The organism is Undibacterium sp. Ji49W (assembly GCF_049340205.1).
In the GTDB taxonomy this organism is placed as follows: domain Bacteria; phylum Pseudomonadota; class Gammaproteobacteria; order Burkholderiales; family Burkholderiaceae_D; genus Undibacterium.
Genome location: NZ_JBMPOW010000004.1, coordinates 1 through 230,686 on the forward strand (window position 1 = coordinate 1; position 230,686 = coordinate 230,686).

Sequence of the window (230,686 nt, forward strand, 5' to 3'; positions counted from 1 at the left end):
GTGCAATCACTTTATACCCTGCTTTATGAGCAAGATAATCCTGCACTACTTTTAACTTGAACTGCTCGTCGTATTTAGTCATGAAAAAACCCAAAAAGTTGGTGTCCAACTTTTTGGGTTCAGTTCACATCATCGGGTGGCTTTTGTATTTTGACGCTCTGCGGGAATTGAACCCGCGGGACGCGGGGATGAGTACGGACAGGTAACAGCGCCTGCGTGCTGTTAGCTGCCTCACGAATCTGAGCAGCTTGCAAGCTGCGAAGTGGAGAGTGGGGGTTTTGAGCCGCATGCGGCGAGCACACGAGCGACATATCGCTTGCAAGCGATATGGCTGGCCAGGATGGCCGATTCCCGCCGACTCCACCAGAATAGAAAGTCCGGGGTGCGAAGATAAATTCGGACGTAAGCAGAATGCACATAGATTATGTCGATACGGTAATGACAATACAAATCTCAGCGGACAGAAACATGTCTATATAGGTGGACGCAAACGTGAATGCCGCCACGTACCCATCTCAACACATAACTGCAAAATATTGCAAGCTAGCAATCATTTATTGATGACGCGCACATTGACGCGTGATATAAGATTTTTACAGCCTGTCGTATGTGAAAATGTTCATCGAGCCATGGACAATCATTCACATTAGGCGAAGTAGCTTGCCTATAAAACATTGATACTTGTTTTTACCTTAATTTATGCCAAAGAAGCAATTAATAAATACACTTCAACTCACTAGGCCGATGTATATATTTCTAGCAGTGCCAGCGTGATACTGAAGACCTTCATTGCTTAGTCTGATGTAATAACTGAGGTCGCTACAGCAAAAATATATCGCCCCTTTATTGACCATTTATGAATCATCCAACAACACTGAATAATGCGCCAGCGTCAACACCCAGGAAGTTGTCTTTGACGTGGCTGGCAATGGGATTTGTAGTTTTTGTGTGCGTATCACTGATTTTCATAGATGGATGGCGTAGCTGGACGGCCAGGCAAAATCAATTGCGCGAGATGAGTGTGTCAACAACCAACATGGCACGTGCAATAGCACAGCATGCAGACGACACCATCAAAGCTGCCGATACTGCGCTTTTGGGAATTGAAGATCAAATACAGACGGATGGTACTGAACCTGCCGCACTGGAAAGACTACATAATTTGCTGATGCGCAAAACCGCCGAGTTACCTCAACTAAAGGGCCTGTTTGTTTATGACGAAAACGGTAACTGGCTAGTGAACTCGCTGGCGTCCACACCTGCCAATATCAATAATGCAGACAGGGATTACTTCATCTACCACCGCACGCATCAGGATAAAAACGCCTATATAGGATCGCCAATACGCAGTCGCTCCAGCGGCATCTGGGTTATGACTTTGTCGCGCAGAATCAATCATGCTGATGGTAGTTTTGCCGGCGTTGCCTTGGCAACGATAGAGATTGATTATTTTAATAAATTTTATGACAGCTTCAATATTGGTGAGGCAGGCGCTATCGTTCTGGTATCCAATAATGGAACCATGCTGACTCGCCGGCCACTGTTGCCAGATTCCATCGGCAAAAATATGCAGTCAACGACTGTTTTTAAAGAAAGTGCAGCCCGTCCCTCCGGGACATTCAATGTCAAATCAGCACAGGATGGTGTAAAGCGCCTCAACAGCTTTCGGCGTCTGGACAAATATCCACTGTTTGTCTCTGCCGCCGTATCGGAAGATGAAATCCTCGCCGACTGGTTGACAGATACGTATTTGCATTCTGCTGGCGTCGGGCTTCTGGTTATTGCATTGGCTTCGATTGGCTTTTATCTGATTGGCCAGATGAAATTACGTCTCAACGCTGAAGCGGAAGTCATCAGGGCACGTGACGCCATGATCGTTCTGAATAAAACGCTGGAACGGCTGTCGCTGCAAGATGCATTGACCGAACTGGCCAACCGGCGCAATTTCGACATTACCCTTGAAGAAGAATTCAGCCGTGCCATCCGTAATGCCAGCTCGCTGGCACTGATCATGATTGATGTTGATCACTTTAAACAATACAACGATCTTTACGGCCACGCGGCAGGCGATGAATGTCTGCGCAAGATCAGTCAGGCTGTCAAATCTTGCCAGAATCGCGCCGGTGATCTGACGGCACGTTATGGTGGCGAAGAACTGGCGGTTATTCTTCCCACCACTGATGTCGAAGGCGCCCTTTTGATCGCAGAAAGAATCCGCGCTGCCATCCATAATCTGGGCATTTCACATGCAGGTAACGAAGCCGGCATCGTCACCGTCAGCGCTGGCGTGGAAGCCATTATTCCCGTCAGGGATTTGAACAAGCCAGTAGAGCTGATTGAAGCCGCAGACAATGCACTCTATGCTGCAAAAAAGAGCGGACGTGATCGTGTTTGCAGCAATTTCAACATGGTGGGTGTGGCAAGTTAAGTGTGTGGGGGTAGCATTAGCAAGTGACTTATTTAAAGGCACTTTACGATAATGGATTGAATGTAAGCTTTGAAGGTGAGACGCTCACGTTCGCTACGCAAGGTAGCGTTTCAAGTCACCAAAGATGATCCATTTTTGGCTAAAGAAATAGATTTTTTTCTGCAATTCATCAGCAAAACGTTGTTTTAAATTCAAATCTTTACCAATGCTGAAATGCAGTAACTATCGCAATAAATTTAACAGCACTACCGCAAGAACCTTTATTTACGGGCTTTTATGTTCCCGCCGCCCCACCAAAATACAAAAGCTACCCAATAAATTGGGTAGCTTTTGTATTTTTGTTTTTTCCGGACATGTTGACGGTGTTGGGGCCAGTGATGTCGCCGACGATCTGCTGGTCGACCTTACCGTGTATGCTTGCCCCACCGATTGCCTGGGGGGCTCATGCCACTGATCATTACTAGAACTCATTTCATCAATAGGGATGAGTGCGAGCAAGGCGATTCGGGATGCAGTGCAAGGCGCGTCGCGTAGCCAAGGCTGGTGCCTTGGCAAGCGGCGCAACGTAGCAATGCGCCCGCGAAGTGTAAATGCGGCCAGCTCCCGAAGGGTTTGCCTCATAACGCGTACTGGACTGCAAGGTGTGAACAATTCGACTCGTTGTCAATAGACCCGCTATTGACTGCCTCGTCCATAGTTTTACCGTTGCCAGCCCACGTTATGAGGCAAACGCATCTCACCCCTATTGATGAAATGAGTTCTACTTATTTTTTATCTGAGGTCTGAAAAAAATTGACCATAGAAAAGCAATAGACCACCTGACGGTGGCCTATTGCTTTCAACTCAGATCCGCAGCATCAGTGCAAATCAATTCAACTTAACTACGCACAAACCTGCTATCCACCGCGAAGGCCGTGCTTGAATTGCCAATCGCCTGGGCGAAGAACAATTCGCCATTGCGCAGCATGAATGCGCCCTGGGCGCTGCCGGATGAGACTTCTATCGTCTGGGTAATTGTCGTGTCCTTGAAAACAAATTTCCAGGTAGTTTTCCCATTGACTACGGAAGATGACACGGCACTGCCAACAAAGTTGATCACAGCACCATTCGCAGTAGCATTGACGACATCAACTGAGGAAGCGACGGTTTCGCCAGTCAGCATTTTGACGGTAGCATTGGCTTCTGTCCTGACATGCTGCGCCACCAGAATTGGCGAAGTATAGGTGCCCGTCGCGACGATAGCACCCGTGCAATTGAGGTTTTCATAGTATTCAATTTTTTGCGCCATGGACAGTGCAGAGCCACCACTGGTGGCGGTGATGGTAGTCGTCTCGATTTCGTGGTTCTGGCAACCCTGATTCCAAACGCCTGCATACTTGCTCAAAGGGCCGCTACTGGTGTCAACAGGTGCCACTGTTGCGGTTGCGCTGCCACCAGAACCGCCACCGCAGGCTGCCAACACCATTGCAGACAATACGCTCAAACTGATTAACTTGATTTTTCTCATAATGCACTCATTTTTTTAATAATAAAAACCGTGCACATTATGACAATTTCCTCATCACTTGCGTAGACTTGCGTAGAAATAATTTTACGCCTGCTTATGAATAAACACATGCTCACTTAAGCGATCAAAGCCTGTATTTTTGCCACATCATCAAACAAAAAGAAATGCCCACCAGCAAACGTATGCACTTCGGGGGCGTTCAAAAAACAGTCGGCCCAGGCCATGCCGTCGGCCAGCGCGATCCGGTCATCCTGCCCCAGTAAAATTCGCACGGGTACATGGTGCTGACGCTGGTGGCCATCGGCATAGGCTTCAGCTGCGCCTACATCGGCACGCAGTATGGGTTCAAACAATTCCATCAGTTGCGGTTCGGCCAGTACTTCTGCGGAGATGCCGCCCATATTGGCGACCCACTTCAGAAATTCCTTCTGCGGCAATTCTGCATGACGTTGCAACAGGCGGCTATGCGGTGCTGCTGCACCGGACAACACCAGTCTTTGCGGCAGACTGGCACCCAGTTCCACCAAGCGATCCAGCATGGCCAAAGCAATATAAGCCCCCATGCTGTGTCCAAACAGCACATAGGCTTGGCCAGCGCTTGCACGCAAAGTGGGTTCTAGCAAGGCAGATACTATTTCAGGAATGCTGCGCATCAATGGCAGGTGCATGTTGTTGCCATGACCGGGCGGATCCAGCGTAATCCATTCGTGGGCATGGTCACGCGCCAGTCCGGCATAGCTATGAGTGCTGCCTCCGGCAAACGGGTAGGCGATAATTTTCAAAGTCTGTTTCCTTTTATTATTTACTACGATTGTTTGCTACGATTGTTTGCTGTCAGACTAGATTAAAATTGTGCCACTTGCCCCAAGTAATTGATTTGCATGCCGGGCAAAAAAATATAATGCCGCAAAAGACAGAAAAACGCACCATGCCTGAAAATACGCCATCGTCTTCAATAACTGATGAACCCAAAATCTGGGTAGCCAGCCTGACCGATTTGCGCAAATACAGGACCAACCTGCAAAACTTGCTGAGCAGTGCAGAACAGCTACGCTGCCAGCGCTATCAACAACAGGATGACAAGGACCGTTATCTGGGTGGGCGTGCCTTGGCCAAACTGGCTGTTGCCCAACGCACGGGAATGCCAGTCGAGACTATCTCCATCCGCGTAGACGCATCCGGCAAACCACATATTGCCTTTGCGCAAAGTTCCATGGCACCACCCGCCATCAGTATTTCCCACGCGGGTGAGTTGATAGTGGTGGCAACAGCTGCCATGGTCGATCTTGGTGTCGACGTCGAATTATTACACCGCGATGTCGATCTCGACGACTTGATGCGCGTGGTCTGTAGTGACCGTGAAATGGATGAAATCAATCGCCAGGATAATAAAAGCAGGACGCAGAAGTTTTATGAATTCTGGGTATTGAAAGAAGCCTACCTGAAGGCGACTGGCGACGGACTTTCTGCTGACGCAAGAAGATTAATTTTCAGTGTCGATGCGGCATCAGGCGTTAGCCTGGTACAGGGGCTGGATAAGCAAGCAGAAGCTTGGAGCTTTTTATTACACCAGTTTGACAAGCAGCACATGATAGCCGTGGCAAGCAGGCGATTGCGGGCAAGGGATGAATGTGCTGAAGATAGGAAAATTGGTGTAGCGACTGGAAAACCGACATACATCGATGCAACGTCTTTGCTGATGGATTACTGCATAGATCGGTGAAGATCAGGCACACAGCGCTGACGAGCGATGTGCTTTTTTTTGTAAAAAATACCGGCCTGATGTTACCGATGTATTTGTATGTATGCCTGTCTGTACTTTTTCTGTTTTTGCTATCCGCTGACCTTGTTGATGAAGCGGATTTCAAAACGCTTGAAGCCGCGCTACGGAATGGAATGTTGAGTCAGGAGTAGCTTGGGCCAGGTTTCACCTGCCCAAGCTACGACAAAATACGCGCAATCCAACCCGCACCCATCAACTCCAGCGCAGATCCGTGCGTGACAAAGGCAACTGCCTGATACGCTTGCCAGTTGCCGCAAAGATGGCATTGCAAATAGCCGGTGCCACCGGCGGGAAAGCGGGTTCACCCAGACCGGTGACGGGGAAATCCGTTTTCAGGAAATGTACATCTACCTTCGTTGCACTATCCTTCATGCGCAGCAATGGATATTCATGAAAGTTGCCTTGCACGACACGGCCGCGCTGAATATCCAGTTCAGGGAACATCAGGGTGCTGATGCCATCAAGGACAGATCCCTGCACCTGATTTTCTGCGCCACTGAGGTTGACGATCTGTGAGCCTATGTCGGTCACCACAACAACCCGGTCCACCTTAAGTTCACCCTGCTTGCTGACGGTCACTTCAGCCACCTGGGCAATATAGCCCCGGTGGCTGAAATGGAAAGCAATACCCTGGCCCTGACCACGGGCGAATTTCTTTTTACCCCAACCGGCCTTGACTGCCACTTCCTGCAAGACCCGCTTCATGCGTCCCACATGGTAAGGCTGGCCACGTTCACCGGTACCCGGCACGATCTCTTTGTCACCCAGTATGTCGAGGCGAAACTCCATGGGATCACGTCCTGCGGCATGCGCCAGTTCGTCAATGAAACTATGGAATACCCAGGCAAATACATTGCTGCCAGGAGCACGCCACGGGCCCATGGGAATATTACATTCCATCAGCGTCTGTTCCAGCAGACAGTTTTCCAGCCAGCGGCCAGGAAATTCATCGCCAGATAAGCCTGCACCGCTACCCGCCTGTACAACAGGTTTTCCATCCCGTATGACCTTGTTGCCAAAGCTGACGAAGTGGTTATGCCATGCACTGAGTTTGCCTTTGTCATCCACTGCACCGCGCAGGAAATGGAAGCCGCCGGCACGAAAATGGTCATGGCGCATATCATCTTCACGCGACCAGGTCAGCTTGACCGGCGCATTGACGCGCCTGGCAATCGCCGCCGCTTCGACAATAAAGTCAGAACTAAGACGGCGACCAAAGCCACCACCACTGCGGGTGATATGCAGTTTTATTTTTTCCTTGGGCATGGCCAGGACTTCGGCCACCAGGTTCTGGCCAGACTCCGGTAATTGCGTCGGTGCCCAGATTTCCAGACTACTATCCTTGGCATTATAAGCAGCCGTGCAATTCTGTGGCTCCATGCTGGCATGTGAAATAAAGGGATAGGTATACGCAGCTTCTACGGTCTTGGCGGCCTTGCTCATGGCAGCGGCAACATCACCATCCTTGCGTAAAGTGGTAGTGCCTGGCTGGGTAGAGAGTTTTTTCGCCTGTGCAGCAAACCCTTCCCAGCTTTCATCTGCACCTTTGCTGTCGTCCCATTTGACGTTCAAAAGCTTGCGCGCGCTAAAGGCTGCCCAGGTGCTTTCCGCAACGATAGCCACGCCCGGCATCAGTCCACGCAGATTATCTGTGCCTTCGATGACAAAGGCATCTTTGACGCCAGGCTGGGCCTTGATATGGTCGAGATTGGCACTAATGACCTTGCCACCGAATACCGGACATTTTTCATAAACGGCATACAACATGCCCGGCAATTTCACATCAATGCCAAACAATGGTTTACCGGTAACGACGGACGGATTATCGACGCCGCCTATACGTGTTCCCAGTAATTTGAATTGTGCCGGGTCTTTGAGTTTGACATCTTTGGCGTCAGGCACGGGCAAACTGGCAGCCGTAGCTGCCAACGCTGCATACGTCAATTTTCGCTTGCTGACGGTATGGTGTACGGCGCTATCCGCTGCATGACATTCAGACGCAGGTACGTTCCATGTCTGTGCTGCGGCACTGATAAGCATGGTGCGCGCCGTCGCCCCCAGCCTGTGAAATTCATTGTAGTTGGTTGGTGTCGATGTCGAACCACCAGCGCCCTGGCTGCCATAAGCCGGATTGAGGTCACCCTGGACTATGCGCACGTCTTTCCAGTTCACTTCCAGCTCTTCGGCAATGACCATGGGGAGAGAAGTTTTGATCCCCTGACCTATCTCTGGTTGCTTGGACACCAAAGTCACCGTACCATCACTGCCTATGCGTATCAATGCATGCGGGACAAAATCCGCTGTTCCTGCGGCAATGCTGGCAACAGGTTTGCTGATCTGTGCCAAAGCATTGCCACCCGCCCCCATACAGGCCAGAACCAGACCACCACCAGTGAAAGCGGACATACGCAAGAAGTCGCGGCGTGCTGGCGAAACGGCTTCAGCCTGCACTGTCGCCTGCGTCGAAGTTTTTGCCTGCTTGTTTATGTTATTCATTTTATTCATTTCGCCCCCTTCTTCTTGACAGTGGCGATTTCTGCCGCCCTATGTATGCCAGCACGTATGCGTATATAGGCTGCACAGCGACACAGGTTGCCGCCCATGGCGGCATCGATATCGGCATCCGTCGGGTGTGGATTATCTTTCAGCAGGGCCGCAGCAGTCATGATCTGGCCAGCCTGGCAGTAACCACATTGCGGCACGTCCAGCTCCTGCCAGGCCGTTTGCAGCGGATGCATGGCCTTGGCGTCCAGCCCTTCTATGGTCGTAACTTTTTGCTTACCCAGTGTAGACACCGGCAGCATGCATGACCGTGTCGGCACGCCGTTGATTTGCACGGTACAGGCACCGCATTGACCTACACCACAGCCATATTTGGTACCAACCAGGTTCAGGCTGTCACGCAGCGCCCACAGCAAGGGAGTATCTGGCGCTACGTCTACGGCCTGCATCTGGCCGTTGATATTCAGGGTATGTTTGCTCATGCTGAGTCCGCGAAAGTTGAACAGGTACAAACAGGTATAGGCAGGTACCGTCAAGTAGCATCAGGTACCATCAGACAACAGGATTGTATGCCTTTCCGCAAAATCAGGTGCGGCCTTTTTAAATCAGCACGCGGTGAGCAATGCCAACATACAAGGGAATACCAAGCAGGATATTAAATGGAAATGTCAGACCCAGTGACATGCCCAGATACAGTGCCGGCGATGCTTCCGGAATGGCAAAGCGCAGAACAGCCGGTACTGCAATATAAGATGCGCTGGCGGCAAGCACCATCAATAGCGCGGCATCCCCGGCAGGCAGACGGAAGACGACTGCCAGACCCAGCGCAATACCGGCGTGGATTAGCGGGGCCAGCAGGGAATAGGCAATCAGCAAGGGAGACTTTCCCCGCACCTGTGCCAGGTTGCGCGCAGCCTTCAAACCCATATCCAGGAGGAAAAAGGCAAGCATACCCTTGAACAGGTCACCAGAAAAAGTCTGCATTGCTGCCTTGCCTGACTCACCGGAAAGTATGCCAACCAGCATCGCCCCAAGCAGCAATAGCTGTGCACCGTCCGTCAGGGATTCGTGCAGTATCTTGCCCGGTGAAGGTGTATTACCCCCGGCATTTGACTGTGCATGGCGCTTGCGCAAGGTGTTTGCCACAATTACCGCAAACAAAATCGCTGGCGATTCCATCAGCGCCATTGCTGCGGCCATGTGACCACCATAATGCAAACTATGTGTTTCCAGGTACTGCACGGTAGTGATAAACGTAACGGCACTGACTGAACCGTAAGTTGCCGCAACGGCAACGGCATCAAGTGCTGGCAAAATTCGTTTCAAGATCAGGTAAGACAATGCCGGAACAATCACCGCCAGCGCTACCGCGCAGCCCAGGCTGGTAACCAGTTGCAGGTTCAAACCAGAGTGCGCGAGCGCAAAACCGCCCTTCAGTCCTAGTGCCATCAACAGATAAAGTGAGAGAAATCCGGCGATTTGCGGTGGAATTTCAAGATTGGATTTGATCAGTCCAGCCATGATGCCGAAGATGAAAAAAAGTATGGCGGGGTCAAGTAAGCTTTGCATATCTACCTTGTGAATATCGTTGGCAGGCATGGTAAAGCCAAGCCATCATAAGGTAAAATCAATTTTATCAGCATCAATCATAGATAAAAACCTATGAATATTACTTTTAAACAATTGCAGATTTTCATACGCCTGGCCGAACTGCGCAGCATCAGTGCCGTTGCACGTGCATGCCACGTGACACAGCCTACTGTGTCGATGCAATTGAAAGAAATGACTGCATCTATCGGTATGCCCTTGTATGAAGTGATAGGCAAAAAACTGTATTTGACCAAAGCAGGGGAAGAATTGGCCAGCACAGCCAGAACGCTGGCGCATGAATGGGGCAGCTTTGAACAACTGATCGCTGCCATGAAAGGCTACACCGAGGGCAGCCTGCGAGTGGCCGTGGTCAGCACGGCCAAATATTTTATACCCCGTATGCTGGGCGATTTTTGCCGTGAATTCCCGGAAATTGATATTGCGCTGGAAGTGCAAAACCGTGACGGCGTTGTCGAGCGACTGCGGAACAATATGGATGACATCTACATCATGTCCATGCCGCCGAATGATATCGAAGTCGTCAAGCAAGTGTTCTTGCCAAATCCTTTAGTGGTGCTTGCACCGCTGCGGCATCATCTCGCAGAAAAACCCAAGCTGCAATTTGCACAGTTGTTGCAAGAGCGATTTATTTTGCGTGAGCGCGGTTCCGGCACCAGGCTGGCATGTGAACATTATTTTGCAGCAAACAACATCTCGCCTATGGTCAGGCTGGAACTGGGCAGCAACGAGGCGATCAAGCAAGCGGTTGCAGCCGACATGGGGCTGACCATTCTGTCCCGCCATGCGCTAGGTGAGCATTTAATCGACCAAAACCTGACAGTGCTGGATGTCGAAGATTTTCCTATCATGTCGAACTGGTATATTGTCTACCTGCAAGGCAAGCGATTGTCGCCCATCGCCGCTAATTTTCTTGGTTATCTGAACCAACATGCGCAAGACAAGCACTGACAGTCAATGCCAGGAGAAAAGTCAGGCTAGATCAGCCTAATGCAGGCTCAATCAGGCAAAATCACCAGCCCTGAATGCTGAAAAGAATTGCGGTCGCCGCGCCGATAGCTGCGGTAGACATATTTGTCTTCGGCAGTCTTGCTGCACATGGTGCAAGGTACAACATGGTCGATATCGGTAATACCTATCTGCTGCAAGGCGCGCCTGGTCAATATGTTCAGATCGACATGGCGAAAACGCGGATTAATGGCACTGGCATCCAGATCTGGAAATTGTCTGACAAAATCAGCGGCCAGTTCTTCACTCACTTCAAAGCAACATGGGCCTATATGCGCGCCGATAGCAGCCACCCAGTCTTGCGGCTGTTCGCCTTGCGCTGCCAGCTCTTGCCATAAGGTCTGCACCACACCACCGACGATACCGCGCCAGCCTGCATGGGCGACCGCGATCATCTTGCCATCACGTCTGGCCATCAAAACAGGTACGCAATCAGCGGTGATGATGGTCACTGGTATGCCGGGGACACGGGTAAAAAAAGCATCCGCATCGCCACATAGCTGAAATTTTTCTGTCACTTCCACTACGCGGGTACCGTGAACCTGCAGTTTGTTGGGTACGGTATCCCAGTGCCCACTGAGGCTGGCTGGCACAAATTCCCTGGCATTCCCAAAACCATATCGTATGCCTGGTATGCGGGCGAGAATGGCACTGTCGTGGTAACTGCGATGCAAGGCTTGCTCCAGCAAATAAAGTAAAAACAAGATTCTAGCGAGTTTTGGACTTTAGCGCCTGTTCAACTACTCAATTACAAATAAACTGGCGTCAGAAACCCAGCCCCAACGACACTTTCACCATTCAACGGGAAGCTGCCTTAAACATGAAATGGCAACTCCAGCCACTAAAATATCGCTATGCAGTCTATGCATTGACTTTAGCTTAAGAATGCATTGGACAACTGCGACCCGCTGCCCTACGCTCTTCCATACAATAAATAATGGAGACCCATGATGCTGCATCTGAAGACAATCCAGTTGACACCACTTGCTGCCTTGTTGGCTGGCAGTCTGATTGTCGGCGGCTGCGGGCAAAAGAACAGCAATACCGCAATGGGCGACGCCACTGCCACCACCATCAAAGCCAATACCGACATGGGCAAAACCCTGGCGCTGGATGATCAGCAAGATTTTGAAGATGCCAAACGCGGTCTGATCACCAAACCAGAAGGGAAAATCCTCGGCCCCGGCGGAGATGTACTGATCGACTTCGACGCCTGGAAATTCATAGAAGGCCCGGCCCCGGCCACCGTTAACCCCAGCCTGTGGCGCCATGCCAAACTGAATGCACAAACCGGCCTGTTCAAGGTGACTGACGGCATTTATCAATTGCGCGGCTTTGACATCGCCAACATGAGCATTATCGAAGGCAAGACCGGTTGGATCATCGTTGACCCGCTGACGTCCAAAGAAAGCGCCGCCAACGCTATCGCCTTTGCCCGCAAGCACCTGGGTGACAAACCTGTGGTAGCCGTCATCTTTACCCATAGCCATGCCGACCATTTTGGTGGTGCACTCGGTGTCGTTTCGCCGGATGAAGTGAACAGCAAAAAAATACCCGTCATCGCCCCCGATGGTTTCATGGAAGAAGCTACCAGTGAAAACATCCTGGTCGGCACCGCCATGGCCAGACGCTCTGGCTATCAGTTCGGCAAAGATCTTGAGCGATCAGCCAAAGGCCTGGTCGATACCGGTCTGGGTAAAAGCGTGGCCTATGGCAGTGTCGGTGTGCTGGAACCGAATCAGCTCATCACCAAAGCAACGCAGGAACTGACACTGGATGGCATCAACTTTGTTTTTCATAACGTACCCGGTGCAGAAGCACCATCAGAACTGACCTTCAGCATCCCCGATAAAAAAGCCTATGCCGGTGCAGAAATCCTGGCGCAGACCATGCACAATCTATTACCTGTGCGTGGTGCCAAAGCCCGTGATGCACAGCGCTGGGCAAGTTACCTGGAGCAGGCACTGGTACAAAGTGCCGATGCCAATGTCTATTTTGGCCAGCACAACTGGCCAGTCTGGGGCAAGGAGCGCATTGCAGAATTCATTACCAAACAGCGCGATGTCTACCAATACACCCATGACCAGACGGTGCGCCTGATCAATGCCGGTTACACGCCCTATGAAATCGCCGACAAGATCAAACTGCCCAAATCACTGGAAAGCTATTTCGGCGCACGCGGCTACTATGGCGACCTGCGTCATAACGTCAAAGCCGTGTACCAGTTTTATATCGGTGCCTATGACGGCAACCCGGCCAACCTGAACCGCTTGCCACCGCAAGAATCGGCCAGGCATTATGTCGAACTGGCAGGCGGTGCAGACAAAGCCATTGCCGCAGCCCAGGCTGCCTTTGACAAGGGTGACTACCGCTGGACAGCAGAACTGCTGAACCATGTCGTCTTTGCCGATAGCAATAACAAAAGCGCCAAAGAATTGCTGGCCCGTACCTATGAACAAATGGGTTACATGGCCGAAGCATCCACCTGGCGTAACAGCTACCTCACCGCCGCCAATGAATTGCGCAATGGCCCACCCGCCAAAGGCGTGAACCGTGCCGCCATGATAGACATGCTGGCCCACACCCCGATAGAACGTTTTCTGGAAGCCATGGCCGCCGGCCTGAATGGCCCGGATGCCGAAGGCAAGGATTTCAAAATCAACCTAGTGCTGACCGACAGTAAAGAGTCTTACGTGCTATGGATAGAAAACGCCGTCCTGCATCACAAGAAGGCAGAACCGGCCAAAGATGCAAATGCCACCCTGACGCTGACCAAACCCATCTTCATCAAGATGATGGCAGGCACAGCAGGTGTCAAAGACACGCTGTTCAGCGATGATTTGAAAGTCGACGGTAGCAAGATAGATCTGGTGCGCTTCTTCGGGCTGATAGACAAGGCACCGGGGACGTTTGCGATTGTGACGAAATAAATAACACGTCAAATTTCAGAATGTAACGACCGCCCCCTAACCATGTCTTCTGCGATAGCATAGCGCTATCCTGTTAAAGCAGCAGGAGTACACTTAGCTATGAAGACATGGAAACAACGCACTCAGAAGCAACTCATTTTTCGACATCCTTTGCCCTGTTAAAAACGCGGCGCTTTGGCACTTTCTGGTTTGCCAGCTTATTGTCCAATATAGGCACATGGGCACAACAAGTGGCGCAGCCATGGCTCCTGCTGAGTCTTGGCGCTTCCTCATTCATGATAGGCCTGGATGCTTTTGCACTGGGTGCTCCGGCATTTTTTCTGACCCTGTTTGGTGGTGTACTGGCTGATCGCGCAGACCGGCGTCGCATCATCAGCATCTTCCAGTCGATACAGATGCTGTGCCCGACCCTGCTGGTCGTGTTGCTGCTGACTGGCACGGTGCATCCCTGGATCATCATCTGTCTGTCGCTGGTGGTGGGTGTGACGGATGCGCTGTCCATGCCATCCTTCCAGTCCATCGTACCGAGTCTGGTCGAACGTTCACAAATCGCTCAGGGACTGGCACTGAATTCGATACAGTTCAACCTGTCGCGCATTCTGGGGCCGTCTATCGCTGGCGTCCTGCTGGTGAGCATGGGCGCAGCCGGATGCTTTGCCATCAGTGCCGTATCGTATCTTCCATTCATTGCAGTAGCCTTGTGGATACTTCCACGCGGAAAAGCTACGGCAGATGCCAGTACTGCGACAAATAGCCAGGGTCTGTTTTCGGGTGCACGCGATATCGTCGCAGACCCCAATTTACGCGGTGCCCTGATCACGGTACTGACCACCAGTTTTTTATGTAGCCCCCTGATCACCTTCACGCCGGTTCTGGTCAAAGAATCGTTGCATGGCGATGCCAGCCATTTCAGTATAGGCATGGCTTCATTTGGCGTCGGTGGCATGTTGGGCGCATTCAGTTTGCTCTTGATCAGCAGGCATATTGATTTACGCAACTTCAGTTCAAAGCTGGCAGCACTGTATGGTTTAACGCTGGTGCTCGCCGGATTGAATACATGGAATTGGGGCCTGCCTGTCTTGCTGGTCTTTGCCGGATTATGCATGACAGCCAGTAACACCGCAGCCAATTCACTGTTACAGGCCAATGCCAGTCCACAACTGCGCGGCCAGACAGTCAGCCTCTACATGCTGGCCATGCGCGGCGGCCTGTCCGCAGGCAGCCTGCTCACTGGCATATCGGTGCACCTGACAGGCGTTCGTACAGCATTGATCATCAATGGATGTCTGGCTGTGGCGATACATCTGTACACTGGTTGGGCGTGGCAGAGGGCGAACAAGGTAGTCGTCACCTCGTAAAAAACCAAGGCATATCGCAGAAACAACTGTATTATTTCCACCTCTGAAAATCATTCTTTCTCCGGGGTTGAAATGCTCAAAAAATTGCTTGCACTATGCTTTCTCGTCTTTTCTTCCCATTTGATGGCGGCAGAAATGCGCGATGCCCAGGTAGCGATGGAACACGGAAACAACAAACTGGCCAAGAAAATAATGACAGAATTGGCTGAAAAAAATGATCCTCTGGCGCAGATGTATCTGGCTTCGTGGTACACCACGGGTGCAAGAGATGGTTCCAAACCAGACTTGAAAAAGGCTGTCTACTGGTTTGAAAAATGCACGGCGCTTGTTGTCTGCAAACTGGAGCTGGCCAAATTGCTTGGTGAGGGTAAAGGTGCCCCCAAAGATACGCAAAGGGCCCTGGATCTCTACAAAGCGGTGATTGACTTTGATGTGAAATGGCCAGAAGGCAAGGATGAGGCCAGGGTCAAGGCTGGTTTGATTTATTTTACCGAGAAAAAATATAAAGATCGTGATGAAGCTGAAAGGCTGTTTGCGATTGCAGCCAGTCATGGTAATTCAAATGCCCAGTTTTGGACCGGCGTAGTCACGCAAATGAAACAGCCACCCGAGGCGCATTTAGTAGAAGCATATAAATTCTTTTATCTGGCCAATAGCAAGGAAAAGCATTACAACGCTATTTCAGCCATGGAAAGTTTGGAAAAAAAGATGACCCGTGCTGAGGTTGAACAAGCGAAGGAATGGGCAAATGCATGGAGTCCGACTGAGTGATAGCACATATCTAGCGCGATTCTGCAATCAAGCTTTCAGCGGGAATACCTAGCCCCGCATGCAAGCGTCTGATCATTGCCAAGGTAAGTGGGCGTTTGCGGTTCAGAATTTCATAGACCCGATTTGAGCGCCCTATCATAGGTTCGAGATCTTTTGCAGTCAAACCAGCCTGCTCCATGCGAAATTGGATAGCATCAATCGGATCAGGTGGTCCGATTGGGTAGTGCTTTTCCTCATAGGCTTCAATCAACATCAGCAATACTTCAAAACGATCACCGTCTTCGGTATCAGGCTCTGGTGGATGATCAAAGTAGCCGGAAGTGAGGTGCAGTGCCTGTTCATAATCGGCTTCAGTACGAATTGGTTTGATATGCATTTTTTTACTCCATCTCTATCGTATTTGCGTCAACGCGATCATATTCGGCATGTGTACCTATAAATTTGATATACAGGGCACCAAACCGATAAGCCACAGCAACGATCAACCGATGATGATTGCCTTTTATATTAAACACGACACGGTTATTGCCGACAAAACTGGCACTGGCGTAATGTGCCTTGATATCTTGAGGCGACTTCCATTGCACCTTGATTGCTTCGTCGTGCCATGCCTGTAAGGCCACCTTGGCATCAGGGTGTTTTTCCCAATAAGCAATCAAGTGTTTTTTCGCAATTACTCTCATATTTGCAGCATAGTCCCAAAATGGGACCAATGCAAGTCAAGCTTCAAAATATAAAAGCCCAAAAAGCGTTTCCACCTTTTGAGCCTTCAATTTCCACCTACCAAAAACATCACACCGTCTGCGGCCTGGTCTTATGAAAAGTCACCGGGCTATACGGTACAGATGAAGGCGGTGGTGCCTGCAAAATATGTTTTTTCATCGCACCAATGATGTGCATCTCGCAGGGCTTGCAGTCGAATTTCAGCGTGTATTTTTCTTCGCCTGTGACCAGGGTCATGGGTTCGGCCTTGACCTGGCCTTGTACACCTTGCACACCCTTGGCCTGTTTGGGGCAGAGGTTGAACGAGAAGCGCAGGCAGTGCTTGGTGATCATCAGCGATACTTCGCCCGCTTCTTCATGGGATTCATAGGCAGCGGCGATCAGTTGTACGGCGTGTTTTTCATAGAAGCTACGGGCCTTGTGGTTGTACACATTGGCGAGGTAGCTGAGCGTGGTTTCCGGATAGGCCACTGGTGGCTCGACGGCCGGTGTGCGCTGCGGGCGCTGCCATGCGGCCAGTCGCGCGGCTTCGTGCGCGGCAACGGCGTCGCGGCGCAGGGCGTTGATGACAGAGGATGGCACGAACCATGGCTGCTGCAAATCCAGATTGACCTGCTCCGCTTCAAACATGGTATTGCCGAGCTTGGCAAGGTTGTCGCGCAGGCCTGCTTCGGCCTTGTCGCGGTTTTGTGCTGGCTCTAGTGCCAGTTGGGTGCTGACTTCAGATGTCACGCCGTCTTCATCGGTGATCTTCAGACGCAGGCCATCTGCCTGCTCTGCCAGGGTCAGCCAGACCGGGATACGGCGCTCGGCGGATTTTTTGGTGAGTGCGTGTTCCCAGCGATGGTCACGGTTGCGATTGATCAGGGTGCCGACTTTGATGCCAGTCAGTTCTGCCATTTTTTCATTCGGGAAAACGCGCCAGATTTCACCGTTGTCTGATGCGCCTACACGCTCTACGGTATTGGCCTGTATGCCAGCGACATCGCGTTTGACCATGTAGTTGAGGCCATCACCATTCGACATGGGTTCATTGGCTTCAATTTCAAAGAAGTTGGCTGCAAGGCGGGTCACATAACCAAGGTGCAGGCCGACATATTTGGGTGAATCGAATGCGCCTATGTCTTCAAGGCGGCCATTGGCAAAATAATCGGTGTGGCCGCGATGGAAATTCTTGTCCACATTGGGTGTGAATGCTACCTGGCTATGGCCGCTGGAAGCACGTGTGAATTCTGGCCTGCGCTCTAGAATTTCGTCCAGCAGCAAACGGTAATGGGCAGTGATGTTCTTGACATAGCCCATGTCCTTGTAGCGGCCTTCTATCTTCAATGACTGTACGCCTGCATCGAGCAAGGCTTCAAGATTGCGGCTCTGGTCATTGTCTTTCATGGATAGCAGATGTTTTTCATATGCGACTACCCGGCCCTCACCATCGCTCAATGTATAAGGCAGGCGGCAGGCTTGCGAGCAATCGCCACGGTTGGCACTGCGGCCATTGTCGGCATGCGAGATATAGCATTGGCCAGAGAAGGCCACGCACAATGCGCCATGCACAAAATATTCCAGCGGCGTGGCGACTTGCGCCTTGATGGCCTGTATCTGTTTGATCGTCAGTTCACGCGCCAGCACCAATTGCGAAAAACCGACATCGCCAAGAAACCTGGCTTTTTCCACACCCCGGATATCACACTGGGTACTGGCATGCAGCTGGATAGGCGGGATGTCGAGTTCCAGAATACCCATGTCTTGCACGATCAGGGCATCGACACCGGCGTCGTACAGTTGACGTATCTGCTTGCGTGCCGGTTCCAGTTCTGAATCATGCAGAATGGTGTTCATGGTCACGAAGATGCGTGCATGGTAGCGGTGGGCAAATTCGACCAGGGCCGCGATTTCGCTGACTTCATTGCTGGCATTGTGACGTGCGCCAAACGAAGGACCGCCGATATACACGGCATCTGCACCGTGCAGTATCGCCTCGCGGCCAATTTCTACAGTTTTGGCGGGCGATAAAAGTTCAGTCTGGTTGGCAAGCAGGGTCATGGTGTACACCGGTGACGTGGAAAGGCCGAAATTATAACGAAATCAAGGGCTTATGTCTTATTTGTATTCACTATCGGGGCATAAAACCATGCCATTTGATGAAAGTCTGGCACATTCATTTACGGATAGTAAGTTTCAGGCAACATTTACCGTGCAGAACGATGCGATCTATACATTTGATCTCTTAGAACCTGTTTACGATCTGTAGCGAGCGAGCGTCAGCGGGGTGAAGAGCAGCGCAAAAAGCGGAATGTACTCAAGTACATGAGCATTTTGAGCAGCACATGAGCCCCGATCACGCTCGCGCAGTAAGATCGTAAGCAGGTTCTTAGTGTAGCCAGGTCTGCACAGATAACCAGAAGATATGCTTCCCTGACAAAATTTCATTGATAAAAAAAACACACAGGCGTTTCAAGGGTCTTGCCTGCTCTACAATGCCAGCTACACCGACTTGAGTTATCCAAACGCAACCATGCGCCTATCTTACACCCGCCCGCTGTTACCAAAATCCTCGATCTTGCTGAGTTTGCTGAGCTTACTTGCCTCAATGGGTTCTTTACTGCCAGCACTGGCAAATGCCCAGGGTAATCTGCCACCGTCAGTGGAAGCAGTATTCAGCCAGGCAGGGGTACCGCAACAGGCCATGAGTGCGATAGTGATACCTGCCAGTGGCGGTCAGCCCGTGCTGGCACATCTGTCGGAAAGGCCGATGAACCCTGCATCGACCATGAAGTTGCTGACCACACTGATCGCGCTGGAAGAACTGGGGCCAACCTTTCGCTGGAAAACCCAGATCTTGACCGATAAGCCGGTAAAGAAAGATAGCTATACCGGCAACCTTTACCTGCGTGGCGGCGGCGACCCCAACCTGACGCTGGAAAAGCTGAGCAGCATGCTGCGTGCCTTGCGCCAGCAGGGTTTTCGTAAAATCCGTGGTGATATCATTCTGGACCGCAGCTATCTGCAACCAGAGCGTCCGGATGTCGGCGCCCCAAACTTTGATGAATATCCGGATGCGTATTACAACGTGATACCGGATGCCCTGCTGGTCAACAATAACCTGATGAACCTGGGCATTGATGCCGGTACAGAAAAAATCAACGTACGTCTGGGTACACCACTGGATAAACTGAAAGTCACGAGCCACCTGCATTTCAATGATCTGCCCTGCTCCGCCTGGGAAAAAGAATGGCTGCCGCCAGCGATCGACTATGCGACCACACCGGCTGGCATGACGGAAGTAACGCTGAACGGTGGTTTCCCGCGTCGCTGCAAGATCAATAACAGCATCAACATCCTTGACCGTAATCATTACATCACCTATGCAATACGGGCACTGTGGCAAGAAATGGGTGGCAGTTGGCAGGGTGAAGTCCATGATGGCAAAGTGCCAGCCAATGCAGTTCTAGTGGTAGAGCGCACATCGGAAACGCTGGCAGATATTATCCGCATCATCAACAAGCAGTCTGACAATACCATGGCGCGCATGTTGTTCATGACGCTGGGCACAGAATCGGCCAACAAGCCCGTCAGCAACAGTCTTGAAGCCGCCAATACCCGTATCAGGCAATGGCTGGGGAAACAGAATATCAATGATGCTGGCCTGGTGCTGGAAAACGGTTCCGGCCTGTCACGCACTGAACGCATCAGCCCACAGCAAATGGCGGGCATTTTGCAGGTGGGTGCACGCAGCAACTGGAACGCAGAATTTTCCAGCAGCATGCCAGTTGCCTCACTCGACGGCACCATGCGCCGCCGTCTGAAAGGCAGCCCCGCAGAATTACGTGCCCGCATCAAGACCGGTACGCTCAAAGATGTGGTGGCCATCGCCGGTTATGTCAGGGACATCAATGATCAGCAATGGATAGTAGTGGCCACCATTAATCATGAAGACAGTATCAAGGCCAAATCGGCACTGGACGAATTGATTAGCTGGGTTGCTGCCGGCAGACGTTGAAACTGTGTTGACGGCTCGTTAAGCCTGTGTTGCAGAAATGTAGAGGAAACGTAGAAGAAGCGTTCAAGAACTGTTGAAAAAGCATTGAAAAAGCGTTGAAAAAACGTTTATATTGCACCTGCAGTCTGTAAAAATAACTGCGCACGTCTACACTTATTTTTTCTGCCGGGGCTTGTCAGGAACGACAAGGTATTTTTGCTGATCAGCATCGAAGTGAAACAGCTTCTTCCCCTTTTGCTCACTGACCTGCAGTTCATAGGTTGACGTGCGTTCGCCCTCGTTATCCATGGTGTGGGCAAGTTCCTGATAACGGTAATGCTTGTCCGCAAAATTAAGTGTGATGTCACCCGGCGCAGTGCTGCCCATGGCAATGTCCCATTTGGCGAGGTAGTCATGGCAATTCGGTGGTTCTGCTTCGTTTTCATGCACACGCAGACGCACGTGTCTGCCTCTGGCATGGGCGCTGCTGGCTGTATTGGCATTACGTATGATATTCACGCATTCTGGCCCGCTTTCTTCATGCACGGCCAGGTCCAGTCCATTCGTTTTATCCAGCATTGGCACCAGATTATTGGCGTCAATACGAAATAATAATAAACGGGTACTTGCTACGCCCTGTTTCAGTTGGCTGTGTTCCAGCGCCAGTGCAAACTGACCGGGGAACAATTCAATGATGCTGGTGTTACCGATGGCCGAATTGCGACCATTGTTGTCCAGCCATTCGATCACATCCTGTCTGCTGACCAGTGACCAGGCTTCGCCACGGCGGTGAAACCAGTAAGCAGCCAGCAGTGTGGGCTTGCCCGCATCCAGGGCATCCCCTTTGACCAGCAAGACTGCACTGTCTTCATTCAAGCGCTGTACCTGCAAGGCATCCATACGCAAACCCGCTTGCAAGGAAGCGGAAACAGACACAGGAAATTCAGCCTTCAACAGTGGCGGCTTGACGACGGCATTTTGCTCACCATCCCAGCCCTTGAACACCAAGCGCATCAAGTCCCGCCGTTCCAGCGTCTGTACGGACTCTGTCCGCCCACATGCCGCCAGCGCAAGCAGGAACAGCACAGAACCCAGGAATTTGATCAGGGACACGCGAAATTGCACGAGGGAAATTTTATGAATGAAGTAGCAGAGATTCTAACTGATCGTTGTAATCTGCCGATGATTTGTGGACGAATATTCGTGCAGATCGCATCGTTTGCTAGTCTGCTGATGAATGCAGTGCCTTTACTTGATTGCAGTATTATTACGAAAAAACAATTGACGGATATGGTCCCATGAATGAGATGATTCAAAGATTTGACAACGCTGTACTGGATTTGTGGGAGCCACATCTATCGCCTACAGAAGAGAGCATTTCCAGAATAGAGAAAGATTTTGGGATCATATTACCGAAGGAATTGATAGATTTAGCCCGCTACAGTAAAAGCTATAGCAGCTATTTCGTGAGTCTCGGACCGGATTTTGATTTTCACAGCCATATAATTGCGAAGAACAATATGGCCCGTCATCACGATGATTGGCTTAGTTTGGGGTTAGGACTTCCCCTTCCATCTAATCTGGTAATAATTTCAGAAAATTTCACGTCAGATTTCTTTTGGTGCTTTGACATCAGCAAGCCGGGGCCTGACTACCCCATTATTTATTGGGCGCCTTATTATTGTTTAATCGAACCCTATGGTCGTTACAAGAATTTTTCTGCTTTTGTTGAAGGCATAATTAATCATGAGGCTTAGTGGAAAATGTTTGCATACCAGCTTGAATCGATAAGATGGTAATGCTTCAAGTTTGAACTACGAAAAAAGCGATGATGCGTTCAAATACACGTTTGAAATGGGAATGAATTCGATGACAATCTACACGTGGACGAGTACGATGAAGTACGCCGGATACGCCGGGGTCACTGAAGCAGATGATAGAAAAATTTGGTGGACCGACGAGCTTATAGGCGATCCTTTACCTACTCTGGAAAACTGGAATCTACCACGCATGGTTCAATATCTTGGTAGTGCAAAGAAAAAGCGAAAACCAGTAAAAATTGGCGATGCACCATCTGCAGGCAGTGCATATTTAATCAGTCAGAATGCAGCCGAAACACTTAGTGATATCTGGGAGCGCGATGCAATTCTTTATCCAGTGATTTTAGAAGATTCGGCAGACAAATATTATATGGTCGTCGCCAGGCACGTGATTGACTGTCTGGACAGAGAAAAATCTGCTGGCCCACGCCATACCTACGGACCTACACCTGAGTTGTTCGCATCCTTGGAAGAATGGGTGTTTGATGAATCGGCCCTTGGTGAGCATGACCTATTTCGGCTACCCGACAGCAAGACAACTTATTATTTAACGGAACGATTCAAGCAACGAGTGATTGAGGCAGGGCTGAAAGGATTTTGTCTCAATCAACGCGCGTGGGAAGAAAAACCGTTTATATCATAGTTGCGTAAGCGCCTACGAAACATACGTGGATGGTAATGTCTTAAATTACAAGGCAATAATATGGAGAGTAATTCTGATTCTGTTGCAGCAATCAAGTTCTATTCCGCTGAAGGCGAGTATGGCGAGTTTTCTAATTTTTCGCGCTACTCAATTTCGATGAATGGAAAAACCTGGCCGACAAGTGAGCATTACTTTCAGGCTCAGAAATTTCCTGATGTGTCATATCGCGAAAAAATAAGGAAAGCCAAAACACCATCAATCGCAGCCAAACTAGGTCGTACACGTACTGAAAAAATACGCCCGGATTGGGAGTCTGTGAAAGTACAAGTCATGCGTGATGCGGTAACGGAAAAATTCAAGCAGCATAAAGACTTGCAAGACTTATTGCTGAGCACCGGGTCGGCAAAATTAATCGAAGACACTACAGATGACGATTATTGGGGCATAGGGAGTGACGGACGAGGTAAAAATATGCTGGGTAGAATATTAATGGAAGTCAGAGCGGCATTTGTGTGAGCAAACCGGTAAACAAATTAATGATTTTGCCGGTATTCACGAATAGCGCTTCGGTGCTCGCTGAGATCAACCTGATACAGGCCAAATAGGCCTTTACGCACTTTCACGATCACCACTTCATCCACAGTCTTGCTGCACCAGTAGGCTCTGGCAAGGCTGGTATATTCAATAATGGGCAAGCTTTTGTCTTCGGGCACCAATGCATCGCATGGTATGTTTCTGTGATAGTGCGCTTCCAGCAAAGGGCCACCCAGCAACTGGTTAATGCGTATGCCGCCCACATAGCTGGCGCCAGCAAACATTGTCCCGCTCAATACCGCCAGACCCAAAATGATACGTACGGGCACAATGCGTTCGCGACTCGCCATAAACAAGAAAAGCCCCAGTACCAGGCTGGCAAGCACCCCTGCCAACACATGCGGCATGCCATAGCTGGCATTGAAGAAGGCCCATGCTTCGTTTTGCAAGAAACGGTCTACGAAACCGTAGACCACCAGCACGGCCATGCCTATCAGGACTTTTTTGGTCGCGGGATGCTTCGTCAGATCAAACATTACCGCATCCAGATTGCTGTCGGCAACAAAACTGTCGAACACGCCATGCTCACGGAATAAGCGTACCAGTGCGGGTTCTGCATTTTTATCTGTTACCGGCGTGGCACCAGCATTTTGCAACTGCCAATCTTTACTTAGGATGGCCCATGGCAGTTTGTGCGCATGCGAGCGCAGTTGCAATACACCAAACCGTGGAATGAAAGATACGCTCTTCAGATCATTCCAGCGCATTTCTCTTCCAAAGAATGTCAGATTGGCCAGCAGTGAGGTTGAAGTCTGTTCCAGACGCAGCCCTTCAGCATTAACAACGAGTCTGGCAGAGCGGTACGACCATTGCATGATGGATTGCACCAGCACGAGCGCCAGGCCAAAGACCAGCCCGCCCCACCGCTCAGGATGCCGGAGCGAAAACATGCCCCACATCTTTTCCAGGGTGAATACGTTCAACATGTTCAGATGCCTGAACCAGAAAAAGGTGCCCACCACACTAATGGCCAGCGCAACATACGCCAGCTTTTCTATCAAGAATAGCTCGCGTTTTATCCGGGTAAATACATAGCTTGTACGCACATCCTGCATAAGGCCTTTCCAACTGCGTGGCAGTAGTCTAAGTAGTCTATATGGCAATCAATGCGCATGATGTCATGAAAAAACTTTCACTACAAGATTCAGTCCTGATTTCAGCCCTGATTTCAGCCCTGATTTCAGCCCTGATTTCAGCCCTGGTAGCGTGCACGCAATAACTGCATCATTGCTACATTCTGCTCCCACGCATCGGAAACCACCTGGTTCGTATACGGCAGGGTCTGCGTGTAGGGGGATGGCCCGAATTCTGGCGTCAGCGTGATCTGTTGTTTGCCGGATGCGCGCTGCTGGTGGATGATGGCATCCCACCACGACAGATGCTGTTGCAGTGCAGCTGCATGTTCTGGTGCACGGAAATCATTTACCTGCGGCCCCTGGCTATGACCAACACGGGCATGGATATGGCGTACATGCGGATAGACCTGTTCCAGCACATGGGCCTGATCTTCGAGCAGCGATTCACAGGCGCAGCACCAGTGCGACAGATCGGCATTCAGGGCCAGTTGCGGTCGTTGTGTCAGGTAGGGCAGCAAGAGCATGGGGTGGCCACTGAAACGGCTACGGTGGATTTCATGCACGATGGGGACGCCGGTTCCGGCTGCGATCTCATCAGCCAGATCCAGCAATTCTGCATTTTGCGCATAGCTGTAAAAATCTTTGCCGGTATGCGTATTCACAAACAGGGGCCTGGCGGCACAGGCATTGTGCAGCAAGTCTGCCAGCGCCTGTTTGTGTTGTGCAAAGTCGCTGTGGAATACGGTTTCCCATTGCTGGGCGATCAGGTGCAGGCCGGCGTCAGCGATGGCGTGGGTCCAGGCATCGCGTTCACTTGCATCCATGGACAGAGACATTTCCACACCATCAAAACCGGCTTCCAGCACGCGGGCGATGAAGGTCTCACGGCTCAGATGGGCGCTGCCCCAGTGGGGGGCAAAAATCAATACACTCATATCATTACATTCATATCAATACACTCACGCCCAGCTTCAGACAAAGCCACGCACCGGGAAACTGGCATCGCGCTGTATCCAGTTGTGTGGTGAGTAATGGGTGCTGCCATCGGTGACATGCAGGGTATAGGCATGGCGCGAAAAGGCCGAGCGATTGGGCGCGCTGTAATGCGGCAACAGGCCATGAAAGCAGACCAGACTGCCTGCTTTTACTTCCAGCGGTATGGCCGTACTGTCGTCGGGCCAGGGCATGGCATCAAGTTTTTCTACACGGACCTGATCACCTTCACGCACAAAGCGTTCACGCATGGGTGTGCGATGGCCGCCTGGCTCAGCCCACATGCAGCCGTTTTCCAGTGTCGCATCTTCGAGGGCAAACCAGAATGTAGTAACACTAACCGGATCGGTTTCAAAGTAAGTGGCATCCTGATGCCAGCGCACTTCACCACCTATGCCGGGTTGCTTGAAGATGTACATGGATTGCCATATCTGTGGCTGCTGCAGGCCCAGTTGCTCAGCCACTTGTGCCAGCGCCGGGCCGCGAGAAAATGCGCTGAATACCGGATCAAGATCATGTATGGCATGCCCTATCTTGTTGATGGACAGGGCTTTGGCCTGACGCAGATTACCCTGTTCATCAAAGGCTTCTTCTTCAAAAAAACAACTGATATTGTTGGCCGAATTGAGGAAATAATGATCGACCTTCTTTTCCTGTTCTTTGGTTGTAAAGATAGACCTGGATGATGCAGGATCAAATTCATCGACAATTTTGGCAGCGCGTTCACGCAGAGCAGCAATGTCGGCCTGGTTTTTAAAATCCGGCACGACGATATAGCCGTCCTGATGAAACTGCTTGATCTGTTCGGCATTCAGCATGGCGACTCCTGTTGGTGTATGGCTGGATTGGCTGGATTGCTTGGACTGGGTGGCACAGACTGATCAATATTGACGCTGCACCTTGACTTACATCAAGTGTAACGAATACAACTTGTCTCTTACAACACCAACAATGGTTGACAGATTGTCTCCAATATATAGACAATCGCTCTATGGACCAGTTAAAAGCAATGGAAATCTTTGTCGAGGTGGCGCGCCAGCGCAGCTTCAGTGCGGCCGGACGCCATCTGGGTATCAGTCGCGCCATGGTCAGCAAGCACATCATGCAGCTGGAAGCAGAGCTGGGGGCACGCCTGCTGCACCGCTCCACCCGTGAAGTCAGCCTGACTGAACTTGGCCAGGCTTATCTGGAACCGTGCAGCGCCAGTGTCGAACAGGCACGACAGGCACGTCTGGTGATCAGCCAGGCGGGTCATGAACTGGCGGGTGGCATACGCATACAGGCACCCAGCAGTTTTGGCAGTGAATGGCTGGCCGATGCCCTGGCCCGCTTTGCACTGCTGCATCCCAGGCTGCAACCTACCCTGCATGTAGACGACAATTTACTCGACCCGTTCAAGCATGGTTTTGACCTCAGCATCCGGGTCGGCGGCATACCGGACAGCCGTGGCCTGCATATGCGCCGCCTGGCACCCTGTCGTGGCATCTTGTGCGCCAGCCCAGCGTATCTGGCGCAACATGGCATGCCAGCACACCCAGAACAATTACTGCAACACCGCTGTCTGCATTTCAGCCACCTGACGCAAGGTAATACCTGGCATTTTGAACGCGCAGGTGAGCATCTTGCCATCGACATTACACCGGGGTTTTCATCCAATAATGGCAAGGTTTTGCACCAGGCTGCACTGCGGGGTCTGGGCATTGTGTATGACACGAGCTTTCTAGCATGGCGTGATCTGCTGGAAGGCCGTCTGATCCCCGTACTGACAGACTGGGCATTACCACTGAACGACTTTACGGCCCTGTACCCGGCTACCCACAAAGTAGCGCCGAAAGTCAGGGCTCTGATTGATTTTCTGGTGGAAGAATACCAGCCGGTGCCGGAATGGGATAAGGCTCTGCTAGCAGCCGGGCGAATCTGAATCAGGAGACATCTTGCGCCAGCCTGCCCAGCAGCCTCATCCCCTGTTCCATCTCACGTCCCCAGGGCCGTCCTATATTCAGGCGCAGATAATTCGCATATTTGCCAGAGCCAGAAAACAGGCTGCCCGGCGTAAACGCAATGCCGACGCTGACTGCCTGGCGTAGCAGTGCCAGGGTATCGATATGTTCCGGCAATTCCAGCCACAACCACCAGCCGCCAGCAGGGCTGATGACCTGTGTCCCGGCTGGAAAATAGCGGTGTATCGCTGCCGTCGCCAGTGGTATGGTCGCGGCCAGTCGTTCACGCAATTTGCGCAAATGCGAAGGCAAGGCACCAGATTGCATGAATTCTGCCAGTACCGCCTGTTCAAACAAGGGCGTGATCAGGGACGTGCTGAGTTTCAGCGAATTGATCCTGGCCTGGTAACGCCCGCCGGCAATCCAGCCTACGCGGAAAGCCGGTGCCAGGCTCTTGCTGCATGAACCACAATAGATTACCCTGCCCTGTCTGTCCCAGGCCTTGATGGCTTGCGGCCTATGCTGCAAATGCGGCAAATGCGAAAGGTCGCCGAATACATCATCTTCTATCAATGCCAGGTCATGCTGTTCTATCAGGCGCAGCAGACGCTTCTTGTTTTTTTCAGACATGCTGCAACCTAGCGGATTCTGGAAATTGGGCATGGCCACCACGGCACGCACGCCCGTCTGATGTTCGAGTGCATATTCCAGTGCTTCCAGACTGATGCCCTGGCCTGGCACACAGGGCACTTCTATCGCCTTGATGCCCAGGTTTTCCAGCATTTGCAGCAAACCAAAATAGACGGGCGATTCAACAATGACGGTATCGCCTGCCTGCGCCACCGCGCGCAGGGCTACGCTCAGGGCTTCGGTACTGCCATTGGTGATCAACAGGTCTGACGCCTCAAGGTCGACACCAGAGGTTTTCAGCCATTGAATCAATGCGGTCTTCAATGCAGGTAAGCCAGTGCCACCCGGGTACACGCCGATGAGCATCGGGTTTTGCCTGAGCTGGCGCTGGGCAATTTTTGCCAAGGCGTCGCAGGGGTACCATTCGGGTGCGGCACTGGCCAGATGCAGGCCCAGTTGCAGGGGTTGCGCTGTCAGCGAATACAGTTCTGTCATGCGGTGTTGCAGCGACACCAGTTTGTCATATTCAACCGCCGGCGGTGTCAGCTTTGTTTTCGATGTGACTGCCCTCGCCTGATCCGCTGCACGAACCTTCCAGTCCGCTACATACATGCCAGACTTGCTGCGCGCTTCTACCAGCCCCTGGGTTTCGAGATACCGATAACAACGTATGACGGTGGACACACTAAGCTGCTTCAAGCTGGCGAATTCGCGCACGGAAGGCAGGCGTTCACCCACCTGATAACGGCCAGCCCGGATATCGCTGTCCAATGCCTGTGCCAGTTGCCTGTAACTGTGCTGCATAACAGATGCCCTCCTATTCAATCTGTACAGCATAAATCAGTCTGGCACTGTAAGCAAATATCAGTCGCTGCTGCACTAGACTTGGCACATGACTACATCACACACATCATCCCCTGCCACCAGCCCACTTCACTCTCCTGCCAGCAATGTCAAGCCGGGTATTACTCATAGGGCGGTTGATCTGTTCCCTGCCGTGCTGGCTGGCCTGATTGCCGTATTGATCTCTTACGCCGGTCCCATGCTGCTGATGTTACAGGCAGCACAGGCAGCTCACTTGACATCTGCGCAAACCAGTTCATGGCTATGGGCAGTCTCTATCGGTTCGGGCCTGTCTGGTGCGTGGATGAGCTGGCGCTATAAAATCCCGGTCATCTGTGCCTGGAATACACCCGGCGCGGCCTTGCTGGTGACAGCACTGGCAACCGTAGCGTATAACCAGGCGATTGCTGCGTATCTGTTTGCAGCAGCCATTATCTTCCTCATCGGTGCCACCGGGGTTTTTGAAAAACTGATGGCGCACATCCCGAAAAGCCTGTGTGCCGCCATGCTGGCCGGCATACTGATGCGCTTTGGTGTCGATGTGTTTGCCAGCGCCCGCAGTGAAGCCCATGGCGCGCCGTATCTTGTGGGTTTGATGTTCATTGCCTATCTGTTTTACAAAAAACGTTCTGCCCGCTATGCCATCGTACTAACCCTGCTAACCGGGGTACTGCTTTGGAGCGTGCTGGGCTGGGGAGATGCAGCAAATATAGCGGCGAATTCAGCAGCCAATACAGCGACTGTCACCTGGCAGGCCGGTCTGACCCTGCCGGCCTGGACTACACCGGAATTTTCTGTCAGCGCCCTGCTCAGCCTGGGCTTGCCACTGGCATTGCTTTGCCTGACCGGCCAGCAGGTACCCGGCGTTGCTGTCCTGCGCGCTGCGGGTTATGAACACGCCCCCAGCAGTAAACTGGTCAGCGGTACCGGCCTGGCCAGTCTGTTGCTGGCACCATTCGGCGCACATGGGGTTAACCTGGCGGCGATTACTGCGGCTATCTGCACGGGGCCAGAGGCGCATCATCAACCAGAAAAACGCTGGGTAGCCGGGCTCGCCTGCGGGGTATTCTATTTGTTGATAGGCAGCTTTGCCGGTTCACTGACCACGCTGTTCCTGCATCTGCCGCATGCATTGGTGACCACGGTAGCCGGCCTGGCTTTACTGGGTGCGATACAGAATGGTTTGGTGAATGCTATGCAGGAAACCTCGGAACGTGAGGCTGCATTGATCACCTTTATCGTCACCGCCTCGAATATCAGCCTGCTGGGTCTGGGATCAGCCTGCTGGGGCATTGCGCTGGGCGTACTCAGTTATTACCTGCTGCGGATAAAGACAGCATCACACACCGGTCAATAAAAGTGCCTGCAATTATTCGCTGAACTTGCTGGCAAAGGTGGCAACGCCATCCCAGTCGGCAGGTGCTGGGTTGTCACGGTAATACGCTATACGTTCCAGGAAAACCTGGGCTGCGACATCGGCTGCATGGGTTTGCAGATAGTCTTTGAACAGTACCTCTGCCTCATGCCATTGCTGGGTACGGAAACTGTTCAGTGCGCGATGCCACAGATCCAGAGTTGCTGTCGTGTCTGCATCGAGATTTGCTAATTCCATGATGGGTTCAAAAATGGAAATAGGTTGTGTCTTACCCTTGACTCTGACCCTGTCCAGTTCACGATAAGCAAATTCTGGTGCAGCATTTTTTGTCGCTTCACCGACGATAATACCCACGCCGTATAGCTTGGTCACGCCTTCCAGTCTGGATGACAAATTGACGGCATCACCCATCACGGTATAAGCCAGACGAATTTTAGAACCCATGTCGCCCACGCGTACTTCACCAGTGTTCAGACCTATACCTATTTTCAGGGCGGGCCAGCCACGCTGGACAAATTCCTGACTCAAACGCTGCGCTGTCACCTGCATTTTCAACGCGCTTTCTACCGATCGTCTGGCGTGATCAGTCAGGCGCACCGGCGCGCCCCAGAAGGCCATCACGGCATCGCCTATGTACTTGTCAAGCGTGCCCCGGTTACCACGGATTTCTTCCGACATCGCAGTCAGATAAATGTTGATATATTCGCGCAAGTCAACTGCACTCAGGGTTTCAGAGATAGAGGTGAACCCCCTCACATCCGAAAACATGACAGTCAGCTCACGACTTTCACCTTCCATGGTATAGCTGTCAGGCTCATCAGCCATCACGGCTACCAATTCAGGTGCCACATATTCGCCAAAGCGTCTGACCACGCCCCGCAAGCGGCGTGATTCAACCACATAATTCCAGCCAAACACAAACAGGAAAAGTAAAAATATCAACAGCAACGGCGTTGCCAACGGCAGCACCTTATCAAAACTTTGATACATCCAATAATTAAAACCGATGGCTGCCAGCAGACATGACAGCGTGAACAAAATTGCCGACACTGGCTTAAGGCGTATGAGTGCAAACGTCAGGACAATGCCCAGCAAAATGACCTGTATCAATTCTATGCTGCGACTATCACTGGGCCTGACCTTGAAATCATTATCCAGTATCGAAGCAATCACATTGGCATGCATCTCAACGCCAGGATAATCAATACCCACAGGTGCCGTCCGTAAATCCTTGAGCCCTACTGCCGTAGTACCAATCAAGATGATTTTATCTGCGAGAACAGCTTCAGGTAGCTGTTTTTTTAAAACGTCAGTTGCCGATATATAGGTAAACCGTCCACCATCCGGGCCACCCTTGCCTTTGTATTGAATCAGACTTCTCAACAAGGGTTCCAGAGGAATCGTCTTGCGTGGTGATGAATTCAGTACGATAGCCTCAATTTCGTCATCCTTGCTGGCATCTGCCTGCAAGCTCTCGGCATCTTTGGAAAATTTTGGTTTCAGCCTGGTCGCATTCAGTGCCACCCTGGCAGTGGCCAGCGACAAGGCTTCATAATAATTTGATTTATATTTTGCCAGCAGAGGTATGCTGCGTATGACCCCATCAGAATCTGGCGTTGGGGTCAAAAAGCCACCTGCTATGGCAGCATCCTGAAGCTGCTGCATATTGGCGATAAAACTAAAATATTCTGCCGATTCGACATCACGACCACCCAGCTCTGCTTGCAACAAGGCAGGTTTGGGCAAAGCCCCTTTGCTGATCGCTTTTTTATCATCTGAAAAAAAATAGCCCAGCACGACGGGGCGACTTTCAAATGCTTTGGTCAGGCGGTCATCAAAATCGAGTTGGTGCTTCAGATTGGCTACCTGTTCGGCAAAGCCCTTGTCGTCTTTTAATTCTTTCTTCGCCAATCCCTCCAGTATCTGGAAACCAGAGCTGCCATCTGGCTCAGGAAAAACAACGTCGACACCCACGGCGCGCACATGGTAATCATCCGTCAATCTTTTGATCAGATCCGCCACGACCGAGCGCTTCCAAGGCCATTGACCAACCTCAGTCAGGCTTTTTTCGTCGATGTTGACGATGATGATATCTTTATTGAGCTGCGGGACTTCCAGACGCATCCTGACGTCATAGGCAAAAAAATCGATCAGGTTGACCAGTCTTACCGGAAAAATAGCATTGGCCTGCAAGGCAACCAACACGGTCACCACCAGACCGATTATCCAGGGCACCTGTTTTCTGATATTTTTTAGCAAGCCGCCTCCGCCTCAAAAACCATCTACGTCATCAACCCTCAGGGTTTATAACCTGGTATACCGCTCTCATCCACATTATCTATCTGCGCCTTATCCATAAATTTTTCGGCATAGGTCAGGTAGACTTTCTTGCGGACGAAGATGTCAAACAGGTCGGGGTCAATATGGCCGTTCAGCGCAAAGCTGCCGAGTATGCGCAGGGATTCAGTCAGGGTCTTGCCGTCTTTGTAGGGCCTGTCCTTGGCGGTCAGTGCTTCAAAGATATCGGCAATCGCCATGATCTTGGCCTGTACTGACATCTGCTCGCCACGCAGGCCACGCGGGTAACCTTTGCCGTCCATGCGTTCATGATGCCCGCCGGCATATTCAGGCACGTTCTGTAAGTGCTTGGGCCAGGGCAAGGCTTCCAGCATCTTGATGGTGGTGATGATGTGGTTATTGATGATGGCCCGTTCTGCCGCATTCAGGGTACCGGCGCGTACAGACAGGTTTTCCATTTCATCGACACTGAGAAAGGTACTTCTGGTGCCATCGGGGGCGACCCATGGCCAGTTGGCGATTTCAGCGATTCTGTCCAGGTCTTCCTGACTGGTTCTTTCTGAACCCAGGTTCAATTTTTTTAAGAATTGCCGCGCCTCTTCTATTCTGGCCAGTTCTGTCTGTAAATCATGGTCCAGTTCAGCCGCCAGGACTTCATTTTTGACATCAGCCTGGTAGAGTGAGCATTTGCTTTTCAAGACCCGAATTTCCGCGTCGCGCTTCAAGACTTCAAAACGAGTATCAAGCAGGTGTATGCGGTCAAAAATAGTTTCCAGCTTGGTCGACTTCTCAACCACATGGACTGGGGTGGAAATCTTGCCGCAATCATGCAGAATGCCGGCCATCCACAATTCCTTGCGGTCCTTGTCTGTCATGACAAAATGCGCCAGCGGGCCAGCCCTGGTTTCGTGCACGGCACTGGCCAGCATCATGGTCAGTTCGGGCACGTGCTGGCAATGCCTGCCGGTATGTGGAGACTTTTCATCAATGCCGATATTGATCAGGTGCACCAGCGATACGAACAGATTTTCCAGTTGCGAAATAAGTTGCTGGGTGGTCAGGGCAATCGCTGCCTGGGATGCCAGTGCTTCAATAAAGCGCTGGTCGGTTTCGGTAAATGGGCATGGCTCACCGGTCTCAGGGTCGGTAGCATTGATCAGTTGCAACACACCGATGAGTTCTCCTTCATGATCATGCATGGGCACGGTCAACAAGGATTTGGTGTGGTAACTGAATTGCTGGTCAAAATTGCGGGTACCCGAAAAATTGAACACGCCAACGGTGTACACGTCCTGAATATTCACCGACAGTTTGTAGTTGGCTGCATAGGCTGCCACGGCATTCAGGTTTTTGATGCCATTGTCATCGATCAGGGGAATATTCGGGATATCCACCGCCTGCCCTTTAACACCACCCTGATACATGTTGAGTTTGTCATTCAACGAGATATTGAAGCACAGGCTTTTCTTGTCCTTGCTGGTGCGATACAGAGTACCACCATCGGCATAGGTCATACTTTTCGCCGACCGCAATATGTTTTCAAGCAATAATGGTATGTCGTGATTATTACTCAGCTCCAGACTTAACTCTGTGAGTTTTTCCAGGCGCTTTGCAATCTCGTCACTGCTTAATGCAGTCATAATCACTTTCTCCAAATCTAGGAAATGCTACAAAAACTGTTTTAAAAATTGTTTCAAAAACTGTTTCAAAAACTGCCCACGGCTAGCGGCTGACCAGTAACGTCAAAATTGAAAACTGTCGCCCGCCCGCAACGCGGTAAATTTTCCTGGGCGCTTCGCTTCCAGTTCGTACATGATCTGTGTTTCCTGCCCTGGCTTAAGGTGGTAGATCAAAAAATCCACTGCCTCTGGCAGGTCCTGGATATCCTGCAATAATGCTCCCGGACAAAAATGCCGGGATATGTGCGCCAGTTCTGCTTCGGCATCCGGAAAAGAACAATCCACGATCACTTTGCGCAAGCTTGTTTCATTTTTCATTGCAGCCCACAAATCGGGGGTGGTCGCCATATCTCCAGTGAATAAGAAACCGGCGTCGCGGTTCTTGATCCAATACCCGACCGAACCCGGTGTATGATTGACCGGATATGAACGGATGCTTCTGTCACCCAGGGTCAGCGTGCTGCCAGTCAGCATTTCTTCAAATCGCATGGATGGCTGTTCTGCATTGGGCAAGCTGGAAAAATCAGGCCAGATCACCCAGTTGAAGATATGGGTTTTCAATGCCTGTACCACTTCCGGCGTAGCGTGTACGGTGACGGGTGTACTTCTTTTGCCAAACACGGCATCCATCAACAAGGCCAGACCAGCCACGTGATCGAGATGGCAGTGGCTGATGAATACATGGTCGATGGCAACCAGTTGCTCTATGCTCAAGCTGGCCAGACCGGTGCCGGCGTCGACCAGCACGTCATCATCCACCAGCATACTGGTTGTATTTGGCTCTTTTCCGCCGATACCACCTGCGCAGCCAAGAATTTTTAATTTCATAAACACAGAAATAGTGAGTCGTTGTTCGGCAATGAATTAAAGCCCATGGTGCATACGGAAAACGCCCCAGGAAAAATCCAGCCCAGGTCAGGCAAACTGCGATAGCCTAGCTTAACACTTTCTTTGTGGGCAACGAAATTTAGTGGTGGTCAAACCACGGACTTGCGGCCTTTTCCATCATGCCAGAACAATAAACGACAAGGAATGGGGTCGTATTCAGCAAAAAACCGCATCAATCCCAAAAATTATGCGCCCAACATTGGGGGAAATCTCTTGCATTCTGGTCATATATGCACTTCCATGATACATTTTTGTACAAACTGGTACTCAGGCAGCGCACCTGCATACAACAGTGGTGAGATTATTGATCAGACAAGCACTGCCTGCCTCATAATTTAGCTGAGCAAGTAGACTAATCAAGGAAAAAGAATGGCGGTTACCGGCAACATCGCACATGCACCCAAAGAAGGCGTGGACCATCGCCTGCTGTTCTTTAAAAAACTGCAGGCGCTGACCAATAAAATTCATGGGGCGGATGCGCTTGACCAGATCATGCTGGATGTGTCCCAGGATATCTGCGACCTCTTTGACTGTGATCGCCTGACCATTTATGTGGTCGCCCAAGACAAAACCACGCTGATTTCCAAAATCAAGACCGGCCTGAATTCCTTCAAGGACCTGCGTCTGTCAATTTCTGAACAAAGTATTGCCGGCCATGTCGCCCTCACGCGTAGCATGATCAGTCTGCGTGATGTGTATGATGAAAACGAATTGCGCTCGCATTCTCCAACACTGAAATTCCAGCGTGCCGTCGACCAGCGCACCGGCTACCGCACCAAGCAAATGCTGGTGGCACCGATCGTCGATGGGCAAAACAAGGATTTATTGGGTGTGGTGCAATTCATTAATCACCGCTTTGGCGATGCCTTTACCGATATTGCAGCAGAAGGTGTACAGGCCCTGTGCGAAACCCTGGCTGTTGCTTTTTCGCAAAAAAGCAAGGCTTTGCCGACCAACACGCCACGTACCAAATTTGACTTTCTGGTATCCGAGGCAATTATTTCGGCGCAAGAGCTGGAACTGGCCGTCAGTTCAGCCCGCAGGAACCTGCAAGATCTGGAAGATGTGCTGACTGACGAGTTTGATATCCCCGTTTCCAGTCTGGGCCAGGCGCTGGCAAAATATTTCAATGTGCCTTACGAGCCTTTCAAGCCTGAACGCCTGGTACCGGTCGATCTGGTCAAGCGGCTCAAGCGCCAGTATGTGGAGCAAAATTCCTGGCTACCCATCATGGAAGACCAGAATGGCCTGACCGTGCTGGCGATTGATCCCGAGCACATCAACACTACCCACGTGGTGAATCATGTGTTTGCCACCTCGAAGATCAATTACAGGGTCACGACAAAAAAAGAATTTCGCCAGACCATAGACCAGTTCTTTGGTGGCGTGGCCGATACCGGCTCGGTGGATGACCTGCTGTCGGGCATGGAAGATGAAGACGAAGAACACAGTGGTGGTCAATCCGCTGTGGAAATTTCGGCTGCAGTCGAGAATGAACTGGTCAAGCTGATCAACAAGATCATCATCGATGCGTACCAGCAAGGTGCATCCGACATCCATATAGAACCCCGCCCTGGCAAGGAAAAAACTCTGATCCGCTTCCGCAAGGATGGTTCACTGTCGCCGTATATTGAAATACCTGCCAGCTATCGTAATTCGCTGTTGGCACGTATCAAGATCATGTGTGATCTGGACATCTCTGAACGCCGCAAGCCACAGGACGGCAAGATCAAGTTCAAGAAGTATGGCCCCTACGATATCGAATTGCGGGTGGCGACCATACCTTCTTCGGGTGGCATGGAAGACGTGGTCATGCGTATCCTGGCCGCTGGCGAACCTATTCCGCTGGATAAACTGGGCATCCTGCCGTACAACCTTGAACGTCTGAAACAGGTCGTCAGCAAACCCTATGGCCTGTTCTTTGTCTGCGGCCCCACCGGCTCGGGCAAGACAACCACCCTGCATTCGGTATTAAGCCACCTGAATACGCCAGAAACCAAAATCTGGACGGCAGAAGACCCGGTAGAAATTACCCAGAAAGGCTTGCGCCAGGTGCAGGTCAACCGCAAGGCAGGCATGGATTTCGCCACTGTCATGCGGGCCTTCCTGCGGGCTGATCCTGACATCATCATGGTGGGTGAAATGCGCGACAAGGAAACCGTCGCCATCGGTCTGGAAGCCTCGCTGACAGGCCATATGGTGCTGGCAACCCTGCATACCAACAGCGCACCGGAATCCATCGTGCGCCTGCTGGACATGGGCATGGACCCGTTCAACTTTGCCGATGCCCTGCTGGGCATCCTGGCGCAAAGGCTGACCAAGCGTCTGTGTGGCAAATGCAAAGTGGCTTACCACCCGGGCAAGGAAGAAATGAAGGACCTGCTCGACGAATACTGCGTGGAACTGCTCAATACCGAAGCCTTTACCAAGAATGCGCTGGAAGCCAAGAAAAAAGTGTTTACCACCTGGCAGTCACTGTATGGCGACAAACAAGGCAAGTTCACACTGTACAAGGCGGTCGGTTGCGAGCATTGCACCAATGGCTATAAAGGCCGGCTGGGCCTGCATGAACTGATGGTGGCAAATGACATCGTCAAAAAGCTGATACAGGATCATGCCCGGGTTTCAGAATTGCTGACGGCGGCACTGGCCGATGGCATGCTGACCCTGAAAATGGATGGCATAGAAAAAGTCTTGTCCGGGCTGACCGACATGAAGCAGGTCAGGATAGTGTGCATCAAATAATTTTCTGAGAATACGCTACAATTTTGAATCTGAGACCGCAGCCATTGCTCGTAAAGTAGCTGCGGTGACAGCCTCACAGCCATCCTTATTTTCAGAAAGCACACATGAAATACCTGCACACCATGGTCCGTGTTACCGACCTCGACGCCTCCATGCGGTTTTACCGCGATGCACTGGGACTGGAACTGGTGCATCAAAAAGAATACCCAAAAGGCCGTTTTACCCTGGTGTACCTGGCAGCGCCAGGCGACCATGACGCCCAGGTGGAACTGACCTATAACTGGGACCCGGAAGAATACACCGGCGGCCGTAACTTCGGTCACCTGGCTTACCATGTGGATGACATCTACCAGGCTTGCCAGCGTCTGATGGACCATGGCGTTGTGATCAACCGCCCGCCACGTGATGGCCACATGGCCTTTGTACGTTCGCCTGACAATATCTCGATAGAACTGTTACAGGCGGGTGAAGCACTGGCCCCGGCGGAACCATGGGCATCGATGCCGAATACTGGCAGCTGGTGATACGTTGATACCGTGATACCAGTGGTGTACTTCACCAATGAAAAACGCAGACCAAGGTCTGCGTTTTTTTAATTCTTCACCAGTCAACAATTCAATTCTTGTAATCCGGGCGACGTGCTTCCTTGTTCATCGCGCGAATCAGACCCACCATGCTGACAACCACAACAACAGAAACGATACTCAAAATACCGGTCCACATAGGCACATCCTGAATTGAAATAATGATGTTTCTTTATATCAACTGAGATGCCGTGCGTCAACATTACAAACAGGCTTTCGAGGAGTTTTAACTTTATCTTGCAATCTGCCTGTGCCGGTCTTCAAATACCAAGCTGCACACCTACACGTGCCCATGCCGGCGGAAATAAGCAATCAGGCCGCTGGTGGATGTATCAAGATTCGAATCATATTCCTGGTTACCCAAGATCGCCGGTAACAGCTTATTGGCCAGTTGCTTGCCTAGTTCCACGCCCCACTGGTCAAAAGAATTGATGCCCCAGATCACGCCCTGCACGAAGACCTTGTGTTCATACAGGGCCAGCAACATGCCTAACTGGAAAGGGTCCAGGCTTGGCATCAGGATGGTGGTGGATGGCTGGTTGCCAGCAAATACCTTGTGCGGCAAGAGCTTGGCGATATGTGCATCGCTAAGGCCAGCCTGCGACAGCTCTTCCCTTGCCTGCGTTTCAGTCTTGCCAAATGCCAGTGCTGCACTCTGGGCCAGGCAATTTGCCAGCAGGGGTGCCTGGTGACCCGGCAAAGGATAATCACTGGAAGCGGCTACCACAAAATCACAAGGGATCAGCCAGCCGCCCTGATGCAATAACTGGAAGAAGGCATGCTGGCCATTTACGCCGATCTCCCCCCAGACGATGGGGTTGGCACGGCAGGTCAGGGCTTCGCCATCACGGCTGACGGTCTTGCCATTGGATTCCATTTCCAGTTGCTGCAAAAAGGCGGGCAAATGGCGTATCGATTCGTTATACGGCAGGATGGCTGTCGTTTCGGCACCGAGGAAATTGGTATTCCAGATAGAAATCAGGGCCAGCAGCACAGGCAGATTTTTTTCCAGCGGTGCCTGACGGAAGTGCTTGTCCATGGTTTCGGCACCGGCAAGCATGCGCTCGAAACCACTCATACCGATAGCCAGCGCGACCGACAGGCCAACGGCGGACCATAGCGAATAGCGCCCCCCGACCCAATCCCAGATTTGCAGGATATTGCTGTCAGGAATGCCAAATTCATGCGCCTTGTCGGGACTGGATGTGACGGCGATAAAATGTTTGGCCACTGCCCATTCTTCCATCGCGGCAGCCATCAGCCAGGTGCGGGCAGTCTGGGCATTGATGCTGGTTTCCTGCGTGGTGAAGGTTTTGGAAGCGACGATGAACAGGGTCGTGCGCGGATCAAGCTTTTCCAGCAAGGGAGCCAGATGAGCACTGTCCAGATTCGATACATAATAAAAAGTCAGCCCAGGATGCTGCATGGCAGATAGCGCACGGGTCGCCAGCTTGGGTCCAAGGTCAGAGCCACCGATGCCTATGTTGACTATATTCTGTATGGCATCGCCCTTGAAACCACGCCACAAGCCGCTGCGCACCCGTTCAACGATGTCGCGCATCTGCTTGCGCACGGCCCGAACCTGCGGCATGACATCATGCTCAGCATTCGGGAAAGGGGTGAAATCGGTGTGGCGTAAAGCGGTATGCAACACGGCCCGGTCTTCACTGATATTAATTTTCTCACCAGCAAACATGCGGTCACGCCAGCTTTCCAGATTCGACAGGCGCGCCAGCGCCATCAGGCTATCTAGGGCTGGCTGGTCTATGCGCTGCTTGGAATAATCCACCAGCAAACCATCCAGCTCGGCCGAAAAATGGCTAAACCTGTGTGCATCGGCAGCAAACAATTCACGCAGATGCTTTTTTTCCAGTCGCTGTTGATGCGCCAGCAATGCCTGCCATTCAGGCGTATGGGTGATATTCATGTTCTTCCTGGGCTGGTAAGGGTGAGCCGTAACTAAGCTCAAACTGAGCTCAAATTAAGCCTGATCAATTATGCATGCAGCGAAGCCAATTATTGTTAAAATCAACATCAGGCTGTGTTAACCTATGTTACATCGCTGCACCTCTGTGACCAAAATAACATAGGGCAAGAACATCAACAAGATTAGGGCATGTTGACATATCTTTTAGGCAAAGCATTTCACCTAGGCGGGGGCCGCCTAGGTGAAACCCTGAGGGAATGGGTCCGAAACCTCGCCTGGCGTTGTTGTGCGTCGCTCACTTGGATTACCAAGCAGCGCTCCGCACGCCTAGCCAGACAAGGTTTCAAACCCATTTGCTTACCCAAAAGATATGTCAACACGCCCTAACCTGACAAAAAGGATGATCATGCTGAGTAAACAGGATATCGGTATCTTGATTGTGGATGACAATGACATCAGCCGTTCTATGCTGCGTCATATCCTTGAGAGTGAACAATTCAATGTCATTGGAGAAGCCAACAATGGCCTCACCGCTATTGAGTGGATGGAGAAAACCATCCCCGAAGTAGTGTGCCTGGACGTCATGATGCCCGATATTGACGGGTTGGTGATACTCGACCACATCAAGAGAATCTCACCGGAAACCGTGGTACTGATGGTCACCGGCAGCAACAAGAAGGAAACCGTGATGAAAGCCATCAAGAGTGGGGCCAGCGGCTTTATCGTCAAGCCTTTCAATCCGGCGACGGTGTTGCAGAACATGAACAACCTGCTGACGAAATCATACAGGCCGCTCAAGTATTTGATTGATCGCCGCAAGAACTGGAAACAACCAGGGTTTTAGGCATGCCAGATTGCGTTATCAGCGCGAGCTGAGCAAGTTCGCCATGGCAACATAAGCTTCCAGCGACAAGGTCTCCGGACGCCCCTGAGGATCAACCCCACACGCGACCAGATCAGCTTCTGTCAGCATGCCGGCGACGCAATTGCGTACTACCTTGCGCCTTTGGGAAAACGCCTTGGTGACGACTTCTTCGAGTTTTTTGATGTCGCAGGGAAAGGCACCCGGCTTGGGTATCATGCGTACGATGGCAGATTCCACCCGGGGTGGCGGATCAAAGGCTTCTGGCGGCACGATAAACATCAATTCCATGTGGTAGCGTACCTGCAACATCACAGACAGGCGGCCATAGGTCTTGCTGCCTGGTTCGGCGACCATGCGCTCCACCACTTCTTTTTGCAGCATGAAATGCTGGTCTTCCACCAGATGCGCAAATTCAGCCAGATGAAACAACAACGGGCTGGAAATGTTATACGGTAAATTGCCCACCACGCGCAGCTTTTGGCCGGTTGGCACGCTGATGCCGGAAAAATCAAATGCAAGAGCATCGCCCTCGTGCACTGTCAATTTTTCTACGGGGAAATTTTTCTTCAGACGCGCCACCAGGTCGCGGTCCAGTTCCACCACGTGCAGGTGATCCAGATCTGCCAGCAACAGGCGTGTCATGGCGGCCAGACCGGGGCCGATTTCGACCATGGTCTGGCCGGGCTGCGGGTGTATGGCGCGAATGATCTGGCTCAATACCAGATCGTCAGTCAAAAAATTCTGACCAAAACGTTTACGTGGGATATGTTTCATATTATTTCTTTGAGGCTGGAACATGTGTGCTCTGGCCTTTTGCCAGAACAAGATGCTAATGCGTTTTTGCCATGCTGGCCGCAACACGTATGGCGACTATCATACTACCGATATCAGCATGCCCGACGCCTTGTGCCGCCAGGTCCAGTGCGGTGCCGTGATCGACCGAAGTACGTATCAGCGGCAAACCCAGGGTGATATTCACCCCTAATCCAAAACTTGCATGTTTCAATACCGGCAAGCCCTGATCGTGATACATGGCCAGCACGCAGTCGGCCTGTTCCAGGTATTTTTGCTGGAACAGGGTGTCGGCCGGATACGGACCGCTGACTTGCATGCCAGCTTGCTGTGCCTGTCTGATGACGGGCATGATGACATCAATTTCTTCACGGCCCAGGTAACCATTCTCACCTGCATGCGGGTTCAGCCCGGCCACCAGTATGCGGGGTGCCGCGATACCAAACTTGTCGCGCAGGTCAGCATGGATAATTTCCAGCGTACGCAACAAATCATCAAACTGAATGGCATCAGCCACTTGCCGCAAGGGTAGATGCGTGGTTGCCAGAGCAACTCTTAAAGGCTGCGACAACTGGGCATTGGCTTCACTCGCCAGCATCATGACAACACGCGAGGTATTGGTTTTTTCGGCAAAATACTCGGTATGCCCGCTAAAAGCAACGCCGGCATCGTTGATCGTGCTTTTTTGCAGGGGAGCCGTGACGATGGCGTCACACCAGCCCTGCTGCACACTTTCAATGGCCACATCCAGGGTTTGCAAGACAGAACGGCCATTGCGCGCATCCAGATGGCCGGCAATCACATGGGCATTCAGGGGACTATCAATCACCGTCATCCGGTCTGTGCCACAGGCGGGCAAACCCTGATTGCGCAGTGCCTGTAAGGACACACCCATAAGATTGATGTCAGGATTGATCTCCGCCGCAAGCATGGCGAGATAGGCAGCATCGCCTATCAGGACCGGTCTTACTTCGTGCCGTAGCTGCCAGGCTGCGGCGATGGATATTTCAGGCCCGATGCCGGCTGGTTCCCCTACGGTCACCGCGATCACCGGCAAACTGGGCTTTGGCATTATTTGTCGTCCAGACGATATTCCACATATGCGCGATCACGAATTTCGCGCAGCCAGTCCTGCAAGGCTTCATCAGCCTTGCGTTCACGTACTGCCTGACGGGCGGCGATACGCTGACGGTCTTTCGACAATTCATCGGTTTTCCGTTCCAGTACCTGGATGATGTGTACACCAAACTGTGTCGTGACCGGGTCACTGATCTGGTTGATGGACAGCTTATCCATGACCTGTTCAAATTCAGGTACGGTGACGCCTGGATAAATCCAGCCCAGATCGCCGCCTTTGGAGGCAGAACCGTCGACGGAATTGGCTTTGGCCAGGTCTTCAAAAGTCGCCTCTTTGGCTTCTATCTTTCTTTTGAATTCCATCAATTTTTGACGTGCTTCTGCTTCAGTCACGATCTGGCTGACCTTCAGCAGGATATGGCGGGCACGGGTTTGTTGCTCAACGGCTGCCGCCTTGCTGTCATTCATGGCACGCTTGCCATTGACTTTAACAATATGAAAACCATTCGGGCTGCGCACGATATCGGATACTTCGCCGACCTTGACTTTGCTGATGGCGTCAACAAACAATTGTGGCAAGCGGTCTTGTTCACGCCAGCCTATGTCGCCACCTTTGAGCGCTTCGGAACTGTCAGAATAAGTCACTGCCAGTTTGGCGAAGTCTGCACCACCACGCAGTTTTTCCAGCACTTCTTCAGCACGTTTGCGGCGCAGGGCAATTTGTTCAGACGAGGCGTTTTCCGGAATGCTGACCAGGATGTGTGCCAGATTCAATTCCTGCTTGCCAACCTTGGAATTGGCTTCTGCAGCCAGGTAGTTATCGATCTCTGTTTCAGATACCTGAATCTTGCTGTCAACTTCACGATCGCGGATACGCTGCATCAGGATATCGTCACGCATTTCTTCACGGAACTTGGCGTAGGACGTGCCTTCGCGTTCGATCTGGTTGCGGAACTCGGTCATGGACATCTTGTTTTGCTCTGCCAGACGCAACATGGTGCGGTCCAGCATCACGTCGTCAACACGCATGCCATTTTCTTTTGCCAGCTGCATTTGCGCACGATTGACAATCATGCGTTCAAGCAATTGTTTTTGCAAATCAGCACGGTCAGGTAAGGGTGTGCCCTGCTTTTTCAGATTTGCTTCTACGGCCACCAGGCGTTCATTCAATTCCTGGCGGGTAATCACTTCATCATTCACCACCACCACGATGGTATTGATGACTTGCGATTTGCCGTTGGTCTGCGCTGGCTTGGGCTTGACGACAGGTGCAGGTGTGAGCAGTGGATTGATTTTAACTTGTGACCACGCTGCCGGGCTGGCAAGCAGGCCGACAGAAACCGCGAATACTGAGAGAAATTTACATTGTTTCATTTGCAATAAATGTCGCATATCGATCCAAAATCCTGTTACGCCTGGTCACGTGTCTGAACATCGACACCGGGCAAAAGTTGCAATATACACGTTAGCACCCGTTTCATAAACAGCGCAGGCCATTCAATCACCGGTGACGGCTACTACAATTGTTATTACAGCAAAAAATATCTACCGTTCGTTGATCGGCTGATAACCCGAAATATTTTTCCTCAAGGCATCAATTGGATTGCCACCGAAGCCCAGACGGGCCAGGCCATTCAATTCCAGCTGAATTGAGAAGCCCGACGTGTTATTGACACTATTCGTCGCAAAACGTTGCGCCAGGAAACGCAGGGACCAGCAATCTGCCTTGTATTCGAAGCCCAGCAAGCCATCCACCATGCGTTTATCCATGATGGAATAATTACTGCGCCCCACCATGTACCAGCGATCGGCCATTGGCCATTGTGCCGACAGATCCACTTGCTCCAGCGTGTTGCGCTGATAACGGTAGGCCAGGTTCAGCACCTTTTTAGGTGAAGGCTGCCAGCGGATACCATAGTTGGAACGCACTGACTGGCGGTCAGTCTGACTCAGTTGCAGGGCCATCTCGCCGCTCAGGGTAGATGACAGTTTGCCTACGGCTGCCAGCAACAGATCAGAACGACTTGGGCTGACGGTATTGTCCAGCGTGACTTTCTGGGTATTGAAATAAAAGCGCTGGCCTATGGCCAGTTTCAGGCTTTCATCGCCATTACCCTCAATAAAACGCGAAATCAGGGCCGCCGTGATCTGGTTGGAATCACCTATCCTATCCTGGCCGGTGAAACGGTTTTCACTGAAAATCTGGGCAAAGTTAAAATCGGCAACCGCGCTGTCAAAATTCGGCATGTTCGACTGATCGCGGTAAGGCGTGTTCACATAGAACAGGCGCGGCTCCAGCGTCTGCGTCAGGTCGGTATCAAACATCCGGGTCTTGCGTTCAAACACCAGGCCGCTATCGACAGAAAAAGTCGGTACGGCGCGATGGAAATCAGATTCCTGCCCAGGGGCCGGATTCACCAGATGGTAATTGGTCGCGTGGAAGGAAATTTTCGGGATAATGAAAGCACCTGCCTGCACCAGTGGCAAAGACACGCTGGGGTTGATCACCATACGGTCACCACGCACCAGGGTCGGATGCCAGAAGCGCGTCAGAATGGAATCCATGGACCAGTCCAGACCACCTACGTCATGTTGCTCTGCATGCAGTTGCAACTGTGGCAAACGGTCGTAAGGACGGTCAATTGGCGCAGCCAGATCCTGCAAGACCTGGTAGTTCGAAGTTCTGAGTGCCAGGTTCCAGAATGAGCCGTAATACGTCAAATTAGCTTCACGCAACAACAGGCGCTGGGCGGTCTTGGTAATAGTGCGGGAAAAATCGGTAGGATAATTATCATCCGACGCGGTATTGATATTCCACGAAAAATCCAGTTGCGGCAGCAATTTTTGCTGATGCACCGAGGCAATCGCATAACGGTTGGTACCCGTCACGCGGTCATTGAGCAAGCCTTCAACACTGGTTTCACCTGAATAGGTTTCGCCCAGATAACGCCCTTCCAGCCCCAGTTGCAGGCCGCGTCTGGCAATCATTTTGGGGTAGACCGTCAAATCACGGTTGGGCGCAATATTGAAATAATACGGCACTGTCAGTTCTGGCCCACCCTTGGATGACGCCCCCATGATAGGTGGCAGAAAGCCAGAATGGCGCGCCCCCGACAAAGGGAAAGTCAGTGAAGGCGTCGCCAGGATAGGCATGCCAAGAAAATACACCACTGATTTGCCAGCCACACCACGGTCAAGACCAGTATCCAGGTTCAGTGTGTCGGATTGCAGGTACCAGTCAGGGTTCAGGCCTTCACAGGTGCTGTAGGTACCGCTGGTGATGATGGAGCGCTCTTCATCCTGAAAATCAATGCGCTTGGCATGGCCCTGGGCATTATTGCGCAAGAGCCGGTAGACCGGGTTGCTGACGAATCCTGCACCCGAATCAAGTTGCAGGCGCATGGTGTCGCCGCTGTAGCAGTCGCCATAGCGATTCATGCGCACATTGCCGGACGCATCTACCTCATCGTCGAGATTGCTGTACATGGCCTCGTCCGAATTGAGCTTCGTACCGCCCTTGATGACTTCGACATCGCGTTCAAACTTGATAAAGCGTTCTGGCCGGCCATTGAAGGCTTCGGCGCGTATCGTCACAGGCGCGTTTTTATCGTCCTGTTTTGCTTTAGCAAGCTGCAGTTTCTCTTTCTGCGATTTTTCGTCCAGCTGATTTTGTACCTGAGCCTCGGCAGTGATGCCTGAAGTCTGGGTCTGCGCCATCGCCTGGGAAAAATAGGCAGGCACAAGAACCGACACCAGAATCGCCGGGATAGTAGGAAACAACAGCGGTGAATGAGATAATACGGGTTTCCTGCGCATGAATTCAGTGGTCAATAAGCGTTTTGCCAAGTATGCTGGTCGATGTCATACAGACAATCCGCCAGAAATCAGTCGCCTATTATAGGTGAAATGCTGGCAAAACCACTTGAAGTATGCAGACAAACTAACTTCTATTAATATTTATACATGTCCTCATCAGCAATCCCAGCGAATTCTGCAGCATCTGCAGCGATCTCCATCGAAAAAGAACAACGCAAGCAGGCGCTGCGAACCTGGCTTGCAGGTGTAAACGGACATGCAATGAAGCTGGACAGCATACGTGCAGCCTCCGCCGATGCCAGCTTTCGCCAATATTACAGAATTGATACCGAGGACGGTAACAGCCTGATTGCTGTTGATGCCCCACCAGCGACTGAAAATAGCGCTGCCTTTATCAAGATGGCAAATTTATTGAAAAGCATCAACCTGACTGTGCCCGAAGTACTGGCACACGACATAGCACAGGGTTTCTTGCTGGTCACCGATATGGGTATGCATACTTATGGTCAGATATTGAATAGCGACAATGCGCACAAGCTGTATCTGGATGCCATAGACAGCCTGATCCTGTTGCAGGCGCAAAGCCAGCCGGATGTATTACCTGAATATGACCGCCCTTTCCTGCTGCGCGAATTGAATATCTTTAAAGAATGGTATGTCGCCAAACATCTGGGTGTGACCCTGACGGATACGCAAAATGCTACGCTCGATAAGGTATTTGATCACTTGCTGGCCAGCGCACTGGCGCAGCCGCAAGTGTATGTGCACCGCGATTACCATTCACGCAATCTGATGTGGATGGACAAGGGTAACCCCGGCATTATCGATTTTCAGGATGCCGTCTACGGCCCCATCACCTATGACCTGGTATCGCTGTTGCGCGACGCCTATGTACAGTGGGATGAGGAAATCGTGCTCGACTGGGCCATACGCTATTGGGAAAAAGCCAAGCGTGCCGGCTTGCCAGTGGCACCCGATATTGACAGTTTCTACCGCGATTTTGAATGGATGGGCTTGCAGCGCCATCTGAAGATTCTTGGCATCTTCGCCCGTCTGTCACACCGTGATGGTAAACATCATTACATAGGCGATATCCCTACTGTGATGGAATACGTGCGCAAGACTTCACACCGTTACAAGGAACTAATCCCGCTGCTGCGCCTGCTGGACGAACTGCAAGACAACGCGCCGCAAGTTGGCTATACCTTCTAAGGGCCCGTCATCATGAAAGCCATGTTACTTGCCGCCGGGCGCGGCGAACGTATGCGCCCCTTGACTGATAGCTGCCCCAAGCCTTTGCTGAAAGTGCGTGGCAGGCCCCTGATCGTCTGGCATATCCTGAACCTGGTAAAGGCCGGCATCACCGAGATGGTCATCAATCATGCCCATCTGGGTCATATGATAGAAGATGCCCTGGGTGATGGTTCCCGTTTCGGCGCAAAAATCCAGTACTCTGCCGAAGAGCAGCCACTGGAAACCGCAGGCGGTATTGCCAAGGCCTTACACTTGCTGGGTGATGATCCCTTCATCGTGGTGTCTGGCGATATCTATATCCCGCATTTCAATTTTGCTGAATGTCTGAATACCCTGGAAGAAAATGATCCATGGGGTAATCCACATACGGCAGACAAGCGTGATATTGCATGGCTGTATATGGTCAAGAACCCCAGTTTCCACCCTGGCGGTGATTTTGCGCTGACCCTGATGGGCCTGGCAAATGAAGGCTCACCACGGCATACCTTTGGCAATATCGGCGTGTACCGGCCTGAGATGTTCCATGCCATACGCCCCGGTGTCCATGCAAAGCTGGGCCCCTTGCTGCGTGAATATATTGATGCAGGCCGCATCGGTGGTGAACTGTATCGCGGCGAGTGGCATAATCTGGGTACCCCTGATCAACTGGAAGCGCTGAATGCGCCCCTGAACTTCAAAGGATCAGCATGAGCTTATCACCTCTGTCTACTATACCTGCGCTGCCCTGCTATATCAGCCGTCGCCAGCAACTGCAGGCGCAGATGCTGGCACAAGGCGGTGGTGTTGCCGTCATCCCCACTGCACGTGAATTGATACGCAACAACGACAACACCTTCCCTTTCCGGCACGATAGCCATTTTTATTACCTGTCCGGTTTCAATGAACCGGAAGCCATTATCGTGCTCGTCGCCACTGCTGATCAGCAGCAAGCCATTCTGTTTTGTCGTGAAAAAAATCCCGAACGTGAAATCTGGGATGGCTTTCGCTATGGCCCGCAGGCGGCAGAAAAAGAATTTGGTTTCGATGCAGCCTATCCCATTGACAGTCTGGCTGAAAAACTGCCAGAGCTGCTGGCCGATGCCCACAAGCTGTTTTACAGCAGCGCCATGGAACCGCATATCGATGAACAGTTGCAGCAAAGCCTGCAAGCCGTACGAGCCAAAAGCCGCAGCGGTATCCGCGCACCAGCCATCACAGTCGATGTGCGAGAACTGATCGACGAAATGCGCCTGTTCAAGGATGCCACTGAAATCGCATTGATGCAGCGCGCCGCCAGCATTTCCGGCATGGCCCATGCACGTGCCATGCGCAGTGTGCAGCCCGGTAAATATGAATATGAACTGGAAGCCGAACTGCTGCATGAATTCCGCCGTCAGGGTGCACAGTCACCGGCGTATGGCTCCATCGTTGCCACCGGTGGCAATGCCTGCATCTTGCACTACCAGAGCAACCAGGCGCAGATACAGGATGGCGACCTGGTGCTGATCGACGCTGGCTGTGAATACGACAGCTACGCATCTGACATCACCCGTACTTTCCCAGCAAACGGCAAGTTCAGCACGGCACAGCAACGCCTGTATGAAATCGTGCTGGCCGCGCAACAGGCCGCCATGGATTGTGCCCGCCCTGGCTCACGTTATATGGATGGGCATCATGCCGCCGTGCGCGTACTGACCCAGGGCATGCTTGATACCGGCCTACTGGATAAGAACAAGGCAGGCAGCCTTGATGACGCCATCAGCAGTTCAGCTTACCGGCAGTTCTATATGCATGGCACCGGCCACTGGCTGGGGCTGGATGTACATGATGTCGGCAATTATCGGGAAAATGAAAAAGTCGGCGATGAAAAACCTTACCGCCTGTTGCAGACCGGCATGGTCATCACCATAGAACCCGGCATTTACGTTCGGCCTGCCGAAGGCGTACCGCAAGAATACTGGAACACCGGCATACGCATAGAAGACGATATCCTGATCACCGCAGACGGCCACCTGAACCTGAGTCGTGACACGCCCAAGACCGTGGCAGAAATTGAAGCAGAAATGCGCAGGCATTAAGATACCAAGCCCTATGGATCAAATCATCAATGATGTGGATATCGCGATTTGCGGTGCCGGCCCGGTAGGCCAGACACTGGCCCTGTTGCTACACCAACAGGGTTTCAAGGCAGATCGCATTGCCCTGTTCGATGGCAAAACCGCAGAACAGGCCGAGCAGGATGCACGCTCCATCGCTCTGTCGTATGGCAGCAGGCAAATCCTGGAATCTGCCAAAGCCTGGCCCATCAAGGTGACCGCCATCAGCGAAATCCATGTCTCACGCCGTGGCCATTTTGGCCGCAGCCTGATGCGCGCCAGCGACTATGATTTACCGGCACTGGGCTATGTGGCGCGGTATGGTGACATCATCCACCCGCTGCAACAGGCAATCACACAATCTGGCATTACCATCACGCGGCCACACACCATTACCGCGATTGATGAAATGCCCGACCATGTGCGCCTGAGCCTGCGCCCGGCTGACAGCATGGATACGCAGGCCATCAGCCATATCAGCGCCGGCATCGTGATACAGGCCGAAGGCGGTACCTTTTGTGACCAGCAGCAAAGAACACAACACCACGATTACCAGCAAACCGCCCTCATCGCCCATGTGAATACCGACGCCCAGATCGCCGGGCGTGCATTTGAACGTTTTACTGAACAGGGCCCGCTGGCCCTGCTGCCACAGGAAGATGGCTATGCCCTGGTATGGTGTGTCAGGCCAGAGCAGGCCAGCCACTTGCTGGCGCTGGATGACGCCGCATTCAGGCAAGCGCTGCAAACAGCATTTGGCAATCGTTTGGGCAATGTCATCAAAACCTCGGCACGCCTGTCCTATCCGCTGGGCCTGAATGCCCAGGCGCAGGCCACTGCCCGCACGGTTGCCATTGGCAATGCAGCCCAGACCCTGCACCCGGTGGCAGGCCAGGGCCTGAACCTGGGTTTGCGTGACAGCCTCGTATTGGCCCGCACGTTGGCACGCACGCTGGCCCAGCATACCAAGGACAGCGCCGCCATGACCGATCCCGCTGCTGCCTTGCAAGCCTACCTGGCGGAACGCCAGGCCGACAGAAAACTGACGATACGCATTACCGACAGCATGGCCCGCGCCTTTGCCAGCAGCCCTGATGGCTCCTTCAACCAGGCACTGCTTGGACTGGGATTGGGTGCACTGGACCTCATCAAGCCAGCAAAAAAAATGCTGGCGGAACAAATGATGTATGGCTGGCGTTGAGTGTTTTCAGGTATCCATATCCAATGCAGTAAGGACAAAAATGAAGCAGATGCGGGTATTACTCTATAATCCGCCCTTCAACTGAAAGGAAACACCATGAAATTGCGCATCAAGAGACGTCACCTGAACTATGGCCGTTTGTACAATCACCAACTGGCTGTCGTACTGGAATCTGCATTTGAAGAATTCAAAAGCAATTTTAACGAGCAAGGTGCATCTATTACCGAATCCATCGATTCACTGAAAGACCTGGGTGCAAGCTACCGTAACTTCAAGAAATTTGCCCTGCGCTTCGCCAAGGCACACTAAGTAATACATTTGACGAGTCGTGGCGGATGGCGCACGCCGCCCAGCACGACTCGTACTTCATCGCTGGCGTAATAGCTAATTTCGCTAATCCCATCGCTGACAGCACAAAGTCCAACCCGCCCTGCAATCCCCTATCGAAACAAAGCTGCTTAGCCGCAATGCCATTGTGCATTCGTTCATACTTGGCTCATCCAAACTGCGCTGACATCCCAAAACACATCAATATTCAGTGATGCTTACAAATGAATGAAATCGATTGTAATCCTGTCGTAACAGTCGCCTTTTACAATGCATTCATATACCGCAAATATATTTAATTATCGGTATATGAAAATTAATTGCATCAGAAAAAAGGATTTCCCATGCGCCCCCGTTTTTTGAGTTTGATTGCTCTTTCCTGTGCTGTTCCCTCCGCTGTTTTCTTGCTACATGGCTGCGGTAGTTCTTCTGACAACCCCACGCAAGTACAGAACCCGAATCTACCCGTAAATTCTCAAGCTGGATGGACCACAGGTGACTTGCATGTGCACACCATACAGTCCGACGATGCCCGCACGACGCAAACACTGGATACCGTACTGGACAAGGCTTTCACCAGCTATGGCCTGGACTGGACAGCCATCACCAATCACCTGCGCTCTTCAAAATATGACAATAACGGTGCCCTGCTGGCAAACCCCGTGCCTTTTGCGTATGGCATGGAATCGTATGAAATCCCCAGAATCAAGGCCTTGCAGGCTTCTGGTCGTTATGCAGACAAAACCATCTTCTCTGGTTTTGAATGGGATATGCCCACGCATGATCATCTGGGTGTCAGCATTTTTGATGTGGCAGATGGCAAACTGATTTCATCAACATCAGCGGCCAAGGAATTTCAATATCTGTTTACCACTCTGGAAGACAGCAAATTTGACGCGGCGGATGTCAGCAAGTGGAAAGCGAAATATCCGCAACGTTTCAACAGCACCGCAGCAGATGCCTTGCAAGCCGTTTCCTGGTTGAAGAAAAATTATCCTGACACCAGTTTTATCACCATCAACCATCCTTCGCGCAATCCCGGCAAGTACACGATTGCCGATTTCCGTACGATGAATGACATGGCACCCAACATCATGTTCTCGATAGAAGGCATGGTCGGCAACCAGATGGAACCTGATCGCGGTGGTTATACCTCCAGCTATACCGATGCCAACAAACCAAACCGTGTCTATGGTGGGGTTGATGCCATCGTCGCGCAGGTGGGCGGGGTATGGGATGCCTTGCTTGGCGAGGGGCGCCGTATCTGGAATATTGCCGATTCTGACTCGCATTTTAAGATCGATGATGCAGGCAATAGCAGTGGTTACTTCCCCGGCGAATATGCAAAAAACTATGTGTGGATGAACGACAAGAAAGCTGGCGTTAATGAATTGGTCAAAAGCCTGCAATCAGGGAGAATGTTCAGCGTCTTTGGCGACCTTATCAATGCAATGGAATTCACTGTCAGCAATGTCAACAATGCCAGCGATGTCAAAAACATGGGGCAAGAACTGAAGGTAGCGAACGGCAGCACGGTTGATGTCACCATACGCTTCAAGAGCCCGGCAAAAAATAACTATGAATTTCCGGTTGGCAGCGGCGTATCCGGCAACAAGGCACCGAAAGTGGATCATGTGGATCTGATCGTGGGTGATGTTGGCAGCAAGGCGGCACCGGATTCCAGCGCCTACAATGTGGCGACCAATCCCAGTACCAAGGTCTTGAAACGCTTTACCAGCGCTGACTGGAAAACAGATGCAGATGGTTACAACGTCATCAAGTACCAGATGGTCGTACAGAAAAACCAGTACCTGCGCCTGCGCGGCACCAACCTGGGCGTCAACGTCGCAGACATGACGGACAATGGCGAGCCTTTGGCTGACGCAAAAATCACGACTACAGACAATCCAACACGTCACAATCAGATCAATGATCGCAACTACGCCAGCCTGTGGTTCTATTCCAATCCCGTCTTTGTGAGCGTGAATTAAGACGTATTGACAGATTCTGTCCGGCAAAACCCAGAGCAGATTATCGCTCTGGAAGCCGGACAGAAGCTTGTGCTATCCAGCGCCTGCCAGTCATGCAGCCTGCCCTGCATGGCCTAATCTATCGGCAAACCACTGACTGGCTTGATTTCTTCCATGCAAATCATTGACCTTAAAGATGCCACACCCGGCACCTGCATCAACGTGTCCGTCAGGAATTGCGACAGATTTTTCAAGTCACTGGCAACCACCTTCAGTATGTAATCAAAGTCGCCTGAAATGGTATGGCACTCTATGATTTGGGGGAAGGCTTTCAACTGACGTTCCACTTCGCGCACATTGCGGAACTGTTCACGGTCCAGTGACAGGTTCACAAAAGCCATGACGCCCAGGCCCAATGCTTCCGGTGCCACCTGGGCGACATAGGCGCGTATCACGCCTTTTTCTTCCAACGTCCTGACACGCCGCAAGGTCTGTGGTGCCGACAGATGAATGCGCTCAGCCAGGCTCAGATTACTCATACGGCCATCTTGTTGCAGATGACGCAGGATACTGCGGTCATATACGTCCATTTTAAACTCCTGATTTTCAGTATATTTTACCAATTTCAATATATAAGAAATTTAAACACATAATTTTTTAAAATGTGAAATTAAATTTCTATTTACATGAAATTTACATCTTATTTAGCAATCTAATTCTTGCTGCCGCTGGCTACAATGGATAACAGAATACATAGCACAACAGGTGCATAAGAGCCTGATGCGAAATGGGTCTGGTGGATTTCAGCAAGCTTTGTCCTTCCTGGAAGGAACAACTTGGAAATCTCGCAACATCAGGAAAACCAGGGTGATTTCGCAATAGCCTCTCAAATGTGTTCCCGCCAGTCCGCCCGGACTTACGCAAAAATTGCCTCAGCAAGGCAGCTTTGCCCGAGTCTGGTATTTACAACATACGGAGAACATCATGGTGACCTTCATCGGCACGCAAGAAATGCAAAACCACTTGAAAAAAACCCGGCTTGAAGACGCCATCACACGACTGGCCGGCATGATCAAGGAAGATTATTTACGCTGGCAGGCTTTTGACAAGTCGGCACGGGTGGCCAATCACTCTGACGTGGGTGTCATAGAATTGATGCCTATTTCCGACGGCACACAATATTCCTTCAAATATGTGAATGGCCACCCCAAAAATACCCAGTCTGGCTTGCTGACGGTCACCGCCTTTGGCGTACTGGCCGATGTCAGTACCGGCTACCCTCACCTGCTGTCTGAACTGACATTGACCACCGCCATCCGTACGGCCGCCACTTCGGCACTGGCAGCTACCTATATGGCCAGACCAGACAGCCGCAGCATGGCGCTGATTGGCAATGGTGCGCAAAGCGAGTTCCAGGCAATTGCGTTTCATGCCATGCTGGGCATCACCGAGTTGCGTGTGTATGACATCGACCCTGCGGCAACCGACAAATTAATCCATAATTTGCGCATGTATCCTGCATTGCGGGTGATACGCGCCAGTTCCACTGCTGAAGCAGTCAAGGGTGCAGATATCGTGACCACGGTCACGGCAGATAAAACCAATGCCATCATACTGACACCGGACATGATAGAACCCGGCATGCACGTCAATGGCGTCGGTGGCGATTGCCCCGGAAAGACCGAATTACACGCCGACATTTTGCATCGTGCCCATGTCGTGGTTGAATATGAACCGCAATCCAGGATAGAGGGTGAATTACAACAAATGCCGGCAGATTTCCAGGTAACCGAATTGTGGACTATCCTCGCAGGCAAGGCATCTGGCCGTACGCATGCAGAACAGGTCACGGTATTTGATTCTGTCGGTTTTGCGCTGGAAGATTTTTCTGCCATGCGCTATCTTGAAAAATATGTGATGCATGCCAATTCACCCGTGCTCGATCTGATACCCGAAATGATGAACCCGAAAGATTTGTTTGGCATGGGAATGGCAGGTAATACAATGACTAATCCGGCACGCAGCACAACTGCTAATGCCGTACCGATAAACGCCTGATCCAGGCACTACAGCAAGAACGAAACCAGAGAATGAAAACCATTTCCTTGATTGGGGCACCAACCGATGTTGGCGCAAGCGTCAGAGGCGCGGGCATGGGGCCCGACGCATTGCGTGTGGCGGGCCTGAACGAAGCCCTGACGGCACGTGGCCTGAAAGTCATCGACCATGGCAACCTGCATGGCCCTGCCAACCCCTGGGAACAACCCGTCAACGGCCTGCGTCACCTGAAAGAAGCCATATACTGGAACCAGGCAGTGTATGACGCCGTCGACCAGGCTTTGCGTGACGGCCACATGCCCATGATGCTGGGTGGCGATCATTGTCTGGCGATAGGTTCCATCAGCGCGGTGGCCGCCCATTGCCGCCGCGCGGGCAAAAAGCTGCGCGTATTGTGGTTTGATGCCCATGCCGACAGTAATCTGTCCACCATCAGCCCCACCGGCAATATCCACGGCATGCCAGTCGCCTGCCTGATGGGTCATGGTCCGAAAGAGTTGATCAACTACGCTGGCCATACGCCAGCCATACAAGCCACCGACATCCGCCTGATCGGCATACGCAGTGTAGACGATGGTGAACGGCGCTTCATCCACGAAATGGGTATGCAGGTATTCGATATGCGCTATATCGATGAATATGGCATGCGCAATGTCATGTCTTCGGCCCTGGCTAATCTCGACAGCAATACCCATCTGCATGTGAGCTTTGACCTCGACTGTCTGGACCCGGGCATTGCACCCGGCGTCGGTACCGCAGTCCTGGGTGGCCCAACTTATCGCGAAGCGCAGTTATGTATGGAAATGGTAGCAGACACCGGCTTGATGGCATCGCTGGACGTGGTCGAACTGAACCCGGCACTGGACATCCGCAACCAGACCGCCGTACTGGCGGTGGACCTGATCGAGAGCCTGTTTGGTAAATCTACGCTGGTCAGAATGTAAATTTGCCAGCAGCTTATAATAAAAAACTTAGCGTGTTGATAAGCTGCTGGCATGATATAGCTCAAGTGAATACTGACTTAACTTGACGCAAAAAGTCTGACTCTCTATGATGCATTGAGTGAAATTATTACGTTCTCCATGAAACTATCCCGTCCATCCCGCCTGGCAGCAGTGTTCATTGCACTGTTCAGCATGCTGTTCATGCAGCTTGCCCTGGCTTCGTACGCCTGTCCGGGTATGGTGATGGAGAGTAGTCAGGGTAACGCCCAGGTATCCCCATTCACGGACAATACGTCGATGCCTGGATGCGAAGGGATGGACAAGGAACAACCTGGCCTGTGTCATGCCCATGCCCAAGACGAATGGAGCAAACAATCCCTCGATAAGCCATCAATGCCTGCTGTGCAGGTATTCACACCAGCAGGCATGGTATTGGTGATAGAGGTTGCAGATTTCACGATAGCCGTACCGCAAACAACAACTGCTTCCCGTTTGTTGAGCCATACGACAGCCCCTCCGATTGCCATACGCAACTGCTGTTTCCGTATTTAAATTTCCAGATAGCCCTTTCTGACCGGCACGCTTATCAGAGCGTCTTGTTATCTATTGCTGTCTGGAGTTTCCATGTTATTTTCTTACGTCACCCCACATCGTGGGCGGCCACATCCTGTCCGGGTAGCTGCACTTGTGGGCATACTCGCTTTATCTCCATTGACAGCTTTGGCGCTGGACTTTCCTCTGACGCTGGGGCAGGCGCAACAGCTGGCCGTGGCGCGGTCCCGGCAACTCAATGCACATGGTCTGGCAGTCACTGCTGCGCGCGAAATGGCAGTTGCCGCTGGCCAGTTGCCAGATCCGGTACTGAAGGTAGGTATCGATAATCTGCCGGTCAGTGGCACTGACCGCGGTAGCCTGACCAGTGATTTCATGACCATGCGCCGCGTTGGCATAATGCAGGAAATTACCCGGGCAGACAAACGACAACTGCGCGCTGAACGCTATGACCGTAGCGCCGACAAAGCCCTGGCAGAAAAAACCGCCGGTATCGCAACCATTCAGCGTGAAACAGCAATCGCCTGGCTGGATCGTTATTTCGCCGAGCAAATGTTGACGCTGGTGACAGAACAGGTCCAACAGGCGAAACTGGAAATTGAAGCCACCGAAGCCGCTTATCGCGGAGGCCGCAGCAGCCAGGCAGATGTGTTTGCAGCGCGCACCGCGCTCGCCATGGCGAATGATCGTGCCAGCGAATTTCAAAAGAAATTAAAAACTGCCAAAACCACGCTAGCACGCTGGACCGGTGATACATCCGATATCGCACTGGCAGGCAAACCCAATGTTGACAGTATCGGATTAGACCAGATGTCGCTGGAGACTTCATTGGCACATCACCCACAGATTGCCGTCTTGAACAGGCAGACTGAAATTGCTGAGGCCGACGCCAGGCTGGCTGCGGCCAATAAAAAATCCGACTGGACCGTAGAAGTGGCAATCCAGCAGCGCGGCCCCGCCTATTCGAATATGGTATCCATAGGCCTGTCCCTGCCTTTTCAGTGGGACCAAAAAAACCGGCAAGACCGGGAGCTGTCGTCCAAACTGGCCATGCTGGACCAGTCCAAAGCTGAACGTGACGAAATGCTGAGAGCCCATATTGCTGAAACCAAAATCATGATTGAAGAATGGCAAAACAATCGTGAACGCGCCACCCGCTATGAGCGTGAACTGATCCCGTTGGCAAGGGAGCGCAGTCGGGCTGTGATGGCTGCCTACCGGGGCGGCAAGTCCAATCTCAATGATGTATTGGCAGCTAGCCGCAATGAACTCGACACCCATCTGCAAACGCTGCAATTGCAGGCTGACGCTGCACGTTTGTGGGCTCAACTGAATTTTCTGATTCCTGTCGACACCATGAACAAGGATATGCCATGAACAACAAAAATGTCATCATTGTGCTTGCCGTCGCCAGCGCTTTTGTCATCAGCGGTTATGGTTTGTATCAATTCGGTCTCCGTCAGGGAACACGAGCTGCGGCCAAAGAAACAGGCAATACGGCAACGACTAAAAGCGATGGCAACAATAGAAAGATCTTGTACTGGCATGACCCCATGGTCCCAGGTCAAAAGTTTGACAAGCCAGGTAAATCACCCTTCATGGATATGCAACTGGTGCCGGTGTATGCTGATGGTGCCAATGGTGCTGATAGTGCTGATAGTGCTGATAGTGCTGATGGTTCCAAAAGCGCAGATCAGGGCAGCGTCAATATCAGCCCGCGGGTACAACAGAATCTGGGTATCCGCGTCGCCGAGGTCAGCAAAGGTAATTTAACTTCTCCAGTAAGCACTATCGGTACCGTAGCCTATAACGAACGCGACGTCGCCCTGGTACAGGCGCGCAGCAACGGTTTCGTTGAAAAACTCTATGTACGCGCCCCTCTGGATATTGTCAGGAAGGGGCAGCCCCTGGTTGAATTGTATGTTCCAGACTGGGTGGCAGCACAGGAAGAATACCTGACCGCCCGACGCATGCAAGCTACAGGCATCGCTGATTTGCAAGAAGCCGCGCAACAACGTATGCGCCTGGTCGGCATGAATGATGAGCAAATCCGTCAGGTGACCATCGGTGGCAAAGTGCATCCACGTATCACCATTACCGCGCCGGTCAGCGGAGTAATTTCAGAATTGACTGCACGCGAAGGTATGACGGTGGCAACAGGCGCGCCTTTATTCCGTATCAACGGTCTGGCCACGATCTGGGTCAATGCCGACATACCAGAAAACCTGGCAGCCCTGGTGCATATGGGCAATAGCGTGGAAGCGCGCACGCCGTCTTTGCCTGGCGTGTCCTTCCAGGGCAAGGTCAGCACCATCCTGCCACAAGTTGATAGCACCACCCGTACCTTGAAGGCACGTATAGAACTGGCCAACCCCAACGGCACCTTGGTGCCTGGTATGTTTGCCACGCTGAACTTTCATTCCGGACTACACAAAGATGTCTTGCTGGTACCGACAGAAGCAGTGATTGCAACCGGAACACGTCATGTGGTGATGCTGGCACAGGGTGATGGAAAATTCATACCTGTCGACGTAGAAACTGGTGCAGAGGCAAGTGGTCAGACTGAAATCCGCAAGGGCCTGGAGGCTGGACAAAAGGTAGTCGTTTCCGGTCAATTCCTGATTGATTCCGAGGCCAGCCTGAAAGGAACCGCAACCCGCATGGGCGTTACACCAGCAGCGAATGCAGCAGACATGAGCAAGGCCAACAACACGATACATCATGGCAGTGGCAAAGTTGAAAAAATATATAAGAATGAAATCACGCTATCGCACGGCCCTATCGCCAGTCTGGGATGGGATGCGATGACCATGGCCTTTAAGCTTCCCGCCAGCGGTTTGCCGCGCAACGTAAAAATCGGTGACACGGTGATGTTTGATATACGTCAGTTACAGGACGGTGACTACCAGATTGTCTCTGTTTCTCCAACGGCAGAGGCACAGAAATGATCGCCAAACTGATACGCTGGTCGATTGCCAATCGCTTCCTGGTCCTGCTGGCTACTCTCATTGTCACGGCCTGGGGTGTCTGGTCACTGTCCCGCACACCGCTGGATGCGATTCCTGATCTGTCAGATGTGCAGGTAATTATCCGCACCAGTTATCCCGGTCAGGCACCGCAAATTGTCGAAAATCAAATCACATATCCCCTGACCACCACCATGCTGTCGGTGCCCGGCGCCAGGACGGTACGCGGTTATTCTTTCTTTGGTGATTCCTTTGTGTATGTGTTGTTTGAAGATGGCACCGACCTGTACTGGGCACGTTCACGTGTGCTGGAATATTTGAATCAGGTGCAGTCACGCCTGCCACCACAGGCCAAAGCCTCGCTTGGCCCAGACGCCACCGGTGTCGGCTGGGTATATGAATATGCGCTGGTGGACCGCAGTGGCAAGATGGACTTGTCACAATTACGGGCGTTACAAGACTGGTTCCTGAAGTACGAATTGAAATCTGTCGCCAATGTGTCCGAGGTGGCGAGCATAGGCGGCATGGTGCGCCAATATCAAGTCCAGCTTGACCCCGACAGGATGCGTGCCTACAACATACCGCACGGCAAAATCATTGAAGCGGTACAAAAGGCCAATCAGGAAACCGGCGGCTCGGTACTGGAGCTGGGTGAGGCCGAATATATGGTGCGTGCCTCTGGCTATCTGAAGTCGCTGGATGATTTTCGCAAGATACCTTTAATGACGACCGATGCCGGTGTATCTGTGCGCCTGGGTGACGTGGCACGCATACAGATCGGACCTGAAATGCGACGCGGCATTGCCGACCTGAATGGTGAAGGCGAAGTGGCCGGTGGTGTCATCATCATGCGATCTGGCAAGAATGCACTGGAAACCATAGAGGCAGTCAAAGCCAAACTGGAAAAACTGAAAGCCAGCCTGCCTCCCGGTGTGGAAGTCATCACGACCTATGACCGCTCCCAACTCATCAGCCGCGCCGTAAAAAACCTGGAAGAGAAATTGATTGAAGAATTCATTGTGGTGGCCATAGTATGCGCGGTCTTCTTATTTCATTTTCGCTCGGCCCTGGTCGCCATCGTCACTTTACCGGTTGGCATCCTGGTTGCCTTTATCGTCATGTATTACCAGGGCGTGAATGCCAATATCATGTCATTGGGAGGCATTGCGATTGCCGTTGGTGCGATGGTTGATGCAGCCGTGGTCATGATAGAGAATGCCCACAAACATATTGAAGCATGGAAGCATACCCACCCAGATGAAAAACTACAGAGTGAAACGCATTGGCGGGTGATCGGTGATGCCGCTGCCGAAGTGGGGCCTGCCCTGTTTTTCTCTTTGCTGATTATTGTCCTGTCTTTTATTCCAGTCTTTACGCTGGAAGCACAGGAAGGGCGACTATTCTCGCCCCTGGCTTTCACCAAAACCTATGCCATGGCAGCCGCTGCCGGTTTGGCTGTGACCCTGATACCCGTATTGATGGGCTATCTTATACGTGGAAAGATTCCTGATGAACATAAGAACCCTCTGAATCGCCTGCTGATCGCTGCGTATCGCCCCTTGCTTGATGTGGTATTGCGTTTTCCCAAACTGACACTGGTACTTGCTGCACTGATAGCAGTCCTTACGGTCTGGCCTCTGGCACGTCTGGGGGGTGAGTTCATGCCCCCTCTTGATGAGGGTGATTTGCTATACATGCCATCTGCATTACCAGGGGTAGGTGCTGGTAAAGTTGCAGAATTACTCCAGCAAACAGATCGTCTGATCAAGACTGTCCCGGAAGTAAAAAGCGTATTCGGCAAAGCTGGTCGCGCCGAAACTGCGACTGACCCTGCCCCTCTGGAAATGTTCGAGACAACCATTCAATTCAAACCCAAAGACCAATGGCGTCCTGGCATGACCACCGATAAGCTGGTGGAAGAGCTGGACCGCATTGTAAAGGTTCCTGGCTTATCCAATATCTGGGTGCCCCCTATCAGGAACCGTATAGACATGCTGGCGACGGGTATCAAGAGCCCTGTGGGTATTAAAGTGGCGGGAACCAGCCTGCAAGAAATCGACAGAGTTACCAGCGATATTGAACGTGTCATCAAAAATGTGCCCGGCGTGTCGTCAGCCCTGGCTGAAAGACTGACTGGTGGACGCTATATCGATATTGATATCAACCGCGATGCCGCAGCGCGTTACGGCCTCAACATTGCTGATGTTCAGAGCATCGTTTCCGCCGCCATTGGCGGCGACAATATTGGTGAAACCATAGAGGGCTTGCAACGCTTCCCCATCAATGTTCGCTATCCGCGAGAAATGCGTGATTCGGTCGAGAAGTTGCGCCAGTTACCTGTACTGACCGAACGTGGCGCACAAATCCGTCTGAGTGATGTTGCTGACATTCATATCAACGACGGCCCCCCCATGTTAAAGAGCGAGAATGCACGTTTGTCGGGATGGGTATATGTTGACATCAGGGATCGTGACCTCAGTTCAGCCGTCCATGAAATGCAAGATGTCGTTGCCAGGGAAGTAAAATTGCCAGCAGCTTATTCGATTACCTGGTCCGGTCAGTTTGAATACCTGGAGCGCGCGGCTGCAAAATTGAAAATCGTTGTTCCAGCAACCTTGCTGATCATCTTTGTATTGTTATACATGACCTTCAAACGCATCGATGAAGCGATACTGATCATGGCAACCCTGCCCTTTGCTTTGGCTGGCGGGCTCTGGTTGCTTTGGGTACTCGGCCACAATCTGTCCGTCGCCAGTGGCGTCGGTTTTATCGCTCTGGCTGGTGTGTCGGCTGAATTCGGCGTCATCATGCTGCTATACCTGAAACATGCCTGGGACGACAGATTAAAAATGGGCAAGAACAGTGAAGCAGACCTGCTCGAAGCAATACGCGAAGGTGCCGTCTTGCGCGTACGCCCTAAGGCCATGACGGTCGCAGTCATTATCGCTGGCCTGGTACCGGTCATGTTTGGCGATGGCAGCGGTTCAGAAGTCATGCAAAGAATCGCCGCTCCCATGATAGGCGGCATGATTACGGCACCTTTGCTGTCGATGTTTGTGGTGCCGGTGGTTTATCTACTCATACGACGTAAATGATGGACCTCCATCACCAATTGGTGCCTGCGACGAGTGCAACTGAACCTCGGATTTTCATGACACTTTCCTTCAACTGGATTAAAAAAAAGGGGTATTAGTGACGGTACGCCAAATGAAGCATGATGTAGTGCTCATAATGACCAACACCGTTCTTCACTATGGGATCTTCCGACGTTAGCAAGGAAATATCCTGGTCATCGGCAATTTGGTAAAGCGACACCCCGTAACCACCATTGGCTTCGATCACGGGGCCGTGAGCGACGATCAGCCCTTTTTCCAGAAAGTCATTTAAGAAATCTCCATGCTGTCGCATCAATTTCTTTTCTTCGTCAGACATCGTTGCCAGAAAATCTGCGCGCGGCGGAATAAATTTGCACAAATAATATTTCATCTCTACACCTCGTTAAAGAAATGGTCGCATTATTGTTAATAAATAGGCGACGGAATTTATTTTGCTGTTCTTACGCTATTTAGTATTGAACTTTCAAACATTTTGGGAGCATAGCTTTGCAGGAACAAAATCATGCCTGTCATTTTCCCCACAGGATTGCTGAATCTGGGTTTATTCGTATTAATCAGTTTTGAAATGGTGTTAACAACGGCATCGGGGGCTTCCGCTTCATCCATACCTTTCTGAGTCGCTGCATTAACTTTTTTCCGGTACGAATCATAGTCGGCGATACTGCCCTTGCCAGCCGAAACCGAATTATTCCCAAGATTGGTTTTAAACCAGACTGGCTCAACCATGCTGACTTTAATATTGAAATGATCCAGCTCGAAACGCAAGGATTTAAAATAACCCTGCACGGCATGTTTTGAGGCCGCGTAATAGGAAAGATTCGGTGGACCTATCAGACCCACGATAGAACTGACCGTGATAATTTGCCCATGTTTTTGAGCCCTGAAATATGGCAACAGCGCATTGGTCACTTTAACCGTACCCCAGAAGTTGGTTTCAAACTGCTGTCTGCCAAGTTCAATAGATGTTTCTTCTGCGATGCCGGTGACCATGTAACCTGCATTGTTGACCAATACATCTAACTGCTTAGTGTTCTGGAACAACTCTTCTGTGAACGACTTGACAGAATTGTCGTCATCGATATTCAGGCGCAGCAATTTGAATGCGACCTTCCCGGCATATTTTTCAGGCTCACGGCTGGTGCCAATGACATTGAAACCCTGTTGATGAAGCTTATTGGCAAGCATCAGCCCAAAGTCTGACGATGCCCCCGTGATGAGTACTGTCTTTTTCATGTTATTTCCTTTCCTGTTCATATGTTTTCTCCAGACATCATGCACATAGGCAATCTCTTCACTGGATTTTTTCAACTGTGCTTGCCAATTCTCATGTGGTAAATTGCTGCCACTCAATGCTAGACAAGTGCTAGACAAGTAAATGCTGTAGCTCGCCGCTCTTCACCAGTGCCTGCAAATCGCTGGTACCGCCTATCAACATACCGTTGACGAAGATCATCGGAAAAGTCGGCCAGCCGGTCCACATTTTCAACGCAGTACGGCAACGCCAGCCGGTTAAATAACTACCGTATTGCAAATACTGATATGGAACGCCTGATGCATCCAGTAATTTCCTGGCATAGCGCGGAAAGGCATTCTGCGCCATGCCCACGACCACTAACTGATGAGTTGCAATTGCCTTTTGCACCTCCTGCACGATGTCCAAATGATTGCCGGCAATCTGTTCCCGTATATGGCTATGGATTTGCTCAGTTGCGAGTATCTGGCGGTTCATTGTTGTTACCCCTGTTTCTCAACGATGACGGATTCACGGTTATAAACCCTGGTTTTACAAAGAGGTACGCTAATTAGTTTTTCAGAAATGTTTTGATGTAACTGGACGCCAATTCAGGGTACTGGTCTTGCGGGCCATGTCCTGCATCTGGAAATACAATGAACTGCGTGGTCGGTGCTTTTTTGATGAGCGGGTACCAGTTCTCAAACGAGAATGAAATGTCGTGATCACCAGAGATCACAAGTACTGGGGTTTTAAGAGTGGCATAGGCACCACGGAAATTTTCTGCATCCGCAACAATGGGCGCGATGGGTGCGAAATATCGTTGCAATATCTCTGGACGTTCCGGAACCTTGGAGTAGTCCATTCGCTTCGAAATTCTCTCAAGTGATTTCTTTGCCGCCAACCTGCTTTTTTCAGATTTAGGTTCAAAAAATAAGGTGACATAATCTTCAAATCCCAAATCTTTGTTTGCCTTCATGCCACTTTCAGCAAACCTGGGTTCCATCGCCACTTCATTTTTACCCATGGGGTTATTATCAATAAGGATGGTTTTCTGAATTCTGTCAGGGTTATAAAAGGTCACATATTGTGCAACCCATCCGCCGAAGGACCACCCCATGACATTAAACTTATCGATCTTCAAATAATCGGCGAGCTGAGTCACTTCTGCTGCCAAATCTCGCATTGTCAGAGGCAACACACCCTCTGAATATCCGATGCCAGACTGATCAAAAATGATCACTGTATTTTCTTGCCCCAACAGGTCAAGAAACAGTGGGTCCCACGTGTCCAGGGTCCCTCTGAAGCGGTTAATCAGTATGACTGGAGCACCTTTACCCAATTTTCGGTAAGCAATTTTATGGTCGCCAATATTTGCGTATTGTGTTTTGACTTTTAATGCAAGAGATGATGAAGTAGCTACCGTACTATTTTCTTTCGAAAAGTCTTGTGAATAGCCAGCGCTGCTCAAAGACAGCAGCACTGTGGCTAAAAGTGAAGAAATAAGTTTGATGCGTTTCATATTAATGGCTCTCCAAAATAAAATGTCGTCTGTGTTCGGGTATCTCAGAAATCGGATTGTGAAGTAGTACTTGCAAATCCACGTTCCAACATCCGGGTCAGACTCTACTTTGCCTGCGAAACAAACGATTATCATTAGCTGAACGCGCCAACTTAACGGCAGAACGCGCCATGGTGATTTCGTGTGTCTGTCGCAATTTTCTATTGTGGTGGCGTGATCAGCAACATAGAATGCTTGATATGATTCCAAACATTAAATCTTCTTTGAGTGGTGGCCGTAATCCTATGTTGGACTATGCTGTCTGGCCCGGTTGGCGCTTGTTGATGCAAGATGCAGGACTGGCAACTTCCCCTGTATTGCGTCGTGCGCAGTTACCCGCTGATTTGTTTGCACGCCTAAACGTTCGCTTGAGTTCGGCTGATTTTTTCAAGCTATGGGAAGCTATTGAAGCAGAGGCCAAATCCATCGATGCAAACTTGCCAGCTCCATTACGAATCGCCCAGGTAATGTCCTCTGATTGGTTCGACCCAGAACTTTTCGCAGCACTATGCAGCAGCAATATTGGCTGCGCTATCGATAGGATTGCCAAGTATGTGAGATTGATTGCACCGATGGTGATCAAGATCCAGCGTACCACTTCTCATGCCACCGTCACCATCGATTTTCTGGATCATACAACGCCCCCGCCAAGCGTATTCCTGGCATTCAAGCTGGTATTTTTTGTGCAACTGGCACGACTGGCAACGCGCAGTAAGATACAGCCATTGAGTGTGAGTTTGCCCTACTCGCCGAATCTGGAAGCAGATTTGCTGACGTATCAATCCTATTTCGGGGTTGCTGTCACCAACTCACCTGTGACCACTTTAGTATTCGCTGCTGTAGATGTTGATCGCCCCTTCCTGACAGAAAACCACAAAATGTGGTTGTTCTTCGAGCCATCTTTGCGTCAACGGCTAACCGACCTGGATAGGACTGCTGGTATGGCTGAGCGAGTACGTAGTACTTTACTTGAGTCATTGCCAGCAGGTGAGGTATCGATGCAAGTGGTGAGCCGGAAACTCGGGGTCAGTACCCGCACGTTACAGCGCAAGCTACAGGACGAGGGAACGACTTTTCAGCAGACGTTGGACACTTTGCGCGATTCTCTGGCCCACCATTACCTGCGCAACACGACCATGTCGAGTGCGGAAATCTCATTTCTATTAGGTTTCGAAGAATCCAATTCTTTTACCCGGGCATTTCATGGATGGACCGGGAAAACACCGCAAGCAGTACGATCTGAAATCTGTTCAGATGAAAATCGTCAGGGTACTGATTCTTGTTGATTTATGGTGAAATTTTACGCAGCTTAGCAAGCAAATTCGTTATGCCTGGTGCGTGCAAAGATATCACCCGGCCCGTCAATGAGAATGCTGATGATGCATGTCCGGATAATGCGGATGTTTATGCCTTACCGAATGATGCTGGTGTTGATGTGCATGTGGTTCTGTACCGTCCCAGCCAGAGTCATGCTCATGTTGATGATGCAGGTCGTGCGTATGTTCATGCGTATGCAGCATGGGCTCATGGGCATGTTCATGTTCATGGTTTTCAGTCAGGTGCAGCCAGATACCTGCCAGCATCAACACTGCTGCCAGCCAGAACATACTGCCGGGATGTTCGCTTAGCAGGAGTAGCGACACGACTGTGCCTACAAACGGCGCTGACGAAAAATAGGCACCGGTACGTGCAGCACCCAGATGCCGCAGTGCCAGTACAAACATGACCAGGCTAAGACCATAGCCACAAAAGCCGATCAGGCCAACTGACAGCAAAGTGTACGCCTGAGGCAACTGATGGCCGGATAACAAGGCTATGCCCAGATTCACACTACCGGCTACCAGCCCCTTGATGCCGGCAATTTGCAAGGCATCACTGGCAGCCACCTTGCGCGTGAGATTATTGTCTATGGCCCAGCACAGGCAGGCCGCGAGAATGGCCAGTGCCCCCCAGGGTACACCCAGTACCGGCACCTGTTCCCAGGATAAAAGCATACCTGCGATCACAATCAGCAGCATGCCCAAAAAAATACGCTGGTCAAAATTTTCCTTGAAAACAAACCAGGCCAGCAATGCAGTCAATACCCCTTCCATATTCAGTAACAGGGAAGTTGTAGAGGCGGGTGTCAGCGTCAGCCCCACCATCAACAACACAGGCCCGGCAATACCACCGGTAAGAATGGCACCGGCAAGCCATGGCAGATCTGCCCGTGTGACTGCTACGAATTTATCCTGTCTGTTACGAAACATGACAGCACGCAAAAGAAAAACCAGCAACAGACCCAGACCGCTGCCCAGATACAAAACGCCTGCCAGCATGACAGGGGCAATATCTGCCACCATGGTTTTGGCAAACGGTGTGCTGATACCAAACAGAATGGCTGCCAGCAATGCGTAAATAACACCTTTGTGCATCAGATGCGCTTTCTATGATGTGTTAAATCTGTCGTCTGTTGATGGACCTCATCAATGACAACCACTGCCATGGCTGCCCAGATTACGTACAGGATGTTCTTCCGCCGTCCCCAGGTTTTGCAAGATGCCGCAGTCTTTTGTGGCCTGCGTGGTCTTGCACAGATTGCGCAGGGATTTTAATTGCAGCTCCAATCCCTTCAATTCCTTGATGCGGTGGGCGACGTGGCCTATATGTTTGTCCAGCAAGGCATTTACTTCTGAACAATTGTCTTCCGGTACATCACGGAACTGCAGTAACTGGCGTATTTCATCCAGCGTCATGTCCAGCGAGCGGCAATGCCGTATGAATTGCAGACGTTCTGCATGCACTTCGCCATACAGGCGAAAATTGCCCTGGGAACGGTTAGCCTGGGGCAATAGACCTTCTTTTTCATAGTAGCGTATGGTTTCTACCAGGCATCCGGAGCGTTTTGCCAATTCGCCAATTTTCAATTCCATTTGTATTCCTAACTTATTTTAAGTAGGACTTACGCAAAATTGTTCCAACAAGGCGTAGCGACGAAGACAGTACTTTAGTACGGCTAGGAGCTGCAACGCAGTTGGGGCGGTTTTGCGTAAGTCCTTTTGAGCGGTAGTGCTTGACTCTATACCTGCTACAGGGTGTCTAATGCTCACTATACCCCTTTTTCGGAGCAAGCATGACGAACCGGCATCAACATGAACACGAGCATGTGCACTCACATGAACATGCCCACACCCATGCAGACTCCAATAAGCATAACAACAAGCATGATCATCAACACGCACACGCCTGCTGCGATCATGGTGATGTCAAAATGGCTGAAAATGCAGAAAAAGCAATAGCAACTTCAGATGTCGCCGCCCTGCCTGCCGGCGCTTCCACCGTGGTGTATTCCATAGAAAACATGGATTGCCCGACCGAAGAGGGTCTGATACGCAACAAGCTGTCAGGCATGCCTGGCATTGTCAGGCTTGACTTCAACCTTATGCAACGCAAATTGACGGTCAGCCATACGCTGGAAAGCCAGAAGCCGATTCAAGCTGTCCTGACATCCATCAGCATGCAGGCGGTACTGATAAGTGAAGACGGTCGCAGCAATCAGGATGCGGCAGTAGCACCGACAGCCAATATAGCCAATGCAAGCCGGAAATGGTGGCTGTTAGGTGCCGGTGCAGTCGCGGCCATACTGGCCGAGGTATTTACCTACATCGGCAGTACAGAAATAGCTTCGCCAGTCGTTCTGTTATCCGTTTTCGCCATTCTTGTCAGTGGTACCAGCACGTATAAAAAAGGCTGGATTGCGCTGAAGAATTTCAACCTGAACATCAATGCCCTGATGAGCATCGCCGTCACTGGCGCGATTATCATCGGTCAATGGCCAGAAGCGGCGATGGTCATGGTCTTGTTCAGCCTGTCAGAAGCCATAGAAGCGATGTCGCTGGACCGCGCCCGCAATGCCATACGTGGCCTGATGGCGATGACACCAGAAAAGGCCAGTGTCTTGCAAGCAGATGGTAGCTGGCAAGAGCTGGAAGCGAAATCGATCGCCATTGGCGCAACTGTCCGTGTAGCACCCGGCGAGCGCATCCCGCTGGATGGCGAACTGAGCAAGGGCCAGTCATCCGTCAACCAGGCCCCTATCACGGGTGAGAGCATACCCGTCGCCAAAATCGTCGGCGACAAGGTGTTTGCCGGCACCATCAATGAAACCGGTTCTTTTGAATACAGTGTGACGGCAGCGCAAACCGATTCCACGCTGGCGCGCATCATCCATGCGGTTGAAGAAGCACAGGGCAGCCGTGCGCCAACGCAGCGCTTTGTCGATAGCTTTGCCAAAGTGTATACGCCCATCGTGTTTGTGCTGGCACTGGGTGTCATGCTTGTTCCTCCACTACTGTTGGGCTTGCCGTGGATGGTCTGGGTGTACAAGGCCCTGGTCTTGCTGGTGATTGCCTGCCCGTGTGCGCTGGTTGTATCTACCCCGGTGACGGTGGTCAGTGGCCTGGCGGCAGCGGCAAAGGCCGGCATCCTGATCAAGGGTGGCGTCTATCTGGAAGAAGGCCGCAAGCTGAAGTCGCTGGCGCTGGATAAAACCGGCACCATTACCCAGGGTAAGCCTGTGGTCACCGACATCAAGTTGCTGACTGGCGAGCAAGACACTGTACTGCAACTGGCAGCCAGCCTGGCGGGCCGCTCTGATCATCCGGTATCAGGTGCTGTGACCACGCACTGGAAAACATCAGGCAATGGTACTGCCGTATTTGAAGTCAGTGACTTCGAAGCCCTGACAGGACGTGGTGTAAAAGGCCAGATTGCCGGCAAATGGCATTACCTGGGCAATCATCGCCTGATAGAAGAATTGCAGATTTGCAGCCCGACGACCGAGGCCGTGCTGTACGCGCTGGAAGCCGCAGGCAAGACAGCCGTGATCATTGCTGACGAACAAAGGCCACTCGCCATCATCGGTGTGGCAGATACCGTACGCGAAAGCAGTCGCCAGGCGATTGCAGAACTGCATGCGCTGGGTATTCGTACCGTGATGCTGACCGGTGACAATGAACTGACTGCAAAAGCCATCGCAAAAGATGTCGGCATTGATGATGCCCGTGGCAACCTGCTGCCCGAAGATAAACTGGCCGCCATCAATGATGAGCTGACAAACCATGGCACGGTTGGCATGGTGGGTGATGGTATCAATGATGCCCCGGCGCTGGCCAAATCCAGCATAGGCTTTGCCATGGGGGCCGCCGGTACCGACACGGCACTGGAAACCGCCGATATTGCCCTGATGGATGATGACTTGCGCAAGATACCGCAGTTCATACGCCTGAGCCGGCGCACGGCTGCCATCCTCAAGCAGAATATCGCGCTGGCACTGGGTATAAAGCTGGTGTTTCTGATTATGGCCGTCATGGGCATTGCCACCTTATGGATGGCCGTATTTGCCGATATGGGGGCGAGCCTGCTGGTGATTTTTAATGGCTTGCGTCTGGTGAAGAGTTTGAAATAAAAATGTGACATAAGCACATGACATAAGCGTATGAACCAAGCATGTGAACCAAGCGCGTGGATTAAGCGCGTGGATTAAGCGCGTGGATTAAGCGCTTGAACTAAGTACTTGAGCTAAGCACTTGAGCTAATCACGACATAGAATCCATTTTTTCTTTTTGAATACAGTTTATAATCTGCACCATGTTAAAAAAGTTTGTCTTCATGCTCATCATCGTTTTCACAGCCCAGTTGAACTGGGCCGTGGCGAGTGCCTATTGCATGCATGAAACAGACAAGACAGCGCAACACTTCGGTCACCATCCACATCAGCATCAGGCTGCGGATGGTGATGCGCATTCAAATAAATCAGTTGGTGAATCCGCAGATCAATCCAAAGATAAATCCAAAGATACGTCACCAATCAAAAAAGCGAATTCTCATACGGATTGTGCATCCTGTGCGCACAGCCCTCTGGGTAATCATTCGTCCGGTTTCCTGCTACACCAGCCATCGCTGGACAGCTATCAATTGCTTGCCGCATCGCTGCAAGCCCCCAGCCCTTTTCTTGGACAACCTGAACGTCCCAAATGGATGCCCGCCTACGCCTAATCCGGCCAGGCATCTGTCTGTATCACTTCCTGTTTTTCATGCATTGCGTCATATAAACACCTGACAGCGACCTGCTGGATTCTTCCTTTTCGTTTTTTCAGGAGAATGCCATGCAAAAATTCTTGTTGCCGCTACCTATAGCGGCTGCCTTACTGTGCCCGCTGCTGGTGCAGGCACAAAATCTGGCGGATGCGAACAACGCAGCCGCCCTTACCACGCGCCAGGCTTTGTCGGCGAATGTCGCCTTACCTGTCACCGCCACTACCACTTTCACTACCACCACTGCCCCGCCGATCGTCCTCACTCTGCGGTCAGCACTGGCTTATGCCATGTCAGCAAACCCCGAGATTGCCGCCGCCAGGCGTGAAATCCAGGCCAGCGAAGGCATCTTGCGTCAGGCCGGTGTCATGCCCAATCCGGAACTGTCTGTATTGATGGAAGATGCCAGGCAAGACACGCGCAGCACCACGGTGCAGATCAATCAGCCGCTGGAACTGGGTGGCAAGCGGGCCGCACGCATCAGCGTGGCCGAACGCAACCGTAGTGCTGCATTGAATGAACTGGCCATCAAATCAGCCGAAATACGGTCAGCAGTCACTACGCAGTTTCATGCCGTGCTGATTGCCCAGGAACGTCAGCGCCTGGCCCTCAGTTCGCTGGAACTTGCACAGCGCGCCAGCAATGCCGCCAGCCGGCTGGTCAGTCTGGGCAAGATCCCGCCACTGGAAGCGGCCAGGGCAGACATTGCAAAATCAGGGGTACGGGTCGAACTGGCGCAGGCAAACAGTGAATTACTGACATCCAGGCAGCGCCTGTCTGCGGCACTGGGCAATAGTCAGATTAACGACCAGCAATTAGAAGGTGAATTCAATACGCTGCCAGCATTACCTTCCATGCAAAAGCTGGCATCAAACCTGGCGCACTCACCACTCATGCAGCGCGCGCGCCTGGAACTGGACAAGCGCCTGGCCATGTCTGAACTGGAAAAAAGCCGGCAAATCCCTGACCTGAGCTTAAGTCTGGGTACCAAGCGTGACCAGCAAAGCGGACGCAACCAGGCCATCATCGGGATCAGCATCCCGCTGGCCCTGTTCGACCGTAACCAGGGCAATCTGCAAGAAGCACTGAGTCGCAGCGACAAGGCCAGGGATGAATTATCTGCCACAGAAATCCGCCTGCACAACGAATTGCTGCAGGCACATCAGCGCCTGAGCCTGGCCAGGGATGAGGCTGAACTGCTGAAAAAGGAAGTGCTGCCCGGTGCACAGAATGCTTTTGATATCGCCATCAAGGGCTTTGAATACGGCAAGTTCAATTTCATGGATGTGCTGGATGCCCAGCGTTCACTACTGCAAGCCAAGGCCCAGTATTTGCGCAGCCTGTCCGAAGCACAGCGTGCTGCTGCTGACATTGAAACCTATATCGGCGATCGTGAATTCAACCTGTTCACTGCCCTCTCTTCATTCCAGGAATTTGTATGAAACTGAATATCAATAAAAAAACCGTTGTCCCGGTTGCCATTGTCATCGCCGTGGGACTGTTATTAGCAGCCCTGATACTGAATAGCGGCAAATCAAAAAATACTGCTAGCCATGACAGCCACGCAGAACAATCTAACCATGCAGACCAAGAGCATCATGGCGAAAAAAGCAAGGATGCCCATGCTGATGGTCAGGGCCACGCGGACAAAGAACATCATAGCGATGCCATTGCCCCTCAAAAAGGCCCGCATGGCGGTAAGCTGTTTACAAAAGATGGCTATGCGCTTGAAGTCAGCATCTTCGAACAGAATACAGCGCCAGAATTTCGCCTGTATACCTACCAGGATGGCAAGGCTTTGTCACCGGCTGACAGTCAGTTGACGTTGACGCTGGAACGTCTTGGCAGGGCCACACAAAGCTTCAGCTTTACAGCAGAAAAAGACTATCTGAAAAGTACGGTCGCCGTTGATGAACCACATTCCTTCAAGGTCGGCATCAAGGCGATGCATGCCGGAAAAAACTATCAATTCACCTATGAACAGATAGAGGGCCGCATCAGCATGGATGCCTTGAAGCGCAAACAGAACGGGGTCGAAATTCAAACCGCCGGCCCGGTAAAACTGCAAGGCAAACTCAGCCTGCTGGGTGAAGTGCGACTGAATGAAGACAGCATGCTGCAAATCGTACCGCGCCTCGCAGGCATAGTGGAAAGCGTAGCTGTGAATGCTGGTGACAAAGTCAGCAAGGGTCAGGTATTGGCGGTGATATCCAGCCAGGCCCTGGTGGACTTGCGCAGTGATTTACTGGCGACACAAAAACGCCATGCACTGGCACGCAATAATTTTGAGCGTGAAAAGAAATTGTGGGAAGAAAAAATCTCTGCCGAACAGGATTACCTGCAAGCCCGCAATACTATGCAGGAAGCAGAAATCACCCTGCAAAGCGCGCAGCAAAAACTGAACTCACTGGGAGCTGGCATGGGGGCTGGCAAACAGCTGAGCCGCTATGAAATCCGTTCGCCCATTGCTGGCACCATCACTGAAAAACAGATCACGATGGGGCAGTCGCTCAAGGACGACGTAGTGATTTTTACGGTTGCAGACCTGAGTAGCGTCTGGGTGGAAATCAGTATACCGGCAAAAGACCTGAGCCAGGTCAGGACCGGGCAAACCGCCAGGGTCAGCGCCAATGCATTCGACGCCAGCGCTGATGGAAAACTCAGCTATGTCGGTGCCGTCATGGGTGAACAGACACGCAGCGCCAAGGCCCGCCTGCTCTTGCCCAATACCGCCGGTAACTGGTACCCAGGTCTGACAGTGAATGTGGCTTTGTTGTCTGGTGATATGGAAGTACCGGTCGCCGTTGCCAACGATGCGATACAAATCATCAATGAACGGCCTGTGGTGTTTGGCAGTTATGGTGATCAGTTTGAAGCACGCCCACTGGAACTGGGGCGCAGCGATGGCAAGTTCACCGAAGTGCGGAAAGGCTTGCAGGCGAACGAAGCCTATGTCATCAAAAACAGCTTCCTGATCAAGGCTGAGCTGGGTAAAGCCGCTGCCAGCCATGATCATTAGGAGAACAGACCATGTTTGAAAAAATCATTCGCTTCTCCATCGCCCAGCGCTGGCTGGTGATCATGCTGACACTGGCCCTGGCGGCGCTGGGTGTATTCAGTTATCAGCAATTGCCCATCGATGCCGTACCCGACATTACCAATGTACAGGTTCAGGTAAATACCGCTGCCCCAGGTTATTCGCCGCTGGAAGCCGAGCAACGCATCAGCTTCCCGATAGAAACCGTGATGGCAGGTCTGCCGCATCTGCAGCAAACCCGTTCCCTGTCACGTTATGGCCTGTCGCAGGTGACCATCATTTTCAAGGATGGCACCGACATTTATTTTGCCCGTCAGCTTGTCAATGAACGCATACAGGAAGCCAAAGGCAAGTTACCGGCCGGCATAGAACCGACCATGGGGCCTATCTCTACCGGTCTGGGCGAGATCGTCATGTGGACCGTCGAAAGCAAGGAAGGCGCTGTAAAACCAGACGGCCAGCCTTACACGGCAACAGACTTGCGCGAAATCCAGGACTGGATCGTCAAGCCGCAATTACGCAATGTCAGCGGCGTGACTGAAATCAATACCATAGGCGGCTATGCCAAGGAATTTCTGGTAGCGCCCGCGCCGGAAAAACTGGTGGCGCATGGTCTGAACTGGCAGGACGTGGTCACCGCACTGGAAAAAAACAATGGTAATGCCGGTGCCGGTTACATAGAGCGGCGTGGCGAGCAATATCTGGTGCGGGCACCGGGGCAACTGGCATCAATGGAAGATATCCGCAATGTACTGGTCAGCAGCCAACAAAACGTGCCGGTGCGCATTCGAGATGTTGCCGATGTCAGCATAGGCCAGGAGTTGCGTACCGGTGCAGCCACCGAAAATGGTCGTGAAGTCGTACTTGGCACGGTATTCATGCTGATAGGTGAGAACAGCCGCAAGGTGTCGCAGGCAGTCACAAAAAAACTGGAAGACATCAATCGCAACCTGCCCGCAGGCATTGTGGCCAGCATCGTATATGACCGCACCACCCTGGTCGACAAGGCCATCAACACTGTCAAGAAAAACCTGCTGGAAGGTGCGGTACTGGTGATCGTCATTTTATTCCTGTTTCTGGGCAATATCCGTGCTGCTCTTATCACCGCCATGGTGATACCTCTGGCAATGCTGTTCACGTTTACCGGCATGGTGGGCAACAAGGTCAGTGCCAACCTGATGAGCCTGGGAGCGCTGGATTTTGGCATCATTATCGACGGTGCCGTGGTGATCGTCGAAAACTGCGTGCGCAGACTGGCCCACGCACAGGCTACGGCAGGACGGGTACTGAACCGCAATGAACGCCTGCAAGAAGTGTTCGCTGCGGCAAAAGAATCACGCCGGCCCCTGCTGTTTGGACAGTTGATCATCATGGTGGTGTATCTGCCGATTTTTGCACTGACTGGTGTCGAAGGTAAAATGTTTCACCCCATGGCTTTTACCGTGGTTGCAGCGCTGATTGCGGCAATGGTGTTGTCGATGAGTTTCATCCCTGCCGCAGTTGCCCTGTTCATAGGCGACCACGTCAGCGAAAAAGAAAACCGTCTGATGACCTGGGCCAGACAGGCGTATCAGCCATTGCTGACTTTTGCATTGCGCAGCAAGGCGCTGGTTCTGAGTATTGTACTGGTGGCACTGGCCCTGAGCGGCTTGCTGGCCAGCCGCATGGGCAGTGAGTTTGTCCCCAGCCTGAATGAAGGTGATATTGCCCTGCATGCCATGCGCATACCCGGCACCAGCCTGACCCAGGCCCTGCAAATGCAGACAGAACTGGAACACATCATCCGCACTTTCCCCGAAGTGGATAAAGTGTTCGGCAAACTGGGTACTGCTGAGATTGCTACCGATCCCATGCCGCCGAATGTGGCCGACACCTTTATCATGCTAAAACCGCGCAACACCTGGCCAGACCCGCAACGCAGCAAGGAAGACCTGGTTGCAGCCATCCAGCAAGCAGTGGAAAAAGTGCCGGGCAATAATTATGAATTCACCCAGCCCATACAAATGCGTTTTAATGAACTGATCTCTGGTGTGCGCAGTGATGTAGCGGTCAAGGTGTTTGGTGACGACATGGATGTCATGAACCGTTCAGCGGAAGAGATTGCCGGGGTGCTGGAAAAAATCCCCGGTGCTGCCGACGTCAAAGTAGAACAAACCACTGGCCTGCCCATGCTGAGCATACAGATAGACCGTGAAAAAGCGGCCAGACTGGGCCTGAACATCAGCGAGGTACAGGAAGTGATTTCTGCGGCGATAGGCGGCAAGGAATCCGGCACCCTGTTTCAGGGCGACCGGCGTTTCGATATCGTGGTGCGTTTGCCAGAAAAACTGCGCAGCGATATTGAGGCCATCAAGCGCCTGCCGATCCGCCTGGGTGGCAATATGAGCAGGGATATGGGTGGCGACAAGAGTGCTGCCGGAGCTGCCGGCATTGCACATTCCGCACACACCGGCTTTGTCACGCTGGCAGATCTGGCAAGCATAGATATGACACCTGGCCCCAACCAGATCAGTCGCGAAGATGGCAAACGGCGGGTGGTGGTTACTGCCAATGTCCGTGGTCGTGACATCGGTTCTTTTGTGACAGAGGCGCAACAGCAACTGGCAAAGCAAGTCAAAATTCCAACAGCTTACTGGACGACCTGGGGCGGCACGTTCGAGCAATTGCAGTCCGCAACACAGCGTTTGCAAATTGTCGTGCCGGCAGCATTGCTCATGGTCTTCCTGCTGTTGTTTGCCATGTTCGGCAATATCAGGGATGGCTTGCTGGTCTTTACCGGTGTGCCGTTTGCTCTGACTGGTGGCATCCTGGCATTGTGGCTGCGTGATATTCCCCTGTCGATTTCAGCCGGTGTTGGCTTTATCGCGCTGTCCGGCGTCGCCGTATTAAATGGCCTGGTCATGATTGCCTATATACGCAGTCTGCGTGAAGAAGGGTTGGCATTGGATACAGCAATACAACAAGGTGCCCTGACACGCCTGCGCCCGGTGTTGATGACGGCACTGGTGGCATCACTGGGCTTTATCCCCATGGCGCTGGCGACCGGTACCGGTGCTGAAGTACAGCGTCCACTGGCTACCGTGGTCATCGGCGGTATCCTGTCATCTACCATACTGACGCTGCTGGTTCTGCCTTTGCTGTATCAACTGAGCCATCGAAAAATGGCTAATTCACTGTAACCCTATACAGCGTGGTGCATAAAAAATGCCCAAAAGCGAATCAACGCTTTTGGGCATTTCCAGTTCTGCATTTCAAGCCAGGTCAGATCAGATCGGGCTTTGTCGCATCGATCCAATCAGTCTGTCAGCTTGATTATTCAACTGCTTTCACCATGTCTTCAATGACTTTCTTGGCGTCACCAAACACCATCATGGTTTTATCCATGTAGAACAATTCATTGTCCAGGCCTGCATAGCCAGAAGCCATGGAGCGCTTGTTGACGATGACGGTCTTGGCTTTGTAGGCTTCCAGGATAGGCATGCCGGCGATAGGTGATTTGGGGTCTTTTGCCGCAGGGTTGACCACGTCATTTGCACCCAGTACCAACACCACATCCGCCTGACCAAATTCGCTGTTGATGTCTTCCATCTCGAACACCTGGTCGTAAGGTACTTCAGCTTCTGCCAGCAAGACATTCATATGGCCTGGCATACGCCCTGCTACAGGGTGAATGGCGTACTTGACCGTAATACCTTTGTGCGTCAGTTTTTCTGTCAGTTCTTTCAGGGCATGCTGGGCACGTGCGACTGCCAGGCCATAGCCAGGAACGATGATGACAGTTTCGGCATTGCCCAACAAAAAGGCTACATCATCAGCAGAGCCGGATTTGACGGTACGCTGTGCCTGGTCGCCGCTGGCAGCAGTGGCTGCTTCACCACCGAAGCCGCCCAGGATCACATTGAAGAACGAACGGTTCATCGCCTTGCACATGATGTAAGACAGGATGGCACCGGACGAACCCACCAGCGAACCGGCAATGATCAGCATGGAGTTATTCAGCGAAAAGCCGATCCCCGCAGCCGCCCAGCCAGAATAGCTGTTCAGCATCGACACCACCACCGGCATGTCAGCACCACCGATAGGGATGATGATGAGCACACCCAGCACAAAAGCCAGGGCTGTCATGATGATGAAAGGTGTCCAGCTTTGCGTGACGCAGAAGGCAATGCCGCAACCCAGCATGGCTATCGCCAATACAAGATTCAACTGATGCTGCCCACCGAAGCTCACCGGCGCGCCCTGAAACAGGCGGAACTTGTACTTGCCCGACAATTTACCAAAGGCGATGACAGAACCAGAGAACGTAATCGCACCGACAAAAGTACCAATAAACAATTCCAGACGATTACCGAAAGGAATAGGCTGGTCTCTTGCGACGATATTGAATACCCATGGTTCAGACACGACTGCTACGGCGATACACACCGCTGCCAGACCGATCAGTGAGTGCATCGCTGCGACCAGTTCCGGCATCTTGGTCATCTCTACGCGTTTGGCCAAAGTTGCGCCTATGCCGCCACCAACGATGACGCCGATGGCAACCAGACCATAGCCCAGACCTGCACCGGCACTTTCGTTTTTCAGCTTGACGATGAGGGCGATGGTGGTCGCAACTGCGATCGCCATGCCTATCATGCCGAAGCTGTTACCACGGCGTGCCGTGGAGGGGTGGGACAAACCTTTGAGGGCCTGGATAAAGCAAACGGATGCAATCAGATAGAGCATCGTTACCAGATTCATGCTCATTATTTGTCCTCCTTCGGTGCTTTAGGCTCTTTTTTCTTGAACATTTCCAGCATCCTCTGGGTCACCAGAAAACCGCCAAAGACATTCACTGCCGCCAGTGCCACGGCAACGGTGCCCATGACCTGGGCCAGTACGCCTTCTGTCAGGCCGGCAGCCAGCATGGCACCAACGATGATGATGGCAGAAATGGCATTCGTCACCGCCATCAAAGGCGTGTGCAGGGCCGGTGTTACTGTCCACACCACGTGGTAACCGACATAAATTGCCAGCACGAAGATGATGAGGTTGGTAAGGGTATGACTAACTTCCATGATGTCCTCTCTTTAATTGGATTGAGACATGCAAATCGCTAGGTGGGCAAGGAGCAAGCAAGATTTTGCATGCTGCCTGCCCCGGCTACGTTATTTATACTCTTTAATACTGGTGATCTGATTCTTGCCATTCACAAAAACGACATTCGGTTTATACGCTTTTGCTTCTTCTTCTGTCATCGGCGCATAGGTACAGATAATCATCAAATCGCCCAGTTGTACGCGGCGGGCTGCAGCGCCATTCAGTGAGATTTCACCGCTACCACGTTTGCCCTTGATGGCATAAGTGGAAAAGCGTTCACCGTTGTTGACGTTATACAGCTCTATCTGTTCGTTTTCGATGATGTTGGCAGCGTCGAGCAGATCTTCATCTATACCGCACGATCCTTCGTAGTGCAGGTCACACTGGGTCACAGTTGCGCGATGAATTTTGGCGCGGAGCATATTTCTTTGCATGGTCTTTCTACTTTCTGATACTTGAAAAAATCTTAAATCTTGAATCTTGAATCTTGAAACTTTACTCGGCTGCTTATTTCTTCAGTACTTCACCAGCCGAACACACCAGGGTGGCGGCGACGATTTCATCTTCACGATTAATCGCCAGCGCAGCATCCTTGTCGATGATGAGCTTCAAAAAGTCCAGCACATTGCGGGAATACAGAGCCGATGCATCGGCTGCCACCAGGGTTGCCAGGTTAGGCTCGCCGATGATGTGTACGCCGTATTTGGTGACGGTCTTGTTCAGTTCAGACAAGGGGCAATTGCCGCCCTGTTCTACCGCCATATCGACGATGACTGAACCTGGTTTCATGGCCTTGACGGTTTCTTCCGAGATCAGGATTGGTGCCTTGCGACCTGGGATCAATGCCGTGGTGATGATGATGTCAGCCTGCTTGGCACGTTCATGCACGAGAGCTGCTTGCCGCGCCATCCATGCTGCCGGCATGGGGCGGGCATAACCGCCCACACCTTTGGCGATTTCGCGTTCTTCATCTGTTTCATACGGCACATCAATAAATTTCGCACCCAGGGATTCAACCTGCTCTTTAACTGGAGGACGTACATCGGATGCTTCAATCACTGCACCCAGGCGCTTGGCTGTGGCAATCGCTTGCAAGCCGGCCACGCCCACACCCATGATCAACACGCGTGCAGCCTTGACCGTGCCCGCCGCTGTCATCAGCATGGGCATGAAGCGTTGATAAGTATTGGCGGCCAGCATGACGGCCTTGTAACCGGCGATATTGGCTTGCGAAGACAAGACATCGAGCGACTGCGCACGGGTAATGCGCGGTGCAGCCTCGAGTGCAAATGCGGACAGGCCGTGTGTGGCCATTGCCGCAATATTGTCTGCGTCAAAAGGATTGAGCATGCCGACCAGCACTGTGCCCGATTTCATCAGCGCACGTTCATCTGCATCTGGTGCACGCACTTTCAAGACCAGCTCAGCGCCGAATGCATCGGCTGCCGTGCCGATTTCAGCACCAGCCGCCTGGTAGGCTTCGTCGGTAATGCTGGAAGCTACGCCAGCACCAGACTGCACGATGACCTGGTGTTTGGCGGCGACATATTTTTTTATGGTTTCTGGGGTTGCCGCAACACGCGTCTCCCCCGGCCGTGACTCGGCGGGAATGCCGATTTTCATAGATTGCTCCCTGATGTGAATAAATTCGGTGAATAAATTCCGTGCTGATCATTACATCCTGATCGTTCTGTACTGGTCGTACTGATAATGCGGTACCCATGATTCTGCACTGATGAGGCCAAGGGCAGGCTCTGGCCTCAAGACTAATTTTGTCGGACCCAGTTGTATGACAACTTATACAATTCTTACCCGAATCTTACATTTAGTATTCGACAACGATATTACACGCAAATTGTTTTTTAGCACAACCGTTCGTTTTTCTTGATTTTATGATTTTTACGGCGCAAATTTCAGGATGTCGCCCGGCATCAGGAAGCATGGAATTATTTATTTCTTTATTAAAAACAGTCACTTAAAGAAAAATCTTCAAGCTGCATTAGTTTGGTGCAAATTAAAAAATCAGGAATTTTGCTGTCTGCAATCGGGCCATAGATAAATTACGCATTAGCTAATTCGGTCTCAAATTTGCTGGATTGCCACACAAAATCTGACGGCAAAGTAAAATGTCGGACTTACCGGGAAATGCTATGTCTGCCATTTGGAAACCCTCCGTCACTGTAGCCGCAATTATCGAACGCGACCAACAGTTTTTCATGATTGAAGAAGAAACACCTGACGGTATCCGCATCAATCAACCTGCCGGTCATCTGGACCCCAACGAATCGCTGGAACAGGCTGTCATCCGCGAAACACTGGAAGAAACCGCGCACGCTTTCACTCCTACCGGCCTGATCGGTACGTATATGTCACGTTTCATTTCCCCCACAACGGGTGAAGCCGTGACCTACCTGCGTTTTGCCTTCAGCGGGGAACTGGGTGCAGCGCAGGACAGGCCGCTTGATACCGGCATCCTGCGCACCGTGTGGATGAGTTATGCCGACTTGCTGGCGTCACAGGACAGGCATCGCAGCCCTTTGGTCATGCAGTGCATCAATGATTATTTGCAGGGGCAGCATGCGCCGCTATCCCTGTTGTTTACCCATCCAAGCGCACTTGGAAACTTGGAACATCAATAATGAGCAAGAAAAAAGTCGTAATCGGTATGTCTGGTGGTGTGGATTCTTCGGTATCAGCCTGGCTGCTGAAAGAACAGGGCTATGAAGTCATCGGCCTGTTCATGAAAAACTGGGAAGACGATGACGATTCCGAATACTGCTCGACCCGTGAAGACTGGATCGACGCAGTCAGCGTCGCTGACGTAGTCGGTGTCGATATCGAAGCCGTCAATTTTGCCAGCGAATACAAGGACCGTGTCTTCGCGGAATTTTTGCGTGAATACCAGGCTGGCCGCACGCCCAATCCGGACGTACTGTGCAATGCCGAAATCAAGTTCAAGGCTTTTCTTGACCATGCGATGAAGCTGGGTGCCGATTACATCGCCACCGGCCACTATGCGCGCGTGCGCGAAATGAATGGTCAGTTTCAGTTATTAAAAGCGATGGATGCCAGCAAGGACCAAAGCTATTTCCTGCACAGGCTGAACCAGCAGCAATTGGCAAATACCCTGTTCCCACTCGGTGAAATCCACAAGACCGAAGTGCGCAAGATTGCCGAACAGTTGCAACTGCCCAATGCAAAGAAAAAAGATTCGACCGGCATCTGTTTCATCGGTGAACGCCCTTTCCGTGAATTTTTGAACCGTTATCTATCCTACAAGCCAGGCAACATCCAGACCCCGGAAGGTGAAGTCATAGGTCAGCACGTGGGCCTGAGTTTCTATACCCTGGGTCAAAGAAAAGGCATAGGCATAGGCGGTATCAAATCCCATCAGAATGCCGATGGCAGCAGTGACGCCTGGTATGTCGCGAAAAAAGATGTCACAGCCAACACCCTGTATGCGGTGCAGGGACATGACCATCCATGGCTGTTGTCAGAATCGCTGGAAGCCGGACAGGTGAGCTGGGTGGCAGGCCATGCACCCCAGGCAGGTGACCTGTCTGCAAAGACACGTTATCGCCAGCCCGATGTCGCCTGCGAATTCAATGGCGATGAACAACGCTTTTCCCTCGCCTTCCCGCAGGCACAATGGGCTGTCACCCCCGGACAGTCAGCCGTCCTCTACGATGGTGATGTCTGCCTTGGTGGTGGTATTATCGACGTCGCTGCACGCGCCCACACAGAAAGCTGATCAGCAGTTGCACCCATGCCAGATAAATACCTACCTGTGTTTATCTGGCCAGCCGGCAAAACTGGCCCATCCATTCGCCAAATTCCTCCAAAAAGCCGGAAAAGCAGCGTTCAGCACACAGAAATTGATATAAATCGTATGCCAGCCAGGGTCTCTCCTGGCTGGTGATCGCAATCTTTCCTCCGGTACACATATTAGCTTGAGTGAATAAGTCTAATTTCAGAACAAAATTTGATGTCTTTTGTTTATTCTGACAATTCTCCTTAAATGTGCGATTTATCCAAAATATGTACGGAGAGAGACAATCATCGATTTGACACGATTCATTTCTTTACAATTTAAATCGATGAAATTATATTTACATTTCTACTTCACCAGAAAAGCCAGTCGATATGAATCGTCCTGATACGCAAGCACTAGGTGGTACTGTTAATGCACGCATAGGCAAGGTCTATATGAGCTTGTCAAAAGCACATAGAAAAGCAGCAGACTACGTGTTGTCGAATGTTTTTCGCTCTGCCACGATGTCTATCGATGAACTGGCAAATGCAGTCGGTATCTCTGTTGCAACAGCGAATCGTTTCGCCAGGGCGCTGGGATTTGAAGGCTATCCGCAATTTCGTGCAGAACTGGTGTATGGCTTCGAAGCCATGCTGGCCCCTATTGACAACCTGCGCAGTGAAATCCAGCGCCCTGCTACCAGCACAGAAATCATTTCCAGTTCTCTGAATGAAGACATGGCCAATCTGGAAGCCACCCGTCGCGGTCTGGCCCCTGATTTGTGTAACCATGCCGTACGCCAGATCCTGAATGCGGAAAGAATTTATATCGTCGGCTATGGTGCCAGCGCCTTCCTGGCCGGCTTGATGGCGCATAGCCTGGACCCGTTTTGCAACACCGTGCAATCCACCCTGGGTTCTGGCGGGCCATCGAATGTAGCGCGACAATTATTCAAGTATACAGAGCGCGACCTGGTGATCGGCATTTCCTTCCCACGCTATGCCGAAGACGTGGTCACCATCTTGCAGCAATTGCGAGAGAAGGGTGTACCTATCCTGGCACTGACCGACGCCCCCAGTTCGCCCCTTGCATCGCTGGCGAATGTCACACTGTATGCGCAGACACGACGTAATTTCTCGCCGAATTCCGAAGGTGCTGCCCTGTGCCTGATTGAAGCCATTTGCAGTGCCGTCGCCCATCAGGCCAAAGCGCCCGTCCATGCGGCATCAGAGATGACCAAGTTCATGCTGCCCTGGCTGTATCAGGAACCCAACGCCACCAGCCGCAAATCACAGGCTGCTGCTGCCAGCAAGATCATTGACATGGATCGCCCGGCCTGAACGCGGGTATTCAAGATGAAAACCAAAGCCACTGCCGGTATCGCCATCCATGGTGGTGCCGGTACCATCTTGCGCAGTTCACTGACGACAGAACAAGAACAGGCTTACCTGACTGCCCTGCATGACATTGTAGTTGCCGGTGCCAGCGTACTGGCCGACGGCGGCAGCGCGCTGGATGCAGTTACGGTGGCGGTCAGCCTGCTGGAAGACTGCCCCCTGTTCAACGCGGGCAAAGGCTCGGTATACACCAGTGCAGGTCAGATAGAAATGGATGCTGCCATCATGGATGGCCAACATCGCCGTGCCGGTGCAGTCGCCTGCGTGACAAACTTGCGCAACCCTGTGCGGGCAGCGCGCATAGTCATGGAGCACAGCCCGCATGTGTTGATGGTAGGACCAGGTGCAGAACAATTCGTCCGTCAGCATGGCGCGCAAATAGAAGATGCCACTTACTTTCATACCGAGCAGCGTTATGTGCAATTGCTTCGCGCACGACAGGAAGCCGGTATGCTGCTCGACCACGACGGCGACAAGCTGTCCGCAACATCAGGCACCACGCCGGAAGCAGCACCACTGGATCCGGATAAAAAATTCGGTACCGTTGGTGCCGTCGCACTCGACATGCATGGCAATCTGGCAGCAGCCACCTCTACCGGTGGCATGACCAATAAACTGCCAGGGCGTGTCGGCGACACGGCCATGCTGGGTGCCGGCTGCTATGCAGACAACCGCACTGCTGCCCTGTCTGCCACCGGCACTGGCGAAGCCTTCATGCGCAGCCTGGCGCTGCATGACATCGCAGCCCAAATGGACTACGCTGGCCTGAGCCTGGAACAGGCCGCGCATAAAACCATTATGGAAAAACTGCCGCAATTGCAGGGGCATGGTGGCATCATAGGTATAGACAGGCAGGGCAATATTGTCCTGCCCTTCAATACCGAAGGCATGTACCGCGCCAGCATGCGCATCGGAGATGTGCCACTGACAGGCATTTACCGCGACTTTCAAAAACTGTAGTTTTCAGAAGCGGTAGTTTCTTCCTCCGATTACCGGAAACAGTTATTCAAAGTACACCTATACTGCGGATGTCTTCACTTAACGAAACCGGAATCACGCATCATGCAAAATCTTCCTAAAATTGGCCTAGCATTACTGGTTATTGTCATCCTGTTTCTCTTGAATCCCTTTGCCACCATCCCGGCCGGCCATCGTGGCGTGCTGACCACGTTTGGCAAACCTTCGGATGAGGTATATAGCGAAGGCATACACTTTGTCTGGCCGATAGCGCAAAAACTGCACAAGGTATCGGTCGCCATCCAGAAAGGCGAAGGCGATGGTGATGCCGCATCAAAAGACTTGCAAACCGTACACACCAAGATCGCCATCAACTATCATGTAAGGCCAGATGCTGTGGTCTCGGTATATCGTGATCTGGGTAACGAGGCTGGTGAGCGTATCATCATCCCCAGCGTACAGGAAGCCGTGAAAGCCGTCACTGCCAGGTTCACCGCTGAAGAACTGATTTCACGCCGCTCGCAGGTACGTGATGAAATCGTGCTGGCACTCAAAGAACGCATGGCAAGGCATGGCCTGATCGTGGATGAATTTTCCATCGTGAATTTTAATTTCAGCAAAACCTTCAATGAAGCGATCGAAGCAAAAACCACCGCCGACCAGTTGAAGATGAAGGCCGAACGCGACCTGCAAAGGATAGAAGTGGAAGCCAAACAGAAAGTATCCCGCGCCCGCGCTGAAGCCGAAGCACTGGCCTTGCAAAGACAGCAGGTGACGCCAGAATTATTGCGCCTGCGCGAAACCGAGAATCAGGCCAGGGCGATAGAAAAATGGGATGGCCGCCTGCCCACGACAACGGGTGGTGCAATCCCCTTTCTCAATATCGGTAAATAATTTCGCACCTGATTGTTAACAGAGCCCAGCCATGTCCGAACAAAAGTCTTCCTCCCGCTTCACGCTGTTTTGCATACTCTTGCTGTTGGTGTGGTATATGCTCGACACGCCTATGGACCTGAACATGGACTGGGACCTGGAAGACTTCGACATCTTCTCCAGCACTGGCATGTCCTTGCCCGGCATCGCCGTCGCCGTCATCGCTGTCGTCTTCGCCATGATCATGGCCGGCCTGGTCATCGCCGGTGTATCGTTTTTACTGGTAGGCATAGCTGTACTGATAGGCGGCCTGTTACTGATGGTGTTTTCACCATTCTTGTTACCGCTGGTGCTGGTATTGATTGTGGTGAGTATTTTTAAGAGGAAGTCGCGGTAGTTTGAAACGTGGCGTAATCAGCAGTAGTTGAAATGCTGATGTTTTGACTTTGCAGTTGATTTCGACTTTAATCCGCTTTGGCCCATTACCCCTAAATATTTTGGCGAACCGTTTTTATTCGCCAAATTCGTTGAGTTACGATTGCAGGCCGCGCCTCGCTAGGCTAGGCGACTGCTCCAAAATATTTTGGTGAAGTTTTTTTATTCACTACGTTCGTTGAACTGCGATTGCAGGTCGGGGGTAGCCCGACAGCTACTCACTTTTCTTTTCTTGCAAAGAAAAGTAAGCAAAAGAATGCGCCCGCGGCGTCGCTGCCCCTTCGGGGTCCCCGTTTGTGCGATACAAAAAATGGGAAGGTCCGAAACTCGCTTCGCTCAGACACCGGACCTTCTTTTTCCATTTTCTGTATCGCACAAACGGCATCGCCACAGCGGAACTGCGAAAGTCAAAAACAGAAGCAAAATCAAAGACAACATCAACTTCAAAAACAACTACAACCCCAAAACAGCCGTTGATTGACCGCATTCGGCAATATACAAATATTGGTTGAATTGACGTTGCTGTTGCTGTTGGTTTTGATTTTGGGTTTGACTTCGGGGTTGCTTTTGAAGTTGTTTTTGACTTTAATCCGCTTGGGACGATGTAATTTGTGCGTCACAGAAAATGGATAAAGAAGATCCGATGTTTGAGCGAAGCGAGTTGCGGATCTTCCCATTTTTTGTGACGCACAAATTATGCTGAAGCGCAGCGTAAGCACCCGTAGGGCGAGTCTGCGGTCGCCTTTCTTTGATTCCGTTCTTTGGCGAAGCAAAGAAAGTATTTCGGCCGCCGGGCCGAGTCCCGGCTTGTGTCCACGGAGAGCAATCTTTTAATCAAAGTACGGCAATGCAACAAACGCCACTAGATTCCTGCATTCGCAGGAATGACGATATTATGATTACCGTTGATTGACCGAGATCGCATTCGTATCTACGAAGAACAATCGCTTGAATAATGACTCAAACGTGCAACGAACACCGCTGGAGCGCCAGCCCGGTGGAACGCCAGCCCGGTGGAACGCCAGCCCGGTGGAGCATCAGACCGATGGATTTCTGCCTTCGCAAGCATGACGAAAATAAGATCACTGTTTATCGACAGAACCCCATCCTCACCCTACCCCTCTCCTTGAAGGAGAGGGAATTTCAATCTACAGAGCAGCCATATTCCAAACTGCGCACAACAAACAGCACGCAGCACAACTGGCAAGCCGGCAGAATGTAGTTAGACAGTCTCAGCAGAAATGACCTGCGCTGCGGCATTGACGACCGCTGCAATTCGCCCCACATCCCGCAACTGCGTCGCCGACATGCCTTCCTTCTTCAACAATTCAAAATGCGATTTCACACAGAAATGGCATTTGCCGATGATGGAAGCCGACAAGGCATACATCTCGAAGCGACGTTTGTCGACACCGCCGTTGGTCGCATAGGCATTCATGCGCAACTGGGCAGCCTGAGTTTTCAGGTCGGCATCATCTGCCATTTCCACATATGGATACCAGACATTATTCATGCCCATCAAAGCCGCTGCGGTCAGCGCTGCATTGATTTCTTCTGGTGTGATGGCGCCACTGGATTTGATGGCTTCAATGATCACGGTACTTTTTGCAGCAAAGGCGGCTGCCAGTGCCACGCCTACCGCATCATTGCCTTCCAGGCTGGAACGGGCGATCGTGCCATCGATGTTCAGACGGATATCCTTGGCGTAATCAGGGATACGACTTTTAATTAAATTCAAGAATTCCATAGTATTTACCTATCAAAAAGTGGTTTTAAAACCCGCCGGAGCGGGTTTATTTTACATCTACAGCATTACCCTGACTTAGAACCTGTTCACGATCTGTAGCGAGCGGGCGTCAGCGGGGTAAGGGTAACTAAGCGCAGCGCAAAAAGCGGAATGTACCCTACTAGTACATGAGCATTTTGAGCAGCGCATGAGCCCCGATCACGCCCGCGCAGTAAGATCGTGAATAGGTTATTACAGAGTTGAGCCGCCTACTGTACGGTTGCATGGGCACAGTTCATCTGTTTGCAGACCATCCAGAATACGCAGGATTTCTGTCGGGTTACGGCCAACGTTGAGGTTGTTGACAGAAACGTGCTGGATGACATTGTCAGGATCAACAATGAAAGTCGCGCGCAGTGCAACACCGGCGTTGACATCACGTACACCCAGCATGTCTACCAAAGAACCAGTTGAATCGCCGAACGCATAGTGGTTCAGTTTGTCCAGATCTTTGTGTTCACGGCGCCATGCCAGTTTGCAGAATTCGTTATCGGTGGAACCACCCAGCAAAACAGCATCACGGTCAGCGAAGTCGCTTGTCAGTTTAGCAAATTCAACGATTTCTGTTGGGCAAACGAATGTGAAGTCTTTTGGGTAGAAATAAATGATTTTCCATTTGCCTGGGAACGAAGCTTCAGTGATGTCCTCAAATGCGGACACACCATTTTCTTCGTGATGATTGAAGCCTGGCTTAGCTGCTGGGACTTTGAATGCGTCGAGTTTTTGACCTACGGTTTTCATTAATTTCTCCTGATTTGACATAAAGGTGAATGATGTATCCACAACGGAACAAAGCATATCACTATGAATTTTAAATATCCAATAGATTTTAACTACTATTCATTTAGTTAAAAGATATCTGATATCGCTATGCGTCCATTGGTGGCAAGCTCAACCCACCCTGTCATCACGACGTTTGACGCCAGCCAGCAGGGTGAACCAAAACACGGTTCCTTTGCCGGCTTCTGTCTCAAAACCGATTTCGCCACCCATTTTTTCGACAAAGGTTTTGGTGATATTCAAGCCCAGCCCGGTACCGCCCTGCTGCCTGGTATTGGTGCCGTCAGCCTGTGCAAATTTCTTGAATATCTGTTCCCTGAAGGCAGAAGGGATACCTGGCCCTTTGTCGTGGACTTCGACTTTATAACTCCCGGATGTTTCAGAGATATGAATTTCGACTTCATCGCCTGTAGGTGAAAACTTGGCCGCGTTCGACAGCAGATTGGCAAACACCTGCATCACTCGCACGCTGTCGCCCATGGCCCATGCCTGTTCGGGGTGAGCCATGATGCGGTAACGCACCTGCAAGGTCTGGGCATAGGCGGCATTGGCTTCAATGGCCTGCCGGGTAGCGGCGACCAGGTCAAACCGTTCGATATTGATGATCATCTTGCCGGATGCCAGTTTTTCCATGTCCAGGATGTCATTCACCAGGACCCCGAGACGCTGGCAGTTCTTGTGTGCGACTTTAATCAGTTGCATGACTTTAGGGGACAAATCACCCGCAACGCCGTTTTCCAGCAAACCCAGGGCACCGCGTATCGATGTCAGAGGCGTGCGCAGTTCATGGCTGACGACGGAAATGAATTCGGATTTGATGCGATCAGCCTTGCGCTGCTCGGTCAGGTCCAGCACAAAACCGACCCATTCTTCAAACGAACCTTCAAGCTGCGCCAAGCCGACCATGACGGGAATGCGTGCACCATCCTTGCGTAGCACTTCGCCTTCATATGGTTTCGCCTGTCCATGCAGGCGCACTTCCTGCAATGCCTTGTCATGGCTGGCATGGCTCTCTTTTGAGGCCTTGTCCATCCAGTTCATGCCTGAATCGATAAATTCTGAGCGTGTCACGCCGACCAGTTGCAGCAAGACATCATTGGCTTCGGTCAGCCGGCCATTCAGGTTGCCCTGCATGATACCGATGAGACTGGAGTTAACCAGCCGACGCAAGCGTGATTCACTGATCAGCAAGGCTTCTACCATACGTGATTTTTCTTTGCTGGCCTGCTGTGCAGCATCCCGTGCTGCAACCAGGCTGCGCTCGGCTTCCTTCATCTGGGTAATGTCGCGCAGGCTGTATACCCGTCCAACGCGGCGATCACGCAAGAACTCGGGCTTGGAAACGCAGACAAAAAAACGACCGTCTTTCAGGGTCATCAAATCTTCGGTTTCCAGATTGGGATCGTCCCTGACAGCTTGCAAATTGAGGAAGAAGCTGTCGGCATTCAGCAAGGCCGCTTTCAGGTGGGCAAATATCTGGGTTTCGTCACGACTGGCGAGCAAGTCATCCGGCAAATGCCACATGGCAGAAAAGCGTTGATTGAGGTTGATGATATTGCCCTGCAAATCGACCGACAGGATACCCTCGGCCGTGGCATCCAGCGAACTTTGCAGTTGCGCCACCAGGTGCACCTGCCCCTCGGCGACCTGGCGCCTGTGGGTAATGTCCTGGGCATGGATCACAAAATAATCCTGTCCCTGCTCACTGAAAACCGACACGCTTTTTTCAACGGGGAAAGAGATGCCACCAGCACTCAGCCATTCACTCTCGGCCACGACGCTCTGCGCTTCCATCGCATCGGCATGTAATCCCTCCCAGAAAAATACATCCTGCAAGGAACATTCAATAAACGACAGTGCCTGCCCCAATAAATCCGCACGCGCATACGATAACATCTGACAGGCAGACTGGTTGGCGTCCACCACCGTCATCTGCTGTTTGTCGACGACAAGTATGGCCTCACGGCTGCGGTCTATCATATGCCGCAGCAAACCATTGCTCAACGTCGATGAGGGCTGTGACATACTGGTGTAGACGGCTTCCGGTTAGCGTGCACCAGGCAGGGGATTGCTCTGGGTCTTTTTCGATTGCGAATCAAAATAATAATTCACCCGCTTGCGCGGATTCAGGTATTCGTAAATGGCTCTTGGCAACAGTCCGGGCCGGATACTGGCACTGATGGACAGTTCTTTGCTTTCTTCCGCCAGGTCCAGAATGATGGCATCTTCCTTGGGTATCCCTGCATCATACATCAGCACACGCGGGCGCAAGGGCTTGCCCACATTCACATTCATCACCAGACCAATGGCTTCATTCGACAAACGCACCAGCGTGCCAGGTGGATAAACCCCCAGGCTCTTGACCAGTGTCGCCATCACCGCCTGATCAAACTGGGTACGTCGGTGGGCATACATGGTCGATAGTGCTTCATGCGGCGTCAACGACAAGCTGTGATCATTATGATTGCATAAATTATCATACACATTGGCGATTGTCACGATACGACTGGGCATGCGTATGGCTTCGCCCTTTAAATGATGCGGATACCCACTGCCATCCATAAATTCATGATGCTGGGCGATCACATCCAGCACCGTTGCAGGCAGGCCGGCCTTCTGCCCCACCTCGACGCCATACTGGGTATGCAGTTCAAAAAAATGCTGTTCGGGTTTGGTCAGAGGCCCGGTTTTATTCAGGATATGTTCAGGCACATTCACCTTGCCCAGGTCATGGAACAGGGAAGCAATACCAACGGTCTTGATTTGTGTCGGCGAACATTTCATTTCATGCGCCAGCATCATGGCCAGCACTGACACGTTCAAGGTGTGAAAATACATTTCTTCACTGCCTGCGGTCTGCTGTATCAGATGCATGACAGTATCTGTGCCACTAAGAAATACTTCGGCCATGCTGTCCACCAGCTTGCTGGCTTCCTGTATGGTTTCCGCCGGTTGCGAGAAGATCAGTTTATTGATGCTTTTAACGACCGTCGCCGCCTTGACGAACTTTTCTTCACAGCGGGCAATTTCTTCCCGCTGTTTTTGCAATTTCTCAAAACGCGCACGCTTGGCATCAATAATGCTGGCATATACCTGGCCAGCGGGTGCAGCGGCCGGTACCGTTGCCGTGGACACAGCCGTGGTGGCGACGCTCCTGTCGACAGGCGTGGCCGACAGCGGATCCGACTTGGACGGAAGATACCGCACATGCCTGAGCTTCAGACCCAGAAGTTCGTCGATCTGTTGCTGGCTGGTGATCTTGAACGAGTTCATGGGAAACGAATGTTCAAACCAGCTCAGATCGAGTTTGATGAACATTCCTATCCTGACCTGATCAATCACTATTAACTGGCTGTCATCGGACATGGGAGAAGAATTATAGATATTTCTTCTGACGATAGCATATGCACCCTGCATTTGCAAAAAAGTTGACCGAAGGAAATATTTAAGACGACTCTGAAACATGCACACAGAAAAATCGGCTTTATCCAAATGCAACGTTATAATCGCTGACTTGACCTTTTTGAGAGTGAATAACGTGTCCGATCGCCTCGCTGTCCTGCCCCAGTACCTGTTGCCCAAACAAGCATTGACTATCTTTGCCGGTAAAGTTGCCAATGCCAAAGCAGGTAAGCTGACTACCCGCCTGATACAGTGGTTTGTCGGTAAATACCAGGTCAACATGAATGAAGCAGCGAATCCGGACATTGGCAGTTATTCCAGTTTCAATGAATTTTTCACCCGCCCCCTGCGCGCCGATGCACGCCCGCTGGCCAGCAGTGATTTGCTGAGTCCGGTGGATGGTGCCATCAGTCAGTTTGGACCGATTAACCAGGGTCAGATATTCCAGGCAAAGGGTCATAGCTACTCAGCCGCGGCCCTCGTCGGTGGCGATGCCAGCCTGGCAGCATTGTTTAATGACGGCAATTTCGCCACACTTTACCTGAGCCCGCGTGACTATCACCGCATCCATATGCCTTGCGATGGCCGTCTGACGCGCATGATTTATGTGCCAGGCGCGCTGTTTTCGGTCAACCCGACTACGGCACGCGGCGTGCCTGGCCTGTTTGCCCGCAATGAGCGCGTGGTCTGCGTATTTGAATCTGCCTTCGGCCCGTTTGTGCTGACACTGGTTGGCGCCACCATTGTCGGCAGTATGGTGACCACCTGGCATGGTGTGGTCAACCCACCCCGCAGTGCAGAGGTGCGTGAATGGCGCTATGACGATCAACAGATCGTACTGAAAAAGGGAGAAGAAATGGGCCGCTTCCTGCTTGGCTCCACGGTAGTCATGTTATTCCCTCAAAACAAGCTGGCATTCAATCCGGACTGGGCGGCGGCAAAATCCATCTGCATGGGTGAAGCCATGGCCAACCTGGCAGCTTGAGACATACATAGTAAAGAACAGTCCTATCATAGGCCATATAGGTTAACAGACCTGGCCTGACAAGCATTTCATATTGATCGTTCCACCTGGCAGCATACGTTGCCAGATTTGCGAATAGCTACTACACAAAGTTTCCCAAAGGGAAACATCTGCCTGAACCTCCTCAAATCTGTCCGAAAAAACCTGGTGTTTTCCAGGGATAACTGCTGCACATCAAATACTGCATAAAAAATGCTTGCCAAACTCAGGCGAATATTCAATAATCTAAATAAGAATTGTTATCGTTTAGATTTGCAGGGTAAAATATGAGTACTAATGATGCTATTCAAGATGTTGAGCCGGGTCCGGTAACGATTGCTGTGCAACAGCAAAAAATCATCCCCCGTTTCAAAAGCGCTGAGCTGATGCAGCATAAACGTGAAGTTGAAATTGATCACGAAGGCCGTATTTATCGCCTGCGTATCACGCAACTGAACAAGCTGATTCTGACTGCCTGAAGCCGTAATTGACCGATGGAGCCAACTATGCCGGATGAAACGCTGCTCAATGATGACCCGTCTGCATTGGCAGACAAGTCCAGGCAGCCGGAATTACTGGTTTCAGCCGTTTTGCATCTGATGTCGCATTACACGGTCAGCAGTACGCAAACGGATGCAGAACAGACCAGAACCCGGTTGGCGTCGGTGATAGAGCGCCATCTGAAAGTACTGGCCAATTTACCGGATCTGGCACCGGTGCTGAAGGCGACCTGTCAGCAACTGTCAGAACAGTGGGCCAGTCTGGTGGAGAGAAAATCTCCTCAGCAAAGCAAGATGCACAGGTTGAGCTGGCTATTGGCTGGTGGCCGAAGAGATTTGAATTAATGGAGCTGGTTTCATGATTGTATGTGTTTGCAATAATGTCTCTGAGAAGAAAATACACCAGGCGGTTGCCATGGGTGTGACCACCATGTCCGAATTGCGCGAGCAACTGGATGTAGGCACCTGCTGCGGCAAATGCGCCGGCTGTGCCCGCAAGGTCATGCGCGACTGTATGGACAACAATGCCAACAAATCATCCGGCCTGCAAAACTTCATACAGCAATTACATTTTCAGCCCAGCGTTCAGCCTGCCTGATATTTATCATGTCTACACTTACACTCAGTCACCATAACGGCCCAGCGCCCATTCCCAGATCACGGATCGTTTCTTTCACCGGCATCGTGCTGGCGCATCTGGGATTATTTTATGCACTTGAGCATGGCCTGATTTCGCATGCAGTACAAATACTGCCGAAAGAAGTGATACTGACCATGATACAGCCGCATGTCAGCAAACCAGAGCAAGCACCGGCTCCTATTCCGACCAAAAAACTGACTACCTTGCCGCCCCCCATACCAGTGGTGCCGCAAATTACACCTGTAGTGGATATCCCGGTAGAGCAACATCAGATCACGGTACAGCCCTCACCTCAGGTACCGCAGCCGGTAGCTGCGGTTGCTGCCAAAGCAGAACCCGGCAATTCCCTGGCACCACCAGCTGCGCCAAAACAAATCAGTGCCGTTGAATACCTGCGCCCGCCACAGGCAGACTACCCGCATATGTCGCGCCGCATGGGCGAAGAAGGTAAAGTCACCTTGCGGGTACTGGTGAACGAGAAAGGTGTTGCAGAGAAAGTGGATATCCAAAAATCTTCCGGCTCCAATCGCCTGGACGAAGCCGCCAAGACTGCCATCATGCGCGCCATTTTCAAGCCCTACCTGGAAGATGGCAAGGCATTGACCGTGATTGCCACGGCAACGATCAGTTTCAGTTTGAATACATAAAGGATGTTGCAAGATTTAAGGGTCGTAGTCAAAATCAGCTATCCTGGGGTCTCCCCATCCCAAGTTGCATTATTCTGACTTTAAGCGACGACGACAGAGGCAGACTGCATTATTTGCAGTTCTTGCCTCTTTTTTTTATGTGTATGCACTATGATGTCGGTAAGTTCATAAGCAAATTAAATACGGAAGGAAAGCCATGAAAGGCGATGCGAAAGTCATCAAACTCTTGAATGCTCAGTTAACCAATGAATTGAGCGCCATTAATCAATATTTCCTGCATGCACGCATGTACAAGCACTGGGGCTTTGAAAAAATAGCCAAGAAGGAATATTCCGAATCCATAGGCGAAATGAAGCATGCCGACAAGCTGATAGACCGTATCCTGATGCTGGGTGGCTTGCCAAACCTGCAAGCCTTGCACAAGTTGATGATAGGCGAAGAAACTCAGGAAATGCTGCAATGTGACCTGAAGCTCGAAAACGCTGCGCAAAAAACCGTCAAGGAAGGCATCGCCGTCTGTGAAACAGTGGGCGACTATGTATCACGCGACCTGTTCCAGACCATTCTGGAAGATACGGAAGAACATATAGACTGGCTGGAAACACAACTGGAACTGATAGAAAAAATCGGTATCCAGAATTACCTGCAGTCACAAATGTCTGAAGAAGAATAAGTCTGTTGCAAGGTCTGTTGCAAGACTAAGGACGAAACAAAAAGGGATGAAGCTTGCGCCTCATCCCTTTTTGCATTTATGTGTTTACCTTGGTGTTTATCTTGAGGCAGTCACAAAATTATTGCGGCAAAGTATCCTTGAAAGAAGCACGTTCCGACAATTTGTCGAATAACTTGGCCAGATTCGGATAATCGCCACGCCAGTCAATCTCAGGAAAGCGGAAGCTCAGCCAGCCCAGCGCGCAGGCAACGCTGATATCTGCCAGCGTCAAATGGGTGCCGGAACAGAACGGCGCATCGCCCAGACCACTGGACATGGATTTCAGGCCAGACAAGACCTTGCTCATTTGCCTGTCCATCCATGCCTGGCTTTGCTGTTCTGGCGGTCGCTGGTTTTTTTCCAGGCGAATCAGTACAGCGGCATCGAGGATGCCATCGGCCAGGGCTTCCCAGCATTTGACTTCGGCACGTTCACGACCATGCGCCGGTATCAGCTTGCCTACCGGTGTCAGCGTATCGAGATATTCAACGATGACGCGCGAATCAAACATGGCACCGCCATCTTCCATCAAGAGGCACGGCACCTTACCCAAGGGATTGGATTGCTGAATAGTGGTATCAGCCGCCCACACATCCTCTAACAGGAAAGTGTAGTCAAGTTTCTTTTCCGCCATGACGACGCGGACTTTTCTTACAAAAGGACTAGGAATGGAGCCAATTAGTTTCATAGGAATCTGATAGAAGGTTTAGCGCGGATTATATCATCCACGTATGAAGTCCCATGCAGAACGAGGCTACTTGCATGGTAGCAACAAGCACGTGTTTATACGGTTTAACGACAATCAAATGGTAAAATCGTGTATTCGGCACAAAAAAAACCGTTTTAAATCTACAAAAATTAACTTTTGCAAAACAACAAATGTTTGCATAAGTTAAATTATTGTTGTTTTTTGCGCAAGCCTTTCCGTTTTTCTTCTACTTTTGTTCATCATGTCCCTATCTTCACTCTCTGCCCTCTCCCCGCTCGACGGTCGCTATTCAAGTAAAGTGGATGCCCTGCGCGCCACCCTGTCGGAAGCCGGCTTCATGCACCATCGTGTCAAAGTCGAAGTGTCCTGGCTGCAAGCCCTGGCACAGGCTGGCTTTGATGAGATCAAGGCGTTTTCTCCAGCCGCCAATGCACTGCTGGATAAACTGGTTGCCGAATTCTCTGAAGCCGATGCACAACGCATCAAGGATATCGAAGCCGTCACCAATCACGATGTCAAAGCCGTTGAATACTGGTTGAAGGAACAGGTCAAGGATGTGCCGGAACTGGTGGCCGCCAGCGAATTCATTCACTTTGCCTGCACGTCTGAAGATATCAACAATACCTCGCACGGCATGATGCTGAAAACCGCACGCAATGACGTCATGTTGCCGTCGCTGCGCAAGCTGATCGCGCGCTTGACTGAACTGGCACACACCAATGCAGATGTGCCCATGCTGTCACGCACCCATGGTCAGGCAGCCAGCCCGACGACCCTGGGCAAGGAAATGGCGAACGTCGTCGCGCGTCTGCAACGCGCCATCAAGCGTATAGAACAGGTTGAAATTCTGGGCAAGATGAATGGTGCAGTCGGCAATTACAATGCCCACCTGTCAGCCTACCCGCATCATGACTGGGAAAGTTTTTCCAAAAACGTCATCGAACAGCGTCTGGGTCTGGTCTACAACCCTTACACCATACAGATAGAACCGCATGATTACATGGCTGAGATGTTTGATGCCTTCGCCCGTGTCAATACCATCCTGCTGGATCTGAATCGCGATATCTGGGGTTATATCTCGGTCGGCTACTTCAAGCAAAAAACCAAGGCGGGTGAAATCGGTTCTTCCACCATGCCACACAAAGTCAATCCTATCGACTTTGAAAATTCCGAAGGCAACCTAGGCCTGGCCAATTCACTGCTGCGTCACCTGTCAGAAAAGCTGCCGGTATCGCGCTGGCAGCGCGACCTGACGGATTCCACCGTGCTACGCAATATCGGTGTGGCATTTGGCTACACCCTGCTGGCCTATGACAGCTGCCTGCGTGGCTTGAACAAACTGGAAACCAATCCTGAACGCCTGGCTGCCGACCTCAATGCAACCTGGGAAGTATTGGCAGAACCTGTACAAACCGTGATGCGTCGTTATGCGGTTGAAAACGCTTACGAACAATTGAAAGAACTGACACGCGGCAAAGGCATCACCAAAGAAGCCTTGCAAGAGTTTGTCGAAGGTCTGGCGATCCCACGCGACGCCAAGGATTTGCTGCTGGCAATGACACCGGCAAACTACATCGGCATCGCTGCCAAACTGGCGAAAGCTATCTAATCCTATCTAATCGCTAATCAAGAAGACCATTAAGCACAGAGACACTGAGACACAGAGGAAAAGCAGAGAACAGCAAGCTTGCATCACACTGCTTTTCTCTCTTTTGTTTTTCTCTGTGCCTCTGTGTCTCTGTGGTGAGTCTTTTGGTCTTGCTTAAAATTATTTATTTCTGCGAACGGAACGGGAACATCAGTTGTTTCACGAAACCGTCAGGCATATAGTCGCCCTGCACGCCATACTTTTCCGGAAAGCCTGTTTGCCCCTTGATCGCCGTACCAAATATATGGTCGAGGAAGGCATAATGCGCTGCATAATTCTTGTCGATAGCCACGTCATCCGATGAATGATGCCAGTGATGGAAATCCGGTGTCACGATCACATATTTAATTGGTCCCCATGGCAAGTGCACGTTGGCGTGATTGAACACTGCCTGAAAACCCACCACGATGATGTACCAGTCCATCACGGTCTTGTCGAAGCCCAGTACATACAGGGCGCCAAGCACCCCAACCCGCGTAACGATCAGTTCCAGGATGTGCTGACGTGAACCGGCCAGCCAGTCCATGGTTTTGGCTGAGTGATGCACAGCATGGAAACGCCATAAAAATGGAATTTCATGATACGCCCTGTGGGTCCAGTACTGCACCATGTCCGCTGCCAGAATACACAATAGCAATTGCGGGAAGAAATAAATCGACTGCACAAATGCGCGCACGCTGTCATGCGCCATCCAGCCAAACAGTTTATGAATGGCAAAATTGACGGTCAGCAAAGCCAGACCAACGATGAAATGATTGACGGCGAAATGCACCATATCGGTTTGCCATTCGCGCCTGAAAATCAACTGCCCCTTATACAGCGGGAAGATTTTTTCTATCGCCACAAAAATGATGGTTGAACCCAGCAGATCGAGGATGAACCAGTCCAGTCCGATATAGGGCGTGTGATCCGGAAAATCTGCCACCGGCACATGCGAGCCGCCTAGCGCCAGACTGGCCAGCACCAGCATGCCGGCAACCCCGTTCAAACCACGACGGCGCTTGAACAAGACATTGAGCAGGCTGATAACACCGGACAACAGCAAAGCCGCAAACAGGATATGGCGTATCAAGTCGGGCGAATACTTTTGCCTGAGCTCTGGCGTGGTAAGGTACTGCGGAAAGTGAAAAGCCAATACGCCAAGCAGGCAAAGAAACGCCAGGGTTAAGGCAAGCACGCCACTGGCCAACCCGGTACCAGGCTGCAGCGGTCCGCTTTGATCCAGCAAATCCGTGGTTTCACTGACGGCATTGCTGACGTTTCCTAGTACGGACTTTGCAGGCTCCACCAGTTTTTTTTCAAGAGTTTCAGATTTCATGATAGCCATGATGAAATTAATAACATGGCCCTATGATAATAGACTTGTCTGATCACCCGTAAAAAAGATTGCTGCAATTTGTAAGGTGATTCTGAGACACACGTGTTGAAACAAATCAATAAATCGGTAAAAAAGTATGGCAAACACTGCTTATTTTTGCAACAAGCTCATACTATGACTACTATGTTGTAATTCTTTGCTACTGGAAAATAAACTGCACTTCAGCAGACTTTACTTTTTTTTGCTATATTAGTTCTACTTAGAACTAATTATCTCTTTCATCAGAGGAGCCCTCATGCCAGCAACGCACAAATACTCCAATGTCAGCATTCTTCTGCACTGGCTCATCGCGCTATTGATTATTGCCGCTTTTGCACTTGGCACCATCATGACCGACATGAAGTTCAGCCCCACCAAACTGCAATATTTTTCTTACCATAAATGGCTGGGTGTGACGGTGCTGGCGCTGGTTGCCATACGTTTGCTGACGCGTCTGTTCAACAAGGCGCCCCCCTACCCGGCAAATATGGGCAAGTTACAAACCCAGGCTGCCAATGCCACTCATATCCTGCTGTATGTATTGATGTTTGCCGTGCCGCTGTCCGGCTATTTTTATACGCTGGCTTCCGGCTACCCTGTGGTGTACCTGGGTCTGTTTCAATTGCCGGTACTGATGGGTCCCAATCCAGAACTGAAAGAGACGCTCAAAGAGCTTCACGAAACTTTGAACTATGTGATGCTGGCGCTGGTCTTGTTGCATGTAGCCGCTGCACTGAAACACCATTTCATCGACAAGGACGGGCTCTTGAATCGCATGCGTCCCGGTCACTAATTCACTTTTATCAGGAACACCTATGTCATCACCTACCATGAAAAAAATTCTGCTATCCAGTGCAGTTGCGCTGGCCATCATCGCTCCGGCCATGGCCGCCGTCATGAAGCTCGACAATGCCAAAAGCGCAGTCAGTATCGTCTTCAAGCAAATGAATGTGCCGGTCGATGCCAAGTTCAAGAAATTTACTGCCAATATCGATTATGACGCCGCCAAGCCTGAAGCATCCAAGGCAACTGTTGATATTGATGTCGCCAGCTTTGATCTGGGCGATGCTGAATACAACAAGGAAGTCTTGAAAAAAGAATGGTTTAACGCAGCCCAGTTTTCCAAGGCCAGTTTCGTTTCCACTTCCATGAAGGCAGGCGCAACCGGCAAGCTTGATGTCGTCGGCAAGCTCAGCATCAAAGGCAAAACCCTGGATGTCAGCTTCCCGCTGAGCGTCAAAAAAGAAGGCAATAATCAGGTATTTGACGGCAGCCTTCCTATCAAACGTCTCGCTTTCAATATCGGTGAAGGCGAATGGAAAGATACAGGCATGGTTGCCGATGAAGTACAGATCAAGTTTCACGTAGTCACCACCCCGTAAGCCCCGACGCAATACCAAAGAGATTGCGTCACATTTTTTATATTCATTTTCCAGACCAGGAGTAATACATGAAAATCACCCAACTTATCGCCGCCGCTATGCTGATCAGTGCAGCACCTGCTTTTGCACAGACTTACAATATCGAACCGAACCATACTTACCCAAGTTTTGAAGCTGACCATATGGGCATCTCCGTATGGCGTGGCAAGTTCACTAAAACATCTGGCAAGATCGTTCTGGATCGTGCAGCGAAAACCGGTACAGTGGATATCACTATCGATACCAATTCCATCGATTTCGGTCATGAAAAAATGAATGAACATGCAAAAACCAAAGACATGTTCAATGTTGCCCAATTCCCGACAGCCACTTACAAAGGTACATCCATCAAGTTTGATGGCGACACACCTGTTTCTGTCCAGGGTGAACTGACTTTGCTGGGCGTGACCAAGCCAGTGACACTGACCATCAACAAATTCAAGTGCATCCAGCATCCTATGTTCAAGAAAGAAGCTTGCGGTGCTGACGCAACTGCTGAATTCAAACGTACTGACTTCGGTATGAATTTTGGTGTTCCACGTTTTGCACCTGAAGTAAAACTGGCAATCCAGGTAGAAGCGATCAAAGCTGACTAATCCAGTTGGCAAGATGAACAGGCAAGCCGACAAGCTGTAATTCTGCTCCCAGGTTTGGTCCGCCGAGGTGGATCAAACCTATAACACTTTAATTACTTATATGGGTGAACGCTTCCTGCGCAGCATACGATTACTGTCTGAATGCATGCAATTATTTGAGCACAGCTCGACAAGGACAGTGCGCAAGCTCGGCTTTACACATTCTCAATTCGATATCATTGCCACTCTGGGTAATACCCCTGGCATGACCTGCAAGGAGCTGGGTGAAAAAACCCTGATCACCAAAGGCACGCTGACCGGTGTACTTGACCGACTGGAACAAAAAGGTCTGGTACAACGCGAACGCGGTAACGACGACCGACGTCAATTGTTTGTCAAACTGACGCCTTGCGGCGAAGCCACATTTGACGATGTTTTCCCCAAGGTTGTACAAAGCGGCAAAGTGCGCTTTGACACTTACACCGAAGCAGATTACCTACAACTGGAAACTGCACTAGGCAAGTTGAAACAACATCTGCTTGAAGACAATCAATAAGTACTGCCCATTGAGGCGCTAAAATGCACGCGGCTGCATAGCATTGCTCTCTTTTTTACCAGCTAATCAGGAATTTACGCGCGCCCTTTACCCGCACAGTGCAATGCGGACAAAGGGTTGCAGGTATGCAGATATCGAAGCGATATTGCACATGTGAAGGGGGTTATTTCAGACTATCACCAACGATAGGCCCTTTGCCGCTGAACCTGTCGAGCGCCAGATAAATCACGGGTGTAATGAACAGCGTGATCGCCTGCGAAAAGATCAGACCACCCACCACTGCCAGACCCAGGGGCTGACGTAATTCGGCACCGGCACCCAGACCCAGAGCAATCGGCAAGGCGCCAACCAGCGCCGCAAGAGTCGTCATCATGATAGGACGGAAACGCTGGATACAGGCTTCGCGTATCGCCTCAGTCGGTGTCATGTTGTGATGCCGTTGCGCATCGAGCGCAAAGTCAATCATCATGATCGCATTTTTCTTGACGATACCGATCAACAGCAAGATACCTATCGTCGCAATCAGGGTCAGGTCTTCGCCAAACATCTGCAAGGTCAGCAAGGCACCAACTGCCGCAGACGGCAAGCCAGCCAGAATGGTAATCGGGTGGATATAACTTTCATACAGTACACCCAGCAAGACATAGATCACCAGCAAGGCAGCCACGATCAGTATTACCTGACCTGATTGCGAATCCTTGAACACCGCCGCATCACCACCATAGGTCGTAATAATGGATGAAGGCAGTTTGATTTCATCGCGGTATTTTTCTATGCGATTGGTCGCCTCACCCAGGGCTGTGCCGGGTGCCAGATTGAAAGATACCGTCACCGCCTGCAATTGCCCGACGTGATTAATCGCAGTCGGCCCTACGGTACGTTTGACCGTTGCGATACTGGACAAGGGAACGAGTGTGCCGGTATTGCCGCGCACAAAAATACCATTGATTGCACTTTCATCTTTCTTGGCATCCGGCGCAACTTCCATGATGACCTGATAGCTGTCGACGTTGGTGTACATGGTCGATATCTGGCGTTCGCCAAAAGCGCTGTACAGGGCAGAACGTATGCTGTCCATGCTCACGCCCAGAGCATTGGCACGGTCACGGTCGATATCGATGCTGGCCTGCAAGCCTTTCAGTTGTGAATCGGTCGTGACATCCTTGAAACCGGGATCAGTACGCAATTTCTCTTGCAGCTTGATGGCCCAGTCACTCAAAGATCCCGCTTCCACACTTTGCAGGATATATTGATACTGGCTCTTGCTGGGGCGGCCGCCCAATTGCAAGTTCTGTGTCGGACGCAGGAACACAGCAATGCCAGGAACCTCGTTGAGTTTCTTGCGCAAACCATCGACCACATCTTTCATGGGCTTGCGTTCATTACGCGGTTTCAGGTTGACGAACATACGGCCAGTGTTTTGCGAACCACTACCACCGTTAAATGAAGTCGCCGTCGCCACGTTCGGGTCATCACGTATGATTTTGGCGACCCTGTCCTGCAAGTTCACCATGGCGGGAAAAGAAGTTTCCTCTGCCGCCTCGGTCGATACATTGATCTGACCGATATCTTCTTGCGGGAAGAAACCCTTGGGAATGACGTTAAACAGATATGCAGTTCCAATAAATGTCGCAAGGGCAATCAGCAGAACCAGTTTGCGGTGACGTAATGCCATGTCCAGGCCACTGGTATAGCTGCGCAAGGAAGCGTTAAAACCGCGCTCAAATACATGCAACATTGCAGCCACCGCTTTTGGCGGCTCTTTCAGTTCGTGTTCGCTTTTCAGGAAGCGGCTGGCAAGCATAGGTACCAGAGTCAGCGAAACGAAAGCCGAGGCAACAATAGCCAGGCTGACGATAACAGCAAACTCATGGAACAATTGACCAATCACGCCAGGCATGAAGAAGATGGGGATAAACACTGCTACCAGCGAAGTGGAAATCGAGATGATGGTAAAGCCCACCTCACGAGAACCCTGTAGCGCTGCCTTGAACGGTGGTTCACCGTTTTCCACATGGCGCATGATGTTTTCCAGCATGACGATGGCATCATCGACCACCAGACCTACCGCCAGCGTCAAACCCAGCAAGGAGACATTATCCAGCGTATAACCAAAGCCCCATAACAGCGCGATGGCACCAATCAGGGATACCGGCAGGGAAAGCGTAGGAATAATGGTCGCAACCATACGGCGCAAGAACAGGAAGATAACGATAACGACCAGGAAGATGGTCAGCAACAAGGTCAGGTTAACGTCATGCAGGGCATCGCGAATGGAGATAGAGCGGTCATTCACCAGGTTCATTTTGACGGAAGCTGGCAATTGCGATTTAAAATCTGGCAAGGCAGCCCGGATCGAATCTACCACCTTGACGGTATTCGCGTCCGTCTGCCTTTGTATGGCCAGGGTAATCGAGCTTTCGCCATTAAAATTGGCGTTGGTTTTGACTTGCTCGTAACTGTCTTCAACGGTGGCCACTTCGCGCAAACGCACGACTTGCCCGCCTTTATTGCTGACCACCAAATTGGCAAATTCTGCGGCACTTTGCATTTGCTTATTGGCCAGCAGTGTCAGTGTTTGCTTGTCACCGTCCAAGGTACCGACCGGCGTATTCGCATTCGAAGTACGTATGGATGCGGACAATTCATCCAGGGTCAGATTACGTGCCTGCAAGGCATCTGGCATGACGCGTATGCGCACAGCATAGCGCTTGATACCAAAAATATTCACCTGCGCCACACCTTCGAGCGTCGATAAACTCGGCGAGATCAAATGCTCGGCATAGCTGGTCAATTCAGCGAGGCTCAGTGATGGCGATGTCAGGGCAATGAACAGCACAGGCGCATCAGCAGGATTGACTTTGCGATAGGATGGCGGCGATGTCATGTCCACCGGCAAAGAACGCTGTGCACGCAACAACGCAGCCTGCACATCCACTGCAGCTGCGTCAACATTGCGGTTTTGGTCAAATTCCAGCGTCAGTGAGGTAGAACCCAGGGTATTGCTGGAACTGATGATCGACAAGCCAGGTATGGTGGCAAACTGTTTTTCCAGCGGCAAGGCTACCGAGGTCGCCATGGTCTCAGGACTGGCACCCGGCAAGTTGGCGTTTACGCTGATGACGGGTGTGTTATAGCTGGGTAAGGCAGCGATCGGGATATAACGGTATGCCAGTACACCTGCCACCACAATCGACAGGTTCAGCAATACCGTCATCACCGGACGGCGTATGAACAACTCAGACAGATTCATGATGCGCTCGCTGCTGATGCTACCGGGGCTGCCGAGGCTGCAGATGAGGTGCTGGCCGAAGCATCAGGCTTACTGGCATCCTTGCCTGCACCCTTCTCACCCTTCTCGCTCTTCTCGCCCTTACCCTTGCCTTCTTTTCCATCGCCATTACGTTCCTTGACAATGGCGCCAGGACGCAGGTTCTGCTTGCCGTCGAGGACTACTTTGGCGCCTGCTTCGATGCCTGTCACGACAGCATCTGTACCGAAACTGTTTGTGACGACCACTGGTTTCATCACCGCCTTACCCTCTGCATCAACGATATATACCGAGCTGCCACGAGGGCCAACGATGACGGCGTCCTGAGGAACTACGACGACATCTTTCAAGGTCTGTACGCTCAGTTCCAGATTGGCATAGGCACCGGGCCAGAGTTTCATTTCTTTGTTATCAAATACCGCCTTGACCTTGATGGTACCGGAGGCGGCATCCACGGCATTATCGACGAACTGTAACTTACCTTTAAACTTGATGGTCGTGTCCGGCAAATTGGCCATGACGTAACTGTCACTGCGCCGCATACTTTCCAGCGCATCTGGTAAATTGCGTTGTGGCAGCGGGAAGCTGATCGCTACCGGGTCCATCTGGGTAATAGTGACCAGTGGTGTCGCCGTTGCGGGCTGTACCAATGAGCCCGGGAAAACGCTGATGATGCCGGTGCGACCTGCCGAAGGCGCAACAATGCGGTTATAGCTGAGTGCAACACGGGCGGCATTGACGGCAGCCTTGTCCGACGCAATCACAGCTTGCTGGGTATCAACCTGTGTCTGGCTGGTATCGGCTGCACTTTGTGCGACGAATTTCTTGCTGACCAGATCCTGGCTGCGTGCAAGCTGGCGCTGATAATCTGCCATTGTTGCCAGATCCTTATCAAGTTGCGCCTGCGCTTTTGCCAGATTGACTTCATCTGCGCGGCTATCCAGCGTGAACAAGATATCACCCGCTTTGACAAACTGCCCTTCCCTGATATGTACCCTGGCAATGGTGCTGCTCACTTGCGGGCGGATATCGACTGTATTCAATGCAGTTACCACGCCATTTGCAGTAATCCTGACATCATAGTCGCGCTTTAGCGCGATGATGGTTGAAACACTGACCGGACGGTTTTGTGCTGCACCGGCAGCGCCATTACCGCTACCAGCTTTTGCAGAAGCACCTTCGCCAGTCGCCTTGTCAGATGGCTTGAAGTAAGTGTAGGCTGCGCCACCAATGGCGGCCAGAGCAACAACGATAATCAGGGTTTTGAATTTGCTCATATTATTTTTATCCAGTGCATTGAAGCCAAGAGGTTATTGCAAAATCAGGTGAACAAATGGTCTCCACTCCAAATTGACTACCGCATAAGTAAAAGCGGCCTGATCATTTTTGCCAACTGTCTCGTAGAGGCAGTAAGAGGAAGACATATTGGATTGCAATTGTTTCTAAGACTCAAATCAACATCAAAAGTTCAGACCCGAAATGCTAACAAAGAAAAAGCCAGCACAAAGGCTGGCTCTCATTTTAGATACCTTCCGTTACATGGAAGCGACAGAGTTGCTGGATATTAAACAACAGCGCCATCGGTATCATCTTTTTCCTTGATAGGCTTGATGAGATCTTCCCGTTTCACGCCCAGCCACATCGCAATCGCAGCCGCCACGAACACAGAAGAATAAATACCAAAGCAAATACCTATCGTCAGAGCAACTGCAAAATAATGCAAAGTCGGGCCGCCAATCAGCAGCATCGACAATACCATCATCTGGGTACAGCCGTGGGTGATGATGGTACGGGAAATAGTGCTGGTGATCGCATTGTCTATTACTTCCGTGACAGACATCTTGCGCTGTTTGCGGAAATTTTCACGGATACGGTCAAAAATAACCACCGATTCATTCACCGAATAACCCAGTACCGCCAGTACCGCTGCCAGTACCGACAGATTGAATTCCCATTCGAAAAAGGCAAAGAAACCAAGAATGATAATCACGTCATGCAAGTTGGCGACAATAGCAGCTACTGCGAATTTCCATTCAAAGCGTATGGCCAGGTAAATCATCACGCCCAGTATCACAAACAGCAAGGCCATCAAACCGTCATGTGCCAGTTCGTCACCCACCTGGGCACCAACCAGCTCTACCCTTTGCAATTTCACGGGTTCGTTCTGGGCAGCGTCCTGGCACACCATTTTTCCAGAGCCACCACCACTTTCAGCGCTACCTGCCAGTTTGGTCAGGTTACCGTTTTCCATTTTACACAAGGCTTCAAACACAACGTCAGAGACTGGTGCTTTGGCATCTTTCTTGGTTTCTGGCAAACGGATCACCACGTCTTGCGCCTTGCCGAAAGTCTGCACTGGCGAATCGTCAAAACCCAGGTGCTCGACCATTTTCCGGATGCCGTCAACATTCGCCGCTTTCGGGTAGGTCACTTCCATGACCGTACCACCGGTAAATTCAACCGAGAAATGCAAGCCCTTGTGCAGCAGGAAAAACACGGCTGCCACGAAGGTCAATGCAGAGATGACATTGAATATCAGCGCATGGCGCATGAAAGGAATGTCTTTTTTAATGCGGAATAATTCCATGATGTAGTCCTGTATTCTTGTTTGGCTGTGCGCTTATTTCACAACATCTTCTGTTGGCTTCCAGATCTGGCCAATAGAAATGGACGACAGTTTCTTTTTCTTGCCGTACCACAGGTTAACTACACCGCGCGATACAAACACAGAAGAGAAAATGGAAGTAGCAATACCCAGGCAATGCACGACAGCAAAGCCGCGAATTGCGCCGGAACCAAACACCAGCAATGCCAAACCTACGATCAGCGTTGTCACGTTGGAATCCAGAATGGTTGCCCAGGCATGACCAAAGCCTTCTTCGATGGCTTTTTGCGGTGTTTTGCCAGCCCTTAACTCTTCCCGTATCCGTTCATTGATGAGCACGTTGGCATCAATCGCCATACCCAGCGCCAGCGCAATCGCAGCAATACCTGGCAATGTCAGCGTCGCCTGCAAGCGCGACAGCAGCGCAACCAGCAGCAACAGGTTGACCGACAGGGCCAGCACGCTGAAGAAGCCGAACATCATGTAATACGCTATCATGAATACCGCAATTGCGGCAAAACCATACAGCGTGGAATTGCGACCCTGCTTGATGTTTTCCACACCCAGTTGCGGGCCTATGGTGCGTTCTTCAATGATTTCCATTGGTGCGGCGAGCGAACCAGCGCGCAGCAACAGGGCCAGGTCACCGGCAGCAGCGGTAGAGCCCATGCCGGTAATGATGAAGCTGTTGCGCAATTCATCATTGATGGTTGGTGCAATCAGCACTTCGCCCTTGCCTTTTTCAAACAGGACAATCGCCATGCGCTTGCCGATGCGGGTGCTGGTAGCACGTGACATCTTGCGGCCACCATCGCCATTCAGGTCTACACTGACGGCTGGCTGCTGATGCTGGTCAAAACTGCCCGTTGCATTGGTGATGTCGTCACCCGTGATGACCGGATCCTTGGTCAGGATCAGGTTTTCACCACGATTGGATTTGAACATTTCGGAGCCAAATGGCACAGGTGTGTTGGCATCAACCGGGCCGATCACACTGTCGTCAAGCAGACGTACTTCCAGCGTCGCCAAACGGTTGATGATGCTCTTGGCACGGGCCACGTCCTGTACACCAGGCAATTGCACAACGATACGGTCAGCGCCTTGCTGTTGAATAATCGGTTCTGCCACACCCAGTTCATTCACACGCTTGGACAGGGCGGTAATATTTTGCTTGATTCCTTCAGCCACAACGTCTTTGAGTGCCTTGGCCTTCAAGCTGACATGCAGATTGAATTCGCTGGCATCTGTGCTTGCCACATCCAGCAAATCGACATCAGTCATGCTACCGGCCAGTACTGCCTTGGCCTTGTCACGCGTCGCCACATCACGGAACTTGACCAATATCTGATCGCCTTCACGAGTGACACCGGCATGACGCACATCCTTGTCGCGCAAGGTGGCGCGGGTGCTGGACAGCAAACCCTGAACACGTTTGTTCAACACCGCTTTGGTATCCACCTGCATCAGGAAATGTACACCACCGCGCAAATCCAGGCCCAAATACATAGGCAGGGCATGCAGGCTTTGCAACCAGTCAGGTGTATTCGGCAACAAATTGAATGCCAGCGTATAGGACGGATCGGACGGATCGTTATTCAGTTCTTTTTCCAGCAAGGCTTTGGCTTTGAACTGGGTATCCGTGTCTTCGAAACGCACCCGTATCGTGCCTTGCACGCCGTTGTTTTCGTAAGCCAGACCTTTGTTTTTCAAACCGCCTTTGGTCAGAGCCTGCTCTACGGCAGGCATCATGCTGGAGTCAATTTTGAGCGTGGCTTTGGCGCTGCTGATCTGTACCGCGGGTGATTCGCCAAAGAAGTTCGGGGCTGTATACAAGGCACCAAACACCAGCGCAATCAGAATCAGTAGGTACTTCCAGAGTGGATAGCGATTCATAATGGGAAAAATAATGGGAAGCTAAAAAGCACAACGCAGCCCAAAGGTTAATGGGACTGCGTTGCCTGTGTTCGCTGATTAAAGCGCTTTAATCGTGCCCTTGGGCAGCAACATTGTAATGGCTACTTTCTGAACTACGATTTCTGTGTCGTCAGCCACTTCGATGGTGACATAGGCATCAGTAACCTTGGTCACTTTGCCCAACACACCACCGGATGTGATCACTTCATCATTCTTGGCCAGTGCATCCATCATGGAACGCTGTTCTTTCTGACGTTTCATCTGTGGACGTATCATCAGGAAATACAGCACCACAAACATCAGAATAATCGGCAGGAAACTCATCAGGTTACCATCAAGACCGGCACCAGCAGATTGCGCATAAGCGTTGGAAATAAACACGTTCAGACTCCTGTCATTTTAATAATACTTAACCCGTTTTGCGACACAAAACCGGATACATTTTGTTGCAATTAGTGGTATATAGCGCCAAAAGTTTAATTTTCAATTGGCAAAGCTCTGTATTTTAGCACTGCAAGTAGCAATTGCTTTCAATTGTCAGCATATACGGGATGATTCAGGGCTGGGAAATGAGAAAAATAGCTTGCTGTCTGGATTTATTATTCTTATAACTACAATTTAAATAAGGGCAGCATTGTAATGCCACCCTTATGTTGCTTTAATTATGTATGTTGCCTTGATGGTTTATATTGCCATTATGATCCTGGCCGCTGGAAGGCTTTGCCGTTCACTGTCAATTTCCCCTGCGCCCATTCAAGCTTGGAATTGAGCAACTTACCGTTGCGATTAATATAACCCTGTTCGACAAAGCTGGCGATTTGCTGGTTCATCGCATCCAGCGCGGCCTTCTGCATATCCGGGTCTTTTTGCGTGGCCCCGCCCAGTTTGCTGACCAGCACATCTGTCAGGGTAATGTCCAGATTACCCTGTACCTTAGGGTACAGGGCCATGATATTGCTGATGTCGGTGCCATTGGCATCGACCAGTTTCATCCCACCTGTCAGTTTTGCCTCGCCATCACTGGTAACGATACTGATACGTTCCAGTACCAGCTCCGGCTGGCCGTTGATGATGGTCGGCCCAACTTGTTCCCATACCGCCTTCAGGGCAGCCATTTTTTCAGGATCGGCTGTAGCGCCGGAATAGGCAGTAGAAATCTGGGCAATGGAAGGAGCATGCAAGTGTTTCAGCCCATAGTCGTAATGGAAATTGCTGAATTCCAACTGATCAAACATGAACTTGTTGACACCCAACCTCACAAACACAGACAGAAAGTCATCCTTGATGCTGGCATCGGTGCTCAGGCCCAATTGCTGCATGGAAAAGCTCTTTTTCGCATCTGTCTTGTCACTGAAACTGATGCTGGCCAGCGTGGCCTCGGATTTACCTACATACAAAGGACCTGTAGGATAAGCCTTGCTGGCATCGCCCTTGATACTGACGGCACCCATTTTAAATGACTGCCCTTCCAGACTGTCTACTGTCAAACCAGGGGCGTTCAGGCTGACACGGAAATTTTTATAATCCTTGTCAAAATCCACTTCCATATTCACACCCTGCCAGGCCACTTTGTCGCGATCCCTGTCAGTGATGGTCGAGAAAGCCGGGCTGGATAATGTCACATGCCCCGCACCACCATAAGCCAGGGTGGAACTGATTTGCAAAGGTGCGGCAGTGCCGAATATTTTTTCCAGTTCAGCCTTGCTGGCCGGGTCCAGCACCAGTTCCGTCTTGATAGAGGCTGCGCCGAAGCCACGCAAGCCGGGAAAAGGCCCATGCTGGATACGGCTGATAAAACGCAATTGCATAGCCGGTAGCTGCTGCCCTTTGGTAGCCTGGGCAGCCTGATTCGTCGGGTCCGGACCAGCATTATCACCGGCACCAGACGGGACCACAGGGCTGGGTTTGGTCATACTTGCAAGGTTCAGTTCTACGGTAGTATCTTCGACCGAAGTGAAAATACCACGCTGATAATCCCGTTTGACGATCTTGATAAATGGTGTCTGCGTTGTTTGATCCTTCGCTGCCATCAGATTGGACGCGACACGTTTTCCCGTGTACCAGGATGCGCCAGGATAGGCCGCCGCCAATACCACCACCAAAGCAATCCAGCGTGCATTTATTTTCACAGATCTTCTCCGTAGTGGCTAAAACGCCTGTTATGAATGAGAGAAGAAAGTGTAACAAGCTTCATTTGGCTTGTCATTGTTACACGCTCAAATACATATATAACTTCTGCGTCAAAACCACACTTGCGTCCACGGATGCTACATCAGGTACTTCGTATGGTCGCCAATGCCAGTTCAGAGCTGTTCAGCGCCCCCTCAACAAAGCCCTGATAATCGGAATATGCCTCACCAACAATGTGGATATTCTTGGCACCACTGCCGAAATCAAAGGCTTTGAACACGTCCATGACTTTCCATGAGCGAACGCCGGGTTGCCAGCCATGATTGGCAGCGCCGTACGGTGCCCTGGCCCAGTCGCGGATACCATAGGTGACGATGGAGTTTTTGATATGGGTGCGGGTCTCTTCCAGTGATTTTTCTTCAAACATGTGCTGGGCCTGGTCAGTCAGTTTAAGGCCTGAACGTTTGATATCCACCAGGCGCTTTACATCGCGTGCCACAAACAGTGAAAAGGCATCGACGATTTTGACGTTCTGGTCGATTTCGGCCCGGTCATGGCGCTCTGATTCCATCACATAATGTTTCCAGAATTCTGTCGACGGGCGGTCCATGTAGAGCAGGACCATGCCGTGACCATCCTTGTCCTTGCCTTGCGGGCGGCGGAAATAATGAATTTCGCGGGTAGGCAGACAGCTCGCATATTGTTGCGGCCTTTGGGCATAATCCCACCACGGTGAATCCGTCACAAAAAACAGTTTCAGCATGGGGAAACCGTTGACAGCATCCAGTTGCGACGCCACATGTTCCGGCAGGCAGGAAGCCAGTTTCACCAGTGGCATTCTGGGCAAAGCCAGGATCAGTCTATCGGTCTGCAACTGTATGCTGCCGCTTTTGGTACGCACTTCCAGTTCCAGCAGGGGCTGGCCCATGGCAACCTGCTTGAAGCTGGTCAGCATATGACCGCCAGCCAAAGTCACATTGCTTGAACTGCGCAATTTTGCCATCAGGCTTTCAGTGAGTTTGGCGGTACCACCATCGACACTGGCCAATTGCTGGCCCACAGTTTTCAATGCACGCAACCACCAGATGATCCATTCTATGGCGTTCAGGTTTTCTGGAATCATATGATAGAAGGTGCCGGTATCCCGCAACTTGGTCAAGGCCAGGTGGCTGAGCACGCCTTCGGCGGACAAGGCATTCCAGAAGCCCATACTCCACAGCGGCTGGCCATTGAGTTGCGCATGTTTGCGCATGCGCTGGTAATCGGCTTCGGTCTGGTGATCTATCCACGCCTGGTCTTGCGGATCTTGCCCCATCACCAGCATGATGCCGCGTTTCAGCAATTGCAGAGAATTGAGGCCCATTTCTTCCGCAGGCAAATCGTAAGTGGGTGCATTGACTTCTTCGCCTTCGGGGCCGCTGAATTCAGTCAATTTGACGCCCAGATCACGGCACAGCTTATCGAAACGCGGTTGCAAGGTAGGCTCGAAGCGCATCGGCCCCCATTCGGCAATGAAACCGTCGAGATCTTCGGTTTCTATGCGGCCACCCCAGCGATCGGATGATGCTTCCAGCACCACCACTTTTTGCCCAGCCTGGGCCAGACGCCAGGCGCAATACAAGCCGGAAATGCCGCCGCCGGCGATAATGACGGGGTGATAGTTCATATCAGACCTCTGGAATTAATTTGTCCTCTTGGACGAGAGCGCCATTTTGCCTGCAAGCGCCCAGAATATAATTCGAAAAACTGGTTCTACCCCGCTTATTTACCGTATTAAATAAGACACCGAGTCAGATACCCTATCAAACACCGCGTGCCCGGTCAGCATGGAACTGCTGAACAAACTCAGGGAAGCGCTCATCATCCAGCGCCTTGCGGATATTTTTCATCAAATCTAGGTAGTAATGCAGATTGTGGATGGTGTTCAAACGTGCGCCCAGAATTTCGCCAGTGCGGTGCAAATGGTGCAGGTAAGCGCGCGAGAAGTTCTTGCAGGCATAGCATTCGCAGGTCGCATCCAGTGGTTCTTTTTCTTCCTTGTAGCGCGCATTCTTGATTTTGATATCGCCAAAGCGGGTGAAAATCCAGCCGTTGCGTGCATTACGGGTAGGCATGACGCAATCGAACATGTCTATGCCATTGGCCACACCGGCCACCAGGTCTTCCGGTGTGCCGACACCCATCAGGTAATGCGGTTTGTTTTCTGGCAGCTTGGGGCCGACATGCGCCAGCACGCGCATCATGTCTTCCTTGGGCTCACCAACAGACAGGCCACCGATGGCGATGCCGTGGAAATTGAGTTCATTCAAACCCGCCAGTGATTCATCACGCAGATGTTCAAACATGCCACCCTGAACGATGCCAAACAAGGCATTCGGGTTTTCACCCTGATTGAATTCATCGATAGAACGTTTGGCCCAGCGCAAGGACATGCGCATGGATTTGCCCGCTTCTTCTGTCGTCGCCGGACGACCATCGATTTCATACGGAGTACATTCATCAAACTGCATGACGATGTCAGAATTCAGGGCGCGCTGGATTTGCATGGAAATTTCTGGTGACAGAAACAAGCGTTCGCCACTGATGGGTGACGAAAACTTGACACCTTCTTCCGTAATCTTGCGCATCGCACCCAGCGAAAATACCTGAAAACCACCAGAATCAGTGAGGATAGGCTTATCCCAGCCCATGAAACCATGCAGGCCGCCAAACTTGTTCAGCACATCCGTGCCAGGACGCAGCCACAAATGAAAGGTATTGCCTAGGATAATATGGGCATCGATTTCTTTCAATTCCAGCGGTGACATGGCCTTGACCGAACCATAGGTACCAACCGGCATGAAGATAGGTGTTTCGATTTCACCATGGTTGACTTTGACACGGCCGCGACGGGCAGCGGTGGTTTTATCTTTTTTGATCAGTGTAAATTCAAGCATGGTCTTCCCCGGAGGAATTGGTCAGCAGCATGGCATCGCCATAGCTGAAAAAACGGTATTGATGAGCAATCGCATGCGCATAGGCAGCGCGGACGCGATCATAACCGGCAAAGGCCGATACCAGCATCATCAAAGTGGATTTTGGTAAGTGGAAATTGGTGATAAGCCGGTCCACGGTTTTAAATACATAGCCTGGCGTGATGAACAAACGGGTGTCATCACTGCCTGCCTGCAAGGCGCCGCTTTGCGAGGCCGATTCCAGCGCACGCATGCTGGTGGTGCCGACAGCAACCACCTTGCCACCTGCTGCTTTGGTCGCCTGGACGGCTGCCACGGTGTCATCTGGCACGGTATACCATTCACTGTGCATCTGGTGATCTGCCAGGTTTTCGGTACGGACCGGCTGAAAAGTGCCTGCGCCCACATGCAGGGTTACATAAGCCAGTTTGATGCCTTTATCCTGACAACGCTGCAACAGAGCCTGGTCAAAATGCAGGCCAGCCGTAGGCGCAGCGACTGCGCCTGGCACGCGGTTATACACGGTCTGGTAGCGCTGCTCATCAAAGTCATCGGCATCATGCTCGATATACGGCGGCAAAGGCAGGCGGCCATAGGTTTCCAGCAAAGTGAAGATATCAGATGGAAAATGCAGGGTAAAGAATTCGCCCACACGCTCGCCAACAACGACATCAAAACTATCGGCCAAACGGATCTTGCTGCCCGGCAGCGGCGACTTGGAAGCACGCATTTGTGCCAATACGCTACGTTCCTGCTCATTGTTTGAGAGCACACGTTCGACCAGCATCTGTATCTTGCCACCGCTTTCCTTGACGCCGAAGAAACGCGCCTTCAACACGCGGGTGTCATTGAATACCAGTAAATCACCTGCCGACAACTGGTCCAGGACATCGGCAAAATGCCGGTCTACCAGTTGATCACCGTCAACATGCAACAGGCGCGACGCCGTGCGGTCGGGCAAAGGTGTTTGCGCGATCAGGGTATCGGGCAGTTCAAAATCGAAATCACTCAGGGAATAGCGCATGCAAATATCAGACATCACATCAAACAAAAATCAGGGTTAATGGCCGAAAAGCCATAGAAAGCTGCTGCATACTGTATAAAATATCAGTAGAATATACAATATCAGGTAAAAACTGTTCCAATTGACAATATTCTTTGACGACAATATCTTGTTTCATCATGAATCCAGCCACTATCGATACAATAGGGACACAGTTTTCCAGCTATGCTTACACAAAAAATAAGCTAACGGCAAAACCCACCATTTTACACCCCATGGCCGCTGAAGACCAAAGTGCAAAAACAAACGCTGAAAATGCGCCTTCCGGCCAGCAGGAGTCTGCTACAGCGGCATCGCCAGTAAAAACTGCAAAAATAGCGGCAAAAAAGACCAGGTCGGCCGCTGGCAAAGTAACGAATGCCAGCAGTGCCAGCAAAATAAGTGAAAAACTGGCCAAACTGGGCTTGCGCAAAGACATGGATTTTGTCTTGCACCTGCCCATGCGCTATGAAGATGAAACCGAAATCGTCAGCATGCGCGATGCCTCTTTCCGTGGCGGCAGCAGCGTACAGGTCGAAGGTGTCGTCACCGAATGCGATATTCAGTACCGCCCGCGACGCCAGTTGGTGGTGACCATCGCCGATGACACAGGCCAGGTGGTACTGCGCTTTTTAAATTTTTACGGCAACCAGACCAAGCAGATGGCGGTTGGCATACGTATCCGCGCCAGGGGCGAATTGCGGCACGGTTTCTTCGGCGCAGAAATGGTGCACCCGCATTACAAGGTCGTGAATGAAGGTGCGCCGTTGCCAACGGCATTGACACCTGTCTACCCTTCCGGCGAAGGCGTGCCGCAAGCCCTGCTGCGCAAAGCCATCGCCAATGCCATGACACGCGTCAACTGGCGTGACACGCTGTCCCCTGCCCTGCTGACCGCGCTGGGCCTGCAAGATTTTGAAAGCAGCATACGCGTGCTGCACAACCCGCCGTCTGACGTCGACCAGTACAGCCTGATAGAACGCGAACACCCGGCCTGGGAACGCATGAAGTTCGATGAACTGCTGGCCCAGCAATTGTCACTGAAGCGCGCCCAGATCACCCGCCGCCGCAAAGGGGCGAATGCCCTGCCATTGGTTGGCGAACTCAGCAATGCCTTCTTGCTGAACCTGCCGTTTTCACTGACGAAGGCGCAAGAAAAAGTGCTGGCCGAAATACGCGCCGACTTGCGTGAAGCCTTCCCCATGCAGCGCTTGTTGCAGGGTGATGTCGGCAGCGGCAAAACCATCGTCGCCGCCCTGGCAGCGGCGCAAGCCATAGACAATGGTTTTCAGGCTGCGCTGATGGCACCGACTGAAATTCTGGCAGAGCAGCATTTCCGGAAAATCGCCGCCTGGCTGGAACCACTCGGTGTAAAAACCGCCTGGCTGACCGGCAGCCTGAAGAAAAAGGAAAAGGAAGCCGCCAATGCGCTTATTACTTCTGGCGAAGCGCAACTGGTGATAGGCACCCACGCCTTGATACAAGACAGCGTGCAATTCAAAAAGCTGGGCATGGTGATTGTCGATGAGCAGCACCGCTTTGGTGTCAGCCAGCGACTTAACCTTGCTAACAAGACGGAAGCCGGCAAGGTGCCGCACCAACTGATGATGTCAGCCACCCCCATCCCACGTACCCTGGCCATGACCTACTATGCCGATCTGGAAGTATCAGTCATCGATGAACTGCCGCCAGGCCGCACACCCATCGTCACCCGCGTGATAGACCAGAACCGCCGCGATGAAGTCATTGCCCGCGTGCAGGCAGCAGGCCAGGAAGGCAAGCAAGTTTACTGGGTCTGCCCGCTGATCGAAGAATCCGAAACCCTGCAATTGCAAACCGCCACTGACACCCATGCCATGCTGGCAGAAGCCCTTCCAGAACTGCGTGTGGGCCTGGTGCATGGCCGCCTGAAACCGGCGGAAAAACAGGCCACGATGGAAGCCTTCATTCGCAATGAAAGCCAGGTACTGGTGGCCACCACGGTGATTGAAGTCGGCGTCGATGTCCCGAACGCCAGTCTGATGGTCATCGAACATGCAGAACGTTTCGGTCTGTCGCAACTGCATCAGCTACGTGGCCGCGTAGGCCGCGGTGCCGCCGCCAGCGTTTGCCTGCTGCTGTACCAGGGCCCGCTAGGTGGTACCGCAAAACAAAGGCTGGCCACCATGCGCGAAAGCAATGATGGCTTTGAAATCGCCCGCAAAGATCTGGAACTGCGCGGTCCCGGCGAATTCCTGGGTGCGCGCCAGTCTGGCGAAGCCATGTTACGCTTTGCCAATCTCGAAACCGACCAATGGCTGGTAGAAAAAGCCCGTAACCTGGCCGACGATTTATTGAAAAATGATCCAGCCACCGTCATCGCCCATCTGGAGCGCTGGCTAGGTTATAAAGAAGAATTTTTACGCGTTTAATATGAACAACTACGAACAACTACGGACAACCAGACATGCTCACCATCACCAACGCAGACCTGAACAACCCCACCCATGCCACCGACCTGGTACGCATGCTCAATATGTATGCGCTGGACCCCATGGGCGGCAACGAAGCATTGTCCGACTATGCCCAAGCCAACCTGATCAAAGAATTAAAGCAACGCAATACCGTGCGCGCCGTCCTCGCCTACGTTGACGACCAGGCCGCCGGTTTCGCCATTTGCATAGAAGGCTTCTCCACCTTCGCTTGCAAACCCCTGCTGAACATCCACGACTTTGCCGTGCATCCCGATTTTCGCGGGCAAGGCGTAGCACAGGGCATGATGCAGCACCTGAGCACCCTGTCCAGGGAATTGGGTTATTGCAAGATGACGCTGGAAGTATTGGAGGGGAATACGCGGGCGCAGAATCTGTATCGCGCTGAAGGCTTTGCGCCTTATGAGTTGAATCCGGAATTTGGTGGGGCGATTATCATGCAGAAGAAGGTTGTTACTGACTGATATCGTACGAATTTTTTTGGCTGGCCGTATGCTTAATGAAGTCGCTCCAGCGAAGGCTGGAGCCTAGTGGCGTTGCTTGTGTACCGTACTTTGGTTGAAACGATTGCCCTTCTGTAGATACAAGCAGGACATCAGTTGATCAGCGACACTCATCATATCGTCGCTCCAGCGCAGGCTGGAGCCTAGTGGCGTTTGTTGTATGCCGTACTTTGATTAAAAGATTGCCCTTCGTGGATACAAGCCGGGTCTCGGCCCGGCGGCCGAGATACTTTCTTTTGCGTCGCCAAAAGCAAGTATCCAAAGAAAGGCGACCGCAGACTCGCCCTACGGGTGCTTACGCTACGCTTCAGCATAATTTGTGCATCACAAAAAATGGGAAAGCTTCGAAACTCGCTTCGCTCAAACACGAAGCTTTCTGATCCATTTTCTGTGACGCGCAAATTACATCGTCCCAAGCGGATTGAAGGTCAACAACAACTACAACTTCAAAAACAACCCCAAAGTCAAAACCAAAATCAACGTCAACGTCAACGTCAACGTCAACGTCAACACAACCTAATTCATATTTATTTGAATGCCGTCAATTAACGATGGTGTGGGGGTTGCAGTTGTTTTTGACATTGGGATTGTTCTTGATTTGGGAGTTGTTGTTGAAGTTGTTGCTGCTTTTGACTTCAATCCGCTTGGGACGATGTAATTTGTGCTTCACAGAAAATGGATCAGAAAGCTTCGTGTTTGAGCGAAGCGAGTTTCGAAGCTTTCCCATTTTTTGTGATGCACAAATTATGCTGAAGCATAGCGTAAGCACCCGAAGGGCGAGTCTGCGGTCGCCTTTTCTTTGGATACTTTCTTTTGGCGACGCAAAAGAAAGTATCTCGGCCGCCGGGCCGAGACCCGGCTTGTATCCACGAAGGGCAATCTTTTAATCAAAGTACGGCAAACAAGCAACGCCGCTGGGCTCCAGCCTTCGCTGGAGCGACGGTATTATGATTGCCGTTGATTGACCGAGATCGAATTCATGTTCACGAAGGACAATCGCTTTAATCAAGGTACGGCATACAAGCAACGCCACTGGGCTCCTGCTTGCGCAGGAGCGACGAAGCTAAGGGTACGTCAATATTACAAACAGGCTTCAATCAATCCCACCGCACCCGCACCAAACCCTACATTTTCCGCCTCAACACAAACCCCAGCAACACACTCAAGACCATCAAGCCAATGACACCCCAATTCCCTAACAGAATATAAGGCGTCATCCCCTGATACCCCTGCACCTTCGCCGTCAATACTCCCTTGGTATTGGCTGGCAATTGCGCAACCACTTTGCCACCCGGGATGATCACTGCCGTGGCCCCGGTATTAGTGGCCCGTAGCATGGGGCGCCCGGTTTCCAACACGCGCATTCTGGATATCTGCAAATGCTGGGGGATGGCGAAAGAATCGCCGTACCAGGCGAGATTGGAGACATTCAGCAAGATGCTTGCTGTTGGCTCACCGGCAGCATATTGCGATAACAACTGGGCGGCGATTTCTTCGCCGAACAGATCTTCATAACAGATGTTGGGCATGACCAGTTGGCCACCTACTTTCATGGCAGGCTGTATGGGCCCTGCCGTAGAAAACTCACCCATGGGTATCGCCATGGCTTTGACAAACCAGCGGAAACCAGGGGGGATGAATTCACCGAAAGGTACCAGATGATGTTTGTCGTAGCGATAAGCCTGGTTGCCATACTGGCGTGACATACCCAGCACGCTATTTGAATACTTATCGCCGCCATCGTGTACCGCAACGCCGACCAGCAAGGCAGAACCGCTGCTTTGGGCAAAGTTGTTCAACAGGGGCAGATAATCGGGCGGGAGCTGGGATGTCAGCATGGGTAATGCTGTTTCTGGGGTGACGATCAGATCAGCAGGCGCTGCCAGCAGCATGTCGTGGTACAGACTTAGTGAGTCATTCAGGTGATCCTGATCAAACTTCATGTCTTGCTGCACATTACCCTGTAGCAATCGCACCTGTATGGGCTGGCCCTGCTGCCTGGTCCAGACTACTTCCTGCAATGCCCAGCCACCAGCAAAGATCACCATACAAACAATACCGGATACCTTTGCATAGCGTGATGCATAGTGTGACGATCCTGCACTGCACAGCAGCGCAATCGCACCGGCAAGTAATGCGTTCAACCAGCACAGCCCCAGCACACCGATCACGGGCGCAAAACCCGCCAGCGGGCTATTGGTATGGGCATAGCCGGACAACACCCAGGGGAAACCGGTCAACAGCCAGATGCGTAACCACTCTGCTACAGTCCACAGGGTGGGCATGATCAGCAAGGCCGTCACCAAAGCCGACAGTTGCCAGCGCTGGCGCAGCCAGTGCAAGGCGTAAGCAGCCGCAGCCATATAAATCGACAAGGCGGCAGTCAGCAGTATCAAGGCCAGCACCGACAGCAAACCTGGCAAGCCGCCATAGACGGTCATGGCGATCACCAGCCAGCCGACACCGGCAGTCAGCCAGGCAAAGCCATAGGCCCATGCCAGCCAGACAGCTTGCTTGCGTGTGAATGCTGCATTGCCATCCCTCAACAACAACCCAGACAGCAATGCCAGACTGATGATTTGCAGGGGCCAGCAATTGACGGGGGCAAATGAAAAGACGTTCAGCCCCCCTGCCACCAGCATCAGCAGGAAAGATGAACGCCAGGACAGGGCCGACAGTACGCCGGCCAGCGTCTTAATCATCGGACCGCATGGTAGGTCTTTGTTCAACCAGCAGCATCTGTACCTGACGGGCATCGGCCCGCAAGACTTCAAAGTACAGGTTGCCGATGGAGAATTCATCGCCCATATGGGGTACTGCGCCCATGTAATTGGCGACATAGGCACCGATGGTTTCAGCGTCTTCTGACGACAGAGTGGTGCCCAGCATGTTGTTGAATTGCTCGATTTCGGTCAGGCCCTTGATGCGCCAGCGCTTGCCGTTACCTTTGCTTTCCAGCGCCAGGATATTGTCTTCTTCCTCATCGAAATCGTATTCATCTTCTATGTCGCCGACGATCTGTTCCAGTACGTCTTCGATGGTGATGAGGCCAGATACGCCGCCGTATTCGTCCACCACCATGGCGATGTGATTGCGGTTTGCACGAAAATCGCGCAACAGGATATTGAGGCGCTTGGATTCGGGGATATAAATCACCGGGCGCAGCATTTCACGGACATCAAAGGCTTCCGCCGCGTAATAGCGCAGCAAGTCTTTGGCCAGCAAAATACCGACGACCTTGTCACGGTCACCATCCACAGCAGGAAAGCGCGAGTGTGCCGTCGTCAGCACTTCTGGCATCCATTCTTCGATGGGGTTGGAGATGTCGATGACATCCATTTGCGCGCGCGGCACCATGATATCGCGTGCGCACAGATCAGATACCTGGAACACACCTTCTATCATTGCCAGTGCATCGGCATCGATCAGATTGCGTTCTTGCGCATCGTGCAAAACTTCCAGCAACTCGGCGCGATTTTCAGGTTCAGGAGAAATGAGGGCGGTCAAGCGTTCAAACAATGACCTATGGGGTTTAAGGTCAGTTGGTCTGACCTTACTAGAGTGCTCTTGCATAATAGGCGTAACGCCGTTGTTTCAATCCTACAGAATACAACAAATGCGGGTGCTTTCCCCAATTTTGACCCGGGTAGTGTCAAAAAAAGCTGTAACGGAAAGTAGCAAAAGCATATTTTAAATTAAAAAAAGAACTATCTTTCAGGCACTTCTCACTCGAAGATTCGCTCTTGGCTGCTCATCTCGCCATGATGCCTGCAAGCATGCTTCATTTACTTTAGAGCAAGTCCTCAACACAAAAAAGCACTTGCAAGGCATACTCGCATGTGTCATTTTTAGCACTGTTGGGGTAAAAACCGACAATACCCAATTACAAATGACAAGCTGAAGAGACTTTGTGCCCTTCCAAAACCTGAAAACTTGAAAACAAGGGCCAGCAGTCCACTTCAACCACTTTAAAGGAGAAACCGTGTTCATCATCGCCAGCGTCATCACCGGCCTCGTCGCCGCCCTGCATATTTATTTTCTGATACTTGAGATGTTCCTCTGGGATAAGCCTCTGGGTCTGAAAACTTTCCGCAACACGCCAGAAAAAGCAGCAATCACCAAGGTGCTGGCTGCCAATCAGGGTTTATACAACGGCTTTCTGGCAGCAGGCCTGATCTGGGGACTGTGTCTGGGCCCGGCTGGCTTTCATGTGAAGATTTTCTTCCTGACTTGCGTCATCATTGCCGGTGCTTACGGTGCCTATTCGGTCAGCCGCCGCATTCTGTACATACAGGCAGCACCAGCAGCAATTGCACTGGTCTTGCTGCATCTGTAACGCTACACAGGGCCTGCAAGCAATTTAATGCGCGGTTTCATCCACGATTTCTACAGAATCGTGGAAGCGCGTGTAATGAATATGCTGGACCAGACCCTTACTGTTTTCAAAGACATCCACATAGCGGTGGTTCCAGCGGATTTTACTGCAAGGGTAATAGTGGCGCGCCCTTTGCGGCTGGTTGGTGGTGTCGTCCACACCTTCTATGCTGAGTATCAGTGAGGCGTTCAGATGATGCAGGGCATCTGCATCCAGGCCAAACAGGGGACTGTTTTCATCAATGACGTGGATGACGGTCCAGCCAAGAATGAAGATGGGATGCTGATCGCGTTCCAGCTTCATGTCGACGATCTTGCGGAAATTACCCATGGTCGATGATTTTTCATCACGCATCAGGCGCAGTTTGGCCGATGCTTCGCTGATGATATTCATACGCGAATTGGCCATGCGTATCAGCAGCAGGCGTTTACCATCCACCACATGACAGACCGGCTGGGCTGCAAAAATGATGCTGGACCGCGGTCGCGAGAAACGCGCAAACATGACGCCGGTAATCAGGGCCACACTGGCCATGCCAACAAATATCTCCAGCGTTGCCACACTGTGTCCATACACGGTCTGCGGATGCATGTCACCATAACCTACGGTCGCCAGGGTTTCCACGCTGAAGAAGAAGGCACCCAAAAAACTGTTCGGATGCAGGTTGCCAATGGGGTTATCACCCAGCATGAACAGACTGGCAAAACACAGGTTCAACACCAGAAATACCACTCCCACGCCAGCAAAAAACACCGGCCAACTGGAGGTCATCGCATAGTAGTAGATATCCTGCCAGAACTGCGTGCGCAAGCCATAGGCGATGACCGCCCGTTCTCCCATGGTGATACGCCTGCCGCGATCTTGATGTTTGTTCATGTTGGAGCGATTTCCGTTTGAAATTCCCTCCCCTTCAAGGGGAGGGTTAGGGTGGGGATGGGTTTCGCTTAATTGACTGCAAATGAATTTGCGACAGAAACTCATCCCCATATCTGCCATCCACATTGAAGCGGATGGAGAAAAATAGCACAGCTACAGCTTGACGGAATAAATAAAGCTTGGCAATTTTTAGAACAAAACCAAACTCAACCTACTGGTAAGGATTTTCCAAACCCAGTCCCGCCAGTATCTCTATCTCCAGCGCTTCCATTTCTTCGGCTTCTTCATCGTCTTCATGATCATAGCCCTGGGCATGCAAGACGCCGTGGACGATCAGATGCTGCGCATGGTCGAGTACCGTTTTCTTTTGCTCTGCCGCTTCTTTTTCCAGTACATCAGTACACAGGATGATGTCAGCCTGGGTAACTTCGGCATCTTCATCTTCGGTGTAGGCAAAGGTCAGCACATTGGTGGCGTAGTCTTTGCCACGATAATCATGGTTCAGCACCTTGCCTTCTTCTGCATCGACAAAGCGTAAAGTAATTTCAGCCGGGAAGAACAGTGCAGCCTGCACGGTCTTGCGTATCAGCGGACGTGTTAATTGATCTTGCAGGCGCTTGTCGGCATATTGCACGGACAGGGTCAGTTTAGGTTTGGCTTCGGATTTACTTTTTGCGACCATGGTGTGCAGAACTGAGAGGGGTTGCGGGTTTTAACAGGCCGATCGCAGCGCTATTCGCGGTGGCGCTGGCATTCGCCGATTCATAGGCATCGACGATGCGGGCCACCAGTGGATGGCGCACCACGTCCACGCTGGCAAACTGGGTGAAGGCAATGCCACGCACACCATCCAGTACCTGGCAGGCATCTAACAGACCACTCTTTTGCCCACGTTGCAAATCGACCTGAGTCACGTCCCCGGTAATCACGGCCTTGCTGCCAAAGCCTATGCGTGTCAGGAACATTTTCATCTGTTCCGGCGTCGTGTTTTGCGCTTCATCGAGAATGACAAAAGCATGGTTCAAGGTGCGGCCACGCATATACGCCAGCGGGGCGATCTCGATGACCTGTTTTTCAAACATTTTTTGCGTGCGGTCAAAGCCAAGCAAATCATACAGGGCGTCATACAGCGGGCGAAGGTAGGGGTCTACCTTTTGAGCCAGATCACCCGGCAAGAAGCCCAGGCGTTCACCAGCCTCTACTGCTGGCCGCGTCAGTACTATGCGCTTGACGGAGTCACGTTCCAGCGCATCAACCGCACAAGCTACGGCCAAATAAGTTTTGCCGGTACCGGCCGGGCCTATGCCAAAGCTGATGTCATGTTCGAGTATGGCTTTGATGTAATGGTTTTGATGTGGAGTGCGTCCGCGCAAATCACTGCGGCGGGTTTTCAGCATCGGGCTTTCGATATCCGCATCTTCAGGCAAAATCGCGTCGCTGGCGATCTCGTCCGTTGCGATGCCAGTGACTTTGTCCGCCTTATCTGTCTTGCCGGTTTTCAGGTTTTTGCTGGCGCGCTGTTCTACCAGTGCCAGTTGCACTTCATCAATGGTGATGATTTTTTTTGCCAGGCCATAGAAATGTTCCAGTATTTCTATGGCTTTCTCGGCATTGTGGCCACTGACGATGAATTTTTCACCGCGTCGGAAGATCGTCACATCCAGTGCTGACGAAATCTGCCGCAGGTTTTCATCCAATGGACCACACAGATGCGCAAGACGGGTGTTGTCCAGAGGCTGAGGGATGAAATGTGCTACCGGCACGGGTGTTTTTGCCATTATGCTGTCACTGCCTCTTCGACTAATTCGCCGCGTAGGGAATAATTATAGGATTCGGTAATGCGGGTATTGACCAGCGTACCGATGAGTTCTTTGGAACCGGCAAAATTGACGACACGGTTATTCTCTGTGCGCCCTTGCAATTCATTTGCATCCTTGACGGACGGGCCTTCAACCAGGATGCGCTGTACTGTACCTATCATGGCATTGCTGTATTTCTTGGTGTTGGCATCAATCACAGACTGCAAATGTTGAAGACGGCGCAATTTCACTTCCGCCGGCGTATCATCAGTCAGATTCGCGGCCGGAGTACCAGGCCGCGGGCTAAAGATGAAGCTGAAGCTGTTATCAAAACCGATGTCGTTGATGAGCTTCATCAACGCATCAAAATCCTCGTCCGTTTCACCAGGGAAGCCGACGATAAAATCAGACGACACGGCGATATCCGGGCGCACTTGCCGCAAGCGGCGCAACACAGATTTGTATTCGATGGCTGTATAACCACGCTTCATCGCCGACAGTATGCGATCAGAACCATGCTGGGCAGGTAAATACAAATGATTCACCAGCTTGGGTACCTTGGCATAACAGTCAATCAGGCGCTGGGTAAATTCTTTAGGGTGGCTGGTGACAAAGCGTATACGTTCGATCTGTGGAAATTCAGCAATGTATTCAATCAGCAGGGCAAAATCAGCGATCTCGCCATCTTCCATAACACCACGATAGGCATTCACGTTTTGTCCCAGCAGGGAGATTTCCTTGACGCCCTGTTCAGCCAGCCCTGCCACTTCCTCCAGCACATCGTCGAACGGACGCGAGACTTCTTCGCCACGGGTGTATGGCACGACACAATAACTGCAATACTTGCTGCAACCTTCCATGATGGAGACGAAGGCTGTTGCACCTTCCACCTTGGCAGGCGGCATGTGGTCAAATTTTTCGATTTCAGGGAAGCTGATATCGACTTGTGAACGACCAGAATGGCGGCGCTCGGCGATCAGTTGCGGCAAACGGTGCAGGGTCTGCGGGCCAAATACCACGTCGACATAGGGCGCACGCTTGATGATGGCTTCGCCTTCTTGCGAAGCTACGCAGCCGCCAACACCGATCAGCAGATCAGGCTTTTTACGCTTCAGTTCACGCAGGCGACCCAGATCAGAAAACACCTTCTCGGACGCCTTTTCGCGCACGCTGCAAGTATTCAGCAGAATCACGTCGGCGTCGTCGGGGTTGTCCGTCTTGATCATGCCGTCATTAGCATTCAGTACGTCCGCCATCTTGTCCGAGTCGTACTCGTTCATCTGGCAACCGAAGGTTTTAATAAATACTTTTTTTTGCATAATTTTCTAATTTGCTGGAACCCGGCAATCAAAGTGACTAAGGCACGACTGCCGGGTTTTGCATCAACTCTGTTTCTAGTTACGACTAATTGTTACTTTTGAACTGCATCGGCGTCCACACTTCCGGCTTGGGCAATACGCGCTTGCGCTCATCCGCCGTCAGAATCCAGATTTTCTGTAATTCACCAAAATCGTTATCGGTGTAGTTGACGATGATGTAATTGCCGGTCAGATAGGTCGGCAGCACCAGCATATTCTGGGCATCGTAAAAACGTGTCGCCGGTACGGTGTAGCGGATCTTGCCATCCATGATCACATCTGGATATTTCGACATGTTCAACACGCCACGCTTGGTATTGGGCGGGAAGCTACGTTCATCCGTTACCTGTCCCGTCGTTTGCGCCACGCTACCCAAACTCAAACCGGCCAGCATCAGGGCCATCAAACCACGGCGTACAGTCAAAAAAACAGACATGCGCATGAACATAAGCAGGTGCCTCGACAAGGAAGAGTGAAAACGAAAAATTCAAAGGAATCAACTACTTAAAGCTAAAAAATGGAATCTTACAAGGGCGCAAGTTTAACACAGTCAGCGCCAGCCTACAGCAATGGCAAGCAGTTAGAACTTATTTCATCAACAAGGGTGCGCCAGCGTCCTATACACCAGGCAGGCGGCGAAACAGCTGGAATCGCAAGAAATCTGGGATAATGTTATGCAAACTTTGCTTAAGGTACTGCGCCAGAACAACAAAACCTGCTGTTGCGTCGATAAATACGCGCCATTTGTCTGGAATCGCCACAAATTAGCCGTATTCGCCAGACTTGATCAAGGTTTAATTAAAAACCACGGAAATCCATGCACACCCGTTCTCCCCGCGCCCAAGTACGCGAATTTGATACCCGCCATTTTCGTGATGCCCTGTCGCAATTTGCGACAGGCGTTACTGTGATTACCACTCGCCTGGCGAATGGGGCGTTTCTTGGCCTGACTGCCAGCTCCTTTAACTCCGTATCGCTGGACCCACCACTGATACTCTGGAGCCTGGGTAATGTTGCAAACAGCATGCCGGTGTTCACTGGCAATTCCCACTATGTCGTCAACGTTTTATCGAGCGAACAAGCCTGGCTGGCAGAACAGTTCGCCAGCCGAAAAACCGACCGTTTTGAGGGAGTGGAGTACACCCTGTCGCGCACTGGCCACCCGATACTGAGCGGTGTATCTGCCTGGTTTGAATGCCACAACCGCAGCCGCTACCCTGAAGGTGATCATGTCATCTTCGTTGGCGAAGTGGAGCATTGCGAATTTAGCCCGCAGGCACCGCTGGTCTTTCATTCCGGCCAGTTTTTGCCGACCTCGAAGTAAACAAGTAAGCGCACAATGATTTTTCCATTTTCTTCTGACCTTGTCGGCTATCTTGCGGCTTTCCTCACCACCACTGCCTTTGTCCCGCAAGCCTGGATGACCTGGCGTCGCAAACGTGCTGAAGGCGTCTCGCTGGGCATGTACATCATTCTCGTCACCGGCATCATGCTTTGGCTGATTTACGGTTTGATGCTGCATGCTCTGCCAGTCATCATCGCCAATATGATCACACTGGTGCTGGCCAGTTTTATTCTGGTTATGAAGCTGGTGTATAAATAAATAGACGATACCAATAGTCGATACCTCGGGCTGAGACTGCGATGTGAGTCTCTTGCTTGAATTTCAACTCCGTTTATGAGATGCTTGAAGCAGCCGCGGCTGGTGTGTAAGTCGACAGCGCTACCAAAATAAAAACCAAATATGAATTGAGGGAAGTCTCTATGAAGAAGGTACATCTAGTCTCTGCCGCGATGCTGCTGGCAATGAGCAATATGGCATCTGCCCAGATACAAAGATGCGTGGACAGCGATGGCCGCGTAACCTTCACCGATAATGTCTGTGCTAAATCCAGTGTCAAGCAAAAGTCAGTACATGCAGGCCAAAAAATGGTTGGATCTGGTAGTGGTTCGGGTAGTGATGTGGGTGGAGACGGCAGCATGGCTGCGAAGAATGACGCTTTCAATCAACGTCAGGCCGTGCGTGACCATAACAACCTGGTCGACAACATGAATTACAGGAACCAGAACACGGCTAAAGAAATTATGAATAGCCCCTTGCCGGACGGTGTCAGATCAAGAACCCTGACAACCTACTCCGCTGACAAACCACCTAAAGTCGAATACAAGTAAGAAATACAAGCAAGAAGCACAGGTAAAAGCACAAACAGCAAACCCTGTGTCAGACAAGTTTGCTGTAAGGCTTTCATAGACTTCTTGCCGGCAAGACTGTCGCCAATATTTGCTTGCTTCGTGCTTCAATATCAAACGTAAATTGTCAGACCGGGGTTCAAAACCCTGGTGCTGTCTACACCAACGATCAGGCATTGCCATGTCCGCCCCCAAACCACATTTAGAAATCCGGATTATTGGTGCCGTGAGCGCCGGTGTCACTTACGGTCTGTTATTGCGTCTTGGATTTGAATACAAGGCCATGCATGAATGGTTGCAGATCGTTTCCACTGCCTTCCTGATCGTTACGCCCTTCAGCGTCGGTGGTATTGCCGTGCTGGTTGCCGCCGGGAAGTCACGCATCTCTATCCCAGACCAGTTGCGAGCATCTGCTTCAGCCATGTTATGTTTTCTCATAGCGATGTTCATATGTTTGCTGGAGGGATTAATCTGCATCATCCTGGTGTTGCCGGCATTTCTGATCGCCGCCATGATCGGTGGTCTTATCGCTGGCTGGATACATAATCGATTCAGGGCATCCACAGTGAGCCTGTCTTCTTTCGCTTTGCTACCGCTCTTGCTGGGCCCGATTGAAGCCAGTTTGCCACCCGCACAAAGCGAGCAACTCGTCAGTTCTGTTATTCAGATACAGGCCAGTCCGGAAGAAGTGTTTGATCAGTTGGCAACGGTCAAAAACATTGCGCCAGGTGAACTGGGATTTTCATTCGTGCACCTGATCGGCTTGCCAAGGCCAATCGAAGCCAATATGAATGGCAGTGGCGTGGGGGCAGTACGTACCTCACGCTGGGAAAAAGATGTGCGCTTTGAAGAAATCATCACTACCTGGCAAAAACCTTATGCCATGCACTATAAATTTCATATTGCACCAGGCGGGATCCCCAGAGACGCGCTCGACAGGCATGTGGAAATGGGCGGTGAATACTTCAACGTCCTCGATGGCGGGTATGATCTTGCAGCCAGGGATGGCGGTACCGAATTACGTCTGAGCACCCGCTTTGTGAATAAATCCCAACTCAAGACCTATGGTGATGTTTGGGGAAAAATGGTGCTGGCTGATTTTCATCAATCAATACTGGGGCTCATGAAAAAACGGGCAGAACTGGCGCATCAGCAGGCATGGGCAAAAACGGCCAGCGGTGGAACCTTACAGAGTCTGAAGTAATACGCATAGGACGTACTGGCCAGCAATGGCAGCCACAACCATGTCCTTGCTCTGCTGGCCAGCCCCTGTTTACAGTTTAGGCAAGGGCGCGGTTTTATTTTTTTCCAGACCTTCCGCAGACTTTTTCGCGATCATGGCATTCACCGCAGTCCATTCATTAGAATAGACACTGAAGTCGATCATGCCGACTTCAATTTTTCTGTATTCGAGACCATTATTTGGCGATTCACTCAGGCCCACATACAAAGACTGTTTGCAATCCTTGAACCGTCTGACATCCTGTCCGTAGTTGACCTGCATATTGTCACGCACCTTACAGGATTCTGGCGATATGGACTTGGGATTGACACCGGGCTTATACGACATCCAGCGCATATTTCCCGCGGTATCGCTATTTGGCAGGCCATATTTATCAGTCAAGGCTTTCTTTAGCTCACTGGCAGATACATTTCTATAAAAATTTTCACGCCTTGCAATCGCCACAGCCGTCCCTGATTGCGGTCCAAATCCAACCGTGATTTCACCTGCATTTTCGAAACCTGTGGCCGCCTTTGCATACATGATATAGGCCACATGTCCACGAAAATCCGGCCCCAGCACATGCTCGCTACGGTTACCTGCCTTGTATCCCTGTGGAGCAAGAATTTTTTCGATTTGTTCTGGCGTGTCACCAATCCTGATGCCCAGGGTTTCCATCAGTTTGGGGCCATCCTGCGCCTGTACCAGCGTAGAGTAGGACAGTAGCGATACAAGAGTAAATACAAATTTTGACATTATCTTCCCTGGCAATAGTAAGCCGTGTTGCGGTTAATCAGTTCCGGATTGACGCGAGGTTTTTATATTTTATTATGACATAGGCCATAAAATCTGAATGGCTAAGCGCGTAGGCAAGAGTAGCAAAAAATTGTGCTGGATACAAAGTCAACAAACCGTCCAGGCGGCCAAGACGTCAATCTATACACTAAAAAGCTAAACAGTTGGAAAAACCATGCGCTGGCATCCAAAGAGATGGGATCGACAGACATGTAGGAATGGGGGTGAGTAAGTCCACATACTCGATGATAGCGATGATCGGACAAGCAACGCTGCTGATACTGAGCGAGCTCTCAGTTTCCCTCTAAGTGAGTAGAGACCCATTCAGAATTTAAGGCGCTTTTCATGGGTGGGTGTTGTGATCGAGTATAGTTTCATCATAGCAATATATATGCAAGCGGGTAGTCTCGCAAGCTAGAGCCACCCGTGTCAGGCATAGACAGCAAGCCGAAAAGGAACCGCGAATCCGGCCCTGCTGTCCATTTTTAAGAATCAAGGTTTGCTTGTTTTTTTTTGCGGCGAATCAACGGTCGCTTCCACGCCGCGTTCTCCGTGCATGTCGGTATCAACCAGGCCTTGCTGCAGATCACGCAGAGCTTGCTTCATGACTTTGCGCGGCCTTGCTCCGTCATCTGTTGTTTCATCCCGCTCATGCGGCAGCATGATCTTTCCTCCCGGTTTGAGCATATCAGGGTCACGGGTACTGCGATGCTTTTCGGCCTTGCCTTTATAGTTCACGACCGGTCACCCCTTGTTCTGCCGCCTGCTGCTCAACAGTAGCTGCCTCGGCAGGAAAAATGTATTTTGGCGGTTGCAAGGGATCAAAATCATGCCAGTTACCATCGGTAATTATGCCTTCTCCAGTTTCGATCTGGTCGGCACCAAGGCCCTTTAATACCGTTACAACCTTGTCTGCCTGCTCTGGGCCAGTGACACTGACAGCGACCATCATGCCGGATCTTCTTACCGCAGCCGCATTCTCCGCATCATCCTCGGTATCACCCTTTTCCTTCATTTGTGACAAACCACCAATCAGTGAGCCAACATGTGCACCGACCAATGCACCTAGCGCAGGACTCACTGGCCCGGCAACCGGGATACCAATCATCCCCACTGCAGCACCAATTGCGCCACCTGCGGTTGCACCGCCTACAGCACCTGTTCCAGCGTCCTTTGAACCGGGAGATTCTTCGCGATCGCCACCAAATTTATACATGTCATGCTGACCAGGCGGATTGAGATAAAAGGAACTGATGTGATTTTCTGAAAAGCCAATCGCCACCAATTGATGTATAGCGTGCTGCACCTGATCCTGCAGCTGCAATCGTCCTGCAATAATATGTGCCATCTTTGACCCTATTCTGATTGGATTCATGCGTCCATAGCAGCGAAACCCGCGTGCGACGAAGCACTGCTTCCATTCAGAATACTAGTGTAGGCTTAAGGCATCTGTGCGTTGGCGTACGATCGCTGCTTTACTTTGAATCCAACAGACGCACTGTATCAACTCCTGGGTTGCATCGAAGCCGTCCAGGGTATAAAACACGCCAAGATAATGATTGGTATCAATAGACTCCAGAATTGCCAGTACATGCAGGCAAATGCGCCGCCAATTGCACCGGTGCCAAAAGCAAGTACAGGCCATAGAAATTTGTTGATGCGCTTACGGATTTCGCCGCTGTTTTCGGCACGCATGTAGTCAAGCAAATCTATCACCAGTTGTGTCACATTTCCAGTCATGACGGTAGTAGGTGCTATGTCCGTAAACACCAAACGACTGGCAGCATTTTGCACACCCATTGCAGTTGCGCCAGCAATACCTGCACTTAGTGCCGCCCAGGTATCTGCTTCAAGTATTGGTTGCGCCATCCAGCCCAGGATCATGAAAGTCAGCAAAAATGTTATTTGCATTCCCAGAACCGGTCCCAAAGTTGCCTGTTTTTTTCCCTGCAAGCGAATAAGCAGAAGGCGAGTCAGCACTATTCCCGCCACAAAAGCAGGAAAAGCCAGAAATTTAATTAATACCCCATGACTGGGATTGGCCAGCTCGCTACCTATCAGCACAAAGTTACCAGTAACATGGGCTGTGAACAAGCCAAACAACGATACAAAGCCGACTGTATCTACATAGCCTGCGACAAATCCCAGTCCAACACCCAAATATTTATTTTCTTGCATACGTCATATTTCAGTCAAAATTTTAAGTCCGTCGCAATGCTGGCAATGAATATCTTCCAGGGCCAGTCAAAGCAATGCTACCAAAGACGGTCAGCAACAACCAGCCAAATTGTCCTTCAGCAATACTCCAGTCTGGATGTACTACCAGCATGGACACCAGCAATAGAAAAAGAATGGGCAAGCAAGCCAGGCGCGTAAAAATGCCAGTTGCTATCAGCAGCGGGCAAATTACTTCGGCAAGAATCGCCAGAGACAAGGTCAAACCAGCCCCCAAATGAAATGGGTCTTCGATATGCTGCAATTCATTGCCATAGTGCAAAATCTTGGGGATACCGTGTACGTACAGCAGCATAAAAGCTCCTGCCAGTCTGAGCAGCAGTAAGCCAATATCAGGAGAATCCAGCAACGGCAGACTGAACACCTTATTTTTGTTCATGAAATTAGCTCCACTTGATCATTACGTAGCAGTACTAAAACAAGCTCGCGACAACATAACCGGCACTCATGGCAACCACCAGCAGTGCACCTATTGGTGTCGGCGGCGCAGGAGAAGGTATATCTTGCCAGCGACAAAATGCCCCGATAGCGAGCCCCAACAAGGCGCCAATAATCAGTTCCATTCTATTTCCTTTCTATGGCATGTCCCGCACACAAGCCCTTGTTCCGGGCAGCCTGAAACACGCAATAACGATCGACCAGCCAATAACCGCAGCTCATCATAAACACCAGAAGTGCCCCGCTTAGCACGGGTGGCGACGGCACGGGAATATGCGTAAGACGGCAGGCAATACCAACAACAAACGACAATACCAAGCCAATTACGATCTTAAAATAGGGCATGATTTTTCCTTGATCAATTTCAGAACGCAAAGCAGCTGCAACCCAGCACACCCCAGAATGAAGTCAGCTCGGATACCGGCACGGGCGACTTGCGTGCCACATCATGCGCATGACCATGTACCGAACAGGTACCGCGACATTGGTGAGGCAACTTGGCTTGGATTTTCTGGTTACGCGTATTTTGTTGCTGCAAGCGATAATGACCACCGGTCTTGGCAACTGGCGACCAGTCGGGTAGCACAGGAATTGGTGGTGGTCCAAACGATGACAATTCGGCCGCTGCATAGACGATTTTTCCACCGACAATGGTCATGACGGATTCTATGGCTTTGATATCATCTTCGGGTACTGCAAAGAAATCAGCAGACAATATCGCCAGGTCAGCCAGTTGACCGACCTTGATCTGCCCTTTTTTCCCCTGCTCATTGGAAAACCAACTGCTGCCCCTGGTCCAGAGTTCCAATGCAGTCTCACGCGGCAAGCGCCCAGAAGAATCATAGAGGCGCATTCCACCGACAGTGCGCCCGGATACCAGCCAATAAAGTGCGGTCCAGGGATTGTAGCTTGCCACCCTGGTCGCATCGGTACCCGCTCCGACTGGCACACCCATCTCCAACATCTTGGCGATGGGTGGCGTGGCAAGGGCGGCATCAGCGCCATAGCGCTCGACAAAATACTCCCCCTGAAAAGCCATTCTATGTTGAATGGCGATACCACCACCGAGTGCCTTGACACGCTCTATATTTCTTTCGGTAATAGTTTCTGCATGGTCAAAGATCCAGTGCAGGCCATCAAATGGAATGTCACGATTCACTCTTTCAAACACATCCAGCATGCGCGAGATGGACTCATCATAGGTTGCATGCAGACGGAATGGCCAACGTTGGCTAAGCAGATGGCGCACCACTTTCTCCAGCTCGGCCTCCATGTTTTCTGCTAGCTCAGGTCGGGGCTCAAGAAAGTCTTCAAAATCAGCAGCAGAAAAGACCAGCATTTCGCCAGCGCCATTGTGGCGGTAAAAGTCTGTACCGTCACCCGGCTTGACTATTTTTGTCCATTCCTGGAAATCTTCCAGTTCTTGCCCCTTGCGTTGGGTAAAAAGATTGTACGCAATACGGATAGTCAATTGTTCATCTTTTGCCAATTGGTCGACGATGGCATAGTCGTCAGGATAGTTCTGGAACCCACCGCCCGCATCAATCGCACTGGTCAAACCAAGGCGGTTCAACTCGCGCATGAACTGTCGTGTCGAATTTACCTGCTGCTCGAGAGGCAATCGTGGACCTTTAGCCAGAGTAGCATACAGAATCATGGCATTAGGGCGGGCGATCAACAAACCTGCGGGGTTACCGGCGGCGTCACGCTGTATCTCTCCCCCCGGAGGATTTGGCGTGTCTTTGGTATAGCCAACCGCGTTCAGTGCCGCACGGTTCAGTAAGGCGCGGTCATATAAATGCAGGATAAAAACAGGTGTGTCCGGTGCGACCGCATTGATTTCATCCAATGTTGGCATGCGCTTTTCGGCGAACTGAAATTCAGTCCAGCCACCAACTACGCGTACCCATTGTGGGTGTGGGGTACGATCTGCCTGCGTCTTGAGCATGCGCAGCGCGTCAGCCAGTGAAGGTACGCCCTCCCAGCGCAGCTCAAGATTATAGTTGAGGCCACCACGAATCAGATGCAAGTGAGAGTCATTGAGTCCGGGTATACCCGTGCGACGTTCCAGACTGATTACTTGGGTGTCGGCACCACGATGTTGCATCACATCTTCTGCTTCACCGACCGCCAGGAACTTGCCATCCTTAATGGCGACGGCACTTGCCAGCGGTTGAGTACGGTCTACGGTATGGAAACGTCCGTTGTATAAAATCAGGTCGGCATGCATGCGAACTCCTGGGAACAAGACAATCAAAATTTCTGAAAAAGCAGCTTACTATTCAGCTGTGAGAGCGTTCAGGCTATTTTAAAATTAGTTCGTTTTATCCAAATTCATTCCATCGAAGTGGAGAAACAAAGCGACACTAATTTTGAAAAGGCCATCAAGACGAAGTGGCAAGAACAGGCCCGGATAGGGGCCTGCCTACGGTCAGGTCACCAGATTAATGACCTTCACTTGCATTAAACATAGTTTTAGCATAAATCAGGCCAAGACCATAACCGCCGCCATGAGCAATCGATGTCGCAACCGTCTGGTTATATGTTTCACCACGTGCCCAATCGCGCTGTAGTTCAAGCAGATATTGCAGCGAAGTCATAGGACGGGCACCAGCTTGTATCATGCGTTCCATGGCGCGCTGGTGCGCTTCGTCTGACACGTCACCACATGCATCAGCGATTACATATACCTCGAAACCCTGATCCAGAGCTGACATGGCAGGTCCAACAATACACACCGCAGTCCAAAGACCAGCCAACACGATTTTCTCTTTACCAATTGCATTGACGCGTTCGGCGATACGCGCATCTTCCCAGGTATTCATGGTCGTGCGGTCAATCACGTTCATATCCGGGAATACCGATTTTATTTCGTCAAAGATCGGACCAGAAAATGATTTCTCTGCCACCGTGGTAAGAATAGTAGATACATTGAATTCTTTGGCAGCCTTGGCAACCAAAGCTGCATTGTTACGTAATGCGACGGGATCAATCGATTTGGTGGCAAACGCCATTTGCGGCTGATGATCAATCATGATCAAGGTATGATTGCTTGGGTCCAGCAGAGTTTTACCGGGTACAGCTTTTGCGATAGGCATACTATTCTCCTTGATGCAGGTCATAAATTAAGACCGTTGTCAGACAACGGCCGGTTTAAGATACAGCTCTATTTTTTTAATGCCAGCAAGGCCGCAGCCACTCCCACGCCATAGGCAGCATCGGCTTTGTTGCAATTGTCGATATGGCGTTGTTGAACCGTTTCTGAGACGCACTGTAAAGAACGCGCAGTATTGTCGAACAGGACTTGTTGCTGGGCTGAGCTCATCAGCCGAAACAGAGCACCTGGCTGACTGTAGTAGTCTTCATCGGCTCGGTGGTCCCAGTGTGCGGCAACGCCTCCCAGCGCCAGGGCTGGCTCTGCAAATTCTGCTTGCTGTTGCCATTCACCTTTGGAATTCGGTTCATAGCCCAGAGTTTTTCCGTAGTTGCCGTCGCTGCGCAACGCGCCGTCACGGTGGTAGCTGTGAAAAGGACACTTGGGAGCATTCACAGGCACTTGATGATGATTTACGCCCAGACGGTAACGCTGAGCATCACCATAAGAAAACAGCCTGGATTGCAACATCTTGTCAGGTGAAAATCCTATACCAGGAACCACATTGGCAGGTGAGAAAGCAGCCTGCTCCACGTCGGCAAAATAATTGTCCGGGTTTCGATTCAGTTCCATGATGCCAACAGGCATCAAAGGATAGTCTTTGTGTGGCCAGACCTTGGTCAGATCAAATGGATTGATAGGGTAGCTGCCAGCGTCATTTTCTGGCATGACCTGTATCTGCAGTTGCCAGCGTGGGAAGTCGCCTTTTTCTATGCTTTCTAACAGATCACGTTGGGCACTTTCTCTGTCATTGGCAATGACGGCAGCCGCCTCGGCATCACTCAGATTCCTGATGCCTTGCAGACAGGTAAAATGAAACTTGACCCAATATCTTTCATTGCTGGGCATGTGGCGATAGCTGGCAGGTATGCCGCGCTCACTCATGACGATGGTCACCTGATGCAGCGCCTCTGGCAGAAGCGTCCAAAAATCCCAATTGTTTTCAGCACTACGCAAATTGGTATAAGGGTCACGCTTGACAGCATGGTTCAAATCCGGGAACTTGAGCGGATCACGCAGGAAGAAGACTGGTGTGTTGTTGCCAACCAGATCCCAGTTGCCCTCTTCGGTATAAAATTTGATGGCAAAACCGCGAATATCGCGCTCGGCATCTGCCGCACCGCGCTCGCCTGCTACGGTAGAAAAACGGACGAACAAGTCCGTCTTTTTTCCGACGGAGGAAAATATCTTCGCCTTTGTATACTGACTTATATCGTGCGTCGCGGTAAATTGTCCGAAGGCACCAGAACCTTTGGCATGCATGCGGCGTTCCGGGATAACCTCACGGTTGAAATTGGCCAGTTTTTCCAGGTGCCAGATATCTTGAATCAAGGCTGGGCCACGCGGTCCTGCTGTCTGGATATTCTGGTTGTCGACTACGGGCGCGCCAGCTGCAGTTGTAAGTTTTTTCATGACAGTACTTTCAATTAAACAGATCATCAACAGACCATATGCCCCAATGCAATCAAGTCCGGCATCAGTTCTCGCGAATATCCGGTAACCTGATCACCCGTCGGCCGAACAGACGTGCATCCACCGAATAAGTGCCTGGCCCTAACAAAGCCAGCGCAAGAGCAGAGAAACCAGATGTAACAGCCGGCATCAATGCAAGATTTCCGGCAAGGACCAGGAAACCTGCGAACGGTATCCACAAAACCACCATGGCTGGCGTCAGTACACCAAGAAGGATCAGGCCCATCCATACCAAAACAAGGGTTGCAAGCCAGGCTGGCATGCGACTCGCTTCACAACAGCCGCTGTACACCAGCATTTGCAGACCCATAGCCATGCGCAGCAAAAGCAAACCTATGCCCGGAGCACCGGCAGGAAACATGGAAAACAGTTTTTGCATTTTATGAACAGTCTGCAACGCTTCATTCTATGAACTGATCTAATGCAGACAAGGGCTGAAATCCAATAACTACCCTTGCCTGCTCCCTATCAACGCATAGCGATCAGGACTTGATGAAGTCGAGCATATCTTTATTCAATTGATCTTTATGGGTATCTGTCAAGCCGTGTGGTGCACCTTTGTAGACCAGCAGCTTGGCGTTTTTAACCAGCTTGGCAGAAGCAATACCGGCCACATTCACAGGGACGATCTGATCATCGTCGCCGTGTACGATCAAGGTAGGAACCGTGAATTTTTTCAGATCATCACGGAAATCCGTTTCTGAAAATGCCTTGATCGAATCATAGGTATTCTTATGACCAGCCTGCATACCCTGCGCCCACCAGGAATAAATCAGACCCTGTGAAACCTTGGCACCTGGACGATTGAAGCCAAAGAAAGGACCACTGGCGATATTCATGTAGAGCTGGGCACGATCTGCCAGCGAGCCGGCGCGGATGTCATCAAATACCTGCATCGGGACACCATCTGGATTGTCATCTCTCTTAACCATCAATGGTGGTACGGCAGAAATCAGACCTGCCTTTGCAACACGTTTTGTACCGTGACGGCCGATATAGCGCGCAACTTCGCCACCGCCGGTAGAGAAGCCAAACAACACCGCATTTTTTAAATCCAGCAAGTCCATCAACTGCGCCAGATCATCGGCATAATGGTCCATGTCATTACCACTCCAGGGTTGACTGGAACGCCCGTGGCCACGTCTGTCATGGGCAATGCAACGATATCCCTGCGACGCCAGGAAAATCATTTGCGATTCCCAGCTATCTGAGTTCAGTGGCCAACCGTGACAAAAAACGATAGGTTGACCGGTGCCCCAGTCTTTGTAATAGATATCAACGCCATCTTTCGTTTTGAATGTACTCACTTTTTTTACTCCAATATGATGTAAAGTTGAAACAGGTTTACTGGCGGGCAGCGTTTGTGCAAAAGCACCACTGATTGGCAAACTGAACATTACTGCGGCCGTCGCACCACCAGCCAGCAGATGACGACGTTGTTGATTTACTTCTTGTGCGTTCTCTTCAGACTTCATGAATTTTTCTCCCTTTGCATAAAAACAGGTTTAATCTGTGGCATCAGACACAGCTCAGTTCAACACCTGCCTGAATGCGCATCATTAGTCCATTTAAAGTGTAGTGTGAAATTTACAGAAAAACATCGCCATAAATCTTGATAGGCATACTACCCATTAGGGTAGTTTCAGGTCGATGCTAAGCAAGATGAAAAGACTTGCGCAAAATGTCAGGTCCGGAACCCCAGATGCCGCCGCATGCAGGCCAGAGTAGCGGTAAGATAGTGATGTTCCTGCTGTGCTGGCAGCGGCACGTCCAGACTAACTTCCGTGCCCAGACCGCTGCCGCTGCTGATATACAAATGTCCACCAATGTCTGACGCATGTTTTTGCATGGTGTGCAATCCACCTCTGCCAGTCATCCCCGCTGTCAGGCGCGGCAGCAGTGGGAAGCCTGTTCCATCATCGCGTATCTGCAAGCGCAAACTCATGCAGGTATAGGTCAGCTCAATTTCTACCTTTTGTGCGCACGCATGTCTATAAGCATTCGTCAACGCCTCTCTGGCGAAGCGATATAAATCATCATGCATGGAAAAATATAGCCTGGAATAATCTCCAACGACGATCAGGATGCATTGACAAATTCCATCTTCGGACAAGGCTTGCGCAAGTTCGACCAGCATTTGTTCAAGATCACATTCATACTGTGGCAATATTTGCTGCCCCACTATCTGGTAATGTCCCGGCTCAACAAGCAGTTCGGCATCTTTCAATATATGATCCAATGCGCCTCTCACCGCATCTTCATCTCTAAAATGAATCGCCATAGCATGTAGTTGTAGCACCAGGCTGTTGACATTCTGCAGCAAACTGTCATGCGCCGCCCTGGCCGTCTGGTTGCTCTCTGTCAGTCGCATGACCAGTCGGGAACTGCTCTTGCTACGCCGGCAAAGCGTGTAGACGATTGCCAACACAAAACCGAAAAGGATAAAGCCTGCATGTAACATGAGTGTGCCGGTTAATCCCATATTGCTACCTATCACTGAAATCGGAAAATCAGGACTGATGCCGACTTTTGACTCTGCGTCTCCTTTTCACCCGTTCCACTCTCACCAACTTGGCGACAAGAAAAAACAGGCGCGTCTGCCGGTGTAGCAACTTCGCAGCCAGACGCATTCAAGGCAGCGGGAAAGCGTGTTTTTGATTCCCGCCATATTATGGAAATAAAAATGTCGTTTGAGACCGCTGCAACGGCACATAACATCATTAAGGCAGCAAGCCATATTTTCATTGAAAGCTCATTTCATGATTACTAACGAGAAGCAGATGTCTCATCAAATATGAATTGACACATGGCTTGCCATATCGCGGACGGCGTCATCGTTCATCGTGCTGACTCTGCCTTGAAGATAGGATTGTCTGCATGCCCCTCAAAAGTCGCAGATGCAAATTACAATGCCGCAGACTAGAACCAGACCAACGTTCTCCCATTCTGCTCGGTTTATCACAAATGACAATACCCTTTCGGGTGATTGATAAAGGAAAAGTTGTAGCAGGAAGTAAGGCAAACAAACCTAGTCTTGAAAATAAGCTACTATTCATTTCTTGAACGCAATTTTGGTATTTGCCAAAAAAACACCTGTTATGACAATTGGTATTTAGCTGGAGAAGTAAACATGAATTCCAGTGCAGCTACACCCATCGACATCTTGTCGGTAGATGACCATCCGGTTTTTCTACAAGGAATTAACAGTTTGATCGAAACGCAACCGGATATGCGGGTGGTCGCGCAAGCGCGCAATGGGCAAGAAGCCATAGAGTGCTTTCGCAAATTGCAGCCTGCTGTCACATTGATGGATATTCAGATGCCCATCAAATGTGGCATCGAAGCTACGCGTGAGATCAAGGCCGAGTTCCCTCAGGCTCGTATCATCGTTCTTACCACTTACGAGGGCGATGCCCGTACTTTGAAAGCAATCAAAGCGGGGGCAGCAGGCTATCTGCTGAAAAGCATGCTAGGGCAAGATCTGCTGGGCACAATTCGTACCATCAATCGGGGGTATAACTGCATTCCACCTAAATTGGCATCACTCATGGGTACGTCTTCCTCCAGCAGTACCTTAAGCAAGCGGGAGGTCGAAGTACTGGAGCATATTGCCGCAGGAAACTCCAATAAGCGCATTGCGATCAATCTTTCCATTTCCGAAGATACTGTGAAAGCACATGTCAAAAATATCTTGTCGAAATTGATGGCCAACGACAGAGCACACGCAGCTATGATTGCGGTTGAAAGCGGCATCATCGAACTAAGAACAACTGTGCAATAGCTTCCCAGCTTCCATCCAAACTCGTCTCCAAACAACCCGCACATAAAATTTCGCCCAATGAAAGCGCTAAAAAGTGCCCTGGCACATGCTCTGAAGGGCAAATTCAACAAAACGCGTTGTGACTTTTTACGCTATTTTAGTTTGAGCAGGCTGCAAGCCATCACCCTGCTCAATCTGACGATGGCGATAGTTCCACTAGCCGCAAACGCCGTTAATCCAGCGACATCTTCTGCACCGGCAGCGCATGCCAGACAAGCCAATCCAATGGACATGCACCACACCAGTTGGACGACGAAAGATGGCGCGCCGCCTAATATCTTCGCCATGACCCAGAGTAAGGATGGATGGCTATGGTTAGCCTCCAGCGACGGACTGTTTCGCTTTGATGGCGTCAGGTTTGAGCGATTTCATCCGATCGGTGCACAACTGATTTCCAGCAATGTCTGGGGTATGCATCAAATGAAGTCGGGGGCAATCTGGATAGGTTACCGGACAGGTGGAGCAAGCCTCATCCAAGACGGGAAAGTACGCAATTTCGGGGTTCAAGACGGCCTACCGATGGCGACAATCTATGACTTTGCGGAAGATAGCGCTGGCAGAATCTGGAGCGCAACCAGCCGCGGTCTGCATGTATATGACGGCAATAAATGGGCTACACCGCCGGAAACCTTGCATGCGCCCAAAGGCGACTGTACCTTTCTGACCGCAAGCGACGCGAGCATCTGGGCGCAATGCGAAACTGGCAGTTTCAGATTACCTCCGCCCGCGATATCCTTTATTCAGCACCCCGGCCCGATGGGCATGGGGCGTCTGGTTGAAGACCCCATTCGAACCGTCTGGAGTATAGGTGGACCTCAGGGTGAAATTGTTGCACTGAATAAAGCTGATGCTGCACGCGAGAAGAAGAACTGGGCCAAACCACGCGTCAGCGGTGGCACCATGCTATTCGATCGCGACGGTGAGCATATATGGATTACACGTGCAGATGGACTGATCCGTGCAGACGGCAGAGGAAAAAATGAAGCATTTGGTGTAGCACAGGGGCTGAGTGGTGCCATGCCGAATTGCCTCTTGCAAGATAAAGAAGGTAATATTTGGGTAGGCACAGAAAACGGCTTGGACAGATTCCGGAAAACAAGGCTGTCAGGAGTAACACTGCCACAGATTTTTCTTGATAGGCCAGGCATAGCAGCCGGGGAAAACGGTGGATTATGGCTAGGCACAACACTTTTACCCAAACCAGATGTGGAGTCATTTTCCAGTATCCCAACTGTGACAGGAAAAGACACTGTCACCACAATCTGGCGTGAGGGGAAGGACAGCGTCTGGTATGCGACCATGATGGGACTTACCCATCAGCGGGGTAACGATATAGAAAAATTTGATCTCCCCCCGGAAATAAAGTTGCCCGATATTCGTAGCATTACGGTTGATGCCGAGGGTTCATTGTGGATATCCTCGAGAGGGGTAGGTACATTTCGTCTAAAAAACGGCAAGTGGGTGGCCGGAGGTGGTTATCCTGAGCTTAAAACACTAGCCTTTTGTATCTACTCAGATAAAATTGGACGGCTTTGGTTTGGTCTTCTGGGTAGAAAGATTGCTGTTCTGGACAAGGGCAAGCTGCAATTGTATGGCGCCCAGGATAGTTTACCGACAGGAAATGTCATGCAATTTTACGGCCATGACAGCGATGTCTGGATTGGCGGTGAAAATGGCTTATTTCGCTTTGACGGTTCGAAATTTACTTCCATTCAGGGGACCGGTGACGAAAATTTTCTTGGCACATCAGCCATATTTGAGCATCAGGGAGTGATCTGGTTAAATGGCATGGCAGGCATCACCGCAATTGATATTGCAGAACTCAAACAGGCGTCAAAAGACCCGCAATACCAGGTTCAATTCAGGCGAATTGATCATAGAGATGGCCTACTAGGGAGTGCTAATCAAAGCTACCCTATACCCTCCGCCGTTGCAGGTACAGATGGCACTCTGTGGTTCACCACCACTGCTGGCGTATTCTGGCTGAAGGACGCTCAGACGGTCAAAAATACCTTTCCACCCCCGGTGTACATCCGTGGCATCACCACGCCAAACTCAAGCATGCCGTTTGTTGATAATGCTGTGCTTCGCTTGCCACCACGGCAGACACGTTTGGAAATTTCTTACACCGCTTTGAGCCTGACTATGCCTGAACGCATACGATTTCGCTATCAATTGGAAAACGTTGACAGCGACTGGCAAGACGCAGGAAACCGACGGACCGCAACGTATACCGATCTCAACCCCGGTGAATACCGTTTCAAAGTAATTGCAACAAACAATGATGGCGTCTGGAATACAGGAGGTGCACTCGTCCGTTTCTATATTGAACCGGCTTTCTATCAGACCTACTGGTTCAGAACAATGGTTGCCATCATCATATTTGCTGCGCTGTTTTGCCTTTACAAATGGCGTCGTGCGCAAATTGCCAGCCAGATTTATTCGCGCATAGAAGAGCGACTGATGGAACGCGAAAGGATTTCCCGCGAGTTGCACGACACCATACTACAAACAGTACATGCTCTGATCCTGCAAATGCATGTGGCAACACAAAAACTGCCTGCAACAGCGCCCGGACGCGAATCGATGGAACGCGCGCTGGATCTTGCCACCAACACTATCAACGAAGGACGCGATCGAATTCGTGGCTTACGTTCACGAACGGAAGAGCAGCTTGATCTGATGAGCGTATTAAAAGAAAAAGTCAATGCAGAACAGCCAGGTAGCGCCGAATTCATCACCAGAAATTCAGGTGAAATACGTCGCCTGCATCCTGTCATCTTTGAAGAAGTGCTGGCAATCATTTGCGAGGCAGTACGCAACGCCTATCAACATTCGGGCGCTAGCAAAATCGAAGTAGAGATGAATTATTGCCCGGACGGCATCACTGTGATTGTGTGTGACGATGGCCAGGGAATTCCTCAGGAAATCGCCAGCGCTGGCCATCGCTCGGGCCACTGGGGCATGGTAGGCATGCAGGAGAGAGCCAAACGGATAGGCGGCGAACTGACTCTCAAAAGCTCGGCGTCAACAGGTACAAGATGGATTTTTTCATTATGTCCGGAGCTTGCTTATGATGGATACGTTCCTTGATTTTTCACGTACACGATGATTGAGTCCGATGTTTCCTCATGTTTTCAAGATAGGCATATCAGTCATATACAGCGTCCAGGCCAGCACATACCTCCCACACACATTCACGCAGCCAGCGGTGCGCCGGGTCGGCATCCATGCGCGGATGACATAACATGGACACTGTGATTTCATCGGCAGGAAATGGCAGAACGAAGCTATGCATACCGGTACGCAGATTGCCCGTATGCCGTTCCGGCACGGTAGCGATCAGATCTGACGCACGAGCCAGCGCCAGCGCAGCAGAAAAACCGCCCACAGTAATGGCAACATCACGCTCCAGTCCAAAGGGTTTCAACACGTCGGCCATAGGCCCTTTGTTATGCAGGCGACGCGAAACCAGGACGTGTTTTCCAGATGCGTAGACTGCCGGCGTCATCGCTAGCTGACTCAAGGGGTGCCCACTACGCACGACGCCTATGAAGCGGTCACGAAACAGCGCCCGTGTGCGCACCTCGGGGCTGGTCGCATCCCCTACCACTCCCGTCTCCAGGTCAACACTGCCGTCGCGCAGCAGGGTACTGTCTTTGTTCAGTTTGGGGATAAAGCACAGACGCACATCAGGCGCTTCTGCATTGATGCGGGCGATCAAGGCTGGCCCGAAATTCTCTACAAAACCATCACTGGTACGTAACGTAAAGGTTTGACTCAACTGACCAAGATCAAGTTTTTCAGCGGGACGCAGTAGCGCTTGCGCATCCTGCACCAGTTGGGTAACTTGCCCACGCAATTCCAGCGCACGGGGTGTGGGCACCAGCCCGCGCCCTGCCCTCACCAGCAAAGGGTCACCGGTAGTCTCACGCAGACGTGCCAGCGCCCGGCTCATGGCAGAAGGGCTAAGCCTTAACCTTGTAGCCGCACGTGCCACACTGCCCTCTGCGAGCACCGCATCCAGGGTAAGCAGCAAGTTGAGGTCAGGGGTAGACATACACGGATTCTAGCGTGCTTTGCGATGACATGGCGTCATATGCATGAATAAAGTGCAAACCGTGCACCTTCCGCCATATATGCCAAAGGCCTATGATCAAGGGCATCCCCATTCACGCTCGCCAGGAACAAGCCCATGTCGAAATCTATCCACACCACGGACATTGACTGTGTCGCAGACTCGCCCCCGCTACGCTGGGTGCTGGCAAGCCTTTCTCTGTCGATGTTATTGTCTTCGTTGGGCACCAGTATCGCCAATGTGGGCCTGCCTGCCTTAAGCCATGCATTCAACGCCTCTTTTCAGGAAGTGCAATGGGTGGTGCTTGCCTATCTGCTTGCTATCACGACCCTGATCGTCAGCGTTGGTCGCCTGGGTGATGTGCTAGGCCGCAAACGCTTGCTGCTGGCGGGCATTGCTCTGTTCACCGGTGCGTCTGCCTTATGTGCTGCGGCCCCTACGCTGGGTCTGTTGATTGCTACCCGAGCAGTGCAGGGTCTGGGTGCAGCCATCATGATGGCACTGACAATGGCCTTTGTCAGTGAAACAGTAAGCAAAGAAAAAACCGGCAGCGCCATGGGCTTGCTGGGTACCATGTCCGCCGTTGGCACAGCCCTTGGCCCATCACTGGGCGGCCTGTTGATCGCCGGACTCAATTGGCGCGCCATTTTCTTTGTCAATGTGCCTCTGGGCATAGTGAGTTTTATTCTTGCCCGGCGCTATCTGCCAGTTGATCGCCCCCAGCAAAACAAAGCAGGGGCAGGTTTTGACTACATCGGTACGCTGTTGCTGGTATTGGCGCTGTCAGCCTATGCGCTCGCCATGACACTGGGGCGTGGTCACTTTGGCGCACTGAATATGCTACTGCTGTTGGTTGCGGTCTCAGGTGTAGTCTTGTTTGTACTCGCCGAAACACAAGTTGCCTCGCCTCTGCTGCGCATAAGCATGTTCCGCGATCCTGTATTGAGTACCAGCCTGATCATGAATGCACTGGTATCCACCGTCATGATGGCGACGCTGGTGGTCGGCCCTTTCTATCTGTCGCGCTCATTAGAACTCAGCGATGCCATGGTGGGTCTGTTGATGTCGGTTGGTCCTGCCATTTCCGCTTTCAGCGGCATCGTCGCGGGACGTATCGTTGACCGCGCCGGTGCGTCGCTTGCAGTCACCGCTGGGCTCATCGCCATGACAACGGGAGCATTCGCCCTTGCCATGCTGCCAGCCATGTTCGGCATCACAGGCTACATCATTGCCATCGCCATCCTGACACCCGGCTATCAGTTATTCCAGGCAGCCAACAACACCGCCGTCATGTTGGATGTCCGCACAGAGCAACGTGGCCTCATCTCTGGCATGTTGAACCTGTCCCGCAACCTTGGTCTCATCACTGGTGCATCATTCATGGGCGCTGTGTTTGCGTTTGCATCGGCAAGCAGAGATATCAGGACAGCCGCTCCAGAGGCAATTGCAAACGGTATGCGGACGACGTTTATGGTGGCGGGGATAATGGTTCTGGGGGCGCTAGTAATTGCAGGAATTGGGCATTGTCTGGTGAAGCCAGGTTTGGACTCTGGGAATCAACAGACAATCAAGTAAGCATGCCTACACATGTCAATATCATTCAATGACCCGCCCATGTGACGGAAATTGATGTGACAGCATCTCTTGATCAGTCAGAACATCTCCATACCAGAGAATAACTTTTGCAGCGCCCACGCCCATGCCCAGTTCACGAAATGCCCGGCCTTCTATCTGGGTAAAACCACCATCGGGATTGCCCAGCGGATGGATAATGATGGTTGGCGACATGGCCAGGCGTGACCCGCCCATCAGGCGAGATACAAATGCTTTAATGAGTTGTTGACCCGCAGTAAAGTCAGATACGAGCGAACGGGGATGGGCAAATGGATTGACGACAAGGGCACCAATCTGGCTTGCTGCAGCAGAACGCGCGGTTGTACCAACACCTAAAATTTTTTGATCCGGTGATGCACTGATTGCCAGTTCCGGCACTTCTGAAATGGATTCGCCCGATTTGACATTTCTTACGCTTAGCTGTTCAGGTGAAATTTGGACGTAGAGAATAGTTGGTTTGATGAAGTCGAACATAATGATTAATTTATAGAATGATCCAGAAATACCCGTTAGTTACAGTATCAACCCCATACAAACTGTCTGACAACCCCAGTATATATGCTACACAATGTATCCAAAAGCCGATCACTCTGAAAACCTCGTTAACATCGTCTGACTCCAAACAAATGAAGCGTCTGGATGATGGCTGGGCGAATGAAACCTAGCCTAAAAAGAAATGTCGACAAGTCTCAATCTGTTTTACTCCAACATCCCCTTCAACACATCCCGCGAATCAAACGCCGCCCTGCGCAGACGATCATTCACACCTTGCCAGTCTTTGTCCTGCGGCAGTGCTTCTACCAGGATTAAATCTGCATTGGCATGATCAAGCTCACGCAGGCCTGCATACAGGTCGTGTGCATAGCCTACCGGGTCAGCGGGCAGGTGACGCCATGCTTCGGCCTGGATGGCGGGATGCGCCTGGTAACTCATGAGGGCAAGTTTTTTGTTTTTGGCGTGCAGGCGATTGACGGTGTCGTCCAGCTCTGCAGCTTCCACCAGAATAACTGGTGTATGCGGCGCGTAGTGGGCGTCGAGGGTACCCGATGCGCGTGGGGCTGCGGCGTCTGGTGCAGCAGGCGTCGTACCCAGCACTACAGCCATTTGGGCGACAGTGATGTGACCAGGGCGCAGCAGGACGGGGCCGTGGGTAGCCAGGCGGCTAAGATCAACAATCGTCGATTCTATGCCGACGTCGCTCTGACCGCCATCTAATATGCTGACGATAAGGCCGCCGGGTAAAATTTCCTGTTCAAATTCTTCTTCTACGTGTGCAGCCGTGGTGGGGCTGACGTGACCAAATTTATTGGCTGATGGTGCAGCGACGCCGCCCTTGCCTGCCTTAAAAGCACGCAAGAGTTCTTGTGCCACCGGGTGGGATGGACAGCGTATGCCTACGGTATCTTGCCCGCCTGAGACGGCATCGGGGATATGGTCGGCACGTTTCAAGATCAGGGTCAGCGGACCTGGCCAGAAGGCGGTGATGAGAAGATGCGCCTCTGCCGGGATGTCCTTGGCCCAGTAGCTGATGTCAGCACCGGGGGCGACGTGGACAATCACCGGGTGGTTAGACGGCCTGCCTTTGGCGGCGTAGATGTTGGCGACGGCGACCGGGTTTTCTGCATCAGCACCCAGACCATAGACGGTCTCAGTCGGGAAGGCGACCAACTGGCCGCGTTCCAGTGCTTGCGCTGCTTCCAGAATTACGTCAGGCGTGCAGGCTTGGGACTTCATACCCACTCCGGTGCTGCAATACCAAGGATAACGCAGGCTTTGCCCAGGTTAGCCTGTGCTTCTGCCATCGTCGGTGAGACGAAGGTGACGTGGCCCATCTTGCGGGCGCGGCGGGCTTCTGCCTTGCCGTACAGGTGCAGGTGCGCGCCAGGGATGGCCAGCACTTGATCCCATTCGGGTTCGCGCATGGTGTCGGTGTCTCCTTCATACCAGACATCACCAAGGATATTGAGCATAGCAGTTGGAGAATGCTGGCGCACATCGCCTAGCGGTAGTTGCGCCAGCGCCCTGACCTGTTGCTGGAATTGGCTGGTGACGCAGGCATCTATCGTGTAATGGCCGCTATTGTGCGGGCGTGGTGCCATTTCATTGACGACCAGACTGCCATCCTTGAGGACAAAAAATTCTATGCACAGCACGCCTACATAGCCCATCTCTGCAATGATGTGCAGGGCCGCAGCTTGGGCCTTGCTGGCGACATCTGCCGATACATGGGTGCTGGGGGCGATGGTGGTAAACAGGATGCCATCGCGGTGTACGTTTTCTGCAATCGGGTACACAACTGCTTCACCATCGACACCACGGGCAACGAGCACAGACACTTCATAGGCCAGTGGCAGCATTTTTTCCAGCACGCAGACCTGGCCGTTCATGCCAGCGAAGGCAGCGGCGAGTTCGGCACGGTCACGCACACGCACCTGGCCCTTGCCGTCGTAACCCATACGCACGGTTTTCAGGATACCGGGCAAGAGGTCTTCTGGAGCGCTGGCAACATCATTTTGATTGGCGATGCCCCAGTGCGGCGCTGGATACACATGGGTGCTTACACCGCAGCGTGTGAAGAAATGCTTTTCTGCCAGACGATCCTGGGCGATAGAAACACAAGCGGCGGCCGGTGCCACAAAGCTGGTTTGCGCCAGCAGCTTCAAACTTTCTGCCGGGACGTTTTCAAATTCTGTGGTGACGGCTTTACTGAGCTTGGCCAGTGCCATCAGGCCAGGCTGGTTTTCATAGCCAGCCTGAATATGCTGGCCAGTCACTTGCGCGGCGGGGCAGCCTGCTTCAGGTTCCAGCACGGCGACTTGGTAACCCATGGCTTGCGCCGCCTGAGCAAACATGCGACCCAGTTGGCCACCGCCCATGATGCCCAGGCAACTGGCGGGAGTGTTGGGTAACAATGGCTGGCGTGGCTGTGCGGGCTGTGGATGAGTGGTCATGATAATGATTTCAAACTAGGAATCGTTTGCACACAATAGTACAAATCAAATGAGGTACGGATATTTAGGTGAATTTGTTCGTGCTCGTTGAGCGGTAGGTTGGGCTGTATCGTAGGTTGGGCTACGGGGTATCAGCCCAACACTGGGCCTCAACAAACGTATACGTGATTTAAACGCTGAGTGTTGGGCTGATAAGACGTAGCCCAACCTACGAGGTCAATCCAACCTACGATTTAATCCAACCTACGAGCTTAACTCAACCCACGATCATTCACACTCAAACCGGCAACACCATATCGCGTGCAACTTGCGTTTGCTTTTCGCGGAACTCGATCAACCTTGCGGCCAGTGCATCGTCGGTCGTCGCCAAAATTGCAATCGCGGCCAGAGCGGCGTTTGCTGCGCCTGCCTCGCCTATCGCAAAGGTCGACACCGGTATGCCCTTTGGCATCTGCACGATGGATAGCAACGAATCTTCGCCACGCAGGTATTTGGATGGCACGGGCACACCCAGTACCGGCACGATGGTCTTGGCAGCGATCATGCCTGGCAGGTGGGCTGCACCGCCAGCACCGGCGATAATGGCGCGCAGGCCGCGTTCGCGGGCGGTTTCTGCATACGTGAACATTTCATCAGGCATGCGGTGGGCAGAGACGACCTTGGCTTCAAAGCCTATGCCAAACTCCTTGAGGATGGCGACAGCGTTTTGCATCACGTCCCAGTCCGACGATGAACCCATGACGACGCCGACGACAATTTTATTTGTTACATTACTATTGGTAGCCATCATCAGTCCTTCAGGCTTTCGCCAGTCAGGCGTTCCAGCGCTTCGCGGTATTTGGCAGCGGTTTTTTGCACGACTTCATCCGGCAGGGCTGGTGCTGGTGCTGTCTTTTTCCAGCTGGTGATGGTTTCGAGGTAATCACGCACGAACTGTTTGTCAAAAGACGGTGGTGAAATGCCGGTAGCATAAGAATCAGCAGGCCAGAAACGGGAAGAATCGGCAGTCAGTACTTCATCCATCAAGTGAAGGACGCCATCGTCGTCAAGACCAAATTCAAACTTGGTGTCGGCGATGATGATGCCACGGGTGGCGGCGTATTCTGCGGCTTCGGTATAGAGTTGTATGCTGATGTCGCGGATTTTAGCGGCCAGTTCTGCACCTATGCGTTGCTCGGTTTCTGCATAGCTGATATTTTCATCATGCTCGCCCATTTCTGCCTTGGCAGCCGGGGTGAATATCGGCGCTGGCAACTTGGCAGCCTGTGGCAAGCCAGTTGGCAATTGTATGCCGCAGATTGCGCCAGTCTCTTGATAATCTTTCCAGCCTGAACCAATGATGTAACCACGTACCACGGCTTCTACCATGATGGGTTTCAGGCGTTTGGCCACAACTGCGCGACCTTTGACTTGCGCCACTTCATCTGCTGCCACCACGGATTCTGGTGCGACACCTGTCAGGTGATTAGGCACGATATGGCCGAGCTTTTCAAACCAGAAATTCGCCATCTGGTTCAGCACGCGGCCTTTGTCGGGTATCGGTTCATTCATGATGACATCGAATGCGGACAAGCGGTCACTGGTGACGATGAGCAGCTTGTCTTCGCCAACAGCGTAATTATCACGTACCTTGCCACGGCCCAGCAAAGGCAGAGAATGAAGAGTGGAATTGATTTGCGTAGTCATGAGGGATTTCTTTATTTCGTCAGATAGGGTTTACACAAAATTGTTGGTGTAGTTGACAGGCCGTAATTCGTAGGTTGGGCCGGGCCTCGCTAGGCTGAGGGGTATCAGCCCAACACTCGGCGTTTAAATAACGTATACATTTTTTGAGACCCAGTGTTGGGCTGATGAAGCGTAGCCCAACCTACAAATACTCCAACCACTAACAGCAATTTTGTCTAAACCCTCAACTCCCTCATCCCGGCTCACGCCGGAATGAGGAAACAAACTTAGTCTTAATTTACGATCTGCGCCAAAGCGCCTTTCTTGTATTGCTCTGCCACTTTTTCCAAGGCCATAGGCTTGATCTTGCCTGCCTGGCCTTCGCAACCGAAAGACAGATAACGTGCCTTGCATACCAGCTTGGCTGCTTCGCGTGCTGGTTTCAGGTAATCACGTGGATCAAACTTGGATGGATTTTCAAACATGTAGCGGCGGATGGCGCCTGTCATTGCCAGGCGGATGTCAGTGTCAATGTTGATCTTGCGCACACCGTTCTGGATGCCGATGACGATTTCTTCTACCGGTACACCATAGGTTTCTTTCATGTCGCCACCGAACTGGCGGATTTCATCCAGCAGTTCTTGCGGTACGGAAGAGGAACCGTGCATCACCAGGTGAGTATTTGGAATGCGCTGATGGATTTCCTTGATGCGGTCTATCGCCAGGATGTCGCCAGTAGGCTTACGAGAAAACTTGTAGGCCCCGTGAGATGTACCGATCGCAATCGCCAGTGCATCGCACTGTGTTTGCTTGACGAAATCAGCAGCTTGCTGCACGTCGGTCAACAATTGTTCGCGCGTCATTTTGCCATCGGCACCGTGACCATCTTCCTTGTCACCCATCATGGTTTCCAGCGAACCGAGCACACCCAGTTCTGCTTCTACCGTAACGCCGATGGAATGCGAGAACTTGACCACCTCACGCGATACTTCGACATTGTATTCATAGCTGGCGACGCTCTTGCCGTCTTCCATCAAAGAACCATCCATCATCACTGAAGTGAAGCCGGATTTGATGGCGGCCATGCAGACCGCTGGCGACTGGCCATGGTCCTGGTGCATGACGACGGGGATGTGCGGGTAAGCTTCTACCGCAGCTTCGATCAGATGACGCAGGAATGCTTCGCCAGCATATTTACGGGCACCGGCTGAGGCTTGCATGATGACAGGCGCGCCAACTTCATCGGCAGCCTGCATAATGGCGGTAACCTGCTCCAGGTTATTGACGTTGAAAGCTGGCAGACCGTAACCGTTTTCGGCAGCATGGTCCAGCAATTGACGCATGGATACGAGTGGCATAATTAACTCCAGATTGCTATAAAAAAATCTTTGCCCTTACAAGACGGGCTTAACACGCTTAATTCTCGCCGACCCTGACAATTTTCATTGCGTTGGTGCCGCCTACCTGCCCCATGGGTTCACCCCAGGTCACCACGATCATGTCACCTTTGGCGACCACGTGGTTTTTCAGCAAGACAGTTTCAGCAGACTTCAACACCGCTTCACGATCAGCGGAATAAGGCAAATTGAAAGTCTGGACATTACGGTACAGCGCTGCCTTGCGCTGGGTAGCGACGCTAGGGGTCAGTGCAAACAGTGGCACGTCCACGCTATGGCGGCTCATCCACAAGGCAGTAGAACCCGATTCGGTCAGGGCCACGATGGCTTTCACACCCAGATGATGGGCAGTAAACAATGCGCCATACGCGATGGACTGATCAATACGGGTAAAGGCCATGTTGAGAAAGTCAGCATCGAGCTTGTTTTCCTGGAACTTTTCAGCTTCCAGGCAAATCTGCGACATCTGTTCCACGGTTTCTATCGGGTATTTACCAGAGGCAGTTTCTGCCGAGGTCATGACGGCATCGGTGCCATCAAGCACCGCATTGGCCACGTCGGACACTTCCGCACGGGTAGGCACGGCATTCACGATCATGGATTCCATCATCTGGGTAGCTGTAATTGCCACCTTGTTGGAAGCACGTGCCATCTTGATCATGCGTTTTTGCAGGGCTGGCACAGCGGCATTGCCGACCTCCACAGCCAGATCGCCACGGGCAACCATGATACCGTCAGATGCATCCAGAATTTCTTGCAGCAGCGGTATCGCTTCGGCCCGTTCTATCTTGGCGATCATCATCGGCTTGTGGTTATACGGCTCGCCGGCGATGTTCGAAAGCTGTCTTGCCATTTCCATGTCAGTGGCATTTTTTGGAAAGGACACGGCGACATAATCTGCCTGGAAAGACATCGCAGTCTTGATGTCTTCCATATCCTTGCCAGTCAATGCCGGGGCTGTCAGGCCACCGCCCTGGCGGTTGATACCCTTGTTGTTGGATAACTCGCCACCGATCTTGGTGACGGTATGAATTTCATTGCCGACGACTTTTTCAACGATCAGCACGATCAGGCCATCGTTCAGCAACAACAAATCGCCGTTTCTGACATCACGCGGCAGGGCTTTGTAATCGAGGCCGACACGTTCCTGATTACCCAGATTGCAGTCCGCATCAAGGATAAATTTATCGCCGTTTTCCAGATGGATGCGGGAATTTTCAAACTTGCCGATACGGATTTTTGGCCCCTGCAAATCGGCCATGATGGCGATTTCACGCCCACACTCTGCTGCTGCCTGGCGCACCATGCTGGCCCGGTCTATATGATCCTGCGCCTTGCCATGCGAGAAATTCAGCCTCACCACGTTCACCCCGGCTTGTATCATACGCTTGAGCGTAGGCAAGTCATTGGAAGCTGGGCCTATGGTGGCAACAATCTTGGTGGCACGTGACATCTGGTCTCCTGATGTAAATATTATTTTTAGCGTTGAGTTGGATGAAAACCTGAAAACTTATCAAGACCGAAAAGCTCACCACAGAGACACAGAGGGGGCACAGAGGATCACCGAGAAAAGCAAGTAATGTAAGGCCAATGCAGACCGTCATCATCTCTTAAGGTTTTCTCTGTGCTGTCTCTGTGTCTCCGTGTCTCTGTGGTTAATGGTCTTGGTCTTGACCTTGAATTTACTTTACCGCGCGTTGCAACAAAATTTCTACTGCTGGCAGGGTTTTGCCTTCCAAAAACTCGAGGAAAGCGCCACCGCCTGTGGAGATATAGCCTACCTTGTCAGCAATGTTGTACTTGGCAATTGCGGCCAGGGTGTCGCCACCGCCAGCGATGGAGAAGCCTGCTGAATCAGCAATCGCCTGGGCCAGCACCTTGGTACCGTTGCCGAACTGGTCAAATTCAAATACGCCTACCGGGCCGTTCCAGACTATCGTACCTGCTTTTTTGATCTGTTCTGCCAGCAATGCTGCTGTAGTCGGGCCGATGTCAAGGATCATGTCATCGTCCTGCACATCTGCGACTGCCTTGACGGTTGCCACTGCTGTTGGCGAGAATTCTTTAGCGCAGACCACGTCAGTCGGGATAGGCACGGACGCACCGCGCTGCGCCATCATGGCTATGATGGCTTTTGCTTCTTCCACCAGATCAGCTTCTGCCAGTGATTTGCCGATTTTCAAGCCAGACGCCAGCATGAAGGTATTGGCAATGCCACCGCCAACGATGAGATTATCCACCTTGTCTGCCAGTGATTTTAAAATAGTCAGTTTGCTGGATACCTTGGAACCGGCAACAATCGCCACCAGTGGGCGCGCCGGATGACCCAGCGCCTTGCCCAGCGCATCCAGTTCGGCTGACAACAGCGGGCCAGCACAGGCAAGCGCGGCAAACTTGGCGATGCCGTGGGTCGTTGCTTCTGCACGGTGGGCTGTGCCAAAGGCGTCATTCACATACACGTCACACAGGGCAGCCATTTTTTGCGCCAGTGCATCATCGTTCTTCTTTTCACCCTTGTTGACGCGGCAGTTTTCCAGCAAGACCACCTGGCCTGGCGCTACGTCAACACCATCAACCCAGTTCTGCTTTAGCTCTACAGTCACACCCAGCAATTCGGACAAACGTTTGGCTACAGGTGCCAATGTATCTTCTGCCTTGAATTCACCTTCAGTCGGACGACCCAGATGTGAAGTCACCATCACTGCTGCACCTGCCTGCAAAGCCTGCTGTATCGCCGGCACCGAGGCACGGATACGGGTATCTTCGGTAATATTTCCGTTGTCGTCCTGAGGAACGTTCAAATCGGCGCGGATGAAAACACGTTTACCCTGAAGCTGGTTGGCTGCGATCAGGTCACTGAGTCGGTTGAATTGCATCGTGATATGGAATTGGCAAGGTTGAAGGGTGGCGATTCTGTCTGTGTCAGTCAGGACAGTGACATGACGCCAAGATAAATATTGCAAAAGTCCTCAGCCTGCTATTTTACCAAAGGCAGGTTACAGACCATACCGTTTTGAGCGGGTTTTGCTAGTTTAATGCAGAGTTTGATAATAAATTGGCATTTATTGTGTAAAATTATTATTCTGGCGTGTCGGGTGAGTGGCATTACATCCCTGAAGGATTGCCTGAACCTGCAAGAGCACGTGCGTGCTTTTGTTGATTTGTTAAGCTGGTGCTACCGCGTCTAAGGGAAATACCTGCTGGCTTGATTTCCGCAAGGAGCGGCAATCAGGGGCGCATCCGTTCACTACGGTGATTTCATTATCGTCGATCCAGCGAAGGCTGGACGCTACCGGGCTTGGTGCCACACCAAGCCAGCACCACACCAGGCTGGGGCAACACCAGGCTGGCACCACACCGGGCTGGCGCTCCAGCGGAGTTATTACACACTTGAGTCTTTATTAAAACGATTGTCCTTCGTAAAACCAAGTCTACGTCAGTCGATCAACGGCACTCATAATATCGTCGCTCCAGCGCAGGCTGGAGTCTAGTGGCGTTCGTTGTATGCTTGAGTTGTTATTAAAACGAATGCCCTTCGTAGACACAAGCCGGGTCTCGGCCCGGCGGCCGAGATACTTTCTTTTGCGTCGCCAAAAGCAAGTATCCAAAGAAAAGGCGCCCGCAGACTCGCCCTTCGGGTGCCTACGCTGCGCTTCAGCATAATTTGTGCATCCCAAAAAATGGGAATATCCGCAACTCGCCTGCGGCTCAAAACATCGGATCTTCTTTTTCCATTTTCTGTAACACACAAATTACATCGTCCCAAGCGGATTAAGGTCAAAGGCAACGTCAAAAACAACTACAACCCCCGCAACATCGTTAATTGACGGCATTCAAATAAATATGAATGAGGTTGTGTTGACGTTGGTTTTGACTTTGTTGTTGTTCTTGATTTTGGGGTTGTTGTTGAAGTTGTTGCTGCTTTTGACGTCAATCCGCTTGGGACGATGTAATTTGTGCTTCACAGAAAATGGATCAGAAAGCTTCGTGTTTGAGCGAAGCGAGTTTCGAAGCTTTCCCATTTTTTGGGATGCACAAATTATGCTGAAGCGTAGCGTAAGCACCCGAAGGGCGAGTCTGCGGGCGCCTTTCTTTGATTCCTTTCTTTGGCGAAGCAAAGAAAGGAATTCGGCCGCCGGGCCGAGTCCCGGCTTGTATCCACGAAGGGCAATCTTTTAATCAAAGTACGGCAATACAACGAACGCCACTGGGCTCCAGCCTTCGCTGGAGCGACGGTATTATGATTGCCGTTGATTGACCGAAATCGAATTCGTATCTACGAAGGATAATCGCATTAATAACGACTTAAGCATGCAACGAATGTCACTGGAGCGCCAGCCCGGTGTGGCGCCAGCCCGGTGCGGCGCCAGTCCGGTAGCCTCCTGCCTGTGCAGGAGCGACGTATTGAATGGCACGGCCATATATTACGAATCCAAACTTCGATACCGCCAGTAAAGCGCTTAACTTTACACCAAGCAAAGCCGCGCCTCACAACCCCAACCGAATATAAGTAAACACCGCCATCCCAAAGAATATAGTCTGCAACATATTTCGACGTACCAGAAAGAATGCGGTTGCCAGCAAGCCAGCCAACAGGCGTGGGTTGCTCAGGCCGATTTCTACCTGGCCATTGGTCAATAACAGATCTGGCACGATGATGGCAGCCAAGGCACAGCCTGGCGCATAACGCAAAGCCTCCTGCACCCGTTTCGGCAGACTGATATGATGCCCGACCAGCCAGAAACCACTGCGGGCGATGAAAGTTGCAAGGGTCAACAGGACGATGACCAGCCAGACTTCCCAATCGTTCATGTTGACTCCTCACCAGTGTTCTTGCCGGCCTGATCATTGCCCGTTTTCTTGCCTTCCAAAAACTCTTCCAGCATCATGGCTGTGCCCATGCCCAGCAAGACTGCCAGTAACAAGCCCAGTTTGTATGGCAAGTTAACCGCCAGCAAAGCACAGATGCCGGCCACTATCACACCGGCAAAGGCGGCGCGATTGATGATCAGGGGCAGCATGATGCAGAGTATGGCCAGCGTACCGGCGAAACTCAGGCCCCAGTTGCCAGGTACCTGACTACCCAGGAGAATGCCGATGATGGAACCTGCTTGCCAGGACAACCAGTTAGGAAAAATGAGCGCCTTTAAGTAAGCAAGCTTGCCTTTTTGCTCGCCGGGGTCGGGATAACGCTGCATAAACAGGCCGACGGCAATATCACCAGTCATAAAGCCCAGCCAGGCGCGGGTACGCCACGGCAGATGCGAGAAATGCGGTGCCAGGATGGCAGAAAAAATCAGGAAACGCAGATTGACTACCAGAGCAGTCGCAAAAATAACCCAGGCCGGCGCATGTGCCGCCATCAAGGGCAGAGAAGCCAGTTGGGCTGATCCGGCGAACACCAGCAGGCTCATGCCCAGTGCCTGTGGCAATGTCAGGCCGGCCTTGATCATGGCAATGCCGACCACCAGGCCCCAGGCGGCAATACCAAACCAGGTGGGTGCGCCCACTCTCAAACCTTCTTTGAATGCGGCCTTGTCGCTATCGAATGACATGTGAGGGGAGAGGAAATGCAGAAAAGTTCATTATTGTAGCGGGGAAACTAAAAGCTTGCCCAAGACTGCCCCGCCCAAGCCCATCTGGAAACAATTCTTCTCAATTTGACAAAACGCAAATTCGACCATGGCCGCCACGCATTCTCACTCTGCCGGGCCAGAATCCGTTAAAATCGCGGTGGCAATTTCTATTTTGGGAAAGCAGGCTGCCTGACAGCAGGCATGGCGGCTTCCCGCACCATCCTTATTTACCGGAGTCACCATGTCCACACCAGCCAGCACCACCAGCAATATCGTCGAACTGCAAGCCACGGATCTGCCGGCGCACTGCCCTAATCCTGCCATGCCGCTGTGGTCATCTCACCCGCGCGTGTTTTTGGATTTGTCACATGGCGGCACGGCGACCTGCTCTTATTGCGGCACGCAATACAAACTGGCGCCGGGCGTTGTGCTCAAAGCGCATTGATTTTTTACGATCATGGCCGCAAAAAAGCAAATGAATGGCAGTGCAGATGATGTCGAAGCTGCCTTTTATGATGCTCTCAGCCGTGCCGATCTGGATGGCATGATGGCACTGTGGGCTGATGAGGAAGAAATCGTCTGCATCCATCCGGGTGCGGGAAGGCTGATCGGTCACGCTGCCATACGCAGCTCGTGGGAAAGTATTTTTGAACGTGGCAATGTCAATATTCACCCTATACAACTGCATGCTACCCACAATATGCTGACCGCTGTACACAGCATCATAGAAGAATTTCAACATACCAGCGACAGCAAGCAGGATGTGCATGTGCTTGCCACCAATGTCTATGTCAAGACTCCGCATGGCTGGCGCATCACCATGCACCATGCGTCGGTCGCATCGGGCAAGGCACCGCTGGATTTGTTCAAGGCCAGCATCCTGCACTAAACCATGATGACCTGCGTGCAACCGTCATTGAGTCATATGAAATAGGCTTACATGAAATACCTGTCACCACGCTGGTTACCCGGCGGCCATCTGCAAACGATATACCCGGCCGTGTTTATCAACAAACCTGTCACGCCCTTGCGACGTGAACGCTGGACCACGCCGGATGACGATTTTGTGGATGTTGATTTTCTGGATGGTGAGCCGGGTAAACCCTTTGTAGTGATGTTCCACGGACTGGAAGGTTCCAGCGACAGCCATTATGCACGTGCCATGATGGCAGCCCTGCGTGAACGTGGCTGGTCGGGTGCCATACCGCATTTTCGTGGTTGTTCTGGTGAATTGAATCAGGCCCCGCGCTTTTATCATTCTGGTGATGCGCAAGAAATAGGCTGGATCATCAATCGTCTGTACCAGCAATATCACCAGCAACATACCTACGGCAAGTTTTATGCTGCTGGTGTATCACTGGGTGGCAATGCCCTGTTACGTTGGCTGGGCGAATCGCAACATCATGCTGATATCGTCAGCGCAGCCTGCGCCGTATCTGCCCCACTCGATCTGGCGCAGGGTGGCGTTTCACTGTCCAGCGGTTTCAACATGATCTATACACGCATGTTCCTGAAGACGCTGAAACCCAAGTGCCTGCAAAAACTTGATCAGTTCCCTGGCCTGTTCAACAAAGATGCCATGCTGAACGCCCGCGACCTGTATGAATTCGATAACGTTGTTACCGCTCCCTTGCATGGATATCTGGATACGGATGATTACTGGCATAGAGCCAGTGCCAAGCATATACTGGGAGACATTACCGTACCGACACTGGTACTCAACGCAAAAAATGACCCTTTTCTGCCAGGCCAGCATCTACCTGCGCGGGCAGCAAACTGTGTCACACTGGAATACCCTGACCATGGTGGTCACGTCGGTTTTGCAACTGGCAATGTGCCAGGTCATTTAAACTGGCTGCCACAAAAGATACTCCATTTTTTTGAGGCGAATAGCTGATGGATGAGATCGTCAAGGCAGCCATGGCCAAATGGCCGAATGTACCCCATTGCTACGGCTGGCTGGCCCTTGACGCACGCGGCAACTGGCGCATGCGCGACGAACGTTGCCAGGCGCTGAACCTGCCCGGCGACATCATACGCCACCCTGCCCTGCTGACCTTCATCACCCGCAATTACCTGTGCAATGAAGAAGGCTGCTGGTATTTTCAGAATGGCCCGCAACGCGTGTATGTCGATCTGGAAGCGACCCCCTTCATCGCCACCACCACAGCCAACGGCAGTTTTGCCCTGCAACACGGCGAACTGGCTTTCACACCGGAACTGGCCTTTCTTGACCCACAAGGCAAATTGCAACTCAGCAGCGGCAACACGCTGGCTCAACTCGATGACCGCGACCTGGCTACCTGCCTGCCCTGGCTCACCCTTGATCAGCAAGTCGTCAGTGATGAAGCGCTGTTGGCATGGCTGGAAGACAACAACGCCACAGGTCAGTTACAACTGCACCCACCCGGCACAAACGGGTTATGCATAGACGTGCAGCGGTGCGAAGAACATCAGTTGATGCGGGAATTTGGGTTTGTGCAGAGGCCGAGACTGGAAAATATCGCCACCGGTTAGCCTTTAACAAACAGATGGTGCCTCAATGCAGCTTTTCCCATATCTCTTGAATAATGACCATGGAAATTTCATCAGGGTGAGCGCTGACATCCTTGCGCGCAGCCATGCATGATTCTGTCAGTGCCACGTTGCCGCGCCACAGGCCAGTGCTATTGCGTATGCCCATGCCCCATCCCATGTAAAACTGGATCAAGTCTTCATAGCTTGAATCCTTGACGCGCTGCTTGCTGGCACCATCCAGTTTGGCCAATATCTTGGTGGCGGCCTGCTCACAGGTCGTTGGCCAGTTACTGGCATCCGGATACATAATGCAGTTCTTATCGTATCCATTTTTTCCTGGCGTGGAACAGGAAGCTACAGTATGGCTCGCGCTAATGGCATTGACGGCAGGCACCGGCGCATCTTGCGCACTGGCACTTGCTGCTATTGCAGCCAGGTAGGCAACACAAATACCCAATACAATTTTCTTCATAGCTTACCTGCCTTTTAAATGTCAGACAGAAATCATACATGAAGCAATCTTTACCGTACATTGACTGAGGATTATTCTTCCAGCCAGGAACCATCATCCCACCAGTCTTGCGCCAGAATAGTAGCGACGTCATAGCTGCAACCTTCGCCTTCCTGATACAACGGTAACCCCAATTGCGCAGCCAGCTCCAGATCATAGGCTTTGAATGCAGCCTTTACATCTTGTGAGATATTCTCTGGATAAACGGCAAAACAAACCAGTTGATCTGCATCATCGATCGCCAGCAACTGGCGTGCCACTACCTTGCCCTGTGTATTACGTGCGTAAAGAACTTGTTTGTTCGCATCCAGCAGACAGGCAACGGCTGAATAATCACATAAGCCCCCTATGCCAAGACAACTTCCGGCATAGCTGCCCAGCATCAGGACTTCAAAGGGATCATGTTCGAATGCCAGGGTCAAATCCTCTTTTTCTGTTTGCACTGTTCTTTGTAACCCTGCCTGCCAACCAGCCTGCTGTATGCGTGGATGTCTGGCATACCAGGCCTGGTTGAGCGGGTGCTGCATGTGTTCGAGCGCCTTGCCATCTCTGGCATGGATCAGGAATCGTCGCAAGCCTTTGCGGTTACGGCCAGTAATATTGCTCAGGCCAGCCAGCAGGCGCAGGGCATGTCTGACGGAAGCAGAAGTATCGTGCAAGCGGAAATCGCCATCCATTTCTACCCAAAGTGCTGCTGTAAGAGCATGTAAACGCAATGACGGCAATCTCGACAAACTCAGCCTGCAATGTCTTGCAATTTGCTGTGGCGATAAACTTAAACTGCCTTCAAGGTATTCGCGCAAGCGACGTGGCAAGGGGCTGTCCATGCCCGCTTCTTTACACAAGGCCAGTATGCGCTGACAGGCTACTAGTGGCGGCATCGCATGCCAGTCCAGTGCAAACCAGTCAGTGGCTACCCGCTTTTTCATGAATAGTTGCCGACGCTCGTAATGCAAACTACCCAGTAAACTACATACCTTAAAAAACCTGGCTGGCGCCGCCATCAAAGAAGTTCGTAAAAAATCCGGGGCTACATTCACGAAAGAATAGCTGCCATAGGTCAGCAAATTCACATTGTCTTCGCGGCGACATGCAAGTTCAAATTGCCGCCAGATGCTATCGTCGATGGCAATAACTTCCGCCCTTTTATCTATAGGCCAGGTCTCGACGATGTTCACAAAGCTATGACCATAATCAATTTCAGCCTTGAACGGTGGCAAACATAATCTCTGCATCAAGGGTAAAAAATCGTGCACGGCCTGCGGCAAAGTCAGTGCATCGTCCCAGCCTCCAATAAAGCAACACCACATCTGGGCCAGCTTATTTTGCCTTTCAGTGGGCAGGCTTATCAGCACATCATGGCAGGAAGAAAACAGCTTCAAATAGACTTGCCACTTTGCCTGTAATTTTCCTTTCTCATCTTCACCGACAAATTTGTAGAAAATATTGAGCCAGGTCTCGGCAGCCTCCTGGCTGATTTTTTCCCAGCGAGTTTCCAGCAATAACTGAGCAAGGCCAGGTAATTCAGCGCAATAATCCCATAAGGATACCCACGATTTAATACCTGCTGCGTCACATGCTCTCACTATCGCGTCTACTGGCACGTCCTGGCAGTCATGTTTGGCGCTCAGCATATAGTCGAGCAACTCGCTGATATCACTCGCCTCATATAGCAGGCAGCCAGTTAGACTATATTCCACTGTGACTTGCCTGCCGAGGTTACGCAAAATATTGCGCAGGTAAAATTCAAAGCGTGTATCGTCCTCTGACAAATCATGTAAACGCATGAGCTGGTCTACAGACATCTGTTGAGGCGACAATTTCCCCTGCACTTCCCGCATCACTATATTTAGAAAAATAGCTTGCCGGTTTTCTGGCAAGAGCAAGGCGAGCTGTGCACCGTGGGTATCACCCGAATTCATTGCACAAAGGCGCGCTAGTACTGGCAGTGTTTGCGTGAGTAAAGCTTCGCCTGCACTTAGGCTACTGTATTGATGCCATATACGCAGCCACGCCATTTGCATATCTGCACTGCATGCGCGTAGTTGCCACAGGAAGCAACGACGGAATGCCTCTGCCATGACAGGCAATTCTTGTGCTGGTGTATTCCAGTGATGGAAATACAGAGTGGCACTGCTGATCATGAACCCGGCAGGCAGCGACATCACCTGCCCTCTCGCATCCAGTACAGGAAAGACAGAAAAATCATGGCGCGTAAAAAAAGCATCCAGCAAACGAGCATCTGCCAGCCAGCGACACAAGTCAAGTGCAGGTTGCACCGGCTTTGGTGGTTGGTATTTGGTACCCCGAAAAGCACGCGGATGTGCGGCAGTAGCCACCGGCTTCTTCAGCACCCGGGCTTGCGGTAAGGCCGCCATGCTGGCATTGCAGGGATCAGACACCGTCATCCAGAACACACGCCAGAATGCTGGCCATACAAGGGAAAGTTCAACTGCGTTTTGCAGACCGTTCCAGTCTGCAAGCAGGTTGGCGGCTTGGGGAAACAAAACTTTATCCAGTATCGACAGACCTACCTGCCGAAAGCCAGGCTGCAATACACCGTCCACCTCATCGCCGAGCAGGGCGACGATTTGGTTTGGCTGACGCAACAGACTGATTAAAACGGATTTAACGACAGCAGACTTTGCCACTGCCTTGATTTTGACAGAACGAGATTCTTGCATGTGACCACAATATGAAAATTAGAAATGAAAAGACACTGCCCAATAAGCCGCTTACGTTTGGGCACTACCATGTCTTCATTGAGGCTGAACCGGCTTGATGTGCCAGGTTCAGATTTTCATCGTGGATATCACATGTGATAATTTTATTCTAATTGAACGTAACTTATTATAACGGTCTTCAAACCGCGTGGATATCAGGAAAAAAGCTGCTTATCTCAACCTATGCCGCAAAAAAAGCACAAATGGGAGATATTCGATTCATTTCACCTGACCCAATCGTCAACGCCGCTTCTTCTCATCTGCCATCTGATCCTTGTGCTTTTCTTTCCATTCGCGTTCGCGTGCATCGATGACGGACAATTCAAAATATTGGGCATCCTTGTCGCGGCGGGCGATTTCCAGCTGCTGTAGGGCAGCGTCCCAATTGCTTTGTATACCATAGGCTTCAGCCAGGGCCAGATGCTGGGCAGCTTGCTTGCCCTGGGCGTCGTAGACCTTGGCTAACAAGCTATACAGTTGCGATTCTTGCCGGTACAAGACGATCTGGTCGCGCAAAAATGCGGCGGCCTGTTCTTCCTTTTTATCGGCCAGTAAAGCTTCTGCATATTGCAGAGCCACACCGCGTGACAGCGGTAGCTCACGCATGGCTTTTTCTGCTTCTTTGACGGCAGCGGCAGTTTGCTGGCTACCGATCAGGATATCAATAGACAGATCAGCAAACATATTGCTTTGCGTTAGCAGGTCTTTGTATCTGGCATCCTTTTCAACCATCGTCTGTGCCTGGTCCAGCAATGTTCTGGCGGCTTTGTAATCCAGCCGTTTGTAGGCAACAAAGGCATGGCCGTACGTGGCAGTGATCTGGTCTTCCAGCTTGCCGGATTTGGCCTGCACGTCAAAGTAGGTGATGGCATCCATCAGGCCCTGGGTGGTACTGTCTTGCAAGACACGTACCCTGACTTTGGTCAGCAAGAATTCCAGGCTGTCGGCATGCTGTCGATACCGTTGATCCACCAGACGCGATTGAATGTCGGCAATACGTTCACTGGTCAGGGGATGGCTGCGCAAATAAGGAGGCACGTTGTCGGTGTAATTGCGCGTGGAATTTTGCAGGCGTCCAAAAAAACTTACCATGCCGGAAGGATCAAAACCGGAATCGCGTAAAATCTGGAAGCCGACGCGATCAGCTTCCCGCTCGGCGTCCCGTCCAAAATTCAATTGCTTTTGTATTGCCAGACCTTGCCCGCCAGCCGCCAGTGCCATGGCGGCATCCGGGCTGGAGCGTGCGGCCAGCACCGCCAATGCCAATGCCGCCAGTGGAATAAATGCATCGCCTCTCTGGCTGGTCAGCATGCGGGCAATATGGCGCTGTGCCACGTGGCCAATTTCATGTCCCATGACCGAAGCCAGTTCTGATTCAGATTGTGCTGCCAGAATCAGGCCTGAATGAAAGCCGATAAAGCCGCCGGGAAAAGCAAAGGCATTCAGTACCGGGTCACGAACGGCAAAAAACTCGAAATTGAATGATGTTTCACCACGCGCATCGGGACGGGTTTCCAGCATTTTATTGCCCAGGCGGTTCAGGTATTCGGACACCGGGGCATCATCCATGAAATCCGGATCACGCCGCACCACGCTCATGATCTGCTCACCCAGCTTGCGTTCTGCCAAAGGCGATAATTCTTCACGAGAAGTATCGCCCAGGGTAGGCAGGTTTTGAGCATAGGCCAGTTCTGGCGCGACGCTGAGATTAGCCAAGCCGCAGATCAGCAGGACGGCGGCGCATAAAGAAGTCCGGCGAAATGTGCGACGGACAGTATTCGCAATGCTATGATGCCTGGACACTGAATTGCTTCCTTTTTTCTTCACTTTTTGCCTGTTATCACAATAATGAGTAATGATTCAACAAACCAGGGCCTCAGCCATTTTGATGCCAGTGGGCAAGCGCATATGGTCGATGTCGCCACCAAGGATGACAGCCACCGGAGCGCTATTGCCTCAGGAAAAATCCGCATGAAGCCGGAAACCCTGTCCATCATCCAGCAAGGCAATGCAAAAAAAGGGGATGTACTGGGTATCGCCCGCATTGCTGCCATCATGGCGGCCAAACGCACCAGCGATCTGATTCCACTTTGCCATCCTCTGGCATTGACCCGGGTCACTGTTGATTTTAGCATTGAAGAAGCAAGCGCTACGATCAGTTGCCAGGCCCAGGTTGAAACAGTGGGTAAAACCGGTGTCGAAATGGAAGCCCTTACCGCAGTGCAGGTAGGTCTTCTGACCATTTACGATATGTGCAAGGCAGTTGATCGTGGCATGGTCATGACCGACGTGCGGGTATTGGAAAAGCATGGCGGCAAGTCGGGCGACTGGGTCAGCCTGATTGACGGTTAGCAAAAGAAGTCTTCCATTTGAAACCTGTCAGCAGTACCGTGGCCTGTATTGGCATCATGGTGCGTCACGCGGCGGCATGGTGACAAAGACTGCCTGATAACGCTCGTCCTGGGCTGACTTGGCTTTCCAATAATCCCAGTATTCTGCATAGGCTGTCGGGTGCAGGCGTTGCAGGCTCAGCATGGCGCGTTCCGCTTTGTTTGCTTGCCCATTCAATACATAGACTTCAGCCAGCTTATTGATGATATGCACGAAACCAAATCGCGCACCCCATTTTTCCAGGTAAGCTATTTCTTTTGCTGACATGCCCTCATGAGGATTGATTCTGGTCAGCGTGAAATATTCAAAAAATTGCGGGAAAATGGTCAGAGCAGGCTTTTGCATCGGGGCCTGCGGCGCACTGTAGCCCGCCTGCTCGGTACGCAGGGCTTGAAAATCGGCAACGACTCGCTGAAAATCCATACTGATCAAGGCCATCAGCAACAAGGACAGAATTACCAGAATGGATAAGGCGGATGGCACTACCCGCACGCCAGCAGCCGGCCAGCGCATCTGGTGCACCATTCCCATCAAGACACCTACCGGTATCAATACATAGGCATACCAAAGAGGAAATTCAACCATACTGTGCACCATCACAGCGACAAAACAAAGGCGGGAAAACTGTATTGCCGGATGGGCCGCAGGCCGGATACAGGTCTGAACAAACCACCATACCAGCGTCACCATAAACACCAGGGTAAATGGACAGCCCAGTTCTGCGGCAAAATTCAAGATCAGGTTATGCGCATGTTCGGCGTAGGTGCCTGAAGTCAGATCTGCCGCGATCCTGACCTGTTCTGCACCAAAGCCAAACCAGCCCACACCAAACCAGGGATGTTCTGTAGCCATCCTCCACGCCTGCGACCACAGGACCATGCGCTCGGAACGACCGCCTACATGCTCGGCAATCGAACCACCACTAAACCCGAAAATATCTCCCAGCAAAGGTAACCCCGCCACCATGCCCGCATACAACAAGGCCATGGCTATACAAAATAACAGGCTAAGGCGTGCTTCAATTGCGTTGCCGGTATTCGTCTGGCGGCCAAGCCCACAGATCAGGACAAATGCCGGAACGATCACCCATCCTATGCGGGAATGGGTCAGTGTCAGCCCCCAGAGCAGAAAAATCACCGCCACCGTCGCCAGCCACACCGGCATTTTGCGTGTTTTATACAAATAACACGCAGAAGCCAGAGCAAAACATAACAACAAAGCCAATTGATTCGGCTGTGCCACATTGGCAAATGGCCGCATGAAAGGCTGGGCATTCGTGGCGATGTACATAACGAAGGGCCAGGCATACAGACCGGATAGCTGTATACACTGTAAGACCACCGAAAACAGGCCTGCAAACAGCTGAGCAACAGCCAGAGCCTGGCACAGCAATGTCACGCCGCCCTCTTTTGCAGCCCAGGTCGCCCCCATGATGATGGCCGCGACCAACGCCACTATATATAGCAGAGGCAAAATGACGTCAGCCGCATTTTCAAGATGGCCAACAACAAACTGTATGGCAATCAGACACAGCAAACTGACGAAAAGATAAATGATGGCCGGCACTTGCAGGCGCGGAGCTTTTTCAGCCGCAAGAAATGCAAAGGCCAATACCAGACCCAGTATGCTCAGGATGTCGTGGTAATAAGTACGATAAGGATGGATATGGAAAGGATGGGCGTACGAACAGATTAGTAAAAAGGCAAAAATGGCAATCGCCATTGATGATTTTTCTTTCAAAAGTACGTTGGGAACCATGTAACAGTCTGCTTTTCATATTGACGACAAGTAAATTATCGCATGGCGATGGATGTTCCATTGACCAAAGTGGGCAACAAAAGTCGTCAACTAACAAATTCTGTCACTGCCATTTCCTGCACTGACAAAAAATGACAGCGCAAGTAAGCAGATGTAAAAAAATCGACTGCCTGTATTGCCTCCATGCCAGAATATGGCTGGCAAGCAACTTGCTTGTCGTAAGTCAGCTTCTGAACTGTCTTTATTTTGATCAGAAGTTTCTCGTTTAAAAAAAGCTGGCACATATCATGCTTATAGGTGAGTGCAGCACTTAATAGCCTTGTTTCACTTCAAATTTAAGGATTTATCATGAAAACTATGCAAAAGGGTTTTACCCTTATCGAATTGATGATCGTTGTTGCGATTATCGGTATCCTGGCTGCTGTTGCTATTCCTGCTTATCAGGATTACACAGTTAAATCCAAAGTATCTGAAGTTGGCAGCCTGATCGCTCCAGCATTGGCACAAGCTGGCGTAATGTGCTCTGGCGGTACTCTGGCATCTGCTACAGCAAATTCCACAATGGGTATCCCATCTGCTGCTTCTATCCGCGGTAAGTATGTTGCGTCCGTAGGCGTTACTGGTACAACTACCGTCTCCACCATTGTTATCACTGCAACAATGGACACATTGCCTGAATTGGGCAGCGCAAACGGCCAAACAGTTACTTACAGTGGCGCTTGCGGTGTTGGTTCCCTGCGTTGGACTGTAAGTGGTTCTGTTCCAGCTAAATACCTGCCTAAAGCATAATAGCTTAAGCATTAGTATGAAAAAGATAGGGGGATCTAAACATCCCCCTATTTTTTTAGACCGGCAAATGATTTAGACCGAAGATACATCCATATTATTTGATGCATCTGATGATTTTTGATGTTAAATCCAGGGAGTAGCGACATGAAAACTACAATTAAACGTCTCACAGCGAAGCAGTATGTGCAACGCGGTTTTACATTGATAGAATTAATGATCGTTGTAGCGATTATTGGTATTTTGGCTGCTGTTGCGATACCTGCCTATCAAGACTATACAGTCAAATCTAAAGTTGCCGAAGTAGGTAATTTGATTAGCCCGGCCCTACAGGTTGCGGGTGTTATGTGTTCCAGTGGAACTTTGGCATCTGCTACAGCGAACTCTACATTGGGTATCCCATCTGCGGGCTCTATTCGTGGTAAATATGTTGCGTCCGTAGGCGTTACTGGTACAACCACCGTCTCCACCATTGTTATCACTGCAACAATGGACACATTGCCTGAATTGGGCAGCGCAAACGGCCAAACAGTTACTTACAGTGGCGCTTGCGGTGTTGGTTCGATGCGTTGGACTGTAAGTGGTACTACTCCACAAAAATATTTACCTAAAGCATAATTATCAAATTAATTTTTTTCTTGTTTGTTGAGCTGTGCGCTAAGCACGAAATTCAAATAACAATTATTTAGCGACGCTCAACTGAACTAGGTCTATTATCAAGTGCAGTCCAGGCTCCAGAGGTCAACCGCCAACCCCTAACCAGCACAACATGTTTCAAAGAATTGGCCAACAATTTCCAGGTCATGGAACGACCAAGATGTTGGCTCCAGCAATCAAGCTTATATACAAAATTATTAATTGCCATTCAGGTAAGTGGTAAATTAAGATCCTGGTCAGTTACCTCAAGTAAGCACTCAATAGCTATGAATTTGATTTAACTGATAGAAAAATCAATGGGATAACAGAAGGTCTTCGGACCTTTTTCTTTTTAAATAATGACAAAAAATCGCCTCCCGCTATTTGCTCTCTTTCTGGTCTTGGTACTGACTTTTTTTGTGTACCAACCTGGATTGAGCGGATACTTCATGTTTGACGATAGCGTCAATATTCTTGAGAACGATAAACTGCGGATCACCAGCTTCGATTGGCTAAGTCTCAAACAAGCAGCACTTTCTGGCACAGCAGGCTCACTTGGTCGCCCCATCAGTATGGTGAGCTTTGCCATTGACTATCTGGTATCTGAAAATAGTCCAGCCCAATTCAAGCTGACAAATCTTGTCATTCATTTGATCAATGGCATTTGTGTCTATTTTCTTGCACTATTACTCATCAAGGCCCATCGCGCCAAGCACGCAGTCAGTATCCCTGTTGCGAACGCTGCTTGGGTAAGTGTTAGTATCGCTGCAATCTGGCTATTGCATCCCTTGAACCTATCCAGCGTTTTGTATGTCGTGCAGCGCATGACCAGCCTGAGCAGCCTGTTTTGTTTTCTTGGTCTGATTTTTTACGTCCACGGCCGTCTGCTGATGGCGAACAACAACAAGGGCTGGCTATATGTTTTTGCCGCTTTTTTTATATTCACTCCACTGGCCATATTCTGCAAAGAAAATGGCGCTCTGTTGCCACTTTTCCTGTTTTTGACCGAGTGCATTTTCTTTGGTTTTACAGCACCATTACTGTCCAAAAAATTGTTAAAGACAATTTACCTGGGCACACTCGCATTACCTGCACTACTTATTGTAGGCTACCTTGCCTGGCACCCTGAATGGCTGGACAATACCTACAAGATACGTGACTTTACCCTAGCCGAACGCTTATTTACCGAAGCACGCATTATCTGGTTTTACATCCGCTTGGTATTTGTTCCGGATATCAGTGCACTTGGGCTGTTTCACGATGATATTCCCTTATCCAGGGGCTGGCTGGATCCATTAACTACTTTGCCTGCGTGTTTGGGTATCATGGCAGTAGTCATAGCTAGCCTTTTTGCCTACAGGCGTGCACCGGTAGCTGCCTTTGGTGTTTTATTTTTCCTGGTCGGTCACAGCATGGAATCGAGTTTTCTTCCACTCGAGTTGATCCACGAACACAGAAATTACCTGCCTACATTCGGCCTGATTTTTGCGCTTATGTTTTATCTGTTTGTGCCAGGCAAACATAATGAAAGCTCTAAAATTCGTAGCCTGCTGGCCGTAGCCATCCTGATCATGCTGGCAGGTATCAGCTATATGAGGGCAGGCCAATGGGGTGATCCGGTAGAAATGAAACTCAAGGAAGTTTCACATCACCCACAATCCGTCAGGGCAAATATTGATATCGCTACGTTTTATGCGGTATTGCCGGCTACTAACCCGATCGATGCCAACGAATATTACACTGAAGCTTACAAGTATTACGCCAAAGCGGCCGAGCTATCTTCATCTGACGCTCTGGGTCTGTTAGGCCTTATTTCACTGCACGCGAACAACGATTTACCAGTAGAAAAAGAATGGGGCGATGCACTGTCCCAAAGGCTGACTAAATACCCGTTTTCGACAAATACCGGGAATTCGCTTTCACACTTGTGTCAATGTGTGATCGCGAAAACTTGCAAAGGAGTTGACGAGCTTACCGGTACACTATTTGAAGCCGCACTGAAAAACCCAACATTAACAGGCAAAGCGAGAATGCAAGTCCTGTTTGCATGGGGAGACTATTTATACCGTATCAAGCATGATAATCAGGCAGCATTGCAAGCTGCTCAGGCGGCGATCGATATATCACCAAAAGACATTGATACCCACATCAACATGCTGACTATATTAATTAATTTGCAAATGTTTGACAGTGCGAAAAAGGAAATTCAACTAATCAAGCAGCTTGATCAATTACAAAACTATACGAAAGCCTTGGCGAGCCTTGAAGAAAATATCAAGTAACATCAAGCGGAATATACGACAAATGAAGACTGACCTATCTTGATTATTATGCGTAATACACTTTCCATCATATTGCCGGCAAAGAACGAAGCTGCTTCCTTGCAGAGCCTGTTGCCCAAACTGCGTGAATATGCAGGCGACGCAGAAATCATCGTCGTTGATGATGGTTCTACCGATAACACGGTAGAGATATGTCAGCAAAATCAGGTGAAGGTCATCTCCCACCCATACAGTATCGGTAACGGCGGTGCCATCAAGTCCGGTGCCCGGGCTGCCAAGGGTGAAACGCTGCTGTTCATGGATGCGGATGGTCAGCACAAACCGGAAGATATTCCGCGCCTGCTGGCAAAACTGGATGAAAAATATGACATGGTGGTCGGTGCCCGTGACCGGGCGTCGCAAGCCGGTGCCCACCGCGCCGTCGCCAATGGTTTTTACAATCGTCTGTCGAGCTGGATGGTGGGACAAAAGATACATGATCTGACATCCGGCTTTCGTGCCGTCAACGCCAAAAAATTTCGCAAATTCCTGTACCTGTTGCCGAATACCTTTTCTTATCCGACCACGATTACCATGAGTTTCTTTCGCGCTGGCTATGCAATTGCCTATGTGCCGATCGAAGCGCCAAAACGCATCGGTAAAAGCCATGTACACGTGATCAAGGATGGTTTCCGGTTCTTGCTGATCATTATCAAGATCGGCACCCTGTATTCCCCGCAAAAATTGTTCTTGCCGATCAGCCTGTCGTTCTTTACGACCGGGCTGGCCTATTATCTGTACACCTTCATCACCACGCACCGTTTCACAAATATGAGTGCGCTGTTGTTTATATCGGCCATACTCACCTTTCTGATCGGGATAGTCTCGGAACAGGTATCTGCCTTGCATTACAAGGATAGCGACAATGAGCCATCCGGCCAATAAGGCTAGTCTTGATGTCTTGCTGGTCAGCACCTCCTACCCGAAAAATGCAAAAGACTGGCAAGGGCGATTTATTGCTGACATGTTACAATCGTTATCAGAAAAACCGACACTGGCGCTCAGCCTCTGGGCACCATCTGGTGATATTCCCGCCAATGTCCGCAATAGTCTAAGTGACGAAGATGCACAATGGCTGGACGGCATGCTGGCAGAAGGCGGCATCGCCCATATTGTGCGCAGCAAGGGCATAAAAGGCGTATTTTACGTACTCAAACTATTGAACCTGTTGCGACGCACTTATCGCGGACGGCATCAGCATGATGTTGCCCATGTCAACTGGCTGCAAAACGCCTTGCCCTTGTGGGGAACCAACACACCTGCGCTGATTACCGTCCTCGGGACCGATTTCGCCCTGTTGCGCCTGCCCGGCATGAAAGCTGCGCTGCGCCGTGTCATGGCGCAGCGCAACTGTATCATTGCGCCGAATGCAGAATGGATGCAGCCAACATTGCAAGCGGCCTTTGGTGATGTCGCTGAAATCCGTGTCATTCCTTTTGGTGTAGAAAAGAAATGGTTTGCCTTGCAGCGACAAACGCCAGCCCCGGTGATCAAGAAATGGCTGGTCATTACCCGCATCACCAAAAACAAGCTGGGTAGCTTGCTGGAATGGGCTAAAGATCTGGTGCACGCGCAACGTGAAATACATCTTTTCGGCCCCATGCAAGAGCAGATAGAGCTGCCTGACTGGCTGCATTATCACGGCCCCACCAACCCCACCGCCCTGGTTGGCGAATGGTTTCCACAAGCAGCCGGTGTATTGACACTCAGTCAGCATGATGAAGGCCGTCCACAGGTCTTGCTGGAAGCCATGGCCGCTGGCCTGCCTGTGATCGTCTCTGACATACCTGGACATGCCAGCCTGGTGCAGGACAAAAAAACCGGATGGATTTGCGATAACCAGTCCAAACTGCAACAGGCGCTGGATTTCCTCGACGTTCCAGAGAATAATGAACGCATAGGCAAAGCAGCACAAGCCTGGATAAAAACAGAAATCGGTACCTGGGACGATTGTGCAAGCCGGTATGAATCAGCCTATTTGGATTTGATGGCAAAAAAATGAGCAACGACGGCATATTGATTATTGGCGGCACTGGCTTCATGGGATCAGCCATTGCCCGTGGCCTGCAAAATGACGCGGCTTGCCGGCAACGCCCCATCCATATCCTGGCAAGGCATGCGGAACCAGCATTGCCGGCTGGTATACAAGTACACCGTGGCAGTATGGACAATAGCGATCTGCTGCGCACGCTGCTGCCAGCCTGTTCGACGATTATCCATGCTGCCTCGTCGACGACACCGGGCGTATCGGCAAAACAGCCAACGCTGGAAGCAAGCCAGAATATACTGCCGACCTTGCGCTTCATTGAGTTGCTGAATGAATGCGCCCCCAAACAGCTGCTGTTTTTTTCTTCTGGTGGCACCTTTTATGGTAATCCGGACAGCTCGCCGGTATCTGAAAATACTCCATTCGCTCCACGCTCGTATTACGGTGCCGGCAAAGTCGCCATAGAAGCCTTTTTACAGGTCTGCCAGGTACAGACCGGCAGCAAAGTGACGATATTGCGGCCATCTAATGTGTATGGCTGTGGCCAGCCTTTCCGGCCAGGCTTTGGTGTCATCCGTACCATGCTGGAACATGTATTGCGCGATACCGCCATCGATATCTGGGGTGACGGCGAAACCATACGTGATTTTTTGTATATCGACGATCTGGTAAATGCCTGCCTGTCCATCATCAGACAGGGCGATGTCAGCGGCAGCTACAACATCGGTTATGGCGTGGGCCATAGCCTGAACGAAGTCATACGCAGCATGGAAGCCATGTGCGGGCGCAAGCTCAAAGTGAATTACCAGCCTGCACGTCAGGTCGACGTAGCACGCATCATACTCAATAACGACAAGCTGGCCCGACAATTGAACTGGCAGCCACAAGTTTCACTCGACCAGGGGATAGCACTGACCTGGCAAAGCCTGCAAGGATAAAAGCAAGATGCCCCCCGTACCAACGCCGGACAAAACACCCGTCTGCAGCGTCTGCATTGCCAATTACAATGGTCTCAAGCTCATCGACGCCTGCCTGAAATCGGTGTACCAGCAAACATTTTCAGGCTCAATTGAAATCATCGTGCATGACGACGCGTCAACCGATGGTTCAGTTGACTATATCCGTACCCACTACCCTGATGTCCGACTTATCGCAAGCGCCGACAACGTCGGTTTTTGTATCTCGAATAATCGCATGGCAGACGTTGCAACAGGTGCATATTTGCTCTTGCTGAACAATGATGCAGAATTGTTTGACGATGCCATTGCCACACTTTACGCGCATGCCCAAAATTTACAACAGCCAGCCATACTCGGCCTGCCACAATATGACGCGGCTACCGGCAATCTCATCGACATAGGCAGCAGTTTTGATATCTTTCTTAACCCCGTGCCCAATCTGGATCCGCAAAAGCAGGATGCAGGCATGATCATAGGTGCCTGCTTGTGGATGCCACGGACATTGTGGATAGAAATCGGCGGCTTTCCAGATTGGTTTGGCTCACTTGCAGAAGATATGTATGTCTGCTGTGTAGCGCGCTTATATTCCTATCCGGTGCAAGCGCTGGGGATATCCGGTTTTCGTCACTGGGTTGGACAAAGCCTGGGTGGTGGCAAGGTGCTTGACAATAAACTCAGCACCAAATTGACACGACGTGTGGCATCAGAGCGCAACAAAACCTTTGTCATGGTCATGACGACCCCGGCACCGTTGATTTATATGCTTTTGCCGCTGCATCTGTGCATGCTGTTATTGGAAGGCCTGGTACTTGCTGCCCTCAAACAGCGCTGGACATTGTTCAGTCAAATCTATTGGGGCTGCTTGAGATCACAATGGCAGGAAAGAAAAAGACTGGCTGTCTGTCGCCGTCTAATACAAAGCAGGCGAGTTGTCAGTCAGTCTGCTTACCTCAAAGTCTTCTCTATGGTTCCGTATAAACTGCGCATGCTTTTCCGGCATGGTTTGCCCGAAGTCAAATAGCACCTGTAGATCTATGTGTCAGAAAAATGCGTCTCAAAAACGCATTACAAAAAGTTCGTCACATCAAACCCTACCAGGCTCAGGTTATTGATATTCTTGAGCGTACCAACCAGTGTAATTTCATCGGGTGTGATATTGGCGACATCGGTCTGGTTGATCACAAACCAGATACTGGCGTCGCCAATGATATCCGCCGTGATCAACACCATCTTGGTGGCGACCGTCGGGGCGGCGAAGGCTTTGCCAGTGCCAAACAAGGCGGCCAGTTTTACCGGGTCCAGGGCATTACCCTGAACAGTCAATACGTCTCCGTTTGCCCAAGCTTTGGGAACCGTGCTGGCAGCATTCACCGCAGCAATCTTGGTGGTACCGGTTTTGTTCAGGAAGGATGAAAAATTCAATACATCCCCCCCTTTGCCTATCGTGAAATTGGTGATCAGGTCATTGCCATTTGCCTGCGGCGTAATGCCAAACGCATAGGTGTCGATACCTATCCCACCCTGCATGGTGTCATTCCCTTTACCGCCATCAAAGAAATTCGGGTAGGCAGACCCTATCAGCAAATTGTTGCCGTCATCCCCCTTGAGCGTAGTCGTCACAGTCACCTTGCTGCCACCCGTGGTCGTGGTGGTCGCAGCGGCAAGACTGCTAAGATCGACGTTGTTGACCTGCTGTATGCTGCCGCTGAGCAAATCCAGGTTTTTACCGTCGAGCAAAAGCTTGTCCAGCAACAAATCCACCGACAGCGGTGTCGTCAATGCGCCCTTGCCACTCAATAAATGATTGGTTTCATTCAAGGGGATATCGATAAAATTGACTTGCAGGTCTGACTTGACGGCATTGATGATATTCACCACCTTGCCACCGGTAAACGATGTATTGTCCAGTGTCACTGTCAAATTGCTGACATTATTGACACTATTATTGCTCGTCGCGAAACCTGTCAAGGTCAAGGTCGCTGTAGTGTCAGTGGTCTTGGTCAGGCTGGCTGTCAAACCAGCTGGTACATTCGATATTTTCCCCAGAGTGGCACCTACATTGCCTTTGAAAGTATCGCCTGTCACAGTCAGGGTAACGGTATTGACGATACTGCCGTCATTAAGCTGCTTTTCATTAAATACCGTGGAAGAATAGGTAATGCTGCCTATGGTTGGCGCTACCTCAGAAGCCTGCGCCACCTTCAGTACCAGTTGTTCAACATTGGTAGGTGCAACGGCAGCCTCTGCTGCAGTCGGCATACGCCCCAGCAGCGTGGTATACACCACGCTGGCATACACCTTGGTTGCCGCCGAGGTTTGAAATTCTGCGGATTGCGCAAACTGGCTCAGTATTTCGCCACGCAACATACCGTTAGCCATTTGTTGCAGCCAGTAATCACGGCCTGCGACATCAGCATTACGCCCCAGTACGTTCTGATAGATCAGGTTGAGGTATTGCGTATTCGACAAATTACTACCATATTTGGCGACAAATTCTTCTGACTGAGCAAAGGTCTGGGCAACTTGCAAATTGCTGCCGCCATTTCTTTGCACGCCCATCCAGAACAAGAACCCGTCATAGTCAGGAATACGATTAAAGGCCGCAAAATAAAGGCGCACGATCTGCTCTGCTGCCGGGCTGTAATCGGTCGCAGTCAGAAAATTATATTCAACACCGGCACGTGTCAGCAGGCCCGAATCCAGACGCGCAGCAAGCAGATCAACTGCGGCCTGATCTGCTGGTTTATTCCACAATACCTGATACAGGCCTGTGACAAATTCTTTATTGGTTTTGGCCATCATTGCACCTGAACGATTTACAGCAAAGGAAAGAAAAACAAAGCCTGATGCAACATATCCGCAAGCAAGCCTCTGGTCTTATAACGGCAGAATTTCTGATAATTGCAGCACAGCTATTTTTCTGGGCGGCAAAAATACTATTTTCACCAAGTATAGTTGATAAGTTTCATGTCCAATTCAAACAATAACCAGTGAAAAGTGGGGTAATTCGAGATGCACCTCACACCGGCCCAAACCAAAAATCAGCGATGCTGTACTTTGATTGATGTCAACAATTCAATGCGATAATCTGTCAGCAAGAAAAATCGTGAGGCAAGCATGTTAGAAATTTATCGATTTACAAGAGAACCATGAAAATCACCGTACTGTTTCCCACCCAGACAGAGGCCAGCCTGTTTCAGCGTGATGATGTCAGCACAATCATCTCTGGTGTCGGCCTGAGCGCCACGGCATATGCGACGACCAAACTGATCTGTCAGCATAAGCCTGACTTACTGATCATGGCAGGCATCGCCGGTGCCTATCCCCATTCCAGCTTAAAGATCGGTGACGTCGCCCTGGTTGCCACAGAAGTCGAAGGTGATCTGGGTTTCTTTACGACTTCCGGCTTTGTTCATCTTGCCCATTTACCGATAGACATGGAATTTGAACGCCGCCACACCCTGACCTGTCCGCATCTGCCAACCAACCCGCTCTTCCCGCTGGCCCGCAGCATGTCATTGAATGCAGCCATGGCACCGTTTGTGAATACCGGCGAAGTTGATCTGGAAAACATGGAAGGTGCGGCTTTCTTCCATACCTGCCTGCAAGAGAATCAGGCTTTTCTGGAGTTGCGCGCCATCTCGAATTTTGTCAATATTCATAATGATGAATGGGATATGCAAGGTTCGGTCAAAGCCATGACCGCTGGTCTGCATCGATTGATTGACTCGCTGTTGCAATCTAAGCAATAAAAAATCAGTGCCAAAGGATCATCATGAACGGCCCAAACCCAGACAACAAACACCCGATGCAAGGCTTTCCACAAGTCTGCTATATCAGCAATACCGTCAACAACCCTCATATCATCATTGGTGACTACACCTATTACGATGATCCGGAAGACTCAGAAAATTTCGAGCGCAATGTGCTCTATCACTTTCCATTTATCGGTGACAAACTCATCATCGGAAAATTCTGTGCGCTGGCCCGTGGCGTCAAGTTCATCATGAACGGTGCGAATCACAATATGACTGGTTTTTCTACCTATCCATTTCAAATTTTTGGGAATGGCTGGGACAGCACACCCATGGATATGGCATCGCTGCCCTACAAGGGTGACACTGTCATTGGCAATGATGTCTGGATAGGCTATGAAGCACTCATCATGCCGGGTGTCAAAATCGGTAATGGCGCCATTATTTCTTCCCTCGCTGTTGTCGTCAGTGATGTACCGGCCTATACCATCGTCGGCGGCAATCCTGCCAAAGCACTGCGCCAGCGCTTTGCGCCTGAAGTCATTGCTGCACTGGAAGAGCTGGCATGGTGGAACTGGCCGATCGAAAAAATTTCCCGCAACATCAATCTGATCACTGCGGGTGACATCGCTGTTTTACAGACCTGCGTCTGACGGCGCAACTGAACCGCATTACAGAATGTCGTCAAAATAAGCCGTAATTGTTACCTGTGCTTTCGCAACAGCCAGTCTATAGTTGTACCTGTTTTCAACTGGCAGCGATGAAGGGTAATAATGAACATCACGGACATCCCCTTTGGTACGACAGACTGGAACTCCATCCCGGCCACCACCCATCCTGGCGTGACCGGTACCGCCTATTGGCGCACCTGCCACTTCGGCACTGTACGCGTGCGCATGGTTGAATATACGCCCGGTTATCTGGCAGACCACTGGTGCAGTAAAGGCCATATCTTGCTATGCCTGGAAGGTGAATTGCGAACCGAACTGGACGATGGTCGCATAATGAACTTGCAGGCAGGCATGAGCTATCAGGTAGCCGATGGTGCAGAAGCCCATCGCTCCTCGACTACTGACGGAGCAAAGCTGTTTATTGTTGATTAAGAGGCCCCATAAGCGGCTTTGATATATGGGTCAGTATCCAAGTAAAACTAGTAAAATGCAGCGATCTAATTAATGCCTGAATGATTACTGTATCTTGAAACAGCCCAATACCTCCACCTATCCGGTCAGGCATCACGTCTTCCCAATTCATCCCAGGCTGGTGCCGTTGCTCATGCATATACTGGTCGTTGAATTGGACGGCTGCGAAGCATCCTTGCCTGCCACGCTGTGCCCAGCCATCATGCTGTTCGTGCGTGGTGGTGGCTGCATAGAAAATGCTGACGAGAGCCGCACGGAATCACCACGCTTTTTCTTGCGTGGTCCAACCATGATGCCCATGCATGTGCATTATCAAGCCAATACCCTGACCGTGTCAGTCTGCCTGCGCCCCGGCATGCTGAATCAGGCGACCGGCCTGAACGCCAACGATATCGCTGATGGCTACGTCACAATGGACAAGCTGGTGGACCAGGAAAAACTCTATGCCTTCTTGCAATCCCTCGAGAATGAACAAGAGATTGACCGTATCGTCAGCCTGTTTCAGGATTTTTTGCTGGAGATACTTGATCATCAAAAAAAGAGCAGTATCGGTGCCGCCTTCCTGGCTGCACACAAGAAAATCTTCTTTCCGCTGCTTGATCTGTCCGACTATTTTGGTATAGGGCAAAGGCAGCTTGAACGTCGGGTGCGAGATGCTTTTGGTGTCACGCTACGTGACGTGCGGCGTATCGTGCGCTTTGGCCAATCCCTACCTTACCTGATCAAGCCGGATGTAACCTGGGGTGACCTGACCCAGATTGCGCAAGATACCGGTTATTACGATCAGGCCCACATGCACAGGGAATATCTGGAACTGGCAGGTATCGCACCGGCCCAGCTAAGGCAAAAAATCAATAGCCAGGATCCCGCCTACTGGATTTATCGCATCGCTGCGCAGGATTTTTATGATCTGTTTTTATCAGTTGAATGACGGGTCGGTACAAATTTGACGTCTTGATACAAGTAGGCTGAACGCATATTGTTTAGACTGTTTCCCATGATTAAACATGGAGAAACAAGATGAGCGGGATTGAAGAAAACAGCGTACCAGGCAAATCAGATACAACTTTGCAGGTCCGGCATCTGCATATCGATTTCTCTCAAGGCTTTCCACGTCACTGGCTGGGGAATGATGCGTTTCGCTCACAGTTATTCAATGCCCAGTCCTTCAGTTTTCCTTTGGGCGAACAGTATTTCATTGACAGCGTGCGTGCGGCCCTGCCATTACTGACGGATGAAAAACTGAAAGCCGACGTCAAAGGTTTTATCGGCCAGGAATCCACCCATCGCCATATCCACGAACAATACAACCAGCAACTGAATGCCCAGGGCCTGAGCTATTTCATAGGACCCTTTGTCGCCTGGCGCATACGCACGGCCGCCGGGCTGAGCGTCAAAAACAATCTGGCGATCACCATGGCGTATGAACATTTTACGGCGATTTTTGCCGATGGCGTATTGAGTGATGCAAAATGGGTGGACGATGCAATAGAACCCATGAAACGCTTGTGGACCTGGCATTCAATAGAAGAAACCGAACACAAATCCGTGGTCTTTGATGTCTATCAGGCGCTGGGAGGTGGCTACTGGCGGCGGGTGGCGTGGCTGCTCTACGTGACAATGCTGTTCAGCCTTGATACCCTGGTACAAACCACGCATTGCCTGTATCGCGATGGAGAATTGTTCAAAGCCAAAACCTTGTGGCAAGGATTGAAATTTTACTTTGGCCGCCGTGGACTGTTGTGGTTTTCACTGCCGCATTACCTCGCTTATTTCAAGCCCGGCTTTCAACCCTGGGAACACGACAATCTGCACCTGACCCGCCAATGGTTGCAGGAACACAGCGAAGCCTATCGTGAAATCGGCAAGCGTGTCGGGACTTGAACAGACATCACTCATCAGCCTGGCTATTTTCGCCTTTCACGATTCTCACCATCCCAATAAAAAAGCTCGCCGGAAGCGAGCTTTTTTACGGGTTGTCTGAACCTGTAATCAATACGAATTAATGCGAATCAATGCTGCAACAACGCATTCACTTCTGCCAAATCTTCTTCTTTCAGCGTACCGGCTGCAGACTTCAGACGCAAGCCATTCAGGACAGTGTCATAACGCGCTTTTGCCAAAGTTTGACGGGTTGTGTACAACTGTTGCTGCGCATTCAGCACGTCGATATTGATACGTACACCAACCTGATAACCCAGTTTGTTTGAATCCAGTGCAGACTGGCTGGAAATCTCGGCAGCTTCATAGGCCTTCACCTGGGCCAGGCCAGAAGTCACGCCAACGAAAGCCTGACGCGCCCCCTGAGCCGCAGTACGGCGTGCATTTTCATAGTCACTGCGCGCCTTGTCTTCCAGCGCGATCGATTCCTTGACGCGGCTGTTAACAGCAAAACCGGAAAACAGCGGGATATTCCATTGTATGCCTATGGTAGTAGGCTTGACGACACCGCTTGAAGGCGGGTTAGTCGCACCACCGGTAGACTGCCGACCGGTCGTCGCTACCAGGTCAACTGTCGGGTAATGACCAGCGCGGCTTTTTTCGATATCGCGCTTGGCAATTTCCACCGCCACTTGCGAAGCAACCACGCTGTAATTTTGTTTTTCTGCCGAACTGACCCAGTCATCAATTACTGCCGGCAATGGCGCATTCAGTTTCACGCCTGGTTGCAGTGGTGCCAGTTCACCGGCTTCCTTGGCAATAATTTGCTGCAAGGCTGCGCGCTTGACTTGCAGATCACTTTGGCCTGCGTATTCCTGTGCAGTCACCAGATCATAACGCGCTTGCGCTTCATGGGTGTCGGTGATGGTGGAAGTGCCGACTTCAAAATTGCGTTTGGCAGAAGCCAATTGTTCAGAGATGGCGCTCTTCTGTGCACGCAGGGTTTCCAGCGTGTCCTGTGCTGCCAGCACATCGAAATAGGCTTGCGCTACACGCACGATCAAGTCTTGTTTAGATTGGGCAAACTGTGCTTCGCTGACCAGCAGCAGCAACTTGCTTTGCTCATATAGCTGCCAGTTGGTCCAGTTGAACAAGGGCTGCGACAGGGCCAGCGTCCAGGCATTGGATGTGCCTTTCACGGTACGGGAACCGGCAACGGCATCGACTTCAGCATCGGTGCTGGATTTGGTATCTGTTCCTCTCAGAGCGATACCTGGCAGCAGACCGGCGCGGCCCTGTATCGGTTTTTCCTGTCCAGCTGTCAGCGATGCGCGGGCACTTGCATACTGCGCATCATTGGCCAGAGCATCCTTATAGATTTGCAGCAAATCCGTGGCGTTTGCATTCAGCGAAAGGAAGGCACTGGCAAGCAGTGTGGCAAGAATAGGATTACGCATGTAACGCTCCGAAAAAAAAGTAAATTAATAGGTGGGCATTGCCGGGTCGACTTGCTGCGCCCATGCATGCACCCCACCCGTCAGGTTAATTGTCTGGGTATAACCCTGACGCTCTAAAAAATTTGCTACCTGCATACTGCGTCCGCCGTGATGACAGATACAGACAATCACGTCATCCGGTTCCAGGTCATGAAAACTCGTTGGTACCGTTTGCATGGGCATCAGTTGCACACCGGGGATATGACAAGTCTGATGTTCCCAAGGTTCCCGTACATCGAGTAAAACAGGTAGATTTCTGCTGCTATCGTTCAACCATTGCGCAAGTTCGGTGGCCGTGATGTGTTGCATGACTTTTTCCAGTTTGTTCTAGCGTATCGGTTTTAAATTACAGGCTGAAATGAGAAACCGGTGCCGCACCAACAGCTGGGGCAACTACGGTTTCAAACAAATTGCGTGTCGATACATCAGTGCCAGAAGTACGGGTCTGTAACTGTGCAGTCAGGGTAGGCAACTGACCAACAAATGCCAGCAGACGGCCACCGGTATTCAACTGTTTTTGCAATTGTTCAGGCACTTGTTCCAGACCACCGGTGATGACGATGGCGTCATAGGTGCCGGTATGTTTGAAACTGAATGCATCTGCCAATACGACATCCACATTGCTCACATGATTGTTTGCCAGATTGCCGATAGCCAGGTCACGCAAGCCTGAAGATGATTCCAGCACCGTGACATGACGCGCGCGGTAAGCCAGCAGCGCTGCCAGGTAACCATTGCCAGCGCCAATCAGCAATACTGTTTCCTGCTTTTTCAGGGCCAGTTCTTCCAGGATGCGGGCTTCCAGTTTTGGCGTCATGGCCTTGCTGCCATCCGGCAAGGGCAATTCGGTGTCAAAAAACGCCAGGCTTTTTTGTTCTGCCGGAAAATAATCTTCACGCTTGACAACAATCAGCATGTCCAGCACTTCCTGGTTCAAGACATTCCATGGGCGGATTTGTTGCTCTATCATGTTGAAGCGGGCTTTTTCGATGTTCATGTCTTTACTCGATTGCAAAATTAATAGGGAACCGGCATTTTATCAAAGCACTTGGGCAGTTTGACGATTACCGCGCCATTTTTGCGTAATCCACAGGCCCAAATCATCCAGATAGGTGTAAATCACCGGCACAACCACCAAAGTCAGCAATGACGAAGTGATAATTCCACCTATGACAGCCTGACCCATTGGCGCGCGCTGCTCGGAACCTTCTGACAGGGCAAAAGCCAATGGCACCATGCCAAACACCATCGCCAGCGTCGTCATCAGGATGGGGCGCAGGCGCACATGCGCAGCTTCCAGCAGGGCTTCCATACGATCCATGCCATCTTTTCTTGCCTGATTGGCAAAATCTACCAGCAAAATGGCATTCTTGGTAACCAATCCCATGAGCATGATGAAACCGATGATGGAAAACATGTTCAGCGTTGAACGGAAGAACATCAGGGCCAGGAATACCCCGATCAAAGTCATCGGCAGAGCTGACATGATGGCTATCGGTTGCAAGAAGCTGGCAAATTGCGACGCCAAAATCATATAAATGAAAATCACCGCCAGGGCCAGTGCCGACAGGGCATAGCCAAAGGATTCGGTCATGTTCTTGGTCGCGCCGCCCATCTTGTAGCGGTAGCCGGGCTGCCATTGCATGCCTTCCAGCACTTTTTTGACTTCAGCACTGACTTCTCCGGCAGAACGCCCCACCACATTGGCAGACAGTTCGACTTCACGGTTCAAATCACGACGATTGATCTGATTGGCACCGGTCGATGGCTTGATATCGGCCACCTGGCGCAAAGGCACCATCTTTGGCGAGCCGTCGGCATTCGTCTGTGAACTGGTCAACATGAGACGCGACAGGTCTTCGGCATTGTTCCTGTCGTTGGGTGACAGACGTACCGTGACATCATAGTTTTCATCATCCGGCGCCCGCCAGGTGGTGGCGATTTCACCTGCCAGCAAAGGCCGCAGGGCACCGCCTATCTGGGCCACACCCACACCCAGGTCAGCCCCGATATCACGGCGTGGCTGTACCGAGATGGTCGGTTTTTGCGCCTTCAGGCTGGAATCCAGATCAACCAGGCCAGGAATCGTGCGCAATTTTTCCTGCACCTGTTCCGATAATTTACCCAGTTCCATCAGGTCGCTGCCTTGCAGGCTGAAACGCAGGTTCTTGTTATCACCACCCACGCCATCCAGCGCACCGATATGGGTGACGGTAATACCGGCAATCTGGCTCAAACGGGTGCGCAACGGCACCGACATCTGCACCGTCGATCTGGCCCTGTCCTTGCGTGGCACCAGACGGATGAAGGTGGTCACATAATTTTTGCCTTGCGCTGCACCAGTGTTCACGGTGCTGTAGGTGTCGAGTACTTCCGGGAATTCCTTGACCACGGCTTCCACCTGATGCACCTTGGTTTCTGTCAGTTCCAGCGAAGAACCTACCGGTGTGTAATAAGTGACGCCGGTTTCAGAGTAATCCGCCTGTGGCACGAATTCGGAACCGATCAGGCCCGTGCCGGGTATCGCCAGCCCCAGGAAAAAAGTCAGCGCAGCGATCAGCAGAGTTTTGACACGGTGCCTGAGCGACCAGCGCAGCATGACCTGATAGCCACGCGAAAACCATTGCACGCCACGTTCAAACTGTTCCAACACCCGGCCTATGCTATTCGCATACCAGCCCTTGCGAATAGGCTTGCCGTTTTCATCTGTTGCAGTATGACCATGGGCATCCGGGTCAGGCCAGATGGATGACAGCATCGGGTCCAGCGTGAAAGACACGAACATGGAAATCAGCACGGCAGCCGTGACGGTAATACCAAACTGATGGAAGAAACGACCAATGATGCCGCCCATGAAACCCACCGGCAAAAACACCGCAACGATAGAGAAAGTCGTCGCCAGTACGGCCAGACCGATTTCTGCCGTGCCTTCCAGCGCAGCCGTATGGTGATCCTTGAATTTGCCATTCACCTTCATGCCGGCATGACGCACGATGTTTTCACGCACCACGATGGCATCATCAATCAGCAAACCCACACATAGCGACAGGGCCATCAGGGTAATCATGTTGATGGTGAAGCCAAACATGTCCATGAACAGGAAGGTGCCTATCAGTGCCACCGGCAGGGTCAGGCCGGTGATGACTGTGGACCGCCAGGAATTCAGGAACAGGAAGACAATCAATACTGTCAGTGCGGCCCCTTCTATCAGGGTACGGCGGACATTTTCCACACCCACGCGTATCTGGCGGGAACCATCCTTGATGACCTGCACCCTGACCCCGGGATACTGTGCCTTCAACTGCGGTTCCAGTGCCTTCAGCGCCTCAGTAAGTCCGTTGGCAACCTCGATGGTGTTTTGCCCCTGGGCTTTCAGGATATCCAGCGCCACGGTACGCTGGCCGTTATACAGGGCCAGACTCTCTTGTTCTTCCTGCCCATCCAGTACAGTCGCCACCTGCGACAACAAGACCGGCTGTCCACCACGACGGGCAACGATGATGCGGCCAAAGTCTTGCGGATTCTGGATGCGGCCCTGTATCTGTACCACTTTTTCATTGTCCAGCGCACGGATGGCACCGGTAGGCAATTCCTGATTTTCATTACGCAAGGCAGTGATGACCTGATCCACACCCAGCCCCAGTGCCTCAAGCTCATTCGGTTTCAGGTAAATCTTGATCTCGCGTTTGACACCACCGACCAGAGTGACAGAGCCGACACCACGTACATTTTCCAGACGCTTTTTGACCAGTTGATCACCGATGGTGGTCAGCTCGCGGAAATCGCGTTTCTTGATTTTGTCGTCATTCGTTACCGATACGGAAAAGATGGGCTTGTCCGAAGGGTCGTAGCGGGTAACGCGTGGTTCCTTGACTTCTTTACGGAAGGTGGATTTGATCAGCGCCACTTTTTCACGCACGTCCTGCGCAGCCTGTGCCGGATCTATCGTCAGATCAAATTCCAGAATGACCACCGACGTACCTTCATACGAACGTGACGTCAGTGCGCTGATGCCATTGATGGTGTTGACGGTTTCTTCCACCTTGCGCGTCACATCCGATTCGATGGTTTCCGGCGAAGCACCTGGATAATCAGTCTGGATGACGACCACCGGAAAGGTAATGTCAGGAAATTGATCAACCCGCAGGCGCTGATATGAAAACAGGCCAAGCACCACAAAAGCCACCATCATCATGGTGGCCAGCACCGGATTGCCTATACTGATACGTGTGAACCACATGCTTACACCTTGCCTGTGGCGGTTATCAGTTTGACGGCAACACCGGCACGCAAGCGTCCCAGGTTGGCCTTGACAATGCGGGCATCCGGCGTCAGGCCTGCGGTGATTTCAACCACGGCCTGCCCCTTGCTGTCACCACGTAAACCCAGTTTCACCGGCTTTTGCTGCAAGACATTGTTTTCTATCGCATACACAAAAGCCTGCTCAGCTTCATACTGTATGGCAGTGTCAGGCACGGTGAGTACGTCGGATTTTTTATCTACCACCAGTTGTGCCTCGCCGAACATGCCGGCTCGCAATACTGCATCCGGGTTTGCAACCTGCACATAGGCCATGATGGAACGTGAGCCGGCGGTCGTGGACGGATTGATCCTGACGACTTTGCCGTCCACCGCCGCAGTCACACCTTCGATTTTCAATTGCACTGCCTGACCGATACGGATATTGGCAATATCCTGGGTCGGTACCGGCGCTTCCATTTCAAGCACGCGCAAATCGACCACATCCAGCAGGCGATTATCGGGAGATATCTTTTCGCCAGGCTGCACCATGCGGCTGCTGACCATACCGGTAATCGGCGCCCGGATGACTGTATCTGCCAGGGCTTTCTGTGCCACAGCCAGCGCACCTTTGGCACTGTCGACATTAGCTACTGCAATCGCATACTGATTATTGGTATTGTCGTAGGCATTCTTGGAAATGAAACTCTTGTCGAGCAAGGCGCGGTTATTGTCGCGCGCAGTGCGGGCGATTTCCAGTTGCCCCTGGGCGGCGGCCAGCGCACCGCGTGCCTGTTCCTGCCGTGCCAGATAATCGCTGCTATCCATCTTCACCAGTATCTGGCCCGTCTGCACGGCCTCACCTTCACGCACCAGCACTTCGGTGATGTCGCCTGCTACTTTGGCTTTGACCGCAGCCTGATTCACTGCACGCAAGGCACCTGACAATGCCAGCAATTTTCTGACTTCGGCGGTTTTGACTTCGGTAATATCGGCTGGTAAAAATTCCAGTACCTGCACTGCTGTGCTGGCACTGGCGCTAGATGTCGCCAGAGTAGCAGCAGTAGTACCCTGCGACTTTCTTTTGGCCAGCAGCAGTCCTGCGGCCAACAGCAGCACGACGGCAATGATCCAGAATGTCCTGCGCTTTAACATGATTGTTTTTTTCCAAAAAGTTGTTGTTTCAAGACCTGGAAGAAAACAGGCAGCACGCCCTCCAAGGTCCGGTGAAACTCTGACTTTAAAGCCTGACACTGTGTAAGGGTCAAGCAGCGCATCTATATACCAGGATTGTTGCAAACGCAGTTGGCTCCATGCCACGCAGGCATTGTCATGCTCGCGGCAGTTACACTTGAACGTTCTGGTAGTGCATCAAATTTTTATAATTCTAAATACGCAAGCTATGCAATGCGATTTCTATGTAATGCTCAAGATAGGTATCAAGCTTGCCGGGATCAATCTGGCAGACACCTTGTGAATGCTTCCACATCATCATCATGATTACGGGTGCCGTCAGTATTCTTGCATCAATTTCCAGATCCACCTGACGGAACTCACCGCGCTCCATGCCCCGACGCAACACTGTTTTCATCAGGTTTTCACCACGATCAACAACTTCTTCCTGATAAAACCTGGCCAGTTCGGGAAAATTCCCGGCTTCTGCCATCATCAGTTTCGGTAAACCAGATAACTTGGTATTGCCAACGTTGTCCCACCAGGTATGCGTGATCAGGCGAAACAGTTCTTCGCTGCTGCCGTTAAACTGACCAATCGCATCCTCTGCCGCCCCGATCAAAGGGACTATGCTTTCCCTGACCACCGCCTTGAACAATTCTTCCTTGCTGGAAAAATACAAATACAGGGTACCTTTGGAGACACCGGCAGTACGCGCCACATCATCCAGACGTGTCGCAGCAAAGCCGCGCTCGACAAACAGTTCAAGGGCAGCAGCAAGCAATTCTTGCGGACGAGCATCTTTACGACGCTCCCATTTAGGCTTAAAAGGACATGACATTATAGCAATAACTCAATTAACTTACTTTTGAGTCAGTAATATAGTCCCCGGCCCTTTCAGCGTCAAGACAAACGCATGTTGCGTCTAAATAAAGTCTTAAACAGAACAAAAAAACATTTAAAAATATTTGTATTAATAGTCAAATAATAGAAATTCGATTAAACATCTACAAACGTAGCGATCTCTCCTGACACACAAATTGAGCTCTTTCCGTTGTGCCTGGCTGGTTTTCATCATGACATGCCGCTACTGTGCCAAACAATGGCCGCTATCACCACCACGATGCGACAGAATGCAAAAATTGATAGCTCAAACATATAGATGTTGGAACAGGCTGCGAAAAACTAGAACGGACACCAAACAACAATATACAAATTACCTGGCTGAAAAAGGCCGGATATTTCAACTGCGATTTTGAAATTGCGTATCCAGTTTGATCCTGGCAATCTCTGTCCGGCCAAGGCTGTATTCACGGGGAGAACATTGCATGATGCGTTTGAAGGCAGTGCTGAATGCACTTTCCGATTCGTAGCCAAGTGAAGGCGCGATAATCGAAATGGGGTCACTGCTGTTCATCAGCCGGTCTCCGGCAAGCATCATGCGCCAGCGGGTCAGGTAATTCATGGGTGATTCCCCCACCAGCTTTTTGAACTTCAATGCGAAGGTCGATCTGGACATACAGGCACGTTCGGCCAGGCTCTGTATCGTCCATTTTTGCGCCGGGTTTTCATGCATGGCATGAATGGCCGCACTGAGCTGCCTGTCTGTGAGGGCATAGATCCAGCCTACAGCACCCGCGCTTTGTGCGTTCTTGGCAGCTTCTGCACCTTCTGTACCTCCGGCCCGCTCCATCAGAAACAGACGCAGGGCCTGAATAAGCATGAGGTAAGCAAGGTGCTGGGCAATCAAAGTACCGCCAGGCTGTGGCTCGCGCAGTTCCTGCATGATTTGTTCCAGTGAACCACGCAAGGCTTTTTTATCTGACTCTCTGTAGATATGAACAACCGCTGGCAAGAAACCCAACAGTATCCCCGCGTTTCTTCCGGCAAATTCAAAATAGCCACCCAAACCATAACAATCACCACCCCCGTTGTAAGTGACGATGCCACCTTCCTTTACGGTTGGAAACACGATGCTGGCATCGACAGGCGTCAAAGCCGGGTCGCTGCCAAGCTTGGCGGGCTGCCCACCCGGCAGCAGGACACAATCGCCTTCTTTGAGATGCACTGGGTCAGGATAGCCCTCTACCGTAAGCCAGAATTCGCCAGACAGCAGTGCATAACAGCGTATGCCTTGCAGTGCCTTGAAATGCAGCGACCATTGTCCACCCGCATCAAGTCCACGGAACATGTAACTGCGGGGTTTGAGCAGGGATAAGACATCTGACAGCGGATCCATCATACCCACCGGACGATTAAAAAGATAAATCGGACTATAGCGGATGGATCGTCCCGATACAAGCGTCTATCATCTGTCCATTCTGACCACATATGGGCAAATAATTTCAGGAGCGCGAATGACTGCCGATACCGCTGATTACGGAATCAACAACCAAAGAAAGAAGTAAGTACATGACATCACTGAATGATGCGCTTAAGGTTTTGCTGGCATATGGCCTGATCACGATGATAGGCCTGATAGTGACCTGGTGGTGGTCACGTTTTGACGCAAGGACATTTCGCGGCGTAGGCGTCTGGATAAAACCCATGAAATTCATGGCAGCAACGGGGTTGTTTGCCGTCACGACTGCATGTCTGATGCAGGTAGCAGACGTCAGGCCGCAAGCATTGCCATCTTTCTATTGGATTGCGGTATTAATTGTCAGCACATCTCTTTTCGAAGTGGCTTACATCAGCTTGCAGGGCAGCCTGGGCGAAGCCTCGCACTACAATACATCGGATTTGCTGCACGCAGTCATGTCCGGGCTTATGGGTATTGTGGCTGTAGCGCTGACCGCTTCACAAGCCTGGCTGGCCTGGGTAATCTGGTCGCAGAATGCCCAGCCAACCCTGTCGGTAATGCAGTCTGGAATTGTCGTTGGTTTGATAATGACTTTTGTGTTGTCAACGCTGAGCGGCTTTCTTTTGGGATCCCATCAAGCGCCGCCCGGGAAAGGATTACCAATAGTTGGCTGGCATTTGCGTGGTGACATCCGGCCGGCGCATTTTCTTGGCGTGCACGCACAGCAATTCATACCGGTCTTCGGTTTTCTTGCTGAATACTTTGCAGGTGGTGCTGCACTTGCTGTATTTTCCACCCTGACAATGATCTATCTGCTTGTATGTATTTGTCTGACCTTAACGGCGACGAGAGCAATTCCGGTCACCTCACATTTCGGCTAATCAATTTAATATCCAGACTTTTCAAAAAGAAAAATGCAACTTATCTTTACCCGATTTATCCTTGGAATCATCTTGCTCCAGTTAGCGGGATGCGCACAATTGCAGCCGTATCCAAAATCAGATCACTATGATGGCAGCAAGTTTTTTAATCCGGCCGATCCAGAAGGTAACAGCCTGTGGGATGGACTCAAGCTGCTGTTTGCGTTTCATTTTGAAAGCTGGCCAGAGATGGTTGAAAATGACACGATCAAAAATGTGCAGGCAGTTACTGTGCAGGGGAGACCGGGGAAAGATGAAGTCGCCATCACCTTTGTCAATCATGCCAGCCTGCTCATCCAGACGCAGCAGATGACTCTGCTGACTGATCCAGTCTGGTCTGAACGCGTCAGTCCCCTTGGCTGGATAGGTCCCAGGCGACACAGAAAGGCGGGCATTACTTTTGCTGATTTGCCGAAAATTGATGTCGTCGTCATTAGTCATAATCACTACGACCACATGGATCTTGAAACACTGAAGCGATTAAATGACCGTTTCCATCCATTCTTTTTTGTCCCTCTTGGCAACAAAAAGCTGTTGGAAGATAGTGGAATAGCGCAGGTCGTGGAGCTGGACTGGTGGCAAAGTTACCAGGTGACTTCAGACCTAAAAGTGAGCCTGACTCCGGCAGCACATTTCTCTGGTCGTGGCCTGTTTGACAGAGATCGCAGCCTGTGGGGTAGTTACCATCTTTCATTTAACGGACACAGCCTCTATTTTGGTGGTGACACAGCGTATGCATCACATTTCAAGGCGATACAGGAACGCTTCGGGCCGCCAGATATCGCCTTGCTACCCATAGGTGCATATGAACCAAGATGGTTTATGAAGCGGGTGCATATGGACCCAACAGAGGCGGTTCAAGCGCACCTGGACCTGGGCGCAAGACAAAGCATAGGCATGCATTTTGGAACTTTTCAGTTGACCAATGAAGGTATCGATCAACCAGTGAAGGATTTAAATTTGGCGTTACAAGAGAAGAAAATAACGGCCAGGGAATTTTCGGTACTGCCAGAGGGGCGCACGACAATGTTCAAAGTCGGCCAAGTATATTCAGCCAGCAGATAGCTGACCATGCAACTCCTTGTGTCGAGATGCGCAACTAGCACTCAACTCAACACAAGACTGTACCGTATCATTCAATTATGCCGACAGCACTTCGTTATAAACCTTTTTCGCGATGGTGACATTGCGCAACAGCAGTTCACGCACATTGTGGATGAACCATGGTTGCGCGCCATTCACTGGCGTACCGAAATCACAGTCGCTGATGGTCACATTCGCGATGGGTGACACCACAGGCTTATCCGGGCCGTTGTAGCTGGATTTAAGTGGCCCCATCAGCACGATGGCCTGATAACAGGAACGGGCACCCTGATCAGTATTCACATTGCTGACTTTGACGCCACTGATGTAGACATGCGATACCTGTGGAGGGCGTATGCGCATCACGTCATCTCTGGGGGCGTAATCGCAATCGAAAGTAATGACCGCCCCACCGCCGACCGATGCACTGCGTGGCGGCACTTCGGAGCCTGGCAACAGATTGGAAAAGCTGGCTTTGGTCTGCACCCCGTTAGGCAAAGTTACATTACGCACATACAGGTGGCGCAAAAATCCTCCACGGTTCATATTGGTTTTCAGACGTATGGCAGTGCGCAAGGCATCGCTGGCCCAGTGAAGATTGCGAAACTCAACATTCTGTACGTAGATGTTTTCAATGCCGCCAGCCATCTCACTACCCAGCGTGACGCCGCCGTGACCGCTATTCATGATGGAATTCTGGATAACGATATTGCGTGTCACACCATACTGGGTGTCGCGATTTTTGCCGGCCTTGATGGCAATGCAATCGTCGCCGGTATTGAAGGTGCAGCCATCGACCAGTACGTTGTCGCAGCATTCCGGATCGAACCCATCACTGTTCGGACCCATGCTGTTCATCTGTACATTGCGGAAGAGAACATTGCGGCAATTAACAGGATTGTGCAACCAGAACGGCGCAGCCTGCACCTGATAGCCTTGCAGCAATACATCGGTGCAACCTATCAGCTGTATCATATGTGGCCGCAAGAAATGACCGAGACCAAAAATCCGGCGTTCAGCAGGTACGCCTGCTTCAGACAAAGCCGGTAAAAAATAATGATCAGAACGCCAGCTTTCGCGGCCTCCTTCAATCAGCTTTGCCTGTTCTGGCGATAAACCGGGTGCCAGTGATTCCAGTGAAACCGGGTTGCGCGGATTGACCACGCTTTGCCTGTCATTCGCAGGCGCACCGTCTGCCTTGCGACCAGCCCAGCCCCACCAGCAATCCTTACTGCCGGGAAAGGCGACACCACCCTGGCCATCCAGAATACTGGTGGCATCTTCACCCGTGAGGGCGATGTTTTGCTGGCCATAGGCGTACACCAGCGGCGAAAAATTCAGGCAATCATTGCTTTGCCAGCGCGACAGCACCAGCTTGCCATTCGGACCACAATCGTAGTCACCATGGCGGGCATAGTCAGCCGGATCATTATTAAAAAACAGGTGGGCACCGGCAGCCAGATGCACATGTACATTCGAGCGCAGTACCATGGGGCCACAGCATAACCAGTTACCTTTTGGTATGAGTACGCGGCCACCACCGGCTGCATGGCAGGCCGCAATGGCTGCCGTAATCGCCGGATAAGAATCAGCAGCGCCTGGCTTGGGTGCTTTGACCTTGCCGCGTTCATCGTGAGAGATGAACGCATCCGCCTGTACGACTTCGCATTCACTGGCACCATAGGCGCTAATCACAAAGTCTTGCTGGCGAAAATTCAGTGTACGGGTGCAGCGGTCAATAATGGTTTGTGCTGCCTGCCATGGATCGTCCTTGCTTGCTGCCAGTACGGGTTGAGACAAACTACTGGCCAGCACTGCGCCTGCCTGCAGCAATCGGCGGCGTTTCTGATTGACCGGGTGCACCTGGTGTTGTTTGTTCACTGTCTGCTCTCCATTTAGTTGTTATCGCGCACTTGTTACCGCGTTTCGCTTTGACACCACCTGCGATGCCGAAAAAGCAGTCATTCAATCGAGACTGTTGCCATGTGAGCCCACTGATGCACAGGGCTTTCCCTGGGCAAGTTGTACGATGTCTGATGTCAATGCGAGTTTAACCAAGATTTTCATGTTTTGCAAACAGGCAAACAGCAACCGGCCTGCCGCTGTCACTACCAGCGCATTCCAATAAGTGATCAAGAAAATAGACGAAAGGGTATTTAAGACGCTTCAAGCGGAGTTGAAAGGCGATGCGATGCTCTGGCTTCATGCCAGGAAGGATGAGGGTAGATAAAGCTGACAGGCAGCAGGCTGCCCATCGGTGCAGAGACGCTGCCAACGACAGGACAACTTATCTCAGGCGCCGAGTAGTTTCCCTGGCAATCAGCTCCAGACCTGGCAAGGCCAGATCCACATCCGTTCCGCTGATCAAACCCAGCAGTGTCCTGGTTGCCAGCAAACCCATGTCATACAAAGGCTGGTGGATAGTCGTCAGGGGTGGCGTGGTATAGAGTGAACTGGGCAAATCATCGAAACCGATGAGGGAGATATCTTCCGGCACCCGTATGCCTTTTCTGTACAGCCCCAAGCGCACACCATAGGCTGACAGGTCATTGGCAGCAAAGACGGCACTGAATTGCTGCTGCGTTTCGAGCAGGCGATTGATCGCCATCAGGCCGCTGGCTTCATGAAAATTGCCTTCGACCACCAGGTTTTCTTCAAATGCGATATTTGATTCTTGCAGGGCGCGCTGGTAGCCCTCCTGCCGTTCCAGCGCATCCGTATTATTCGCAGGGCCAGTGACAAAGGCAATGCGTCTGTGACCCAGTTCGATCAGGTGACGGGTTGCCAAGTAGGCGCCATGCTCATTGTCCAGCTTGAAGCCCACTGCTGTCTTGCTTTGCAGTGCGCGGCCAGTGGCGACGATCGGTTTGTCGCGGGCAAATTCCAGTACCGTCTTGTCGGCGATGCGGCCAGACAGCAGGATGATGCCATCTACCTTGCGCGCCAGCAGCAGCTTGATGCGCGCCGCCTCTTCTTCAGCATTCCAGTGACCGCTGACGATAACGGATGCATAGCCTGTACCTTTGAGCCCTTCATCTACACCATGCAAGGTTTCATCGAAGAAAGGGCTGGCAATATCCTGCACCACGATACCTATGGTCATGGAACGGCCGCTTTTCAGGCCTTGCGCCAACTGGTTAGGCTCGAACTTCATTTCTGCGATGGCAGTTTCAACAGCTTTGCGCTTGTCTGGCGACACCTTGGCAGTACCATTGAGTATGCGCGACACAGTGCTGGGTGAAACACCTGCTTCACGCGCTACATCCAATAAAGTCACTGGCTCATTTTTTGTTCTATTTTTTTCGACCACGCAATACCTTCCGTCGGGCAGAATGATTCTTTGGAAAGATCATTGTTATATATGTTGTGAAACACATTGTGAAATACAATGTGAAATACAATGTGAAAAGCTTTTCACAATCAGCATAACATGCTTCTTTTCAAATGAGCAAACGCCGACGTTTCCAGTCAGCTTTTGCTCAGGTTTACTCATTTACAGGTGCTGGCATGATCAGCTGCAACGACACAGACTAGCTCACTAAGCTGTCTCACTAAGCTGGCTAACTAAGCTGGCTAACTAAGCACGGCGCGCCATCGTCAAGTCTGCCGGTGCTTTGCACATATGCTCGACCAGCTTGCGGTGATCGGGCAAATCAGCCATGGCATGTGGTGACATCTGCGCGATCATCTGGAATTCTTTGGCGGCCTCTTCAAAACGCGGGTAGGCAAATTGATTGACGCCCATGTCGGTCTGGAATTCCATTCCATACAGGACAAACTGCCAGCTTGATGGCGGATACATCTCCAGGTCGGTCACGAAATCCATGCGATTGGGCGGACGGCAACGCCACATCGCCAGTTTTTCCTTCAGACTGTGGGGGATGGTGGAGGGGTCAGTATTGTCACGCCAGAATGCACTATCCGTGCGCTGCGTCAGGCAATAATGCATTTTGACGAAATCGATAATGCGCTCGTAGCGTTCCTTCATATGTTGATTGAACTGGGTAGCAACCGGCGCCATTTCACCATTGAAAGGGAAAAGATAAGTCAGCAGATACGCAGCAGTTTCTATCAGGCCTATCCCGGAAGATTCCAGCGGTTCCAGAAAACCGCCGGACAAACCAATCGCCACGCAATTCTTGATCCATTGGGTTTCGCGGTAACCAACGTTGAGCTTCAACAATCTGGCGGACATGCCATCCGATGCCGGGCCTATATAATCGCGCAAAACCTGCTCTGCCCGCGCTTCATCCGTGTGGCGGCTGGAATACACATAGCCTATGCCACGCCTTTGCTGCAAGCCGATATCCCAGGTCCAGCCTGCCTCATGCGCTGTCGAAATGGTGTAGGAAGGAATGGGCGTATCTGGCTGCGCATAAGGCACCTGCATGGCCACGGCACGGTCAACAAACAGTACGTCATTCATGTTGCGGAAGGGTGAGCCCAGTGCTTCGCCTATCAGGGCGGCGCGAAAACCGGTGCAGTCTACATACAGATCAGCAGTCAGTGCCTGCCCTTCTTTGGTATGCACGGCAGCAATCGCACCGTCATCGCCAAGTTGCACATGCTCTACTGTTGCCACCACCTGTTGCACACCCAATGATTTGCCATGCTCGCATAGCAGTGTCGCCAGTTTGCCAGCATCAAAGTGATAGGCGTAATTCATGGGGCCCAGAAAATCCTTGTCGTCGAAACGCTTGGGGCCGCGATGCGCATCGGCAATGCGCTTTTGCATGCTGACCGCATCGGCAAATTGACGACGTGCCTTGCCAGAACCGGCAGCGCCGAGCAACCAGTAAGGTAATAATTCCGGCCCGCCCTGGCGCTGACTGGGGTGGCTGAAGGGATGGAAATAATGCCTGTCTCCTTCTACACCCGCTGGCCGGACCCAATCGGTAAATTGTATGCCTTGCTTGAAAGTCGCATTGCATTCGCGAATGAACCGCGCCTCGTCAATGCCTATGGCGGCCAGAGTGCCGCGTATGGAAGGAAAGCTGCCCTCTCCTACACCGATGATGCCTATCTCTTTGGACTCCACCAGAGTAATGCTGATGCCATCCGGGGATGTTCCTGCTTTTTTAGCGAGAGAAAGATTGCTGGCCAAAAAACATGCGGTCAACCAACCAGCAGTGCCACCGCCCACAATCAAAATATTCCTGATATTTGATACTGGTTTCATTCAAAGTCTCCTGTTTCTGGAACTCATTTCATGAATAGAAGCAAGTTCTCCTGTTTTTATATGCGCCTGTTGCAAAATTCGCACGGCTTTGTTGTAACACCCTACGCGACTGACACGCCATCCAGATCTACTATCATCTATGAGAGAAGTTGAGCCAAATCCGTCCTGCGCTACCTTCTGGCATTTAATATTACAACATTTTGAAAACGTTACCATTTTATATTTGACACGGAAATCCGTTTCTATGTAATATGAAAACGGTTTCAAAACAAGAAATCGCAAAACATATATAAGAAAACGTTTTCACATAAAGACGTAATGGTTTAATAAGCCAATAAATCTAACCGTGTAACAGGAGACATATGAAAATCAGCACATTCGTGCCGCGGAAAGCCGCGTGCACTCCCATCCAGCTCGCCATTTTTTCCATGCTCGCCAGCATGGGCAGCGTTCAGGCACAAGAACAAACTTCCGCTCAAGCCCAGGCAAAAGCCGCTAAAGAAAGCGCCACCATTTCTGAAGTGATTGTGACCGGTACCAAACGTGCCACGTCATTGCAGCGCACACCAGTGGCCATCACCGCCATCAACGCCGAAACACTGGAAGATGCGCACGTACAAACCGTCCAGGACGTCGTCAACCTGGTGCCGGGTTTCCAGGCCACCGGCCAGGGTGACCATGGCGTCATCACCATGACCATGCGCGGCATTGGTAACGACAGCGCCAAGACCGAATACGCCGATCCTGAAGTCGCCTTGTTCATCGACGGTATTTATGCACCACGTCCTGAAGGTGCGACTTCCCTGCTGTTTGATCTGGAAGGCATCGAAGTCCTGCGTGGTCCACAAGGTACATTGTGGGGTCGCAATGCCACAGTGGGTGCGGTCAACATGCAAACAGCCAAAGCCAAGATCGGTGACAGTTCTGGCAATTTTGAAGGTGGTGTAGGCAGCTACAACCGCATTGGCACACGCGGCGCATTCAATGTACCAGTCAGCAATGAATTGGCTTTGCGCTTTGCCTTTGTCCATGAAAAACATGATGGCTATGTCGATTTCCAGACACCACCTACCCTGTCTCTGGACAGTCAGAAAGCAGCATTTGCCACTTATCTGAAAAACGGCGGCACTGTCGTACCATTCCAGCCTATCAACTATGCGCTGTTTACACAGGATGGGCCTAAATACAGTGCACAGGATCAAAGCGCGGCCCGTATCAGCATGCTGTGGAAACCGAATGCCGCAACCAAGATCGACCTGTCTTATGAGAAATTCGTAGACCGCGGCACACCATCGATGAACCTGCTGCAAAATCCACGCGCAGGTCAAAGCCAATGGTCGGCACTGATTGATACAGCCCCGTTCCTGAAACGCGATACGGATTCCATTCGCGGCAGGATAGAATACGCCATCGACAAGTCCATGCAACTGACTTACATCGGCGGTTACTCCAAGTTCAGCGGCTCTTCCCGTTTCGATCAGGATGGCGGCGCTAATTTGCCAACCAGTTTCACTTCTGGTGGCAGCATGCAGGCCAACAATACGGTCTCGTCCAACTACAAAAACTTCAGTCATGAAGTCGAACTGCAATCCGTAGGCACACGTGACATCGACTGGCAACTGGGTTTGTACTATGGTTCTGAAACCAATGACATCCGCTTTGATATTCCTATCCTGAACGGTACTTATCAAGGTACAGTGGGCTGGCAGGGTTCCTTCATCCAGCCAAAAGAAACAGTGGAAACTGCTGCTGCTTTTGGCCAGGCAACCTGGAACGCCAGCAGCGATACCCATATCACTGGCGGTCTGCGTTTCACGTCTGACAAGCGCACCAACGTCGGCGGTCGCGGCTATGGTTTCTCTGGCAAGCCAGAACTGAGCCAGTCGGCCATTACCCCGAATGTTGATCCGGCGTCAGCAACATCCAACTTTGCAGCCTACTCATTCAATGATGGCAACTACAGCGGCAGCAAGTTGACAGGTCTGTTGCGTATCTCGCATGACATCGACAAAGACAATATGATCTATGGCAGCATCTCTACCGGCTATAAATCAGGTGGTCTGCAAGATGGCGGCAAAACCTATGGTCAGGAAACACTGACCAACTTTGAAGTCGGCACCAAGAGCACACTGCTGGGCGGCACGGTCAGGCTGAACAATGCACTGTACTATGGCAAGTTCAAAGACTTCCAGTTCAGCGCACCAGTCACTGCACCTGACGGTACACGTGGTCTACAGACCTCGAATGCTGACGGCGCTACCGTGTATGGTTTTGAGTCTGAACTGGCTGCCAAGCTGAGCAAGGACGACAAGCTGCAAATCACCATTGCCATTGCCAAGGCAACGCTGGGCAACTTGGTCGGTGGTTCGAACGACTATGCACTGCCAGCCTGTAAGATCCCTGGCATCAGCAACTGCCTGGATGTATCAGGCAACACCATGCCACATACACCGAAGTTTTCTGCACAGGTCATGTATCAGCATACATTCCATCTGAATGAAGGTACATTGACACCACGTCTGAGCCTGCATTATGAAACAGATACCTGGCTGAGCGTGTTCAACTATGGCGATGGCGACAAGCAGGAAGCCTATGCCCGTGCCGACCTCGGCATGCGTTATCAGTCCACGGGAAAAACTGCCTGGTATGCTGATTTCTTTGTCCGCAATGTTACTGACAATAAAATCAAGACCAGTGCTTTGAATGCCAATGGACCATGGCAGGCGCAGTATCTGCCACCGCGTACGGTTGGTGTGAATGTTGGCATCGACTTCTAAATAAGCACGATTCATTCAGCTTAAGCAGAAAACCCCCCGGTTCACGCAAGTGAGCCGGGGGTTTTTACATGGGCAGACGCACCAGCATTAATCCGGACCGTGCACGCCCTAACCTGTCCGGATGCTTATCATTGTTTAACAAATGTGGGATACAGAAACATTGCATTAGCCAGCGCCTTCATTAAAATGAATTGCGGCAACATCGCTGAAACACATAGACCCAACAAAAATAGCAGGAGAACAAGATGCGCAGACAATTGATTAAAATGACACTGGCGGCCCTGGGATTTTCTTTACTGGGATTGGGTCAGGTATCCATGGCAGCAGAAAAAGGCAGCGCGGACGAAGCGATCGCGCTGGTGAAAAAAGCTGCGGCTTATCTGAAAGCAAATGGTAAAGAGAAAGCCTACGTTGAATTCAACAACACCAGCGGACAGTTTGTCGTCAAAGACTTATACGTCTTTGTCTATAACATCAATGGCGATGGCATCAACCGTGCTCACGGTGCCAATCCCAAGATGGTAGGCAAGAATTTGCTGGATCTCAAGGATGCTGATGGTGTCTCCATCGTCAAAAGTTTTCTGGATGTTGCCAATAGCAAGACAGGTCATGGATGGGTAGACTATAAATGGCCCAATCCGAACACCAAGGAACTGGAAGCCAAGTCAACTTACATTGAACGCGTCGGTGATGTACTGATAGGCTGCGGGATATACAAATGAAAATGCCTGATCCGGCAAACACCGGGTCAGGCATGAGATTGTGGCTGCTTCTGCCGGATATGGACTAAGCTGCCTGAGAACGAATAAAATTCCGGTACCAGTAAGCACTTTCTTTCAGGGTGCGTTTTTGCGTAGCATAGTCAACATGCACCAGGCCAAAGCGCTTTTCATAGCCTGAATTCCATTCGAAATTGTCCAGCAGACTCCAGTAAAAATAACCCTGCACATTGACCCCGCCCGCAATCGCGGCCTGCACGGCTTCCAGATGCCATTGCACATAGTTGATGCGCGCCTGGTCATTGATTTTTCCATCAACGATCTGATCGGCAACAGCCATGCCGTTTTCAGTAATATAAACCGCAGGCAAGTCTGGATATTCTGCCTTTAACTGCAACAAAAGATCGGTCAGACCGGAAGGATAAATTTCCCAACCCATGTCAGAGAAACCCAGTTTTCCCTCAGGCTGCCGGGGTGGGTTTTCGGTACTGACGAAGGCGCGGAAATAATAATTCACGCCCAGAAAGTCCAGTGGCTGGCGGATGATCTGCATATCTTCCGGATGCACCTGGAACTGCGCCATGTCCATGCGGTCCAGCGCTTTCTGTGGATAACGCCCTTTGAATATCGGGTCCATGAACCATTGCACCGAACGTGCATATTCCCATTCGGCGGCAGCGATATCTTCCGCACTGTCGGTGGCTGGTGTGGCTGGCCATTGATTCAGGACGATACCAAGGCGCGCCGGGCTATTCACTGCACGCATGGCTTGCATGGCCAGGCCATGCGACAACAACAGATGATGGGATACCTGCAAGGCCTGCACGGTATCGGCAACCCCTGGCGCAAACTGGGCATTGCCATAGCCAAGATTTGCCGTACACCACGGCTCATTATGCGTTGCAATGGTAGCCACACGCTTGCCAAAACGGCGCGCCACTTCGGCAGCATATTCGGCAAAGCGCAGCGTGGTTTCGCGGTTCAGCCAGCCACCTTTGTCCTGCAAGCCTTGTGGCAGATCCCAGTGATACAGAGTGATATGGGCCTTGATGTTTTTTTCTTCCAGTTTGCCCAACAGGTTTGAATAAAAATCAAAACCTGCTTCATTCCAGGCTCCGTATCCCAATGGCTGCACCCGTGACCAGGAAATGGAGAACCGGTAGGAATCTACCGCCAACGAGGCAATGATGTCTACATCTTCGGCATAGCGATGATAATGATCGCAGGCCACATCACCAGTGCTGCCATCAATGACCTTGCCCGGAGTATGGGTGAACGTGTCCCAGATGGATGGGCCGCGTCCATCGGCAGTTGCACCGCCTTCAATCTGATAGGCGCTGGTAGCCACGCCCCAGGTAAAAGCCGGTGAAAACACAAGTGATGCTGACGGATTATTCATAGTATTCATTTGTAGGGTTGGATTAATCCGGATGCCGGCCTGTAAGCCGTACTCCGGTTTTATTTATTATTTAGGACTTACGCAAAACCGCCCCAGCTGCGTTGCAGCTCCGCCGTACTACTACAATTGTGCGTAAGTCCTATTATTCTCAGGAAGTGCTACATAGCGGCGACCTGGCAAGTCAACTACCCTGCCCGCCTGCTTTATGAAAGAACTCCTGGTGCCATCTGCATGCATGCTGCGCATGGGCGTCAGCGCATGACAAATGACCAAACCACTCAAACTGAAAACGTTTTCAATTTACTACAAAAAATATGGCCTCAACTTCCAGGCCATATCAACCATGTGCGCAAACGACAGTTCAGTGAGCGCAAACAGCAAAGAAAATGAAAACGTTTTCAAGTTAAACGGAATTTATCACCCACTTTGTGCCGTGTCAACAATCTGTCCGGGTTAAATCTGGTAAAGAACAAGAGAAAGAGAGCACGACAAGTGAATTTGTGCGGAAACAGTGAAAACAATTTCATACTTCAGATGAATAAACGCCTGATTTCACACCTGAACACAGCGACAATGCATCGGCATACAACAATATGCAATGAGAGATAAAACCCGGCTGCAAACCTGTTTTTCATTCGCACACAAGGGCTTTCTACACATCAGGAAGGTGTCTGCATACCTGCTTCTGATGAACAAAAGTTTTTAATTCTTAAATTTCGTGTTATTCTTTTTCTTGAAAAGGTTTTCAAGGCGTGATTATTGAAAACTTTTCATAAGAAGCTGTTGCAACATGAAGATGGCATGCTGATCCACAGGATCTGTTTAAATGATCACGTATGTGGTCCCGCAGTGCCGGTTTGATTGTGCAAGGCAAATAATAAATATTACGAGACCAGCTATTCTTGGGTTGCCTGCTGAAGCAGTTTGCCGCGCCATATCAGGGCAGACAGTTGCAGCACAACCGCCCGGTGTCAAGCCAGGCAAAGCGTAGCGCTACCCTAGCCGCCACTATGATTACACAGACAGAAGTCCATCTGCGTGCAGCACCAGGAAAGCCCTCCCCGCTGTTCTGGGTACCCACCACGTATTTCACCATGGCACTGACGTATATGACGCTGACCAGCGTCACTGCCATCATGTTTAAAAATCTGGGTATGGATAATGGCCAGGCTGCCGAATATGCCAGTTACCTCATCCTTGCCTATACCATCAAGCCGCTGTTTGCTTCTTTTGTCGAGATGTACAAAACCAAGAAATTCTTTGTCATCTGTACCGAGCTGGCCATCGCCGCCGGCTTTGTCGGTGTGGCACTGGTGATGTCACTGTCCAGCTACATGATGATCATGATGCTGCTGTTCTGGGTGATTTCATTCCTGGGTGCAACCCAGGATATTGCCGCTGACGGCGTCTATGTCACCTCTCTGGATGGCAAGGCGCAATCCCTGTACTGCGGCATACAAAGCCTGAGCTGGAATATTGGTCCTATCGTCGCCGCTGGCGGCCTGGTGTACCTGAGCGGCAAACTGCATACTGATTTCTTCCATCATGATCCCAAGGTGTTTGGCGCTGAATGGATGGATTCCTGGCGCATCATTTTCCTCATCGTGGCAGGGATTACTGCGCTGATGGCCTTCTGGCATATGCGTACCATGCCAGATGGTGCCAAGGCAGAAAATACGCCAGCCAGCGTTGGTGACGCAGTGCATATCCTGCGCGATTCTTTCGTCACCTTCTTCCAGAAGCGTGATGTCTGGCTGATGGTGGCATTTGCCTTCCTGTTTCGCCTGAGTATAGGTTTTCTTGAAAAAATCGGCCCTTTCTTCATGGTTGATCCGGTTGCAAAAGGCGGCCTGGGTCTGTCGAATGAATCACTGGGCCTGATCTATGGCACGTATGGCCTGGTTGCGGTACTGCTGGGTTCCTTGCTGGGTGGCGTGTTCGTCGCAAAACGTGGCTTGAAACCCAGCCTGTTCCTGCTGTGCTGTGCAGTCAACATACCAAATGCCACCTTCCTGCTGATGAGCATCTTCCAGCCGGAAAGCCAGCTATTAATCACTGCCGGTGTAGCCATTGAAAAATTCTTCTTTGGCTTCGGCTCTGTCGGTTTCATGATTTACCTGATGCAGCAACTGGCCCCCGGCAAATACACAACCACCCATTATGCCTTCGGCACCGGCCTGATGGGACTGTGCATGATGGTAACCGGCGTCATCAGCGGTCACCTGCAACAATTGCTGGGCTACACCAATTATTTTGTCTTCGTCATGCTGGCAACCGTACCTTCTTTCGCAGTCTGCTGGTTTGCTCCTTTTCACCATAAGGAAGACCAGACTGCATCTGAATAAAAACGATTTCAATATCACAGGTTTATAATAAAAGAAGAGCGGCTCGTCCCAACCGGGCACGTTTTAACGTAGCACAGTCCCCCACTTTTGATGCCGCCTTCGGGCGGCATTTATATTTTCTGCCTTCCACTTTTTTCTTCATGGCGCTGCCCTGTTTTTTGGCTTTCAGCAGGATTCGGCACAAAGACTATACTGAAACCCAGACAGGCTATTGGAATGCAATTTCCGCATAAACATAGTTGTAAAAATTCCTTAGCCTCAGGCACAGACATCGCTAGCATGACTGCCTCTTTAACAAAAGCGTAACAAGTTGCGTGGCATGATCTGCCATTGCAGGCTTGGAGAAAAAATGACCCATCCAACTAATCCCGCAGTACTTGCGTTGATTGGCAATACACCTCTGGTTCAGGTTACCCGCCTTGATACCGGGCTGTGTGAATTGTTTCTGAAACTGGAATCGCAAAACCCTGGCGGTTCCATCAAGGACCGTATCGGCCTGGCCATGATAGATGCAGCAGAAGCCGATGACCGGCTACAGTCAGGGGGTACCGTGATTGAGGCAACCGCTGGCAATACCGGCCTGGGCCTGGCGCTGGTGGCGCGTGCCAAAGGCTATCGCGTAGTGCTGGTGGTACCCGATAAAATGTCCACCGAAAAGATACTGCACCTGCGCGCCATGGGGGCAGAAGTACGCATTACCCGCTCCGACGTCGGCAAGGGCCATCCCGAGTATTATCAGGATTATGCGGCCCGTATCGCCAAAGAAATCCCCGGCTCGTTCTTTGCCGACCAGTTCAACAACCCGGCCAATCCCTATGCGCATGAAACCACGACCGGCCCCGAAATATGGGAACAGACCGGTCATGATGTCGATGCGATCGTGGTTGGCGTCGGCTCTGCCGGCACGGTGACTGGGCTGACGCGCTTCTTCCGCCAGGCGCAGCCAGAACTGGAATTTGTCCTGGCCGACCCCAAGGGGTCCATACTGGCAGAATATATAGACACCGGCCACGTCAATGAAGTCAGCGGTTCATGGGCAGTGGAAGGCATAGGCGAAGATTTCATTCCGGCGATTGCCGACCTGACGGCAGTCAAACATGCCTACACCATTGATGACACCGAAAGTTTTGGGACTGCCCGTGAACTGCTGCGTGCCGAAGGCATACTGGCAGGCTCGTCCACCGGCACCCTGCTGGCAGCGGCCTTGCGCTATTGTCGAGCCCAAACCACACCAAAACGCGTGGTCACCTTTGTCTGCGATACCGGGACCCGTTATCTGTCCAAGGTGTATAACGATAACTGGATGATAGACCAGGGGCTGTTGAAACGTCAGGTGTATGGTGACCTGCGCGACATCATAGGCCGCCGCTTTGATGATGGCGGCGTCATCAGCGTTGACAGCAGCGATACGTTGATGGTGGCCTTCAACCGCATGCGCAGCGCCGATATCTCGCAATTGCCGGTCATCCATCATGGCGAGATCATCGGCATCATCGATGAATCAGATGTATTACTAAAAGTATCGGCTGACGCCACCCTGTTCAGCAGCCCGGTGCAAGATACCATGACCAGCCAGATTGAAACCCTGAGCCCGCAGGCTGGCATAGCCGCATTGCGTGCCACGCTGAATCGTGGACTGGTCGCCATTATCGCATCCGATCAACATTTTCACGGCCTGATTACCCGTTTCGATCTTCTTAACCATTTACGCAGGACACTCTCATGAGCTATCCCGAATACAAGAAACCTGAACATCAGCAAGCCTTTGGCACACGTGTCATCCATGCCGGACAATTCCCGGACCCGACTACCGGCGCCATCATGCCGCCCATTTATGCCACTTCCACCTACGTACAGGACAGCCCTGGCGTGCACAAGGGGCTGGATTATGGGCGCTCACACAATCCTACCCGCTGGGCGCTGGAACGCGCGGTGGCTGATCTGGAAGGCGGCGCCCAGGCGTTTGCCTTTGCATCAGGTCTGGCAGCCATCGCCACCGTGCTGGAAATCGCCGACAGTGGTGCGCACATCGTTGCCGGCGATGACATGTATGGCGGCAGCTATCGCCTGTTTGAACGTGTGCGCAGACGCAGCGCCGGCCTGGATTTCACATACGTGGACATGACCAAACCGGAAGCCTTGCTGGCTGCACTAAGGCCAGACACCAAAATGGTGTGGGTGGAAACACCGACCAACCCCATGCTTAAACTGGCCGACTTGCGCCGCATTGCTGCCATCTGCCGTGAACGCGGCATCATTGCAGTGGCCGACAATACCTTTGCCAGCCCGCGAGTACAACGTCCGCTGGAACTGGGTTTTGATATTGTCGTGCATTCCATGACCAAATACCTCAACGGCCATTCTGACATCATCGGCGGTATTGCCATCGTCGGTGGCGAAGCACATCAGGCTGAATGGCGCGAGCGCCTGGGCTTTCTGCAAAATTCTGTCGGAGCGATAGCTAGCCCCTTCGACAGCTTCCTGGCTCTGCGCGGCATCAAGACGCTGAACATCCGCGTTGAGCGGCACAATGCCAACGGACTGGACCTCGCACAGTGGCTGGAACAGCAGCCCAAGGTCAGAAAAGTGTACTACCCCGGCCTTGCCAGTCACCCGCAGCATGAACTGGCGAAGCAGCAGATGGATGGTTTTGGCGGCATCATTTCCGTCGAGCTCGATACCGATCTGGCAGGTGCCCGCCGCTTCCTGGAACGCTGCGAAGTCTTTGCGCTGGCAGAAAGTCTGGGTGGTGTAGAAAGTCTGATCGAACACCCAGCCATCATGACGCATGCCACCATCCCTGCGGAACAAAGGGCGATACTGGGGATTACCGACTCTTTCGTGCGCCTGTCTGTCGGCATAGAAGATGTGGAAGATCTGCGCCACGATTTGCAACAGGCGCTGGACGCCATATAAATTCTGGGCGACAAAACACAGGGAGTGTACTTCCGTACACTCCCTGTTTTTGCATCAGCCTGTTTCAAGCCTGGATTCGATACACTATTTCAACAACTTGATATTTCGCCATGGACGCGGGTCCTTGTCGACAATAGGACTGAACTGTGCTGGCGGAGGAGCTGCAACACCTCCTGTAACACCTGCCACAATGGTCGGGCAGGCACCGGTGGTGGCATAAGTCAGTGCGGCAGACAAACGATATTCGCTGACATTGCCCAGCTCATGATTCAAGTCATCCGGTACATAACACGCCGGTGTAAAACCATTCGTGTAATCCCCTTTGGCCAGCGCATTCACACCGGCAAACTGAATCGCAAAATACGCCGTGTTGCAGTTATTGGTCTGGATAAAACCATAGGGCTTGCCGCAAGTTGTATCACCGATCAGTATCACTTTCATGAAAGGTGTCAGGCCATTGATGATGGATTCGCTGGCGGAACAGGTATTGCTGCCGGTAATCACAAACACACGTGGCAAGTTCAGCGTCGGCAGGAAGCGGTTATTCGAATCGGTGTCATAAAAATAGGACACATTATCAGCCGTCATGTCGGCATGCTTGTCATTGAACTGCAATTGTTCAAAAATCTTGTTGGTGACCTTGCTGCCGCCTATCATGGCCGACAGTTCATTGGCTATATACAGATAGCCGCCACCGTTATACCGCAGGTCCAGCACCAGATCATCAATCCCGCTTTGCTGGAACTTGCGTATGCTACTGACAAGTGGCGACTCCGCCGTACGGATATGGTCGGTAAACACCATATAGCCTATCTTCTTGCCGTTGACGTTCAACACCTGATTTTGCAACACCGGCGTGGTCGTCACCGTCACGGCGGTCATGGTCACATTGCGGCTGGTACTGCTGCCATCCTGCACCTGGAAGCTATGAGACTCAGACTTGGAAGGATACAGGGCGTTGTACTGCGCATCATTGATGTACGAACCCAGCGCAGCATTATCGACGCTGACCAGCGTGGTACCACGCTTGATCTGCGCCTGATCAGCAGGTGACCCGGGCTGCACATAACGCACGCGTATCTTGCTGCCTTCACGCACCAGGCTATAGCCGTAGCTGACATCTTCACCTGACTGGAAATAACTGTCTATGCTGCCCTGCTCAGAGGTAAAACTGAACCTGTCCTTGGACCTGACCAGCAATGCAGTGAAATAATCTTCTGCCGTACCGTACTGCGCAGGCGACACATCAATAATGTCGCGGTACCACAAATACACATCATCCAGATGTGAGCGCACCCAGGATTTTTTACCGTCTACCGTACAAATATTGGCCAGACTCTCAGGTGTGGCCAGCGTGCTGGCGAGGTTCAGGTTATTGTCCTTGACACCAATCAGGTCAAGCGCGGCAGTGGTTGAGCTAATGGTAACAGCCGCAGCAATGGCCATGGTCTTGCTGATATTATCATCCAGGCTGTTGTAGTTCAAACCCTGTTGTACCGCGAAATAATTGGCGACATTCAATTTATTATTAAGCAAAGCTGGCACCCAGCTCCAGGTTGGGTCATTGACGTAGGCACGTGCAGCGATCAGCATGGCCCTGACGATATGTCCTTTTGTAATACCGGCTGTCAACTGGCTGGACCAGTAATCAATTTCCAGGGCAGTCGGTGCCGTACTGCCGCTTCTGCCCAGCACATTTTTGTAAATGATGCGGATGAAATCATCATTGCTCATGCCACTCGCATAACCGGTCAATGCCGGTGACTGCAAGGCAACCAGATAAAAACTGTCGGCGATCTGGTCATCCGACAGGCCTGCCTTCATCTGGTCTATCCAGTAGGCCAGTCCATCCGCGTCCGGTACACGGTTAAAGAAGGCGACATACAGGTCGATCAGAGAATTCAAACTGGTCGCGGAAATGGAATTAGCTTTGTCACCAACCCCCAGGTTCACGTGAAAATCAGAAAACTGTACGGTTGTAATATTGCTGGCCAGCGTCACGGTCGTGCCGCCAGCACGTGTATCGCTGACGATAAAACCGCTGATGCCGGAATTCGTCACTTTGGTAATCGTGTAGTCCTGGCGCCTGCCGGAAAACACCATGGTATCGGCACTGACAGGTGCTGCCTGCGCTGGCGGTGCAGCGGCAGGTGCAGTAGGTGCGGCAGAGGGGATGGCAGAATTGGCCGCAGTTTTACTGTCCTGGCCACCGCATGCTGCCAATATCAGTGTCAGGGTCAGGACCGACAAGGCAGATAGCGCGTTACTTCTTTGCTTAAAGCTCAACATGTTGATTCCAGAATCGGGTTGCGTTTGATTATGAACAGTACTGCGAACACATTTCCTTAACAGGGGTTAAATACACCCCACATATATGGACCATGATAAATCCGGACCATAATAAAGTTTCATCATTGCTATTGCTTGCCTGCATTACCATTCTGCAACAGGCTTTGATTGAATTAAGTAAAATAGCGAAGCAAATTGAAACACATTGTTAAAAATTAATATTTCAGAATCATATCTCAAATTTCATGATTGCCAAGCATGACGACACGTTGCAGTTGGGCTAACCCCTCTAATCCTTTGTACCTGCATTATCACGACCATGAATGGGGTGTGCCCTGTCATGATGAGCGACGTCTGTTTGAAATGCTGAACCTGGAAGGTGCGCAAGCGGGCCTGAGCTGGGAAACCATATTGAACAAGCGCGAAAATTACAGACAGGCATTTGACCAGTGGGATGCAAAAAAAATTGCCGCCTATGGCCCGGACAAAGTCACAGAATTGCTGGCCAACCCCGGCATCGTCAGAAACCGTCTGAAGGTCGCTGCGGCAATCACCAATGCACAGGCCTATCTGCGCCTGTGTGAAGAAGTTGGCGGGCTCGATGCTTACCTATGGGGCCATATTGAGGGTAAGCCACTGCTTAACAATGGCGAACGCATCATCACGACGGCCCTGTCGGATCGCATTTCAAAAGACCTGGCAAAACGCGGTTTCAAATTCGTCGGCTCCACCATTATCTACGCCTATATGCAAGGTATAGGCATGGTCAACGACCACGCTGCCGATTGCGCATGGCGGCATCAGGCAGGCACATCCAAGGCTGCTCGCAAGACGGTGGGGGAAAGCGGAAAGTAAAGACTATCAGGTACCATTTAACGGTACCTGGGCATGAGGTAATACAGACTTATTGAGTCAGAATTGTTGATTCAAGCCTGCTCATTGCTGTTGGGGTGTTGTGCCAGTGATTGCAGGGGTCCCGGCGGTTGCGGGTTTTCCAACAGCTGCACCGGCACTTCCACGCGCACAGGCTTGCTGTGCATATTGGTGGCAGACAGAACATTGTCATTGATTTCCGGACTGGCATTCCAGACCGGGTCATCGATACTTTCAAATACGCTTTTCAGTTGCTTGCCCCAGGTATTGCGTATCATCTGGAAATACTGGTTCTTTTCATCAATGGTGACGAAATGGGTGATGGCCAGTTTATTGTCTTCATACACCAGCAAATCCAGCGGTAAACCAACAGACACATTGGAACGTAGGGTCGAATCCATGGAAATCAGTGCGCATTTGGCGGCTTCATCCAGTGGCGTGGTAGGGGTAACCACACGGTCTATGATGGGCTTACCGTACTTTGCTTCGCCAATCTGGAAATAGGTATTTTCATTATGCGATTCAATGAAATTACCGGCAGAATAAATCTGGAACAGGCGGCAGCGCTCACCCTTGATCTGTCCACCGAAAATCAGGCTGACATTAAAATCGATACCGAATTCGGACAAAGCCTGGGCATCGCGATGATGCACCATACGTACCGCCTCACCGACGATGCGGGCGGCTTCATACATATTCGGGGCGGTCCAGATGGTATTACCTTTGCCATCTATATGTTCGGAAACAAGTTGTCGTATCGATTGCGAGATGGACAGATTACCAGCGCTCATCAGCACCATGGTGCGATCGCCTGGGTTTTCAAATACCGACATTTTACGGAAAGTGCCTACCTGATCCACACCCGCATTGGTACGAGAATCAGAAAGAAACACCAGGCCGGCGTCAAGCCGCATGCCAACACAGTAAGTCATAGAGCAAAGTCTTGGTGGAACGAAGTGGGGATTCTACCTTAATCTTGCCCCGGATAAAGCATCAGCATGCTGCAAAATGTGGCATACATGCCCGTCAATCCAGGGTAAATCAGGGGTAAATCAACAATAAATTAAATTTTTTATATTGTATGTTGCTATATTGCATTCATGTATTGCCACACTCAACGCTGCGTCACCTGTACGTTGACATGCATGGTTTCCTGCCCGCCACCGCGCCTGACACCGCGTACCGGAGCAGCTGAATCATAATCACGACCGATAGCCAAACGACAATACGTATCTGTCATCAAACAGGCATGGGTCACGTCCACGCTGACCCAGCCAGAATAATCTGCATCGTCTACCCAGGCATCAACCCAGGCATGACTCTCCGCATGATTAGTCGATTCGGGGTCAATATAGCCAGACACATAACGGGCCGGAATGCCACGCGCATGGCAACAGGCCAAAAACAGGTGGGCATGGTCCTGGCAAACCCCGCGGCCCAATTGCAAGGCATCGCTGGCGCTGGTAGTGACGATGGTTGCACCAGTCTGATACTCGACCGCACCGCGGATGTGCACCGCCAGATTGAGCAGTGCACCAGTTGTGGTCTTGCCCTGATCGGGCAAATGACTGCCGGCGAAGTCAAGAATCGAAGCCACCGGCTCGGTCAAACGGGTAGGCACAGTAAATACCAGTGGCGAAAAGGTGTCCTGATCAGTAATCCGGCCCTGATACGGCATGGCCAGTTCCACCACACCTTCGGCAATGATGGATACTTCATGATGCAGGCCAGTGATGGTCAGTGTATGTGAGGGATTGCCATACGCATCTATATAGGCATGGCGTTGCCCGGCCGTCCTGATCTGCCATGACATCGCATGCTGGTTTTGCTCGGCACGCGGTGTCAGGCGCAGTTGCTGTATGGTATAGGTCAGTGGTGCAGAATAACGGTATATGGTCTCGTGACGAATGATAAGTTGCATGATTTTCCAGGTGATCTAAGCTGCCAGCGGAACCAGGAAGTCACGGCTGACACGATTACCCAGCTCAAAAATATTTTCCAGGAATGTGGTCAGGGTATCATGCAGACCGGCATCCAGTATTTCTTCTATGCGGGCAAATTTCAGTTCTGCATGCAGTTTGCCAGCAAAACGTTCTGTATCAGCAGACACATCATTACGTACCTCGCGCAGATTGGCGACCACTTCATCCATGCAGGCCAGCAGCGAACGCGGCATATCACCACGCAATATCAATAATTCGGCCACCCGTTCAGGAGTGATCACATCGCGATATACCTTGCGATAAATTTCAAAGCCCGATACCGAACGCAGCAGCGCTGCCCAGTAGTAAAATTCTCTTTGAAGGCTATCATTGCCACGCTGGCTTTCTTTCGCACCATGGAATTTCACGTCCAGTATGCGCGCCGTATTATCAGCACGTTCAATGAAAGTGCCAAGACGGATGAAATGCACGGCCTCATCTTTCAGCATGGTACCCAGGGTAACGCCACGTGACAGATGGGAGCGGTATTTGACCCATTCAAAAAACTGGCTGGGGTCATTTTCCAGCACATGGTCAGACAATCTTTCCTGCATGTCCAGCCAGGTGGCATTCTGGGTTTCCCATACTTCCGTGGTCAGCGTACCGCGCACGGCACGGGCATTTTCACGTGCTTCTTTCAGGCAGGAGGCAATCGATGACGGGTTCATGGGATCTTTCACCATGAAATCGAGTACATCTTTTTTGGTCAGTATTCCATATTGATGGTCAAAGGCAGACTGCAATTCAGAGATGCCGAGCATGGCACGCCAGCCCTGTTCGGCATCTTCTGCCGACTGCGGCAACATGGAAGTCTGGATATTCACATCCAGCATGCGTGCGGTATTTTCAGCGCGTTCGGTATAACGCGCCATCCAGAACAAGTGATCAGCAGTGCGGCTTAACATGGTATTTTCCCTCAATCTTCAAAACCTGTTGCAACATTCAATGGCAGCCCGGCATTCGTGCACCAGGATGAGAAGGTGCATGAGGCGATTAATTTTCCAGTATCCAGGTATCCTTGGTACCGCCCCCCTGTGAAGAATTCACAACCAGTGAACCTTCTTGCAGGGCGACGCGGGTCAGACCACCCGGCACCATGGAGATATGCTTGCCCGACAAGACAAAAGGACGCAAATCAATATGTCGCGGGGCGATGCCGTTTTCCACAAAGGTCGGGCAGGATGACAATGCCAGCGTAGGCTGAGCGATATATCCGTCCGGCTTGGCCAGCAGGCGTTGACGGAAATCTTCTATCTGCTGCTTGCTGGACGCAGGCCCGACCAGCATGCCGTAACCGCCGGCGCCATGTACTTCCTTGACCACCAGTTCGGACAGGTTGGCCAGGGTGTAGGACAGGTCTTCCGGTTTGCGACATTGGTAGGTAGGCACGTTATTCAATATCGCGTCTTCAGACAGGTAAAACTTGATCATGTCCGGTACAAAAGGATAGATGGATTTGTCATCTGCCACACCGGTGCCGATGGCATTCGCCAGCGTGACCCGGCCAGCGCGATAGACCGACAGCAAGCCAGGTACACCGAGTGAAGAATCCGGGCGGAAGGCCAGCGGATCAAGAAAATCATCATCAATGCGGCGATAAATCACGTCTACCCGCTTAGGGCCCCGTGTGGTACGCATGAAGACGGCATTGTCATTGACAAACAGATCCTGCCCTTCCACCAGTTCCACGCCCATTTGCTGCGCCAGGAAAGCATGTTCAAAATAGGCAGAGTTATACATGCCGGGAGTCATGACCACTACCGTAGGATCATCCCCCCCCATAGGTGCAACCGAGCGCAAATTGTCCAGCAACATATCGGGATAGTGATCGACCGGGGCAATCTTGTTGCGGGTAAACAGCTCGGGGAAGAGGCGCATCATCATCTTGCGATCTTCCAGCATATACGACACGCCGGAAGGTACACGCAGATTATCTTCCAGCACATAAAACTCGCCTTCACCGGCGCGCACGATATCCACACCGGCAATATGGGCATAAATATCGGAAGCCACCGAAATACCCTGCATTTCTGGCCGGTATTGGGCATTTTTGTAGATTTGTCCGGCAGGGATAATGCCTGCCTTGATGATTTTCTGGTCATGATAAATATCATGAATGAACATGTTCAGTGCCTGTACCCGCTGCACCAGGCCTTTTTGCAATTGCGCCCATTCATTCGCAGGAATGATCCTGGGGATGATATCGAAGGGAATCAGGCGCTCAGTACCAGCATCGTCGCCATAGACGGCAAAGGTGATACCAACGCGACGGAAGCTGAGGTCGGCTTCGGCGCGCTTGCGCTGTAGCCTGTCGGCAGACTGCTGTGCCAGCCAGTTGCAAAATTCGCGATAGTGCTCGCGGGTGTGACTGTTGTTGCCGGGGTTACCGAGCGTGCCAAGCGTGCCTGCATAGTCGGCCGCCATTTCATTGAAAAATTTTGCCATGTTCAAGTCTCGCAGTTACAGTACTACAACAGCATATCAAGAAACGTGCCAGTTCTTGTGCTGATTTGCAGCGAGCGAATTTTTCTCAGGCGGATGTTGTTTGGCGAGCAAAACATGCTTGCGGGATGCAAGATGTAGGAGTATGCAGGAATATTTGGGAGAAACGCACAAGCTGGCTGGCAGCTTGCGCGGGTACGATACGGTTTGAAAAGCTATACTTACACTACGATAGTCTGATGCTCATCACCTGCACGTGCACGGATTTCACCAATACGGTACACGGTTTCACCGGCTGCGGCCAACTGGGCCAAGGCAGCGTCTGCCAGTTCAGCAGCAACAATCACCACCATGCCGATACCGCAGTTGAATACGCGGTGCATTTCTGCATCAGCGACGCCGCCGTGCTGTTGCAGCCAGGTGAACAGCGGTGGCAATGTCCATGCGTCTTTGTGCAGGACCGCAGTCAGTTTGTCACCCAGTACACGTGGAACGTTTTCGACCAGGCCACCACCGGTGATGTGGGCCATGCCTTTGACTTCCAGGGACTCCATCAGGGCCAGCAGTGGTTTAACGTAGATGCGGGTAGGTGCCATCAGGGCATCGCCCAGGCTGCGGCCATGGAAATCAGCACTCAGGTCTGGCTTGGCGACTTCGATGATCTTGCGCACCAGCGAGAAACCGTTGGAATGGATGCCGGAAGAAGCCAGACCCAAAATCACGTCACCTGGCTGGATTTTGCTGCCATCAATGATTTTCGACTTCTCTACGGCACCTACCGCAAAACCGGCCAGGTCATATTCGCCATCAGGATACATGGACGGCATTTCGGCGGTTTCTCCACCGATCAGAGCACAACCCGCCTGTTCGCAACCAAAGGCCACGCCCTTGATAACGTCGGTGGCGGTTGCCACGTCCAGCTTGCCGCAGGCAAAATAGTCGAGGAAGAACAGTGGTTCCGCACCCTGTACCAGAATGTCATTGACACTCATGGCCACCAGGTCGATACCAACGGTGTCATGCTTGTTGAGGTGGAAAGCCAGTTTCAGCTTGGTGCCCACGCCATCAGTGCCGGAAACCAGGACAGGTTCCTTGTATTTTTTGCTGACTTCAAACATGGCGCCAAAACCGCCTATGCCAGCCATGACACCTTCGCGCATTGTTCGTTTGGCAAAAGGTTTGATGGCGTCAACCAAGGCGTCGCCAGCGACCATATCGACACCAGCGTCGGCGTAAGAGAGAGAAACAGGGGTAGAAGTGCTCATGATATTCGGCAATAGGGGCAGGAGGCGGTAAAATAGAGAAATTGCCAGAAAAGTCCGGCAAAACCGCTATTTTAACAAATTGACCGCGAAAACTCTGTTTTTTGGGACCATGCAGCAAATTTGATAACATTTTGACTACTAACCAGCCATAAAAATGCCATTTTCTTTTACGTCGGAGCAAAAACAATCCATGCTGTGGCTGGCCCTGGCATTTGGCCTGCTGTTACTGCTGTCACTGCTGGGTCCGGTGCTGATGCCCTTCATCGTCGCCAGTATCCTGTCCTATGTGCTGACCCCCTGGGTGGACAAGCTGTGCGCCCTGCGCATACGCAAATTCAACCTGCCGCGTTCAGTGGCGGCCACACTGATCATCGTAGTCCTGATTGCGGCAATACTGGCTATGGTCCTGATCATGGTACCTATCCTGCAAAAGGAAGTACCGCAATTCCAGGATCAGATTCCACGTTTCTTCGACAAGCTGGATCAGATGCTGGCTCCCATGTTGTCTGAATTTGGCATCAAGGTACGTCTCGACAGCAATGGCATCAAGGCTTTACTGACGGAACAGATGGCCAGCAGCGGTGATGTCATCGGTAAAGCCGTCCTGAATTCGATACGTGTTGGTGGCACTGCTCTGCTCGGTATGGTCGCCAATTTATTGCTGATCCCCATCGTACTGTTTTATCTGCTGATGGACTGGCATGTACTGATCAAGCGCCTGAGTCATTTCATACCGCGCCGCTTTGTCAAACAAACTGCCAGTGCAGTCGCCGAAGTCGATGAATTGCTGGCGCAATACCTGCGCGGGCAAATTCTGGTGATGATCGTGCTGGCCGTGTATTACTCGGTCGCACTCAGCATCGCCCGTTTTGACCTGGCGCTGCCGGTCGGCATCATTACCGGCTTTCTGGTGTTCATCCCTTACCTGGGTTACGGACTGGGGCTGGTACTGGCGCTGATCGGTGCTATCCTGCAATTTGATGGCTTTAGCGGTCTGGTTTCTGTCGCCATTATTTATGGCATAGGCCAAATGCTGGAATCGTTTTATCTGACACCACGCCTGGTGGGTGAGCGCATAGGCTTGCATCCCCTGACCGTGATTTTTGCCTTGATGGCATTCGGGCAACTGTTTGGTTTTATCGGCATCCTGATTGCCCTGCCTGCTTCAGCCATCGTCTCGGTTGCCGTCAAGCACTTGCGTGTGTCTTACATGAATAGCTCTTTTTATCGTCAGACATGAGGCAATTATTACTGGATCTGGACGCGCAGAAATTGCCGTCCCTTGCCACCTTTGTGGTCGGGCAAAATGCTGAACTGGCACAGTTGCTGGGCCTGTTTGCCCAGCGCATTACCAGTCAGTATGGTGAACGCTCGGTCTATATCTGGGGCGAAGCCGGTGCCGGCAAGACCCATTTGCTGCATGCACTGGCTGATGATGCCTCGGCCCGCTATATCCCGGCTGATGCACCGGAAAGTGCCTTTGACTTCACCGAAGGCGTCAGCCTGTATCTGCTGGACGACTGTGACCAGTTGCCACCGCTGAACCAGATCGCAGCCTTCAATCTGTTCAATGAAGCCCGTGCCCATGGCGGTTTTTTGGTCGGTGCCGGCAATCACCCGCCCATGATTTTGAATGTACGTGACGACTTGCGCACCCGTTTTGGCTGGGGTCTGATCTATCAGGTGCATGGTCTGACCGACGAAGACAAGATCGATGCCCTTGAACGTGCCGCCCACGCCCGTGGGATACAACTGTCGGCGGGCGTGTTACCCTATCTGATTACCCACTATCGGCGCGATATGAGTTATTTATCCGATATGCTTGATCAGCTGGACCATTATTCACTGGAAACCAAACGTCCTATTACCCTGCCGCTGCTGCGCGAACTGATGTTGCAGCAACAACCGGGCCCAGACTCTACAAATGACTAGCATGCGCAATATCGCCTTATTTGATCTTGATCACACCCTGATCCCCATCGATTCTGATTTTGAATGGGGACAGTTCCTGTGCCGCACCGGTGCCGTCGATGCCGATGCATTCGCTCGCCGCAATGCCGATTTTTTTGCCCAGTACCAGGCTGGCACGCTCGACCCGGTGGAATACCTGGAATTTGCCCTGGGTACGCTGGCACAATTCCCGCGCAACAAGCTCGATGACTTACATGGCCAATTCATGCAGGAAGTCATACAGCCTGTCTTGTTGCCAGCAGCCCATGATTTGATCAAAAAGCACCAGGATCAGGATGACCTGATCGCCATCATCACCGCCACCAACCGTTTCGTGACTGCACCAATAGCAAAAGCCCTTGGCGTGCAACATTTGATGGCAGCCGAACCGGAACTCGACGCTGCCGGCAATATCACCGGCAAACTGCTGGGTGTGCCCAGTTCGGGTGCTGGCAAGATCGTGCATTTGCAGGACTGGCTGGCAAAGCAGGAAGTGACACCGCTAAGGCAGCTCAGCGACTTTAACCATAGTTATTTTTACAGCGATTCGCAAAACGATATTCCGCTACTGGAACGCGTCAGCCACCCTGTCGCCACCAACCCCAATGAAAAACTGCGCGCCTATGCACAGACCAAGGGTTGGCCTCAACTTCACCTGTTTGACAAGCAATGATCAAGAAATTTATTCGCAAAATACTCGGCGTTAAAAACAAGAGCGATGTCGCCAGCGCCAACAGCAAGCCGACTGTGCTGGGTCCCAAAGACCACGGCATAGACCCGCAACTGGTGTCTGCGAATGCCATACGCATCACCCAGACCCTGCAAGAGAATGGCTTTAAAGCCTTTGTCGTCGGTGGTGCGGTACGTGATTTGCTGACCGGCGTCAAACCCAAGGACTTTGATATTGCCACCAATGCCACGCCGGAACAGGTGAAACGTCTGTTTCGCCGTGCCTTCATCATAGGCCGTCGCTTCCAGATCGTGCATGTGATGTTTGGCCAGGATCTGCTGGAAGTCACCACCTTCCGTGGCGCTGCCACCGATGGTGCACCCAAGGATGAACATGGACGCGTACTACGCGACAATACCTTTGGTGAACAGCACGAGGATGCGGCGCGCCGCGACTTTACCGTCAACGCCATGTATTACGATCCGGCCACACAAACCGTGCTCGACTATCACGGCGGCATGAAGGACGTGAAAAAGAAAACCCTGCGTATCATCGGTGTGCCGGAAGCGCGCTATCGAGAAGACCCCGTGCGCATGCTGCGCGTCGTGCGTTTTGCCGCAAAACTGCAATTCAACATTGATGCTGCAACACGTGCGCCGATCCCGGTAATGGCCCCCCTTATCAACAATGTGCCGGCAGCGCGCGTGTTTGATGAAATGCTGAAATTGCTGACCAGCGGCCATGCCATGGCCTGCCTGCAACAACTGCGCAAAGAAGGCCTGCATCACGGCCTGATGCCCTTGCTGGATGTCGTACTGGAACAGCCCCTGGGTGAAAAATTTGTGACACTGGCGCTGGCCAATACCGACCTGCGCGTGCAGCAGGGCAAACCGGTGTCGCCCGGCTTTTTGTTTGCGTCCCTGCTGTGGCATCAGGTGGTGGAAAAATGGGATGCCTACAAGGCTGCCGGTGAATTTCCCATTCCTGCGCTGCATCTGGCGGCGGATGATGTCCTCAATACCCAGACCGATGCCCTGGCAATACAGCGCAAGATAGGCTCCGACATGCGCGATATCTGGGCCATGCAGCCGCGCTTTGAAAAACGGGTCGGCAAGACGCCTTATAAAATGCTGGAACATCCACGCCTGCGTGCCGGTTACGATTTCCTGTTATTGCGTTGTGCATCGGGTGAAATTGATGCCGACCTGGGCGAATGGTGGACCGACTTTATTGATGGCGAAGCCGAAGAACGCGAGCGCCTGATCAATAGCAAACCCAAGGCCACCGCAGCCGAAGCCGGTGTCAAAAAACGCCGTCCACGCCGCCGGGCACCACGTAAAGCGGCTGCTGCTGCAGAATGAGCATTGCAGAATGAGCATGCAAGTTTTTATCGGCATAGGTGCCAATCTGGGTGATGCCAAAGCCACCGTAGGCAAGGCCATCGCAGCCCTGGCGCACCTGCCGGATACCACCCTGGTGGCACAGTCTGCCCTATTCGGTAGTGCACCTGTCGATTCATCCGGCGACGATTATGTCAATGCCGTAGCCGAACTGAACACCGGCCTGAGCGCCACTGCCCTGCTGCAACACCTGCAAGCCATAGAACTGGCCCACGGACGCGAGCGCCCCTACCACAATGCGCCGCGCACGCTGGATCTGGACTTGCTGTTGTATGGCGCAGAAAAAATCCAGACCGCCGAATTGCAGGTCCCGCATCCACGCATGACAGAGCGGGCTTTTGTGCTGCTGCCGCTATTACAACTGGCCGCCGGTATCCACATCCCCGGCAAAGGCCATGCACAAGATTTTGTGGCCGCCGTCGCCAGTCAGCGCATCTACGAATTCCCCCCCAACTGAACACGCCGCCAACATGTCATCAACATGCGGCATAGCCCAACGCGAGGTACCATGCAAATCCCCATCATCGTCCAGACCACAGGCCTGCTGATACTCTCCAACGTCTTCATGACCGTAGCCTGGTATGGCCACCTGAAAAACTTTTCCAGCAAAGCCTGGTGGATAGCCGCCCTCGCCAGCTGGGGCATCGCCCTGTTCGAATACCTGCTGCAAGTGCCCGCCAACAGAATCGGCTACACTACCTACAGCCTGGCACAACTAAAGATATTACAGGAAGCCCTGACCCTGATCGTCTTCGTCCCCTTCGCCATGTTTTACATGGGACAGCCATTCAAACTGGATTATGTTTGGGCGGGTTTGTGTCTGGTAGGCGCCGTGTATTTTATTTTTAGAAGCTGAATGAACACAGATTTATCGAAGCGAGAAAAACAGTAAATAAGCAGTGTTTTGAATTTGATTTTGCAGTTGTTTCTGGTTTTGACGTCGCTGTTGATCTTAATCCGCTTGGGACGTAGCAATTTGTGCATCACAGAAAATGGATCAGAAAGCTTCGTGTTTGAGCGAAGCGAGTTTCGAAGCTTTCCCATTTTTTGTGATGCACAAATTGTGCTGAAGCGCAGCGCAAGCACCCGAAGGGCAAGTCTGCGGTCGCCTTTCTTTGATTCCTTTCTTGGCGAAGCAAAGAAAGGAATTCGGCCGCCGGGCCGAGACCCGGCCTGGTCAATCAACAGCAATAGAATTTGCCTAAAAAGACACTATAAAAATAACTGAAGCTTGCAAACAAATCGGAATTAAAAATATGTAGGACTTAAGCAAAATTGTTCCAGAATGTAAGTACGATTAGGACATGTGTACTGACGAACGAATCGGAATTAAGAATAAAGAAAAATAACAATTAGAAGATGTAGGTGGAGACAAACATCGCTGTCAAACAAAAACCAAACGACAGCATCACCTCTGGAGAAAAAGAATGGCTGAATATTTGCAAGACCGTAAAGCAGTAAGCATTCCCGGCTTAATCAGCATGCGTGAAAAAGGTGAAAAAATCACCATGCTCACCTGCTACGACGCCAGTTTCGCATCCCTGATGGACCGCTGCGGTGTAGAAGTTTTACTCATCGGTGATTCCCTCGGCATGGTATGCCAGGGGCACGACTCCACCCTGCCGGTGACACTACAGGATATCGCCTACCACACCGCCGCCGTCGCCCGTGGCAATCAAAAAGCCCTGGTGGTGGCCGACATGCCCTTTGGCAGCTACGCCACGCCGGAAGTTGCCTTCAACAGCGCCGTGCAACTGGTACAGGCGGGGGCGCAAATGGTCAAACTCGAAGGTGGTACCTGGTTGCTGCCGACCATCAAGTTTTTGACCGAGCGCTCCATACCCGTCTGCGCACATCTGGGCCTGACACCACAATCCGTCCATCAATTGGGTGGCTACAAGGTACAGGGCAAGACCGATGCATCAGCCAACTTGCTCAAATCAGAAGCGCTGGCAGTACAAGCCGCAGGTGCCACCATGATCGTACTGGAAGCAATTCCCGCCAGCCTGGGCAAGGAAGTGACAGAGTCACTGCATATCCCCACCATAGGCATAGGTGCAGGTGTCGATTGCGCTGGCCAGGTATTGGTCATGCATGATTTGCTGGGCGTGTTCCCTGGCCGCAAAGCCCGTTTCGTGAAAAATTTCATGGAGGGCCAGACCAGCATTGATGCAGCCGTGCTGGCGTATGTGGCAGCAGTCAAGGACCAGTCTTTCCCAGCGCTGGAACACAGTTTCTAAGAACCTGTTTACGATCTGTGGCGAGCGAGCGTCAGCGGGGTGAAGAGCAGCGCAAAAAGCGGAATGTACTCTAGTACATGAGCATTTTGAGCAGCACATGAGCCCTGATCACGCTCGCGCAGTAAGATCGAAAACAGGTTCTAAAACAAAAACAGCCCGCAAAGCATGTGCCTGCGGGCTGTTTTCATTCGACGTTTGGTCAGTGCTAATCCGCCAGCACTGATTGCAAAGACACTGGGCGGCTGGCCTGGGTGTTCGGGAACAACCACCAGCGCCTGCCGGTTTGCGGTTCGGCGATATCGACTTCTTCGCCCATTTGCGGCGTGCTGATTCGCACACCATGTTGCTGTGCCAGGGCAACAATGCGCTCAAACGGCTCAAACCAGCTGTGCATGGACAAATCAAACGTGCCGTTATGGATAGGCAGCATGGTTTTGCCGCGCAAATCCAGATGTGCCTGCAAAGACTCTTCCGGTTGCATGTGGATGTCTGGCCACATTTTGTTATAGGCACCGGTTTCCATCAGGGTCAGGTCAAACGGACCATACTTGTCGCCTATCTCTTTAAAACCCTTGAAGTAGCCGGTGTCGCCGCTAAAAAAGATTTTCAGGTCAGGTGCCATGATGGTCCAGGATGCCCACAGGGTCTGGTCACGGTCATGCAAGCCACGGCCAGAAAAATGCTGGGCTGGCGTCGCCACAAACTGGATATCGCCAACCTGGGTGCTTTGCCACCAGGCCAGTTGCTGGATTTTTTCACGGGCTATACCCCATTTGACCAGACGCTCACCGACGCCTGTTGGTGTCAGGAAATGTTCGGTCTTCTTGGCCAGTTGCAAAATGGCGGAATAATCGAGATGGTCATAATGGTCGTGCGACAGAATCACACCCTTGATCGGTGGCAGATCAGCAATGCTGATGGGCGGCTGATGAAAACGCTTGGGGCCCATCCACTGAAAAGGCGAAGCACGTTCAGAAAACACCGGATCGGTCAGCCAGAATTCGCCCTGCAATTTCAGCAACAAGGTCGAATGCCCAAGGCGGTACAGACTATTGTCTGGTGCCGCCAGCAATTGCGCTGTCGTCAAATCAAATACAGGAATGCTGCCGCTGGGAACCGTATCTTTGGGTTTATCGAAAAAGAATTTCCAGGCTATGCGCAAATTCTGCAAAAAACCTGGCTCACGTACTGGTGCCTGATTCACAAAGGTTTTGCCTTCTTCCTGCGGTATGGTGTTGCGTAAGCCCTCTGCGGGGCTGGAGTAAGAAACATAAGCCATGTTGATCAACGCTCCTGTCAGTATGGTGTGCCCTTGCAGGCACGAAATTCATTCAATTCGCCGAATCCGCTCAAGCTGGTTCTGATGCCTGGTGAATTATTACACTACACAGTGTAGTTTTTAAATCAGAGAAAGTAAACTACTTAGTGTAAAATTCTTTTGTGAATATAATTAGCTAAGATTAATATAATAACAATATGTCCAATCCCATCCGCCAGACTGACCGCAAGCGCGAAGCCATATTGCAGGCTGCCATTCAAGAATTTCGCCTGCACGGCTTTGAATCCACCAGCATGGACAAGATTGCTGCCACCGCTATCGTCTCCAAACGGACTGTGTATAACCATTTCCCCAGTAAAGACGATTTATTCGCCGCAATATTGTTGAAATTGTGGAAAAATGCTGTTTCTCAGGATGATTTTCATTATCAGCGCGAAAAAAGCCTGCGCGAACAGCTCGAAACTTTCCTTGGTAACAAGATGCTCCTGATGTGTGATACCAATTTCATTGACCTCGCCCGTGTCGCCATCGCCGCCACCATCCACACTCCGGACCGCGCCAGAGATATGGTGGAACGCATGAACAAGCGGGAAGAAGGCATCGTCGCCTGGATCAGGGCAGCACAGGCAGATGGCAAACTCAAGGCGGGCGATGCCATCCTCATGGGTGACATGTTGCAGGGCCAGCTCAAATCGATGGCCTTCTGGCCCCAGGTAGCTATCAGCCAGCCCGTGTTGGATGTGGCACAGCAGAAGCAGTTGATCGAGTTGACGGCGGGATTGTTTTTGGGGTATTACGAACTTGTGCCTGACGCAGCTTAAGCAAAGCTGCCATCAATGTAACCGTAACATTCGTAAAATATCAAAAATGAAAAAACTTCACTTGATCGCTACGTTTTTCTTCGTTTACTTATTTATTTTCTTTTTAGCAAATACCTTCATAGGTTCCCGACCGCCTATGCCGTTTCTGCCATACGGCGCGATAATGCTGATGGTAATAGGTATCGCTGTCATTTCAGCGATTTCAGCGCACACCGTCAAAACAAGGCAAGCTGCATTTCTTCGCGTGTTCACGTTTTGCTGCGTGCTGTTCGCATTATATTTACTGGTACAGATATATATGTACCTCAGCCTCGGCGACAATATTTACTGGATACGTACCGCAGTCAATCTTCCGCTCGTTTTTATATGTTGGTATTCTGTTGTGAACCTGCCCAAGCTGCGGCAGATTTTATTGAACAAGCCAAATTTGCTGGACAATTGAATATCCCGATGCAAGCTAAGGGCCAACGCTGAATCAGGCATGCCTGATCATAAGCTCATGGCGACGCCGTGGCTGTTGTCCAGCGTAAAAGAAAACAACGCTTCACAACTGCGCCTTCCCTTCCTGCTGAGGACAGTCTTCTTACCATCATTACGGCGATGCATTCTCCTCCCCCGCATCACATCGCCATGTCACACCCCTGTCATCAAAATCTCGCATGATGATTAAATAGTCATGCAATTAAAATAATAATTAGCTTGCAATAAATACTATCTGCATTAGGATGGTAAGGATTATTTTATTGACATGTATTGTGCCGGTAAATGATGCAAGCCAGGCGACAAAACCCCACCACTTGAAAGGATGGACATGGAACAGTATCAAGTCATTGCGAGTAATGACAAAGCGCTTTTCAGCCTGAAACTGCATCGTGGCGACGGCATGCTGTTACTGGGCATGAACTGGAAAACCGGTAAACCGCCTGTCGATTTTGTCGGCTTTGCGATTGAATACAAGGAACCGGGTGGCCAGCAATATTTTGCCATCAAGAACCGCCTGTCATTTACTGAAAAAGACGGCAACTTCAATCCGGAAAGCCTGTCCACCCGTCTGTCACCGATACAGAAATTTCGCTGGATCCATTTCCCCCGCAATGCCGATATGAAAGGTAGTTTCATCTACCGTGTCACGCCAGTATTCATGAGTCCGGCCGATGTATTAAGCTATGGCGAAGCGCAAGAAGCCAGCATCGTGCTACAGAGGGAAACTTACGATGGACAGTTGAATGTGGCCTATACACGTGGCTTCGTATCTTCCCAGGCTTTTGTTGACCGTTACACCGCCGCCGCAATACCGACACTGCTGCCAGCCCAGGCAGATGATGGCTTAACATTCAAACCCACCAACCCCAAAGCAGAAGAAGCACTGGCCTGGATGGGCTTTGAAGCCCGCAGTGCGATACTGGAAGTGCTGGACAAGGCGATTGCAGATACCAGTGCCAAGGTCAGTGTGGCGGCGTACGACCTCAACGAACCTGGTGTGCTTGAAAGACTGGAAAAACTCGGGAACCGTCTGCGCGTCATCATCGACGACAGCGGCAGCCATGGAGACGAACATTCAGCAGAATCACAAGCCACCACGCGTCTGATCGCAAGCGCCGGTGCCGGCAACGTGATGCGCCAGCATATGCGCGGACTGCAGCACAATAAAACCATCGTCGCCAGGGGAAATCAAATCAACAGTGTGGTCTGTGGCTCGACCAATTTTAGCTGGCGTGGTTTCTTTGTCCAGGCCAATAATGCCATCATCCTGCATGGCGACGGTCCTGTGAAATTATTCCAGACGGCATTCGACCATTATTGGGAAAACAAACCTGCCAGCTTTGCCAGTGGCTCATCGGCAGGCTGGCAAAGCCTGGGGCTGGACAAGATAGATG

198 protein-coding genes (1 of these 198 cut by a window edge) are annotated in these 230,686 nt (G+C 51.4%); 95 read left to right on the forward strand and 103 right to left on the reverse strand.

Annotation, left to right across the window (positions count from 1 at the left end; all coding sequences use genetic code 11):
• Nucleotides 1-856 precede the first annotated feature (856 nt).
• Nucleotides 857-2,428, forward strand: a complete 1,572-nt coding sequence (locus ACO0LK_RS05790) for a sensor domain-containing diguanylate cyclase (RefSeq protein WP_422973054.1) — start codon at nt 857-859, stop codon at nt 2,426-2,428.
• An 877-nt stretch (nt 2,429-3,305) separates the two neighbouring features.
• On the opposite strand, the gene ACO0LK_RS05795 is transcribed toward ACO0LK_RS05790, so the two are convergent.
• Nucleotides 3,306-3,935 (reverse strand): hypothetical protein, encoded by a 630-nt coding sequence (locus tag ACO0LK_RS05795; RefSeq protein WP_422973056.1) that lies wholly within the window; start codon nt 3,933-3,935, stop codon nt 3,306-3,308.
• A gap of 116 nt (nt 3,936-4,051) precedes the next feature.
• On the reverse strand, nt 4,052-4,717 hold the full coding sequence (locus tag ACO0LK_RS05800) for a thioesterase II family protein (RefSeq protein WP_422973058.1): 666 nt from the start codon (nt 4,715-4,717) through the stop codon (nt 4,052-4,054).
• Nucleotides 4,718-4,863: 146 nt separating this feature from the next.
• On the opposite strand from ACO0LK_RS05800, the gene ACO0LK_RS05805 reads away from it, so the two are divergent.
• Entirely contained in the window at nt 4,864-5,658 is a 795-nt protein-coding gene (locus tag ACO0LK_RS05805; RefSeq protein ID WP_422973060.1) for a 4'-phosphopantetheinyl transferase family protein, read from the forward strand.
• 252 nt (nt 5,659-5,910) lie between these two features.
• Here ACO0LK_RS05805 and ACO0LK_RS05810 read toward each other — a convergent pair whose 3' ends face one another.
• The 3 genes from ACO0LK_RS05810 to ACO0LK_RS05820 form a co-directional block, all read right to left on the reverse strand.
• Complete coding sequence (locus ACO0LK_RS05810) at nt 5,911-8,214, reverse strand: molybdopterin cofactor-binding domain-containing protein (protein ID WP_422973062.1); 2,304 nt, start codon at nt 8,212-8,214, stop codon at nt 5,911-5,913.
• Between the two features lie 5 nt (nt 8,215-8,219).
• A complete protein-coding gene (locus tag ACO0LK_RS05815) occupies nt 8,220-8,702 on the reverse strand; it encodes a (2Fe-2S)-binding protein (RefSeq protein WP_422973064.1) in 483 nt (160 codons plus the stop codon).
• A 118-nt stretch (nt 8,703-8,820) separates the two neighbouring features.
• On the reverse strand, nt 8,821-9,789 hold the full coding sequence (locus ACO0LK_RS05820) for a sodium-dependent bicarbonate transport family permease (RefSeq protein ID WP_422973066.1): 969 nt from the start codon (nt 9,787-9,789) through the stop codon (nt 8,821-8,823).
• A gap of 93 nt (nt 9,790-9,882) precedes the next feature.
• Between ACO0LK_RS05820 and ACO0LK_RS05825 the strand changes: the two genes are divergently transcribed.
• Nucleotides 9,883-10,779 (forward strand): LysR family transcriptional regulator, encoded by an 897-nt coding sequence (locus ACO0LK_RS05825; RefSeq protein WP_422973068.1) that lies wholly within the window; start codon nt 9,883-9,885, stop codon nt 10,777-10,779.
• A 47-nt stretch (nt 10,780-10,826) separates the two neighbouring features.
• Here the strand turns inward: ACO0LK_RS05825 and pgeF are convergent, their stop codons facing one another.
• Nucleotides 10,827-11,540: a peptidoglycan editing factor PgeF gene (pgeF, locus tag ACO0LK_RS05830; protein ID WP_422973070.1), complete on the reverse strand. Its 714-nt coding sequence runs from the start codon at nt 11,538-11,540 to the stop codon at nt 10,827-10,829.
• 243 nt (nt 11,541-11,783) lie between these two features.
• On the opposite strand from pgeF, the gene ACO0LK_RS05835 reads away from it, so the two are divergent.
• From ACO0LK_RS05835 to ACO0LK_RS05845, 3 genes are all read left to right on the forward strand, one after another.
• Entirely contained in the window at nt 11,784-13,766 is a 1,983-nt protein-coding gene (locus tag ACO0LK_RS05835) for an alkyl/aryl-sulfatase (RefSeq protein ID WP_422973072.1), read from the forward strand.
• Nucleotides 13,767-13,873: 107 nt separating this feature from the next.
• Entirely contained in the window at nt 13,874-15,124 is a 1,251-nt protein-coding gene (locus tag ACO0LK_RS05840; RefSeq protein ID WP_422973074.1) for an MFS transporter, read from the forward strand.
• Nucleotides 15,125-15,196: 72 nt separating this feature from the next.
• Nucleotides 15,197-15,895, forward strand: coding sequence for a tetratricopeptide repeat protein (locus tag ACO0LK_RS05845; protein ID WP_422973076.1), 699 nt, complete (start codon nt 15,197-15,199; stop codon nt 15,893-15,895).
• Nucleotides 15,896-15,905: 10 nt separating this feature from the next.
• Here the strand turns inward: ACO0LK_RS05845 and ACO0LK_RS05850 are convergent, their stop codons facing one another.
• The 3 genes from ACO0LK_RS05850 to ACO0LK_RS05860 all read right to left on the reverse strand — a co-directional run bounded on the left by ACO0LK_RS05850 (nt 15,906) and on the right by ACO0LK_RS05860 (nt 18,661).
• On the reverse strand, nt 15,906-16,271 hold the full coding sequence (locus ACO0LK_RS05850; RefSeq protein WP_422973078.1) for a helix-turn-helix domain-containing protein: 366 nt from the start codon (nt 16,269-16,271) through the stop codon (nt 15,906-15,908).
• A 4-nt stretch (nt 16,272-16,275) separates the two neighbouring features.
• Nucleotides 16,276-16,578, reverse strand: coding sequence for a type II toxin-antitoxin system HigB family toxin (locus tag ACO0LK_RS05855; RefSeq protein ID WP_422973080.1), 303 nt, complete (start codon nt 16,576-16,578; stop codon nt 16,276-16,278).
• Nucleotides 16,579-16,687: 109 nt separating this feature from the next.
• Nucleotides 16,688-18,661, reverse strand: a complete 1,974-nt coding sequence (locus ACO0LK_RS05860) for a peptidase U32 family protein (protein WP_422973082.1) — start codon at nt 18,659-18,661, stop codon at nt 16,688-16,690.
• Between the two features lie 472 nt (nt 18,662-19,133).
• Here ACO0LK_RS05860 and dacB point away from each other — a divergent pair, with 472 nt between their 5' ends.
• Nucleotides 19,134-20,618, forward strand: a complete 1,485-nt coding sequence (gene dacB, locus ACO0LK_RS05865) for a D-alanyl-D-alanine carboxypeptidase/D-alanyl-D-alanine endopeptidase (RefSeq protein WP_422973084.1) — start codon at nt 19,134-19,136, stop codon at nt 20,616-20,618.
• A 153-nt stretch (nt 20,619-20,771) separates the two neighbouring features.
• Here the strand turns inward: dacB and ACO0LK_RS05870 are convergent, their stop codons facing one another.
• Nucleotides 20,772-21,710, reverse strand: coding sequence for a hypothetical protein (locus ACO0LK_RS05870; RefSeq protein WP_422973086.1), 939 nt, complete (start codon nt 21,708-21,710; stop codon nt 20,772-20,774).
• A gap of 185 nt (nt 21,711-21,895) precedes the next feature.
• On the opposite strand from ACO0LK_RS05870, the gene ACO0LK_RS05875 reads away from it, so the two are divergent.
• From ACO0LK_RS05875 to ACO0LK_RS05885, 3 genes are read left to right on the forward strand one after another with little or no spacing between them, the layout of a single operon-like run.
• The gene (locus tag ACO0LK_RS05875) at nt 21,896-22,354 is read left to right on the forward strand and encodes an SMI1/KNR4 family protein (RefSeq protein WP_422973088.1); all 459 of its coding nucleotides are present in this window, start codon (nt 21,896-21,898) and stop codon (nt 22,352-22,354) included.
• A 52-nt stretch (nt 22,355-22,406) separates the two neighbouring features.
• The gene (locus ACO0LK_RS05880) at nt 22,407-23,060 is read left to right on the forward strand and encodes an imm11 family protein (protein WP_422973090.1); all 654 of its coding nucleotides are present in this window, start codon (nt 22,407-22,409) and stop codon (nt 23,058-23,060) included.
• A 60-nt stretch (nt 23,061-23,120) separates the two neighbouring features.
• Nucleotides 23,121-23,576 (forward strand): NADAR family protein, encoded by a 456-nt coding sequence (locus tag ACO0LK_RS05885; protein WP_422973092.1) that lies wholly within the window; start codon nt 23,121-23,123, stop codon nt 23,574-23,576.
• 17 nt (nt 23,577-23,593) lie between these two features.
• Here ACO0LK_RS05885 and ACO0LK_RS05890 read toward each other — a convergent pair whose 3' ends face one another.
• The 3 genes from ACO0LK_RS05890 to ACO0LK_RS05900 form a co-directional block, all read right to left on the reverse strand.
• Nucleotides 23,594-24,709: a hypothetical protein gene (locus tag ACO0LK_RS05890; protein WP_422973094.1), complete on the reverse strand. Its 1,116-nt coding sequence runs from the start codon at nt 24,707-24,709 to the stop codon at nt 23,594-23,596.
• 137 nt (nt 24,710-24,846) lie between these two features.
• Nucleotides 24,847-25,665 (reverse strand): sugar phosphate isomerase/epimerase family protein, encoded by an 819-nt coding sequence (locus tag ACO0LK_RS05895; protein ID WP_422973095.1) that lies wholly within the window; start codon nt 25,663-25,665, stop codon nt 24,847-24,849.
• Nucleotides 25,666-25,701: 36 nt separating this feature from the next.
• Nucleotides 25,702-26,541: a phytanoyl-CoA dioxygenase family protein gene (locus ACO0LK_RS05900; protein WP_422973097.1), complete on the reverse strand. Its 840-nt coding sequence runs from the start codon at nt 26,539-26,541 to the stop codon at nt 25,702-25,704.
• A gap of 173 nt (nt 26,542-26,714) precedes the next feature.
• On the opposite strand from ACO0LK_RS05900, the gene ACO0LK_RS05905 reads away from it, so the two are divergent.
• A complete protein-coding gene (locus tag ACO0LK_RS05905) occupies nt 26,715-27,644 on the forward strand; it encodes a LysR substrate-binding domain-containing protein (RefSeq protein ID WP_422973099.1) in 930 nt (309 codons plus the stop codon).
• A 1-nt stretch (nt 27,645) separates the two neighbouring features.
• Here the strand turns inward: ACO0LK_RS05905 and ACO0LK_RS05910 are convergent, their stop codons facing one another.
• Nucleotides 27,646-29,097: a PLP-dependent aminotransferase family protein gene (locus ACO0LK_RS05910; protein WP_422973101.1), complete on the reverse strand. Its 1,452-nt coding sequence runs from the start codon at nt 29,095-29,097 to the stop codon at nt 27,646-27,648.
• Nucleotides 29,098-29,185: 88 nt separating this feature from the next.
• Between ACO0LK_RS05910 and ACO0LK_RS05915 the strand changes: the two genes are divergently transcribed.
• Nucleotides 29,186-30,493 carry a benzoate/H(+) symporter BenE family transporter gene (locus ACO0LK_RS05915; RefSeq protein ID WP_422973103.1) on the forward strand — a complete coding sequence of 436 codons (1,308 nt, stop codon included), beginning with the start codon at nt 29,186-29,188 and terminating at the stop codon, nt 30,491-30,493.
• Nucleotides 30,494-30,505: 12 nt separating this feature from the next.
• Here the strand turns inward: ACO0LK_RS05915 and ACO0LK_RS05920 are convergent, their stop codons facing one another.
• The 3 genes from ACO0LK_RS05920 to ACO0LK_RS05930 form a co-directional block, all read right to left on the reverse strand.
• The gene (locus ACO0LK_RS05920) at nt 30,506-32,770 is read right to left on the reverse strand and encodes a CHASE2 domain-containing protein (RefSeq protein ID WP_422973105.1); all 2,265 of its coding nucleotides are present in this window, start codon (nt 32,768-32,770) and stop codon (nt 30,506-30,508) included.
• Between the two features lie 38 nt (nt 32,771-32,808).
• Complete coding sequence (locus ACO0LK_RS05925; protein WP_422973107.1) at nt 32,809-34,449, reverse strand: GAF and HD-GYP domain-containing protein; 1,641 nt, start codon at nt 34,447-34,449, stop codon at nt 32,809-32,811.
• A gap of 102 nt (nt 34,450-34,551) precedes the next feature.
• On the reverse strand, nt 34,552-35,316 hold the full coding sequence (locus tag ACO0LK_RS05930) for a 3',5'-cyclic-nucleotide phosphodiesterase (protein WP_422973109.1): 765 nt from the start codon (nt 35,314-35,316) through the stop codon (nt 34,552-34,554).
• Between the two features lie 429 nt (nt 35,317-35,745).
• Here ACO0LK_RS05930 and ACO0LK_RS05935 point away from each other — a divergent pair, with 429 nt between their 5' ends.
• Both ACO0LK_RS05935 and ACO0LK_RS05940 read left to right on the forward strand, forming a co-directional pair.
• A complete protein-coding gene (locus ACO0LK_RS05935) occupies nt 35,746-38,121 on the forward strand; it encodes an ATPase, T2SS/T4P/T4SS family (protein ID WP_422973111.1) in 2,376 nt (791 codons plus the stop codon).
• Nucleotides 38,122-38,225: 104 nt separating this feature from the next.
• The gene (locus tag ACO0LK_RS05940) at nt 38,226-38,645 is read left to right on the forward strand and encodes a VOC family protein (RefSeq protein ID WP_422973113.1); all 420 of its coding nucleotides are present in this window, start codon (nt 38,226-38,228) and stop codon (nt 38,643-38,645) included.
• 340 nt (nt 38,646-38,985) lie between these two features.
• Here the strand turns inward: ACO0LK_RS05940 and pgi are convergent, their stop codons facing one another.
• Nucleotides 38,986-40,632 carry a glucose-6-phosphate isomerase gene (pgi, locus tag ACO0LK_RS05945; RefSeq protein WP_422973115.1) on the reverse strand — a complete coding sequence of 549 codons (1,647 nt, stop codon included), beginning with the start codon at nt 40,630-40,632 and terminating at the stop codon, nt 38,986-38,988.
• A gap of 406 nt (nt 40,633-41,038) precedes the next feature.
• Here pgi and ACO0LK_RS05950 point away from each other — a divergent pair, with 406 nt between their 5' ends.
• On the forward strand, nt 41,039-41,476 hold the full coding sequence (locus tag ACO0LK_RS05950; RefSeq protein ID WP_422973117.1) for a response regulator: 438 nt from the start codon (nt 41,039-41,041) through the stop codon (nt 41,474-41,476).
• A gap of 18 nt (nt 41,477-41,494) precedes the next feature.
• Here the strand turns inward: ACO0LK_RS05950 and rsmA are convergent, their stop codons facing one another.
• From rsmA to ACO0LK_RS05970, 4 genes are all read right to left on the reverse strand, one after another.
• Nucleotides 41,495-42,271: a 16S rRNA (adenine(1518)-N(6)/adenine(1519)-N(6))-dimethyltransferase RsmA gene (gene rsmA / locus ACO0LK_RS05955; protein WP_422973119.1), complete on the reverse strand. Its 777-nt coding sequence runs from the start codon at nt 42,269-42,271 to the stop codon at nt 41,495-41,497.
• A gap of 55 nt (nt 42,272-42,326) precedes the next feature.
• The gene (pdxA, locus tag ACO0LK_RS05960; protein WP_422973121.1) at nt 42,327-43,361 is read right to left on the reverse strand and encodes a 4-hydroxythreonine-4-phosphate dehydrogenase PdxA; all 1,035 of its coding nucleotides are present in this window, start codon (nt 43,359-43,361) and stop codon (nt 42,327-42,329) included.
• On the reverse strand, nt 43,361-44,740 hold the full coding sequence (locus tag ACO0LK_RS05965) for a peptidylprolyl isomerase (RefSeq protein ID WP_422973123.1): 1,380 nt from the start codon (nt 44,738-44,740) through the stop codon (nt 43,361-43,363). The genes pdxA and ACO0LK_RS05965 overlap by 1 nt, the downstream gene beginning before the upstream one ends.
• A gap of 171 nt (nt 44,741-44,911) precedes the next feature.
• Nucleotides 44,912-47,182 (reverse strand): LPS-assembly protein LptD, encoded by a 2,271-nt coding sequence (locus ACO0LK_RS05970; RefSeq protein ID WP_422973125.1) that lies wholly within the window; start codon nt 47,180-47,182, stop codon nt 44,912-44,914.
• Nucleotides 47,183-47,443: 261 nt separating this feature from the next.
• On the opposite strand from ACO0LK_RS05970, the gene ACO0LK_RS05975 reads away from it, so the two are divergent.
• The 6 genes from ACO0LK_RS05975 (at nt 47,444) to ACO0LK_RS06000 (ending at nt 54,030) form a co-directional block, all read left to right on the forward strand.
• Nucleotides 47,444-48,394, forward strand: coding sequence for an aminoglycoside phosphotransferase family protein (locus ACO0LK_RS05975; RefSeq protein ID WP_422973586.1), 951 nt, complete (start codon nt 47,444-47,446; stop codon nt 48,392-48,394).
• Between the two features lie 12 nt (nt 48,395-48,406).
• The gene (gene murU, locus ACO0LK_RS05980; protein ID WP_422973126.1) at nt 48,407-49,126 is read left to right on the forward strand and encodes an N-acetylmuramate alpha-1-phosphate uridylyltransferase MurU; all 720 of its coding nucleotides are present in this window, start codon (nt 48,407-48,409) and stop codon (nt 49,124-49,126) included.
• Nucleotides 49,123-50,493: an aminopeptidase P N-terminal domain-containing protein gene (locus ACO0LK_RS05985; RefSeq protein WP_422973127.1), complete on the forward strand. Its 1,371-nt coding sequence runs from the start codon at nt 49,123-49,125 to the stop codon at nt 50,491-50,493. The genes murU and ACO0LK_RS05985 overlap by 4 nt, the downstream gene beginning before the upstream one ends.
• Nucleotides 50,494-50,506: 13 nt before the next feature.
• On the forward strand, nt 50,507-51,712 hold the full coding sequence (locus ACO0LK_RS05990) for an FAD-dependent monooxygenase (RefSeq protein WP_422973129.1): 1,206 nt from the start codon (nt 50,507-50,509) through the stop codon (nt 51,710-51,712).
• A gap of 96 nt (nt 51,713-51,808) precedes the next feature.
• Entirely contained in the window at nt 51,809-52,021 is a 213-nt protein-coding gene (locus ACO0LK_RS05995) for a hypothetical protein (protein WP_422973131.1), read from the forward strand.
• Between the two features lie 362 nt (nt 52,022-52,383).
• Nucleotides 52,384-54,030 (forward strand): S-layer protein, encoded by a 1,647-nt coding sequence (locus ACO0LK_RS06000; protein ID WP_422973133.1) that lies wholly within the window; start codon nt 52,384-52,386, stop codon nt 54,028-54,030.
• 113 nt (nt 54,031-54,143) lie between these two features.
• On the opposite strand, the gene ACO0LK_RS06005 is transcribed toward ACO0LK_RS06000, so the two are convergent.
• A complete protein-coding gene (locus ACO0LK_RS06005; protein ID WP_422973135.1) occupies nt 54,144-54,599 on the reverse strand; it encodes an Lrp/AsnC family transcriptional regulator in 456 nt (151 codons plus the stop codon).
• Between the two features lie 394 nt (nt 54,600-54,993).
• Here ACO0LK_RS06005 and ACO0LK_RS06010 point away from each other — a divergent pair, with 394 nt between their 5' ends.
• From ACO0LK_RS06010 to ACO0LK_RS06035, 6 genes are all read left to right on the forward strand, one after another.
• On the forward strand, nt 54,994-56,067 hold the full coding sequence (locus tag ACO0LK_RS06010; protein ID WP_422973137.1) for an ornithine cyclodeaminase: 1,074 nt from the start codon (nt 54,994-54,996) through the stop codon (nt 56,065-56,067).
• Between the two features lie 32 nt (nt 56,068-56,099).
• On the forward strand, nt 56,100-57,011 hold the full coding sequence (gene rocF / locus ACO0LK_RS06015) for an arginase (protein ID WP_422973139.1): 912 nt from the start codon (nt 56,100-56,102) through the stop codon (nt 57,009-57,011).
• A 138-nt stretch (nt 57,012-57,149) separates the two neighbouring features.
• On the forward strand, nt 57,150-57,563 hold the full coding sequence (locus ACO0LK_RS06020; protein WP_422973141.1) for a hypothetical protein: 414 nt from the start codon (nt 57,150-57,152) through the stop codon (nt 57,561-57,563).
• A gap of 72 nt (nt 57,564-57,635) precedes the next feature.
• A complete protein-coding gene (locus tag ACO0LK_RS06025) occupies nt 57,636-58,940 on the forward strand; it encodes a TolC family protein (protein ID WP_422973143.1) in 1,305 nt (434 codons plus the stop codon).
• Complete coding sequence (locus tag ACO0LK_RS06030; protein ID WP_422973145.1) at nt 58,937-60,511, forward strand: efflux RND transporter periplasmic adaptor subunit; 1,575 nt, start codon at nt 58,937-58,939, stop codon at nt 60,509-60,511. Before ACO0LK_RS06025 ends, ACO0LK_RS06030 begins: the two co-directional genes overlap by 4 nt.
• On the forward strand, nt 60,508-63,624 hold the full coding sequence (locus ACO0LK_RS06035; protein ID WP_422973147.1) for an efflux RND transporter permease subunit: 3,117 nt from the start codon (nt 60,508-60,510) through the stop codon (nt 63,622-63,624). The genes ACO0LK_RS06030 and ACO0LK_RS06035 overlap by 4 nt, the downstream gene beginning before the upstream one ends.
• Before the next feature lie 94 nt (nt 63,625-63,718).
• Here the strand turns inward: ACO0LK_RS06035 and ACO0LK_RS06040 are convergent, their stop codons facing one another.
• The 4 genes from ACO0LK_RS06040 to ACO0LK_RS06055 all read right to left on the reverse strand — a co-directional run bounded on the left by ACO0LK_RS06040 (nt 63,719) and on the right by ACO0LK_RS06055 (nt 66,398).
• Complete coding sequence (locus ACO0LK_RS06040; RefSeq protein ID WP_422973149.1) at nt 63,719-64,015, reverse strand: YciI family protein; 297 nt, start codon at nt 64,013-64,015, stop codon at nt 63,719-63,721.
• 56 nt (nt 64,016-64,071) lie between these two features.
• Nucleotides 64,072-64,878, reverse strand: a complete 807-nt coding sequence (locus tag ACO0LK_RS06045; protein WP_422973151.1) for an SDR family NAD(P)-dependent oxidoreductase — start codon at nt 64,876-64,878, stop codon at nt 64,072-64,074.
• 130 nt (nt 64,879-65,008) lie between these two features.
• Nucleotides 65,009-65,374, reverse strand: coding sequence for a glutaredoxin domain-containing protein (locus tag ACO0LK_RS06050; protein ID WP_422973153.1), 366 nt, complete (start codon nt 65,372-65,374; stop codon nt 65,009-65,011).
• Nucleotides 65,375-65,447: 73 nt separating this feature from the next.
• Nucleotides 65,448-66,398, reverse strand: a complete 951-nt coding sequence (locus ACO0LK_RS06055) for an alpha/beta fold hydrolase (protein WP_422973155.1) — start codon at nt 66,396-66,398, stop codon at nt 65,448-65,450.
• Between the two features lie 230 nt (nt 66,399-66,628).
• On the opposite strand from ACO0LK_RS06055, the gene ACO0LK_RS06060 reads away from it, so the two are divergent.
• Nucleotides 66,629-67,723 (forward strand): AraC family transcriptional regulator ligand-binding domain-containing protein, encoded by a 1,095-nt coding sequence (locus ACO0LK_RS06060; RefSeq protein ID WP_422973157.1) that lies wholly within the window; start codon nt 66,629-66,631, stop codon nt 67,721-67,723.
• A 75-nt stretch (nt 67,724-67,798) separates the two neighbouring features.
• Here the strand turns inward: ACO0LK_RS06060 and ACO0LK_RS06065 are convergent, their stop codons facing one another.
• Together ACO0LK_RS06065 and cadR are read right to left on the reverse strand one after the other, a co-directional pair.
• Entirely contained in the window at nt 67,799-68,851 is a 1,053-nt protein-coding gene (locus tag ACO0LK_RS06065) for an EamA family transporter (RefSeq protein ID WP_422973159.1), read from the reverse strand.
• Between the two features lie 51 nt (nt 68,852-68,902).
• On the reverse strand, nt 68,903-69,349 hold the full coding sequence (cadR, locus tag ACO0LK_RS06070) for a Cd(II)/Pb(II)-responsive transcriptional regulator (RefSeq protein WP_422973161.1): 447 nt from the start codon (nt 69,347-69,349) through the stop codon (nt 68,903-68,905).
• Between the two features lie 200 nt (nt 69,350-69,549).
• On the opposite strand from cadR, the gene ACO0LK_RS06075 reads away from it, so the two are divergent.
• The 5 genes from ACO0LK_RS06075 (at nt 69,550) to ACO0LK_RS06095 (ending at nt 78,728) form a co-directional block, all read left to right on the forward strand.
• The gene (locus ACO0LK_RS06075) at nt 69,550-71,883 is read left to right on the forward strand and encodes a heavy metal translocating P-type ATPase (RefSeq protein WP_422973163.1); all 2,334 of its coding nucleotides are present in this window, start codon (nt 69,550-69,552) and stop codon (nt 71,881-71,883) included.
• 182 nt (nt 71,884-72,065) lie between these two features.
• Nucleotides 72,066-72,473, forward strand: coding sequence for a hypothetical protein (locus ACO0LK_RS06080; protein WP_422973165.1), 408 nt, complete (start codon nt 72,066-72,068; stop codon nt 72,471-72,473).
• A 110-nt stretch (nt 72,474-72,583) separates the two neighbouring features.
• On the forward strand, nt 72,584-73,954 hold the full coding sequence (locus tag ACO0LK_RS06085; protein WP_422973167.1) for a TolC family protein: 1,371 nt from the start codon (nt 72,584-72,586) through the stop codon (nt 73,952-73,954).
• Nucleotides 73,951-75,531, forward strand: coding sequence for an efflux RND transporter periplasmic adaptor subunit (locus ACO0LK_RS06090; RefSeq protein ID WP_422973169.1), 1,581 nt, complete (start codon nt 73,951-73,953; stop codon nt 75,529-75,531). The genes ACO0LK_RS06085 and ACO0LK_RS06090 overlap by 4 nt, the downstream gene beginning before the upstream one ends.
• Before the next feature lie 11 nt (nt 75,532-75,542).
• Nucleotides 75,543-78,728, forward strand: a complete 3,186-nt coding sequence (locus ACO0LK_RS06095) for an efflux RND transporter permease subunit (RefSeq protein ID WP_422973171.1) — start codon at nt 75,543-75,545, stop codon at nt 78,726-78,728.
• A 133-nt stretch (nt 78,729-78,861) separates the two neighbouring features.
• On the opposite strand, the gene ACO0LK_RS06100 is transcribed toward ACO0LK_RS06095, so the two are convergent.
• From ACO0LK_RS06100 to ACO0LK_RS06115, 4 genes are all read right to left on the reverse strand, one after another.
• Complete coding sequence (locus ACO0LK_RS06100; protein ID WP_186947321.1) at nt 78,862-80,295, reverse strand: NAD(P)(+) transhydrogenase (Re/Si-specific) subunit beta; 1,434 nt, start codon at nt 80,293-80,295, stop codon at nt 78,862-78,864.
• A complete protein-coding gene (locus tag ACO0LK_RS06105; protein ID WP_186947319.1) occupies nt 80,295-80,606 on the reverse strand; it encodes an NAD(P) transhydrogenase subunit alpha in 312 nt (103 codons plus the stop codon). Before ACO0LK_RS06105 ends, ACO0LK_RS06100 begins: the two co-directional genes overlap by 1 nt.
• 90 nt (nt 80,607-80,696) lie before the next feature.
• Nucleotides 80,697-81,062 (reverse strand): aspartate 1-decarboxylase, encoded by a 366-nt coding sequence (gene panD, locus ACO0LK_RS06110; RefSeq protein WP_110255112.1) that lies wholly within the window; start codon nt 81,060-81,062, stop codon nt 80,697-80,699.
• A 73-nt stretch (nt 81,063-81,135) separates the two neighbouring features.
• Entirely contained in the window at nt 81,136-82,251 is a 1,116-nt protein-coding gene (locus ACO0LK_RS06115) for a Re/Si-specific NAD(P)(+) transhydrogenase subunit alpha (RefSeq protein WP_422973175.1), read from the reverse strand.
• Between the two features lie 527 nt (nt 82,252-82,778).
• On the opposite strand from ACO0LK_RS06115, the gene ACO0LK_RS06120 reads away from it, so the two are divergent.
• The 6 genes from ACO0LK_RS06120 (at nt 82,779) to ACO0LK_RS06145 (ending at nt 88,003) form a co-directional block, all read left to right on the forward strand.
• Entirely contained in the window at nt 82,779-83,267 is a 489-nt protein-coding gene (locus ACO0LK_RS06120) for an NUDIX hydrolase (protein WP_186947316.1), read from the forward strand.
• The gene (gene mnmA, locus ACO0LK_RS06125; protein WP_422973177.1) at nt 83,267-84,379 is read left to right on the forward strand and encodes a tRNA 2-thiouridine(34) synthase MnmA; all 1,113 of its coding nucleotides are present in this window, start codon (nt 83,267-83,269) and stop codon (nt 84,377-84,379) included. The genes ACO0LK_RS06120 and mnmA overlap by 1 nt, the downstream gene beginning before the upstream one ends.
• A 392-nt stretch (nt 84,380-84,771) precedes the next feature.
• Complete coding sequence (locus ACO0LK_RS06130; protein ID WP_186947312.1) at nt 84,772-85,719, forward strand: MurR/RpiR family transcriptional regulator; 948 nt, start codon at nt 84,772-84,774, stop codon at nt 85,717-85,719.
• 15 nt (nt 85,720-85,734) lie between these two features.
• On the forward strand, nt 85,735-86,736 hold the full coding sequence (locus ACO0LK_RS06135) for an isoaspartyl peptidase/L-asparaginase family protein (RefSeq protein WP_422973180.1): 1,002 nt from the start codon (nt 85,735-85,737) through the stop codon (nt 86,734-86,736).
• 102 nt (nt 86,737-86,838) lie between these two features.
• Complete coding sequence (locus ACO0LK_RS06140; protein WP_422973182.1) at nt 86,839-87,627, forward strand: prohibitin family protein; 789 nt, start codon at nt 86,839-86,841, stop codon at nt 87,625-87,627.
• 31 nt (nt 87,628-87,658) lie between these two features.
• Nucleotides 87,659-88,003, forward strand: a complete 345-nt coding sequence (locus tag ACO0LK_RS06145; protein WP_422973184.1) for a hypothetical protein — start codon at nt 87,659-87,661, stop codon at nt 88,001-88,003.
• Nucleotides 88,004-89,263: 1,260 nt separating this feature from the next.
• Here ACO0LK_RS06145 and ACO0LK_RS06150 read toward each other — a convergent pair.
• From ACO0LK_RS06150 to ACO0LK_RS06165, 4 genes are all read right to left on the reverse strand, one after another.
• Entirely contained in the window at nt 89,264-89,788 is a 525-nt protein-coding gene (locus tag ACO0LK_RS06150; RefSeq protein ID WP_186950911.1) for a carboxymuconolactone decarboxylase family protein, read from the reverse strand.
• Nucleotides 89,789-90,019: 231 nt separating this feature from the next.
• Nucleotides 90,020-90,568: a peroxiredoxin gene (locus tag ACO0LK_RS06155; protein ID WP_186950912.1), complete on the reverse strand. Its 549-nt coding sequence runs from the start codon at nt 90,566-90,568 to the stop codon at nt 90,020-90,022.
• Nucleotides 90,569-90,718: 150 nt separating this feature from the next.
• Nucleotides 90,719-92,632, reverse strand: coding sequence for a PAS domain-containing sensor histidine kinase (locus ACO0LK_RS06160; RefSeq protein ID WP_422973187.1), 1,914 nt, complete (start codon nt 92,630-92,632; stop codon nt 90,719-90,721).
• Nucleotides 92,633-92,653: 21 nt separating this feature from the next.
• Nucleotides 92,654-93,973: an HD-GYP domain-containing protein gene (locus ACO0LK_RS06165; protein ID WP_422973189.1), complete on the reverse strand. Its 1,320-nt coding sequence runs from the start codon at nt 93,971-93,973 to the stop codon at nt 92,654-92,656.
• A 172-nt stretch (nt 93,974-94,145) separates the two neighbouring features.
• On the opposite strand from ACO0LK_RS06165, the gene asd reads away from it, so the two are divergent.
• The 6 genes from asd to bfr all read left to right on the forward strand — a co-directional run bounded on the left by asd (nt 94,146) and on the right by bfr (nt 97,472).
• Entirely contained in the window at nt 94,146-94,994 is an 849-nt protein-coding gene (gene asd, locus ACO0LK_RS06170) for an archaetidylserine decarboxylase (protein WP_422973191.1), read from the forward strand.
• Between the two features lie 305 nt (nt 94,995-95,299).
• Nucleotides 95,300-95,491 (forward strand): hemin uptake protein HemP, encoded by a 192-nt coding sequence (hemP, locus tag ACO0LK_RS06175; RefSeq protein WP_422973193.1) that lies wholly within the window; start codon nt 95,300-95,302, stop codon nt 95,489-95,491.
• Between the two features lie 27 nt (nt 95,492-95,518).
• Nucleotides 95,519-95,857: a hypothetical protein gene (locus ACO0LK_RS06180; RefSeq protein ID WP_422973195.1), complete on the forward strand. Its 339-nt coding sequence runs from the start codon at nt 95,519-95,521 to the stop codon at nt 95,855-95,857.
• A gap of 13 nt (nt 95,858-95,870) precedes the next feature.
• Entirely contained in the window at nt 95,871-96,110 is a 240-nt protein-coding gene (locus tag ACO0LK_RS06185; protein ID WP_422973197.1) for a (2Fe-2S)-binding protein, read from the forward strand.
• A gap of 8 nt (nt 96,111-96,118) precedes the next feature.
• Nucleotides 96,119-96,799, forward strand: coding sequence for an energy transducer TonB (locus tag ACO0LK_RS06190; RefSeq protein WP_422973199.1), 681 nt, complete (start codon nt 96,119-96,121; stop codon nt 96,797-96,799).
• 196 nt (nt 96,800-96,995) lie between these two features.
• The gene (bfr, locus tag ACO0LK_RS06195) at nt 96,996-97,472 is read left to right on the forward strand and encodes a bacterioferritin (protein ID WP_422973201.1); all 477 of its coding nucleotides are present in this window, start codon (nt 96,996-96,998) and stop codon (nt 97,470-97,472) included.
• Between the two features lie 118 nt (nt 97,473-97,590).
• Here the strand turns inward: bfr and ACO0LK_RS06200 are convergent, their stop codons facing one another.
• On the reverse strand, nt 97,591-98,199 hold the full coding sequence (locus ACO0LK_RS06200) for a glutathione S-transferase C-terminal domain-containing protein (protein WP_422973203.1): 609 nt from the start codon (nt 98,197-98,199) through the stop codon (nt 97,591-97,593).
• A gap of 262 nt (nt 98,200-98,461) precedes the next feature.
• Here ACO0LK_RS06200 and purB point away from each other — a divergent pair, with 262 nt between their 5' ends.
• Nucleotides 98,462-99,829 (forward strand): adenylosuccinate lyase, encoded by a 1,368-nt coding sequence (gene purB, locus ACO0LK_RS06205; RefSeq protein WP_186950922.1) that lies wholly within the window; start codon nt 98,462-98,464, stop codon nt 99,827-99,829.
• A gap of 163 nt (nt 99,830-99,992) precedes the next feature.
• Here the strand turns inward: purB and ACO0LK_RS06210 are convergent, their stop codons facing one another.
• Nucleotides 99,993-101,186: a sterol desaturase family protein gene (locus ACO0LK_RS06210; protein WP_422973206.1), complete on the reverse strand. Its 1,194-nt coding sequence runs from the start codon at nt 101,184-101,186 to the stop codon at nt 99,993-99,995.
• A gap of 295 nt (nt 101,187-101,481) precedes the next feature.
• Between ACO0LK_RS06210 and ACO0LK_RS06215 the strand changes: the two genes are divergently transcribed.
• The 4 genes from ACO0LK_RS06215 (at nt 101,482) to ACO0LK_RS06230 (ending at nt 103,777) form a co-directional block, all read left to right on the forward strand.
• A complete protein-coding gene (locus ACO0LK_RS06215) occupies nt 101,482-102,018 on the forward strand; it encodes a cytochrome b (protein ID WP_422973208.1) in 537 nt (178 codons plus the stop codon).
• A 37-nt stretch (nt 102,019-102,055) separates the two neighbouring features.
• Nucleotides 102,056-102,607 (forward strand): YceI family protein, encoded by a 552-nt coding sequence (locus ACO0LK_RS06220; RefSeq protein WP_422973588.1) that lies wholly within the window; start codon nt 102,056-102,058, stop codon nt 102,605-102,607.
• Between the two features lie 68 nt (nt 102,608-102,675).
• A complete protein-coding gene (locus ACO0LK_RS06225; RefSeq protein WP_422973210.1) occupies nt 102,676-103,242 on the forward strand; it encodes a YceI family protein in 567 nt (188 codons plus the stop codon).
• A 100-nt stretch (nt 103,243-103,342) separates the two neighbouring features.
• Complete coding sequence (locus tag ACO0LK_RS06230; protein WP_422973212.1) at nt 103,343-103,777, forward strand: MarR family winged helix-turn-helix transcriptional regulator; 435 nt, start codon at nt 103,343-103,345, stop codon at nt 103,775-103,777.
• Between the two features lie 163 nt (nt 103,778-103,940).
• Here ACO0LK_RS06230 and ACO0LK_RS06235 read toward each other — a convergent pair whose 3' ends face one another.
• The 10 genes from ACO0LK_RS06235 to ACO0LK_RS06280 all read right to left on the reverse strand — a co-directional run bounded on the left by ACO0LK_RS06235 (nt 103,941) and on the right by ACO0LK_RS06280 (nt 117,832).
• Nucleotides 103,941-107,030 carry an efflux RND transporter permease subunit gene (locus ACO0LK_RS06235; RefSeq protein WP_422973214.1) on the reverse strand — a complete coding sequence of 1,030 codons (3,090 nt, stop codon included), beginning with the start codon at nt 107,028-107,030 and terminating at the stop codon, nt 103,941-103,943.
• Nucleotides 107,027-108,325, reverse strand: coding sequence for an efflux RND transporter periplasmic adaptor subunit (locus tag ACO0LK_RS06240; RefSeq protein ID WP_422973216.1), 1,299 nt, complete (start codon nt 108,323-108,325; stop codon nt 107,027-107,029). Before ACO0LK_RS06240 ends, ACO0LK_RS06235 begins: the two co-directional genes overlap by 4 nt.
• A gap of 287 nt (nt 108,326-108,612) precedes the next feature.
• Nucleotides 108,613-109,635, reverse strand: a complete 1,023-nt coding sequence (gene secF, locus ACO0LK_RS06245) for a protein translocase subunit SecF (RefSeq protein WP_422973218.1) — start codon at nt 109,633-109,635, stop codon at nt 108,613-108,615.
• A gap of 33 nt (nt 109,636-109,668) precedes the next feature.
• Nucleotides 109,669-111,546: a protein translocase subunit SecD gene (gene secD / locus ACO0LK_RS06250; protein ID WP_422973220.1), complete on the reverse strand. Its 1,878-nt coding sequence runs from the start codon at nt 111,544-111,546 to the stop codon at nt 109,669-109,671.
• Between the two features lie 78 nt (nt 111,547-111,624).
• Nucleotides 111,625-111,891 carry a preprotein translocase subunit YajC gene (yajC, locus tag ACO0LK_RS06255; RefSeq protein WP_422973590.1) on the reverse strand — a complete coding sequence of 89 codons (267 nt, stop codon included), beginning with the start codon at nt 111,889-111,891 and terminating at the stop codon, nt 111,625-111,627.
• 371 nt (nt 111,892-112,262) lie between these two features.
• On the reverse strand, nt 112,263-113,696 hold the full coding sequence (locus ACO0LK_RS06260) for a YdgA family protein (RefSeq protein ID WP_422973222.1): 1,434 nt from the start codon (nt 113,694-113,696) through the stop codon (nt 112,263-112,265).
• A gap of 143 nt (nt 113,697-113,839) precedes the next feature.
• The gene (locus tag ACO0LK_RS06265; RefSeq protein WP_422973224.1) at nt 113,840-115,363 is read right to left on the reverse strand and encodes a flavin monoamine oxidase family protein; all 1,524 of its coding nucleotides are present in this window, start codon (nt 115,361-115,363) and stop codon (nt 113,840-113,842) included.
• Between the two features lie 136 nt (nt 115,364-115,499).
• Nucleotides 115,500-116,633, reverse strand: coding sequence for a tRNA guanosine(34) transglycosylase Tgt (gene tgt / locus ACO0LK_RS06270; RefSeq protein ID WP_422942631.1), 1,134 nt, complete (start codon nt 116,631-116,633; stop codon nt 115,500-115,502).
• Complete coding sequence (queA, locus tag ACO0LK_RS06275) at nt 116,626-117,675, reverse strand: tRNA preQ1(34) S-adenosylmethionine ribosyltransferase-isomerase QueA (RefSeq protein ID WP_422973227.1); 1,050 nt, start codon at nt 117,673-117,675, stop codon at nt 116,626-116,628. The genes tgt and queA overlap by 8 nt, the downstream gene beginning before the upstream one ends.
• Before the next feature lie 19 nt (nt 117,676-117,694).
• Complete coding sequence (locus ACO0LK_RS06280; RefSeq protein ID WP_422973229.1) at nt 117,695-117,832, reverse strand: hypothetical protein; 138 nt, start codon at nt 117,830-117,832, stop codon at nt 117,695-117,697.
• Nucleotides 117,833-117,929: 97 nt separating this feature from the next.
• On the opposite strand from ACO0LK_RS06280, the gene recG reads away from it, so the two are divergent.
• Nucleotides 117,930-120,104, forward strand: a complete 2,175-nt coding sequence (recG, locus tag ACO0LK_RS06285) for an ATP-dependent DNA helicase RecG (protein ID WP_422973592.1) — start codon at nt 117,930-117,932, stop codon at nt 120,102-120,104.
• Nucleotides 120,105-120,139: 35 nt separating this feature from the next.
• Nucleotides 120,140-120,628, forward strand: coding sequence for a GNAT family N-acetyltransferase (locus ACO0LK_RS06290; protein ID WP_422973231.1), 489 nt, complete (start codon nt 120,140-120,142; stop codon nt 120,626-120,628).
• A 1,163-nt stretch (nt 120,629-121,791) separates the two neighbouring features.
• On the opposite strand, the gene lnt is transcribed toward ACO0LK_RS06290, so the two are convergent.
• Both lnt and ACO0LK_RS06300 read right to left on the reverse strand, forming a co-directional pair.
• Nucleotides 121,792-123,369: an apolipoprotein N-acyltransferase gene (gene lnt, locus ACO0LK_RS06295; protein ID WP_422973233.1), complete on the reverse strand. Its 1,578-nt coding sequence runs from the start codon at nt 123,367-123,369 to the stop codon at nt 121,792-121,794.
• Nucleotides 123,362-124,240, reverse strand: a complete 879-nt coding sequence (locus ACO0LK_RS06300) for an HlyC/CorC family transporter (protein ID WP_422973235.1) — start codon at nt 124,238-124,240, stop codon at nt 123,362-123,364. Before ACO0LK_RS06300 ends, lnt begins: the two co-directional genes overlap by 8 nt.
• 418 nt (nt 124,241-124,658) lie before the next feature.
• Here ACO0LK_RS06300 and ACO0LK_RS06305 point away from each other — a divergent pair, with 418 nt between their 5' ends.
• Entirely contained in the window at nt 124,659-125,003 is a 345-nt protein-coding gene (locus ACO0LK_RS06305; protein WP_422973594.1) for a DUF1304 domain-containing protein, read from the forward strand.
• Between the two features lie 24 nt (nt 125,004-125,027).
• Here the strand turns inward: ACO0LK_RS06305 and ACO0LK_RS06310 are convergent, their stop codons facing one another.
• The 5 genes from ACO0LK_RS06310 to ACO0LK_RS06330 all read right to left on the reverse strand — a co-directional run bounded on the left by ACO0LK_RS06310 (nt 125,028) and on the right by ACO0LK_RS06330 (nt 129,511).
• Nucleotides 125,028-125,918 carry an ion channel gene (locus ACO0LK_RS06310; protein ID WP_422973237.1) on the reverse strand — a complete coding sequence of 297 codons (891 nt, stop codon included), beginning with the start codon at nt 125,916-125,918 and terminating at the stop codon, nt 125,028-125,030.
• Between the two features lie 211 nt (nt 125,919-126,129).
• Nucleotides 126,130-126,600 carry an rRNA maturation RNase YbeY gene (ybeY, locus tag ACO0LK_RS06315; protein ID WP_422973239.1) on the reverse strand — a complete coding sequence of 157 codons (471 nt, stop codon included), beginning with the start codon at nt 126,598-126,600 and terminating at the stop codon, nt 126,130-126,132.
• A complete protein-coding gene (locus tag ACO0LK_RS06320) occupies nt 126,584-127,699 on the reverse strand; it encodes a PhoH family protein (RefSeq protein WP_422973596.1) in 1,116 nt (371 codons plus the stop codon). Before ACO0LK_RS06320 ends, ybeY begins: the two co-directional genes overlap by 17 nt.
• Complete coding sequence (gene miaB / locus ACO0LK_RS06325) at nt 127,696-129,036, reverse strand: tRNA (N6-isopentenyl adenosine(37)-C2)-methylthiotransferase MiaB (RefSeq protein ID WP_422973241.1); 1,341 nt, start codon at nt 129,034-129,036, stop codon at nt 127,696-127,698. The genes ACO0LK_RS06320 and miaB overlap by 4 nt, the downstream gene beginning before the upstream one ends.
• A gap of 85 nt (nt 129,037-129,121) precedes the next feature.
• The gene (locus tag ACO0LK_RS06330; protein ID WP_186950961.1) at nt 129,122-129,511 is read right to left on the reverse strand and encodes a hypothetical protein; all 390 of its coding nucleotides are present in this window, start codon (nt 129,509-129,511) and stop codon (nt 129,122-129,124) included.
• Between the two features lie 381 nt (nt 129,512-129,892).
• Between ACO0LK_RS06330 and ACO0LK_RS06335 the strand changes: the two genes are divergently transcribed.
• The 4 genes from ACO0LK_RS06335 (at nt 129,893) to ACO0LK_RS06350 (ending at nt 132,469) form a co-directional block, all read left to right on the forward strand.
• The gene (locus ACO0LK_RS06335; protein WP_422973244.1) at nt 129,893-130,399 is read left to right on the forward strand and encodes a flavin reductase family protein; all 507 of its coding nucleotides are present in this window, start codon (nt 129,893-129,895) and stop codon (nt 130,397-130,399) included.
• 15 nt (nt 130,400-130,414) lie between these two features.
• Nucleotides 130,415-130,678, forward strand: a complete 264-nt coding sequence (locus ACO0LK_RS06340; protein WP_186950963.1) for a SemiSWEET transporter — start codon at nt 130,415-130,417, stop codon at nt 130,676-130,678.
• Nucleotides 130,679-130,839: 161 nt separating this feature from the next.
• Nucleotides 130,840-131,247, forward strand: coding sequence for a DUF4124 domain-containing protein (locus ACO0LK_RS06345; RefSeq protein ID WP_422973246.1), 408 nt, complete (start codon nt 130,840-130,842; stop codon nt 131,245-131,247).
• A 199-nt stretch (nt 131,248-131,446) separates the two neighbouring features.
• Nucleotides 131,447-132,469 carry a hypothetical protein gene (locus tag ACO0LK_RS06350; protein ID WP_422973248.1) on the forward strand — a complete coding sequence of 341 codons (1,023 nt, stop codon included), beginning with the start codon at nt 131,447-131,449 and terminating at the stop codon, nt 132,467-132,469.
• A gap of 69 nt (nt 132,470-132,538) precedes the next feature.
• Here the strand turns inward: ACO0LK_RS06350 and ACO0LK_RS06355 are convergent, their stop codons facing one another.
• The 13 genes from ACO0LK_RS06355 to ACO0LK_RS06415 form a co-directional block, all read right to left on the reverse strand.
• Nucleotides 132,539-133,243 (reverse strand): hypothetical protein, encoded by a 705-nt coding sequence (locus ACO0LK_RS06355; protein WP_422973250.1) that lies wholly within the window; start codon nt 133,241-133,243, stop codon nt 132,539-132,541.
• 531 nt (nt 133,244-133,774) lie between these two features.
• Nucleotides 133,775-134,020, reverse strand: a complete 246-nt coding sequence (locus tag ACO0LK_RS06360) for a hypothetical protein (protein ID WP_422973251.1) — start codon at nt 134,018-134,020, stop codon at nt 133,775-133,777.
• On the reverse strand, nt 134,010-134,630 hold the full coding sequence (locus ACO0LK_RS06365) for a hypothetical protein (protein ID WP_422973253.1): 621 nt from the start codon (nt 134,628-134,630) through the stop codon (nt 134,010-134,012). The genes ACO0LK_RS06360 and ACO0LK_RS06365 overlap by 11 nt, the downstream gene beginning before the upstream one ends.
• Before the next feature lie 155 nt (nt 134,631-134,785).
• On the reverse strand, nt 134,786-135,460 hold the full coding sequence (locus ACO0LK_RS06370; protein WP_422973255.1) for a YoaK family protein: 675 nt from the start codon (nt 135,458-135,460) through the stop codon (nt 134,786-134,788).
• 22 nt (nt 135,461-135,482) lie between these two features.
• On the reverse strand, nt 135,483-135,896 hold the full coding sequence (locus tag ACO0LK_RS06375) for a DoxX family protein (protein ID WP_422973257.1): 414 nt from the start codon (nt 135,894-135,896) through the stop codon (nt 135,483-135,485).
• Nucleotides 135,897-135,930: 34 nt separating this feature from the next.
• The gene (locus ACO0LK_RS06380; protein WP_422973259.1) at nt 135,931-136,080 is read right to left on the reverse strand and encodes a DUF1427 family protein; all 150 of its coding nucleotides are present in this window, start codon (nt 136,078-136,080) and stop codon (nt 135,931-135,933) included.
• A 1-nt stretch (nt 136,081) separates the two neighbouring features.
• On the reverse strand, nt 136,082-136,300 hold the full coding sequence (locus ACO0LK_RS06385) for a DUF1427 family protein (RefSeq protein WP_422973261.1): 219 nt from the start codon (nt 136,298-136,300) through the stop codon (nt 136,082-136,084).
• A 19-nt stretch (nt 136,301-136,319) separates the two neighbouring features.
• Nucleotides 136,320-138,185, reverse strand: coding sequence for an amidohydrolase (locus ACO0LK_RS06390; RefSeq protein WP_422973263.1), 1,866 nt, complete (start codon nt 138,183-138,185; stop codon nt 136,320-136,322).
• Nucleotides 138,186-138,399: 214 nt separating this feature from the next.
• Nucleotides 138,400-139,053: a hydrolase gene (locus ACO0LK_RS06395; RefSeq protein WP_422973265.1), complete on the reverse strand. Its 654-nt coding sequence runs from the start codon at nt 139,051-139,053 to the stop codon at nt 138,400-138,402.
• Nucleotides 139,054-139,121: 68 nt separating this feature from the next.
• Nucleotides 139,122-140,522, reverse strand: a complete 1,401-nt coding sequence (locus ACO0LK_RS06400; protein ID WP_422973267.1) for a catalase — start codon at nt 140,520-140,522, stop codon at nt 139,122-139,124.
• 64 nt (nt 140,523-140,586) lie between these two features.
• The gene (locus ACO0LK_RS06405; protein ID WP_422973269.1) at nt 140,587-140,961 is read right to left on the reverse strand and encodes a hypothetical protein; all 375 of its coding nucleotides are present in this window, start codon (nt 140,959-140,961) and stop codon (nt 140,587-140,589) included.
• Nucleotides 140,962-141,064: 103 nt separating this feature from the next.
• Nucleotides 141,065-142,057, reverse strand: coding sequence for an alpha/beta fold hydrolase (locus tag ACO0LK_RS06410; RefSeq protein WP_422973271.1), 993 nt, complete (start codon nt 142,055-142,057; stop codon nt 141,065-141,067).
• Between the two features lie 209 nt (nt 142,058-142,266).
• A complete protein-coding gene (locus ACO0LK_RS06415; protein ID WP_422973273.1) occupies nt 142,267-143,064 on the reverse strand; it encodes a sensor histidine kinase in 798 nt (265 codons plus the stop codon).
• 648 nt (nt 143,065-143,712) lie between these two features.
• Between ACO0LK_RS06415 and ACO0LK_RS06420 the strand changes: the two genes are divergently transcribed.
• Nucleotides 143,713-144,363: a response regulator gene (locus tag ACO0LK_RS06420; RefSeq protein ID WP_422973275.1), complete on the forward strand. Its 651-nt coding sequence runs from the start codon at nt 143,713-143,715 to the stop codon at nt 144,361-144,363.
• A gap of 57 nt (nt 144,364-144,420) precedes the next feature.
• A complete protein-coding gene (locus ACO0LK_RS06425) occupies nt 144,421-147,495 on the forward strand; it encodes a sensor histidine kinase (RefSeq protein ID WP_422973277.1) in 3,075 nt (1,024 codons plus the stop codon).
• 58 nt (nt 147,496-147,553) lie between these two features.
• On the opposite strand, the gene ACO0LK_RS06430 is transcribed toward ACO0LK_RS06425, so the two are convergent.
• Nucleotides 147,554-148,462, reverse strand: a complete 909-nt coding sequence (locus ACO0LK_RS06430) for a LysR family transcriptional regulator (RefSeq protein ID WP_422973279.1) — start codon at nt 148,460-148,462, stop codon at nt 147,554-147,556.
• A gap of 135 nt (nt 148,463-148,597) precedes the next feature.
• On the opposite strand from ACO0LK_RS06430, the gene ACO0LK_RS06435 reads away from it, so the two are divergent.
• Nucleotides 148,598-150,055 (forward strand): MFS transporter, encoded by a 1,458-nt coding sequence (locus ACO0LK_RS06435; protein WP_422973281.1) that lies wholly within the window; start codon nt 148,598-148,600, stop codon nt 150,053-150,055.
• A 21-nt stretch (nt 150,056-150,076) separates the two neighbouring features.
• Here the strand turns inward: ACO0LK_RS06435 and ACO0LK_RS06440 are convergent, their stop codons facing one another.
• The 10 genes from ACO0LK_RS06440 to ACO0LK_RS06485 form a co-directional block, all read right to left on the reverse strand.
• On the reverse strand, nt 150,077-150,568 hold the full coding sequence (locus ACO0LK_RS06440) for a rod shape-determining protein MreB (RefSeq protein WP_422973283.1): 492 nt from the start codon (nt 150,566-150,568) through the stop codon (nt 150,077-150,079).
• Nucleotides 150,569-150,793: 225 nt separating this feature from the next.
• Nucleotides 150,794-151,828, reverse strand: coding sequence for an L-threonylcarbamoyladenylate synthase (locus tag ACO0LK_RS06445; RefSeq protein ID WP_422973285.1), 1,035 nt, complete (start codon nt 151,826-151,828; stop codon nt 150,794-150,796).
• Nucleotides 151,825-153,045, reverse strand: coding sequence for a 5-(carboxyamino)imidazole ribonucleotide synthase (locus ACO0LK_RS06450; RefSeq protein WP_422973287.1), 1,221 nt, complete (start codon nt 153,043-153,045; stop codon nt 151,825-151,827). Before ACO0LK_RS06450 ends, ACO0LK_RS06445 begins: the two co-directional genes overlap by 4 nt.
• A 277-nt stretch (nt 153,046-153,322) precedes the next feature.
• On the reverse strand, nt 153,323-153,832 hold the full coding sequence (purE, locus tag ACO0LK_RS06455) for a 5-(carboxyamino)imidazole ribonucleotide mutase (RefSeq protein ID WP_422973289.1): 510 nt from the start codon (nt 153,830-153,832) through the stop codon (nt 153,323-153,325).
• 2 nt (nt 153,833-153,834) lie between these two features.
• Nucleotides 153,835-154,731: a phosphoribosylaminoimidazolesuccinocarboxamide synthase gene (locus ACO0LK_RS06460; RefSeq protein WP_422973291.1), complete on the reverse strand. Its 897-nt coding sequence runs from the start codon at nt 154,729-154,731 to the stop codon at nt 153,835-153,837.
• A 272-nt stretch (nt 154,732-155,003) separates the two neighbouring features.
• Nucleotides 155,004-156,068, reverse strand: coding sequence for a class II fructose-bisphosphate aldolase (gene fba / locus ACO0LK_RS06465; RefSeq protein ID WP_422973293.1), 1,065 nt, complete (start codon nt 156,066-156,068; stop codon nt 155,004-155,006).
• 58 nt (nt 156,069-156,126) lie between these two features.
• A complete protein-coding gene (gene pyk, locus ACO0LK_RS06470; protein WP_422973295.1) occupies nt 156,127-157,560 on the reverse strand; it encodes a pyruvate kinase in 1,434 nt (477 codons plus the stop codon).
• A 229-nt stretch (nt 157,561-157,789) separates the two neighbouring features.
• The gene (locus tag ACO0LK_RS06475) at nt 157,790-158,983 is read right to left on the reverse strand and encodes a phosphoglycerate kinase (protein ID WP_422973298.1); all 1,194 of its coding nucleotides are present in this window, start codon (nt 158,981-158,983) and stop codon (nt 157,790-157,792) included.
• A 1,612-nt stretch (nt 158,984-160,595) separates the two neighbouring features.
• Entirely contained in the window at nt 160,596-160,919 is a 324-nt protein-coding gene (locus ACO0LK_RS06480) for an AzlD domain-containing protein (protein WP_422973300.1), read from the reverse strand.
• Complete coding sequence (locus tag ACO0LK_RS06485; RefSeq protein WP_422973302.1) at nt 160,916-161,662, reverse strand: AzlC family ABC transporter permease; 747 nt, start codon at nt 161,660-161,662, stop codon at nt 160,916-160,918. The genes ACO0LK_RS06480 and ACO0LK_RS06485 overlap by 4 nt, the downstream gene beginning before the upstream one ends.
• Nucleotides 161,663-161,924: 262 nt before the next feature.
• Between ACO0LK_RS06485 and ACO0LK_RS06490 the strand changes: the two genes are divergently transcribed.
• The 4 genes from ACO0LK_RS06490 to ACO0LK_RS06505 are packed head-to-tail and all read left to right on the forward strand — an operon-like array spanning nt 161,925 to nt 164,200.
• A complete protein-coding gene (locus ACO0LK_RS06490) occupies nt 161,925-162,128 on the forward strand; it encodes a zinc-finger domain-containing protein (protein ID WP_186949117.1) in 204 nt (67 codons plus the stop codon).
• 12 nt (nt 162,129-162,140) lie between these two features.
• Entirely contained in the window at nt 162,141-162,572 is a 432-nt protein-coding gene (locus ACO0LK_RS06495) for a YybH family protein (RefSeq protein ID WP_422973304.1), read from the forward strand.
• Nucleotides 162,573-162,623: 51 nt separating this feature from the next.
• On the forward strand, nt 162,624-163,580 hold the full coding sequence (locus ACO0LK_RS06500; protein ID WP_422973306.1) for a YheT family hydrolase: 957 nt from the start codon (nt 162,624-162,626) through the stop codon (nt 163,578-163,580).
• On the forward strand, nt 163,580-164,200 hold the full coding sequence (locus ACO0LK_RS06505) for a DUF2946 family protein (protein ID WP_422973308.1): 621 nt from the start codon (nt 163,580-163,582) through the stop codon (nt 164,198-164,200). The genes ACO0LK_RS06500 and ACO0LK_RS06505 overlap by 1 nt, the downstream gene beginning before the upstream one ends.
• A gap of 22 nt (nt 164,201-164,222) precedes the next feature.
• Here ACO0LK_RS06505 and ACO0LK_RS06510 read toward each other — a convergent pair whose 3' ends face one another.
• The 3 genes from ACO0LK_RS06510 to ACO0LK_RS06520 form a co-directional block, all read right to left on the reverse strand.
• Nucleotides 164,223-164,672, reverse strand: coding sequence for a DUF6794 domain-containing protein (locus ACO0LK_RS06510; RefSeq protein WP_422973310.1), 450 nt, complete (start codon nt 164,670-164,672; stop codon nt 164,223-164,225).
• Nucleotides 164,673-164,743: 71 nt separating this feature from the next.
• Complete coding sequence (locus ACO0LK_RS06515) at nt 164,744-167,395, reverse strand: hypothetical protein (protein ID WP_422973312.1); 2,652 nt, start codon at nt 167,393-167,395, stop codon at nt 164,744-164,746.
• A gap of 279 nt (nt 167,396-167,674) precedes the next feature.
• Nucleotides 167,675-169,150 (reverse strand): M48 family metallopeptidase, encoded by a 1,476-nt coding sequence (locus ACO0LK_RS06520; protein WP_422973314.1) that lies wholly within the window; start codon nt 169,148-169,150, stop codon nt 167,675-167,677.
• Between the two features lie 132 nt (nt 169,151-169,282).
• On the opposite strand from ACO0LK_RS06520, the gene moaC reads away from it, so the two are divergent.
• Nucleotides 169,283-169,786, forward strand: coding sequence for a cyclic pyranopterin monophosphate synthase MoaC (gene moaC / locus ACO0LK_RS06525; protein WP_422973316.1), 504 nt, complete (start codon nt 169,283-169,285; stop codon nt 169,784-169,786).
• Between the two features lie 54 nt (nt 169,787-169,840).
• On the opposite strand, the gene ACO0LK_RS06530 is transcribed toward moaC, so the two are convergent.
• Entirely contained in the window at nt 169,841-171,547 is a 1,707-nt protein-coding gene (locus ACO0LK_RS06530; RefSeq protein WP_422973318.1) for a Wzy polymerase domain-containing protein, read from the reverse strand.
• A 393-nt stretch (nt 171,548-171,940) separates the two neighbouring features.
• On the opposite strand from ACO0LK_RS06530, the gene ACO0LK_RS06535 reads away from it, so the two are divergent.
• The 7 genes from ACO0LK_RS06535 to ACO0LK_RS06565 all read left to right on the forward strand — a co-directional run bounded on the left by ACO0LK_RS06535 (nt 171,941) and on the right by ACO0LK_RS06565 (nt 179,293).
• Nucleotides 171,941-172,372, forward strand: a complete 432-nt coding sequence (locus ACO0LK_RS06535; RefSeq protein WP_422973598.1) for a pilin — start codon at nt 171,941-171,943, stop codon at nt 172,370-172,372.
• A 144-nt stretch (nt 172,373-172,516) separates the two neighbouring features.
• Nucleotides 172,517-172,987 carry a pilin gene (locus ACO0LK_RS06540; RefSeq protein ID WP_422973320.1) on the forward strand — a complete coding sequence of 157 codons (471 nt, stop codon included), beginning with the start codon at nt 172,517-172,519 and terminating at the stop codon, nt 172,985-172,987.
• A gap of 467 nt (nt 172,988-173,454) precedes the next feature.
• Entirely contained in the window at nt 173,455-175,287 is a 1,833-nt protein-coding gene (locus ACO0LK_RS06545) for a hypothetical protein (protein WP_422973322.1), read from the forward strand.
• Between the two features lie 48 nt (nt 175,288-175,335).
• On the forward strand, nt 175,336-176,211 hold the full coding sequence (locus ACO0LK_RS06550) for a glycosyltransferase family 2 protein (RefSeq protein WP_422973324.1): 876 nt from the start codon (nt 175,336-175,338) through the stop codon (nt 176,209-176,211).
• Nucleotides 176,192-177,328: a glycosyltransferase family 4 protein gene (locus tag ACO0LK_RS06555; protein WP_422973326.1), complete on the forward strand. Its 1,137-nt coding sequence runs from the start codon at nt 176,192-176,194 to the stop codon at nt 177,326-177,328. Before ACO0LK_RS06550 ends, ACO0LK_RS06555 begins: the two co-directional genes overlap by 20 nt.
• Complete coding sequence (locus ACO0LK_RS06560) at nt 177,325-178,251, forward strand: NAD-dependent epimerase/dehydratase family protein (RefSeq protein WP_422973328.1); 927 nt, start codon at nt 177,325-177,327, stop codon at nt 178,249-178,251. The genes ACO0LK_RS06555 and ACO0LK_RS06560 overlap by 4 nt, the downstream gene beginning before the upstream one ends.
• 7 nt (nt 178,252-178,258) lie before the next feature.
• Nucleotides 178,259-179,293, forward strand: coding sequence for a glycosyltransferase family 2 protein (locus ACO0LK_RS06565; RefSeq protein WP_422973330.1), 1,035 nt, complete (start codon nt 178,259-178,261; stop codon nt 179,291-179,293).
• Nucleotides 179,294-179,337: 44 nt separating this feature from the next.
• On the opposite strand, the gene ACO0LK_RS06570 is transcribed toward ACO0LK_RS06565, so the two are convergent.
• Nucleotides 179,338-181,071, reverse strand: a complete 1,734-nt coding sequence (locus ACO0LK_RS06570; protein ID WP_422973332.1) for a DUF4214 domain-containing protein — start codon at nt 181,069-181,071, stop codon at nt 179,338-179,340.
• A gap of 350 nt (nt 181,072-181,421) precedes the next feature.
• Here ACO0LK_RS06570 and ACO0LK_RS06575 point away from each other — a divergent pair, with 350 nt between their 5' ends.
• From ACO0LK_RS06575 to ACO0LK_RS06595, 5 genes are all read left to right on the forward strand, one after another.
• Nucleotides 181,422-182,024: a hypothetical protein gene (locus tag ACO0LK_RS06575; RefSeq protein WP_422973334.1), complete on the forward strand. Its 603-nt coding sequence runs from the start codon at nt 181,422-181,424 to the stop codon at nt 182,022-182,024.
• 23 nt (nt 182,025-182,047) lie between these two features.
• Nucleotides 182,048-182,680 (forward strand): Vat family streptogramin A O-acetyltransferase, encoded by a 633-nt coding sequence (locus ACO0LK_RS06580; RefSeq protein ID WP_422973336.1) that lies wholly within the window; start codon nt 182,048-182,050, stop codon nt 182,678-182,680.
• 120 nt (nt 182,681-182,800) lie between these two features.
• Nucleotides 182,801-183,130, forward strand: coding sequence for a DHCW motif cupin fold protein (locus tag ACO0LK_RS06585; RefSeq protein WP_422973338.1), 330 nt, complete (start codon nt 182,801-182,803; stop codon nt 183,128-183,130).
• Nucleotides 183,131-183,224: 94 nt separating this feature from the next.
• Nucleotides 183,225-184,100: a helix-turn-helix domain-containing protein gene (locus ACO0LK_RS06590; protein ID WP_422973340.1), complete on the forward strand. Its 876-nt coding sequence runs from the start codon at nt 183,225-183,227 to the stop codon at nt 184,098-184,100.
• Nucleotides 184,101-184,189: 89 nt separating this feature from the next.
• Nucleotides 184,190-185,053 (forward strand): metal-dependent hydrolase, encoded by an 864-nt coding sequence (locus ACO0LK_RS06595; RefSeq protein ID WP_422973342.1) that lies wholly within the window; start codon nt 184,190-184,192, stop codon nt 185,051-185,053.
• Nucleotides 185,054-185,181: 128 nt separating this feature from the next.
• On the opposite strand, the gene ACO0LK_RS06600 is transcribed toward ACO0LK_RS06595, so the two are convergent.
• From ACO0LK_RS06600 to ACO0LK_RS06630, 7 genes are all read right to left on the reverse strand, one after another.
• A complete protein-coding gene (locus tag ACO0LK_RS06600) occupies nt 185,182-186,507 on the reverse strand; it encodes a TolC family outer membrane protein (RefSeq protein WP_186949140.1) in 1,326 nt (441 codons plus the stop codon).
• A 24-nt stretch (nt 186,508-186,531) separates the two neighbouring features.
• Entirely contained in the window at nt 186,532-186,855 is a 324-nt protein-coding gene (locus ACO0LK_RS06605; RefSeq protein WP_422973344.1) for a rhodanese-like domain-containing protein, read from the reverse strand.
• A gap of 37 nt (nt 186,856-186,892) precedes the next feature.
• Complete coding sequence (locus ACO0LK_RS06610) at nt 186,893-187,543, reverse strand: protein-L-isoaspartate O-methyltransferase family protein (protein WP_422973346.1); 651 nt, start codon at nt 187,541-187,543, stop codon at nt 186,893-186,895.
• Between the two features lie 42 nt (nt 187,544-187,585).
• Nucleotides 187,586-190,786, reverse strand: coding sequence for an efflux RND transporter permease subunit (locus ACO0LK_RS06615; RefSeq protein ID WP_422973348.1), 3,201 nt, complete (start codon nt 190,784-190,786; stop codon nt 187,586-187,588).
• A 2-nt stretch (nt 190,787-190,788) separates the two neighbouring features.
• Nucleotides 190,789-191,940: an efflux RND transporter periplasmic adaptor subunit gene (locus tag ACO0LK_RS06620; protein WP_422973350.1), complete on the reverse strand. Its 1,152-nt coding sequence runs from the start codon at nt 191,938-191,940 to the stop codon at nt 190,789-190,791.
• 232 nt (nt 191,941-192,172) lie between these two features.
• Complete coding sequence (locus ACO0LK_RS06625; RefSeq protein WP_186949145.1) at nt 192,173-192,799, reverse strand: TetR/AcrR family transcriptional regulator; 627 nt, start codon at nt 192,797-192,799, stop codon at nt 192,173-192,175.
• Between the two features lie 402 nt (nt 192,800-193,201).
• Complete coding sequence (locus ACO0LK_RS06630; RefSeq protein WP_422973353.1) at nt 193,202-194,197, reverse strand: AraC family transcriptional regulator; 996 nt, start codon at nt 194,195-194,197, stop codon at nt 193,202-193,204.
• Nucleotides 194,198-194,505: 308 nt separating this feature from the next.
• Between ACO0LK_RS06630 and ACO0LK_RS06635 the strand changes: the two genes are divergently transcribed.
• Nucleotides 194,506-195,141: a hypothetical protein gene (locus ACO0LK_RS06635; RefSeq protein WP_422973355.1), complete on the forward strand. Its 636-nt coding sequence runs from the start codon at nt 194,506-194,508 to the stop codon at nt 195,139-195,141.
• A 72-nt stretch (nt 195,142-195,213) separates the two neighbouring features.
• On the forward strand, nt 195,214-196,245 hold the full coding sequence (locus ACO0LK_RS06640; protein WP_422973357.1) for an MBL fold metallo-hydrolase: 1,032 nt from the start codon (nt 195,214-195,216) through the stop codon (nt 196,243-196,245).
• Nucleotides 196,246-196,320: 75 nt separating this feature from the next.
• Here the strand turns inward: ACO0LK_RS06640 and ACO0LK_RS06645 are convergent, their stop codons facing one another.
• The 3 genes from ACO0LK_RS06645 to ACO0LK_RS06655 all read right to left on the reverse strand — a co-directional run bounded on the left by ACO0LK_RS06645 (nt 196,321) and on the right by ACO0LK_RS06655 (nt 201,442).
• Nucleotides 196,321-198,144: a glycoside hydrolase family 28 protein gene (locus tag ACO0LK_RS06645; protein WP_422973359.1), complete on the reverse strand. Its 1,824-nt coding sequence runs from the start codon at nt 198,142-198,144 to the stop codon at nt 196,321-196,323.
• Between the two features lie 406 nt (nt 198,145-198,550).
• Nucleotides 198,551-199,573, reverse strand: a complete 1,023-nt coding sequence (locus tag ACO0LK_RS06650) for a LacI family DNA-binding transcriptional regulator (RefSeq protein ID WP_422973361.1) — start codon at nt 199,571-199,573, stop codon at nt 198,551-198,553.
• 267 nt (nt 199,574-199,840) lie between these two features.
• A complete protein-coding gene (locus ACO0LK_RS06655) occupies nt 199,841-201,442 on the reverse strand; it encodes a tryptophan halogenase family protein (RefSeq protein ID WP_422973363.1) in 1,602 nt (533 codons plus the stop codon).
• 362 nt (nt 201,443-201,804) lie between these two features.
• Here ACO0LK_RS06655 and ACO0LK_RS06660 point away from each other — a divergent pair, with 362 nt between their 5' ends.
• Both ACO0LK_RS06660 and ACO0LK_RS06665 read left to right on the forward strand, forming a co-directional pair.
• The gene (locus ACO0LK_RS06660; RefSeq protein ID WP_422973365.1) at nt 201,805-204,219 is read left to right on the forward strand and encodes a TonB-dependent receptor; all 2,415 of its coding nucleotides are present in this window, start codon (nt 201,805-201,807) and stop codon (nt 204,217-204,219) included.
• A gap of 245 nt (nt 204,220-204,464) precedes the next feature.
• A complete protein-coding gene (locus tag ACO0LK_RS06665; protein WP_422973367.1) occupies nt 204,465-204,941 on the forward strand; it encodes a cache domain-containing protein in 477 nt (158 codons plus the stop codon).
• Nucleotides 204,942-205,005: 64 nt separating this feature from the next.
• Here the strand turns inward: ACO0LK_RS06665 and ACO0LK_RS06670 are convergent, their stop codons facing one another.
• Nucleotides 205,006-206,337 (reverse strand): GH1 family beta-glucosidase, encoded by a 1,332-nt coding sequence (locus ACO0LK_RS06670; RefSeq protein ID WP_422973369.1) that lies wholly within the window; start codon nt 206,335-206,337, stop codon nt 205,006-205,008.
• A gap of 1,010 nt (nt 206,338-207,347) precedes the next feature.
• Here ACO0LK_RS06670 and ACO0LK_RS06675 point away from each other — a divergent pair.
• The 3 genes from ACO0LK_RS06675 to ACO0LK_RS06685 all read left to right on the forward strand — a co-directional run bounded on the left by ACO0LK_RS06675 (nt 207,348) and on the right by ACO0LK_RS06685 (nt 211,598).
• Nucleotides 207,348-208,682 (forward strand): MFS transporter, encoded by a 1,335-nt coding sequence (locus tag ACO0LK_RS06675; RefSeq protein WP_422973371.1) that lies wholly within the window; start codon nt 207,348-207,350, stop codon nt 208,680-208,682.
• Nucleotides 208,683-209,031: 349 nt separating this feature from the next.
• Nucleotides 209,032-210,408, forward strand: a complete 1,377-nt coding sequence (locus ACO0LK_RS06680; RefSeq protein ID WP_422973373.1) for a pyridoxal-phosphate dependent enzyme — start codon at nt 209,032-209,034, stop codon at nt 210,406-210,408.
• Nucleotides 210,405-211,598, forward strand: coding sequence for a trans-sulfuration enzyme family protein (locus ACO0LK_RS06685; RefSeq protein WP_422973375.1), 1,194 nt, complete (start codon nt 210,405-210,407; stop codon nt 211,596-211,598). The genes ACO0LK_RS06680 and ACO0LK_RS06685 overlap by 4 nt, the downstream gene beginning before the upstream one ends.
• 84 nt (nt 211,599-211,682) lie before the next feature.
• On the opposite strand, the gene ACO0LK_RS06690 is transcribed toward ACO0LK_RS06685, so the two are convergent.
• Nucleotides 211,683-213,887, reverse strand: a complete 2,205-nt coding sequence (locus ACO0LK_RS06690) for a DUF4214 domain-containing protein (protein WP_422973377.1) — start codon at nt 213,885-213,887, stop codon at nt 211,683-211,685.
• Between the two features lie 258 nt (nt 213,888-214,145).
• On the opposite strand from ACO0LK_RS06690, the gene ACO0LK_RS06695 reads away from it, so the two are divergent.
• Nucleotides 214,146-214,742, forward strand: coding sequence for a DNA-3-methyladenine glycosylase I (locus tag ACO0LK_RS06695; RefSeq protein ID WP_422973379.1), 597 nt, complete (start codon nt 214,146-214,148; stop codon nt 214,740-214,742).
• Nucleotides 214,743-214,813: 71 nt separating this feature from the next.
• Here ACO0LK_RS06695 and ACO0LK_RS06700 read toward each other — a convergent pair whose 3' ends face one another.
• The 5 genes from ACO0LK_RS06700 to purM all read right to left on the reverse strand — a co-directional run bounded on the left by ACO0LK_RS06700 (nt 214,814) and on the right by purM (nt 220,449).
• Nucleotides 214,814-215,692 (reverse strand): peptidase, encoded by an 879-nt coding sequence (locus ACO0LK_RS06700; RefSeq protein WP_422973381.1) that lies wholly within the window; start codon nt 215,690-215,692, stop codon nt 214,814-214,816.
• Nucleotides 215,693-215,874: 182 nt separating this feature from the next.
• Nucleotides 215,875-216,681, reverse strand: coding sequence for a transglutaminase family protein (locus ACO0LK_RS06705; protein ID WP_422973383.1), 807 nt, complete (start codon nt 216,679-216,681; stop codon nt 215,875-215,877).
• 15 nt (nt 216,682-216,696) lie between these two features.
• Nucleotides 216,697-217,647, reverse strand: coding sequence for an alpha-E domain-containing protein (locus tag ACO0LK_RS06710; protein WP_422973385.1), 951 nt, complete (start codon nt 217,645-217,647; stop codon nt 216,697-216,699).
• 88 nt (nt 217,648-217,735) lie between these two features.
• On the reverse strand, nt 217,736-219,187 hold the full coding sequence (locus tag ACO0LK_RS06715) for a circularly permuted type 2 ATP-grasp protein (RefSeq protein ID WP_422973387.1): 1,452 nt from the start codon (nt 219,185-219,187) through the stop codon (nt 217,736-217,738).
• Between the two features lie 218 nt (nt 219,188-219,405).
• Nucleotides 219,406-220,449, reverse strand: a complete 1,044-nt coding sequence (purM, locus tag ACO0LK_RS06720; RefSeq protein WP_186949160.1) for a phosphoribosylformylglycinamidine cyclo-ligase — start codon at nt 220,447-220,449, stop codon at nt 219,406-219,408.
• A 154-nt stretch (nt 220,450-220,603) separates the two neighbouring features.
• On the opposite strand from purM, the gene ACO0LK_RS06725 reads away from it, so the two are divergent.
• The 7 genes from ACO0LK_RS06725 (at nt 220,604) to panB (ending at nt 226,709) form a co-directional block, all read left to right on the forward strand.
• Nucleotides 220,604-221,689 carry an AI-2E family transporter gene (locus ACO0LK_RS06725; RefSeq protein ID WP_422973389.1) on the forward strand — a complete coding sequence of 362 codons (1,086 nt, stop codon included), beginning with the start codon at nt 220,604-220,606 and terminating at the stop codon, nt 221,687-221,689.
• Nucleotides 221,686-222,381 carry a DnaA regulatory inactivator Hda gene (gene hda / locus ACO0LK_RS06730; RefSeq protein ID WP_422973391.1) on the forward strand — a complete coding sequence of 232 codons (696 nt, stop codon included), beginning with the start codon at nt 221,686-221,688 and terminating at the stop codon, nt 222,379-222,381. Before ACO0LK_RS06725 ends, hda begins: the two co-directional genes overlap by 4 nt.
• 1 nt (nt 222,382) lies before the next feature.
• Nucleotides 222,383-223,072 (forward strand): HAD family hydrolase, encoded by a 690-nt coding sequence (locus tag ACO0LK_RS06735; RefSeq protein ID WP_422973393.1) that lies wholly within the window; start codon nt 222,383-222,385, stop codon nt 223,070-223,072.
• The gene (pcnB, locus tag ACO0LK_RS06740) at nt 223,069-224,430 is read left to right on the forward strand and encodes a polynucleotide adenylyltransferase PcnB (RefSeq protein WP_422973395.1); all 1,362 of its coding nucleotides are present in this window, start codon (nt 223,069-223,071) and stop codon (nt 224,428-224,430) included. Before ACO0LK_RS06735 ends, pcnB begins: the two co-directional genes overlap by 4 nt.
• A gap of 16 nt (nt 224,431-224,446) precedes the next feature.
• The gene (gene folK, locus ACO0LK_RS06745; RefSeq protein ID WP_422973600.1) at nt 224,447-224,926 is read left to right on the forward strand and encodes a 2-amino-4-hydroxy-6-hydroxymethyldihydropteridine diphosphokinase; all 480 of its coding nucleotides are present in this window, start codon (nt 224,447-224,449) and stop codon (nt 224,924-224,926) included.
• Nucleotides 224,927-224,977: 51 nt separating this feature from the next.
• Nucleotides 224,978-225,325 carry a DMT family protein gene (locus tag ACO0LK_RS06750; RefSeq protein WP_422973602.1) on the forward strand — a complete coding sequence of 116 codons (348 nt, stop codon included), beginning with the start codon at nt 224,978-224,980 and terminating at the stop codon, nt 225,323-225,325.
• Nucleotides 225,326-225,896: 571 nt separating this feature from the next.
• Nucleotides 225,897-226,709, forward strand: coding sequence for a 3-methyl-2-oxobutanoate hydroxymethyltransferase (gene panB, locus ACO0LK_RS06755; RefSeq protein ID WP_422973397.1), 813 nt, complete (start codon nt 225,897-225,899; stop codon nt 226,707-226,709).
• Between the two features lie 205 nt (nt 226,710-226,914).
• Here the strand turns inward: panB and ACO0LK_RS06760 are convergent, their stop codons facing one another.
• The gene (locus tag ACO0LK_RS06760; protein ID WP_422973399.1) at nt 226,915-227,988 is read right to left on the reverse strand and encodes an MBL fold metallo-hydrolase; all 1,074 of its coding nucleotides are present in this window, start codon (nt 227,986-227,988) and stop codon (nt 226,915-226,917) included.
• A 197-nt stretch (nt 227,989-228,185) separates the two neighbouring features.
• Here ACO0LK_RS06760 and ACO0LK_RS06765 point away from each other — a divergent pair, with 197 nt between their 5' ends.
• The 3 genes from ACO0LK_RS06765 to ACO0LK_RS06775 form a co-directional block, all read left to right on the forward strand.
• A complete protein-coding gene (locus tag ACO0LK_RS06765) occupies nt 228,186-228,809 on the forward strand; it encodes a TetR/AcrR family transcriptional regulator (protein WP_422973401.1) in 624 nt (207 codons plus the stop codon).
• A 46-nt stretch (nt 228,810-228,855) separates the two neighbouring features.
• Nucleotides 228,856-229,251, forward strand: a complete 396-nt coding sequence (locus ACO0LK_RS06770; protein ID WP_422973403.1) for a hypothetical protein — start codon at nt 228,856-228,858, stop codon at nt 229,249-229,251.
• Between the two features lie 369 nt (nt 229,252-229,620).
• On the forward strand, nt 229,621-230,686 hold the 5' portion of the coding sequence (locus ACO0LK_RS06775; protein WP_422973405.1) for a phospholipase D-like domain-containing protein. Its footprint extends 638 nt past the window's final position; only the first 1,066 of its 1,704 coding nucleotides appear in the window; its start codon is at nt 229,621-229,623; the stop codon falls past the right edge of the window.

Coding starts and splice junctions, on each gene's coding strand:
- ACO0LK_RS05790 (WP_422973054.1), top strand. CDS start 857: ATGAATCATCCAACAACACTGAATAATGCGCCAGCGTCAACACCCAGG.
- ACO0LK_RS05795 (WP_422973056.1), bottom strand. CDS start 3,935: ATGAGAAAAATCAAGTTAATCAGTTTGAGCGTATTGTCTGCAATGGTG.
- ACO0LK_RS05805 (WP_422973060.1), top strand. CDS start 4,864: ATGCCTGAAAATACGCCATCGTCTTCAATAACTGATGAACCCAAAATC.
- ACO0LK_RS05810 (WP_422973062.1), bottom strand. CDS start 8,214: ATGAATAACATAAACAAGCAGGCAAAAACTTCGACGCAGGCGACAGTG.
- ACO0LK_RS05815 (WP_422973064.1), bottom strand. CDS start 8,702: ATGAGCAAACATACCCTGAATATCAACGGCCAGATGCAGGCCGTAGAC.
- ACO0LK_RS05820 (WP_422973066.1), bottom strand. CDS start 9,789: ATGCAAAGCTTACTTGACCCCGCCATACTTTTTTTCATCTTCGGCATC.
- ACO0LK_RS05825 (WP_422973068.1), top strand. CDS start 9,883: ATGAATATTACTTTTAAACAATTGCAGATTTTCATACGCCTGGCCGAA.
- ACO0LK_RS05835 (WP_422973072.1), top strand. CDS start 11,784: ATGATGCTGCATCTGAAGACAATCCAGTTGACACCACTTGCTGCCTTG.
- ACO0LK_RS05840 (WP_422973074.1), top strand. CDS start 13,874: ATGGAAACAACGCACTCAGAAGCAACTCATTTTTCGACATCCTTTGCC.
- ACO0LK_RS05845 (WP_422973076.1), top strand. CDS start 15,197: ATGCTCAAAAAATTGCTTGCACTATGCTTTCTCGTCTTTTCTTCCCAT.
- ACO0LK_RS05850 (WP_422973078.1), bottom strand. CDS start 16,271: ATGCATATCAAACCAATTCGTACTGAAGCCGATTATGAACAGGCACTG.
- ACO0LK_RS05855 (WP_422973080.1), bottom strand. CDS start 16,578: ATGAGAGTAATTGCGAAAAAACACTTGATTGCTTATTGGGAAAAACAC.
- ACO0LK_RS05860 (WP_422973082.1), bottom strand. CDS start 18,661: ATGACCCTGCTTGCCAACCAGACTGAACTTTTATCGCCCGCCAAAACT.
- dacB (WP_422973084.1), top strand. CDS start 19,134: ATGCGCCTATCTTACACCCGCCCGCTGTTACCAAAATCCTCGATCTTG.
- ACO0LK_RS05875 (WP_422973088.1), top strand. CDS start 21,896: ATGAATGAGATGATTCAAAGATTTGACAACGCTGTACTGGATTTGTGG.
- ACO0LK_RS05885 (WP_422973092.1), top strand. CDS start 23,121: ATGGAGAGTAATTCTGATTCTGTTGCAGCAATCAAGTTCTATTCCGCT.
- ACO0LK_RS05890 (WP_422973094.1), bottom strand. CDS start 24,709: ATGCAGGATGTGCGTACAAGCTATGTATTTACCCGGATAAAACGCGAG.
- ACO0LK_RS05895 (WP_422973095.1), bottom strand. CDS start 25,665: ATGAGTGTATTGATTTTTGCCCCCCACTGGGGCAGCGCCCATCTGAGC.
- ACO0LK_RS05900 (WP_422973097.1), bottom strand. CDS start 26,541: ATGCTGAATGCCGAACAGATCAAGCAGTTTCATCAGGACGGCTATATC.
- ACO0LK_RS05905 (WP_422973099.1), top strand. CDS start 26,715: ATGGACCAGTTAAAAGCAATGGAAATCTTTGTCGAGGTGGCGCGCCAG.
- ACO0LK_RS05910 (WP_422973101.1), bottom strand. CDS start 29,097: ATGCAGCACAGTTACAGGCAACTGGCACAGGCATTGGACAGCGATATC.
- ACO0LK_RS05915 (WP_422973103.1), top strand. CDS start 29,186: ATGACTACATCACACACATCATCCCCTGCCACCAGCCCACTTCACTCT.
- ACO0LK_RS05925 (WP_422973107.1), bottom strand. CDS start 34,449: ATGACTGCATTAAGCAGTGACGAGATTGCAAAGCGCCTGGAAAAACTC.
- ACO0LK_RS05930 (WP_422973109.1), bottom strand. CDS start 35,316: ATGAAATTAAAAATTCTTGGCTGCGCAGGTGGTATCGGCGGAAAAGAG.
- ACO0LK_RS05935 (WP_422973111.1), top strand. CDS start 35,746: ATGGCGGTTACCGGCAACATCGCACATGCACCCAAAGAAGGCGTGGAC.
- ACO0LK_RS05940 (WP_422973113.1), top strand. CDS start 38,226: ATGAAATACCTGCACACCATGGTCCGTGTTACCGACCTCGACGCCTCC.
- pgi (WP_422973115.1), bottom strand. CDS start 40,632: ATGAATATCACCCATACGCCTGAATGGCAGGCATTGCTGGCGCATCAA.
- ACO0LK_RS05950 (WP_422973117.1), top strand. CDS start 41,039: ATGCTGAGTAAACAGGATATCGGTATCTTGATTGTGGATGACAATGAC.
- rsmA (WP_422973119.1), bottom strand. CDS start 42,271: ATGAAACATATCCCACGTAAACGTTTTGGTCAGAATTTTTTGACTGAC.
- pdxA (WP_422973121.1), bottom strand. CDS start 43,361: ATGCCAAAGCCCAGTTTGCCGGTGATCGCGGTGACCGTAGGGGAACCA.
- ACO0LK_RS05965 (WP_422973123.1), bottom strand. CDS start 44,740: ATGAAACAATGTAAATTTCTCTCAGTATTCGCGGTTTCTGTCGGCCTG.
- ACO0LK_RS05970 (WP_422973125.1), bottom strand. CDS start 47,182: ATGCGCAGGAAACCCGTATTATCTCATTCACCGCTGTTGTTTCCTACT.
- ACO0LK_RS05975 (WP_422973586.1), top strand. CDS start 47,444: ATGAAGCTGGACAGCATACGTGCAGCCTCCGCCGATGCCAGCTTTCGC.
- murU (WP_422973126.1), top strand. CDS start 48,407: ATGAAAGCCATGTTACTTGCCGCCGGGCGCGGCGAACGTATGCGCCCC.
- ACO0LK_RS05985 (WP_422973127.1), top strand. CDS start 49,123: ATGAGCTTATCACCTCTGTCTACTATACCTGCGCTGCCCTGCTATATC.
- ACO0LK_RS05990 (WP_422973129.1), top strand. CDS start 50,507: ATGGATCAAATCATCAATGATGTGGATATCGCGATTTGCGGTGCCGGC.
- ACO0LK_RS05995 (WP_422973131.1), top strand. CDS start 51,809: ATGAAATTGCGCATCAAGAGACGTCACCTGAACTATGGCCGTTTGTAC.
- ACO0LK_RS06000 (WP_422973133.1), top strand. CDS start 52,384: ATGCGCCCCCGTTTTTTGAGTTTGATTGCTCTTTCCTGTGCTGTTCCC.
- ACO0LK_RS06005 (WP_422973135.1), bottom strand. CDS start 54,599: ATGGACGTATATGACCGCAGTATCCTGCGTCATCTGCAACAAGATGGC.
- ACO0LK_RS06010 (WP_422973137.1), top strand. CDS start 54,994: ATGGTGACCTTCATCGGCACGCAAGAAATGCAAAACCACTTGAAAAAA.
- rocF (WP_422973139.1), top strand. CDS start 56,100: ATGAAAACCATTTCCTTGATTGGGGCACCAACCGATGTTGGCGCAAGC.
- ACO0LK_RS06020 (WP_422973141.1), top strand. CDS start 57,150: ATGAAACTATCCCGTCCATCCCGCCTGGCAGCAGTGTTCATTGCACTG.
- ACO0LK_RS06025 (WP_422973143.1), top strand. CDS start 57,636: ATGTTATTTTCTTACGTCACCCCACATCGTGGGCGGCCACATCCTGTC.
- ACO0LK_RS06030 (WP_422973145.1), top strand. CDS start 58,937: ATGAACAACAAAAATGTCATCATTGTGCTTGCCGTCGCCAGCGCTTTT.
- ACO0LK_RS06035 (WP_422973147.1), top strand. CDS start 60,508: ATGATCGCCAAACTGATACGCTGGTCGATTGCCAATCGCTTCCTGGTC.
- ACO0LK_RS06040 (WP_422973149.1), bottom strand. CDS start 64,015: ATGAAATATTATTTGTGCAAATTTATTCCGCCGCGCGCAGATTTTCTG.
- ACO0LK_RS06045 (WP_422973151.1), bottom strand. CDS start 64,878: ATGAAAAAGACAGTACTCATCACGGGGGCATCGTCAGACTTTGGGCTG.
- ACO0LK_RS06050 (WP_422973153.1), bottom strand. CDS start 65,374: ATGAACCGCCAGATACTCGCAACTGAGCAAATCCATAGCCATATACGG.
- ACO0LK_RS06055 (WP_422973155.1), bottom strand. CDS start 66,398: ATGAAACGCATCAAACTTATTTCTTCACTTTTAGCCACAGTGCTGCTG.
- ACO0LK_RS06060 (WP_422973157.1), top strand. CDS start 66,629: ATGCTTGATATGATTCCAAACATTAAATCTTCTTTGAGTGGTGGCCGT.
- ACO0LK_RS06065 (WP_422973159.1), bottom strand. CDS start 68,851: ATGCACAAAGGTGTTATTTACGCATTGCTGGCAGCCATTCTGTTTGGT.
- cadR (WP_422973161.1), bottom strand. CDS start 69,349: ATGGAATTGAAAATTGGCGAATTGGCAAAACGCTCCGGATGCCTGGTA.
- ACO0LK_RS06075 (WP_422973163.1), top strand. CDS start 69,550: ATGACGAACCGGCATCAACATGAACACGAGCATGTGCACTCACATGAA.
- ACO0LK_RS06080 (WP_422973165.1), top strand. CDS start 72,066: ATGTTAAAAAAGTTTGTCTTCATGCTCATCATCGTTTTCACAGCCCAG.
- ACO0LK_RS06085 (WP_422973167.1), top strand. CDS start 72,584: ATGCAAAAATTCTTGTTGCCGCTACCTATAGCGGCTGCCTTACTGTGC.
- ACO0LK_RS06090 (WP_422973169.1), top strand. CDS start 73,951: ATGAAACTGAATATCAATAAAAAAACCGTTGTCCCGGTTGCCATTGTC.
- ACO0LK_RS06095 (WP_422973171.1), top strand. CDS start 75,543: ATGTTTGAAAAAATCATTCGCTTCTCCATCGCCCAGCGCTGGCTGGTG.
- ACO0LK_RS06100 (WP_186947321.1), bottom strand. CDS start 80,295: ATGAGCATGAATCTGGTAACGATGCTCTATCTGATTGCATCCGTTTGC.
- ACO0LK_RS06105 (WP_186947319.1), bottom strand. CDS start 80,606: ATGGAAGTTAGTCATACCCTTACCAACCTCATCATCTTCGTGCTGGCA.
- panD (WP_110255112.1), bottom strand. CDS start 81,062: ATGCAAAGAAATATGCTCCGCGCCAAAATTCATCGCGCAACTGTGACC.
- ACO0LK_RS06115 (WP_422973175.1), bottom strand. CDS start 82,251: ATGAAAATCGGCATTCCCGCCGAGTCACGGCCGGGGGAGACGCGTGTT.
- ACO0LK_RS06120 (WP_186947316.1), top strand. CDS start 82,779: ATGTCTGCCATTTGGAAACCCTCCGTCACTGTAGCCGCAATTATCGAA.
- mnmA (WP_422973177.1), top strand. CDS start 83,267: ATGAGCAAGAAAAAAGTCGTAATCGGTATGTCTGGTGGTGTGGATTCT.
- ACO0LK_RS06130 (WP_186947312.1), top strand. CDS start 84,772: ATGAATCGTCCTGATACGCAAGCACTAGGTGGTACTGTTAATGCACGC.
- ACO0LK_RS06135 (WP_422973180.1), top strand. CDS start 85,735: ATGAAAACCAAAGCCACTGCCGGTATCGCCATCCATGGTGGTGCCGGT.
- ACO0LK_RS06140 (WP_422973182.1), top strand. CDS start 86,839: ATGCAAAATCTTCCTAAAATTGGCCTAGCATTACTGGTTATTGTCATC.
- ACO0LK_RS06145 (WP_422973184.1), top strand. CDS start 87,659: ATGTCCGAACAAAAGTCTTCCTCCCGCTTCACGCTGTTTTGCATACTC.
- ACO0LK_RS06150 (WP_186950911.1), bottom strand. CDS start 89,788: ATGGAATTCTTGAATTTAATTAAAAGTCGTATCCCTGATTACGCCAAG.
- ACO0LK_RS06155 (WP_186950912.1), bottom strand. CDS start 90,568: ATGAAAACCGTAGGTCAAAAACTCGACGCATTCAAAGTCCCAGCAGCT.
- ACO0LK_RS06160 (WP_422973187.1), bottom strand. CDS start 92,632: ATGTCACAGCCCTCATCGACGTTGAGCAATGGTTTGCTGCGGCATATG.
- ACO0LK_RS06165 (WP_422973189.1), bottom strand. CDS start 93,973: ATGTCCGATGACAGCCAGTTAATAGTGATTGATCAGGTCAGGATAGGA.
- hemP (WP_422973193.1), top strand. CDS start 95,300: ATGAGTACTAATGATGCTATTCAAGATGTTGAGCCGGGTCCGGTAACG.
- ACO0LK_RS06180 (WP_422973195.1), top strand. CDS start 95,519: ATGCCGGATGAAACGCTGCTCAATGATGACCCGTCTGCATTGGCAGAC.
- ACO0LK_RS06185 (WP_422973197.1), top strand. CDS start 95,871: ATGATTGTATGTGTTTGCAATAATGTCTCTGAGAAGAAAATACACCAG.
- ACO0LK_RS06190 (WP_422973199.1), top strand. CDS start 96,119: ATGTCTACACTTACACTCAGTCACCATAACGGCCCAGCGCCCATTCCC.
- bfr (WP_422973201.1), top strand. CDS start 96,996: ATGAAAGGCGATGCGAAAGTCATCAAACTCTTGAATGCTCAGTTAACC.
- ACO0LK_RS06200 (WP_422973203.1), bottom strand. CDS start 98,199: ATGAAACTAATTGGCTCCATTCCTAGTCCTTTTGTAAGAAAAGTCCGC.
- purB (WP_186950922.1), top strand. CDS start 98,462: ATGTCCCTATCTTCACTCTCTGCCCTCTCCCCGCTCGACGGTCGCTAT.
- ACO0LK_RS06210 (WP_422973206.1), bottom strand. CDS start 101,186: ATGAAATCTGAAACTCTTGAAAAAAAACTGGTGGAGCCTGCAAAGTCC.
- ACO0LK_RS06215 (WP_422973208.1), top strand. CDS start 101,482: ATGCCAGCAACGCACAAATACTCCAATGTCAGCATTCTTCTGCACTGG.
- ACO0LK_RS06220 (WP_422973588.1), top strand. CDS start 102,056: ATGAAAAAAATTCTGCTATCCAGTGCAGTTGCGCTGGCCATCATCGCT.
- ACO0LK_RS06225 (WP_422973210.1), top strand. CDS start 102,676: ATGAAAATCACCCAACTTATCGCCGCCGCTATGCTGATCAGTGCAGCA.
- ACO0LK_RS06230 (WP_422973212.1), top strand. CDS start 103,343: ATGGGTGAACGCTTCCTGCGCAGCATACGATTACTGTCTGAATGCATG.
- ACO0LK_RS06235 (WP_422973214.1), bottom strand. CDS start 107,030: ATGAATCTGTCTGAGTTGTTCATACGCCGTCCGGTGATGACGGTATTG.
- ACO0LK_RS06240 (WP_422973216.1), bottom strand. CDS start 108,325: ATGAGCAAATTCAAAACCCTGATTATCGTTGTTGCTCTGGCCGCCATT.
- secF (WP_422973218.1), bottom strand. CDS start 109,635: ATGGAATTATTCCGCATTAAAAAAGACATTCCTTTCATGCGCCATGCG.
- secD (WP_422973220.1), bottom strand. CDS start 111,546: ATGAATCGCTATCCACTCTGGAAGTACCTACTGATTCTGATTGCGCTG.
- yajC (WP_422973590.1), bottom strand. CDS start 111,891: ATGAGTTTCCTGCCGATTATTCTGATGTTTGTGGTGCTGTATTTCCTG.
- ACO0LK_RS06265 (WP_422973224.1), bottom strand. CDS start 115,363: ATGAACTATCACCCCGTCATTATCGCCGGCGGCGGCATTTCCGGCTTG.
- tgt (WP_422942631.1), bottom strand. CDS start 116,633: ATGCTTGAATTTACACTGATCAAAAAAGATAAAACCACCGCTGCCCGT.
- queA (WP_422973227.1), bottom strand. CDS start 117,675: ATGCGCTATTCCCTGAGTGATTTCGATTTTGAACTGCCCGATACCCTG.
- ACO0LK_RS06280 (WP_422973229.1), bottom strand. CDS start 117,832: ATGAAACAAGATATTGTCGTCAAAGAATATTGTCAATTGGAACAGTTT.
- recG (WP_422973592.1), top strand. CDS start 117,930: ATGGCCGCTGAAGACCAAAGTGCAAAAACAAACGCTGAAAATGCGCCT.
- ACO0LK_RS06290 (WP_422973231.1), top strand. CDS start 120,140: ATGCTCACCATCACCAACGCAGACCTGAACAACCCCACCCATGCCACC.
- lnt (WP_422973233.1), bottom strand. CDS start 123,369: ATGATTAAGACGCTGGCCGGCGTACTGTCGGCCCTGTCCTGGCGTTCA.
- ACO0LK_RS06300 (WP_422973235.1), bottom strand. CDS start 124,240: ATGCAAGAGCACTCTAGTAAGGTCAGACCAACTGACCTTAAACCCCAT.
- ACO0LK_RS06310 (WP_422973237.1), bottom strand. CDS start 125,918: ATGAACAAACATCAAGATCGCGGCAGGCGTATCACCATGGGAGAACGG.
- ybeY (WP_422973239.1), bottom strand. CDS start 126,600: ATGGTCGCAAAAAGTAAATCCGAAGCCAAACCTAAACTGACCCTGTCC.
- miaB (WP_422973241.1), bottom strand. CDS start 129,036: ATGCAAAAAAAAGTATTTATTAAAACCTTCGGTTGCCAGATGAACGAG.
- ACO0LK_RS06330 (WP_186950961.1), bottom strand. CDS start 129,511: ATGTCTGTTTTTTTGACTGTACGCCGTGGTTTGATGGCCCTGATGCTG.
- ACO0LK_RS06335 (WP_422973244.1), top strand. CDS start 129,893: ATGCACACCCGTTCTCCCCGCGCCCAAGTACGCGAATTTGATACCCGC.
- ACO0LK_RS06340 (WP_186950963.1), top strand. CDS start 130,415: ATGATTTTTCCATTTTCTTCTGACCTTGTCGGCTATCTTGCGGCTTTC.
- ACO0LK_RS06345 (WP_422973246.1), top strand. CDS start 130,840: ATGAAGAAGGTACATCTAGTCTCTGCCGCGATGCTGCTGGCAATGAGC.
- ACO0LK_RS06350 (WP_422973248.1), top strand. CDS start 131,447: ATGTCCGCCCCCAAACCACATTTAGAAATCCGGATTATTGGTGCCGTG.
- ACO0LK_RS06355 (WP_422973250.1), bottom strand. CDS start 133,243: ATGTCAAAATTTGTATTTACTCTTGTATCGCTACTGTCCTACTCTACG.
- ACO0LK_RS06365 (WP_422973253.1), bottom strand. CDS start 134,630: ATGGCACATATTATTGCAGGACGATTGCAGCTGCAGGATCAGGTGCAG.
- ACO0LK_RS06370 (WP_422973255.1), bottom strand. CDS start 135,460: ATGCAAGAAAATAAATATTTGGGTGTTGGACTGGGATTTGTCGCAGGC.
- ACO0LK_RS06375 (WP_422973257.1), bottom strand. CDS start 135,896: ATGAACAAAAATAAGGTGTTCAGTCTGCCGTTGCTGGATTCTCCTGAT.
- ACO0LK_RS06380 (WP_422973259.1), bottom strand. CDS start 136,080: ATGGAACTGATTATTGGCGCCTTGTTGGGGCTCGCTATCGGGGCATTT.
- ACO0LK_RS06385 (WP_422973261.1), bottom strand. CDS start 136,300: ATGCCCTATTTTAAGATCGTAATTGGCTTGGTATTGTCGTTTGTTGTT.
- ACO0LK_RS06390 (WP_422973263.1), bottom strand. CDS start 138,185: ATGCATGCCGACCTGATTTTATACAACGGACGTTTCCATACCGTAGAC.
- ACO0LK_RS06395 (WP_422973265.1), bottom strand. CDS start 139,053: ATGCCTATCGCAAAAGCTGTACCCGGTAAAACTCTGCTGGACCCAAGC.
- ACO0LK_RS06400 (WP_422973267.1), bottom strand. CDS start 140,522: ATGAAAAAACTTACAACTGCAGCTGGCGCGCCCGTAGTCGACAACCAG.
- ACO0LK_RS06405 (WP_422973269.1), bottom strand. CDS start 140,961: ATGCAAAAACTGTTTTCCATGTTTCCTGCCGGTGCTCCGGGCATAGGT.
- ACO0LK_RS06410 (WP_422973271.1), bottom strand. CDS start 142,057: ATGAAGTCTGAAGAGAACGCACAAGAAGTAAATCAACAACGTCGTCAT.
- ACO0LK_RS06415 (WP_422973273.1), bottom strand. CDS start 143,064: ATGGGATTAACCGGCACACTCATGTTACATGCAGGCTTTATCCTTTTC.
- ACO0LK_RS06420 (WP_422973275.1), top strand. CDS start 143,713: ATGAATTCCAGTGCAGCTACACCCATCGACATCTTGTCGGTAGATGAC.
- ACO0LK_RS06425 (WP_422973277.1), top strand. CDS start 144,421: ATGAAAGCGCTAAAAAGTGCCCTGGCACATGCTCTGAAGGGCAAATTC.
- ACO0LK_RS06430 (WP_422973279.1), bottom strand. CDS start 148,462: ATGTCTACCCCTGACCTCAACTTGCTGCTTACCCTGGATGCGGTGCTC.
- ACO0LK_RS06435 (WP_422973281.1), top strand. CDS start 148,598: ATGTCGAAATCTATCCACACCACGGACATTGACTGTGTCGCAGACTCG.
- ACO0LK_RS06440 (WP_422973283.1), bottom strand. CDS start 150,568: ATGTTCGACTTCATCAAACCAACTATTCTCTACGTCCAAATTTCACCT.
- ACO0LK_RS06445 (WP_422973285.1), bottom strand. CDS start 151,828: ATGAAGTCCCAAGCCTGCACGCCTGACGTAATTCTGGAAGCAGCGCAA.
- ACO0LK_RS06450 (WP_422973287.1), bottom strand. CDS start 153,045: ATGACCACTCATCCACAGCCCGCACAGCCACGCCAGCCATTGTTACCC.
- purE (WP_422973289.1), bottom strand. CDS start 153,832: ATGGCTACCAATAGTAATGTAACAAATAAAATTGTCGTCGGCGTCGTC.
- ACO0LK_RS06460 (WP_422973291.1), bottom strand. CDS start 154,731: ATGACTACGCAAATCAATTCCACTCTTCATTCTCTGCCTTTGCTGGGC.
- fba (WP_422973293.1), bottom strand. CDS start 156,068: ATGCCACTCGTATCCATGCGTCAATTGCTGGACCATGCTGCCGAAAAC.
- pyk (WP_422973295.1), bottom strand. CDS start 157,560: ATGTCACGTGCCACCAAGATTGTTGCCACCATAGGCCCAGCTTCCAAT.
- ACO0LK_RS06475 (WP_422973298.1), bottom strand. CDS start 158,983: ATGCAATTCAACCGACTCAGTGACCTGATCGCAGCCAACCAGCTTCAG.
- ACO0LK_RS06480 (WP_422973300.1), bottom strand. CDS start 160,919: ATGAACGATTGGGAAGTCTGGCTGGTCATCGTCCTGTTGACCCTTGCA.
- ACO0LK_RS06485 (WP_422973302.1), bottom strand. CDS start 161,662: ATGTCATTCGATAGCGACAAGGCCGCATTCAAAGAAGGTTTGAGAGTG.
- ACO0LK_RS06490 (WP_186949117.1), top strand. CDS start 161,925: ATGTCCACACCAGCCAGCACCACCAGCAATATCGTCGAACTGCAAGCC.
- ACO0LK_RS06495 (WP_422973304.1), top strand. CDS start 162,141: ATGGCCGCAAAAAAGCAAATGAATGGCAGTGCAGATGATGTCGAAGCT.
- ACO0LK_RS06500 (WP_422973306.1), top strand. CDS start 162,624: ATGAAATACCTGTCACCACGCTGGTTACCCGGCGGCCATCTGCAAACG.
- ACO0LK_RS06505 (WP_422973308.1), top strand. CDS start 163,580: ATGGATGAGATCGTCAAGGCAGCCATGGCCAAATGGCCGAATGTACCC.
- ACO0LK_RS06510 (WP_422973310.1), bottom strand. CDS start 164,672: ATGAAGAAAATTGTATTGGGTATTTGTGTTGCCTACCTGGCTGCAATA.
- ACO0LK_RS06515 (WP_422973312.1), bottom strand. CDS start 167,395: ATGCAAGAATCTCGTTCTGTCAAAATCAAGGCAGTGGCAAAGTCTGCT.
- moaC (WP_422973316.1), top strand. CDS start 169,283: ATGAGTAATGATTCAACAAACCAGGGCCTCAGCCATTTTGATGCCAGT.
- ACO0LK_RS06530 (WP_422973318.1), bottom strand. CDS start 171,547: ATGGCGATTGCCATTTTTGCCTTTTTACTAATCTGTTCGTACGCCCAT.
- ACO0LK_RS06535 (WP_422973598.1), top strand. CDS start 171,941: ATGCAAAAGGGTTTTACCCTTATCGAATTGATGATCGTTGTTGCGATT.
- ACO0LK_RS06540 (WP_422973320.1), top strand. CDS start 172,517: ATGAAAACTACAATTAAACGTCTCACAGCGAAGCAGTATGTGCAACGC.
- ACO0LK_RS06545 (WP_422973322.1), top strand. CDS start 173,455: ATGTTTGACGATAGCGTCAATATTCTTGAGAACGATAAACTGCGGATC.
- ACO0LK_RS06550 (WP_422973324.1), top strand. CDS start 175,336: ATGCGTAATACACTTTCCATCATATTGCCGGCAAAGAACGAAGCTGCT.
- ACO0LK_RS06555 (WP_422973326.1), top strand. CDS start 176,192: ATGAGCCATCCGGCCAATAAGGCTAGTCTTGATGTCTTGCTGGTCAGC.
- ACO0LK_RS06560 (WP_422973328.1), top strand. CDS start 177,325: ATGAGCAACGACGGCATATTGATTATTGGCGGCACTGGCTTCATGGGA.
- ACO0LK_RS06565 (WP_422973330.1), top strand. CDS start 178,259: ATGCCCCCCGTACCAACGCCGGACAAAACACCCGTCTGCAGCGTCTGC.
- ACO0LK_RS06570 (WP_422973332.1), bottom strand. CDS start 181,071: ATGGCCAAAACCAATAAAGAATTTGTCACAGGCCTGTATCAGGTATTG.
- ACO0LK_RS06575 (WP_422973334.1), top strand. CDS start 181,422: ATGAAAATCACCGTACTGTTTCCCACCCAGACAGAGGCCAGCCTGTTT.
- ACO0LK_RS06580 (WP_422973336.1), top strand. CDS start 182,048: ATGAACGGCCCAAACCCAGACAACAAACACCCGATGCAAGGCTTTCCA.
- ACO0LK_RS06585 (WP_422973338.1), top strand. CDS start 182,801: ATGAACATCACGGACATCCCCTTTGGTACGACAGACTGGAACTCCATC.
- ACO0LK_RS06595 (WP_422973342.1), top strand. CDS start 184,190: ATGAGCGGGATTGAAGAAAACAGCGTACCAGGCAAATCAGATACAACT.
- ACO0LK_RS06600 (WP_186949140.1), bottom strand. CDS start 186,507: ATGCGTAATCCTATTCTTGCCACACTGCTTGCCAGTGCCTTCCTTTCG.
- ACO0LK_RS06605 (WP_422973344.1), bottom strand. CDS start 186,855: ATGCAACACATCACGGCCACCGAACTTGCGCAATGGTTGAACGATAGC.
- ACO0LK_RS06610 (WP_422973346.1), bottom strand. CDS start 187,543: ATGAACATCGAAAAAGCCCGCTTCAACATGATAGAGCAACAAATCCGC.
- ACO0LK_RS06615 (WP_422973348.1), bottom strand. CDS start 190,786: ATGTGGTTCACACGTATCAGTATAGGCAATCCGGTGCTGGCCACCATG.
- ACO0LK_RS06620 (WP_422973350.1), bottom strand. CDS start 191,940: ATGTTAAAGCGCAGGACATTCTGGATCATTGCCGTCGTGCTGCTGTTG.
- ACO0LK_RS06625 (WP_186949145.1), bottom strand. CDS start 192,799: ATGTCATGTCCTTTTAAGCCTAAATGGGAGCGTCGTAAAGATGCTCGT.
- ACO0LK_RS06630 (WP_422973353.1), bottom strand. CDS start 194,197: ATGGATCCGCTGTCAGATGTCTTATCCCTGCTCAAACCCCGCAGTTAC.
- ACO0LK_RS06635 (WP_422973355.1), top strand. CDS start 194,506: ATGAAATTCATGGCAGCAACGGGGTTGTTTGCCGTCACGACTGCATGT.
- ACO0LK_RS06655 (WP_422973363.1), bottom strand. CDS start 201,442: ATGAAACCAGTATCAAATATCAGGAATATTTTGATTGTGGGCGGTGGC.
- ACO0LK_RS06660 (WP_422973365.1), top strand. CDS start 201,805: ATGAAAATCAGCACATTCGTGCCGCGGAAAGCCGCGTGCACTCCCATC.
- ACO0LK_RS06665 (WP_422973367.1), top strand. CDS start 204,465: ATGCGCAGACAATTGATTAAAATGACACTGGCGGCCCTGGGATTTTCT.
- ACO0LK_RS06670 (WP_422973369.1), bottom strand. CDS start 206,337: ATGAATAATCCGTCAGCATCACTTGTGTTTTCACCGGCTTTTACCTGG.
- ACO0LK_RS06675 (WP_422973371.1), top strand. CDS start 207,348: ATGATTACACAGACAGAAGTCCATCTGCGTGCAGCACCAGGAAAGCCC.
- ACO0LK_RS06680 (WP_422973373.1), top strand. CDS start 209,032: ATGACCCATCCAACTAATCCCGCAGTACTTGCGTTGATTGGCAATACA.
- ACO0LK_RS06685 (WP_422973375.1), top strand. CDS start 210,405: ATGAGCTATCCCGAATACAAGAAACCTGAACATCAGCAAGCCTTTGGC.
- ACO0LK_RS06690 (WP_422973377.1), bottom strand. CDS start 213,887: ATGTTGAGCTTTAAGCAAAGAAGTAACGCGCTATCTGCCTTGTCGGTC.
- ACO0LK_RS06695 (WP_422973379.1), top strand. CDS start 214,146: ATGACGACACGTTGCAGTTGGGCTAACCCCTCTAATCCTTTGTACCTG.
- ACO0LK_RS06700 (WP_422973381.1), bottom strand. CDS start 215,692: ATGACTTACTGTGTTGGCATGCGGCTTGACGCCGGCCTGGTGTTTCTT.
- ACO0LK_RS06705 (WP_422973383.1), bottom strand. CDS start 216,681: ATGCAACTTATCATTCGTCACGAGACCATATACCGTTATTCTGCACCA.
- ACO0LK_RS06710 (WP_422973385.1), bottom strand. CDS start 217,647: ATGTTAAGCCGCACTGCTGATCACTTGTTCTGGATGGCGCGTTATACC.
- ACO0LK_RS06715 (WP_422973387.1), bottom strand. CDS start 219,187: ATGGCAAAATTTTTCAATGAAATGGCGGCCGACTATGCAGGCACGCTT.
- purM (WP_186949160.1), bottom strand. CDS start 220,449: ATGAGCACTTCTACCCCTGTTTCTCTCTCTTACGCCGACGCTGGTGTC.
- ACO0LK_RS06725 (WP_422973389.1), top strand. CDS start 220,604: ATGCCATTTTCTTTTACGTCGGAGCAAAAACAATCCATGCTGTGGCTG.
- hda (WP_422973391.1), top strand. CDS start 221,686: ATGAGGCAATTATTACTGGATCTGGACGCGCAGAAATTGCCGTCCCTT.
- ACO0LK_RS06735 (WP_422973393.1), top strand. CDS start 222,383: ATGCGCAATATCGCCTTATTTGATCTTGATCACACCCTGATCCCCATC.
- pcnB (WP_422973395.1), top strand. CDS start 223,069: ATGATCAAGAAATTTATTCGCAAAATACTCGGCGTTAAAAACAAGAGC.
- folK (WP_422973600.1), top strand. CDS start 224,447: ATGCAAGTTTTTATCGGCATAGGTGCCAATCTGGGTGATGCCAAAGCC.
- ACO0LK_RS06750 (WP_422973602.1), top strand. CDS start 224,978: ATGCAAATCCCCATCATCGTCCAGACCACAGGCCTGCTGATACTCTCC.
- panB (WP_422973397.1), top strand. CDS start 225,897: ATGGCTGAATATTTGCAAGACCGTAAAGCAGTAAGCATTCCCGGCTTA.
- ACO0LK_RS06760 (WP_422973399.1), bottom strand. CDS start 227,988: ATGGCTTATGTTTCTTACTCCAGCCCCGCAGAGGGCTTACGCAACACC.
- ACO0LK_RS06765 (WP_422973401.1), top strand. CDS start 228,186: ATGTCCAATCCCATCCGCCAGACTGACCGCAAGCGCGAAGCCATATTG.
- ACO0LK_RS06770 (WP_422973403.1), top strand. CDS start 228,856: ATGAAAAAACTTCACTTGATCGCTACGTTTTTCTTCGTTTACTTATTT.